123 protein-coding genes, 1 tRNA gene and 1 other RNA gene (1 of these 125 running past the window's edge) are annotated in these 196,539 nt (G+C 45.6%); 81 read left to right on the forward strand and 44 right to left on the reverse strand.

The annotated features are described in order from the left end of the window. Positions 1–924, reverse strand: the 5' portion of a protein-coding gene (locus tag A3EU_RS0123650; protein WP_020538677.1) for a PorP/SprF family type IX secretion system membrane protein. Its footprint begins 108 nt before the window's first position; only the first 924 of its 1,032 coding nucleotides appear in the window; it begins with the start codon at positions 922–924; its stop codon lies beyond the left edge, outside the window. 345 nt (positions 925–1,269) lie between these two features. Here A3EU_RS0123650 and porU point away from each other — a divergent pair, with 345 nt between their 5' ends. Both porU and porV read left to right on the forward strand, forming a co-directional pair. Continuing rightward, the gene (gene porU / locus A3EU_RS31625; protein WP_020538678.1) at positions 1,270–5,139 is read left to right on the forward strand and encodes a type IX secretion system sortase PorU; all 3,870 of its coding nucleotides are present in this window, start codon (positions 1,270–1,272) and stop codon (positions 5,137–5,139) included. A 323-nt stretch (positions 5,140–5,462) separates the two neighbouring features. Then, entirely contained in the window at positions 5,463–6,668 is a 1,206-nt protein-coding gene (gene porV / locus A3EU_RS0123660; protein ID WP_020538679.1) for a type IX secretion system outer membrane channel protein PorV, read from the forward strand. Between the two features lie 94 nt (positions 6,669–6,762). On the opposite strand, the gene rnpB is transcribed toward porV, so the two are convergent. The 8 genes from rnpB to A3EU_RS33510 form a co-directional block, all read right to left on the reverse strand. Then, positions 6,763–7,176, reverse strand: an RNA gene (gene rnpB, locus A3EU_RS33505) — RNase P RNA component class A. Between the two features lie 46 nt (positions 7,177–7,222). Then, positions 7,223–8,332 (reverse strand): App1 family protein phosphatidate phosphatase, encoded by a 1,110-nt coding sequence (locus tag A3EU_RS31630; RefSeq protein WP_044086504.1) that lies wholly within the window; start codon positions 8,330–8,332, stop codon positions 7,223–7,225. A gap of 24 nt (positions 8,333–8,356) precedes the next feature. Beyond that, positions 8,357–9,313, reverse strand: a complete 957-nt coding sequence (gene ftsY, locus A3EU_RS0123670) for a signal recognition particle-docking protein FtsY (RefSeq protein WP_020538681.1) — start codon at positions 9,311–9,313, stop codon at positions 8,357–8,359. 188 nt (positions 9,314–9,501) lie between these two features. Further along, positions 9,502–9,675, reverse strand: coding sequence for a DUF4295 family protein (locus tag A3EU_RS33715; protein WP_020538682.1), 174 nt, complete (start codon positions 9,673–9,675; stop codon positions 9,502–9,504). A 147-nt stretch (positions 9,676–9,822) separates the two neighbouring features. Next, entirely contained in the window at positions 9,823–10,011 is a 189-nt protein-coding gene (gene rpmG, locus A3EU_RS0123680) for a 50S ribosomal protein L33 (RefSeq protein WP_020538683.1), read from the reverse strand. 27 nt (positions 10,012–10,038) lie between these two features. After that, positions 10,039–10,287, reverse strand: coding sequence for a 50S ribosomal protein L28 (gene rpmB, locus A3EU_RS0123685; RefSeq protein WP_020538684.1), 249 nt, complete (start codon positions 10,285–10,287; stop codon positions 10,039–10,041). A gap of 92 nt (positions 10,288–10,379) precedes the next feature. Next, positions 10,380–10,453: transfer RNA gene (locus A3EU_RS0123690), tRNA-Arg, on the reverse strand. After that, positions 10,444–10,683, reverse strand: a complete 240-nt coding sequence (locus tag A3EU_RS33510; RefSeq protein ID WP_026211552.1) for a hypothetical protein — start codon at positions 10,681–10,683, stop codon at positions 10,444–10,446. Before A3EU_RS33510 ends, A3EU_RS0123690 begins: the two co-directional genes overlap by 10 nt. Before the next feature lie 296 nt (positions 10,684–10,979). Between A3EU_RS33510 and A3EU_RS0123700 the strand changes: the two genes are divergently transcribed. Next, positions 10,980–11,594 carry an HAD family hydrolase gene (locus A3EU_RS0123700; protein ID WP_026211553.1) on the forward strand — a complete coding sequence of 205 codons (615 nt, stop codon included), beginning with the start codon at positions 10,980–10,982 and terminating at the stop codon, positions 11,592–11,594. 15 nt (positions 11,595–11,609) lie between these two features. Next, positions 11,610–12,797 carry an esterase gene (locus A3EU_RS0123705; protein WP_020538686.1) on the forward strand — a complete coding sequence of 396 codons (1,188 nt, stop codon included), beginning with the start codon at positions 11,610–11,612 and terminating at the stop codon, positions 12,795–12,797. Between the two features lie 399 nt (positions 12,798–13,196). Here A3EU_RS0123705 and glgP read toward each other — a convergent pair whose 3' ends face one another. The 4 genes from glgP to A3EU_RS0123730 form a co-directional block, all read right to left on the reverse strand. Beyond that, positions 13,197–15,755, reverse strand: coding sequence for an alpha-glucan family phosphorylase (gene glgP, locus A3EU_RS0123710; RefSeq protein WP_020538687.1), 2,559 nt, complete (start codon positions 15,753–15,755; stop codon positions 13,197–13,199). 355 nt (positions 15,756–16,110) lie between these two features. Beyond that, complete coding sequence (locus tag A3EU_RS31635) at positions 16,111–16,950, reverse strand: alpha/beta hydrolase family protein (protein ID WP_020538689.1); 840 nt, start codon at positions 16,948–16,950, stop codon at positions 16,111–16,113. A gap of 83 nt (positions 16,951–17,033) precedes the next feature. Beyond that, entirely contained in the window at positions 17,034–17,618 is a 585-nt protein-coding gene (bamJ, locus tag A3EU_RS0123725) for a BamJ family beta-barrel-assembly machinery protein (protein WP_026211554.1), read from the reverse strand. 471 nt (positions 17,619–18,089) lie between these two features. Beyond that, on the reverse strand, positions 18,090–20,306 hold the full coding sequence (locus tag A3EU_RS0123730; protein WP_020538691.1) for a patatin-like phospholipase family protein: 2,217 nt from the start codon (positions 20,304–20,306) through the stop codon (positions 18,090–18,092). Positions 20,307–21,028: 722 nt separating this feature from the next. Between A3EU_RS0123730 and mraZ the strand changes: the two genes are divergently transcribed. From mraZ to ftsZ, 13 genes are all read left to right on the forward strand, one after another. Beyond that, positions 21,029–21,502: a division/cell wall cluster transcriptional repressor MraZ gene (gene mraZ, locus A3EU_RS0123740; protein WP_020538693.1), complete on the forward strand. Its 474-nt coding sequence runs from the start codon at positions 21,029–21,031 to the stop codon at positions 21,500–21,502. Next, positions 21,499–22,419, forward strand: a complete 921-nt coding sequence (rsmH, locus tag A3EU_RS0123745) for a 16S rRNA (cytosine(1402)-N(4))-methyltransferase RsmH (RefSeq protein ID WP_020538694.1) — start codon at positions 21,499–21,501, stop codon at positions 22,417–22,419. The genes mraZ and rsmH overlap by 4 nt, the downstream gene beginning before the upstream one ends. Before the next feature lie 132 nt (positions 22,420–22,551). Next, positions 22,552–22,872 (forward strand): FtsL-like putative cell division protein, encoded by a 321-nt coding sequence (locus A3EU_RS0123750; protein WP_020538695.1) that lies wholly within the window; start codon positions 22,552–22,554, stop codon positions 22,870–22,872. Between the two features lie 11 nt (positions 22,873–22,883). Continuing rightward, on the forward strand, positions 22,884–25,052 hold the full coding sequence (locus A3EU_RS0123755) for a penicillin-binding protein (RefSeq protein ID WP_020538696.1): 2,169 nt from the start codon (positions 22,884–22,886) through the stop codon (positions 25,050–25,052). Positions 25,053–25,075: 23 nt separating this feature from the next. Further along, on the forward strand, positions 25,076–26,551 hold the full coding sequence (locus A3EU_RS0123760) for a UDP-N-acetylmuramoyl-L-alanyl-D-glutamate--2,6-diaminopimelate ligase (RefSeq protein WP_020538697.1): 1,476 nt from the start codon (positions 25,076–25,078) through the stop codon (positions 26,549–26,551). An 18-nt stretch (positions 26,552–26,569) separates the two neighbouring features. Next, the gene (gene mraY, locus A3EU_RS0123765) at positions 26,570–27,826 is read left to right on the forward strand and encodes a phospho-N-acetylmuramoyl-pentapeptide-transferase (RefSeq protein ID WP_020538698.1); all 1,257 of its coding nucleotides are present in this window, start codon (positions 26,570–26,572) and stop codon (positions 27,824–27,826) included. Next, entirely contained in the window at positions 27,826–29,160 is a 1,335-nt protein-coding gene (murD, locus tag A3EU_RS0123770) for a UDP-N-acetylmuramoyl-L-alanine--D-glutamate ligase (RefSeq protein WP_020538699.1), read from the forward strand. Before mraY ends, murD begins: the two co-directional genes overlap by 1 nt. A gap of 35 nt (positions 29,161–29,195) precedes the next feature. Further along, positions 29,196–30,341 (forward strand): FtsW/RodA/SpoVE family cell cycle protein, encoded by a 1,146-nt coding sequence (locus A3EU_RS0123775; protein WP_020538700.1) that lies wholly within the window; start codon positions 29,196–29,198, stop codon positions 30,339–30,341. Beyond that, complete coding sequence (gene murG, locus A3EU_RS0123780) at positions 30,338–31,462, forward strand: undecaprenyldiphospho-muramoylpentapeptide beta-N-acetylglucosaminyltransferase (protein WP_020538701.1); 1,125 nt, start codon at positions 30,338–30,340, stop codon at positions 31,460–31,462. Before A3EU_RS0123775 ends, murG begins: the two co-directional genes overlap by 4 nt. A gap of 39 nt (positions 31,463–31,501) precedes the next feature. Then, complete coding sequence (gene murC / locus A3EU_RS0123785) at positions 31,502–32,866, forward strand: UDP-N-acetylmuramate--L-alanine ligase (RefSeq protein ID WP_020538702.1); 1,365 nt, start codon at positions 31,502–31,504, stop codon at positions 32,864–32,866. 11 nt (positions 32,867–32,877) lie between these two features. Then, positions 32,878–33,663 carry a cell division protein FtsQ/DivIB gene (locus A3EU_RS31640; protein WP_020538703.1) on the forward strand — a complete coding sequence of 262 codons (786 nt, stop codon included), beginning with the start codon at positions 32,878–32,880 and terminating at the stop codon, positions 33,661–33,663. Between the two features lie 103 nt (positions 33,664–33,766). Next, positions 33,767–35,107 carry a cell division protein FtsA gene (gene ftsA / locus A3EU_RS0123795; RefSeq protein WP_020538704.1) on the forward strand — a complete coding sequence of 447 codons (1,341 nt, stop codon included), beginning with the start codon at positions 33,767–33,769 and terminating at the stop codon, positions 35,105–35,107. Positions 35,108–35,209: 102 nt separating this feature from the next. Then, complete coding sequence (gene ftsZ, locus A3EU_RS0123800; protein WP_020538705.1) at positions 35,210–36,682, forward strand: cell division protein FtsZ; 1,473 nt, start codon at positions 35,210–35,212, stop codon at positions 36,680–36,682. Positions 36,683–36,694: 12 nt separating this feature from the next. Here the strand turns inward: ftsZ and A3EU_RS0123805 are convergent, their stop codons facing one another. Both A3EU_RS0123805 and A3EU_RS0123810 read right to left on the reverse strand, forming a co-directional pair. Then, a complete protein-coding gene (locus A3EU_RS0123805) occupies positions 36,695–36,937 on the reverse strand; it encodes a hypothetical protein (protein WP_020538706.1) in 243 nt (80 codons plus the stop codon). 124 nt (positions 36,938–37,061) lie between these two features. Next, a complete protein-coding gene (locus A3EU_RS0123810; RefSeq protein ID WP_020538707.1) occupies positions 37,062–37,250 on the reverse strand; it encodes a hypothetical protein in 189 nt (62 codons plus the stop codon). Positions 37,251–37,408: 158 nt separating this feature from the next. On the opposite strand from A3EU_RS0123810, the gene A3EU_RS0123815 reads away from it, so the two are divergent. The 3 genes from A3EU_RS0123815 to A3EU_RS0123825 all read left to right on the forward strand — a co-directional run bounded on the left by A3EU_RS0123815 (position 37,409) and on the right by A3EU_RS0123825 (position 39,122). After that, positions 37,409–37,927 (forward strand): RNA polymerase sigma factor, encoded by a 519-nt coding sequence (locus A3EU_RS0123815; protein WP_044086509.1) that lies wholly within the window; start codon positions 37,409–37,411, stop codon positions 37,925–37,927. Continuing rightward, positions 37,917–38,486 carry a hypothetical protein gene (locus A3EU_RS0123820; RefSeq protein ID WP_020538709.1) on the forward strand — a complete coding sequence of 190 codons (570 nt, stop codon included), beginning with the start codon at positions 37,917–37,919 and terminating at the stop codon, positions 38,484–38,486. Before A3EU_RS0123815 ends, A3EU_RS0123820 begins: the two co-directional genes overlap by 11 nt. Before the next feature lie 174 nt (positions 38,487–38,660). Then, complete coding sequence (locus A3EU_RS0123825; protein ID WP_020538710.1) at positions 38,661–39,122, forward strand: hypothetical protein; 462 nt, start codon at positions 38,661–38,663, stop codon at positions 39,120–39,122. Between the two features lie 518 nt (positions 39,123–39,640). On the opposite strand, the gene A3EU_RS0123830 is transcribed toward A3EU_RS0123825, so the two are convergent. Beyond that, a complete protein-coding gene (locus A3EU_RS0123830) occupies positions 39,641–41,098 on the reverse strand; it encodes a glycosyltransferase family 39 protein (protein WP_020538711.1) in 1,458 nt (485 codons plus the stop codon). A 517-nt stretch (positions 41,099–41,615) separates the two neighbouring features. On the opposite strand from A3EU_RS0123830, the gene A3EU_RS0123835 reads away from it, so the two are divergent. Both A3EU_RS0123835 and A3EU_RS0123840 read left to right on the forward strand, forming a co-directional pair. Beyond that, the gene (locus A3EU_RS0123835; protein ID WP_156825884.1) at positions 41,616–42,458 is read left to right on the forward strand and encodes a hypothetical protein; all 843 of its coding nucleotides are present in this window, start codon (positions 41,616–41,618) and stop codon (positions 42,456–42,458) included. A gap of 4 nt (positions 42,459–42,462) precedes the next feature. Next, positions 42,463–45,435 carry a two-component regulator propeller domain-containing protein gene (locus A3EU_RS0123840; protein ID WP_020538713.1) on the forward strand — a complete coding sequence of 991 codons (2,973 nt, stop codon included), beginning with the start codon at positions 42,463–42,465 and terminating at the stop codon, positions 45,433–45,435. Between the two features lie 296 nt (positions 45,436–45,731). Here the strand turns inward: A3EU_RS0123840 and A3EU_RS0123845 are convergent, their stop codons facing one another. Together A3EU_RS0123845 and A3EU_RS0123850 are read right to left on the reverse strand one after the other, a co-directional pair. Beyond that, positions 45,732–47,078, reverse strand: coding sequence for a M24 family metallopeptidase (locus A3EU_RS0123845; RefSeq protein ID WP_020538714.1), 1,347 nt, complete (start codon positions 47,076–47,078; stop codon positions 45,732–45,734). 974 nt (positions 47,079–48,052) lie between these two features. Continuing rightward, complete coding sequence (locus A3EU_RS0123850) at positions 48,053–48,835, reverse strand: carboxylesterase family protein (protein WP_026211555.1); 783 nt, start codon at positions 48,833–48,835, stop codon at positions 48,053–48,055. A 171-nt stretch (positions 48,836–49,006) separates the two neighbouring features. On the opposite strand from A3EU_RS0123850, the gene A3EU_RS31645 reads away from it, so the two are divergent. Then, positions 49,007–52,303 (forward strand): ATP-dependent helicase, encoded by a 3,297-nt coding sequence (locus A3EU_RS31645; RefSeq protein ID WP_211213966.1) that lies wholly within the window; start codon positions 49,007–49,009, stop codon positions 52,301–52,303. Between the two features lie 93 nt (positions 52,304–52,396). On the opposite strand, the gene A3EU_RS0123860 is transcribed toward A3EU_RS31645, so the two are convergent. Both A3EU_RS0123860 and A3EU_RS0123865 read right to left on the reverse strand, forming a co-directional pair. After that, positions 52,397–52,825, reverse strand: a complete 429-nt coding sequence (locus tag A3EU_RS0123860) for a VOC family protein (RefSeq protein WP_020538717.1) — start codon at positions 52,823–52,825, stop codon at positions 52,397–52,399. Between the two features lie 44 nt (positions 52,826–52,869). After that, on the reverse strand, positions 52,870–53,700 hold the full coding sequence (locus A3EU_RS0123865) for a mechanosensitive ion channel family protein (protein ID WP_020538718.1): 831 nt from the start codon (positions 53,698–53,700) through the stop codon (positions 52,870–52,872). Positions 53,701–54,253: 553 nt separating this feature from the next. Between A3EU_RS0123865 and A3EU_RS34635 the strand changes: the two genes are divergently transcribed. Genes A3EU_RS34635 through A3EU_RS0123885 form a run of 3 tightly spaced genes read left to right on the forward strand, consistent with a single transcriptional unit; the run spans position 54,254 to position 56,960 of the window. Beyond that, positions 54,254–54,403 carry a hypothetical protein gene (locus tag A3EU_RS34635; protein WP_020538720.1) on the forward strand — a complete coding sequence of 50 codons (150 nt, stop codon included), beginning with the start codon at positions 54,254–54,256 and terminating at the stop codon, positions 54,401–54,403. 10 nt (positions 54,404–54,413) lie between these two features. After that, positions 54,414–56,123 (forward strand): sodium:solute symporter family protein, encoded by a 1,710-nt coding sequence (locus tag A3EU_RS0123880; RefSeq protein WP_020538721.1) that lies wholly within the window; start codon positions 54,414–54,416, stop codon positions 56,121–56,123. 9 nt (positions 56,124–56,132) lie between these two features. Beyond that, positions 56,133–56,960: an alpha/beta hydrolase gene (locus A3EU_RS0123885; protein WP_020538722.1), complete on the forward strand. Its 828-nt coding sequence runs from the start codon at positions 56,133–56,135 to the stop codon at positions 56,958–56,960. A gap of 97 nt (positions 56,961–57,057) precedes the next feature. Here the strand turns inward: A3EU_RS0123885 and A3EU_RS0123890 are convergent, their stop codons facing one another. From A3EU_RS0123890 to nagB, 4 genes are all read right to left on the reverse strand, one after another. Then, entirely contained in the window at positions 57,058–57,837 is a 780-nt protein-coding gene (locus A3EU_RS0123890; protein ID WP_020538723.1) for a hypothetical protein, read from the reverse strand. Then, on the reverse strand, positions 57,821–59,431 hold the full coding sequence (locus A3EU_RS0123895; RefSeq protein ID WP_020538724.1) for a glutamate synthase-related protein: 1,611 nt from the start codon (positions 59,429–59,431) through the stop codon (positions 57,821–57,823). Before A3EU_RS0123895 ends, A3EU_RS0123890 begins: the two co-directional genes overlap by 17 nt. Positions 59,432–59,711: 280 nt before the next feature. Then, positions 59,712–60,785, reverse strand: coding sequence for a LacI family DNA-binding transcriptional regulator (locus tag A3EU_RS0123900; protein WP_020538725.1), 1,074 nt, complete (start codon positions 60,783–60,785; stop codon positions 59,712–59,714). A 99-nt stretch (positions 60,786–60,884) separates the two neighbouring features. Further along, positions 60,885–62,840, reverse strand: coding sequence for a glucosamine-6-phosphate deaminase (gene nagB, locus A3EU_RS0123905; RefSeq protein ID WP_020538726.1), 1,956 nt, complete (start codon positions 62,838–62,840; stop codon positions 60,885–60,887). A 220-nt stretch (positions 62,841–63,060) separates the two neighbouring features. Here nagB and der point away from each other — a divergent pair, with 220 nt between their 5' ends. From der to A3EU_RS0123925, 3 genes are all read left to right on the forward strand, one after another. Next, complete coding sequence (gene der, locus A3EU_RS0123910) at positions 63,061–64,362, forward strand: ribosome biogenesis GTPase Der (protein WP_020538727.1); 1,302 nt, start codon at positions 63,061–63,063, stop codon at positions 64,360–64,362. A 293-nt stretch (positions 64,363–64,655) separates the two neighbouring features. Continuing rightward, positions 64,656–65,240, forward strand: coding sequence for an RNA polymerase sigma factor (locus tag A3EU_RS0123920; protein ID WP_020538729.1), 585 nt, complete (start codon positions 64,656–64,658; stop codon positions 65,238–65,240). Then, the gene (locus tag A3EU_RS0123925; protein WP_020538730.1) at positions 65,233–66,621 is read left to right on the forward strand and encodes a carboxypeptidase-like regulatory domain-containing protein; all 1,389 of its coding nucleotides are present in this window, start codon (positions 65,233–65,235) and stop codon (positions 66,619–66,621) included. Before A3EU_RS0123920 ends, A3EU_RS0123925 begins: the two co-directional genes overlap by 8 nt. Before the next feature lie 221 nt (positions 66,622–66,842). Here A3EU_RS0123925 and feoB read toward each other — a convergent pair whose 3' ends face one another. Further along, entirely contained in the window at positions 66,843–68,987 is a 2,145-nt protein-coding gene (feoB, locus tag A3EU_RS0123930) for a ferrous iron transport protein B (protein ID WP_020538731.1), read from the reverse strand. Further along, entirely contained in the window at positions 68,984–69,235 is a 252-nt protein-coding gene (locus tag A3EU_RS0123935; RefSeq protein WP_020538732.1) for a FeoA family protein, read from the reverse strand. The genes feoB and A3EU_RS0123935 overlap by 4 nt, the downstream gene beginning before the upstream one ends. 221 nt (positions 69,236–69,456) lie before the next feature. Between A3EU_RS0123935 and A3EU_RS0123940 the strand changes: the two genes are divergently transcribed. Beyond that, a complete protein-coding gene (locus tag A3EU_RS0123940; RefSeq protein WP_020538733.1) occupies positions 69,457–70,893 on the forward strand; it encodes a T9SS type A sorting domain-containing protein in 1,437 nt (478 codons plus the stop codon). A 90-nt stretch (positions 70,894–70,983) separates the two neighbouring features. Here A3EU_RS0123940 and A3EU_RS0123945 read toward each other — a convergent pair whose 3' ends face one another. Next, a complete protein-coding gene (locus A3EU_RS0123945) occupies positions 70,984–71,343 on the reverse strand; it encodes a hypothetical protein (protein ID WP_020538734.1) in 360 nt (119 codons plus the stop codon). A gap of 414 nt (positions 71,344–71,757) precedes the next feature. Between A3EU_RS0123945 and A3EU_RS0123950 the strand changes: the two genes are divergently transcribed. Continuing rightward, a complete protein-coding gene (locus tag A3EU_RS0123950) occupies positions 71,758–74,199 on the forward strand; it encodes a PEP/pyruvate-binding domain-containing protein (RefSeq protein WP_020538735.1) in 2,442 nt (813 codons plus the stop codon). 69 nt (positions 74,200–74,268) lie between these two features. Beyond that, positions 74,269–77,922: a T9SS type A sorting domain-containing protein gene (locus tag A3EU_RS0123955; RefSeq protein WP_020538736.1), complete on the forward strand. Its 3,654-nt coding sequence runs from the start codon at positions 74,269–74,271 to the stop codon at positions 77,920–77,922. Positions 77,923–77,958: 36 nt separating this feature from the next. Here the strand turns inward: A3EU_RS0123955 and A3EU_RS0123960 are convergent, their stop codons facing one another. After that, complete coding sequence (locus A3EU_RS0123960) at positions 77,959–79,152, reverse strand: amidohydrolase family protein (protein WP_020538737.1); 1,194 nt, start codon at positions 79,150–79,152, stop codon at positions 77,959–77,961. A 410-nt stretch (positions 79,153–79,562) separates the two neighbouring features. Between A3EU_RS0123960 and A3EU_RS0123970 the strand changes: the two genes are divergently transcribed. The 6 genes from A3EU_RS0123970 (at position 79,563) to A3EU_RS0123995 (ending at position 89,052) form a co-directional block, all read left to right on the forward strand. After that, on the forward strand, positions 79,563–81,209 hold the full coding sequence (locus A3EU_RS0123970; protein ID WP_020538739.1) for a hypothetical protein: 1,647 nt from the start codon (positions 79,563–79,565) through the stop codon (positions 81,207–81,209). Between the two features lie 467 nt (positions 81,210–81,676). Further along, positions 81,677–83,008 carry a DNA recombination protein RmuC gene (locus A3EU_RS0123975; RefSeq protein WP_020538740.1) on the forward strand — a complete coding sequence of 444 codons (1,332 nt, stop codon included), beginning with the start codon at positions 81,677–81,679 and terminating at the stop codon, positions 83,006–83,008. 218 nt (positions 83,009–83,226) lie between these two features. Beyond that, positions 83,227–84,468, forward strand: a complete 1,242-nt coding sequence (locus A3EU_RS33240; protein WP_052331334.1) for a M43 family zinc metalloprotease — start codon at positions 83,227–83,229, stop codon at positions 84,466–84,468. A 162-nt stretch (positions 84,469–84,630) separates the two neighbouring features. Continuing rightward, positions 84,631–85,257: a DUF6438 domain-containing protein gene (locus A3EU_RS35110; RefSeq protein WP_425412736.1), complete on the forward strand. Its 627-nt coding sequence runs from the start codon at positions 84,631–84,633 to the stop codon at positions 85,255–85,257. A 5-nt stretch (positions 85,258–85,262) separates the two neighbouring features. Continuing rightward, a complete protein-coding gene (locus tag A3EU_RS31655; protein WP_020538742.1) occupies positions 85,263–85,694 on the forward strand; it encodes a YciI family protein in 432 nt (143 codons plus the stop codon). A 460-nt stretch (positions 85,695–86,154) separates the two neighbouring features. Next, positions 86,155–89,052 (forward strand): M12 family metallo-peptidase, encoded by a 2,898-nt coding sequence (locus A3EU_RS0123995; protein ID WP_020538743.1) that lies wholly within the window; start codon positions 86,155–86,157, stop codon positions 89,050–89,052. Between the two features lie 186 nt (positions 89,053–89,238). On the opposite strand, the gene A3EU_RS0124000 is transcribed toward A3EU_RS0123995, so the two are convergent. Next, a complete protein-coding gene (locus A3EU_RS0124000) occupies positions 89,239–90,462 on the reverse strand; it encodes an MFS transporter (RefSeq protein WP_020538744.1) in 1,224 nt (407 codons plus the stop codon). A 293-nt stretch (positions 90,463–90,755) separates the two neighbouring features. On the opposite strand from A3EU_RS0124000, the gene A3EU_RS0124005 reads away from it, so the two are divergent. After that, positions 90,756–91,199, forward strand: coding sequence for a nuclear transport factor 2 family protein (locus A3EU_RS0124005; RefSeq protein ID WP_083937553.1), 444 nt, complete (start codon positions 90,756–90,758; stop codon positions 91,197–91,199). A 368-nt stretch (positions 91,200–91,567) separates the two neighbouring features. Here the strand turns inward: A3EU_RS0124005 and A3EU_RS0124010 are convergent, their stop codons facing one another. Next, complete coding sequence (locus tag A3EU_RS0124010; RefSeq protein WP_020538746.1) at positions 91,568–92,848, reverse strand: NAD(P)/FAD-dependent oxidoreductase; 1,281 nt, start codon at positions 92,846–92,848, stop codon at positions 91,568–91,570. A 9-nt stretch (positions 92,849–92,857) separates the two neighbouring features. After that, positions 92,858–93,532 (reverse strand): deoxynucleoside kinase, encoded by a 675-nt coding sequence (locus A3EU_RS0124015; RefSeq protein ID WP_020538747.1) that lies wholly within the window; start codon positions 93,530–93,532, stop codon positions 92,858–92,860. A 319-nt stretch (positions 93,533–93,851) separates the two neighbouring features. On the opposite strand from A3EU_RS0124015, the gene A3EU_RS0124020 reads away from it, so the two are divergent. The 4 genes from A3EU_RS0124020 (at position 93,852) to A3EU_RS33515 (ending at position 98,874) form a co-directional block, all read left to right on the forward strand. Next, complete coding sequence (locus A3EU_RS0124020; RefSeq protein WP_044086515.1) at positions 93,852–94,388, forward strand: hypothetical protein; 537 nt, start codon at positions 93,852–93,854, stop codon at positions 94,386–94,388. 485 nt (positions 94,389–94,873) lie between these two features. Next, complete coding sequence (locus A3EU_RS0124030) at positions 94,874–95,350, forward strand: pyridoxamine 5'-phosphate oxidase family protein (protein WP_020538750.1); 477 nt, start codon at positions 94,874–94,876, stop codon at positions 95,348–95,350. Between the two features lie 109 nt (positions 95,351–95,459). Further along, positions 95,460–96,905 (forward strand): M20 family metallopeptidase, encoded by a 1,446-nt coding sequence (locus tag A3EU_RS0124035; RefSeq protein WP_156825885.1) that lies wholly within the window; start codon positions 95,460–95,462, stop codon positions 96,903–96,905. Between the two features lie 160 nt (positions 96,906–97,065). Continuing rightward, positions 97,066–98,874 (forward strand): PQQ-dependent sugar dehydrogenase, encoded by a 1,809-nt coding sequence (locus A3EU_RS33515; protein ID WP_020538752.1) that lies wholly within the window; start codon positions 97,066–97,068, stop codon positions 98,872–98,874. A 236-nt stretch (positions 98,875–99,110) separates the two neighbouring features. Here A3EU_RS33515 and bshC read toward each other — a convergent pair whose 3' ends face one another. Beyond that, the gene (gene bshC / locus A3EU_RS0124045; protein ID WP_020538753.1) at positions 99,111–100,703 is read right to left on the reverse strand and encodes a bacillithiol biosynthesis cysteine-adding enzyme BshC; all 1,593 of its coding nucleotides are present in this window, start codon (positions 100,701–100,703) and stop codon (positions 99,111–99,113) included. 92 nt (positions 100,704–100,795) lie between these two features. Between bshC and glpK the strand changes: the two genes are divergently transcribed. Beyond that, positions 100,796–102,295, forward strand: coding sequence for a glycerol kinase GlpK (glpK, locus tag A3EU_RS0124050; RefSeq protein ID WP_020538754.1), 1,500 nt, complete (start codon positions 100,796–100,798; stop codon positions 102,293–102,295). Positions 102,296–102,413: 118 nt separating this feature from the next. After that, positions 102,414–103,247: an ion transporter gene (locus A3EU_RS0124055; RefSeq protein WP_020538755.1), complete on the forward strand. Its 834-nt coding sequence runs from the start codon at positions 102,414–102,416 to the stop codon at positions 103,245–103,247. Here the strand turns inward: A3EU_RS0124055 and A3EU_RS0124060 are convergent. Continuing rightward, positions 103,244–104,008: a LytR/AlgR family response regulator transcription factor gene (locus A3EU_RS0124060; protein ID WP_020538756.1), complete on the reverse strand. Its 765-nt coding sequence runs from the start codon at positions 104,006–104,008 to the stop codon at positions 103,244–103,246. The two genes, A3EU_RS0124055 and A3EU_RS0124060, sit on opposite strands and share 4 nt — an antisense overlap. A gap of 76 nt (positions 104,009–104,084) precedes the next feature. Here A3EU_RS0124060 and A3EU_RS0124065 point away from each other — a divergent pair, with 76 nt between their 5' ends. The 4 genes from A3EU_RS0124065 (at position 104,085) to A3EU_RS0124080 (ending at position 108,422) form a co-directional block, all read left to right on the forward strand. Continuing rightward, a complete protein-coding gene (locus A3EU_RS0124065; RefSeq protein WP_020538757.1) occupies positions 104,085–105,755 on the forward strand; it encodes a serine hydrolase domain-containing protein in 1,671 nt (556 codons plus the stop codon). A gap of 72 nt (positions 105,756–105,827) precedes the next feature. Then, entirely contained in the window at positions 105,828–107,294 is a 1,467-nt protein-coding gene (locus A3EU_RS0124070; RefSeq protein WP_026211560.1) for a potassium/proton antiporter, read from the forward strand. A gap of 84 nt (positions 107,295–107,378) precedes the next feature. Beyond that, positions 107,379–107,747, forward strand: a complete 369-nt coding sequence (locus A3EU_RS0124075; protein ID WP_020538759.1) for a hypothetical protein — start codon at positions 107,379–107,381, stop codon at positions 107,745–107,747. 186 nt (positions 107,748–107,933) lie between these two features. Continuing rightward, positions 107,934–108,422 (forward strand): hypothetical protein, encoded by a 489-nt coding sequence (locus A3EU_RS0124080; RefSeq protein ID WP_020538760.1) that lies wholly within the window; start codon positions 107,934–107,936, stop codon positions 108,420–108,422. 48 nt (positions 108,423–108,470) lie between these two features. On the opposite strand, the gene A3EU_RS0124085 is transcribed toward A3EU_RS0124080, so the two are convergent. From A3EU_RS0124085 to A3EU_RS0124095, 3 genes are read right to left on the reverse strand one after another with little or no spacing between them, the layout of a single operon-like run. Continuing rightward, on the reverse strand, positions 108,471–109,448 hold the full coding sequence (locus A3EU_RS0124085; RefSeq protein ID WP_020538761.1) for a Gfo/Idh/MocA family protein: 978 nt from the start codon (positions 109,446–109,448) through the stop codon (positions 108,471–108,473). Between the two features lie 5 nt (positions 109,449–109,453). Beyond that, positions 109,454–110,416: an NAD(P)-dependent oxidoreductase gene (locus A3EU_RS0124090; protein ID WP_020538762.1), complete on the reverse strand. Its 963-nt coding sequence runs from the start codon at positions 110,414–110,416 to the stop codon at positions 109,454–109,456. A gap of 11 nt (positions 110,417–110,427) precedes the next feature. Beyond that, positions 110,428–110,895, reverse strand: a complete 468-nt coding sequence (locus tag A3EU_RS0124095) for a pyrophosphohydrolase domain-containing protein (RefSeq protein WP_020538763.1) — start codon at positions 110,893–110,895, stop codon at positions 110,428–110,430. 156 nt (positions 110,896–111,051) lie between these two features. On the opposite strand from A3EU_RS0124095, the gene A3EU_RS0124100 reads away from it, so the two are divergent. Continuing rightward, positions 111,052–112,452, forward strand: a complete 1,401-nt coding sequence (locus A3EU_RS0124100) for a type III PLP-dependent enzyme domain-containing protein (protein ID WP_020538764.1) — start codon at positions 111,052–111,054, stop codon at positions 112,450–112,452. 186 nt (positions 112,453–112,638) lie between these two features. Then, positions 112,639–115,167 (forward strand): T9SS type B sorting domain-containing protein, encoded by a 2,529-nt coding sequence (locus A3EU_RS0124105; RefSeq protein ID WP_020538765.1) that lies wholly within the window; start codon positions 112,639–112,641, stop codon positions 115,165–115,167. A gap of 181 nt (positions 115,168–115,348) precedes the next feature. Here the strand turns inward: A3EU_RS0124105 and A3EU_RS31665 are convergent, their stop codons facing one another. Continuing rightward, a complete protein-coding gene (locus A3EU_RS31665; RefSeq protein WP_052331335.1) occupies positions 115,349–115,798 on the reverse strand; it encodes an META domain-containing protein in 450 nt (149 codons plus the stop codon). A gap of 219 nt (positions 115,799–116,017) precedes the next feature. Between A3EU_RS31665 and A3EU_RS0124115 the strand changes: the two genes are divergently transcribed. Beyond that, complete coding sequence (locus tag A3EU_RS0124115) at positions 116,018–116,542, forward strand: hypothetical protein (protein ID WP_020538767.1); 525 nt, start codon at positions 116,018–116,020, stop codon at positions 116,540–116,542. 95 nt (positions 116,543–116,637) lie between these two features. Here the strand turns inward: A3EU_RS0124115 and A3EU_RS0124120 are convergent, their stop codons facing one another. Further along, complete coding sequence (locus A3EU_RS0124120) at positions 116,638–120,972, reverse strand: T9SS type A sorting domain-containing protein (protein ID WP_020538768.1); 4,335 nt, start codon at positions 120,970–120,972, stop codon at positions 116,638–116,640. Between the two features lie 132 nt (positions 120,973–121,104). Here A3EU_RS0124120 and A3EU_RS0124125 point away from each other — a divergent pair, with 132 nt between their 5' ends. After that, positions 121,105–122,502, forward strand: a complete 1,398-nt coding sequence (locus A3EU_RS0124125) for a hypothetical protein (protein ID WP_020538769.1) — start codon at positions 121,105–121,107, stop codon at positions 122,500–122,502. Between the two features lie 36 nt (positions 122,503–122,538). Here A3EU_RS0124125 and A3EU_RS0124130 read toward each other — a convergent pair whose 3' ends face one another. Next, positions 122,539–124,536 (reverse strand): caspase family protein, encoded by a 1,998-nt coding sequence (locus tag A3EU_RS0124130; protein WP_020538770.1) that lies wholly within the window; start codon positions 124,534–124,536, stop codon positions 122,539–122,541. Positions 124,537–124,683: 147 nt separating this feature from the next. On the opposite strand from A3EU_RS0124130, the gene A3EU_RS0124135 reads away from it, so the two are divergent. The 11 genes from A3EU_RS0124135 (at position 124,684) to A3EU_RS0124185 (ending at position 145,151) form a co-directional block, all read left to right on the forward strand. After that, entirely contained in the window at positions 124,684–124,980 is a 297-nt protein-coding gene (locus A3EU_RS0124135; protein WP_020538771.1) for a hypothetical protein, read from the forward strand. A 70-nt stretch (positions 124,981–125,050) separates the two neighbouring features. Then, on the forward strand, positions 125,051–126,997 hold the full coding sequence (locus A3EU_RS33245) for a sensor histidine kinase (RefSeq protein WP_169433394.1): 1,947 nt from the start codon (positions 125,051–125,053) through the stop codon (positions 126,995–126,997). Then, complete coding sequence (locus A3EU_RS0124145) at positions 126,997–127,710, forward strand: LytR/AlgR family response regulator transcription factor (protein WP_020538773.1); 714 nt, start codon at positions 126,997–126,999, stop codon at positions 127,708–127,710. Before A3EU_RS33245 ends, A3EU_RS0124145 begins: the two co-directional genes overlap by 1 nt. 30 nt (positions 127,711–127,740) lie before the next feature. Beyond that, complete coding sequence (locus tag A3EU_RS0124150; RefSeq protein ID WP_020538774.1) at positions 127,741–131,871, forward strand: nSTAND1 domain-containing NTPase; 4,131 nt, start codon at positions 127,741–127,743, stop codon at positions 131,869–131,871. Positions 131,872–131,881: 10 nt separating this feature from the next. Beyond that, the gene (locus tag A3EU_RS34385; protein WP_156825887.1) at positions 131,882–132,727 is read left to right on the forward strand and encodes a hypothetical protein; all 846 of its coding nucleotides are present in this window, start codon (positions 131,882–131,884) and stop codon (positions 132,725–132,727) included. Positions 132,728–132,885: 158 nt separating this feature from the next. After that, positions 132,886–136,872, forward strand: a complete 3,987-nt coding sequence (locus tag A3EU_RS0124160; RefSeq protein WP_169433395.1) for a caspase family protein — start codon at positions 132,886–132,888, stop codon at positions 136,870–136,872. A gap of 112 nt (positions 136,873–136,984) precedes the next feature. Next, positions 136,985–137,812, forward strand: coding sequence for a CsgG/HfaB family protein (locus tag A3EU_RS0124165; RefSeq protein WP_083937555.1), 828 nt, complete (start codon positions 136,985–136,987; stop codon positions 137,810–137,812). Continuing rightward, positions 137,809–138,267: a hypothetical protein gene (locus tag A3EU_RS0124170; protein ID WP_156825888.1), complete on the forward strand. Its 459-nt coding sequence runs from the start codon at positions 137,809–137,811 to the stop codon at positions 138,265–138,267. Before A3EU_RS0124165 ends, A3EU_RS0124170 begins: the two co-directional genes overlap by 4 nt. A gap of 49 nt (positions 138,268–138,316) precedes the next feature. Further along, positions 138,317–139,243: a DUF6175 family protein gene (locus tag A3EU_RS0124175; RefSeq protein ID WP_020538779.1), complete on the forward strand. Its 927-nt coding sequence runs from the start codon at positions 138,317–138,319 to the stop codon at positions 139,241–139,243. Between the two features lie 11 nt (positions 139,244–139,254). Next, positions 139,255–140,244 carry a hypothetical protein gene (locus A3EU_RS34390; protein WP_020538780.1) on the forward strand — a complete coding sequence of 330 codons (990 nt, stop codon included), beginning with the start codon at positions 139,255–139,257 and terminating at the stop codon, positions 140,242–140,244. 44 nt (positions 140,245–140,288) lie between these two features. Beyond that, entirely contained in the window at positions 140,289–145,151 is a 4,863-nt protein-coding gene (locus tag A3EU_RS0124185; RefSeq protein WP_020538781.1) for a PKD domain-containing protein, read from the forward strand. Between the two features lie 48 nt (positions 145,152–145,199). Here the strand turns inward: A3EU_RS0124185 and A3EU_RS34640 are convergent, their stop codons facing one another. Continuing rightward, positions 145,200–145,355, reverse strand: a complete 156-nt coding sequence (locus tag A3EU_RS34640; RefSeq protein ID WP_169433393.1) for a hypothetical protein — start codon at positions 145,353–145,355, stop codon at positions 145,200–145,202. Between A3EU_RS34640 and A3EU_RS35610 the strand changes: the two genes are divergently transcribed. From A3EU_RS35610 to A3EU_RS34400, 4 genes are all read left to right on the forward strand, one after another. Further along, complete coding sequence (locus A3EU_RS35610; protein ID WP_071596871.1) at positions 145,290–145,472, forward strand: triple tyrosine motif-containing protein; 183 nt, start codon at positions 145,290–145,292, stop codon at positions 145,470–145,472. The genes A3EU_RS34640 and A3EU_RS35610 overlap by 66 nt on opposite strands. A 414-nt stretch (positions 145,473–145,886) precedes the next feature. Continuing rightward, positions 145,887–147,653 carry a TonB-dependent receptor gene (locus A3EU_RS0124195; protein WP_020538783.1) on the forward strand — a complete coding sequence of 589 codons (1,767 nt, stop codon included), beginning with the start codon at positions 145,887–145,889 and terminating at the stop codon, positions 147,651–147,653. A 66-nt stretch (positions 147,654–147,719) separates the two neighbouring features. Continuing rightward, positions 147,720–154,289: a fibronectin type III domain-containing protein gene (locus A3EU_RS0124200; RefSeq protein ID WP_020538784.1), complete on the forward strand. Its 6,570-nt coding sequence runs from the start codon at positions 147,720–147,722 to the stop codon at positions 154,287–154,289. A 2,438-nt stretch (positions 154,290–156,727) separates the two neighbouring features. Beyond that, the gene (locus A3EU_RS34400) at positions 156,728–169,225 is read left to right on the forward strand and encodes a SprB repeat-containing protein (protein ID WP_020538786.1); all 12,498 of its coding nucleotides are present in this window, start codon (positions 156,728–156,730) and stop codon (positions 169,223–169,225) included. Between the two features lie 116 nt (positions 169,226–169,341). Here the strand turns inward: A3EU_RS34400 and A3EU_RS0124215 are convergent, their stop codons facing one another. Further along, positions 169,342–170,436, reverse strand: a complete 1,095-nt coding sequence (locus A3EU_RS0124215) for a DUF6544 family protein (RefSeq protein WP_020538787.1) — start codon at positions 170,434–170,436, stop codon at positions 169,342–169,344. A gap of 384 nt (positions 170,437–170,820) precedes the next feature. Between A3EU_RS0124215 and A3EU_RS31675 the strand changes: the two genes are divergently transcribed. Together A3EU_RS31675 and A3EU_RS0124225 are read left to right on the forward strand one after the other, a co-directional pair. Continuing rightward, the gene (locus A3EU_RS31675) at positions 170,821–174,363 is read left to right on the forward strand and encodes a reprolysin-like metallopeptidase (RefSeq protein ID WP_020538788.1); all 3,543 of its coding nucleotides are present in this window, start codon (positions 170,821–170,823) and stop codon (positions 174,361–174,363) included. A 67-nt stretch (positions 174,364–174,430) separates the two neighbouring features. Beyond that, on the forward strand, positions 174,431–176,848 hold the full coding sequence (locus tag A3EU_RS0124225) for an ABC transporter permease (RefSeq protein ID WP_020538789.1): 2,418 nt from the start codon (positions 174,431–174,433) through the stop codon (positions 176,846–176,848). Positions 176,849–176,912: 64 nt separating this feature from the next. Here the strand turns inward: A3EU_RS0124225 and A3EU_RS0124230 are convergent, their stop codons facing one another. Further along, positions 176,913–177,560: a response regulator gene (locus A3EU_RS0124230; protein WP_026211561.1), complete on the reverse strand. Its 648-nt coding sequence runs from the start codon at positions 177,558–177,560 to the stop codon at positions 176,913–176,915. Positions 177,561–177,903: 343 nt separating this feature from the next. On the opposite strand from A3EU_RS0124230, the gene A3EU_RS0124235 reads away from it, so the two are divergent. From A3EU_RS0124235 to A3EU_RS0124260, 6 genes are all read left to right on the forward strand, one after another. Next, positions 177,904–180,882 carry a ligand-binding sensor domain-containing protein gene (locus tag A3EU_RS0124235; protein ID WP_425412737.1) on the forward strand — a complete coding sequence of 993 codons (2,979 nt, stop codon included), beginning with the start codon at positions 177,904–177,906 and terminating at the stop codon, positions 180,880–180,882. A 212-nt stretch (positions 180,883–181,094) separates the two neighbouring features. Then, positions 181,095–181,721 carry a VOC family protein gene (locus A3EU_RS0124240; RefSeq protein WP_020538792.1) on the forward strand — a complete coding sequence of 209 codons (627 nt, stop codon included), beginning with the start codon at positions 181,095–181,097 and terminating at the stop codon, positions 181,719–181,721. A gap of 104 nt (positions 181,722–181,825) precedes the next feature. Further along, positions 181,826–183,025 (forward strand): AAA family ATPase, encoded by a 1,200-nt coding sequence (locus A3EU_RS0124245; RefSeq protein ID WP_020538793.1) that lies wholly within the window; start codon positions 181,826–181,828, stop codon positions 183,023–183,025. A 16-nt stretch (positions 183,026–183,041) separates the two neighbouring features. Further along, positions 183,042–184,313 (forward strand): vWA domain-containing protein, encoded by a 1,272-nt coding sequence (locus A3EU_RS31680; protein ID WP_020538794.1) that lies wholly within the window; start codon positions 183,042–183,044, stop codon positions 184,311–184,313. Positions 184,314–184,344: 31 nt separating this feature from the next. Continuing rightward, a complete protein-coding gene (locus tag A3EU_RS0124255; protein WP_020538795.1) occupies positions 184,345–184,737 on the forward strand; it encodes a hypothetical protein in 393 nt (130 codons plus the stop codon). Beyond that, on the forward strand, positions 184,703–185,893 hold the full coding sequence (locus A3EU_RS0124260; protein ID WP_044086523.1) for a hypothetical protein: 1,191 nt from the start codon (positions 184,703–184,705) through the stop codon (positions 185,891–185,893). The genes A3EU_RS0124255 and A3EU_RS0124260 overlap by 35 nt, the downstream gene beginning before the upstream one ends. Positions 185,894–185,907: 14 nt before the next feature. Here A3EU_RS0124260 and A3EU_RS0124265 read toward each other — a convergent pair whose 3' ends face one another. Next, complete coding sequence (locus tag A3EU_RS0124265) at positions 185,908–186,426, reverse strand: hypothetical protein (protein ID WP_020538797.1); 519 nt, start codon at positions 186,424–186,426, stop codon at positions 185,908–185,910. Positions 186,427–186,471: 45 nt separating this feature from the next. On the opposite strand from A3EU_RS0124265, the gene A3EU_RS31685 reads away from it, so the two are divergent. Next, on the forward strand, positions 186,472–186,912 hold the full coding sequence (locus A3EU_RS31685; protein ID WP_020538798.1) for a hypothetical protein: 441 nt from the start codon (positions 186,472–186,474) through the stop codon (positions 186,910–186,912). On the opposite strand, the gene A3EU_RS0124275 is transcribed toward A3EU_RS31685, so the two are convergent. Beyond that, the gene (locus A3EU_RS0124275) at positions 186,892–188,409 is read right to left on the reverse strand and encodes a GH3 family acyl-acid amido synthetase (protein ID WP_020538799.1); all 1,518 of its coding nucleotides are present in this window, start codon (positions 188,407–188,409) and stop codon (positions 186,892–186,894) included. The two genes, A3EU_RS31685 and A3EU_RS0124275, sit on opposite strands and share 21 nt — an antisense overlap. Before the next feature lie 201 nt (positions 188,410–188,610). Between A3EU_RS0124275 and A3EU_RS0124280 the strand changes: the two genes are divergently transcribed. From A3EU_RS0124280 to A3EU_RS0124295, 4 genes are all read left to right on the forward strand, one after another. Further along, entirely contained in the window at positions 188,611–189,291 is a 681-nt protein-coding gene (locus tag A3EU_RS0124280; protein WP_020538800.1) for a hypothetical protein, read from the forward strand. A gap of 51 nt (positions 189,292–189,342) precedes the next feature. Further along, positions 189,343–192,423, forward strand: coding sequence for a hypothetical protein (locus A3EU_RS0124285; RefSeq protein WP_044086525.1), 3,081 nt, complete (start codon positions 189,343–189,345; stop codon positions 192,421–192,423). A gap of 156 nt (positions 192,424–192,579) precedes the next feature. After that, on the forward strand, positions 192,580–193,113 hold the full coding sequence (locus A3EU_RS0124290) for an STM3941 family protein (protein WP_020538802.1): 534 nt from the start codon (positions 192,580–192,582) through the stop codon (positions 193,111–193,113). Positions 193,114–193,656: 543 nt separating this feature from the next. Beyond that, the gene (locus tag A3EU_RS0124295) at positions 193,657–196,167 is read left to right on the forward strand and encodes a DUF5686 and carboxypeptidase regulatory-like domain-containing protein (protein WP_020538803.1); all 2,511 of its coding nucleotides are present in this window, start codon (positions 193,657–193,659) and stop codon (positions 196,165–196,167) included. The last annotated feature ends 372 nt before the right edge of the window (positions 196,168–196,539 follow it).

Here is a 196,539-nt window from a genome sequence, read left to right on the forward strand (position 1 = left end):
CGTTCCGTTAGGAACATCTGCTAAAGTGGAAACAGTCATGTCGTAGCTATATGCAATCCGAAATACCCCCTGTCGAACACCAAACGAAAAAACTGCAGCATCAGCGAGCGTAAAATTGTGACGATACCATGCGCCGCCAAAAATACTGCCACTTCCCAAGTAGGTGCCGAGCATGATTTGCCCGACATCACCCTGCTTTACGAACATAGCATTCGGTGAAATAAACGTAGTTCCTCCGCGCTTATTGCGCCGGCCGAGGTCAAATTCTGCCCCCCCGTGAATTGTAAGCCGTAAAGGCCTTCCTGCGAACAGGTTTTCATTGATCGCAAGGAAGCTTTCGTTAGGTCGATTGAGGTGTTTCATCGTAACACCTCCGTATACATTACGATTATAGAACAGGATACCAGCAGATGCATCAAATAATGTAGTAGTGAGCGAAGCAGGTTGGTTTTCTTCACTGAGAAGCGGTACGCCATTTATTTCTTCGCCGTAAATATTATCGAGCTGATCACCAAAACGAAGCTGATCCCAGTCTACCCTGGTTTGGTAGAAGCCGGCCTCCAGGCCTATTCTTACATTGGTTTCCCTTCCCAGCTGAATTTTATAAGAGTAAATACCCGATACTTGATGGGTCTTATAAATGCCATCCCCCGCAGCATCGGTCATTACCTGAAGACCAAAACCACTGTTAAGCGATTCAATTTCCTGTTCAAAGGAGGCAGCGTAGGTAATGTAAGCGTTGGGCCAGTTGGGGTATTGATTTCGATGATTGAAAGTGAAGCGAGGAGCAATCGTTGTTCCTGCAAAAGCAGGGTTAAGCTGTAATGGCGCAGCAAAGAACTGGCTGAAAATAGGGTCTTGGGCCTGTAGTGTGATCGTCATAACGAACAACAAACCTACCAGTAGGTGTAACTTTCTCCTCATAGCTGCGCGATTTCGTCGTTTTCTTATAGTTTTCCAAAGACCAAACTAACAAACCCCCTTCGCATCCCAAAATTTTTAACACAATTGGTCTTCCAGCGGTGATAAAAAACTTATTCATTGCAGCTAAACGACATTTTGAGGTCAAATTGCCGTTAACGAAAAATAGGTATTGACTGTTTACGTTTCAAATACATTAATTATTGCGCAAAAAAACAAATGAAACATTCCCTAAGGTTTTTCCAATAGTTGACATGCTTGAAGTGAATCGCTTAGTCATCTATTGGAAAAACGAATGTTCCATCTATTTTTGTGCTGTTTTAAATTTGTGCAGCACCAACTGAAGTTATGAAAAAACTACTCCTCTTTATCTCAAGCTGTGTACTTTTCACAGTGCAACTTTTTTCTCAAACGGTGATTCGTCAGGATTTTCTTTGGGAAGATACACCGACGACTTACCTTATTGGGGAGCAAACCGTTGAGCAATGGGCTTTTCCTGACGCAAAATTTGGTGATGCCGCCCCTTCTCACCCCTATTGGATTTATCGCTTTCCTGTCAGTGGCCCGGGAGTCATTAATGTAGCCGTGTCCAGTTTGAGCTTTGAACCTTTGAGCAAACGCTATGCTCCCGAGGATGAGCAGTTGGGAACTGAATTGAAGTTTACTACTAATATCGTCAGAGAGCCAGAAGGGTATTTTGCCAAAATTTCCGTCGTTCCTTTTATTAAAGATGGGAATACTTATCAGAAGGCAAGTGCTTTTGTCCTTAACGTCAATTTCGAACCCCGTAGCACGTTGCGCGGCGGCCCTCCTTTTAACTCTGTGCTAAGTGACGGTGATGTGTACAAAATTGCGATCCCTACAACAGGGGTGTACAAACTGAGCTACGGATTTCTCAAAGATGAACTGGGTATCAGTAACCTAGATAATATTGATCCACGAAGTATCAAGGTTTATGGCAATGGTGGCGGACTAGTGCCTTATGATGTGAACGAAGACCGTCCTGAGGACTTGGTAGAGAACGCAGTTCGTATTGTTGGTGAAGGTGATGGCAGCTTTGATGGGGGAGATTATCTTTTGTTGTATGCTGAAGGCCCTAATAAATGGAACTATGATGTTGCACAGGATCGATTTGATCAGCAAACAAACATCTACGATTCACGTAACTATTACTTCATTAAGATAGGTGGCAATGGCAATGGTCAACGAATACAAGAGCAGGCTAGCCTCGAGGCCACTGATGGAACTTCAACCACCTATGATGGACTTTTTCGTTTAGAGGAAGATCGTGTCAATCCGCTACACGAAATTGAAGCAACGGGCACAGGTACAGGCCAACATTGGTACGGCGATTTCTTCAAATTTGCCAGAGAAAAGACTTATGATGATTTATTTGAATTGAAGGGATTACAAACCAATGAACCCGTTACAATTAGGGCCTCCATGGCATTGAGGGCGCGCCCGAGCTCTCGTTTTTTTCTTGATATTGCCGGTCAAACATTGTCGAGCCAAACTGTTCCCGGTGTGCCGATTGGTGAACAAAATGAAATTTATAATGACTTGGCACCCAATAGCTCTCTCAATGGTACCGTAAATCTTACTGAAGAGAACCTTGATGTGCTATTGCGTTACCCTCACCCTGGTGGTTCTGACCAAAGTTCTGGCTGGTTGGATTTTATTCAGGCTCGTGCTCGATTAGCCCTTCGAGTGGAAGAAGATCAGACCTTTTTTCGTGATACACGTAGTATGGAGCAAATCACAACGACCTTTGTCGTTGATAATGCCAGCAATGATGTTAGTATTTGGGATATTTCGAATCCTTTACAACCACAAGAACAGGCAACGACTATTAGCGGTAATAGCTTGCGCTTTGGACTCACAACTGCTGAACAGTTACGAGAATTTGTCGCTTTTCGAAATAGTAGTGATTTCCCCGGTCCAGAAGCAGTAGGTAAGATTGAACCACAGAACTTGCATGGACTAGCGAGCCAGGAGATGTTGATTGTCTACCATCCTGATTTTGCAGAAAAAGCACTTGAACTGACGGAGCATAGACGTAGTTTTAGCGGCTTGGAAGTAACGGCTGTCTCTGTCGATCAGATTTATAACGAATTCTCTAGCGGGCGAGTGAGTCCTACGGCGATTCGTGATTTTGCAAAACTCATCTTTGAACGCGATGGTAGCTTGAGGTACTTACTCCTAATAGGTGATGGTTCCTTTGATTGTCGTGATTTGTATGGTTTTGGTGGCAATTTTGTTCCCGTTTATGAACGGGATGAAAATCACGAACTTAAAGGGTTTCCTTCCGATGACTTTTTTGTCATTTTTGATAACGAACCTGGTGCTGACCCCTTGGCTAACGATATGAGTATTGCCGTAGGGCGCTTACCCGTAAAGACGCCAGCAGAAGCGGCTACCGTAGTCAATAAGATCATTCAGTACGATACCAACCCGGATTACTATCAGGATTGGCGGACTAGATTGACTTTTGTGGGCGATGACGAAGATAATGCAGCCCATTCAGATGATTCAAATGAAGCGGCTGAACTGGTGAGAACGCTAAAGCCGCAGTTTAACATAAATAAACTCTTGTTCGATCTCTTTCCGCAAGAATCTACCCCCGCCGGAGACCGGTATTCAATCGTAGAAGAGCAACTTAACCGAGCAATTAGCCGTGGGACTTTCATTACAACCTATTTAGGGCATGGTGGTCCCAGGGGCTGGGCACAAGAGCGAGTGCTGGATATACCTATGACTCAAAACTGGGAAAACCTCGACCGCCTTTGTATCTTTCTTACGGCTACCTGTACTTTTGGCGATTATGACAATGGGGCCTTTGTATCTGCCGGAGAGGAATTGATCCTGAGCCCAAGGGGAGGAGCGATCGCTCTTCTAACAACGACACGGCCTGTATTTGCTAACCGTAATGCAGCTTTGACAAACCGTTCGTTGACCGAAATGCTAAAACAGGATGAACAAGGAGACTGGACCAGTCTTGGCGATGTGATTCGGATAGCTAAAAATGCACTAAGTGCACCAGGAAGCTTCGAAAATGAACGCAAATTCATGCTAATGGGTGATCCTGCGATGCGTCCGGCACTGCCGCGTTTCCGCGTAGCAACGACTTTGATTAATGGCATTGAGGTAGATACTGCCAGCCTGGATACGCTCAGCGCATTGGAAACGGTTACTATCACGGGACAAGTTGAAGATTTGAATGGTAGCTTACTAAGTAACTTTAATGGAACGGTATTTCCTACCATCTACGATAAGCGGATCGGTGCCCAAACCTTGCGTAACGATCCCGAAGGCAGTCCTGAGAGGACGTACATGGTGCGTAAAAATGTACTCTTCCGCGGACGTGCTACCGTGACCAATGGTCAATTCACTTTCTCATTTGTAGTACCTAAAGACATCAATTATCAATATGGCGCAGGCAAGATCAGCTACTACGCTGCCGATCCTGATCAGCGGGTGGATGCAGGAGGAAGTGAAGAACGATTCATTATTGGAGGTTCAAACCCTGACGGAGTCGTAGATGATACGCCGCCGATAGTAGAAGTATTTATGAACTCCGAGGATTTTGTTGCGGGCAGCCAAGTCACGGCAAACCCCACCTTAGTAGTGAAACTATCGGATGATTTTGGGATAAACGTAACGGGAAACAGCATTGGCCACGACTTGGAAGGTTTCCTCAATGAAAATACCCAAAGTAGTTATTTACTTAACGATTTCTATGAAGCGGAGAATGACGATTATACTAAAGGAGAAGTACGCTTTCCGCTTAAAGATCTGGCTCCGGGTACTTATACGATGCGGGTGCGTGCCTGGGATGTAGCGAATAATTTAGGAGAAGGTACGACGGAATTCATCGTTGCTGATGATGGAAAGATCGCATTGCAAAACGTGCTTAATTACCCAAACCCTTTCACTGACCGGACCTGTTTTCAATTTGATACTAACGTAGCTGGTGAAGATATGGAAGTGTTGATTCAGGTGTTTACCGTATCTGGGCGTTTGGTAAAAACTATTGAAGAACTTATTCCCTCAAATGATGGTGCACTTCGCCTAGACGACTGCATTGAATGGGACGGGAAGGATGATTACGGTGACCAATTGGCCCGTGGTGTATACTTGTACCAAGTGCGAGTGCGTACGCAGGGAGGGCAAGAACTCAGTGGGCAAAGCGAGTTTGAGAAACTTGTGATCTTGAAGTAAGTGTATTAAGCCAAACCTTAGACAGCTCTGTTGTAAAGAATTAATAATTGGGGTTATTCTGGTCACATGCTACCAGGGTAACCCTAGTTTTTTAAGTATTTTGATAGGATTAAAGTCTAATTCTTGACCAATGCACGGAGAAGGGCATTAAATTTTTATTAACAGTAAAATAAAGGACCTCCTTTTAAGGTTTTCTTGATGTGAAAATTACACACTAAGCATTTTTGGCAAGGCTTTTGTAAACTAGTTTATAAGCTGATCCTCAAATTTGTCACAGAAGGAGCTATATTTGCTCCGATTTATTAGAAAATGAATTCAAACTCATGAAGAACGTACTACGTTTAGCAGCTCTCGTACTGGTATTGACAACGTTTAATAACGACCTTAGTGCTCAGGGCAACTGCTTCCTTGACTCTGATGGTAAATATTATAACTTAGACGGAACACCTTGTACCAACACGGTAGCCACAGCGGTGCCATTCCTGCGAATAGTTGGTGATGCTCGTTCGGGCGCAATGGGAGATGTTGGAATTGGCCTTTCTGCTGATCCAAATGCAATGCATTTCAATGCCTCTAAGTTGGTCTTGGCCGAGGAAGATTTAGCTGTTTCGGCTACTTATACGCCTTGGTTGCGGTCATTAGGGCTCAACGATGTTTATTTAGCCTATTTGACAGGCTATAAAAAATTAGATGACCTCCAGGCACTTGGCTTTGGATTGCGTTATTTCTCTTTAGGTAGCATTCAATTTACGGATGTGAATGGTGAACCACTAGTCACTGGCCGCCCTAATGAGTTTGAGGTAGCCCTGGCTTATTCTCGTAAGTTATCGGATAATTTCACAGCAGGTTTGACGGGTAAGTTCATTTACTCAAATTTAGCTGCTGGCCAGCAACTGGATGGTGGAGACGTTATTGAGGCAGGTATCGCAGGTGCGGCAGACGTATCTTTCACTTACCAAACAGAATTAAAATCCAGTTCACTGGAAGATAGCGAACTGACGATTGGCCTTGCTTTGACCAATATTGGTTCTAAGATTACCTATACACGTAATATCGATCGCGATTTCCTTCCTGCTAACTTTGGATTAGGAGCAGCTTGGGTAATGGCTTTTGATGAATTCAATACCTTGACGATTGCGGCAGACGTGAATAAACTGATGGTTCCTACACCTTGTCAGGGCCCTGATTGTGCCACGGATACCCGCTTGGAGCAATCTCCTGTGAGCGCTATGTTCAGCAGCTTTGGCGATGCACCAGAAGGTTTCAGTGAAGAACTGAGAGAATTTGTCTATAGCATTGGTTTGGAATACTGGTATGATCAGCAATTTGCTGTCCGGGCAGGCTATTTCAATGAGCATATCCAGAAAGGAGGACGTAAGTATCTGACCCTCGGTATGGGCTTGAAATACAATATTTTCGGTTTGAACTTCAGTTACCTGGTACCTACCACCAATCAGCGCAACCCATTGGATAACACCTTGCGCTTTAGCTTGTTGTTTGACTTTGGTGCTTTTGAGCCTGGAAGTTAAAGTGAGATTTGCCTTCTAGTGTTCTTAAAAGGAAGCTTCGTATTAAACAAAAAGGATTCTTGCCTAGCGGCAAGAATCCTTTTTGTAATTTAAAAACCGGTGTACGATCATAAGCCGGATTCTGTGCAGTGCACGTGGCACTGCCCCGTCATTTATCTACCCGAATCATCACTGATCCGATCTATCTGCCTACCCCCCAGCCAGCAAGCGAGTAGCTTGTAGCCTTCTCCGAAGATCAGACAGGCTGGTGTACATGGCATTTCAATCCGCAAGGTTTGTCACCATCCGATATTACTACCAAACGGCGTGCGCTCTTACTTTAAGGGCCTAGGCCCCGCACGTTTTCACCCTTACCGGCTCCTGAGAGCAGGCGGTATATTTTCTGTGACACTTTCTGTAGACCAGAGATTCCTCTCTGACCTCCCACCTCTTAAGTGGTGCGGTACTCTGTATTGTCCGGACTTTCCTCTTTTCGCGCGAAGCGAACAGCGACGGGGTCACGTACAACCGGAGCGCAAAGGTAAGGGGAATTACTTATTTCTGCGCAGAAATTTTTATAGTGCTATAACAGGATTGAATTGCTCAAATGTAGCTAAAGAAAGCAATTGGTGCTGTGAGGCGTGACGGGCGGCATCTTCATAGGAGTTGACCAAGAGGGTAGGGGTGCCTGGGATCGAAGAAAGTATCTCTTGTACGCGTTCAGCCCTTTGTTGACTGCGAACATCCCTTATATAGATCGCTTTGATTCTGCCTGGGTAAGCAAGAGCAACAGCGTGGTAGATATCCGTATCTTTTTCGCCGCTGTCACCTATCAATACGAAAGGAAGTTGTGGGTAGAGTTCAAGGATACGAATGATTTGTTCGTGTTTGTGCCCACGATAATTGGCAGGTTTTTTTTCGTAAGGCAAACCGAAATCGCGCAGCATGATTGGGCCGCGAGGAAGTTGGTTAAGGTCAAGAAATTCTTCTAATAAATCGTAGAGGTTCCAAGGGCTATTGGAGACATAGAAAAATGGATTGTACTCTTCTCCTTTGGCACCCCGCCGTAATGCTTGGTAGAAGGCCGCAACCCGGGAAAAGGCTTGACGGGAGAAGGCGTTTTTTAAGATAGTCAGGTAAATCATCCGCCACTTTAGCCAACTGGTGACGTAAGTTTTTAGGACGGTATCGTCGATATCACTAATGATACCAAAAGATGCGGCAGAGCCAGGAATCAGTATTTCTGCTTTTTGTTCCTGATGAATTTGCTTTCCAGGAATACTAAGTAGCTCAACAGTGGCCTTTTGCCAAAAGGGAGGATTTACAGGTGGGGGAGGTAGCGTGTCTTTTAAATGGGTGTCGAGGGTATAGTAGCCCTCTGCATCAGTATGTAAGATAAACGATTGCCCACCAAAACGAACGCAAACTTTTGCGCCACCTATTTCACGGGAGTTGAACCTTTTGACGGTATTACTGAAGTTTCTCCAAGTGGTGTCCGTTTTATTTTTTCGGATAAATTTATCTCGTAAAACACGCCCACTTACGAAAAGATAGTTGCGATTGCCGAACCCACGGTAGGAATGAACAGTAATTGGCTGACGGCTTCCCAATCCCAGCCATGATCTTAACCTTCCGAAATTGCGGCTTAGGAATTTGGACCAGCGATGTAATCGGGAAGAAGCCATATGGAACAAAGGTGTCGGGCCATGCTATGCTTCGAAAATAGAGTCAACAAAAGCCCTTTTATTGAAAATTTGCAGATGGTGAATTCCTTCACCTACACCGATATATTTAATAGGTACCTTGAATTGGTCAGAAATGCCAATAGCGACGCCTCCTTTTGCTGTTCCGTCGAGTTTCGTAAGTGCTAATGCAGAAACCTCTGTTGCTTTGGTGAAATGGGTGGCCTGCTCAATGGCGTTTTGTCCCGTGGTAGCATCCAGTACTAACAATACTTCGTGAGGGGCACCATCTAGCTTTTTGGTAATACTATTACGAATTTTACTAAGCTCTTTCATCAGATTGAACTTGGTATGTAATCGTCCGGCCGTATCAATGATAGCGACATCACATTTGTTCTCGATGGCGTAGTTGACGGTCTCAAAGGCTACGGCAGCGGGGTCTGTATTCATGCCTTTGCTGTAAAAATCACATCCAACACGTTCTGACCATATTTTGAGTTGGTCAACAGCTGCCGCGCGGAAAGTATCACCAGCGCCCATTACGACTTTAAGACCTTGGGATTGATATTGGTGAGCAAGCTTGCCGATAGTAGTGGTTTTACCTACACCATTGACCCCTACAACCATAATAATGGTGGGGCGATGCTCACTAGGAAGGGTGTAACCATCCAGGTCAGTGGTATTGTTTTCAGCTAAGAGTTGAACGATTTCATCACGGAGTATTTCATTCAGCTCACTGGTGTTGAGGTATTTGTCACGAGCAACGCGTGCTTCAATACGTTCAATGATTTTAACCGTTGTATCAAGGCCAACGTCGGAGGAAATGAGAATACTCTCCAGTTCATCAAGCACCTCTTCATCTACTGTCGTTTTCCCGGCAATGGCTTTACCCAATTTNCCCAGAAAGTTAGATTTGGTTTTCTCTAAACCTTTATCGAGATCCTCTTTTTTCTCTTTATTAAAGAACTTGGAAAAAAAACTCATAGTCAAAATTTATTTTTGCCTGATTACATTGGCCAAGATAGTAAACAGTAGCAACCTCGTGTAGGTTGTGTGCTCCAAGATCGGGAAAGAATTCCTGATGGTGAATACATATCCACAAAAGACAAAAAGGCTTTCCCTGGGCAAACGCCGAGAAAAGCCTTTTAGGATGGAACCACTAAAGAAAGCGACTATTTCTTTGCAAGAAATTCGTCTACTTTGTCTTTGTGTACCATTACTTGCTTGTAAGTGTACTTACCCGTTTCAGGGTTTTTAATACTCTGTACAATCTTAACGAAGTCACGACCAGAACCGGCGTTAGCGGCACGCTGGGCAACCCGTGCGTTTTTCGATACTTTAGCCATTGTTGCTTATTTTTCGAAATGAATAATTTGATACAGCACAAAAATGAAAGGAGTCTTCGATTGAATAACCTCAAAGAAGGCTCGGTTTGCTTTTTGCGCAATACTTAATCGTAATAATACGGAAAATCATACACAAGATCAAAGACCTTATTTGATTTCGCGGTGTATTGTCATACGCTTAAGTACTGGGTTGTACTTCTTCAACTCTAGGCGATCAGGGGTATTCTTACGGTTCTTCTGCGTTACGTAACGAGAAGTACCTGGCATACCACTGGTCTTATGTTCGGTGCATTCCAGAATAATCTGAATGCGATTACCTTTACTTTTCTTTGCCATGATGGGATAGCTTAATAAATGAGCAAATTACAATCTAATGCCTGTATCAACACCTTTGCGCTCCAACTTCTTCAAGTAAGCGAGCAAACCTAATTTGTTGATATTGCGCATCGCAGAAGTAGATACCGTTAAGGTAACCCAGCGGTCGAGTTCCTGAATATAGAAGCGCTTCTTCTGAATATTAGGAACAAAGCGACGCTTCGTTTTGCGGTTCGAGTGGGATACGTTGTTTCCCGAAATTGGGCGCTTTCCAGTCAGTTGACAAACCTTAGACATACGTCATCCGTATTTTTTCCAATTAGGGAATGAATCCCATCGGAATGTAAAAAAAATATTCCCGAGCAAAAAGCCCGGGAATAATTTGGAAGTGACTCCGGAAGGATTCGAACCTTCGACCGCTTGATTCGTAGTCAAGTACTCTATCCAGCTGAGCTACGGAGCCATTGTTTTTCGCTTCATCTCCCGAAGCGGCTGCAAAGATAAGTAGATTTGTAAATAGAAAAAATATTTGGCGGAAAAAGTTCCAACAAAAATGATTTTTCTTGTTTTTCTACTGCTATTCAGGCCATTGCCTCTTTGCAAATCATCATTTCGGCGCGAAAATAAGTATTGATTATAATATTCAATAAAAATACCACCACTAATGGTGAAAATAACACCGTCTTTTTTCACAACCAGGTTTTACCTTTATATTATCCTTCTCTGACAATTTTTGTGGTCAAGCTAAAGCAAAAAACGTAAGTGACTGATAAGGAACGTGATTTTTGTTTTTGATTGACTCTAAACACAAAAAATGTCAGAGAATCTATATTATAAGGTGTCTGCGCGCCCCAAAAGTATTCTTGATAAAGAACAACTAGTGGAATGGGGAGGTTTGAAGCATCTTACCCCAAAATCCTGATGCTAGCCATTAGGAGCCCTTTAAGCGCTACAAAATATCAACTATCAACCATTAAAACCATCGAACTATCAAACGAATAACCACCATTATCTTCGACCTTGGCGGAGTGCTCATCGACTGGAATCCGCGCTACCTTTATCGTAAACTCCTTGACAGCGAAGCAGAAATTGAGCACTTTTTAACGCATATCGCAACTTCTGATTGGAATGAAGCCCAAGACGCTGGTCGGTCTCTCGAAGAGGGCACTACGGTATTAGTAGATGCTCACCCGGAACATGAACAATTGATTCGCGCCTTTTATGGTCGCTGGCCGGAGATGCTGGGTGGATCTATTGTCGGAACGGTAGATATCTTGACTCAGTTGAAAGAAGAAGGGAAATATGATCTCTTTGCGCTCACCAATTGGTCAAGTGAAACCTGGCCGATAGCACTCAAGGAATATGATTTCCTATCCTGGTTTCAGGGGGTGCTGGTGTCTGGGGAGGAAAAGATGCGCAAGCCTGCCTCCGCATTTTATCAATTGTTGGAAGAGCGCTTTCCCTTGAAGCTATCTACCTCCTTATTTATTGATGATAATTTGCGCAATGTGGAAGCAGCCAGGGCACTGGGATTGCGGAGTATTCACTTTCAATCGCCGGAGCAGCTGCGTGGGGAATTGATTAAGCTTGAGATTGAGGTATAGAATCAAAATAATATCATGAAGAAATTTTTCTTGTTAAGCACTTTGTTTATTACTCTTTTGGGGGCAAATGCCTATGGACAGCAGTGGGGGCCTGGCGTCACTTCTCCCGAAATTCATGAAGATAACTCAGTGACTTTTTGGCTGCTAGCTCCCGATGCTGATTCTGTTTTTGTAACAGGTGATTTTTTGCCTACCGTCAAGGTCTCAAGTCCAATGGGTGAGGTGGATGGACCAGGAAAAGTACCCCTTCAGCAAGATGAATATGGGAGGTGGTCTTACCGGACAGGTCCCTTATCAGCTGAATTGTATAGTTACGCTTTTATTGTGAATGGACTGACCATCATAGATCCGGCGAATTCATTTGTCAATAGAGACATAGCTACTCTTTCCAGCATCTTTGTAATAAGTGGGGGAGAAGCTGATTTGTACGCAATTAATGATGTGCCACACGGTACGGTAAGTCGCCAGTGGTATGAGTCACCTGGTTTAAATATTGATCGCCGGATGACGGTCTATACACCGCCAGGTTATGAATCTTCGGGCGAGCAATATCCGGTGCTCTACCTTTTACATGGTGCTGGAGGAGACGAGGAAGCATGGATGGCCCTGGGGCGTGCCGCTCAAATCATGGACAATCTCTTGGCCCAAGGGAAAATCAAGCCCATGATAGTCGTGATGCCCAATGGGAACGTTATTCAGGACGCTGCACCGGGGGAGGGCAATAAGGGCTTTTATAAACCCCAATTTATGGTTCCGAAAACAATGGATGGAACCTACGAAATGAATTTCATGGATATCGTTCGTTTTGTGGAAAACAACTATCGTGTATTTACGGATAAAGCCAATCGTGCGGTTGCTGGCTTGTCGATGGGTGGGTTTCATGCCTTGCACCTATCGAGATACTACCCCAATACCTTTGATTACGTCGGGTTGTTCTCCGCAGCTATCTTGAATGGTAATGACCCTGCCGGTAAAGTATATGCTGATATAGATGAGACGCTGACAGCCCAAATGGAGAATGGCTATAAGCTGTATTGGATGGGGATTGGTAAAACAGACTTTCTTTACAAGGTCAATCAGGATTTTCGGGAAAAATTGGATGAAATAGGCATGGAGTATGTTTATGTAGAAACAGAGGGTGGCCATATTTGGCGAAATTGGCGCGTTTATCTTTCTCAGTTTGCACCGCTACTGTTTCAGTAATACTTCGGAGGAATATTTTTTTGAAAAAAACAGTATTGGTTAGTAACGTACTCTCCAGAGCTGGTATAAACAAGCGAATTACACCTAAAACTTAGTTGTCCCTTACACTACTTTTAATCCCAATTACTCAATAATAGCACTATCTACACTTCTTATAATCAAGTGTTTGTTTGACAAAAATAGTAGCGGCCATCCCATGTATTTGGAATGGCCGCTTTTTTTTCAAGTCGGGATTAAACGGTGTAAAGGTGTAAGCGTTGGAAAAGTGTAAGTGTTTAGGTGATGAGCATAGAAAATTGACCTCAAACCGCAACTTCTCACCGAAAGTCAGAAGTATTTGATGCCGCTAGCGACCTCCCCCAACTTTTACACCATCTAACCATCAACCATCTAACCCTTTTAAACCCAGTGCACCAAATTCAAACCCTGGCGATTGGCCAAGAGCGGGTGGTGAGGATAGATACGGAAACCAAATTCGTAAACACCAGCGAGCTTAGGATCAATAGCAACGGAGTAGGTCGCCTGACCATGTCCTTTGTCTTTCAATTCCAGCTGGGCTACGCGCACCAGGTCCAGGTCATTTTCGTTTATACGCTTGAAGAAAACAAGCTCTACGCCTACATATTCAGCGGCCAAACTTCCCAAGCCTACCGTGATCGTAGCTTCCATCTTTTGCCCAATAGGTAGCGGATGGTTAGAAGCATCAAAGGTGTCTACACTTACCGTATGTACCTTTGCCCAATGCTGGCGAACGTGCTCTTTCCAGGCTGCCAATTCTTTGGCTGGACGGAAATCATCTTCCCGAACAGTATCAATGGCTTTGAAGAGTTTGTTATAAAAACGCTCGTAGTAGTGGTGCAACATTCGCTGCATCGTAAAGAACGGCGCTACTTCAGAGATGATATTCTTTACATAACTCACCCACCGAGGAGAGATACCCTCTTCGTTGAAGTCGAAATAAGTAGGAATGATTTCCGTTTCCAGGATGTTGTAGATGTTTTCAGCATCCAGTTCATTCTGTAGGCTCTGGTCTTCGTAGGTGCGCTCTAGCGAGAGTGCCCAGCCCGAATCAGGGCGGTAGCCTTCTGCCCACCAACCATCAAGTACACTGAAGTTGACAACACCGTTCATTGCAGCTTTCATACCGCTGGTGCCCGAAGCCTCCAAGGGGCGGGTAGGGGTATTCAGCCAGATGTCAACGCCTTGAACAAGCAGCTTGGCCATCTCCATGTTGTAGTCTTCCAGGAAGATAACTTTACCTACAAACTCATCACGCTTACTGATATCGATAATGTGGCGGATCAAATCCTGCCCACCGCCATCAGCAGGGTGAGCCTTACCGGCAAAAAGGAAAATAACTGGTCGGTCTTGGCTGTTCACTAGCTCACGCAAACGCTCTACATTCGAGAACATAAGATGCGCTCGCTTGTAGGTCGCAAAACGACGAGCAAAACCTAGTACCAATGCATCCTCCCGGATATTGTTGATCACCTGGAAGATAGCCCGAGGAGATTGTCCACGGCGGGTCAAGTCCGACTTGATTTTATCTTTTACGTAGTCCAAAAGACGTGACTTCAATCCACGGCGAATCGCCATGATATCGGTGTCAGGCACTTTGTGGATCTTACGCCAGTGATCGTGATTGTACTGATCGCGCAGGAATTTGTCACCGAAAGTCTTCGTGTATACCTGGTTCCATTCATTGGCGATCCAGGTAGGGTAGTGGACAGAGTTGGTGACGTAACCAATGTGAAGTTCATCAGAGGTGTAACCAGGGAAGAGTTTGGTAAACATCTTCTGGGAAACCGTACCGTGTAATTTACTCACCCCGTTTACTTCCTGAGAAAGACGGATGGCCAGATGGCTCATGTTGAAATCTTCCGCAGCATCTGGATTAACACGGCCCAACGCCATAAAGTCGCGCCATGAAATACCAAGATCGTTGGTAAAATGGTGCAGGTACTGTTGGATCATGTGCTCCGGGAAGTGATCGTGCCCGGCAGGTACAGGAGTGTGCGTCGTAAACAAGGAAGAAGCTCGTACAACCTCTGCCGCCTGAGGATAACTTAGGTTATTGTTATTGATCAAGTGCTTCAAGCGCTCCAAGCTGAGGAAAGAAGCGTGGCCTTCATTCAGGTGGTAGATGTCTGGCTGTAGGCCCAGCGCTTGGACCGCGCGGATACCGCCAATACCCAAAAGAATCTCCTGTTTGAGACGGTGTTCATTATCACCACCATACAATTGGTGTGTCAAAGAACGGTCTTCCCAGCTGTTTTCTTCCAGATCAGTGTCAAGAAGATAAAGGTCAATACGCCCTACTTTAAGAAGCCACAATTTGGCTTGTACAGCACGACCTTTCAAGTCAACAGTAATACGAATCCAATCTCCATTGTCATTGCGCACGGGCGAAACAGGGAGTTTGGTGAATTCCTGCGGAGGGAAATTGTGAATCTGGTCACCATTTAACGACAAAGCTTGCTTGAAGTAGCCATAACGGTACAGCAAGCCCACCGCAAATAAGTTAGCGTTGTCGTCACTGGCTTCTTTAAGGTAATCACCAGCCAGTACGCCCAATCCACCAGAATATAGGCGCAAACTGATGTGCAAACCATACTCCATGCTAAAGTAAGCTACCTGCGACTGCCCCTTTTGCTTAGGTGTATTCAGGTAAGCTTTGAATTTCTTCTCTACCTTTTTTAGGCGAGCAAGAAATGCTTTGTCTTCAGCCAGTGCTTGCGATTGTTCCAGACTCAGCTGGTCCAATAATGCAACGGGGTTATAGTTCAAGGCTTTTAGAGCCTCGCTGTCAATACTATGAAAAAGCTCGATGGCATCCTCGTTCCAGGACCACCAGAGGTTATTTGAAAGTTCACGCAATGGTTCTAATACTGCGGGAAGTTGGGACTCAATAAAAATGCGTTTAAGCTTAAATTGAGCATCATTTAGTTGACCGATCATAAATGCTGTTTTTGAACATTCGGGCAAAGGTAAGCATCCCTGAGCATTCCCCGATAGTTAAATGTTGTATTTTTTACACTAAGTGGCATCCCCCCGGCCTAGCGGCGGGGCCGGGCTATCCGTTTTTACCTGCGGTATCACTACTATCCCTGGCTGTGCTCGCTCCACTGCGCCGGGCTTCGCTCCTTCGTCGCTACGCATAAAACGGTACGAAGTGCAGAGCGTGTAAGGTACGGTTTTAGTACGAGGTGGTATTTGTGCGGAGTGCGAGGTGCGGTGGTGCGATACGAGAAGTAAACAACGTTTACACCCTTACACTTTGCTAACCCTTACACCTTGCTTCAGTGCAACGTCTTCACGGTATCCACGATACAATCTGCTGCACCACCTTCTTGGGTTGTTTCGCCCAATTGAAATGATTGTATGGATTTGCATTTTGAGGGTTGTCACTCAATTCCAGATGACGACGTTCAGCCGTTGGCGCAAATTTCCCGACCAGGTTGTCCATCGCTTTTCGAGGGGCCATCTCATCACTCCGGATGGAAATCGCAAGGCTAGGGGTTTCCATTTTCGCCAATGCAGCTTCATAATCAAAAGGGCTACCCGCCAAGCGGTATTTGCCGTAAAGGCCATTGTAGCACCAGTCGTGCATCACTTTGCGGGCCTCGCGGCCACCGAACCCAATCACTTTGCCAGGGAAATGACCAACGACCTTGCTCAACGGATGAAACAGCTTGGCCGCCAGCCAGACCCGCCACGCGCCTTTCTCTTCCCAGCCTTCATAATATACCGAGCAAGAAGCAATAAGGATCAACCCTTGTATCAATCCTGGGTAACGGGCTGTACATAAGCTAGCAATTTGCCCTCCTAGGCTATGGCCTACGATGTAGACGGGCATCACAGAAAACCAGTTTTCTGTATAATCTAGTAATTCACTTAGGTCTTCAACCAACTCTTCGTATCCAAAGTCGATGGTTCTTCCAGCCCTTAAATTAGATTGTCCGTGCCCTCTCCAATCAATGGTAACCACATGAAACGCTTGTTCGGATAGTGCCTGTGCAAAGTCACGGTAATACGAGGCACGCACACCCATGGCTGGCAAGCAGATGATTATTGCCTTTGCAGCGCTAGGGGCTGTAAAAACACTTGCTTCATTACTGCTGCCATCCCGGTAATAAATGGACCTGGTTTCCATAAGGAAGAACAATTTAGTGTGAAAACACAAAGAGGATAGAATCAACAGATTCTATCCTCTTCAAAATCAAAATTAATAAAATACTAGTTAATCTTGATCAACTCTACTTCAAAAACCAAAGTAGAGAAAGGCTTGATTTTCTGCCCGGCAGCCTGCTCTCCATAACCCAGGTTGTAAGGGATATAGAACTTGTATTTAGCACCAGTAGACATCAGTTGAAGTCCTTCGGTCCATCCTTTGATCACTTGGTTTAAACCAAAAGAAGCAGGAGTTCCACGTTCTACAGAACTGTCAAATACAGTGCCGTCAATCAAAGTACCGTGGTAGTGTACCGTTACGTTGCTGGTAGCGCTAGGCTTGGCGCCAGATCCTGGGTTGAGTACTTCGTACTGTAGCCCGCTTTCTGTAGTAGCTACGTCGCCACGTAAGCCATTTTCTTTGAGGAAAGCTTCACCAGCTTCTTTGTTTTCAGCAAACTGAGCGGCTTGTTTTGCTTGCATATAAGACTGTACATTGGCATTGGCCTGCTGTACATCAATTTTCAAGTCTTGATCGGTGAGAACATCCTGGATAGCGGCAGCCATGCTGCTCGCATCAAGATTTTCAAATCCCTGGCTCTTGAGGTTTTGGGCAACCAGTACGCCCAGGCTGTAGCTAAGAGAATCCATATTGGTTTTTTCTTCTTGTGCTTGAAGGGTAAACTGCCCGGCAAGGGACAGTACCACTGTTAATAATAGAATACGCATGAGGTAAATCATCTTGTTTGGTGCTGCTTTAAGACGTTAAAAAACGTTAATTATTACACCTGTTGTTCTGAAAAAAGCTCATTCGGGCGGCAAAGGTAGGTATTAAGGCGGTATTTTCCAGCCTACCTTTCATCTATCGTGCTAACTATCTAAGCCAAGTGGGCGAAAAGGGGTAAAGGTTGGGTAAGTGTAAGCGTGTAAATGTTCACACCCAAAGAAGAGAACAGGAACAGGGGGTGAAACCTTCACCTGGCGGCCACTGTACCCCTCGCATCCTAATCGTACCAGTGCGATTATACATTCAGGTCGTACCTCGCACTCCGCACCTCGTACTCCACGCACCTCGCACTTAAAGTCGGGAGTCGGAATTTATGTCCCACCCTGCACTAAAATCTAAAACCGATACCCCGCAAAAAGAGAAAAATTGAAACGTTCAAAGTCCAGGTTGTATTCCGCAGTAAAGCGCAAGGGGCCCAGTGTAGTAACACTACCAAGTTCGAGGCCCACACCTGAGATGTCGTTTTCTTCGAGGGTCTTTCCATCAACAATTAAGGAAGAGAAGCCCTGGTTGTAACCCAAGGCTATGAAGTTGTTGTTGCCAATCTCGGCTCGCAATTGGATTCGCCCGAAACCAAAAGTGCTAACTCTTTGCTCGCTTAAGCGAAAGCCATATACCTCATAGAAGCGGTTGTGGTTGGGGATTTCTCGCCCCAGGTAAAAACGAAGCAAGGAGTGGTCTTCCTTCATTTGGCTGTGTCCTGCTCCAGCACTGGCGTCTAGCCATAGGTGCTGGCCCAGTTGGAAAGCTTTGTGTACTTTTCCGCCAATGGTCCAGTTGCGATCTGTAGAGAAGTTGGCGCCGTCGATCTTGGCCTCCTCTAGTTTGCCTGCCAAGTTGTATTCAAACCACAATTGAGATAAAGAACCGTCTTCGGGGAAGTAGGTTCGGTCGTAAGTGTCTCTGATGAGCTGCCCGTAGCCTAGCCAGCGTTGTGCCCGTGCATCAAGTTCCGTAAGAGAAAAGAAACGTGGGTTCTCCGAAAAATGCTCTCCACCAGCACCAAGTCGAAAATGCCATTGTCTACTGAGGTTGGTTTGCAGGTCCAATCCTATATTGTAATGGTGGAAGGTGAACTCACTGACCGGTTCATTCTGTAAAAATAATTCTCCGGGGATGATTTGACCACTGCTATACAACCGCAGTCCAAAACTAGGACTGGTACGGGTGTTGATGGTATAGTCTAGCCAAAAACCTGGATATTCAGACACCCGTAAGTCTGCGCTTAATATGCTGCCATAGCCCAACTGATTGCGTGCTGTAAAGTTGATGAGCAGCCCTGCATTGAAATCAACATCGTAGTTGATACTGCCGCGTACATATATATTAGGTGTGCTTTCTGCTGCAAATCTTAGAATATATCCGCCGCCACTGGCGTGTACCAATTCATAGTCAATCATGCTGTAAAACCCTGTAGCGTACAGGATGCTGATCCATTTTTCTATTTCTTTAATGGTAATAACAGTGGGCGTTTTGATGTCCACCATTTGTGCCAGGGTCTTTTGCGTAGTACTGTCAGTAGCGAGGTGTTCAATGTGTTTTACAGGAAAGCTGTCTCTTCGGCAATTGGGGCGCTCAGGAATGGGGCGGGTCTTCCAGTTTACACTGTCCAGGTAAGATTGTAGTTGAGGAAGTGCTGCCAATGCAGCCTTCTCTCCTTGCTTAATAAGCGCAGGTGCAGCATCGTAACTTAGTGTGGTAAAGTCTCCGAGGTCGGGGTCAATGATGAAATTGGCTAGTGCGCGCTGTTCTTCGGTAGAAGCTGCCATAACATAGCTACTGGTTTGTTCCAGAACGCGCAAAACACTCGTAAGCTCCTCGCGAGGATAGAGGGCGTCGCCTACATCTACTCCTATAACAATGTCTGCACCCATATCCAGGGCGTCGCTCACAGGAAGATTACGAGCCAAAAGGCCATCTACCAGTATTTTATCATCATAAACCAGTGGATCAAATGCTGAGGGGATCGACATACTGGCTCGTATACCTTTACGTAAGGGCCCTTCCTTAAAGACAAAAGCCTCTCCGGTTTCCAGGTCTGTTGCAACACAAGAAAAAGGGCAGTAGTATTTATCAAAACTTCCTACGTCGTGTACACAAGCAGTGAGACCCGTAAATAGCGTCAGTATTTTCTTGCCGCCAATGAGGCCGCGGGGGATTTTCAAGTTGCCATCCTCCAGCGCAAAGGTAAATTGGTAACGATCGGCCTTATTTCGTTCGTCGATAGGAAGATAATTTCGCGGGTAGCTGTCATTGAAATAGTCGCTCCATTGTAGAGTGGTCGCTAAATGCTCTAATTGAGCAGGTGTGTATCCAATAGCGTAAAGGCCGCCTACGATACTCCCCATGCTCGTACCGGCAAGGTAGTCGGGGAATATGCCGTTTTCTTCTAGCACTTTTAGTACACCTATGTGTGCCAGGCCTTTGGCGCCACCACCGGATAAGGCGATGCCGAGCTTGGGTGGTGGAGAGGTCTGGGCCATTGCGCCTGGGGCAAGGCTCCATTGCAGGGTGCAGAATATAGTAACTATTATAACAAGGTGTAGTCTCATATTACGGGGTTGTTACTGGCAAAGTTACGGGATTCCTTGGTATTCAAGACGTTGTTTTGGGCACCTCCCCGCTCAGCGCGGGGCCGGGGCGTTCGCAGCTCGCTGTTCGCTCGGCCCTCCTGCGTCGGTCTGCCTCCCTGATGGTCGGCCCTGCTACCGTCCCTGGTGCGGGGAGCGTTGATTGTCGCTAGCTACCCCCAAATGTGTCCCTCTGGAGGGACCGATCCACAGGATCGAGGGAGGGCAGCCCTTGCAGGTAGAGCTGCCCCCTCCGTCCTTTGGACACCTCCCCCGAGGGAGGACAGGGGTTTTCTTTTGGCTTGGTGTCGAGGGAGGGCCAAGCGCCCAACGGAAGGCGGAGCCCCCAAGTGAGCATAGGTAAATGCCTCTTTTTACCACAATTGACGCTTTTTTGTCACTTTCTTCCCACAATTTCCCACGCTGTTATCGCGGCTGAAGTCTTCCGTTACCACAAATTTCCACTTTTCAGACTAAATACGTTTTTAGTGGAGCAATGGTTTTTAGAGATTTGAAATCAAATAAGTGATATTTGTGTAATCAAAAAGGCTCAATATTCATTTTTGTTTAACGAAGTGGAACTTTCTGTGAAAAAAGTTGCTTAAAAAGGTGGTAGAAAGTGGTAATATGTGTCAAAAGTCGTTACTTTTGATACGTCAAAGTAAAGTTGGAGGGAAATTCCAACCTTATTCGTAAAAAGAGTTATGTCTTTTAAACAACTACTAGGTGAGTACGAAGTACGTCTGGACGGCAAAGGCCGCTTCCGGATGCCTAGTGGTTTGTTGACCCAACTTGGTGATTGGCAGCGTGGCAACTTTGTGATCAACCGGGGCTTTGAAAAATGCCTCGTGTTGTACCCCGAGCCGATGTGGAACGAGGTTACTACGGAGATCAATGAATTGAATCTCTATAGTAAGAAGAATCGTGACTTTGCACGCTACTTTTTTCGCGGTGCCTCCGAGGTGACCCTCGATAGTGCTGACCGCATCCTGCTGCCTAAAAGGTTGGCGGAATACGCCGGTATCGACAAAGATATGATTTTAACGGCATATTCCGGAAGAATTGAAATGTGGTCTTCCGCAGAATACGATAAGTGGATGGAAGAAGAACCCATTGACTTCTCGGAGCTTGCTGACGATGTACTGGGGAATGTTGGTGCAAAAGAGAAAGAAGCATGAGTTACCACCTACCGGTAATGGCTCGGGAATGCTTGGATCATTTGCAAATTGACCCTGCTGGTACTTATGTCGATGTCACCTTTGGTGGTGGCGGGCACAGTAAGTTGATCTTGGAGCAATTGGGGCCTGAGGGTCGCCTGCTCGCTTTTGATCAGGATGCTGATGCGGAAAAGAACCTGCCTGGAGATGATCGCTTGCTTTTTGCAGCGGCTAATTTCCGCCACCTCAAGCGCTATTTGCGTTTGTATGGTATCAAGCAGGTAGACGGCATTTTGGCTGATTTGGGGGTTTCTTCGCACCAGTTGGATGTGCCAGAACGAGGGTTTTCCTATCGTTTTGCTGCTGACCTGGATATGCGAATGAACCAGCAAGATGGCCCCACAGCGGCAGAGATTCTGGCGCACACACCGGTTGATGAGTTGCAGTACGTTTTTGGTACTTACGGAGAAGTTCGTAATGCTCGTACCCTGGCTCATCGCATTGCTGAGGCCCGCGAACAGCAGGCTATCACCACGGTAGATGAATTTGTACAAATCGTAGAGCCAATGGCCCGGGGTAAAGTAAATCGCTACCTCGCCCAGGTTTTTCAAGCTTTACGCATCGCGGTTAACGACGAGATGCGTGCGCTGGAAGAAATGCTCGAACAAGCCACCACTGTTTTGCGGCCCGGTGGGCGATTGGTAGCCATGAGCTATCATTCTTTAGAAGACCGCATGGTGAAGAATGTATTGAAAACCGGACAAGTGTCTGGTGAACAAGTGAAAGATTTTTACGGCCATATTTATCGGCCGTACCGTTTGTTAACAAAGAAGCCTTTGGAGGCCACCGCTGCTGAAGTAGCGGAAAATCCTAGGGCGCGTAGTGCTAAGTTGCGAGTTGGTGAAAGACTGGAAAGTCAGCCACCAACCGAAAATTGAAACCTTCTCCATTATTCTGATAATTAATTATCGGGAGGAGAAAAAACAAGGCTGGTGATGGTTCCCACAATGCTTGACTAAGCAGGTGGCTGCCTTAGGANATACCCTTTCCTCAGTCTTAAAACGGAAGTAATGGCTAAGAAAAATGACATTTTCAGTCAAATTCAGTCCTTTCGACTATCTGGATTCATACTCTCGAATCTGGGTTACTTCCTATTTCTCGGTTTTCTCGCAATTCTGTACATCGGCAATGCTCACCTGGCAGAGCGCAACGTGCGCAATATCCAGGAAATGCAACGTGACATTCGGGAGATGCGGTGGTCATTTATGTCCCTGCAATCTGAAAATATGTACAATAGTTTACGCTCGGAGGTAGTAGACCGCGTCAAAGACGATGGCCTACGGCTACACCGGGGTAAACCCATTAAAATTGTTGTTCGCGACGAGAAATAATTGTTCCAGCAATGGATATTAAAAACGAAGTACTTTATCGGGTTTATTTCCTGCTCTTCGGGCTACTGCTGCCCGCGGCGGGATTCCTGCTATACAGTACCGTGAATATCGCTATTCTGGAGGGTGAGCACTGGCGCGAACAAGGGCGTCAGAACTACGTGAAGCCGCGTGCCGTGCCTGCTGAGCGCGGAAATATCTACGCATTGGACGGCAGTCTATTGGCAACATCGGTACCTTATTTCGACTTGTATTTTGACCCTTTCGCCTCTAGCGAAGCCGATTATTATGCCAATGTTGATACGCTGTCTTATTTATTGGCAACGTATGTAGACAATACTTATACACCGGGCGGGTTCAGGGATTATTTGATTCAGTTGCGCGATACTTCCAATAATCGCCGGATGAATCGGAATGTGCCTTTGAAAAAGTCGGTTTCTTTTTCTGAAAAGTCGAGGATTCAATCGTTTCCGCTTTTCAATAAGGGACAGTTTAGAGGCGGTTTGATTGCCAAAAAGCTCAGTGGGCGCAAGCGTCCTTTTGGCTTGCTTGCTCGCCGGACGATTGGCTACGTGAGGGAAGACAAGCAACCAGTAGGACTAGAAGGTCGCTTTGATTCTATTTTGGGTGGCCAAGAAGGTACTCAAATGATGATCAAAGTAGATCCTCAAAGCGATTTGTGGTTGCCGCTAAATGACTTGTCTGAAGTAGAACCACGGAGTGGTGATGATATCGTGACAACGATTGATGTGAACCTGCAGGATATTGCGGAAGAAGCACTCCTGGCAGGTATGCGCAGGCATCAGCCTGATTGGGGGACGGCCATTGTAATGGATGTAGAAACCGGTGCTATTCGGGCCATTGCCAATTTAGGGCGTGATGATGCAGGTGAAGGGTATTACGAAATGTACAACTATGCCATTGCAATGGCAACAGAGCCAGGCTCGACATTTAAATTAGCGACCATGATGGCGCTACTGGAAGATGGCCATGTGAAGCTTACGGACTCGGTAGATATAGAGAAGGGGAAAACGATTTTCTACGAGATAGAAATGGAAGATGCCTCTTCTTACAGCTTTAAGCTGGATAGTATAACGGTACAACGCGCTTTTGAGATTTCTTCTAATGTAGGGATGGCAAAGCTGGTAGATCGGTTCTATAATTTGCCGGATAACGGAAATAAGAACAAAGGGGCCTATCAGTATCTTCAGCGGATACGTGATTTTAACCTTGATCTCCCTACAAATATTGAATTGGAAGGAGAGGCTAACCCTTACTTGAAGAATGCTTACAGTGAAGAAGATCAGTGGAGTTTAGTGACGCTCCCTTGGATGGCTACAGGCTACGAAGTACGGCTGACACCTTTACAGACGCTGACCTTTTATAACGCGGTAGCAAATAACGGCCGAATGATGAAGCCTTATTTGGTTTCGCGGGTAGAGCGTAATGGAGAAACGGTCGATATTATGAAGCCTACAGTGGTGAAAAAAGCCATTGCAAGTAAATCGACGATAGAGAAAGCACGCTTGCTATTGGAAGGTGTAGTGGAACGAGGAACGGCGTCTAAATTACGCACCAATCAATACCGCTTTGCCGGAAAAACAGGAACGGCTCAGGTCAACTATTCGCGTAGCAGTAGAGGAACCAGAGTCGGTGGTTATCAGGCGAGCTTTGCAGGATATTTTCCGGCTGATAAGCCCAAGTATTCCTGTATAGTAGTGGTGTACAAGCCCAGAGAAGGCGGCATTTACGGTGGTGATGTAGCTGGTCCTATTTTTCGGGAAATTGCTGATAAGTGTTTTAATAGTATGATCGATTTACACGATCCACTAAATGATGGACCAAGACCTGTACTGTATGAACGAAACTTGCCTGGTTTTGAATTAGGCGAGGAAAAGGATATGCGCATGGTATTGGATTACCTAGATATTCCTTACTACGGCAACCCGGAGACACCAATGGTGGTGATGTCCGCAAGTAGCGATAGCCTCTTTATTCAAAACCGTACCATGAGCGAAAGCAAAGTGCCGAGCGTGGTGGGGATGGGGTTACGAGATGCCGTTTTTGTACTGGAAAATCGCGGCTTAAAAGTAATAACGGAAGGCGCTGGTCGTGTAGTTCGACAATCTATTCGGCCAGGGACCAGCACCAGAGGACAAACGATAAAACTTACCCTCGGGTAAAAAACGAAACAACAGGATAAAACATGACCATTAATCAACTTACCGAAAACGTAGAGGTACTCCAGAGCTGGGGCGATCTCAACGTGGAAGTCCATCAGCTGGATTTCGACTCGCGTAAGGTGGTGCCCGGTAGTCTTTTTGTAGCCGTAAAGGGTACTCAAACGGATGGTCATGATTATCTGACGCAGGTAATTGCTGGAGGTGCAGTCGCTATTGTAGCGCAAAGAGCACCGCTATCGACGGAAGAAAAGAAAGTAGCGTGTTGGCTAAACGTAGCGAATAGTGCTGCCTGTTTGGGCCAGATGGCCGCAGCGTTTTTCCATTACCCCAGTCGAGAGCTGCAATTGGTGGGCATTACGGGCACCAATGGTAAGACGACTTGTGCCACCTTGCTGTATCAGTTGTACCAGGAGTTGGGCGAAAAAACCGGCCTACTTTCAACGGTAGAAAACCGGATAGGAGAGGAGGTTATTTCCGCTTCTCATACTACGCCAGATGCAGTGGAATTGAACCGTTTATTGGCACAGATGGTAGAAGCCAACTGTACTTACGTTTTCATGGAGGTAAGTTCTCATGCGGTGGATCAGGAACGTATTGCCGGATTGGATTTTGCCGGCGGCGTTTTTACCAATATGTCGCACGATCACCTGGACTACCACGGTAGTTTCAAGGCCTATATCGAAGCGAAAAAGAAGTTCTTTGACAATTTGCCCAAAGGGACTTTTGCCCTGGTGAATGTAGATGATAAGCGCGGCAGCGTGATGGTTCAGAATACTGCGGCTACCAAGCGTAGCTACAGCCTACGAGCCATGGCTGACTACCGGGCCCGGATACTGGGTAACAGCGCCGAAGGCTTGCATATGGAACTGGCAGGACACGAGCTTTTTGCTCGCTTGATTGGCCATTTTAATGCCTATAACCTTTTGGCCGTTTACGGAACTGCGGTGTTGCTGGATGCACCCGCGCAGGAAGTACTTCGCATCCTGAGTGGTTTGCCTGGCCCTGCTGGTCGAGCCAGTTATGTACGTAATAACCAAAGTGGGATTACGGGTGTAGTGGACTATGCACATACGCCGGATTCTGTAGAGAAAATCTGCCAGACGCTCCGGGAGATGTTGCCTCGCAATCAGCGCCTAACCACAGTGCTTGGATGTGGTGGTGACCGCGACAGAACGAAGCGGCCATTGATGGCTAAAGCAGCCTGCGATTATAGCAATCTGGTGATTTTGACCAGTGATAACCCTCGGTCGGAAGACCCGGAAGCCATTTTGAATGAAATGGAAGAAGGTGTGCCTGTTGATAAAAAGGATCAGGTACTGAGAATAACGGATCGACGCTCGGCAATTGTTACCGCTTGTCGCTTGGCCAAGCCAGGAGATATCGTATTGATCGCCGGCAAAGGGCACGAAACTTACCAGGAAATAAAAGGTGTAAAGCATCCTTTTTCAGATGATGAAGTGTTGCGGAATGCCCTGGATTTGATAAAGCAAACGAACTAGAACCTAAAAGAAAAAACAATGCTCATTTATTTGGTAGAATGGTTAGATGCGACGTTTGGACTAGGGTCCTGGACGCGGCTATTCCAGTACATCACTTTTCGTGCGGGAATAGCAATCATTCTATCCTTGATCATTTCTTTGCTTTTTGGAGGGAAGATCATTCGTTTGTTGAGATCCCTGCAAGTAGGAGAGGAGGTAAGAGACCTTGGCCTCGAAGGGCAGAAATCAAAGCAAGGGACGCCTACCATGGGAGGTATCATTATTGTAATGGCGATTCTGGTTCCTTGTTGGTTGATGGCCCGATTAGATAATATTTATATCGTGATGATGTTGGTAGCGACCAGCTGGATGACGGTGATTGGGTTTATCGACGATTATATCAAGGTGTTTCGTAAGAATAAAAAAGGACTACACGGCCGCTTTAAAATCATGGGGCAGGTTGGTTTGGGCCTTTTCATCGCCTTGACGATGATGAACAACGAGCAGATTGTCGTTCGCCTGGATGTTGCGGAAGCGCAAAGCATTGGACTGACCAACGAGCAAATGGTTGGCAGCCCGATTGAAGTAAAGACTGCAAATGATGTGGTAACCCTCAAAGCGGATTACAAGACCAACCTGACGAATGTACCTTTCTTAAAAGGAAATCGCCTTGATTATGGTCGCTTGCTGCCGCTGGCTCCACATTTGGCGTGGATCATTTTTGTACCCTTAGTCATCTTCGTAGTCACCGCAGTATCTAATGCTGCGAACCTGACGGATGGCCTGGATGGATTAGCCACCGGTGTTTCGGGTATTATTGGGATAACCCTGGCGGTTTTTGCTTATGTATCGGGTAACAGTATTGCGGCCAACTACCTCAATATCTTGCACCTGCCCGGTAGTGGAGAGTTGGTGATTTATGCCGCCTGCTTTTTAGGGGCTTGTTTAGGCTTCTTGTGGTACAACTCCTTCCCTGCACAGGTTTTTATGGGAGATACCGGAAGTCTGACGTTGGGAGGCATTATTGCTGCAATGGCCATTTTGCTAAGAAAAGAATTATTGATACCAATTCTATGTGGAATTTTCGTAGCTGAAAATCTCTCTGTGATGGTACAAGTGGGGTATTTCAAGTACACCAAGAAAAGATACGGTGAAGGGAAACGGATATTATTGATGTCTCCTCTTCATCATCATTATCAGAAAAAAGGAATGCCGGAAACCAAGATCGTTACGCGTTTTTGGATCGTCGGAATCCTGTTGGCGGTAGCTACCATATTAACGCTAAAACTTCGCTAATGCTTACGGAGAGACCGATAAATATTGTGGTTTTAGGTGGCGGCGAAAGTGGCGTAGGTGCGGCTTTGTTGGCACAAAAGAAAGGGGCAAAAGTGTTTCTTTCTGACCGGGGCAATATTGGTCAGAACCAGCAGGTAGAACTAGAGCTTGCAGGTATAGAGTTCGAAAGCGGACAGCATACCTGGGAACGTATTTTCGCTGCTGATGAGGTCATCAAGAGCCCTGGAATTCCGGATACGGTACCGCTTATTACGCAGTTACACGATCAGGAGATTCCTGTTATCGGAGAAATTGAATTTGCTTCCCGTTATACCGATGCCCCTTTGGTGGCAATTACAGGAAGCAATGGTAAGACAACAACGGCCTACCTGGTAGATCACTTGCTGAACGCAGCAGGAAAAACGGCAGCTTTGGTAGGTAATGTAGGTGTAAGTTTCGCCCGCCATTTGGCAGAGGAACCTGCCCCGGATGTTTTTGTGATTGAAGTAAGCAGTTTTCAACTGGATAGTATTCAATATTTCCGACCCCAAGTGGCGGCGATCCTGAATATTACCCCGGATCACCTGGATCGCTACAATTATGAGATGGACGGCTACATTGATTCGAAAATGCGCATTGCCAAAAACCAGGAAACTGTAGACACTTTTTGGTACCTGGCCGAAGACGAGAATATCGCCAATGGCATGGAGCGTAATCCGGTTGCCGCTCAGCTTCGCCCAGTAAGCAAGGCGCAGTTGACAGAAAAAGGCATCCAAATTGGAGCCGAAGAGATTGACTTGACGAATACGCAGCTAAAAGGAAAGCACAATGCACTGAATGCCCTCTTTGCGGCAGGTATGGTGCAAACTTTTGGCATAAGTACCGAGGATATACGGAAAGGACTGGAAAGTTTTGAACCTGTTCCTCACCGCTTGGAACCCGTAGGGGTAATTGAAGGTGTGGAATACATCAACGATAGCAAAGCCACCAATGTAGATGCAGTCACCTACGCACTTGATGCCATGGAGAAAGACATCATCTGGATCGCCGGAGGTACCGACAAAGGAAATGACTACACGCCGCTTATAGAACCGGCCCGTACGAAAGTAAAAGCCCTGGTTTGCCTGGGCGCTGATAACACGAAGCTGAAAGTAGCTTTTGCAGGAATTATTGACACCATAGAAGAGACGAACACCGCGCAGGATGCCGTATTGGCAGCCAGGAAGTTGGCAAAAGAAGGGCAAGTCGTATTGCTGTCGCCAGCTTGTGCAAGTTTTGATCTTTTTAAAAATTATATCGACCGGGGCGATCAATTTCGCGCCGCCGTACAAACGTTGCCTAGCAACATAAAGTAAAAACGCTGCACCGCAGTGTTTCAACAAAAGAAACTATGAGTTTTTCAACCAGAATAGCAGCAGAATTACGCGGAGACCGAGTGGTCTGGGCGATTCTCGTCCTGTTGGGGCTGTTTTCCATTCTGGCGGTCTACAGCTCTACAGGAACCTTGGCTTACCGGGAACGGGGAGGCAATACCGAAGCTTACCTTTTCAAGCACGGGATTATCCTGGCAGCGGGATTCGTAGTGACCTATTTTGCACACTTGCTGCATTATCGGCGGTATATGAACTGGTCTCCGGTGTTATTGCCGATGGCTATTATTCTTCTACTCTATACGATGATGTTGGGACCTGTGATCAACGAAGCTCGTCGGTGGATCGTGTTGCCAGTTATTGGTTTGAGTTTTCAGACCTCAGATTTTGCTAAGCTGGCTTTGATTATTTACGTGGCCCGAGCCATCAGTAGTAAACAAGATTACATTGAAGACTTTAGGAGTGCATTTTTGCCAATCATTGTACCCGTAGTGGTGGTTTGTGGCTTGATTGCTCCGGCGGATTTGTCGACGTCAATTATTCTGTTTTTGGCTTGTTTGCTGATGATGTTTGTGGGCCGGGTAGCTTTAAAATACATCGGTTTATTAATGGTGACTGGTGGGGTTGTTTTTGTATTATTAATTATGCTGGGGCGAACCTTTCCCGAGCATATTAGGGTAGCAACCTGGGAAAGTCGATTGCAACAATTTTATTCCCCCGAACCGGGTGGTGAAGATACTTACCAGATCGATCAGGCAAAAATCGCTTTGGGAAATGGAGGACTAACGGGCGTTGGTCCAGGAAACAGTACGCAAAGAAATTATTTACCCTACGCTCATGCCGATTTTATTTACGCAGTTATCTGCGAAGAATACGGTGTGCTGGGAGGAGCAACGATCATAGGCTTGTATTTGCTGCTATTTTTTCGGGTAACCCGATTAATTACCAAAAGTCCGAAAGCTTTCGGGGCCATGGTAGCAATGGGCTTGAGTTTGGTCATCGTGGTGCAAGCGTTTTTTCATATCGGTATCAATGTCAATTTGTTGCCGGTAACAGGCCTGACGCTGCCCTTGATTAGTATGGGAGGTACCTCCTTATTGTTCACCTGTATAGCTTTCGGGATTATCCTGAGTGTAAGCAAATACATAGAATCCGTTGCCGAATGAGCCAGCAGAAAGAACAATTGAGAATCATCTTTAGCGGAGGTGGTACCGGTGGGCACATTTTTCCTGCCGTTGCTATAGCTGACCGTGTGAAAGAATTGGAACCTACTGCTCAGATCAGCTTTGTAGGTGCACAAGATAAAATGGAGATGGAGCGTGTCCCTAAAGCGGGATACCCCATTGAAGGACTTTGGATAAGCGGTTTGCAGCGAAAGCTGAGTTTTCAAAACCTGCTTTTTCCTGTGAAATTACTGGCAAGCCTGTGGAAGGCTGGTCGGATTGTTCGCCGGATCAAGCCACAGGTAGTCGTAGGTACTGGTGGATTTGCGAGTGGCCCTTTGTTGCGGCAAGCAGCGTCTCAAGGTGTCCCTACACTGATTCAGGAGCAAAACGCCTATGCAGGGCTTACCAATAAGTGGTTGGCAAAAGCAGCCAGTCGAATTTGTGTGGCTTATCCAGGAATGGAGCAATTTTTTCCTGCGAATAAACTGATGGAAGTAGGAAACCCTGTACGGGAGGATATGCTTGCCACGCAGAATGACCGTGCAGGGGCTTGTGCTCATTATGGATTTAGTGAGCAGCAACCAGTGATACTAGTGACCGGCGGAAGCTTGGGCGCAAGAACACTCAACCAAGCATTAGCAGCAGCCAGTGAACAATTGGCCGCAAACCCAGAAGTTCAGGTGTTGTGGCAATGTGGAAAATACTACGCAGAAGAATACAGCAAATGTGCAACGGCACAATTGCCCAACGTGAAACTGCTGCCTTTCCTTGATCGGATGGACTTGGCCTATGCCGCCGCAGACATTGTGATCAGTAGAGCAGGAGCTTTGACGATAGCAGAGATTTGCCTCTTGGGTAAAGCATCAATTTTGGTGCCTTCGCCAAATGTGGCCGAAGATCACCAGACGAAAAATGCTTTGTCTCTTACAGAAAGAAAAGCAGCCCTTTTAGTCAAGGATCAAGATGCGAAAGCAAGCTTGGTCGCTACAGCCATCAATTTGCTGCAAGACGAAAAAGGCCGCAAAGCATTGGCGGAAAACGCTCGGCTATTGGCTTACCCCAATGCTGCAGATAAAATCGCCAGAGAGGTTTTGCGCTTAGCCAAATGGGAACTAAACTAACCATCAAACAATCTAACTATCAAACCATCTAACTAATTCATGAAACTAAACAACATCCATAGCATCTATTTCGTCGGCATCGGCGGTATCGGCATGAGTGCCTTGGCGCGTTACTTCCACGGTCGTGGAGTGAAGGTGGCAGGTTATGACCGTACCGAAACGACGCTTACGAAGACCTTGGTGTCAGAAGGCATCACGGTACGCTATACGGCGGAGGTTGCCACCTTGCCACAGGATGTTGACTTGGTGGTTTACACCCCGGCAATCCCGGCAAGCCATGCCGAATTGGTATGGTTTCGGGAACAAAACTACGAGGTGCTTAAGCGTAGCGCTGTTTTGGGAATTATCAGCAAAGGAATGCGGACGGTAGCAGTAGCTGGTACTCATGGAAAAACGACAACCTCTACGCTTACGACCCACCTGCTGCGCAGCGGCGGTGTCGATTGTAACGCTTTTCTGGGAGGAGTGGCGCGTAATTTCTCTTCTAATTTTGTGGAAGGTGCCAGCGAGTGGGTAGTTGTGGAAGCAGACGAGTTTGATCGTTCATTCTTGACCCTGCATCCCGATTTGGCAACGATTATGTCGCTTGATGCTGACCACCTGGATATTTACGGCGATGAAGCCAGCATGATGGAAACCGGCTTTTTAGCTTTCGCTAAACAAATGAAGCCAGGAGGAGAGCTGCTGGTAAAAGTAGGCTTAGAAAGCAGCTTTGCCGATTTGGGTATCAAAGTGAGCACTTTCGGGATTGAAGCCGGAGATGCACAGGCTCAAAACTTGCGGGTAGAAGAAGGCTACTTCGTCTTTGACTATCAAAGCGAAGCAGTAACGATAAAAAATCTACGCCACCCTCATCCCGGTCGGCATAATGTAGAGAATGCGTTGGCAGCTATAACCGTGGCTTTGCGCCTGGGAGTAAGGCCAGCAGCAATTGCTGAAGGACTGTTGAGCTTTCGGGGAATAGCTCGCCGATTTGAGTTTCATATTCGGGAGGAGGACTTGGTCTATATTGATGATTATGCCCATCATCCTACCGAGTTGTCGGCAGCTATAGGTGCTGCACGCGAGTTGTATCCGGGTAGAAAAGTGACGGGGATTTTTCAGCCCCATTTGTTTTCACGGACGCAAGACTTTGTAGATGGATTTGCTGCAGCCTTGGACGAGTTGGACGAAGTATTGTTGCTGGATATTTATCCGGCCAGAGAAGAACCCATTCCGGGAGTAGACTCCCGGTTGATATATGATCACATGAAAAATAAAAATTGTCAATTGTTATCCAAGGCGGAAGTATTGGATACGCTGGCAAAGATGGACACCGAAGTGGTAATGACCCTGGGTGCCGGAGACATTGACACCTTAGTTGACCCTATTAAAAAACAATTGCTGGCCACTAAGGAGCAGTAAGCGTAACAAAAATGAGTAAAGCGAAACGCGATATCGTCAAGATTTTAAGGATGCTGCTTTGGGCAGTCGTCCTACTGACTGGTGCCTCTATGGTACTAGGGGCGATGCAGCGCAAGGAAAATGCTCCTATTCACGACATTGTTATCAATATTGAGCCCTTGGAGAGCGGTGATTTCTTGATCAATGAAGAGGATATTCCTCTTATTTTGGAAAAGCGGTTTGCTCACCCAATTACCGCGTTTCCTGTGGGTAAACTGGACGTTCAACGCTTGGAAAGGGTACTTGAAGAAGATCCTTTTGTGAAAAGCGCAGAGGCCTATATTGATGCAGAAGATAGGATCAATATTGAGTTGGTACAAAGAGAGCCTGTCCTGCGGGTAATGGACAACAATGGTTTGAACTATTACCTGGATAAAGAGGGCAACCAAATGCCACCAAGCGAGCATTATGCCGCCCGAGTGAGAGTGACGACAGGAAATTTGCCACCGTATGAGCCTGGTTTTTTAGAAGAAGAAGACCATTTGTTGCGGCAGGTTTTTGCCCTAAACGAATTACTACGCGAGGATCCTTTTTTGGAAGCTTTAGTAGAGCAGATTTATATAAATAAACGCGGAGAATTTATTCTCAGCCCAAAGGTTGGCAGACAGACGATTTTGTTTGGACGCTACCAAAAGGCAGAGGAAAAATTGAGCCGACTAAAGACTTTTTACCGCGAAGGTTTGCCTTACAAAGGTTGGCAGGCTTATAGCTCATTTGACTTTCGTTACGAAGGTCAGGTGGTGTGTAAGAAGAGATAAAGAAAATAAAGTGGGGCGGGCTTTACCACCACACTTTACGCATGAAACACTTAATGGGCACTAGAGCCCTGATTGACATTTTTTTATTTTAAAACGGAATGCAATGGAATCAAATTTAGTAAACCCACCTAATGACGCTATTGTGGCGGTCGACATCGGTACCACTAAAGTGTGTGCAGTCGTCGGACGGCGTAATGAGCATGGCCAGCTCGAAGTACTGGGCGTTGGCAAAGTAGAAAGTGAAGGCGTCCTGAGGGGCGTAGTCTCTAACATTGAAAAAACAGTGAATGCTATTACTGAAGCTATCCGCATTGCGGAGCGTCAGAGCGGCCTCACCTGTAAAGAAGTACATGTTGGTATTGCTGGCCAGCACATCAAGAGCCTGCAACACCGCGGAATGCTGACCCGTGATAACGATCATACCGAAATCAGCCGCCGTGATATCGAGCGCTTGGTAAGCGATATGTACAAGCTGGTATTGCCTCCGGGTGATAAGATCTTGCACGTTATTCCACAAGAGTACACCATTGATAGTGAGCAAGGCATTACCGATCCTATCGGGATGTCGGGTATTCGCCTGGAAGCGAATTTCCACATTATCACGGGCCAAATTACGGCTTCCAACAACATTCATCGTTGTGTAGAGCGGGCCGGGATGCGGGTAAATAACCTGACCCTCGAACCTATTGCCAGCGCAGCGGCAGTCCTCAGCGATGAGGAAAAAGAAGCTGGTATTGCACTGGTAGATATTGGCGGAGGTACAACGGATATTACCATCTTCAAAGATGGAATTATTCGCCACACCGCAGTCATTCCTTTTGGCGGCAACGTAGTGACCGGAGATATCAAAGACGGTTGCAACGTAATGGCTCACCATGCGGAAAAACTCAAAGTAAAGTACGGATCAGCGCTGGCGCAGGAGGTGTACGATAATCGTATCATCGCTATTCCTGGCTTACGTGGTCGTGATCCTAAGGAAATATCAGAAAAGAACCTGGCACGGATTATCCAGGCCCGCGTCGAAGAAATCTTCGATTATGTGGTATGGGAAATCCGCCGGTCTGGCTACGATCGCAAACTCATTGGCGGTATTGTTGTAACCGGAGGAGGTAGTCTTCTTCGTCACATCGATAAGCTGGTAGAATTGCACACAGGCCAGAGCTGCCGAGTAGGAACGCCGGTAGAACACCTGGCACACGGTTATCACAAAAACCTGAGTAGCCCGATTTACGCTACGTCCATTGGTTTGTTGCTGAAAGGCTTCGAGGACATGGATCAGGGCAAAATCATGGCGGCTACCGCTGCACCGGAACCCAAAGCGGAACCAGCAGAAGCAGAAGCCATGGAAACCGTTGCCGAAGGCGAAACCGGAGGGAAATGGCTGGAAACCATCTTCAAGAAAACCAAAGATTGGTTTGAAGCGGAGCCAGATTCTGAGTTCTAAAAATCGGACTTTAATTTTCGATATTTTCTATTAACAACTGATACCGAAGACAACAACTGAACTGATACCAAGTAATCTTCGGCAGCATAAAACTTTAAGATCATGATTTTCGATCTTCCCAAGGGCGATAGCCCAATCATAAAAGTAATAGGTGTTGGCGGCGGCGGAAGCAACGCAGTCAATCACATGTACAAGCAAGGTATTGTAGGCGTAGATTTCGCCATCTGTAATACCGATAATCAAGCGATGGACCAAAGTCCGATTCCTACAAAAATTCAGCTGGGGCCCAACCTCACCGAAGGACGAGGAGCAGGGTCGAAGCCCAATGTGGGTAAGCTCGCTTGTGAAGAATCCATCGAGGATGTCAAAAAATACCTCGGCTCAGACTGTAAGATGCTGTTCGTAACGGCAGGAATGGGTGGTGGTACCGGTACTGGTGCGGCCCCAATCATTGCACGTACTGCCAGAGAAATGGACATCTTGACGGTAGGTATCGTAACGCTGCCTTTCACCTTTGAAGGACGTCGTCGTACGGCACAGGGTACCGAAGGTTTGGAAGAACTTAAGAGCCAGGTGGATACCCTGATTATTATCTCTAACGATAAGCTACGTCAGATTCACGGTAACCTCAGCATCTCTGACGCATTCGGACAGGCGGATAATATCCTGACCACCGCAGCCAAAGGTATTGCCGAAATTATCACCGTTCCTGGTTATGTGAACGTTGACTTTGAGGATGTCAATACTGTAATGCGGGAGAGTGGCGTAGCCATCATGGGTACAGCTACAGCGGAGGGTGATGATCGTGCTCGTGTAGCTGTTGATCAAGCTTTGCACTCACCATTGTTGGAAGACAACGATATCCGTGGTGCCAAGCATATCTTGCTGAATATCACCAGTGGTACCAGCGAGGTAACGATGGATGAGATCTTCGAGATCACCGAATTCGTACAGGAAGAAGCTGGCTATGGAACAGACCTTATTTGGGGTAACTGTTTCGATGAATCTCTGGGCGATAGCATCAGCGTAACGGTGATCGCTACTGGTTTTGAAAACAAGCGCAAGCGCATCGAGAAAGAGGAGCCTAACCGTGTAGTGGTTAGTTTGGATGATGAGCAGGAAGCTGCTGCCCGCAAGGAGCAAAAGCGAGAAATGCCCAACCAGCCTAATCAGCCAAATAACCTTTCTCGTATTGGTTACGAAGGCGAGGAAGCACCTCAGTCTCCAACCTACGAGTTTGATGACGTAAAGGAAACGGTTTCCCGTTACCAGCGCCGGAACTATGCGTACGAAGACCCTCAGGCCAAGAGCCCTACTGAAGTAGCGGCAGAGCAAGAGCGTGCCCGTGAAATGGAAGAGCGCCGGAGAGAGCGCCTACGCAGTCAACATGTAAAATTGAATAATCCACAAACGGTCAACGAAATGGAGAGTGAGCCTGCTTACCTCCGCCGTGGCGTTCAGTTGGATAACATCCCCCGATCAGAAGGGCATGACCTCTCACAGTGGACTATTGGTGACGAAGAAGAGCCCGATTTGCGTCGCGGCAACGCTTACCTCCACGATCAGGTGGACTAGATATTTGGTGGGTTAAATTCCCATCATGACTTTTATTTTATTGCTTCCGTTAATAAGCAACTTAGCATTTTGGTAAAGCGCCCGCTTGTCGGGCGCTTTCTTTATTTTTGGGGCCATACCTTCTCCCGTGCCGACTAGAAAAGTCGGCACGGGATCGGCACCGGGCTGTTCACTGGCGTTACCATCCCATTGTCCTTGGTCGCTCCGCGCCCCGAGCTTCGGCCTGTTGGCCTGCGCACGGGTAGGAGTTGTCAATTACCCTTGAGGAGAGTAACTCATTCTAATTTTCTCAGGGAAAGAAGTCATTTTTTTGAATTAGACCTTGTGGTGATTTCCCTGTGAGGATACTTGCCAGGAGAGGGGGGCTAAGAATGATCGCTTAAGTGTTTTTATCAAACTTGTTCCCATTGATTAAGGGGATATCTGCGGGCTTCCAAAGGCCAAAAGACCCTTCTGCTTCTGCTGTTCGCCACATCCATTTACCATTGATCTCATTAGGCCCGTGCCACATCAAATCGTAATACTGCATGGGGAAACCAGCAGGGTTACGGGTTACAACCTCTATCATTTGTTCGTCTTTGGAAAGCCTAACGGTAGTGGTACTGGCAAACTTTAAATTCTTAATTTGAGGAGGCCCCTTTTTGTTTTTTTGAAAAAAAAACTACCCCTTTTGTAAGAAAAAGACAACCCCAAAAGACTAGTAGGGTGAATAAGGTTGAAAACAAAATGAGTGAGCAGGAACACAAGGATATTTTCGAACACTGGTTGCAGCAGCACCAAGCTTTGCTTTTTAAAGTAGTGCGGGCTTATGCGGTGCAAAAAGCGGATCAGGATGACCTTTTTCAGGAAGTATGTTTGCAGGTGTGGCGTTCTGTTCCTCGGTTTAAAGGTGCCTCGGCGGTTACAACCTGGCTGTATCGGATAGCCTTGCATACAGCCATCACTTGGAAAAAAAAGGTACGACGGCGCGAAGAACAAAACATTCTTTATGTGCGTGAAACACCTCAACATGAAATACCGCCACAAAAGAACGCTCAGCTGGAATGGTTGTTTTCAGAAATCACCCGATTGGATAAAATTGACCGTTCAATAGCCTTGCTTTTACTTGATGGTTTTAGTTACAAGGAAATGGCAGAGATATTGGGGATCAGTGAATCCAATGTGGGGGTGAAAATCCATCGTATCAAACAACGACTCACCAAGCGGGCGGCGGAAAATCAAAAAAATCATACTTATGGACTTTAAAGACTTGCAAAAAGTGTGGAACCAACAAACTAACGAACCTATGTATATCATTGACCAACAGGCACTGTACCGAAAGGTTCGTCGCCGAGCATCACAGGCCGATCGTATTGCACGAACCAACGAATGGGGCATGATGATTATCGCAGTCCTCACCAGCGCAATGCTGTTATGGATTGGATCAGATACAGCTTATCAAATTGTAGCATCGGTGGCAATGCTGGGAACTGGTGCCTATGTTTTTTGGCAACGCCGACTGCGCCTGGCATCATTAAGCCAGCAGCCTGGCTCCATCCTGGCGGAGTTGGATCAAGCTATTGCAAATGCTAATTACCTCGTTCGTTTTGCGCAGACTTTTGTTTACTGGTTCTTACTGCCTACGGCGTTGGTGACAATCTTTAGAATGACCCAAAGAGAGGTAGACCCCTGGCGCTGGCTATTTGTTTTAGGAAGCTTTTTGCTTGCTTTTTTACTCGTTCGTTGGGAGTTGAAGTGTAAGCACCTACCCCGTAAACAAGCGCTAGAGGAATTGAGGGAAACCTTGACCAAGGAGGTAGCGTAGCTAAAATTAGTTCGCAAAATTTCCCAGCAAGCTCTAAAATTTTTTAATGTCAGTATATCGGTGTTCAATCTGGTAGAATTCTTTATAGAAAATTTCTATTTTTGCGGCATCATTGAAAGACAGGCTGTAAAGCCATTGTGCTTTCTATCTAAGCGTGTAAAAAAATAGCGCCAAATGCCAAGAGAATTTAGCAAACTCACCGAAGCGGAAAAACAACACATGGTTGATGCTATTCCGTTAATTACGATCCTTGTCGCCGGAGCCGACGGTAAAATGGACGATAACGAACTGGAATGGGCGGAGAAGGTTACGAAGATTCGGAGTTATGATCATGCCAGTAAGTTGAACGACTATTATAAGCTGGTTAGCGATCACTTCGCAAGCCGGATTAATGAGCTGGTTATCCGCTTGCCAAAAGAAACCGCTGAGCGTACCCAGGTTATATCTGAGGAACTGGCGAAGTTGAATCCTATCCTTCACAAGCTGGATGCTTTTGATGCAGCGATTTACTACAAAAACTTCCGCACCTTTGCTGAGCACGTTGCAGAGGCCTCTGGCGGCCTTCTTGGATTTGCAAGTATAGGACCAGAAGAAAGAGCCGTTATTGAACTTCCTATGTTGGAGGTTTTTGAATAAATATTTTCCTTTCCGGAAAATTGTTAAGTATTAGAAGCAGTCATTCTTTTTTGCAAGTGCAAAGAAGGATGACTGTTTGTTTTGGGGATGTCATTAGCCCCATCCCCGGCCCTTCCCATTGTCAAGAATGGTAGCGTTTCGGGGTCTGTTTTGCAGGGGAAGGGAGGCTGGATACACGTGGATGTTTAGGTGTGTCTTGCCACAGTTGAAGTCGTGAATTCACACCTATAGAAACACCCTAAATATAGAGGTGTCTGCTGCGGTTAGCGGAATCAAAAAACCATCTAACAATCAACCAACAACCATCTAACCGATCATTAGCCCCATCCCCGGCCCTTCCCATTGTCAAGAATGGTAGCGTTTCGGGGTCTGTTTTGCAGGAGAAGGGAGGCTGGATACACGGGTTCGTTTTAGGTGTTTTAAGCTACAGTTGAATTTAGTGGATTCAGGCTACAAGGTATATCCTAAATACCTAGTGGTATTTGATGCTACTTTCGAAACCATCTAACCAACAACCATCATTCCGGTCGTATTTCATACACCAGCCACCATTGTGAACGGCTCATCCAGTCGTTAAAATTGAGGGGCATTATCCAGTCAGGAAAGGCACTGTAGATTAGTTTTTTGTGGCCAGGTAAGCTATCGATGGGGTAGCCTTCTCTACGGTCAACGCCAAGGAGATAGGTGTTTTTTTCATACAAAGGAAGTTCATCAAGATTGTCAACCTCTGCGGTGTAGAGGTTTTTGCGTTTGTAATAATTAATGTACAGTTCAAAAGGTCGATAGGGATGATCCTGCACACCATAAATCGTAATGGGCTCCTGGTACTGGTCGTAGATGGTACGGTAGATGTTCATCTCCATGATGATGGGCCAGAACATGATAAAGAGGGTAAGTACGGCATTGTGGAACCAGAATATTCGCCAACCAATCCGATAACCTCGACCAGACCAGAGCGGCTGTTGGCGATGCTTCTCCCACCATTGCAAGGCAGTGCTTAAGGCAATGGGGAGGAATGGTAAAAGGACGTATAAAAAACGAAGCTCTTTATGTGCAATGAGCAAGTGGATGCCTAGGAAAGGAATGGCGAGCCAAGTGATAAGGTCTTTTGGCTTTTGCCAGATGAACAGAAATATAGCCAATAGGTAAAGAAGTCCAAACGGAGGGACGCCCTTGATGATCATTTCCTGGAAATACTTCCACCAGGGATCGACGCCAAAGGTTGAGGCCTTGTCCAATAGGATATTTTGTTCGAAATAATGCCAGGTGCTTAGTACCCATTCCCCATAAAACCAGCGATCAACGAGAATACCAACGCCTGCCATAAGCAGTCCGCCGAGAATGAAGGCTAACAATCTGCCAGCATTTTCTTTTTGGATGAAGATCAGCCAGAGTCCAAAACCGGCAATCATGAAGGCAGCTTGATAGCGGAAAACAAAAGACAAGCCTACTAATAAGCCCAAGGTCAGGTATTGTCGCCAGTTGGGGTGTTTCCAGTAGGTTAAGAGCCCCACGGCAAGGGCAAAGGTATTGGCCGACCAGGTTTCGGAATTGAAACGCACGCCATTGTAAATGCCAAACCATAGGAAAAAGCTGAAAAGAAAAAAAGCCCACTGCTGGTGCCCTTCAGAGAATCGGGAGGCATAAACACGATAGAGTAACCAGCTGACCGCAAGTGTGAAAAGCGTACTTAATACCCGCAGCAACCATGCAATGGTAAAAGGATTGTCGATGCCCAAAGGGCCCAAGAGCCTATGAGTTGCTACAACCATAGCGGGTTGTAGGGTAGGTCGCATCTGAGCGCCATATTCCCAGGCTAGGTCATGCGCTTGGTTGACTCCCAGTTTGAGACCTGCGAATTCTGAAATTTGAAAATGTTCGTCAGATTGGTTGTATCCCGTTGAAAACCAAGAGGTAACCAGGAAGATTCCGATGGCTAAATATAACCACCGACGGAGGGGAGAAGAAATAGACAAAGTGATAGCATCTTTTGAAGGTGCGAAGGTAATGATTTAGGAGCAAGATCTTGCGTTGGCAGTAGTGCGAGCTCATCCGAGGTCGATTTACCTTCTATTTATTCTTTTCTATCAATGCTCCACCTCTCCGAGGTGTTTTCTTCTTGATTTCATGCTTGGTTTTAGTTGAGATGTCTCTGAACACGTTCTAACAGGCAAAATAATATACGCACGTTCGCAGATGATGGTATGAAATTTAGTGCGCAAGGCAGGGCCTGGAGCTCGGGGCGTTCCGATCTCCCATCGGAAGGCAAGGACAATGGGATGGTAACATTAGTGAACAGCCCGGTGCCGAGGCACGACGGCATGGCCCCAAATTAGAATAAGTATACCTAAGTATAAACCAATCCTGAGCGTACTCTAAAATAAAAAGTCTTACCTTGATCAGTCTAATTTATAGTGACTAATTATGGGGTTTGTAATTTCAGATAACAGTATTATCGTTTATGCGATTATAGCGGCAATGCTCATTATTGTTTTGGCGCTTATTTTTCATAGTGATTTCAGAAAAGACATGCAATCTGCCGAGGGCGAGGTCAATTTTGCAGGCTTGGCGCTTAAGGGTATTGCTCCGGTATTAATCTTTGGTTTGTGCCTAGTTGGTTTATTCAAATTCAAAAATGAAGCACCCGAAATAGACGTTTCATCGGCGATCAATCATCTGAAGCTTGATAAGCAAGATGAATATATTACTACTGCTGGCAGCGGTGGGGAGAAGGTAGAACTGCTGGTTAGAACGAAGGAGGATAAGGGAACGATTATTGGGGAGGTAGAGCTTCCAAAAAATGAAGTACGAACGGAAACGATTACGCAAGTTACAGCATTGGGGCTGGCGGAAATGTTCGATCTGGCAAGTTTTTATAGCAAGAACAAAAAAGCAAAATGTGGGGATTACATTTTCCAAATTTTTAGTAAACCTAAAGCCGAAATCGATGACCTGAGCAAAGAAGAGCAGCAGCAGTTGGCATTGGTTATTGCGGGTTTAGGTGAAACGTACTATAGAGAAGAGGGGGAAGTGGATGCTTTGTTAGCGTCTATTGATAAGTTGGATAACCTTAGCCCAAAGTTTAAAGCACTCCGACAAGCTGAGTTTTTATACAATGTAGGCGCTTATGGCAATGATAACGAGTGGCGGTTAAAAGCTTTGACGAAATATTTTGAGCAACACGGGTATTCCAACTTGCCAGAACAGAGCAAAAAGGAAGTAATAGAATTGTACCGGTTCTTATCCAAAAAATCTAAATATCGTCGCCAGTTAGCTGATGCTATTGGGGGCGATAATGTAGACTTGTTGAAAGAGGCGCTAGCAGAGGAAAGTTAAAATCATGCCCCGATTATTTATCGCTGTTTATTTGAGTTGTTGTTATTTGGCAGTCTGTGCTCAGCCACGGAGTGTACAGACCTACACCGTGAGTGATGGCTTGGCGCAGTCGCAGGTTTATGCCCTTTTGGCGGATAGTCGGGGCTTTTTGTGGGCAGGCACACAGGGCGGCGGTTTGTCGCGTTTTGATGGGCAGAAATTCCAGACCTTTTCTGATGCGGATGGCCTTTTGGGGAATAATGTATCAGCCCTTTGGGAGGATGCTGAGGGGCAGATTTGGGTAGGTACGGATGGCGGCCTTTCGCGCTATGATGGTACTGGTTTTAAATCCATTTTGCCTGAAAAAGAAGTGCTGGATATCACTGGAGACGAAGCCTCTACCTGGGTGCTGACTACCGAAAAAATCTATTTCACCAATAATGAAGGAGAGGATTGGAAGGAGATCACTTTTCCCAAGCCTTATTTGCAAGTTTACTGCGTGCTGCATGAGCAGAACCGTATGTTGCTGGGTACTGACCGAGGAGCTTGGTCTTGGCAAAATGAGGAGTGGACAGAGCTAAAGGGGAAGTACAATGCTAGTCATCAGATATGGTCGATGTATCGTTATTTGCGTGGACAAAGTTGGGCACTTGCACCCGGAGGGCAATTCTTTTCGATACAAGGTGATTCTCTTGTTTCTCGCAAGGTACCTGCAAGGAATCCAACTGTTTTTTACGTTTCTGAACAAGGAGACAGCTGGTTGGGAACCCAAGGCCAGGGCTTACTGGTACTGCCTAAAGGAGGCCGGGAATGGCTGCCTATTCAGCGCAAAGATGGCCTGGGAAGTAATCATGTAAGGGCAATTACCGGCGATCGGTGGGGAAACATTTGGGTAGGTACTTCGGGCGGAGGGTTGAGTTGTATACGATATGCTCCCTTTGCTGCTTTTGACCAAAACAGGGGGCTGCCAGACCGGGAGGTTTACGCACTCAGTGAGGTAGATTCTCAGGGCGTCTTTTTTACCTTAGCCAATCATGGTATTTATTGGCAAACGGAAAGTGGCCCTGTCGCTCATTTATCTGACCCCGAGCTGAGCGGAGAAAAAATAAAGTCGATGGCCCGCGATGAGCGCGGCTGGTGGTGGATGGGCACACCTGGCAATGGCATTAAAGTACATACCGACAGCAGTTGGGTAACGGTAGATGCTTGTGGGAAATACATTTTAGACCTACTCCCCGCAGGAAAAGACAGTTGGTGGGTAGCAACAGCCTATGAAGGTTTGAGTTTGCTGCGGATGCAGGAAGATTCAACAGGTCTGACTTTTCGCTGCCAAACCTTTGGGCGCGAACACGAGTTGCCTATTGGCCGAATTGAAAGTTTGCAAAAAGACCAGCAAGGTCGTTTATTGATCGCTTACCGAGAACTGGGCTTGGCTTGTTGGGAGCCCAATATACTGCATTGGCAAATTACCAGAAAAGAAGGCCTGCCTTCTAATACTGTTCGGGCGGTGCGCCAGGATAGTATCGGTTACTACTGGTTAGCGACTGCCCGTGGCCTCGTGCGAGCAGGAGAAACACCCGAAGGAATGCGGTTGGCGGCTTTTCAAAACAAGGATGGCTTACAATCCAACAACCTGTATTGCCTTGCTTTTACAAGTGCTCAAGAGCTATGGGTAGGCAGTGAACGTGGTATGGATAGGATTACACTGGATGCTGCACGAAATATTAGAGAAGTTAATTTTTATGGTGCAGAAGAAGGGTTTACCGGAATAGAAACCTGCACAGATGCAGCACTTGCAGACCGAAAAGGGAACCTCTGGGTAGGTACGATGAATGGCTTGATGCTTTATGAAAACAAACCTGTAAGGGTGACCCGGTTAGCGCCTCCATTGTTGTCATTGGCGGGGATTCAGTTGTCGTATCGTCCAGCAGCCGAAGTACTTCAGCAGCCTGTTCTTGATGGTTGGGGCAGTTTGGTTGTACCTCGCCTAGAATTGGCTTATCACCAAAATCAAATCCGTGTGGAGCTGACCGCCCAAGACTTGGCGCAGCCCCAGGATGTACGCTACGAATGGCGCTTGGCTGGCTGGGAAGAAGCCTGGACGCCTCCCAGCGAGCAGCGCATTGTTTCTTATGTGAAGCTACCGCCAGGAGCCTACACTTTTATGGCGAGAGCAGTAGGAGAGGGGAATCGTAAAAGTGATGTTATACAGTTACCTATTGATATTATTCCGGCCTTCTGGCAGACCTCCTGGTTTCGAGGTGCTGTGATAGGAGGCATTGTTTTATTGTTGAGTTTGCTGCTGTGGCGCATTTTTCATCGTCGTCTCAAAAGGCAGCGCCGGGTAGCCGAAGGCTTGCGCCTTGAAAATCGCCTGTTGGAGTTGGAGCAAAAAGCATTGCAACTACAGATGAATCCTCATTTTTTGGCGAATGCTTTGCAAGGAATACAGTATGAATTGAATGAAGGGGCCTACAAGCGCGCAAGCGAGTACTTGACTAAATTTGGCGCTTTGATGCGCTCGACGCTTTACCATTCTCGGGCCAGTAAGATTACCCTAAGTGATGAGATTGAAAACTTGCAACACTATCTTGAACTAGAGCAGTTTCGTACAGGCGCACGTTTTTCTTACCATTTTGAGATTCCAGCAAATTTGGAAGTCGATTTGATAGAGATTCCTCCAATGTTGTTACAGCCGTTTTTGGAAAATGCGGTTCACCACGGTATGCGCAATAAGCAAGGAGATGGCCGAATCACTGTTACCTTTGCCGAAGAAGGGCCCACGATACTTTTGGTTAGCATTGAAGACAATGGCCCTGGTTTGGCCGCTAGCCGTGCCAAGCGTAGTAGTGATCATCAATCTACGGCCCTGAAAGTGATCAAGGAGCGCTTGGAATTATTAGAGCACACGACGGTGGCTACGCCTTATCAGATCAAGGAAATAGTAGCTGAAGACCAAGTCAAGGGGGTGATCGTGAAAGTAAGGATACCGGTTTGATTTTGGTTAGATCGTTTGATGGTTGGAAAATTTGTTGAAGGTTGAAAGTTGGTTGTTTCCAACTAGCCATTTCTTCAATTCGGAAGTGGCTAGTTGTCGTAAGGCTCTAGTTATCAGTAGTCTAATCGACCTCTAGCCTCATCCCTGACCCTTCCCATTGTCAAAAATAGTTTTGTTTCGGAACCTTTTTTGCAGGGGAAGGTAGGTTTGCTACACGTGAATATTTAGGTATTTTGATCCTACAGTGCAACCAACCAACGATCTAACCAACAACTAACAACCACCTTCATAATACCTTACTCCCCATGATTAGGCAAAATCCTGGGAATCAGGTACAATTCTGTCTGCCGACCATCAATGTATTTACAGCTTTGACCATCAAAGAAAGCATCTTCTTCGAGCATGATGCGGATCTTCTTGTTCCACTCGGGTAGGAAGATGGCGTTGTTGAGCTCGATTGCGTAGCAGGTGTTGGGGTAGAGGGGATAGTCGCCATTGTGAGGGACACCATCCTGTTGGTCCCACATCCCGATGGTGGGGCCTGCAGCGTGTCCGTGATAGCCGATAGGATGGGTGTAGATCGTAGGTTCCAGGCCTTCGTCTTTGGCTTGTTGTAGTGAGGCTGCTAATATCTCGTTTCCTGAGCGTCCTGTACGATAATTATTGGTGAGGATATCCATTAAGCGCAAGCCTTTCTGGTGAGCAGCTACCAAATAATCTGGAGGTGCGGTCTCTCCAAATTTGAGAACATAAGCATTTTGTTGGGTGTCGGTATTGAGGCCAAGATAGGTGATGCCAAAATCGACATGCAGGAGGTCGCCGGGTTGGATGATAGCTTCTTCAGGCCTGCCAGCAAAACTTCGCTCGCTTTCTGTGTTTCCAGGATCAGCACGCTGTACATCTACCGTAGGATGAAACCAAGCGGTAAAGCCGAGTTCGCGAATACGTTCGCGGTACCACCAGACCACTTCGTCGGTAGTAGTCACCCCGGGCGTAATCACCTGCTCAGAAAAGCCTTCTGCAATGATTTGGTGGGCAATACGCATAATCTGCCGATAAACGGTCATTTCTTCAGGTAACCGAGTTTCTAGCCAACCAATGGCCAGGCGTTCGCTGCTGACGAGGCGGTTGCTGTATTTTTCTGGCAGGTAGCTTTGCAATTGATCATAGTGATAAGAAGTCAGACCATCTGCTAATCCGAAATGTTCGGAACGATTGATGGCTATTTTCTGAGGATCACGTTCCTCAATAAGTCGGGCGAGGGCTGACCACTGGTCTGGCTCAGCTTCCTTGTCCCATGCTTTTTCAAAGATGCTACCTACGGCATAGCGGGCGCAGGCCAGGCTTTCTATCTTTTCGCCAGTGTCATACATCAGTAGTATAGTCGTACGTCGTGCTGATAGCCATTTGCTAGGCAAGAAGGTCTTCAGTACCGGATCTTCATTATATTCTCTGCTGATGAGCAACCACATATCAATACCTTCGCGACGCATAAGGTCTGGCAAAATACGTTCCACCCTTTGCTCTAGCCACTGATCGCGCAGATGGGATTCTTCTTCCATAGTGAGGATAGCTGGCATCTGTGCGGAAAGAGAGCAACTTGTAGCGAGGAGGAAGGCTAAAGAAAGAAGCGATTTGTGCATGACGGTTTGGTATGATGAGTAGGCAGTATAGGGACTAAGATAGGCGTTTTTTTTCGAGTAGGTGCACGGCCCGCAGGGCGGGACCCACCCTTTTGTCCGGGTCACCTCGCACCTCCTGCAAACTGTTCGCAGGGGCACACGTTCTTAACCTCCTCCCGAAACGGGAAGAGCCAGCAATGTGTTAACAAAAATCCGTTGAATGCCTCACCTGACAAGATGAGGGTAGTGTCCTTTGATGGTAAGAAGTGGTTGTCAGCCGCTTCTTGATGGTAAATATACGTTAATTACCGCTATTTTGTATATGTATTGTTGTTTTTGTTCAAAAAAAACACTTTTTGTGAGGTGGGGCTGTGCGAAGTATCTTGGGTGATTAAGTTTTAAACATAGGGCGTCCTTGTCTTTGTTTTACCTAAATTATAGGCAAAACATTCCTTTGTGCGCTTCCCGCGCAAGCTGCCTGGAAGGTGCGAACACAGTGAGCAGACCGTAAGGACGGAGCAAAGCGAACCCTGGAAGGGAGCGACCCCACAGGGGATGCGCCATAATAAAAGGTGTAAGGGTTTTTTATGAGTGTAAAAGTGTAAGGGTTATAACAAAACACAAATCTGTGGTCATTAAATTATGCTGACTTAGCTGATGTCATTTCTCCTATGCTTATTTTGAATCGGAAAATCGGAAGTTATTAAAGGCCAATATTAATGTCATCGTCAAGGACGATCCAAAAAAGCGTAAGGTGATATAGTCTTCCAATGCAGAGTTTGTGAAAATATGACGCCGGTATTTCTTAGCCGCGCAAGGCGAAAAAAGTAGGCAACGCAGCGCGTCGGCGAGGCTTTTCAACGCAGTGAGGCTAAAAAAGAGCAAGTCAGAATTCACAAATCCTGGGTTGAAGGACTATAAAGCTAGATTGGATCCTTTGCTTGCGGAGCAAGAAACTGACTTTTACACCTTTCCACTCTTACACTTTTCCACTACTATTTCCTCTGCCCAAACAGCCACTCCAATAACACTGGCTCAGCAAAAGCATTGTCCCAACTGTTGTGGTTGACGCCGGGGTACTCTGTATAGCGAGGTACGACGCCAAGCGCTGCCAGCTGCTGGACAATGCGGCGTGAGTTTTCGACTTGCACGACACTATCTTCCTCGCCATGAAAGATCCACAAGGGGACCTGCTCGGCGTAGAGGGCTACTAATGCCGGATTGGTACCCCCACAAATAGGGATGGCGGCAGCGAAGGTCTGTGGCTCACGGGCCAGCAACTCAAAAGTGCCCATGCCACCCATACTAAGACCTATAAGGTAGACGCGGTCGGGGTCGACATTTTCGGTAGCTATATAGGTGTGCAGTAGCTTTTGAACAGCTGCCAGGCTTGGGTTGGGGTGTTCGTTGAAATTGTAGCGCCGCTGGTCTTTGTCTTTGACCATTTGCGCCCAGTAATCGTCGGTCGCACATTGCGGCATCAAGACGATGGCGGGAAAATGCTCTTGATTATCCAGAAAGAGTGGCGTGCCATGGGTAAGTTGGAGCTGATTGTCATCGCCTCGTTCGCCGGCACCGTGGAGGAATAAAATCAGCGGATATTTTTCCTCTTTATCTTGGTCGTAACCTTGTGGGCAAAGCACTCGGTAGGGGAGTAGATGTCCTGATTGCTCATCGGTGAAGGTGTGTGCTTCAAATGCGGCCAATGCCGCTGTGGGTTGTGCTTTGAGGGAGGCCATAGTGATGATCAGTGAAAGGAAGAGGATTATTTTTTGCATCTGAAGGAGCATCATTTGAAACACAAAATACTAAAAACAGACTTCTTACATAAAAATGTTTTATACTAAAATTACTTCTGTACTTTTGTGTCAATGGGCCAAGATCAACCAAAGCAGGGATTAGCTGTACTTTTTTACCGTGAGCTGTACAAAATACAGACGCAATCATCGTTGTCTAACGAAGATCAGACGGCGGCGTGCCTGCATTTGTTGCAGTTGATCTTTGAGGAGGTTACCCGAAGGGAAAAGCTGCCTTTTACGACCTATTTTGCGCGTATGGCTTATGCGGGGCACAAGTATTCGCTACCAAAGTCTTTACAATACTATGTTCATCTGTTCCGTCGCTTAGCGCGAAAAAAAGAGGCACAGGGAGCGCCGGAAACCGTAGCGTTAGGATCGAAAGCGATAGCCGATCTTATTCTAGCTATCTGGCGACAGCCACCCAGTACAGAAGTAGCCGCAACATTGCCGTTAGATTGGCCTATGCCCATGCAGGAGGTTGCGATTGCGGCTTTCCGGCCAGAAGCGAGGGTGCTGGTCTTGGGAGATGACCCGGCGCAACAGCAGCTGATTGCTCGTGATGAAGATTACCCCGACCAAGAGGTGCGTATCCAGTATCATCTGGCGGATCGTAATGAGTTGTTTGATCCAACTATTAAGCTGATTCGTAAAGTGACGGGTTTTCCCGTGAACCTCAATATACTGGATGTGGAAGTTGGTGTTGACGGTATCTACCGTCCACGAGCTTTTGTGTTGGAACCCGACTTTTTGATCGATGTGTCTGGAGTGGCAGAATGTTTTCATGGCAAGAATACTCACCCTTGGGGCTACTTACTCAAGAAATTCCTGCCTTTTGAGCAAACGGTACCCCTCATGCTAGGAAATGTCGCCAACTTTTTCCTGGATGAGCTGATGAACGATCCAGAGGTGACCTTTAAATCCTTGGCTGCTAAGATTTTTAACCTCAATCCATTGGCGTTTTGCCTGTTTTCAGATCGCCAGATTCGGGAAATGATGGGCAAGGCACAAGGGCATTTTGTACGCCTCAAACAGATGGTCGTTCAGGGCTTTGCTCAGGAGGGAATGAATAACGAATATTGTTACCTCGAACCTACCTTTTACAGCGAGCGCTATGGCCTGCAAGGGCGCTTGGATTTGCTTTACCGGAGCCCGCAATTTGAGGGCCGTACCGTTATTGTGGAATTAAAAAGCGGCAAGCCCTACCAGCCGAATATACACGGCATTAGCCCCAATCACTATATCCAGACGGTGCTTTACGATTTTCTGGTGCGCTCGGCTTATGGTGGGGCAACCAATGTAGGCTGTTACATTTTGTACAGTAGCCAAGAAGAACGCCCCTTGCGTTTTGCCCCCGCGATTAAGGCGCAGCAATATGAGGCTTTGCAGTTGAGGAATCAGTTGCTGGCTATCGAATACCTGTTGGCACAATTGGGAATTACGGAAGAAGATTTGTTGCTACAGACCCGACGTTTATTTAGCAAACTCAATGCCGATAAATACCCGCACCTTAAAGGTTTCGCCGCGCGTGACCTGCAAGCTTTCTCTCAGGTGTTTTATCGCCTTACGGGTGTTGAGCAGGCTTACCTTGGTGCTTTCGCTGGTTTTGTCGCTCGCGAACATCGATTGGCCAAGACGGGTGTACAGGGCATGGAACGGATGAATGGCCTCGCCAGTTTGTGGCTAGACCACCCGGAGGAAAAGGAACAAAATTACCAGCGGCTTGCTCAACTAAAATTGGCGGTTAACAACACTAAAGAGGAAGAACCCATTCTCATTCTCCTACGTGGTGAGCAGACCAACACGCTTGCTAATTTTAGAGTAGGAGACATCGCCGTGCTTTTTCCGTACTCTGAAGATGGCAAGGGCGTACTGGATCATCAGGTTTTCAAGTGTACCATTCTGTCGTTGGATCAAGAGCAGGTGACGGTCCGCTTACGCAGCAAGCAATTCAATGATCGTCTTTTTTACGAAGAGGAATATTGGACTTTGGAGCATGACCTCCTAGATAGCAGTATTAATGCCTACTACCGCGGCTTGTTTGAGTGGGCACAGTCGCCACCAGATCGCCGCCATTTGCTACTAGGTGCGCGTGCGCCTCAAAAGGAAGAACCTATAGCGAGAGAATGGCCCGCCCTCCTTACCGATGAGCAGGCCGAGTTGCTGGATCGCATGCTGGCCGCTCCTGAGTATTTCCTGTTATGGGGCCCTCCAGGAACAGGGAAGACCAGCGTGATGCTCCATTATTTGGTCAAGCATCTTTTGGAAAATACCGACGAGAATATCCTTCTCTTGGCCTATACCAACCGGGCAGTTGATGAAATTTGTGAATCTATCGAAGCCATTGGAGACCACTTGAAGAGCCAATACCTTCGGATAGGTTCCAGCTATGGTACCCATCCCCGTTTTCAAGATCAGCTGTTGCAAAGCGCTATCAAAGGGATTCACAACCGTAAGGAATTGCGGCAGCTGATTGATCAACGCCGCATCTTTGTCGGTACAGTAGCTTCTTTGGCTAATAAAACCGACTTGTTCCAGCTGAAAAAGTTCCAACGCGTCATTATTGATGAAGCTTCACAGATTTTAGAGCCGCTTTTGGTAGGGCTACTTGGTCGTTTCCCCCAGTGGATACTTATTGGTGACCATAGGCAACTTCCCGCTGTAGTGACACAAACCAAGGAGCTTACGCGTGTACGCGACCAGCACCTCCAGGAGGCTGGAATTACCGATCTTAGCCAGTCGCTCTTTGAACGTCTTTATCTCAAGTGTCAGGCAGAAAACTGGACCTGGGCTTACGGCCAACTGACGCACCAGGGGCGGATGCACGAGGACATTATGCAGTTTCCTGCAAACGCCTTTTACCAAGGACATCTTCAGTGTTTGCCTGAGCATACCGCACGTTTTGAAGTTCAGCAAAAGCCCATTGATTGGAAGTTGCCACCAGATGCCAATGCCTTGGAGCAGGCCCTCTGCCGGAAAAGGTTGGTTTATCTGCCAACGCCAATTGACACGGGTAGCTCGACACTAAAAACCAACGAGCACGAGGCGCGCTTGTTGGTTGATCTGGTAAAAGCTTTCGAGCGCCTGGCCCAAGAAAATGGCGCACCGCTAAGCGAAGGGGCTATTGGAATCATAACCCCCTATCGGGCACAGATTGCCCAAATCAGGAGTATGCTCGAAGCCGAAAAACTCTCCCCGGAAGCTTACACAATTGATACCGTAGAACGCTACCAAGGTGGCGCGCGCGATATCATCTTGATCAGCTTGTGTACCAATGCCGAAAGGCAGATGCATTCCCTGAGTGCCCTCTCGACCGAAGGCGTCGATCGAAAGCTGAATGTGGCCATGACGCGTGCGCGATCTCACCTAGTCCTGTTAGGCAACGACAAAATTTTGGAAAGCAGCTCTGTTTATAAACAACTGCTGGACTTTTGCCGGGAAGGCAGTTAGATGGTTGTTGGTTGGTTGATTGTTAGATGGTTTGCTAGTTTTCTAGTTGGTCTGATACTACTTGCAGAACCATCAAACCAACCAACCATCTAACTAACTTTTCCCCGTCGCAAAAATCATACTCTTATCCTTAAACCCTTTGAATTCCAGTGCATTGCCGCTGGGGTCGAGGAGGAACATGGTCGCTTGTTCGCCTACTTCGCCTTTAAAGCGGATATAGGGCTCGATGATAAATTCCTGTCCATCGGCTCGTAAGCGTTCGGCCAGCGCATTCCAGGTATCCATGTCCAGGATCGCTCCAAAGTGCTGCACAGGAACATTTTTACCGTCTACCTGATTGGTAGGGCCTTCAGGAAGGCCATTGTCTACGAGGTGAGCCGATAATTGGTGGCCGAAAAAATCGAAATCTATCCAGCGTTCTGCGGAACGGCCCATTTCGCAACCAATTAGATCTGCATAAAAGCTGCGGGTAGCAGCAAGGTCCGTTACCGGAAACGCGAGGTGGAAAGGTGGGTTTTGCATCGTCGTTATTTTACTATTTAACGTGAGTTTCGGATAGGAACACCTTATTTACCAATAGGTCCCAATTCGATGCCCTCAGAGTAGGAAACCTGAACATTGTGGCTGTTAAATGCTGCCTTGATATTGCGATTTACATCAAAAGTAACGGGCCAGTAATCATCAGGGTTAACGTAAGGGCGAACCGTAAGAATGATATTATGGCTATCAAATGTTTCAATACCGACGGTGGGTGCTGGCTCGTCTAATACGCCTGGTGTGTTCTGCAGCACATCCATTATGATTTTTTCAACACGAGGGAAGTCTTCGCCGTAAGGCATACTAACTGCCAACTCAATCCGAACATGGCCCTTTTCGGAAAAATTGGTAACGATATTGTCGACGATCTGTCCGTTGGGGATGATCAGCGTCTTATTGCCGGGGGTAACAATGAGGGTGTTGAAGATTTGGATTTCTTCAACGCGCCCAAATTTGTCACAAACCTCAATCCATTGGTCAACTTTATAAGGGCGGAAGATGAGGATTATAATCCCAGCAGCAAAATTACTGAGGCTTCCTTGTAAAGCGAGCCCGACTGCAAAACTAGCAGCTGCCAAAATTGCGACAAACGAGGCAATATTGATACCGATGATACTTGCTATCGCAAGGAAAAGGACAATCTTTAAACCTACAGAAACAACAGAACTTAAAAACGGGACCAAGCTTTCGCTAATACCCGCTACCTGCATGGCTTTAGAGACAAGCTTATGTATTTTAGCAATAACCTTTAAGCCAACGACAAGTATGATTAGCCCAAGTAATAGGGGAGGCCCGTAAATGAACGCAAGGTCTATTAAGGTGTTTGCCCAACCTTCAATTTGTGAAGTATCAAATTCCATGTTCCATGTATTTGTTGCAAATGTAGTAATCAGTTTAGGAAACGGCGAAAATACTTCGATGGGATTACATCCTCAATGGGAAACGATAGAAGTAAATATTCACAATTAGTTGTGGCGAGTTAAAAAAAAAGATAATATATGAATGATATTTTATTTTACTCATTTGTAAATTTCTTCTTTTTTGTTTTTTGAAACCTATATTCCTTTTTATAAAAAAAGTGGAAAATAGTTGGACGCCAGGCATGAGGAGGATTCCGCAACTTGAAAACACTAAGGGGTCGACGAATAATAAGTTCCCCATTTCAGGCTAGCCATTATGGGTGCTGAACGAGGCGCGAAGACTGCGCATAGCCAAAGTTACGCAAAGGGTGAGCAACGAAGTTCAGCGACCAAAGATCAGTATTAAAGGGAGGAAGTTATTATTCGCCGACCCCTTAGGGAGCACGACCAGGCTCACAGCAGGATATTGCTTTTTCAAAGCTTTAGCAAAACCTTCCAAGAGGTGGCTTGTTAAAAATTTCTATCTTCACCCACCCAAACTAATCGCGATTATATGACTGATCATCCAGCTAATTTGGAACAGGATACAGAAGATGATATGCCACCTATCTTAGGTAGTTGGCGTAACCTCTACTTGTTGGTAATTGTGCTTCACTTTATCCTGATTGGTTTGCTCTATTGGTTTACCCAAATTCACGCTTAAATTTCCTAGAATGCATTGGCTCGACTGGCTGGTTATGCTCGGCACCTTAGGTGCTATTGTTTTGTATGGTGTTTACCATACCCGCAACATTAAAAGCGTTGAAAGTTACCTGATGGGTGACCGTGATCTGCGTTGGTGGACCATCGGTCTGTCTGTGATGGCTACCCAAGCCAGCGCGATTACTTTTTTATCAACACCTGGCCAGGCCTTTGAGGATGGCATGCGCTTTGCGCAGTTCTACTTTGGTTTACCCCTGGCAATGGTCTTTCTCTGTATTTTTGTATTACCGCTGTACTACAAACTCAAGATATACACGGCCTACGAATACCTCGAAGGCCGATTTGACCTCCGTACTCGTACACTTACAGCTATCTTATTTCTCGTTCAGCGGGGCTTGGCGGCAGGTATCACGATCTATGCTCCGGCCATTATCCTCAGTACTTTGCTGGAGTGGCAATTGAATTGGACCATTCTTGGTATCGGGATCGTTGTGATTTTCTATACCGTTATGGGGGGCACCAAAGCGGTGAGTGTTACCCAAAAGCAACAGATGATTATCATCCTTTCGGGGATGTTTATAGCCGCTATTCTTCTGGTTAATCAACTGCCGGAAGGGGTTGGGTTTATTGACGCGGTTGATGTTGCTGGCAAGCTTGGAAAGCTTAATGTGGTTGACTTTTCCTTCGATATGAGCAATCGCTATACCTTTTGGTCGGGGATGTTGGGAGGGTTTTTCTTATTCCTCTCTTATTTTGGGACAGACCAATCACAGGTGCAACGCTATCTCAGTGGGCGATCATTGTCAGAAAGTCGCCTGGGCTTGTTATTCAATGGTATTATTAAAGTACCAATGCAGTTTCTGGTATTATTTGTGGGGATATTGGTATTCATATTTTTCCTGTTTGTCAAGCCGCCTATTCACTTCAATACCGCGAACTTAGCTATCGTTAAAGAAAACCCGGTGACAGCTCCACAATTGGAGAGCTTGGAGGCCACCTATGATGATCTGTTTACCCAGCGAGAGGCCGCAGTGAACAATATGATCACCGCCTTGGACACCGAAGATGAGGTTGCCATTAATGCGACTACAGAACGCCTTGAGACATTACAAACCGCTGACGCCGATATTCGGGAAGAAGTAAGAACCTTGATTGATGTAGCCAGTGATGGCGCCGCTAAAACCAAGGATACGGATTATGTTTTTATCACTTTCGTAATCAACTATTTGCCGATAGGTATGGTAGGGCTCCTTTTGGCGGTGATTTTCTCAGCTGCTATGTCGTCGACCTCCTCCGAACTCAATGCTTTGGCTACGACTACGGTAATAGATATTTACAAACGCTCGCTGGTAAAAGACAAGGAGGATCGTCATTACCTAAAAGCGTCTAAAGGTTTTACTATTCTCTGGGGCGTAATGGCCCTCATTTTTGCGCTATATGCAGATCTTTTCGAAAACCTCATTCAGGCGGTTAATATGATTGGCTCACTCGTTTATGGTTCTATTTTGGGGATTTTTATGGTCGCATTTTTCCAAAAGCGCATTGGCGGAAAAGCAGTGTTTTTGGCGGCGATTTTAGCAGAAATAGCAGTAATCGTAATCTTCTACCTCGATCAAAAAGAGATTATTGAGGTCGCTTACTTATGGTTGAATCCCATTGGATGTGGCCTGGTAATGGTTATGGCAGAATTAATTCAAGGACGAAATAAGGCAGTAGCCTAAATTTAAGTAATGAAGAAAGTACTTTGGTTGGCTTGTTTAAGCTTCTGTATTCTTAGGCTAAATGCCCAGGAGAAGGCGTTGCCAGAAATTACTCAGAGAGATGCCTTTTCTATTGGTGAAACGTTTACATTTTTATCTAAAAATCTTTCAGAGGAAAGAAGAGTAAATATTTATTTGCCAAATGGTTATGATGATAATTCTACAAAAGAATACCCTGTCATCTATCTCCTTGATGGTGCGGCAGATGAGGATTTTATTCACATTGCCGGCTTAGTGCAATTTGGTACATTTCCCTGGATCAATATGTTGCCGGAATCAATCGTTATTGGCATCGCCAATGTTGACCGCAAACGTGATTTTACCTATCCTACGAACAATACGCAAGACAAAGCGGACTTTCCTACTACAGGGGGCTCAGCAGCGTTTATAGATTTCCTAGAGCAAGAATTGCAGCCACTTATTCAGGATACTTACCGTACCGTCGATACCACTACTATTATTGGTCAATCCTTGGGTGGATTACTCGCCACCGAGATTTTGTTTAAAAAGCCCACCCTTTTTGACAATTATCTCATCATCAGCCCGAGCCTATGGTGGGATGATGAATCTTTACTCGATTATTCTCCAAACCTTTCTTCAGTGACGGGAAAAATCTACGTTGCTGTAGGTAAAGAAGGCCCCACGATGAAGCGTGTAGCCCGCAGTTTAGCAAAGAAGCTAAGCGCTGCGAAATTGGATGTACACTTCGATTACTTTGGTAAGCAAGATCATGGTAATATACTGCACCAGGCAGTATACAGAGCCTTTTCTGTATTGTACCCTAAAGAAGAGAAGTAAGTTGGGCTTTTAGTAAAAAATCCTCATACCTTGCACCAAGTACTTAATGTAGTGAAGCTTGTCTTTTATGAATATTCCCTTAGGTGCAAGGTAAATTTTACCGTAAATACCACTCCGTAGCTTCTTGCACAAATTGTAGGATCATCTTCATGCTACCCTTTCCGGGTAATGCTGTCAATGGCAGTACCGCTCCTTTGAAATGCTCACCTATTTGCCAGTGGCCGTTTGTCAACGAAGGCTTTTCCTCGTAATTTACTTCACCCTTCTGGGGATACCCCGCTAGGTAAAAATAAGGTTCGCCCACCATTTTATCTTGCATTGCCAGACCGTAGCCCAAGCCCATGTAATCGTCAACGATACAATAGGTGCCTGTATCAAAATGGTGTGGCCAAATACGGGGTTGCCCCTCTTTTTGTAGGAAACCTAATAAAGCATTGCCTGCCTGATTGGCCATCCGACGGTAGTAGCACCATTCGGCTACAGCTTCTCCTGCTAGAGGCAGAAAGGTTTTGGGGTGGTCATATTCCGGAATCTCAAAATGTAGTGGTTCCAGAAAAGCTTTTTCATCCAATCCCGTTTCCAGCAGCTGTCCGGCGATAATTTGCTCTAGTTGATCCAGGGTCTGCCCAGCCAGCTTAATGATCGGACTGGCCTTTTGGCGGGTATCTACCCACTCAAAGCTGTTGTTATTCAGATTAAAGGCCAGCGTTCTTTTGGCATCGCCAAAAGGGTGGGTATGGATACGCTGTGCCAAGGCATCAAAATAAAGGTTTGAATGACTGTCGTCGTCTTGTTTGGGAACAAAGCTACGCCCGGCCTTGGCCAGCACTTGACCTATTTGGTGAAGCGTTTGGTCTGTTTTATTGTAAGCCTGCATAGTTGATTCCGGTTAAGCGGTGCATGGTGTAATCCATGGTGCTGAGGTCATTAAAATTAAATTTCTTTACATCATCGTGCCCACAGGCGCGTGCAACTACCTTCATTAAGTCTGTCGTCGCTTCGAAGTAATTGTGGAGTTGTTGGGCCGAGGCTTCGACTATCAACCGACTCCTCAGGTCTTCTTTCTGGGTAGCAATACCTACTGGGCAATGATTTGAACCACAGGCACGCATACCCAAGCAGCCGATAGCTTGCAAGGCGGCATTGGATACAGCAATGGCATCGGCACCCAACATCATTGCTTTAGCAAAATCTTCAGCCACACGTAACCCTCCGGTAATTACCAGCGTCACATCTTTACTGTTGCGTTTGTCCAAGTGTTTTCGAGCTCTTGCCAATGCAGGAATAGTGGGCACATTTATATTGTCCCGCAAAATGGTAGGTGCAGATCCTGTTCCGCCACCGCGACCATCAAGGATAAGATAATCGACGCCTACCGCAAGGGCAAAATCGATATCGGCTTCGATATGGCTGGCCGCAATCTTAAAACCTACGGGGATGCCTCCCGTTTTTTCTCTGACCTGATCCGCTACTTCTTTAAAATCATCTACGGTCCGTAGGTCAGGAAAGGCAGCAGGAGAAATGGCCGTTTCACCCTCATTAATACCACGAACTTCAGCAATTTCAGCAGTTACTTTATCGCCAGGTAGATGGCCGCCTGTACCTGTTTTTGCGCCTTGGCCGCCCTTGAAGTGAAAAGCTTGCGCTTTTTGTACTTTCTCCCAGCTGAATCCAAATTTTCCTGACGCCAATTCATAGAAATAACGCGAGTTGTTTTCCTGCTCTGCGGGTAGCATCCCACCCTCGCCACTACAAATACCAGTGCCTGATAGTTCAGCACCCATCGCCAGTGCGGTCTTCGCTTCCTTCGATAGTGCACCAAAACTCATATCGGAAACAAAAACAGGAATGTTTAATACCAGGGGTTTATTAGCCCTTGGTCCAATGACCACTTGGGTATTTACTTCATCTTCATCCATCAATGGGCGACTAGCCAATTGAGCAGGTAAAAACTGAATGTTTTCCCATTTTGGCAAAGTATTCCGATCTACCCCCATAGAGGCAGAAGGACCATGGTGGCCGTATTTTTTAAGACCATTTTTGGCTAATTCTTTGATGTAGCCGGTGTAAGGCTCGGTACTTTCGGGGTGGGTATCGGCGTAAGCTCCCAGGTAGACATCTCGGTCGAAGGGCTGGGGGTGCTCTTCCAAATAATCATCAACTTCGGCTTCATCGATCCACACGGTATCGCCCTCGATCTTCGTCGTAAACTTGTGTAGCGCCTCGTCGTTGTTGTATTCACTCACTCCGGTATCATAGCGATAATCCCAGCCATGGAGGCCACAAATAAGGTTTTCTCCTTCAATAAACCCATCTGAGAGTAATGCTCCTCTATGCAAACAGCGGCCGTAGAGCGCTGATACTTCATCGCCATAACGGATCAGTACTAAATCAAGACTTTTAACGAGTAAATGAGTAGGTTGCTTTTCTTCCAGTGCGGATAGAGAAAAGGCTTTGATGGGGGTTTGCATAAGTGTTATAAAATGGTTTGAACTCAAGAAGGAGTATTTTTTTGAAATAGCATGTCCGTTGAAAAACACTTGGATGGTTTTGTCTGTACATCTGCTTTTGCAATCTACTTTTTTAAACTTTTGTTCGCTTACGCTAATATTGCTGCATTGTTTTCCGCACCCCGCACCCCGCACCAAAGTCAAAAGAGGGGAATCTGCCCCGTTGGGATGCCTTCGGCAAGTTCGGAAGTATTCATCGCACCCCGCACCCAAAAACGCACCTCGCACGTTTCCGCACCACTCAAATCACTCCAACCAGAATATCTAAATTGCCTAAATAAGCCATGTTTTCCCGTACAACAATGTCTAGCGGGAGCAGTTTGTCTGGTGGAATATCCACTTGGCGCAATAGGTAATCAGACAATGTAGAAGCCCCGATATATCCTTGCGCTTTGGGGTGCTGGTTGATGAGGAACTGGATGTTCCCCTGTTGGAGGGCAGCAAGATTGGTAGGGATAGGGTCAAACCCAACTATTGGCGGGATGGGGAGTCCTTGGTCTGCTAAAGCATTCGCTAGCAGGTGCGCGCGAGAATTGGTGACAAAGACGGCACCAATATTATCATGCTTTTTATTTATCGTAGCCCACTTGTTTATTAAAGTTTGTGGGTTATCAAATGTGGTTATTTCTGCTGTTAGCGTAGGGATCGCAATTTCAGACTGATTGAAGTAAGCACGGAACCCATGGGCTTTGGCTAGTAAGTGAGGGGCATTGTCTACCTGTTGTTCCAAGTGCAAAATGAGGGGTTGCTGACCTTTAGGTAAATTTAAGTGCAGCAAACGCGCACCCAAGAATCCTGCCTGGTATGCATCCTGCCCCACGTAGCAAAGGGCATTAGCCTCCGCCAAGCGGGTGTTGATCATGATGTAAGGAATCTCCAAGGCCTGTAATTGGCGCGCCAAATCCATCCCTTCCAGTTGAAAAAGTGGCGCAAAAAGAAAGGCTGCCGGAGGCTGAGAAAGAAGTCGGTTAGCGCATTCCGCAAAATGTCGGGGACTGGCCAGTTCAAAGTTCACCGTTTCAAGGTCCAGGCCAAAATGCTGTAGAGAATGCTTGGCCCGTTGGATACCTTCGTGGATGGCCAGCCAGTATTCATCTGTTTCAGGGTAGGGGAGCAGTACTGCAAGCGTCAGGGTTCTATTGTAGGCGAGCGTACTGGCAATGAGGTTTCGTTCATAGCCCAGCTCTTCCATGGCTGCTTTTACCTTCTCCCGGGCTTTCGCCGAAACATCACCTCGTTGATGAAGAACACGGTCGACCGTGCCAGTGGACACACCTGCTTGGGCTGCAATATCCTTGATCCGTATTCTTTTCATCGCCTTTTGTTTTGTTCTATAATCCTCAATAGGCGCTTACCGTAAGACACAAAGTACTACTATTTTATTTTGAATTTTAGTGCTTTTATTCCTTTGTGTTTAGGGCAAATTAGGCAATTGCCATCGCTGGAAAGCTTCCATCGCCTCGTATTCTGCAAAACCCAACGCTCGGTAGGTTTGGGCGGTTTCTCGGTTGCGAGCCTCGGCCCGTTCCCAGAATTCTCGTTCGTCATTACCGGGGAAAGGTGGCTGATCTTTTTGCGACTGGTGCATGTAAATGGCTTTCCGCTTTTTTACAACCTCTTCCGGGCTCAAAGGCACCGCCATTTCAATTTCGTGGATAGGCCATTCCTGCCAAGCACCGCGGTAAAGCCACAACCAGCAATCGTCCATCCATTTTTCTTCAGACAACTGCTCGAAAGCAGCGGTAATAATATCCAGGCAAACACGGTGGGTGCCGTTAGGGTCTGCCAAGTCCCCTGCAGCAAATACTTGATGGGGGCGGATCGTGTTTAGAAATTCCATTGTTTGCCCAATGTCAGCAGGCCCCATCGGGTTTTTACGAACGGAACCGGTCTCATAAAATGGTAAGTCCAAAAAGTGAATTTGGCTGTCGGGTAGGCCACAAGAACGTGCTCCTGCACGCGCCTCACCCCGCCGAATCATTCCTTTTATGCTTCGTACTTCAGGGCTGTCGGGAACGCCAGCTTTCTTACGTTTAAGGTCTTTTCGTGCTTTTTTGAACAGCTTGCTGGCAGCTTCGTTAGTCAGTTCGTAAGTGCCACCAAATTCTTCCATAAATTCAATGAAACGTAGCGCATCGTAGTCGTGTACAGCAATATTGCCACTGGTCTGGTAGGCTACATGTACTTCGTGTCCCTGTTCTACCAACCGTAGGAAGGTTCCCCCCATACTGATAACATCATCATCAGGATGCGGACTAAAAAGGACCACTCGCTTCTGAGCAGGGCGACTGCGCTCTGGCCGATGGGCGTCATCTACATTGGGTTTGCCACCCGGCCACCCGGTAATCGTGTGCTGTAGTTGATTAAATATCTTGATGTTGAGACTATAGGCCGATTCGTAAGCCAAAATAAGCTCGCCCAAGCTGTTTTCAGTATAATCTTCGTTGGTAAGTTTTAGGATGGGTTTTTCTAACTTTTGAGACAACCAAATGACGGCTTTGGCTGCTAGTTTGTCATCCCAGTTGCACATGCCTATCAGCCAGGGTGTCGCGATTTTAGTAAGTTCTTCGGCGGCAGCCTCGTCTACAAAAAAGCGGACATTAGGATGCTTTTGCAAAAACGAAGAGGGTAGGTTGGGGGTGACAGGACCTTCAACAGCGTCGCGCACAACGGCAGCTTTGTGCTGTCCCCAGGCAAGGAGATAAACGGTGCGTGCCTGCATAATGGATTGGATACCCATAGTGATCGCCCGGTAGGGGACATCCTCAAGCGTACCGAAGTCCTTAGCGGCATCCTTCCGAGTCAGGTTGTCAAGGCGTACCAATCGAGTTACAGAGCTTTCCCATGAACCAGGCTCATTAAAGCCGATGTGCCCGGTACGGCCAATGCCCAGTAATTGAACATCAATGCCACCAACCAGCTTGATTTTCTTTTCGTAAGCTTCGCAATAAGCACCTACTTCTTCCAGTGGCACGGTACCGTCGGGGATGTTGATGTTCTCGGCAGGAATATCAACATGGTCAAAGAGGTATTCATGCATGAAATGCACGTAACTCTGCTGTGCAGTGGGCTCCAGTGGATAGTATTCATCAAGATTGAAAGAAATGACATTCTGAAAACTCAGCCCTTCTTCTTTGTGGAGCCGAATCAACTCCTGATATACCCGAATAGGAGAGGAGCCAGTGGCTAGCCCTAAGACAATATTTTCACCTTCTTGCTGTCGTTGCCGAATAGCTAGGGCTATTGATTGTGCTACGTGGCGGGAAGCCTCTTCTGGCGAAGCCCATATCTTGACAGGAATACGCTCAACAGATTTGAAAGCATATTGTAAATAGCTGTTGGTGTGACCATTGGTTTTGAGCAGGGACATAAGGATTATGGTTAGATTCTGAGGCAAAGGTAAGAGAATTTCAAATAAACCGTGTGCGCACACGGTTTATTTGAATGTTAATTTTTTAACCAACCATCATCAACCAACAACCCAATAAAACTAACTAACCCTTCATCCAACCTTTTTCCGTACCTTCGCCCGCTGTTTTGGGATTTGCCAAGAAGTGCTTATTTTCCCAAAACGTAGAATACTAGAAGAAATGGGAAATATAGTTGCAATTGTCGGTCGCCCCAACGTGGGTAAATCTACGCTCTACAATCGAATGGTAGGAGAGCGCCAGGCCATTATTAATGATGAAAGTGGTGTTACCCGCGACCGCCAGTACGGCACCAGTAATTGGAACGGGAAAAACTTCACCATCGTTGATACGGGTGGGTTCGTTCGTAACTCCGATGATGTTTTTGAGGCAGCTATCCGCTCGCAAGTTCAAATCGCGATTGAAGAGGCAGCAGTACTCATTTTTATGGTGGATGTAACCACTGGCCTTACGGATCTCGACGAGCAGATCGCCGCTATGATACGGCGCACCAAGCAGCCAGTTTTGCTGGCGGTCAATAAGGTAGATAATAGCCAACGGCAGCTCGAAGCCAATGAGTTTTGGAGCCTGGGCTTTGAGCACACTTACTTTTTATCTTCTGTCACAGGCAGCGGTACGGGTGAAATATTGGATGCCCTCGCCGAACTTATTGAAGAAGAGGAAGAAGAGGAGACTGACCTGCCACGTCTGGCAATCGTAGGACAACCAAACGTAGGTAAATCCAGCCTTACTAATGCACTTTTGGGCGAAGACCGCAACATCGTTACCGATATTGCTGGTACTACCCGAGATTCGATTAATACCCATTACAAAAAATTCGACAAAGAATTTCTCCTTGTCGATACTGCCGGTATCCGCAAGAAGAGTAAAGTACATGAGGATCTAGAGTTCTATTCCGTCATGCGAGCTATCAAAGCCATTGACGAATCAGACGTTATTATCCTGATGATTGATGCCACCTTGGGCGTAGAATCTCAGGATATGTCGATCTTTAGCCTTATTCAGAAACGAAATAAGGGAGTCGTCATACTGATCAATAAGTGGGACCTCATGGAGAAGGAAACCAACACGGCCCGTGACTACGAAAAGGAAGTTCGTCGCCGTTTTGAGCCTTTTACCGATGTGCCTATCATTTTCGTTTCTGCCCTCGAGAAACAGCGGATATTTAAAGCCGTTGAAGTTGCGCTGGAGGTCTACGAAAACCGTTCTCGCCGAATTTCTACCTCTGTCCTCAACGACAAAATGCTTACGGCTATCGAACGTCACGGCCCTCCTGTTCACCGTGGGCGTGTTGCCAAAATAAAGTACGTCACCCAATTACCGATTGCCTATCCTGCATTCGCGTTTTTCTGTAACAATCCTAAGCATATCAAGGATAGCTACAAGAATTACCTCGAAAACCAAATCCGTTTCCATTTCAATTTTACTGGGGTGCCGATTAGCGTGTTTTTTAGAAAAAAATAAGGGTTGGGGCCCGGTGCCTTCGGTACCACTGCTGTTCATTGTCCTTGTGGCGTTCCGCCACCGCGCTCACCTGTTCGTCGCACTTCGTAGAGACGTTGTACTGCAATGTTTGTGTCAGGCCTTATAAGTCTATCATTACCCGTGAGGGACGAAAGATAGATCCTGATTTTGCGTGGCAACCCCGTTTCTATGATCATATTATTCGCGATCATGCCTCCTTTCAGCGAATCACTTACTATATTGCCAAAAATCCGGCCACATGGAGCAATCATCGGTCGGGAAAATGAGCTCGCATGTTGCGTTTTTTACGTACTCAAAAGGAGGATGCTTCGGATACTGAATTGCTGACCCGTTTCCAGCAACAGGAAGATCGTCAGGCTCTGGCCGTCCTTTTCGATCGCTATATCGAACTCATCTATGGCCTTAGTTTACAGTATCTAAAAACGCCCAGTCGTGCAGAGGATGCTACACTGGCGATCTACGCCGAATTACAGCAAAAGCTACCTCACCATGAGGTGAAGAATTTCAAAAATTGGCTCTATACCTTTATTCGTAACCATTGCTTGATGCAGTTGCGGAAGGAGAAAAAAATGATTACTGTAAATTATGATCCTGCTTTTATGCAATCCGATGCCGATTGGCATCTAAGTGACGGCCCATCTGAAAAAGAGGAGCGGGAATCGGCCTTGGATTTCTGTTTAGAGCAGCTTAATGATCAACAAAAAGCCTGCGTTCAGTTGTTTTATTATAAAGGCCACTCTTACAAAGAAATTGCGACCATGCGTAACGAAGAAGTAGGCCGGATCAGGTCTAATATTCAAAATGGTCGCCGTAATCTGAAAAACTGTATCGAAGGACAGGAACAGCGGAATGAATAAAAAGGAACAACATATCAGGGATTTACTCCAACGTTGGACCACGGGCGAAATTACCGCCAGGGAAGAAGCTGAGCTGCTTACTGCTGCACAGCAAGACCTCTTTCTACAAGAAGCATTGGCCGCTTACCAAGGACAAGCTGACCATGATCATGCTGCCCGTTTAGATCGCATTCGTAGTAAAACGTCCCAACGTCAGCCGATTGTACGGATGATTGGCCGTTGGACAGCTATTGCAGCCAGTGTTTTGCTACTCGTTACGGTAAGTTGGTGGACGCTGCGTGAAGAAGGGTTTTCGGATATGGCCTCGCCTGTTGCGATGGAAGAATCAGCAACCGCACCTTCTTCCCCTAAAATCTCTGAAGACCAGGCAGCCGAGTCTCCGGCTTTTACTGAAGCAGAAGAATTAAGTACAGCGGAACCCATCGCGCAATCGTCTCCTTTAAAAGAAGCGACTACCCCCAAGGATTCTCAAGAGGATAAGCTACTTTCTCGTAAAGACGAATCACAAATAGCAGCCGATGCGACAAGGCCGCCAGCGACCTATAATTCAGAAACAAATTTAGGTGCAGGAGCTACTTCTGATGAGGTGCTTGCAGGTAGGGCCGAAGAAGATACTTTTAGTAGCCGTACGCTTCCTGTTGATTCCGAGGCGATTGTTTTGGAAACCAGAGAGGCTGTTGAAGCCGATGAATTATCGCCTCCTCCAGCGCCGCGGATGGCTGCCCCTGCTACCAGTCCAACTTATCCTGCCCAAAACCAAGCTTACGCCCGCCAAGATGAACCTACTCGGATATCCAATAGTGGTATTCCTGTACCGGCTACCGGCTATCGAATTATCGAAGGGTATGTAACGGATGCAGAAGGTTTTCCTTTGATTGGCGCTAGCATTGTGACGCCAGGGGCCGCCAATGGAACGGTTACTGACTTGGATGGTTTTTATCGGATTACAGTTGCTAATGAGATAAAGACATTATCTATCAGTTACACGGGCTTTGCATCTACACAGGTCAATGTAGATGATGAGAATCAACTGGATGTTACATTGGCCGAAGCAGTAGCTTTAGACGAGGTTGTTGTAACAGGTTATGCCGCCAAAAAGCGGGGACAAGCTGAAGCTTCCACAGGCACAGCTCAACCTATTAAAGGGTTTCGGGCACTGCGGGACTATGTCGTTGCCAACACGCCGGATAATACGCCCAGAGCTAGAATTAAGCTCCGTTTTCTAGTACAAGCAGATGGCAGTCTGACGGATTTTGAGGTGCTAAAAAGTACCAATGTTGGGCAAAATAGCCTGGCCATCCAATTACTTGAACAAGGCCCTAAATGGGAGGTTACTGAAGGTAGTACGCCAGTGGAAACGGTTTATGTCGTCAGGTTTTAGGAACTATATGACGAATTTAGTAGGACCGTTTTTCTTGAACCACCAAAGGCACCTAAGGTGATTTTTTTTGAACTAAGGACGAGGGATCGGCAGCTTCTCCGTAGGGTCGGGTTTCAAACCCGACCCTACGGAGAAGCAGACAGCCCGGTGCCGATCCCGTCCCGACTAGAAAAGTCGGGACGGGATCGGCATGGCCCCAAATTAATAAGAAAAGGCTTACCTTATGCCAACCATTGATATACCGCAAAGCTCGCGAGATAGGCAATTCCTGTCATTAAGAAAAACTGAAAAATTGGCCACTTCCAGCTTTTAGTTTCCCGCTTGACGACGGCTAGCGTGCTCATGCACATCATGGCAAAAACATAGAAAATAAGCAGCGAGGCTGAGGTGGCTGTGGTGTAAACCTGTTCTCCGGTGACGGGATTTCGCTCGTTGGTCAAACGTTCGATAATACCGGATTCATCGTCGGCAGCACTACCCACACTGTAGAGGGTGGCCATGGTGCCGACAAAAACTTCCCGCGCAGCAAAACTACAGATAATAGCGACGCCCATTTTCCAATCGAAGCCCAGGGGCCTGATGACTGGCTCGATATATTTTCCCATTTGTCCGGCGTAGCTGGCTTCTAGTTTTAGAGATGCCTCCAAGTCTTCTTTGGCGTTAGCATCCAGGTTTTGTGCGGTAGCTATAGTGGCGGTTTGTGCTTCTACAGCGGCCATTTTGTCAGCGGGCCCATAGCTGGCAAGTGCCCAGAGAACGATGGATATAACTAGGATAACCTTACCTGCTTCAATCACAAAACTGCGTACTTTATCCCATACATTTAATGTCACATTCCGGAGAAGTGGCCGTCGGTATTCAGGGAGTTCGAGCATGAGGGTGCTCCGTTCTTCTGTTTTTAAAATGTATTTAAAGAAAAGCGCGGTGCCCAAGGCTGCTATGATCCCCAAGAGATAAAGCCCCATAAAGGCAAGGCCTTGTGGATTGAAGAAGCCATCGCCATCTCCGGCTGGAACGACAAAGCCAATGAGGACAACATAGACGGGTAATCGTGCAGAGCACGAAATAAAGGGGGCGACGAGTATGGTGATAAGCCTTTCTTTCCAATTGGCGATTGTTCTCGTACTCATGATCGCAGGAATAGCACAGGCGCCACTGGAAATGAGTGCTACTAGGCTGCGGCCATTAAGCCCAAAGAAATGCATCAGAGAGTCGAACATGTAGGCAGCTCTGGCCATATATCCGACCTCTTCCAGAAGGTTGATCAAGAAAAACAGAATGGCAATTTGCGGTATAAAAATGACGACGCCACCTAAGCCTGCGAGGATACCGTCCGTCAATAAATCCGTCAGCCAGCCGGCGGGTAGGACTGCTTTTACAACGTCGTTGAGCTGCCCAAAAATCCATTCGATACCATCCATGGGGTATCCTGCCCAGGCATAGATGGCCTGGAATACGAAAAGCATGAGTAGCAGGAAGATGAGTGGGCCGAATACTTTATGGGTAAGAATACGGTCTACTTTTTCGGTAAATCCCGGGCTATCGGTGGCTGTTTCTTTGATGGTTGCTTTGGCTACGGGCTCAAACTGATCGAAACGTGCCATCGTCTCCTGAACCTGATGGCGTAGTGTTTTGAAATCATGTTCCTCCGTTACCCGTTCGATCAACTGTCGTTTGTCGTCGGAAAGAAAGGGCAGCCATTGATAATGATGAGCAAGCAAAATGTTTTGGTAAACAGTATTGTTAGGAAAAGCCTGTTCTAAATCTAGCGCAACCCGTTTTTCGATTGTATTGGGGCGATAGAAAGAAGTCGTTTTATGGGAGGTTTCTACTTGGGTGAGTTGGTTGATATATCCTTCGAGTTCCTGGAAACCTTCACCACTGTGGCTACTAAGCACGACTACTGGAGCATCAATTTTTTTGCTTAGCAACGCGGTATCCACTTCTCGGCCACGTTCTTCGGCCATGTCCGCCATGTTTAGGCCCAAGATAGCAGGTAAGCCAAGGTCTTTGATCTGGGTAAAGAGCAGTAAATGCTTCTCCAAGCGAGTGAAATCCGCTACGTAAAGAATAGCATCGGGGTAGTTTTCATCCAATGGGTTGGCCAAAGTCTGAACGACAATCCTCTCATCTTGAGCAGAAGGGTAGAAACTATAAGCACCCGGAAAATCAATAAGGCTGATTTTCTCGCCATTGGAAAGTTCGTAACTGCCTAGTTTTTTATCAACGGTGACACCGGGAAAGTTGCCTACTTTTTGTTGTAGGCCGGTGAGTCTGTTGAAAACACTGGATTTACCACTATTGGGGTTTCCTATTAAAGCTAAACGAAACGGACGGGAATGTGTTTGGGAAGAGCTGTTGTTCATTTGCGGATTACTATCGCCTCAAATTCTGTTTGTCTTAAAGCCAGGAAATGATGATCAATGGCCAGGTAAAAAGCACCTCCAAAAGGAGCACGACGTACATAACGTATTTTACTGCCGGGCAAGACGCCCATTGCCATTAAGCTAGCTGCCAACTCTTGGCGGGTAAAGCCAACGATAACGCCTTCTTCGCCAGGCTGTAGCAAATAAGCGTTGGGCTGAACAATAGGAGAGGATAAGATCGCCGTCATGTTTTTTACGTTTTTACTTTCTTTACAAAAAGTAGTACTATAGCTTGATTATCATCAGGAGTTATCCCGGGATTTTAGCAAAGGTACAGAAAGTTTCTTATTTAGATTAAGTCTAAGTAGGGTCTACAAAATTATTACTTTAGCTTGACTATCTTTGGTGACAAGAATCATCATAGAGAGGGAATAAAACAGCTTTCTTTTTTCTAAAAAATAATTATATCATGGTTTTTTCTAGAATTAGCCTCATTGTATTGCTAGCTGCCTTTGTGTCTACGACATTGGTTGGTCAGACCCTGGTAAGTATATCCTACAAAGGGCAACGTTCCCAAGAGACGCTTTCCCAGCAGTATGGCTTTTTGATCCAGAATGGGGTAGAGCTGTGGAAGGTTACCTATACGACGCCAGATGTTTTTAACCAATTGGACACTGCCTCCGGTTTATTGGTTTTGCCGGTAAGGGAAGAGACGACCATTTATCCGACGCTTATCTACCAGCATGGTACGGTGGATGGCCCACAGGATGTGCCTTCCAATCTTCAGGGAGGGTATCAGTTAGCGCTTGTTTTTGGCGGTTTAGGTTATGCTACTTTGGCCCCTGATTTTCTGGGCGCAGGCACGTCGCGGGGTTTTCATCCCTATGTGCATGCTGACTCAGAGGCATCTGCGGCAGTAGATATGCTGCGGGCAGTTCGCGGCTACGCCTCGCAGATTGATTTACTGCTTAATGATCAACTGTTTGTAACAGGCTATTCTCAGGGAGGACATGCGAGTATGGCACTGCACCGCGCATTAGAACTGGATCTGGCCAGTGAGTTTAGTTTGACGGCTGCTAGTCACATGTCTGGGCCTTACAGTATAAGTGGCGTAATGAGAGAGCTAATGGTGAGTGAAGAACCTTATAATTTTCTGGCTTATTTGCCAAATACTTACCTTTCTTACAATTATGTCTATGACTTTTATGATGATTTGGAGCAATTCTTTAAACCCACTTACACCAATGCTATTCGGAATTTTTACGAAGGGAATATAGGTTTGTCCAACTTGAATAATTTCCTAATCTCTAATCTGACGAATGAATATGGTGCTCCTATTGCGCGCTATATGTTACAGGATAGTATTGTAACTATTTTAGAAGACGCTGATCCTAGTCATCCCGTGATAGCAGCTTTGGCGGCAAATGATACTTACGAATGGGCACCCCAGCAGCCTACCCGCATTTTCTATTGCACGGCTGATGATCAGGTAAAGTATCGTAATAGTATTGTTGCAGATTCTGTTATGCAGGCTTTGGGGGCAGTAGACTTAATCACTTTCGATGTCAACCCAGATGCGGATCATGGAGGTTGTGTGGAACCAGCCGTTATTCAAACTGCCTTGTTCTTCAATAGTTTTGCAGATTGGACCGTCGGGACAAGAGATCAGTGGGATGATTTGGAGGTGAAGGTATTCCCGAACCCTACGAGTCAGAAACTACAAATACATGAATTGTCGGAGGTTGCAGCAGTGAGGGTTCTCAATCAGCAAGGCCAGCTTATGCTTACAAAAGAATTGCCAATGGGCGATAATGAACTTATGATCAACAGCCTTTCTCCTGGAATTTACTGGGTTCACCTTCAGACTAAAACAGGACAGGCGATTAGAAAAGTGGTGGTGGAATAGCAAAAAGAGGGGCAAAAAAAATGGCCGTTGGCTACTGATCCAAAACAGTAGCCAACGGCCAGAATGAGTATCAAAAAGAATGTTGAATCCCTAACTCAAATATATCAGTTCTGCATTAGGCAGCTGGTAACGATCTAGTAGGCTCTGAACGAAGGCTTTGTGGCCACGGGGAGCTAGTAAATACAATTTTCCACCTTTCATCGAAGCCATGGTACTTAGTAGTTTCCACTTGGAGACCATAGAGGTTGTGTCTTCATCCTTCATGGCTATTTCGACATAGAATTTCTTAGTTAACCTTCGCCCTGTGATATCAGGCGTATAGGAGATGTCTTCGTCGGCGCGCTGAAAGGTTCTCGGAGCTTCATAACCTTCAAAGTTGGCTTTGAGGTCAGAAAGACGGAGTGTTTTTGCCCAATCAATAGCATCGGGGAAGTAATCTATCTTTTCCATTTGGATATATTTATAATGATGAAATAATTGAAGACCAGGAGCTTGCTACTTTCGGTTTTGAGTAATTCGAAGATGAATTGTATCAGTCAAAACGCTATAAGGAATTCTCGTGAACAACGTAAACAAGAAAAAAGGTAGCATTTTTTATGCTCTTTTTAATGCTTGAGCAAACTTAAAGCGGAATAAAAATAGGAGACTGTTTAAGCAGGGAGGGTAAAACAAAAAACGAACGATGTTTATTAGCTAGCATACCCTTTTAAACAAACTTAGGGCTTAAATTGTTTATTTCCAATGATTTAAATTAAGTTTTTGAGGAATAGGGCTTGGGTTGGTTCCTAATACCCAACCATTTAGCGATAGAGGAGGGTCTTGCCTAAAGCAGTTGCTTGATAATCGACCAGAGACCTATTTCCTATGCCGAAGTCCTTCCCCGCGTTGTTGTTTTTATTTTCTTTGCCGTTTCTTTTGAGTGCCCAAGCGATCTATAGTGGACGTATACAGGATGTTGCTAATGGCCATCCAGTCGCTGGTGTAAACATAGCCTTACTTAACAGCTCAGTAGAAGAAGCCTCGAACCTCTTTGGCGATTTTGTGCTTAAAAATACAGCACAGGACAGCTTGGTCCACCCAAGCAACAGCTACCGTTTTTATAACAATACAATGGTTTGGGAGGGCGAATTCCCGATAGGACTGGAGATTTATGCCATTGACGGCCGCTTGGTTCGTCATGAATCGAATTTAGGGAATGCTGGGAGTTATTTGTTTCCCAAGCTGCCTTTTGGTATCTACTTGCTAAGGGTAAGTACAGAAGCGGACATTCAAACGTTTAAGGCATTTTCCAATGGTGATCGTACGTCCATCGCCGACAAAGGGGCTACTTGGCATCGCTCTTCGGTAGTACCTCAACCGGATACACTTTTGCTGAGCAAAGAAGGATACTATTCACGGCTTATTCCCTTGATTGGGAAGGATACTTTGTTGAGAATTAATCTGCTCAAAAAGGAAAATGATGATCTTCATTACTTCAATGAACTCATTGACCCTATAGCCTTTGATTTAATCAGTAGTCGCCCTTCCCGTACCAATGATGGTGAAGTATCCTCAGTGAAAATTATTTACAATCAAGAGGATGGCTTGATGTATTATATGAATACCAAGCGGTATACGCTACATTACCTCTTTGCGAAAGCACAGCTCGGATTTGATCAAGGAAATAATGTATTCAACCAAACCCAGTATCGTCGAAATGATGATCGATACTTGTTTCCTGCAAATCTCAATTACTATAAAAATCAAGACATATATGTGTTACATTTTGTAGCGGCTAATGAAATTAGTTGCGAAGAAATTCAGTTGATGTTTGATAAAATTCTGGCGACCTCCTACCTGGAAGGGAAGCTGTTTTTATTTGCTAATCGCCCGGAATTTAATGCCTGTGATGTTCCCTTAATCACGCCGGAAGAACTCTATGAAGGCCAGAATTACCAGGCGCTAAACCTGGCCGAAAACTATGGTTACCTAAACAAAGTGCCGCTGGAAGATTTGGAAGATACCTACCTTGGGCGTCATGATATTGTCTTACTCAACGGTGTACCCAATGACGTATCTGTCGTAGCAGGCATCATTACTACTGAATTTCAGACGCCACTTAGCCACATCAATGTACTTAGCCATAACCGCAATACCCCCAATATGGCTCTGCGTGATGGCTGGGAGAATGAACAGCTGGAGACATTGCTCGGTCGATTGGTATACCTAAAAGTGTCAGTTGATTCTTTTGAAATACGCCCTGCTACGCTCCCGGAAGCTACTGCATTCTGGGCGCAGAATGAACCGCAGGATAGTATCATTTTGGACAAGAATACGACTTTACAAGGCCTGGTAGATTTGCAAACTGCCGATTACTCCTTTGTAGACGTGGTTGGTGGTAAAGCAAGCAATTTCGCCGAAATACTTAACACAACGGTCAGTGGAGTGCCCATTCCTACGCCAGAATCTTCTTTTGCGATTCCTTTTTATTATTACGATAAACATCTTAAAGATGCAGGCTTGGATCTCTTCTTGGAAGAGATGTTGGTAAATGAACAATTTGTCAATAACCCAGCCTATCGTCGTGCTCGATTAAAGGATTTTCAGGAAAGGATCAAAGACGAACCCCTAGATGCGGAGTTAATCGGCTTGGTGGAAGATCGTATCCGCAATTTTGCTGACTTTCCTTCTTTTCGTTTTCGCTCTTCTACAAACGCAGAAGATCTGGAAGATTTCTCGGGCGCTGGCCTGTACAGTTCTTATTCCGCCAAGGCGAATGATCCGGATAAAACCATCGAAAAAGCCATTAAAAAAGTTTGGGCCAGCCTTTGGAATTGGCGCGCTTTCGAAGAACGTAGTTACTACAAAATCTCCCATGCCTCTTGTGCGATGGGTATACTGGTGCATCGTTCCTTTCCTGATGAAGATGCCAATGGGGTGGTGATTACCAAAAATCTGTACAATACCAATCCTGGTTTTATCATCAATGTGCAGTACAAAGAATACAGTATTGTATTTCCTGAGCCAGGTATCCTAAACGACCAGATCATGCTATTTACCTGGTCTATCGTCCCAGGGCAGCAGTTTACGCCGGAATACCTGACGTTTTCCAATATCCCTGAATTGAATGGAGAAACGGTACTGACAGATGATGAATTGATGGAGTTGGGTACCTATTGCCTGGCCCTCAAAAAGTATTTCTACCAAAATGTCCCTCACGATTGCAATTGCACCGAGCAAGATTTTGGCCTTGATATTGAATTCAAAGTAGACTCCCAAGTGAGTGAGCGGAAGATTTATATCAAGCAGGCGAGGTTGTATAAATAGGGCTTACTTTGCTTTGAGGTACTCTTCGTAACTTAGCAAAATACAATTCTCTAAGCTTACCTTTTATCAATGAGATACCTGAATACCTCTAGCCCGTCTTTATGGGGCATTCTTTTCCTGCTTGCAATTACGTTGCCGCTTGGCGCCCAAGACATTGGAGCTATCCTCGCTGTCCAGGAAATTGATACGATGCTTTATTCAGGTGCTAAAGACAACCGGATCAACTGGGTGATCCAAAATCGTGGAGATTCTTTCACCAACAAGGATGATTTTACGACACTTTTTGAAAATGACCTACTAAAGGCTTTTGAGCAGGGACATGAATTAGCACAAGTACCTTATGCACAATACCGTGATTTTTTCAATCTCTATTCCTTCTGGTGGCCGGATGCTCCGGATGATAATAACGGCTGGACCTTTGGTACTATCCAGGGATTGCGCGATGCGGTATTTCTGCCTTGGGCAAATGACCGTACCGGTTGGGCAACTTTCTTCTCCTCAACGAAGTACGGTGGCGGCGGCGGTGCGGGCCTTAACCGAGAAGCGAGAGTAGGTGACGGAAAAATGTACGGCATGGGTTGGGAAACCTTCCTGCACGAGTTTGGTCATACTATGCCCGGCTTATTAGACGAATATTCAGCTAGCGGCGAATGGTCAAATAGCCAGTGTTGGGAAACGCCCAATACTACCGGACAACTCAATATTGCGGACATCCCCTGGCGTTTATGGATTGAACCCGGAACGCCAATCCCTACACCTTACACAGCAGAATACCTAGACAAATTTGGTGCTTTTGAAGGCGCAATGACCAACTATTTTGGCTGCCATCGCCCCACAGCCCGTGGCTGCTTCATGGGAGCAGGAGGTTTTGGGGAGGATTATGGCTTGGTACTTTGTTCTCCTTGTATTCAACGCGTGATTTGCTATTTGTATGAATACGTTGATGTAATAGAAAACCCGCAGCCCGCAGCCGGTGACCTTACCGTAAATGGTACGGAAACACTTGCCTTTTCAGTAGATGTGGTGAAGCCGGAGCCCAATACCCAAGCATACGAATGGCGATTAAACGGAAAAATAATCGCAACAGATACTGAAACGATCGAGGTTACCTTCGACGCCTGTGATAGCTATGAGTTGATATTTGCCGTGTGGGATAACAATCCGCTCGTACGTTTCGATCCCAAATTCGCGGATACCTACCCCGAACCCTATCAAGAACTTAAATGGACGATTAATCAAACCGAGGTAAACAGCTATACTTTAGCCAGCAGCGAAATGATACAGGATGCAGATTGTTCAGGAGATGCAAATGGAAGTGTTGATTTTTCAATCACCGGAGGGCAGGCTCCTTATCAGGTATTCTTAAAAGGAGAATTACAGAACAATCCCGTAGCGAACTTTGCGGCCGGAGATTATGAGTTCTTTATTGTTGATGCAAATGGTTGTGGAATTAATCAGGACATAAGCATTGCTAGTGAGCTTTTGTTTGATCCGGAAATTTGTTCTGCTTATGCCAATGATACTTGGTCTTTATCCCTGGAAGATGAAAATTATGCTGTTGCAGATTTAAATTATTCATGGTCTACTGGGGCAACAACGGCAACAGTATCCAACTTGCCGGATGGCGATTATTCCGTTACGGTCTCCACCGCTTCGGGTTGTGTGAAAGAACAAGTTATTAGCTTGTTGTCAACGGCTGATTCAATAGTTGTTGCTGAAACCGTTTTTCCTTCCGGTTTAGAAACAGCATCGGGCAGTATTTACCTTGATATTACGGGCGGGCAATCACCTTATACCATTGATTGGTATGACCAACCTAATCGTGACCTTACCACCCCAACACCAGCCAATATCCTTTCCAGCGGAACCACCTGGGGGCACGAACCTGAATTTGCTTTTGATGATGATCTAGGAACCAAGTGGTTGCATGCAATGGCTACAAATACTCACATCGGCTATCAGTTAGCAGAGGCTTCTCCAGTGACCTATTATGTCATTACTTCCGCAGATGATGTGCCAGAGCGTGATCCTAAAACCTGGCAGTTCCAAGGCTCGAATGACGGAGAAAACTGGACGGCCCTTGATCAGCAGGTCAACCAAGATTTTACCAGCCGTTTTCAACGGAGGGGCTTTTTATTTAGCAATACGGTTTCTTACCAATACTACCGCTTGTTTATTGAGGAAAACCATGGAGATATAGCTACGCAGTTGCAGGAATTGGAAATTATTGGTTCAGATGCGGCTGCTAACTTTGTACGGAATGATCGGGCGCAGAATCAAGCAACCCGTAAGAATCTGGTAGCAGGAGCTTATCGTTACGTTGTTAAAGACGGAAATCAGACTGCGCATACCAATACTCTTTTAGTGGGGTATGCTGCCCCATTTACAGCGCTTGACTTGGTGGTGGTGCAAGATGGGGATTGTCAAGTCCGTATCGAAACGCCATCCCCCGATCACACTTATTATTGGTTTGACGATGCCGAAGCTACCCAGTTCTTAAGTACGGGCATTACTTTTCAGCCTCCCTTTTCAGGGAACTACTACGTTGCTGCCGTTGATAACAACATAGGGGCGCTGAGTGAAAATATCCAGGGCTTTGCGGTCATCGTACAAACAAGGCCAGAGGTAGAAGCCCTGAGCGATACGGAATTAGGAATTGTTGATCCCAATCCGGAGCTGGTTTACCATTGGTACGAGGAGGAAAGTTGTGGTGCTCCTTTGCATACGGGAACTGTCTTCTCCCCTCAGGCAGCTGGACTTTATTATGTTGCAGCACAGCGGCCAATGAATGCAGTTGTACCTCAAGATCCAGGAACGATACCTGGTTTGATCATTCGCATGGATGCTGCGGACTTAAATGGAGATGAAGCCGTCGATAATCCCCAATTGCCAACGAGTTCATTGTATGGCTGGTCGTTCAGCAATGGTAATAGTTGGGCCGATGGTAACTGGTATGCGTATCGTTCAAATTACCAAAATGGTTTGGGTGTGGCTGATTTTGCAACCATCTGGTTACAGCGGATCACCCAAGCAGAGACCGGCTATCAGACCATACTTATGGCTTACGAAGAAAACCCGATCACTTTTCCAAATCGAGCTCCTTTTGAGGGGCTTTCGGTTAATATCCCTCGCCATTCTGATGCTACTCAGCTTTACAGTGATAGTGCTCCCGCGCGTACCCTCAATGGCACCACTTACTTAAACGGCGAGCAGGTGGACCCACTGACAACCGCCAACCCGCTGGAGTTTTGCATTCTGGGGACCGTAATGACAGAAAGGTCTTTTGACCAGATTTACTACACCGATACACAATGGGAAGGGAAAGTCGGGGAATTACTCTTTTACGATCGTGCCCTCACTGAGGTAGAAATGCAAGCCGCTTCTGCCTACCTGCGTACCAAATGGATCAGTACCGCAGATCTGGAAAGCCCCCGTAAAACCCTCAATTGGGATGGGATGGCCCTTGACAATGAAATCTTGACGGCTGCAGACCCCTTAATGATTCACCCCAATCCTACCAATGGCAGGTTTACTATAGCGGGGTTACAAGCTCAGGCTGATATCCAAATCGTATCCCAAGCAGGTAGCATCATTCAAAATATTCAGTGTTTGCCCGGACAGGCAAACCTGGATATTCAACACTTACCAGCCGGTCTTTATTTCGTCAAAATAAGAGAAGAAGGAGCGAATAAAGTTACCGTTGTGAGAATGGTGAAGCTGTAACCTCTTTAGGGCCCTTGGTAGTTTAAAACCAGTGGATTATACCAACCGAATTACCCCCGTCTGCGCTACAAAGTGAAAATCATCCGGTCCAGTTCCCGCTAGTCCTGTCAGTAGATTGATGCCTGGTGTTTTACCCACTTCGATACTGCCTAGATCTTCCTCAAATTGAAGGGCTTCTGCGCCGTTGAGGGTGGCCCATTGGATCAGTGTTGAGAAGGGGACATAACTTTGAAAGCGGTGGATCGTCTTGAGTTCTTCCAATATGGATAATTGCCAATTGGAGGTCAGGCTATCTGTGCCGATGGTCATTTTTGCATTGGCATCCAGGAAATGCTGGTAGTTGGGGAGCCGGTTTTCAATGTAGAGGTTGGCATTGGCGCAAGTGGCCCAGTAGGCACCGTTTTGGGCCCAAGCTTGTGCCGCTGCAATATCTTCAGGCGTTGAGAGGGTATTGTGTACAAATAGCGCTCGACAGCGCGGATCCATCTGGTCCATAGCATAGTGGATAGCCGTTTTTCCTGTAGCCGAAAATTGTTCCAGTGAGATGTTGAAGCCTTCATAAAACTGCAAAAAATCTCCTGTTTTATGTTCAAATAGCTCGTTCTCCGGCGGGGTCTCTTGATTGTGGATGCTGACAGTACCTTGTCCTTGGTTCAGCTCGTTCAAGCGACGAAATAATTCTTTAGAAACAGAATAGGGTGCATGTGGAACGGCCGAACGTCGATTGCCGCCACTTTGTGCCTGGCCTTCATAAACAGGGAGATTATTGGTCACGCATTGTTCTGCCGCCGCATCTTGCAGGAAGTCGAACATTTCCACGAAAGTGTAATACCGCATAGCACTGTCCTGTTTGCGAGCTAGTGTATCCAGTTTGTTGGAGATATCCCCCACGGCAACAATCCCACCATCATACATCTCTTGGTCGGCTTGGTCAATAGCCGCCAGAATCTCCTCCTGTGGCATATCCCGAAACTGCACCACGTTGGTAATAAAAGGAATTAATTTTGTTCCGGTAGCGACTTTTCCCTTCATGTGCGACAACTCCAGGTGGCAGTGGGTGTTGATAAAGCCAGGGATCAGTACCCCCCGGTGTGACTCAACACTTGCTGGATCATGTTGGTCCAGAGGGTCAATACTAACGATTTTTCCTGCTTGATCTACAACAATCACTTGTTTCTGCATCGGGGCACCAGCAGCTGTAAGAATATAGTCGGCGGTAAGTTTACGCATGTTTGTCTGTATTGGGTTGCGCTTGAATAATCATCTATTCAAAGCGCCGAAGATACATAACCGCCGTTTTCTAACAAAAGATAACGCAAGGGGGGCAGAATTTAACATCCTTTTAAGTGGCTTTATGGCCATTCGTGCGTTCTTTAGTATATTGCTGCACCAGCATCATGATGCAGCGACCCGGTTTCGCGAATTTTGACAACAAGAACTAAGCCCCAAGAGCTTATTTGGTAGGGTCTGATTAGTCGAAATCGAGTAAATTTTATTCTGATTGAGGCTCAAGGAAGGAGCTTAGCCATAGCTAAGTGACTGATCGCCGAACGAAGAACAGGATGAAATTTGCCGATTGCAGGCAATTGAGTCCTTAGCAAAAAAGCGCTACTACTAAAGTCTACTTAATCCAACGTATCATGGACCCAAATGCCACCCTGGCCGATATCCGGCAGCTTATATCTGAAGCAAAGAACGAAGCGGCAGCCGAGCGCTTGCTCGACTATCTTAATCAAGTACCCGAACCAGCACGTAGCTGGCGGGATACTGTCAGTAATTTACTAGCTCAGTACAAGCGCATAAAGCTGCAACAACAGCGTAATACCATCAGCTTTGATGAAGCACGCCGCGCCATTAATCAAATCACCGATGGATTACTGGCGAGCCTTGCGGGTATTGAACAAGGTATCCCCGCTCCAGCACCCAAAAGCAAGGAAGTTGGCGGGAATACTAGTAGTCCCCCTTGGTTAGTCATTGGTGTAGTGGCGGCATTGGTATTGGCTACAGCTTCGTTTTTTATGCTGCGTGGGGTTTTCCAAAACAATAATAGCCCTGCTGATCCATCCCTTGGAGTCGTAGACCAGGGGGAATCAGAAGAAGGGGAGTGCCCGCCTTATGGAGCCGATTCGGAGTTCAATATCATGTTGTTGCCTTTTCAACCCCTCGACGGCAAATCCAAGAAGGTTGAACTCGTCGTAGGGAGTCGTTTGGCTACTGAAATGGTGAAATATGGCCTTAATGGTTCTGTATATACTAAAAAAATCGACGTTTTTTCTAATGAATACCCCCTCACCAGTCAACAGGCTTCCAGTATCGGGCTCCCCTGTAAAGCGCAGTTGATTATTTGGGGAACCACCGAGGAAGACAGAGATGGAAATGATATTGTAACCACCAAATTTCGCTTTATTGAAAGCAGCCATTTCTCCCTCACCGACTTGGAAATCAGCAATGAAGCGACTGTTGATACAGTAAGTAGCTTGTCAAGCATTGCCTCTAGTGCAGAATTGACGGAAGAAATTGAAATGACCATTCAGCTGATTCTCGGTTTGGTTGCTCATGAAACGGATAACCATCAGGTTGCAGCAGCTACGCTTGATAAAGTAATTGAAGACCGGGGTGGGGTAGCGGCCAACCCTAAATGGGGGCTTATTCAGGCCGATAGTTATATCAAAACGGGCCAGGATGAACGCGCCATTGAGGTGTACCGCGAAATGCTGAAAACCGATAGTACCAATGTACAGGCACGCCTCCAAAAAGGACTGCTTGAATATCGCGGTGGAAAAACAGAAGCCGCAAGCCAGGACCTAACCATGGTATTGGAACAAGAGCCTGAAAACACCAAAGCACTCACGGCTCGTGCAGCGGTGAGTGTAAAACGTAATGATCTAAATCTTGCTCGCCAAGACCTGGATCAATTAGAAAAGTCAAAAGACAGAAGTGTTGCTGCTCAGGAAATTAGGAAGAACTATAACGACCGCCATCTGGCAGAGCAAAAAAAAGTAGAGACTGCTGACCAGCAAATCCAAGTAAACCCTAACGATACCTCTGCTTGGCGCGTCAAGGCAGAAGCTGCTCAAAATATTGGCGACTTTTCTACGGCTAAAAAGGCTGCATCGAACCTTTTACAACTTGATCCGAATAATCTCGCAGCGATCAAAACTCTCCAATCTGTGATGGCCAAAGTCCCTGATAGCATCGACGTTCGTCGCCAACTGGAAATCGCTATCCCAAAACTTAGCCCGGACCAACTGAAGCGGGTGCGTCCGCTTATTCCTCCTCGTAATTAGGGTTGTTTTTTTTTAACCACCAAAGGCACCTAAGATTTTTTACTTTAGGTGCCTTTGGTGGTTCAGGTATCTTCGTCGGGTATCTTGGTCAGGTAAATTCGTGAATTTACCTTGTTAGGCCAGTCTCTTATAATCCCTTATATTTTCTTATATGGTTCAACATAATCTTGGTGCCTTTGGTGGTTCAATAACCCGGGCAATCTGGCAGCATGCGCGTTGTCGGGTTGGGAAAAGTTTAAATATTGATTTATTTAAAACATTTTGTAAATTGCCATGCGGTTAAATCTGAATAGACTTGTTCTGCCGGGGCAGTTTGGTTGGGGGAATTGATGCATTATCGACCACGCGAAGCCTTTTTTGAGGAGCCTAGCTATAACTAAGCGACTCAAAAAAGGCACAGCGTGGGAAGATAAGGCGCGATTCCTACCCGAAATGATCTCGGCAGAACAAGTCTAATAATCAACAACATGGCGGATCCTCTATTACTGGCTTTTTTGTTTTTGGTCATCGGGCTATTGCTGGGTTTTGTATTGGGCTACTGGTGGCAACGCTTGAAGGTCAGCAACGATTTTGTTTCCAGCGAACAAATTGCGGTTACTTACGTTCCCAAGGCTGTCCACGAAGCGCTGCTGGAACATGCCGATGTTTTGCAGGCCAACCTTCACGAAAAAACAGAAACGGAACGCGACCTCTCTTCGGAGCTAGCAACGGAAAAGGCGCGCCTCGAATATCTTCAGGAAAAGCTGGATATACAGATGAAGGAGATGCAGGAATTGCAGCAGACCAACCGTCTTACCTTCGAGTCGCTGGCGAGCCGTCTCCTCGAAGAGAAAAGCAAGAAGTTTACAGAGCAAAACCATAGCCAACTTCAGCATCTACTTGATCCTCTGAAGGAAAAAATCAAAACCTTTGAAGACAATATAGAACGCCGTTACCTGGAGGAAACCCGCGATCGCGTAAGCCTCAAAAAAGAGATCGAGCAACTCCGCGACCTCAACCAACAACTGAGCCAGGATGCTGGCAATCTCACCGCTGCCCTCAAAGGAGATAATAAAACCCAGGGGGATTGGGGCGAAGTACAGCTGGAACTCCTTCTCGAAAAGGCGGGCTTGCAAAAAGAGGTCCACTACCGCACACAGTCTTCCTTCCGCGATCAGGAAGGTAAGCTCAAGCGACCCGATTTTATTATCAATTTACCAGAAAACAAGCATTTGGTGATTGACTGCAAGGTGTCGCTTACGGCCTATGATCGTTATTGTAGCGCCGAAGACGATACCCAGAGGGCTAAAGCACTTAAACAACATTTAGAGAGTATCCGTGCCCATATCAAAGGCCTGAGTAAGAAGAAATACCAGGATTTATACCAGATCAATTCGCCGGATTACTTGCTGCTGTTTATTCCCATTGAGCCCGCTTTTGCACTAGCAGTTCAGCAAGATCAGCGCTTGTTTCTAGATGCCTTGGACGACAATATTGTTATCGTTACTAATTCCACCATGTTAGCTACGATGCGGACGGTCTCCTACATCTGGAAACAAGAGAAACAGCAACGCAGTGTACAGGAAATTGCGCGCCAAAGCGGCCAATTGTACGACAAGTTCGTTAACTTCGTAGAAGACCTCCAACTGGTGGGGCAACGCCTCGATAGTACACACAATGCCTATTCGGCAGCCATGTACAAGCTCTCTGAAGGTAAACGTTATAACCAAACCCTGGTTGGGCGTGCCGAAAAGTTACGGAAACTGGGTGCTCGCACCTCCAAGCAATTGCCCGAGGCCATGCGCCAGGAGGAAGAGTAATAAGTCCGTAGAGGGATACGGTCCGCTTCGCGTCCCTAGTGTAGGGGGTATAGGGATAGAGAAGAATTAGGTGGTTTTTTCTAACTTCAAGGAGGAAATTCTATGTTGGGTAGTTAAAGAATAGGTTCGGTTAGCGTATTTATATCCCTATGCCATTTACCAGAAATCCCTCTACGACCTTTGGTCAATGCCGAATGTCAAGCAAAAACCTCAATATTATGATTAACGCGCAACTCACGACCAAACTCCTCCTCTTGCTTCTCCTGTTTTCCTTTACGATAAACGCTCAAGGTTGGTGCTTCAGTCTGACAACAAATCCGTCTCCAGAGGTAGAGGTGACTGCAGTTCCGGTGACGGCCATTACTATCCCTGTAGTCGTGCATAATGTCTATTATAATGACGCTCAGCGGCTGACCGAAACCCAGATTCAATCCCAGATAGCGGTGCTCAACGAAGATTTTCGTTCAGCGAATGCTGATTTGGATCAAGTTATCAATTGGTACCAGAACAAGGTAGCGGATATGGAAATCAACTTTGTTCTCGCGGATCAAGACCCTTTGGGGAATCCTCATTCTGGCATAATTTTCTCGCCCACGTCGATTGATGGGATTGGCAATGATTTTACGAATGGTCGCCGCAACCTTTGTTATGATGACCTGGGAGGAAGCTCTGCTTGGTGTACCGATTGCTACCTCAATATATGGGTAGCTGACCTTGATTTCAGCGGTGTTGCCGGGGTTGGTATTTTTCCTACAGAGATTGCTAGCGGCGAAGTACCCCGCGCAGAAGACGGCGTATACATTCAGTATGATCGTTTTGGTAGGGGAGGGACTGCTACTGCGCCTTATGATTTGGGGCGAACGTGCACCCACGAGATTGGCCACTACCTCAATTTGCTACACCCGTGGGGCAACGTGAGCCCTCCACCGAATTGTAACCCTAGTATCTGTTGCCCTGACCCCGTTTACGACGATCTCGTAGACGATACAGAAAAGCAAACCTGGACCTACGCAGGGTTATGCCCCAGTGGATTTCAAGATAGCTGCCCTGGTAATGGAGGGCCAGATAACTACCAGAATTTCATGGGTTTTGTAGAAGATGCCTGTGCCATCATGTTTACCCAAGGGCAAAAAGACCGCGTCTGGGACGCCCTGCAAACCTACCGTCCCGGATTATTGAACCCCGATTGTATTGAACAGTGTGTCGTAGGAACGAAAACCCCGCAGCAGGTCGATAATCTGTTTAAGCTAATATATTCCCTCCACGGCGAGCTGACGCTGGAAGCTTTAGCTCCAGACCTTGATTGGACGCTTTACAATGCACTGGGGCAGGAGGTTTCCTCTTGGAGGTCAGAACTTGCGGGTGGTTTTACCCAGCAGATTTCTGGAGTCGTTTCAGGAGTTCATTTTTTAGTTGTACAGAAGGGGATACTTCTGCAAGTGAGGAAAGTGGTGTTGTGATAGAATTCCAAAAATGTTTATCATTGCACACAAACAAAAGTTTTTCTGATTATGCCTAAGCTACACTTCCTTATCCTGGCCGCCAGTGCTTTTATTTTTCTTGCGGCTACTTGCCGGCCTTTGACGACCAAAGACCTGGATGAGCTTGATCCACGGATAGAAATGTTTAAAGGCCCTTGTTTTGGGAGTTGCCCGGTGTATAAACTCACTATTTACGAAGGTGGCGTAGCATCTTATGAAGGCCAGCAGTTTACTAACCGGATTGGTTTACACACGAAACTATTGGATCAGACGACTTACCGCAACTTGATCAAAGATTTTGAGGAATCCAATTTTTGGAATTTTCAGAATGCCTATAAAGCACAGATTCCAGATCTGGCTACTGTTACCATTAGTTACCATGATGGGGAACAATCAAAATCAGTGAAAGGTAAAGATGGGCGTCCTACAAAAATTATGGAGCTGGAAGAAAAGCTTACTGCTATTGCAGAAAGCGGAGGCTGGGAACAGCAGGCTCCGGGTAGTAACTATGGTATGCCCGACAATGTCATAGCCGATGAATTGTTGGTGAATTTGTCTACTCAGGTAGATCCCAATGTTTGGATTATTCAGTTTTCTAAGCAGGATATGCAGATCGTAAAACGGCTTTCGCCTAATAGCCCTTACTGGTTGTTTCGCTTTAATCCTGAGCGAATTAATCCGGAAGAAATGCTTGGATTGGTACGCCGTAACGAATACGTGTTGAGTGCCGAATTCAATAAAACGATGAATCNTTCACCTCGTAACTAACTTTTATGAGATTGCTTCTATTGCTCTTCTTTACCCTATTAGCTGTAGGGGGGAATGCTGTGTACGGCCAGTCAATGCCTGTTGATACAGCAGGTTTCCAGACGTTTACTCATCAATCTGGAGATACGACCTACTTGATGAAGCAATATTTTATGTGCTTTTTAAAGGTAGGCCCTCGTCGTGATCAGGACGAAGCGACTGCTGCAAAAATCCAAGAGGGACACCTCGCCCATTTGGCAGCGTTAGGGGAACAACGAAAAATCTGTTTAGCTGGGCCTTTTGCGGATGATAGCGGTATTCAGGGGGTGGTCATTTATTCCACACCCACCTATGAAGAGGCCGCTAGCTTGGCCAATCAGGACCCGGCTGTGCTTGCCGGGCGACTCGTCGTAGAGATACATCCCTTTTGGGCCGCAGTAGGTGCGCAGTTGTTTTGATCTCTCGTCGATTTTCTACGTATGGATAAATATTTTTATAATAATATTTTACATATAACAACATTTACCTTATATTGCCTTCAGACATTAAGTAATACCACATCATCTTTCACCCATCTGCACTACCGTGCGTCTGACTTTCCCAAGGAATGAGCTTTGCTCATTGTATTTCGCGTAAGAACAACAAACACACTCCCACACCACTGGTGTAGTTGAGACAATTGTCTCTGCTCGCCAGGTTTGTTATCAACACTATTTACAACACATCTTTGTTTGAAGTACCTGAAATCGTACTGTCCTTCGGAGCAGTTCTGTTTCTAATGTATTTCCTACATCTGTCTACCTAAAATGATGATTTATGATTGACTTGTTATCCGTAGCGATAACAGGGTGACTTTGTATTGAACACTATCAACAGCACAAGGCGACTTTTCGATTTTGCACATGAAAAGAAATTACTATGAGAAGCCTGACTTGTGCCTACAAGCTTTTATTTCTATTGTTTTTGGGCCTTCCTTTTGTTGTAACAGGACAAGCCTCGGAGCGCTTTGTTGGAGAGGATGTAACTTTTGAGGTTGCGGAGTTGAACCAATATTTCAGTGAGTATCAACTCATACGTCTTCCTGTCAAGGAGATCAATGATTATGTCCATACCATTGGGGGAAGCCTCCAAATGGATTGGTGCTTTCCTGATGGGATGAATTGGCCATTGCATTTGGAGCCTGCTCCTGTGCGTGCTCCGACCTTCTCTTTGGCATTGATAACACCTCGGGGGAAGCGCGAGGAAAAGCTGCGTGATGACCGTGTTAATACCTTCAAAGGAGTACTTGATGGCAAGGATATTCGACTTACCATTAACGACGACTTCATCTACGGTTATGTACGCACCGGCGATGAGGAGTGGTACATTGAGCCTCTCAAGCGTTTTGTGGATAATGCAGCATCCAATACTTATCTTCTATATCGGACCAGGGACGTTTTGCCCCAATCAAACCTTCGTTGCGGCCAGACGGAAACAGCTCGTGTAACTAGCGAATCAGCAGGTGGCGCGCGGGGCGGTTGCCTGGAGGTCGATTTAGCTGTTGCGGCAGATTATTCCATGTTTGAACATTATGGTTCTGCAGGTGGTGTATTGGCCCATTTGGAAGGGGTCTTGAATAATGTCAATGGTAACTTTGATGATGATTTTTCACAAGGACTTTTCTTTCGTATGTCGGAACTGGTGATGCCAATCGTGGAGAGTAGTGACCCTTGGTACAGCGGAGAAGATGCACTACAATTGTTAGAAAGCTTTAAGGAATGGGGCCACGGAGGTGGCTTTCAGAGCGATTTTGATTTAGGCCAATTCTGGTCGCGCCGTAATTATCAGAGTCAAGGTAGTGGCAGCGTAATCGGCCTTTCCTACGTGGGGACATTCTGTAGTGAAAATGGATATCATATTTTAGAAGATTTCACCGGTAGTGCGGGTTACATACGGGTAATGACAGCTCATGAAATTGGACACAATTTTGGCTGTAGCCACAATTACAACGGGACTCAACTTGAGTGCTATAGTAATAATCGGCCTCCCTATATCATGGACCCCATCGTGAACCTGGCGACAGAATGGTCGCGTGGTATTTGGGGCTTTTGCGAGACAAATTCGGTGAATGTTATCGATAACTATCTGGCTGCAGATGATTGCCTGACTGCTTGTTCGCCGATTTGTGAAACGGTGAATGACTTGATCGCTACGCTTGATGCTTCGGAGCCGGCACTTGGTCTTGATTGGTCTGGAGAAGAAGCCGGCGCGTGGAAAGTATTGTTAACGAATACAGCATCTGGAAAAACGGACACCTTCCTTTGTGCTGAACCTTCCATCTTGTTAACCGAAGAAATAGATTTATGTACCGTCTATCGTGCACGGGTGATGACGGTTTGTAGTGAAAACACAGTTAGCTCAAGTGTCTTGATTGATTTCAATACAGAAAACACTTCCAAGCTGAACCTGGAGGCTGTTCGTACCTCTAATTGTGAACTTGCCAGTAGCACTTACACCCTTGATTTGACGGTCAGTTTTGAGACTGCTCACGAAGAAGGTTTTACGGTTCAGGTGGGCGAACAAAGCTATCCGCAAATTTATGGAACGAGCCCTCAGCAGGTGAGTATTCAGCATTTGCCGGTCACAGAAGCACCAAGTGTAATGGTAAAAGTTATCCCTAATAGCAATGGCTACTTGTCTTGTGGGCAGGTGGCCAAGTACCGAGCGCCTGCCCCAGCGTGCAGGATAGTGGTGGAAGAAAATTTTGATGATTGTAGTCTGCCAGTAGGGTGGCAGTATGAGTCGGCATATTTATCGGGTGCTCAATGGTTGATTGGCGACTCTACCCGGGAGGTATCCAACTTTGGTGGAGTGCAGAATACGATTAACGGCAGTTGTATGCTGTATTTTGATGATGACCTATTAGGTCCTTTTGCGGAAAATACGGGAGCCACGTATTTATACTCTGCGGTTTATGATTTCGCGGATTACGAATCAGTTGAGCTTTCGCTGGTTTATAACTTTAATGCATTTTACTCTCACCCTTATTCTGCATTTACGATTGATGTTTATAATGGCGAAAGCTGGGTAAATGTCCTTACGGATGAAACGACCAGCGGATGTTGGCCTAGTGATGCTTGGGGAGTAGCTTGTTTGACGTCTTACCTCAGCGATTTGAGTCCGTTTGCCAATGCTGATTTCCAAATTCGCTTTGGTTATCGGGATGGCGGCCAATGGGCGGAATTTGTAGCAATGGATGACTTTCGTTTAGATGCGATCAAGCGTTCGTCGATCCTGCCCGTAGAGTGGGGGACGTTTACGGCAAAACCTCTAGCTAAAGAAGCTCGTCTGGATTGGACGACAGTACAAGAATTTAATAATGAAGGATTTTACATCGAGCGCTCCGGTGATGGTCGAGATTTTTATGACCTGGCTTTTGTAGCCAGTATTGGCGACCATTACGAGTTACAATCATATTTCCATTTTGATACCCGTCCTCTGCCTGGTACCAGCTATTACCGCCTGCGACAGGAGGATCTTGATGGCAGCTTTACTTACAGCGATGTAAGAGAGGTTACCCTTCTTGACCTTACAACTGACTGGGAGGTTTACCCTAATCCGGTAGGCCATGATGGTCAACTGCAGGTGAGTTGGTTGCAGGTGGAGGACTATTTTACTGATTTTGAGTTGCTCTCGGCTACTGGGCAGGTGGTTCGACGATTTGAGGTAAACGCGAGCCCAGGGTGGGTTTCTGACCGTATTGATCTCTCTGGGGTGCCATTAGGTGTTTATTTTTTACGCCATCAAGATGGGAGCGTAAAACGAATCGTTATTTAACTCTCTGAGCTGTTTTTTCTCAGCGCGTAAGGCGGAGCCTGGAGCGCGCCGGACGGAGGAGGAGGACGAGCTGGTGAAGTGGTAGTGTGACGCGCAGCAAAACACTAAGAACGGAACAAGCGGTAGCGCCCCGCCGATAGCGGGGCCGCTACGGCCCATAATTATACCCGTTGCTAAGTGATATTTTTAGGCAGCTTTTTCTTTATCCGTTAGGTTTTTCAAAACGAAGAGCATAACGAAGAGGATGGCCATCGGGATGAGGGTGTAGCTAAAGGCCGTTTCTGCCCCGACTTCCTTAAACAGAATGCCGATTAGGCGAGAACCCAATGTGCCACCAATGGCAGAGAAGATGATGATGAGGCCCGACATAGGGCTGTGTAGTTTTTTGGGCAAGGCGCTGAGTACCACCGAATTCAGTAAGGGGTAAATGGGGGCAATGAATAAACCGACTAAGGGAAATGCGTAGCCAATAGCTGGAATATCTGCGAGGGTTTCGACGATACCAATATCAGCGCTTACGGCCCTGGGTAATACAAAATATACCATGGCCATAGCGCCAATTAAGCACCCGCTAAGGACAATAATCCAGGATACGCGCTGGGTCAATACACCTGCCATGATGCGACCAATACCCAAGGAAATAGCAAGGATACTGGCCATGATAATGGCGAGGTTTTCGGGCAGCTCGAGGACACGGTTGTTGAAGGTAGGTAGCCAAGTCATAATGCCTTGCTCAATCATGACGAAGAGGAAGGCACTGATGACGAAAACGATGACCAGTAAGCGACTGATCAACCGAAACATGGCCATGAAGTCTTCCTTTATATCAGCGCCGGGTATTTCGTAATTATCGTCAAACTTAGCGAAGTACAAAAAGAGAAAAGAGAGGATGGAAAGTCCGGCCAATAGCCAATAGACATTGAGCCATGCGTTGGGCTGGCCCTCGGTATTGAAGGCCGGGAAGAGGAAATACGCTAGTGCGATACCAAACATGAACACCCCTTCGATATTGCTCATGAGGCTGTTGTGTGCTTTCTCTCCGTCGGTGACTAGGCCAATAACGGAATAGACGGATACTTTGATAAGTGCAAAGGATACCCCCACGGAGGCGAAGAGCATCTTGGCCGACCAGAAAGAGTTACCGAAATACATGCTGATACAAGCTACTGTAACGATGGCCAAGGCCGCTAGCATAGCTTTTTTGTAGCCGATTCGGGGCAGGAACGATGCTACCAGGAAGGAGACGATAGCGATGGGTAGGTCTTTGAACAGTTCTAAAGTGCTGGCGGCTACCTCATCAACGCCATAGACATTTTGGGATTTAAGAATTACGATGCCTACACTATTGAGGAGGATGGCGAAAACAAAATAATTGATGAAAAGCGACAGTTTGATGGCCTTGTCTTGCATGTGGTGGATTGTTTGTAGTGGTCGTCGTTTTGTAAACAGTGGCTTAAGATAGGATTTTCTGTTTATTCGGTATATTTCGGGCTGTTCTTACTTTTTTTGAACCACCAAAGGCACTTCAGTTTTTTAGATTAAACCACTTAAGGACACCAAAGTGTTTTTTTGAACCATGTAAGGAAATAGAAGGGATTATAAGAGGTTGGCTTAACGGGGTGAATTCAAGGATTTACCCAACGTGAGGGGAGGTGAACCACCAACGGCACTGAATAGAGCGTTTTTTTTACAAACAATATAAGATGATGAAACAGGTTGATTTTTTATATCGGTTTATGGCCATTTTAATGGTGCTTTTCGCACCTTTCGGAGCTGTGCTGGCGCAGGAGCGGGCTGTTTTTGAGGCTGAATCTGCTCGTTTTCGGGCCCAGGTAGAAAAGGATGGTCTCGCTTTGCAGACGATGCTGGACGATGACCTGTATTACCTGCATTCGAACGGTTTAGTTGAAAGTAAGCAGGATTTTATCACCAGCGTAACGGGCGGTAAAATTGTCTACAGTGAAATGATGGCTACGGAGCATCGTCTTCGGAGGTATGGTAAAACAGCCATTTTGTATGGCTTGTTGATCGTACGAGGAATGTATGAGGGAGAACCTTTTGATATACGCTTGTACTATACCTCGGTATATCGGAAGAAGAGAGGGAAGTGGTTGTTGATGAACTGGCAGTCGACGAAAAAGCCTTAGAAGAGTGTAAAAGTTGGTAGGTGTAAAGGTGTAAAAGTTAATTTGACCTTCCTTTATGGTCTGTTTTTTTGTATTTCGTTTCGCCTCCTTCGGTCGCTGTAGGCTTGCCGCAGGCGATGCACCCCAAACCTCCCTTTCCAGGAATGGGGCTTTTTTATTGGATTTAAGGCGGGTTTTTACTTGCTGAGGCGGCCATATTAAGAGGAAGGAAGGCTTGATGCACGTGGTTGTTTTGGTGGTTTAATCTACCGTTAAATTCGTGAATTTAACTTATAGAGGTGGCCTTGGGAAGCTACCAAGTTTCAGGGATCGGAGGCTACTAGCGGAACCAACCAACCATGACCATCTAACAATCAACCATCTAACCATTATTTATCTTTTGCTTTCGCTCGGATGATCAACCTGAGGCCTTGGTCGTAGGTGAGGTAGTTCCATACCCAGTTGAGGAAGACGAATAGCTTGTTTTTGGTGCCTAGGATAGCAAATAAATGAACCAGCAGCCAGACGGTCCATGCTGGGAAGCCTTGGAAGCTGAGCTTGGGTAGGTCTACCACGGCGCGGTTGCGGCCGACGGTAGCCATGGAGCCTTTGTCGTTGTAAACAAAAGGTTTCCATTTTTGGCCTTTGAGCTGTCGTTTGAGGTTTTGAGCGAGGTTGATACCCTGTTGGATAGCGACTTGAGCGACTTGAGGGTGCCCTTGTGGAAAGGCTTCTTCCTCCATGTAGGCGATGTCGCCAATGGCGTAAATGTTGGTGGTGTCTTTGACTTTGGAGAAACGATCAACCTCTAGTCGGCGACCATACGTGAGCGCGCTTTCGGGGAGTCCAGGGATGCTGTTGCCTTGGATACCTGCTGCCCAAATTACCTTATTACTTCGGATTTTCTCGCCATCGCTGAGGTAGGCATATTCGCCGTCGTAATTATTAACGCGGGTATTGAGGCGAACTTCTACGCCCAAGTCTTTGAGGTAGGCCAGCGATTTTTCGGAAGATTCTTCCGACATGCCTTTCAATAATTGCGGGGCACTTTGGATGAGGTAAATGTCTATCTCGTCGCAATTGAGCTCGGGATAGTCTTTGGGCATGATGTACTTTTTCATCTCAGCCAGTGCTCCAGCCAGCTCTACGCCCGTAGGCCCTCCGCCTACGATGACAATATCAATATAGCCTTGACGCTCGTCGTAGTCGATGGTTGTAAGTGCCTTTTCGTAATCAGACAAAATAGAATTGCGTAAGTAAAGTGCTTCACTTACGGACTTCATGGAGAGGGTGTTGCGTTCTACTTCTTCGTTGCCGTAATAGTTGGTGTCTGCGCCAATACCAATGAGAAGGTGGTCGAAGTTGCAGTGGCCGAGAGAGGTGATGACTTGGTTTTTTTCGGGATCAATAGAAAGCACTTCGGTAACTCGAATGAACACATTGTTGCGTCGGCGAAAAAGCTTCCGGAAAGGGAATGCAATAGAACTAGGTTCTAGCCCGGCCATGGCTACCTGATAAAACAAGGGCTGAAACTGGTGGAAATTATTTTTGTCTAAAAGAACGACCTGGTAGTTGGCTTTGGCAAGTTGACGTGCAGCGGCTAGACCGGCAAACCCGCCACCAATGATGACAACGCGTTCCTGAGTACTTTCGGGGATATTGATTTTCATAGGTTAAGCCTAGTTCAGTTTTTTGGATAACAAATCCTCCGCTTTAAGCTGGTGCATACCTGTGGGGAAGGATTGCTGTAATAGTTGCACAATCGACTGATAATGCTCAGGGTGTTGTACAAAGTCTATAGATTGAACATCTAGAATGACGATAGGGATGTCTTTAACCGTCCGAAAATAATCGAAATATGCCTGTTGGATTTTTAGCAAGTAGTTGGGGTCCATTTGTTGCTCGTAGTCGCGCCCTCGTTTTTTGATGTTTTCCATTAATTTCTCTACCGGTTGGTGCAAGTAAAGCAACAGATCAGGTTTGGGGAAATTGGTGCTCAGGATATTAAAGAGGCGCTGGAAGAGGCGAAATTCTTCGCTTTTGAGGGTATTTCGTGCGAAAAGGATGGTTTTTAGGAAGATATAGTCCGAGATGATACCTTTCTCGAACAATTGGGTTTGGCTCAATTCTTCCTGTAGTTGCTTGTGCCGTTCGGTCATAAAAAACAATTCGACGGGAAAAGCGTAGCGCTCGGGGTTTTCGTAAAAGAACGGCAAAAAGGGATTGTCCGCAAATTCTTCGAGGATAAGCCGCCGATTGAAGTCCTGCGCCAGCATGGTGGAAAGCGTAGTTTTGCCTGCGCCGATATTACCTTCAACAACAATAAAAGGGTGGGGGATAGCCGCTTCCTGCATAGTGATCAAGACTTTCTAATGGTTGAGGGGCTAAGATCGTAAGTTTGGCAGGGAATGAGAAGTTTGTGGGCAGAAAATGATAACTTCGTTTTAATGAGCGTGCTCAAAATTGGGTGTGTCGCGCAGGGGCATCCCGAAGAATCGAGTCTCTGCAATCTTTACGTGCAAATGGCCTGGTATAATTAGAAGGCTAATTACATGAATCATGAAGTTCTGCTCAATTTGGGAACATCAATCAATAAAACAATAAAAATGCAGGATAAATTTGTTAGATATATTTTGTGACGCTTTAAGGTGATTTAATTATATAAGAAATAACATGAAAATCACTCTTTCTTTGATCTGTATGATGATTACTCTGAACATTTTTAATTCTGGTTGTAATCAACAAAATACTTATGATATTCACATAAATGATGGATTAATTATAACTGTTCCAGGAACATTTGTCGAACTGGATTCGGTTGAAATAGATGTAAAGTATAACTCACGCTCTTACAAGCCTAACAGAGAATTTATTGATACAACGACTTCTCTAAATTTCGTGGTTACATATGGACAAAATCCACTTAATGACAACGGAATAAGCGAAAGATTACAGAGCTATGAGGTTACGTTTAAGAATAGGTATCCTAATGCAAATTGGATGAGAGCCGATGTCGAAACGATCAACTCACTTAAAGCGGGAGTTATTGAAACAACTGATTCTCTAAATTATCAGTTGATTTTCTTCACATCGGTTGAAGGTAAACAAGTACATTTTGGATTACAGGGGAAGAAAGACTTGATGAATAAAATTCAGCCTGTATCTATAACGATTCTTAATTCTCTTAGAGGCAAGGTAAACCAACCTTAATAAAAAAATAGCACCTCACAATGATAAAAAAAGTAACCCTCTCTCTGTTGACTGTTTGTTTAACGTGAGATGCTAATATAGCATCTCACGTTAATAATAGCTTGTGACATAATTGTTTGTCCTTCTATTTCGACTGCGAGATAAATGGGGAGACTAGAATGACCGTTCTTTCAATACCTCCTTAGCTGTAATTAAGAAAAATGAATTTTGTGCAAAAAAAGACCAAGCCACGGCTGCCCAAAGAATTAATAAGGGAATAATTAAGAGGTGACTTTGGTTCTTGATTTTTTCTTCTATTGGTTCATCAAGAATTTTACTTTCCATTGCGTAAGGGGACTAGGGGGATTTATCCATTCTGATTCTCGAAAGTAGCTATTTCTCTGAGAAAATTATAAGCTATTTAGAATACTTAAATTTGAGAGCACAAGACTCTTACCTTGCATGAATCCATGAAAGAGTCATGTAGAGAGAGCGTATCTTAGTCAATGAATAAAAGTAACTTCCAGAAAATGATCTTAACACCAGAAATCAAAATCTCCATTACCAACAGTATTCTTTGTTGGCTGGCAACGACAGATAGAGACGGCCAGCCCAATGTGTCGCCCAAAGAGATGTTTATGGCCTTTGGTGATGATCGGATTATCATTGCGAATATAGCTTCTCCGCAGACTGTTAAGAATATTCGGCAGCAGCCTTTGGTGGCGGTGAGCTTTATTGATATACTGGTGCAAAAAGGGTATCAATTGAAGGGGAAGGCGCAGGTTATTGGTAGAAAAGATGCTGCTTTTGCGGAACTGGCCGCGCTACTGGAAGTAATGACTGGCGGGAAGTTTCCCTTTGCGACGCTAACTTTGATAGTCATTGAGCAGGTTAAACCTATTGTTGCCCCCAGGTACTTGTTGTATCCTGAAACAACAGAGGAAGCACAGATTGCTGCTGCTCGAAAGCAGTATGGGATTTGATAGAAATCAGTTTGCTAAACTGACTTTTGATAGTTGATTTATCCGGGATATATCTTAAAATTTTAATGGGCCCACTACGATGAGCTCTATGAGAAACTAATCCCCGGAAATGATGAATACTTTTCGAAAAGCTATTCTGCTGAGTTTTGCCTTTTGGGGTTTCACTACTGTTGGTTTTGGCCAGCTGGTGGGGCCTCCGCAAACGATTTTAGTCGATGGTGAAGCGACTAAAATAAGTACCGTTCTACAAAATTATATTGGCATTCCTTCCATCAGTGGACAAGAGCTGGAAGCAGGTTTGTTTCTGCAAAAGATAAGTGAAGAAAACGGTCTCTACATTACCCCGATGGGGCAGACGAATGGGAATTTCAACTTTGCAGCATCTATATACCCTTTGGAAGATAGTCTGCCGAATATCGTCTTTCTCAATCATATAGACGTAGTACCTACCGGAGATACCCTTGCGTGGGAATACCCTGCATTTTCTGGTGCTTTGGTTGATCAAGAAATTTGGGGAAGAGGTGCTTTTGATAACAAAGGAGTGGCAATTACACAGCTCTTTGCGGTGCTTGGGTTTGCGCAGCGCTATGCCTCCGAGCCCCTTCCTTTTAACGTAAGTTTTTTGGCTGTTTCTTGTGAAGAGACTCAGTGTGCTGGTGGTGCCAAGCACGTTGTAACGAATTATTTAGAGGTTCTTAATCCAGAGGTTGTTATAGGAGAAGGCCCCCCCGGTTTAAAGGGGGTTATTAGCCGTGATCCTGAGCTTCCCGTCTTTGGTATATCTTTAGCGCATAAGCGTTCCCTGTGGTTGCGACTAGATTTGTCGGTAGCAGGGATACGGCATGGTGCTGTTACTCCTTCGCGTTATGCAGGGCAGGAGATGGCGGAAGCACTTGCGCGTTTATTACGTCAGCAGCGGCCTGTTATTTACACGGATTTGAATACGGATGTACTCCGGCAATTAGGGGCGTTGGAAAAAGGGGTAAGGGCTACAGCCTTAAAGCACCCGCGTTTATTCCGTCCCTTACTTGTGCCGCAGTTGCGAAAAACGCCCGAGTTACTGGCGATATTTACCAATACGCTTACTCTTACTCGGTTGGAAAGTGAGGATGTTCCTGTAAATGCTATTCCTTCGCGTGTAACCGCATGGTTAGACTGTCGACTATTGCCTCATACGGATCAAGAGGCCTTTATAAGGGGGCTTTCTCGTCGTTTGAATCACAAAGAGATTCAAATAAGCATTGAGACCGCTATGCCTGAACAACAAGTTTCTGATCATCAAAGTCCCTACTTTCAGTACCTTTCCAGTGCTATAAAAAAGAATTATAAAGATGCAGAAGTAGCCTATTTATTGGTGCCTTTTGCTAATGACTCCGGAGTCTTTCGCAATGAGGGGGTTCCCGCTTATTCCAGTATACCAGCCTTGATTGGTAGGGGATACTTGGAAACCATTCACGGGCCCAATGAAAGAATACCTGTAGCGATGTTGGAAAAAACCAAAGCTACGTATGTTACTTTTTTGGAAAACTGTGTGAATGGCTTCGGTGAAAATTAGTGGTTTCTCCTTGTTGTTTTAGCTTGATCCTTATATCCCCAACTGAGTTCATAGAAGAAAATAAGTCTGTCAGATTCGTGTCTTATGCCAATGTTCAAGTAGCTGTCTTTTCTCGAAATCATTATCTTTCCCGCTACTTCCTTCAAAACCAACTATCAAGATGAAAAAACTGTTGACGTTTACCTTTTCCCTCTTTTTTATTCTCCTTCTTCAAAGCCAAAGCTTGGAATTGGTGCCTTATGCTACCGGGTTCACTTCGGCGATAGATGTTACCCATGCGGGAGATGATCGGCTGTTTGTTGTAGAACAAGGAGGGCGCATAAAAATTATAGATGGTACTGGTACGGTATTGGCAACGCCTTTTTTGGATATCAGTAGCCTGACCAATAGTGGCGGTGAACGTGGCTTACTGGGACTGGCTTTTCACCCTGATTATGCGAATAATGGCTACTTTTTTGTCAATTATACCGACTTGTCTGGAGAAACCAGAGTGGTACGCTATAGCCGGAGTACAGACGACCCGAATATCGCCGACCCAGACAGCGATATGGAGGTGATCATGATTGATCAAACGCAAGGCAACCACAATGGCGGCTGTATCAAGTTTGGCCCCGATGGGTACCTGTACATTGGTATGGGCGACGGCGGTGGTGGCGGTGATCAGCCTAATAATTCGCAAAATACGGGCCTCCTGTTGGGCAAAATGCTGCGCCTGGATGTAGATGGCGAGACACCCTATGAAATTCCTGCTGACAACCCTTTTGTCGATGATGTAGACGTATTGGACGAAATATGGGCCATCGGTTTGCGCAACCCTTGGCGCTTCAGTTTTGATCGGGAAACCGGTGATATGTGGATCGGAGATGTTGGGCAAAATGCCTACGAAGAAATCGATTTTCAGCCTGCGGATAGCCCAGGTGGCGAGAATTACGGCTGGCGTTGTTACGAAGCCGATTCTCCTTACAACTTGAGCGGTTGTGATGGCGATTATGTGTTTCCTGCTTATACGATTCCACAATCGACGGGGGTATGCTCGATCACTGGCGGTTTTGTTTACCGGGGAACCGAATTCCCGGAGTTGATTGGGAAATACATTTTTGCTGACTTCTGTTCTCGCGACTTTTTCATGGTTGAACCCGATGGTGACGGTGGCTGGATAGGCGAATTGATAGGGGAGTACCCGTATTCCATTACGTCTTTTGGCGAGGGTGCAGATGGCGAGCTTTATTGTACTCATTACGGAGGACAAGTACTGCAGGTGACCTATGATGCTTGTTCCAGTTTCTCAAGTAGTGTCGAGGTGACTAATAATGCTTGTGCTGGTGAAGCCAACGGGAGTGCAATAATTGTTCCCAATGGTGGTACGCCTCCCTATACGATTACTCCTTTGTTGGACTATGATAACCTCGCTGCTGGTGAGTATACGCTAACCATTACGGATGATAGTGGCTGTAGTATCCAGGAATCCTTTTTTATCAGCACCTTGCCGCTTCCAGAAGAGCCAACGGTGCTTGTGGATGGGAATACCTTATCTGTTTCGGGAGATTTTGCTACCTATCAATGGCTGTTTGGTGGCGTTGTGATAGAAGGAGCTACTAGCAATACTTATCTCGCTGCTGAAAGCGGGGACTATTCCTTGATGGTAACAGGAGGGAACGGCTGTAGCAATACTTCGCCCGTTGTCAACGTCATGGTTGTTGGCTTGGATGCACCTGTTCACCTCCAGGAATTAAGGCTTACGCCTAATCCTTTTACGACGGAGCTTAAGCTTTCTCTAGCGGTAACGGAGGCTACCAACCTCCAATTAGGTGTTTTTGCTTTGGACGGAAAGCTGGTTTACGAACGATTAATCAGTGCTTCTGGTCAGGTGACGGAAACGCTTCCGCTTGAGCACCTTCCAGCCGGTGTCTACTATTTGAAATTGTCTAACCAGGAAGGAGCAGTGATGCGGAAAGTGGTGAAGCAGTAAATAGGTATTAGGTACTAAGTACTTGGTAGTATGGGTCATCCCGAATTTTGATTGTCATCAAAATCCGGGATGACTAACCGCAAAAAAAACTATAGCTAAAAAGAAAAAACCGTGATTTCACCTAGGTGAAATCACGGTTTTTTTAGGAGCTCTCAAACCTCTTTGAGGCTGATAAGCGCTAATCTGATACTATACCAAGTACCTTGTACCGCGTACCTAATACCGCTAATACCTCCTTATTCCTCTTCCACGACAACAAAGCCATCGGCTAGAGGGTCAAGGACTTCTATTAGTGTGTCAAAAAACGAACGGCCGTAGCGTACGTAGAAGGCGAGGAAATTATCGTAGCGTTCTTGTAAACCATTGTCTGGAAAGAGCTTCTCTTTCAGTTTACGGATCTGGTTGAGGGCGTTTTCGTGTTTTTGCTTTTCGGCGCGCATCAGGCGGCCTTCGAGGTTGTCAACGCTTTTGGCTTGGCGGGTATATTCGGCTTCGATGGCTTTCGCCAAAGTGGGGTCGATATCGCGGGCTTTTTGGGCAATGCTGCTGAAGAGAGCCTCCAATTGTTGCTTTTCTTCCTGTATCGTCAGCTCGTTGTCGGTTTGGCTATTGACGAATTTCTTGAGTAAGGCTTCCGTTTCTATGAAGAGATCAGCGACGCTGAGGTCCAGTTTGCTCATTCGCTTGACGGTGCCCGAATCTAGCCATAGCAGTGAATTACGCCGGATCAACATGGGAAAATTAAGCCCAAAGTGTGCAAACTGCTCTTTGCGTTCCAGCCAGTAAGCCAGCTCGCCGCCGCCGCCGATGTAGGCGAGGTTGGGCATTACCAATTCCTGGTACAAGGGGCGCATGATCACATTGGGGCTAAAAAACTCCGGATGGGCTTCCAGTTCGGCCAACAGCTCCGCTTGTGTGAAGCCGTAATCGGTATTAAGCACCTGATAAATGCCATTTTCCAAGATAATGCGTTCGCGAATTCCATCACGCAGATAAAACAAGTTAATGTCTCGGGCGTGGGCTTGTCCCGAAAAGCCAGCGGCTTCCAGGTCTGCCTGTGCTTTTTCAATGAAAGCCTGAGAAGGTTGTTCGAGCAATTCCTGTTTCATGATGGGAATAAACAGCCGCTTCAAAACAGGCTTGTTCATGTCCATCACAACCAGTCCTTCCTCGGCAAAGAGGGAGTGTACGTAATCGACGGTCGCCATGCCGTATTTATCGTGGCGGGTGTAGGCGTTTTCCAATTCGGTGAAAACCGTCTGTGCTTTTTCACTATCGCCGAGCATTTCTTTGAGTTCGGCTAAAGGTGCTGCTAAGGAGGCGGTTGACATTTGCCCTACGGCACCACTTTCTTCATTTTGCCATTCCAGGGTTTTCCCAAAGAGGTGCAGGTGGTTGATTTCTTCAAAGTCGTGGTCTTCGCCACCAGTGATGAATACGGGCACAAAATGCTGCTCGGGATAGCGCTCGTTCAATTGCCGCGCCAGGTTGATGGTCGAGCAAATTTTGATGATAAAATACAGTGGCCCAGTAAATAAACTTGGCTGGTGAGCCGTAATGATAGTAAAAGTGTTACTTTCCCCCAGGCGTTCTATTTGGGCATTGGCTTGGGGACTTTCGGCCAATTGGCTATATTGATCACGAAGGGCGGTCACCAAAGCTTGGCGGTCAACTGGCGTTTTGCTTTTATCAGCAATTGCTTGCGCAAAAGCATCGATGGTGGTGTCGTATTGATAAAAAGGGCGTAACCGTTCGTCGCGGGAAGCATAAGCGACATCACGGGAAGAAAGCTCGTGAACGTTAGTAAAAGGAATGCGATGGATTTTCATACCGAAGGGCGAGATTTTTTTGCCAGCTGGTGAGGGAATTCTATTTTTGAGCTAGTATACTAAAGTTTTAAACTCCTAAATAGTTGTCAATCGTGGAAAAATATATTCTAGCCCTGGACCAAGGGACGACCAGCTCGCGGGCCATTGTTTTTAACCATGATGGCAAAATCGTCGATTCTGCTCAGCAAGAATTTACGCAGCTATTTCCGAAACCAAGTTGGGTAGAGCATAATGCCAATGAAATTTGGGAAACGCAGCTGGGCGTTGCCCGGCAGGTACTCGCCAAGACAGGGATCAACGCCTCTCAGCTTGCTGCCATCGGCATTACCAATCAGCGAGAAACCACGCTCGTTTGGGATCGCCAAACCGGAGAGCCTATCCATAACGCAATCGTTTGGCAAGACCGGCGAACAGCTGCTTTTTGTGATGAACTTAAAGCCAATGGGCACACCGATTACATTCGTGAAAATACGGGCCTGGTGGTAGACGCCTACTTTAGTGGTACCAAAGTTCGCTGGATACTTAATGAGGTGGAAGGTGCTAAAGAACGCGCTGAAAAGGGAGAATTGTGCTTTGGAACCATCGACAGTTGGTTGGTTTACAAGCTGACAGGAGGCAAGGTGCATGCTACTGATTATTCCAATGCTTCCCGTACGATGCTTTACAATATTAAAAACCTGGAATGGGATACAAAGCTACTGGAGCTTATGGACGTTTCTGCTGCAATTTTGCCAGAAGTAAAGCCTTCCAGCGGTTTGTTTGGCGAAACGGTTGCTGATTTGCTAGGCGCTGCTGTTCCTATTGCAGGGATTGCCGGCGACCAGCAGGCAGCGCTCTTTGGACAGGTGTGCCATGAGCCAGGGATGGCCAAAAATACTTACGGTACTGGTTGCTTTATGCTCATGAATACAGGCACGAAACTGGTTCACTCCGAGGCCGGATTGTTGAGTACCATTGCCTGGGGATTAAACGGTGAAGTGACCTACGCGCTGGAAGGCAGTGTTTTTATAGCTGGTGCTGCCATTCAGTGGTTGCGTGATGGTCTGAAACTGATCGATGATGCGCCCGACTCGGAATATTATGCGATGAAGCGTAGCAGTTCGGAGGGCGTGTATGTGGTGCCTGCCTTCGCGGGGCTGGGGGCTCCCTATTGGGATATGTATGCCCGCGGGGCTATTTTTGGCCTGACCCGGGGAACCAGTAAAAGCCACTTGATTCGCGCCACGCTAGAATCGTTGGCATTCCAAACCAAGGATGTGCTGGATGCGATGGAAAAAGATGCTGGCCGCCCACTCACGACGCTCAAAGTGGATGGCGGTGCCAGTGCTAATAATTTGCTCATGCAGTTTCAGGCAGACATGCTAGATGTGCCGGTAGAACGGCCTTCGATTATTGAAACTACGGCACTGGGAGCTGCTTATCTGGCTGGAATTGCGGTGGGCTATTGGTCGCAGGAAGAACTTGCCGCCAAATGGCAACTGGATGCCAGCTTCTCGCCTGATATGATCTCCGAAGATAGAGCCAAGCTGTATAAAGGTTGGCAAAAAGCGGTAAAACGTACTATGGATTGGGAAGACAAAGAAGAAGTATAAAGTATTAGGTACAGGGTATAGGGACTTTGATGAACCTAAAATATATACTATCCCTAGTTCCATCTATTTTTCACCAAACAGTCCCGAAGGGAAGCTTAAATAGTTCAAATCAGCTTTTATGAGAAAAGCCTTCAAAAAACGTATTTTCCTTTTAATCGACGAAAAAGGGCGTAAGGAGTCTCCTTGGAACCGCTTCTTCCATCTATCGATTATGGCATTGATTCTGCTCAGTGTGACCGGCATTGTTTTGGAGTCTTTTGGGCCATTGCGCGAACGTTACGGAAACGTTTTTCAATGGTTTGAATGGATTACAATTGTGGTTTTTTCTATAGAATACCTGCTCCGTATCTGGACGGCGGACCTCAAGTTTACCGAGGATGCGCCTTGGCGCGCGAGGCTACGGTTTATGCTTTCGCCGATGGGGTTGATTGATTTGGTAGCGATCCTGCCGTTTTATCTGCCGTTTTTCTTCCAGTTCGATTTGCGGTTTGTTCGAATCCTGCGCATCACCCGTTTGTTGCGGATCTTTAAACTCAACCGCTACACGCGGGCTTTAGGACTTTTTACCAGTGTTTTCTTTGAAAAACGTAATGAATTGGGGATTACCATGTTTGTTATGTTCCTGTTGTTGCTGATGTCGTCAACGATCATGTACTACCTCGAAAGTGATGTTCAGCCCGATCAGTTTCCTGATATCATCTCTACTTTTTGGTGGTCGGTAGCGACTCTTACGACGGTAGGTTACGGAGATGTGTACCCCGTTACAGGCTGGGGCAAGCTGGTAAGTGGTGTTATTGCGATTCTCGGTATTGGGTTGGTGGCTTTACCTACGGGCATTTTGAGTGCCGGGTTCATCGAAAAAATAGAGGATAAACATAAAAAGGAGGCTGATGAGGCGGCTGATGAGGCCAAGCCTTTTAAATATTGCCCTCATTGTGGAGAGAAACTCTAAATATCATTCTTGTATTTTCTGCCAATTGGAACGACATTTCCAGCCACCTCGATCTCCTGTGCGCTTCGCTTTTGAATATGCTGTTGATTGACTATAAATGACCGGTGGCAACGGGTAAATTGATTAGGTAGCTCTTCTTCGAGACGGGTAAGGCTGGTGCGTTGAAGCAAACGACCACGCGCAGTATGGAAGATCGCGTAATTGCTGTCGCTTTCCACAAAAAACACTTCTTCGGGTGCTAAAAAGATCTTCTGCTGGCCATCTTTTATTTCAATTCGTGGGATTGAAAATGCTGGAGTAGATTTCCACCGCAAGATGACGCCCAACACTAATGCAGGTAAATAAAAGAAGATCGTATTCATTATTACAGCTCCTAACAGGATGTCTAGGTAAATAGGGATGTTTAATTCTCCATAGAAGAATAGGAAAAAACCTGCATCTATCTGACTTTCGATGAAGCATATTAGTACCAGTAATGGCATTGAATTACGGAAAAACTGATGAAAATCTGGCTTGCTTTGACTGGTTACAAAATGAACAGTGCCATAGAACAAAAAGGCATTAAGGAGTACGCCGTAGAAACTAGGAATCAATAAGGAATAATCATCGCTGTGAAAATTACCAAAGGTTAATTTCAATGCAGGAAGATTGATAATGATCAAGCCGGTAAACCAAACTAGTCGGTGTATCCGCAGAGTTTGTGGCGAGAGCTGATTCAAGACTTTTGTAATTCCAATAAATATTTCCTTGGTAGTTGGCATACAATTCTCTGTTGTTTATCCCTCTCGCTTTTTTGAGTCGATTTTTTGGTACTAATTCGCAAAAAATCACTCAAAGATGAACAAGATGAAAAATTACTATTGGTTACTCTTCCTGCTCGTGTACTCCCTTGGCAATGCTCAAGTAGAAACAATGTTTACCCGTGCTGCGCAGTATGGTCACTTCAATGGAGTGGTCATCGTTCAGGATTCAGCACAAAGACAGTATGAAATCTGTAAAGGTGACGCCCGCCCCGGAATTCCTATCACTACAGATACGCCTTTTGATATTGGATCATTGACCAAACAGTTTACGGCGGCGGCTATTCTTCAATTGGTGGCCGATGGTAAAGTTGATCTACACACGCCTGTCAATCAATACCTTGGTGGGCTAGCAAGTAAGCGCTGGCGCAAAGTTACACTCCATCATTTACTCACGCACACCAGCGGTATCCCCAGTTTGTACCAAACAGAACAGGGGCTTGATGTATTTTTTCCCGAGGCGGGGCCGATCACCAACGCAGCGCTTGTCAACCGTTTTCGATTTGCCAAGCTGCAATTTTCTCCCGGCGAGGAGTTTGCCTACAGTAATTCTGGCTACATCCTACTAGCAGTGGTGATAGAGGAAATGTCTGGTTTATCTTTTGGTGATTTTTTGAACCAGAAGATTTTTCAACCCTACGGGCTAAGGTCCGCAAGCTGGGGTGCTGTCTCAGGGGCTGCGCTTCCGTACTATGGTTATCGTGTTGATTTGCAGCGTGCTGCTCCAGTGCATCACCCTTCCTGGATGTTGGGTGCTGGTGGTGTTTATGCTTCGGCGGAAGACTTGGCTCGATGGATAGAGGTTATTCAATCTGACACGTTTTTAAATGGGGAGCTGAGAGATGAATATCTACGTTCTCACACACGAGCAGGATATGCCTATGGGTGGCAACGATCTACAGAAGGTCATGTGGAACACGATGGTATCAATACCGGATTTGCAGCTTTTGTAAGCTTTGACCCCACAACACGGCAGCAAGTTATTATATTGACCAATCGGGGTTTTGAATCCATCCACCTTTACGGAAATAGTGCGGAAAAAGTTCGCGAGTGGGCCGCTTCTATTTGGGCTGACCTGAACGGTGAATCAGCTGAAATGCTACCTGCTAAAGTAGACCGAGCGCTTGCTCATGGGGCGTTTATGTTGCCAGATGGCGATACGTTGCACCTGACTCCCGTTGATACCGTAATTCGTTTGACCATCAAGAACCGTTATCCTAGCAGGATTGTCACTAATACCCCTCTTTCTGAAACTACTGAAATGGGGGCGAAAATGTCGAAACTCTGCAAACTTTTGCAGCGTGGAAAATACTGGAAAGTCGGCAAATATTGTGATGGTGAGATGAAACTCGTTACTTATACAGGGCTTCTCTCCGTTGGATTTAATATGATGAAGAAAAGGGTAGGAGACCTTCAGGAAATAATCCCTTATTTCGTCAGCGAGGAGTATGGCTTGGCGCGAATGAACGGTACAGAGGGGGTACAGGACATCATTTTTTATTTTGATGAGGAAGGGCGAGTTCAAGGAATGTTTGAATACGAGTTCTACCTTCCGGAAAATCAGGTAGAGATGTATGCCTACCCCGTGGAGAATGGTTTCTACCTGGATGGTTTTCCTGATGGCGAAGACGCATTGGAATTTTCTTGGCAAAATGATTCCCTTTATTTTCAGCAACATGGTAGGACGGTTGTTTTACCAAAACTTTAAATTTAGCGACATACAACTTGTGTGCTAAATAAAGTGTACTATTGAGAATTACCAATACAGGGAATTTCCAAGATGCAACTAACCATTGAGAATATACTATTAATAGGATCCTCGCTATTACTGATCAGCGTAATTGCGGGAAAGACGTCCTACAAATTTGGTGTCCCGACCTTAATATTATTCTTGGCGATAGGAATGTTGGCAGGTTCTGATGGGATAGGAGGAATAAAGTTTGACGACTCCAAGATGGCCCAGTTTGTAGGGATCGTATCTCTGAATTTTATTTTGTTTTCGGGTGGACTTGATACGAGCTGGAATACGGTAAAGCCGGTTCTCAAGGAGGGATTGGTTCTTTCTACTTTGGGCGTATTTTTGACTGCTGTTTCACTAGGAACCTTCGTTTGGTATGTTTCAGATTTCACTATCTATGAAAGTTTGTTGTTGGGAGCTATTGTGTCTTCTACGGATGCAGCGGCTGTATTTTCCATTTTGAGGTCAAAGAATATTGCGCTAAAGACCAATTTGCGACCTACACTGGAGTTGGAAAGTGGGAGTAATGATCCGATGGCTTATGTGCTGACGATTGCTTTTCTGTCATTGGTGGTTAACCCTGAGCAAGGGGTCTTGATGATCATTCCCTTTTTTCTACAGCAAATGATTTTAGGAGGCATTGCCGGTTTGGCTTTTGGATATGCCAGTAAATACGTAATCAATAAAATTCGCCTTGATTTTGAAGGGCTTTATCCCGTTTTAGTGATAGCGCTGATGTTCATTACGTTTTCTGGTACGGATGCGATCGGAGGCAATGGCTTTCTTGCTATTTATATTTGCGCCGTTTATTTGGGCAACCAGGATTTGATCCATAAAAAAACCATCCTCAAGATGTTTGATGGCTTGGCTTGGCTGATGCAAATTGTGTTGTTCTTGACCTTAGGCCTTTTGGTATTTCCTACGGAAATTGTCCCCCTGATTGGTTTTGGTTTACTCATTTCCCTGTTTCTTATTTTTATCGCCCGTCCGCTGGCGGTGTTTCTCAGCCTTTCGCTTTTCAAAATGAAGAATAAGAGACGGTTTTATATTTCCTGGGTGGGGTTGCGAGGAGCCGTGCCGATCGTTTTTGCAACTTACCCCTTGTTGGCCGGTATTGAGAAAGCAGACATGATTTTCAATGTGGTTTTCTTTATTTCAGTTACCTCGATTTTATTGCAGGGCACCACTCTTTCTGTGGTTGCGAAATGGCTGAAGGTATCTATTCCGGAGACTTCAAAAAAGCTCAATCCTACAGATATGCTGTTGGCGGATTACCCCAAGGCAGGTATGGAAGAAATAAAAATAGCTGCGGGCGATTTTGCTGTTGGTAAAGAGATTGTAGACTTGCATTTTCCTGGCAATCTGCTTATTGCGATGATCAAACGCCAGGGGAAATATATCATCCCTAAAGGCTCTACGGTAATAGAAGCAGCGGATGAATTACTGGTGCTTGCTGATGATGAAGTGTTAATTCAGGTTGTAAAAGAGGAATTGGTGAAAAAGGGGTAGAAGATGGAATCCGTTAACGGATTTTTATAAAAAAACAGGTTAACTAATTGGAGAAACATATTGATAATTACTTAGCTTCGCTCCGTGAAAAATATCCTTAAATTCTGTGGTGTTGTTGCCTTAACGGCCATCTATGGTATTGCACTCAGTGTAAGCAATATCGAGTATACGGAGTTTAGACTTGCTGACAAACCAGCAACGGAAAAAGGATTCTTTTCACCCGTCGTAAATGGCTTGTTCAGCCATACAAATCCTGCCGAAAGCATAGGCGGTCATTCAACGTATTTTTCGTCATCGGCACAAGAGAGCTCGTACCATGGGTATTGGCACTTGACGAAGCAAGCCTATCGGCTTTTTAACGCTTTCTTCCTTCAGTATAAAAATGGCATCAATACTTTTCGGGAGAAATCCCGGAAGGCTGATGGTATTTTTCCCTTCCACTATTTTTGGTGATTGTTTATTGACTCTGTGCCGAACAAGCGCTACGCTTTTTTGGCAAAAAAATCTAAGTTAAGCCTGTTAAAAAAAGGGTAAGCGCTCTGGTAGCTGTTTACTCCCTCTTATCAGCCCTCATGTTGGGAGCTGCGTAGCTGTCTATCTAGCAGGCCAGTCAATCATCGTTTTTGAAAATATATGTTTATGGAAATCGGAACAGCCATTATCGGTCTTGTTTTAATAGCCATTGTCGTGGTGCCATTTTTAATGATTAGTAAGGGTAAAAAGAGTAAAGAAAAGCGAATGCTTCATTTGCTTACCACAGAAGCTAATCGGGTTGAATGTACAATTACTGAATATGAGTCTTGTGGGAATATAATAATAGGTATTGACCAGGAAGCCGGGATGGTTTTCTTTGTTAAGGTCAAAGGAGATGCTTCTTTTTCAGAAGCAGTAAATCTTGCTGGTTTTCAGTCTTGTGAAATTGTGGCTAGAAATCGAAGCAGGGGAGGAGCGAGTAATGATAGTGTAATTGATAAACTGGAGTTACTTTTTAGGTCAACCACTTCGGGTAAAGCTGATCTTGCATTGGAATTTTATAATGGTGCAGAGAATTTTCAGCTTAATGATGAACTTACAGTCATGAAGAAATGGGCGAAAAGTATTAATAACGAACTGCTTATAAAGGCATAAATGATCATATTACTTCCGGGTAGGTTTACGAACCTGCCCGGAAATGATTCAGTATATAATACCTGCCTCTATCCGAATATTATCTAGCAACTGCGTCATGCGGTAGCTGAAATCGAGTGGCAATTCCGGACATTCAATCAAGCCGGCAGCAAGGCATTCTTGTACGCGTATAGCCTCGTAGCTGTACCCGTGCGTGGTGTGCTCAAAAAAGTAGTTGTCTGGCCCTTGATCAGGCATCAATACACTGAAATGGCTGGGTTCATGCCAGCGCCCGTGCCAATGAATACTGCCCTTGCTACCGTGGATGAAAGCCTCTGTTTTAGTATTAGCGCCAAAGGTGCAGTGCAAGTTGGCGATCTGATCACCGGGGTAGCTCAAGATGATGCTTGTTTCGGTATCAACACCCGTAGGAGCCAACCGAGCAGCTGCTTGAACCTTCGTAGGTGTACCCAAAAGGAGTTGAGAAAGGAAAACGGGATACAAGCCAATGTCGAGCAGCGATCCACCACCAAGCGCTGGATTAAATAACCTGCTTTCCATGTCCATCGTTTGGGCACGAAAGCCAAAGTCTGCTTTTACACTTTGGACGGTACCAATGACGTCGGCTTCAATCAATTCGAGGATTTTCTTAGTCGTAGGCAGGAAGCGCGTCCAGATGGCTTCCATGAGGAATACCTTTTTGGTTTGCGCCAAGTCGCGCATTTGAGCTGCTTCTGCTTGATTCATTGCCCAGGGCTTTTCGCAAAGCACAGCTTTCCCTGCTTCCAGGCATTGGAGGGTATAGGTGCAGTGAGAAGTGTGCGGCGTTGCTATGTAGACAACGTCTAATTCAGGCAATGTCAGCATATCAGCTACGTCCGTAAAAGTGTGTGGCGCATTATACACATCGGCGAAGCGTTGGGCGCGTTCCTGGTTTCTGCCTGCAATGGCAAAAAGCTGTGCGTTGGGCACCTGCTCCAGGTCTTGGGCAAATTGGTGGGCTATTTTTCCGGGGCCGATAACGCCCCAACGGAAAGTCTTCTGCATGATGGTTACTGTTGTCCGTAGGTTTTCTCAATTTTATCAGTCAAGGTTTGCGCGTGGCCTTCTTCGGCCTCGTACGACCAGCCTGCTATGTGTGGGTTTAGCACCACGTTGGGCAGCTCCAGCAAACGGTGGAAGGCTGCCGGCTGTAGCTTTGGATCGAGGTGTACAAAAGATTGATCTTCGTACTCGATCACATCTAGTGCGGCACCGCTTACCCGGCCGTCATCAAGGGCTTGTACGAGATCGTCGGTCTTTACAACCAGCCCGCGAGCGGTATTTACCAACCAAATAGGATGTTGGAAGCCCGCAAGGTATGCTGCATCTACCAGGTGGTGGTTTTCGGGCAGGTAAGGAATGTGCAAACTAAGGATGTGCGCCTGTTCTTTTAATTCTTCTAAGCTTACGGCACTGGCGTATTCATCGCCATAATCGGTTTTGAACTTATCGTAGGCAATGACTTTACAACTGAAACCTTGTAAGCGGCGGGCAAAAGCCTGCCCCATGTTGCCATAGCCAATGATCCCTACTGTTTTACCCTTTATTTCATGGCCACGGTTACCTCCCCTGATCCATTCGCCCCGTCGTACTTGGCGGTCGGCCCGAGCCAGGTGGTTCATAAGCATAAGCAACAAACCAATGGTGTGCTCACCTACGGCATCACGGCTACCTTCCGGAGAGGTGAAAACAGTGATGTTACGCTGGGCCGCATAATCCAAATCAATATGCTCGACGCCTACCCCAGAACGAGCAACAAAGACGAGCTGCGTTGCGGCATCCAGGAACTTCCTGTCAATATTAAAACGGCTACGGATGACGATACCGAAAGCTTGTGGCAAAGCAGCAAAAACCTGATCTTCGGGTGCCTCCTGCATATCTCGACAATCATACCCCAAGGCAGTCAGGCGCTCCCATAGCACGGGTTCTGTAGGAGCGAGGAAAAGAACAACGGGTGCAGGCTTTTTGGACATTGTGTTTGTTGTTACTGGGATAGTAATCCAGCAATATCGGCTGGTGAGTAGTTGATAGATTTCAGCGTTTTGTTATCGCCTTCGCGGTATACCAACCAATGATCACCCGATTGTTGGATGTAGCATTGGGTGCCTTTTTTGCGGTAGTGTTCGGCGGTTGCTTCGGCTTCGGCTTCAGTAGCACAGGTTTTACTCATGTTAGAGCGTTGAACTTCGTCGAAAAGCTCACGGAATTTATCACCTAAACCGAATTCAAGGACAGCACCAGAAAGCACATACTGAATATCGCAGAGGGCATCAGCTACTTCTACCAAATCATTTGCAGCGATGGCGTCTTCGAGTTCCTGTAGCTCTTCTTGCAAAAGAGAAACCCGTAACTGACAACGTGCGGGAGCCGGTATTAGAGGGGTCTTTTCAATAGGGTGTTTGAAGGTGCGATGAAAGTCTGCCACCTGGTTTAGCGCATCCAATTGTTCCATTATGGTATATTTTGGGGGCAAACATAATTATTATCTTCAAGGAAGCAGAATGAATAACATTTGTAATGACAGAATTAATCAACTAATCGTACTTTTGCGGCGTTTCTGACTTGCTGGATTCCAGCATATTTCATCACAAAGCTAGATTGCCTGCCCGTGGCTAACAAATATTCCGACCTAATTGACCAAACCTTCTACTTCCCTCAGGAAGGTTTTGAGTTTGAGGATAACTATCTTGAATTTCACGGTATTCCTCTCATTCATTTGATTGAAAAATATGGTACTCCTTTTAAGGTAACTTATTTGCCTAAAATTGGCACCCAGATCAAACGCGCGCGTAATCTCTTCAACCGCGCTATGCGATCGCTGGGGTATGCCGGTAAATATCAATACTGCTATTGTACAAAAAGTAATCATTTTAGTTACGTCCTTGATGAGGTATTGGAGCAAGGTGTAAATCTAGAAACCTCTTCCGCCTTTGATGTTGACCTTATTCGTAAGCTTTATGAAAAGGGCAAGATTGACAAAAAAGCTACTATTGTTTGTAATGGCTTTAAGCCTCAACGCTACCTGGAAAGGATTGTAGGCCTTATCAACGATGGTTTTGAAAACGTAATTCCTGTTTGTGACAACAAAGAGGAAGTTGATTATTATTCTGCACACGTTGAAGGCAAATGCAATTTGGGCATTCGAGTAGCTACAGAGGAAGAACCTAATTTTGAATTCTATACCTCACGATTGGGTATCCGGGCGGCAGAAGTAGTGCCTTTTTACGAAGAAAAAGTCAAGAATAACCCCAAGTTTAAACTGAAGCTGCTCCACTTTTTCGTTGATACGGGGATCAAAGACAGCTTGTACTACTGGGGAGAATTACGTAAAGCCCTCAAGATCTACTGCGAACTTTGGCAACACAACGAAGAACTTCACGCCATCAACATTGGCGGAGGAATGCCTATTCGTAATAGCCTTGGTTTTGAATTCGATTATAAATACATGGTGCGGGAGATTGTGAATAATATCCTGGTAGCATGTGAAGAAGCGGACGTTCCTGAGCCTGATATTTTTACCGAATTTGGAAAATACACGGTTGGTGAAAGTACCGCTACTGTCTTCAGTGTATTGGCACAGAAACAGCAGAACGATTCGGAAATGTGGTACATGATCGACGGTTCGTTGATGACTTGTCTGCCCGACGCCTGGGGAATAGGAGAACGCTTTGTTCTATTGCCTATCAATAAATGGAATAACGAATACCGCCGGGTGAACATCGGCGGATTGACCTGTGATAACTCCGATTATTATAATTCTGAAATTCACGAAAGCCAGGTATATTTACCCATCATTGATCCTACAAAGGAGAAGGAGCCCCTTTACCTAGGCTTTTTCCACACGGGCGCTTACCAGGATAATATCTCTGGTTACGGAGGTATTAAACACTGCCTGATTCCTTCGCCCAAACATATTCTTATAGATCGGGATAAAGAAGGAAACCTTGTCTCTACCCTTTACCGGGAAGAACAATCGCCGGAGAGTATGTTAGAAATATTGGGATACTAGGCGATTATTCCTTTGTATTCAAAGGGTTTATCTTTGATTGCAGGTAATATGGTTGGTTCAAGAACGCTTTCATCAGCCCTTACTTCTTTAAAGAGGTAAGGGCTGATTGCTTTAAGGTCTTATTATTCGCTTATATTAGCTTTCTTAGTGCATGTTTATACTTGTCGTTGAGTTAAAATAACCCCAATGAAGCATTGGTTCTTAGTAGTAAACTTCGTTTGTTTTTTTGCGGCCAGCCTGCTTGCACAGGAACCATTGGATTGTGATGGAACCGTTTATTGTATCATCGAGCCCACTAATGAGTTTGGTCGCGTTTTTATTAATCCGGCCAATAACAGTGTTTCCTTAATTCCAATAAATAGCTTGGGTACCTTGGATATTCATGCCATTGGTTACCGAAGTACAGATCAGTTGATCTACGGTGTGGGGCGAACGGATCATCGACTTTACCGGATTGATGCCTTGGGGGATGTGGAGGATTTAGGAGCACTTGCTTTGGGTAATAACTTGGTGTATGAAGCTGCAGGGGTTACGCCCGATGGCGAGTTTTTGTACACAACAGGTTCTCTCAATGGCGTTGATCAACACCTGGCCAGGGTCAACCTGAACGACTTCAGCGTGACGATTCTGCCAGTTGCCGGAAACATCAATTTACTTGATATTGCTTTCCATCCTTACACGGGAGATATGTGGGCCTATGATTTTAATAACCAATCCTTTTTATCGCTGAACTTAGGAACGTTAATGTTTACCGGGTATAATGTCACCTTGTTTGAGAACGAAATCCAGGGGGTCTACATTGATGCTTCGGGGAAGATTTATGGTTATGGAACTTCTGCCTTTGGCGTAGCTGGGGCTATTTTTGACCTTCCTCCGGAAACGGGGCAGGAAAACCGCCGGATTACCGGGCCAGTAGGCATTATTACCGATTTGGCGGGGTGCCCCTATGGCTTGGAAGTATTGGCCGATGCTGCACCCAAAACACTCTTTCCTTGTGAGGAATTAGCGTTTACTTATTTGGTAGGAAATGGTACAGGAGGCGACCTGCCGGGTGTTGATTTTGAACACAATTTCCCCGCTGGGTTCAATGTTCAATCAATTGTCAGAAACCCCTATGGAGGTACCGTCACCGGCATAGGAGGTGATTTTTTGCAGATTGATAATATGAGTATTTCTCCTGAGATTGACAGTATTGTAGTTTTGGTAGAGTTGGATGATATAGCAGGTGGACAATACAAAAGCCAGGCAAAACTAACAGGCCTGCCTGCTGCTTTGGGAAGCACTCGACTTTCTGATGACTTCAAGACCTTCGCTCCGGGGGATTCTACGTTTGTCAATGTTAACAGGATTGAGGAGGACAGTATCTTTCGTTCTTTTTTCTCCTGCATTGGTAATGAACTCGACCTTGACGCCAGTGAGTTTGGTGCAAATATTGAATGGAATACGGGGAGTTCTGATCAGGTAATAACGGTTAATACAGAGGGGCTCTATTACCTTAATGTGGGTGGCGGCTGCCAGGAAGTGTATGTGGAATTCGATGTAACCTACGCCTCTTGTCCGTACACTATCGAGGTGCGCCACGAAACGGAACCACGCCAAGCGTTGCCATGTAGTGAAGCCATTTATCACTTTTATATTGAGAATTCTTCAGGTTTTTCGCGTAATGATATTACGTTTATCGACACCTTGCCGCTTGGATTTACGCCCGTAGAAATTCTTCAAAACCCTTATGGTGGATCATTGGTGAATACCGGTAACCCTCAGTTGATAAAAATAACGGGGATGAACATTCCTGTAGGAACCGATACGCTTGATATCCTGGTAGAAGTGGGCGATCTGCCTCCGGGAGAATACCCCAATCAGGCTCGCATCGAAGGATTTCCGGCGGAGCTAGGCCCATTTCGACTTTCTGATGACCCCAATACCCAAGTGGTAGACAGCACCATTATTTTTGTGCTAGGGGTGCCAACCGATAGTTTTTACGTGGATACTATCATTTGTGCTCGCGCGGAATTGGATCTAAATGCAGCGCCTTTTGGCTTCAATTTTCTCTGGGATAACGGCTCTACGGATTCTATAAGAACCATTACTCAACCAGGCGATTACAATGTGACTATTTTGGATGGTTGTGATCCGTCCTACGTATTTTTTACCGTTACGGAAGGTACGCCGATTGACCTTTTTGTAGAAGATGAGGTGATGGTGTTTTTGGGAGAGTCTTATCAATTTTCGCCTTCTGTGATCAATTTAGGAGATTCTTTGCTTGTAGAGTGGGTGGCAGAAGTAGACAGTACCTTAAGTTGTTTGGACTGCCTGTCTCCTTTGGCTCGGTCGCTAATTACGACCATTTATACCCTCAAGGTGAGCAATGGCACCTGTACGGATAGTAGCCTGATAGATTTTGTGGTAGACAACACCCGGCGGGTTTTTGCGCCTAATATCTTTTCAGCTAATCGCGATGGTATTAACGATTGGTTTTACCTGCAAAGCCCGGATTATGGTGTGATAAGAAATCTGCGGATCTATAGCCGCTGGGGCAGTATTGTGTATAGTTCTACAAATAGTGAACTCAATTTTGAGCAGACAGGATGGAACGGAAAAGCGGATAACAACGGGAAGTTTCTTGAACCCGGTGTATACCTCTGGCAAGCCGAAATCGAATTCCTGGATGGCCTGACGGAGACCTTGTCGGGCGATGTGATGTTGATTCGGTGATTTTTTTGAACGATGATGGAGTAGGGCTTTTATCACATAGGCACATAGTGAGTGCATTTTATTACATAGGCACATAGAAGAGGGCGGCTTTAATGTGTGTTTTGTCAAGCTCTTATTGCCTTTCCCACAAACAAAACGTATGTGTCTATGTGATAAGAAATAATTAAAATCTACACGTCCGTTAATCGACTTTTTGGAAGATCAGGATTTCTTTTTTGCCTTCAGATAAATAGAGTTTCAAGTCTTTGATGCGGTAGGTTTGAGCCTGCTGGAGTAGGGTGAGGAAATTGTTTTCCAATTCCATTAAATCTCTGCAAAACATTTTTGTGGTACCTACATTGCGGAAGGTGATCTCCTTTCCCATTCCATCCATTTGACCAAAAAGTTCGTTGCAGCCTCCGCTGCCTGTAATGCGACCTTCGCTAGGGTAGAGCTCTAATCGCGGGCGTGGTTTGGTACGATCTAGTTCTTTCCCATTAATCGTAGTAAGCACCCATATGTCGTGTAGGCGGACATCCAGTGGCGCGAATTTAGAATCTTCAGGGTTTACCTCTGTCGCGGCCTTTTGGGCTTTACAAGCTACTAGTATCAGTACACCCGCCAAGAGAAGAAGAAAGAGGAAGTTTTTCATAAGATTGTTTTGTGTCAACAAACATAGGGAAAAGCCTGAGGTGGGTAAACAGATGAGCATCAAATATTTTTCAAAAAAAATTACACCAATGTGCTTACTTCGCCACACATTTTTGACATAAACCTACGAAACGGCACTATTGGTGGATCAAGCGGTGCCTATTTATACTCCACTTTTAACTTGAAAAAGGACGGAAAAGTCCTCAAAAAACACACATTGATGAAAAATCTATTTTTTGCTTTAATCGCAATGATTGCTTTTACCGTATTTTCTGGTTGTAACAAAGATGATGACGATATGGGAACCACGGTGAAAAACGAATTCACCTATGATGGCACCACTTATAGTCTGGCTAAGGGGTACTTAAATGATGTAGGTGCTAACTTTAATAGTACGCATGATTTTGATGTTTTCCTTGCTAGTACTGGGGTTTCAAAATCAGGCTCTTCCCTTACTGGAACAGGAGATCTGATTTACCTCGACTTGAATACGAATTCAGCCACCGGGTTGGAAGTAGGTACCTACAATTGGTCAGATACGCGTACCGCATTTTCAATTGTTCCTGGTAGTCAAATTTATACTGATTATAACTTTGGTAGTTTTACTGGGACGACGATTTCCGCTACAGCTGGCACCGTAGATGTTGCCATTGATGGTATGGAAACAACTGTCACGTTCAACCTTACTACGTCAGACGGAAAGACGGTAACTGGTGAATGGAAAGGCGTATTAGAAGATATTTAAGGGAATAGAACTTTCTATAAAAATAACATCCCGAATATTGGCAACTGCTAGTATTCGGGATGTTTGTTTTGGGGTGATAATGCGCTATCCGCTTATCAACGTACCACCTGCAAACGCCGCCGAATTTGTCCATCCTCAAACAACAAGCGCAATTGATAGCTGCCGTTGACTAATTGTCGAACAGGGAGGTCAAAGGATTCAGTTGCTCCTTTGGGAGTAAGTACCTGCACTACCTGTCCCGCACTATTAATGATTTGCACCTGCTGCAAAATCTGGCCGCTACGCCAATGTATTTGCGCCGAATTTGCCGCCGGATTAGGGTGCAACTGTAAGTGTAAATTTGCCTCCAATTCATTCACCGCTGTGAGAATGTCGATTTCATAATTGACAAGGCTATCACAACCATTTTCGGCAATAAATACTTGCTGAATGAGCGTGTCTTGTTGGATGAAAATCCCTTCCCATAAGTCTGGTTCAGCCAATTCTACAGGGATCGTAGTGATTGGGTTAGACAAAACAGTAAGGTGATAAAAAGTCGTACTATCGTACTCAGAAAAGACCAGTGTTTCGCGGAGAATGGTGTCGTTTGTGATGACCTGGTTGAGATATTCCTCGCCACTACAAAGTTCCAGGAATATACTGGCCGACCGCTGTGGCTTGCGGATACGGTGTTGCGTGGTACCTGTACGGATCGGCGCATTAAAATCAAAGAAAATATCAGCAAAGTTGAGGATGTTTGTTTCAAAAGGGGTGTCTGATTTTGATTTTATGCGAAAGCTGAAAAAGCCATGACTACCGACTTCATTACTTGTGCTATCGGGTAAATTAATATCAGTGAAAATCACTTTTAGTATGCGATCATCGGAGATGCGCCAATCGTAATCATGTGAAGCGCTGAGCGGGGCGAAGGTGCTCAGGTCCAGGTAGGGCGAAAGCGTATCTTCAAGAATCACGTTGCGGGCGCGATCACTCCCTACGTTCTGAAACTGGATGGTGTAGTCCAGTGGCCATTCACGCTGGATGTAATGCGCCTCCGTCAAACCGATCGGCAAAGCGGTTTTGTCATTTGGATCGTAAGGGCCAACCACCTCGCGGCAAAGAACCACCCGAAACGGATCGCCAGTACCCGTAGGCAACAACTCGGGGATATGTGGTGAGCCATCAGAATTACAGTTGTTGGTGAACAAGCCAATGGGAGCGGGGTAGGGGTGGCCTACCGTTTGCTGGAGTTGCAAATACCAGGTATCGTCTCCGGGAGGAAGAGGAATGGTGTCGGATTCGCCCGGCCCCAGGATGACGGTACCATCCAGGTAGAGGATAATATCATCATTGACGATGCTTAGTTGATAACTGACGGGCATGGAGGTGGCTCCTTCGCCGGTATTACTGATGCGGTAGGCTGTGGAGTCATCTGTGCAGAGCACATTTGCTTCCAGGTTGGCGCCGTCCCAATTGAGGAGCATTTCATCGCAAAGTTCGTTAGGGGTGATGCTGGCCTCGAAGCAGACTTCCTCGCCAAGCATTAATTCTTCACAAACAGGTTCAAACTGGATGCTGAGAAAACCACGTTCGCCAACAGCTACGTCAGCAATGGGAAAAGTGAGTGTGCTATCTGTCGCCATACTCCAGGGCAAGTTGCTACTGACCGGGAGCAAGAGAGGATCGTGCTGCAAGGTGATCTCCACGCCGGTAGCCAGGGCTGTACCCACATTGTGATAGCCAATACTGATGGTTGACCCAAAACACTGACTGATGGTGGTGCTGTTGAGGTCAATGACGACAAGCGGACAATCAACAAGCGCTTCGGCTGCAAAGTCTACCTCGTAAGTACTTTGCTGGTCGGCCACTTGCAAAAGGGTATCAGCAGGACAAGCCGCCCAGTAACCGCTGGGAGGAAGTACTTGAAGTAGGTAACTACCCGTATCAGGCAAGACGGAGCCATATTGGCCAATGGCATTAGTGGTCGTCAATAGTTCCTGTTGATCGCTGGTGAGGCTAAGGTTCCAGTTTTCGAGCGGAGGTAGAATGCTATCGGTTTGGCACTGTGCGGTAGTGTCCCAGCGTACGAATCCGCTAAGGGTACTGGTGCTAAGAAAATCGAGGGGGTAGGCCAGGATTTCACGATGGCCAGTGAGTAATTTGGGTTCTGCGCCTGGGGAAAGTGTTGCCAGTATTGCATTGTTAGTGAATGCACCCGGCAATGAGGGATAACTTGTGACAGAAGCAATTGGCTCGGGAAGATAGGGCGCAGAGAGCAGCGAACCATTTAACTGGTTAATACGAAAACCCAAGCCACTCAGGTAATCGGGGTAACCATCTTGATTGAGATCAAGTATAGTACCCTGGGAGGAAACATTACCATTGTCGGCAAGGAGGATTGGCGCTCCGAAATGTTGTTCGATAGGATCAAATAACGAGACGCCAATTTTTATTGCCGGTGTGGTCACACGTATTTTTAGTAGGAGATCAGTATAACCATCATTGTTCCAATCGGTAGGGAATATTTCGAAAAGACCTTCATTTGGAGGGAGCGGTACGGTGTCCCATGGGGCAAAAGTCAAAGGTTCAGCCGTACCTGCAGCCCATTGGATACTGGTTTCTGTTTGAGCAATAAGGTCGAGATAGCCATCCGTATTGATATCACTAGCCCAGTGATCCTGATCGAAATGTGGGGGTGGACTTAGTACCAGGTTAGGGAGTAAGCTGGCGGTAAACTGACTAGTAGTTGCCAAATCATTGCGCAATAGATAGTATTCGTCATCATGATTTTTAGTGAGCACATCTTGGTCGCCATCGTAATCCCAATCACCGATGATAAATTGACCAGGAATTTCAGGAAGGTCTAGCCCCGTTTGTACGCCGGGTCCCCAACTACCATCTGCTTGTTGAAGGGTGTAAATGAGTTTTCGGTTACTGCCAGGGCCATAAATGTGTTCAAAACCGATAGCATCTAGTTTGTCATCGTTATTGAAATCTACAAACTCTTTGGGGTAACCGTCTTCTGCTAGCCTATACATTAACTGAGGTGCTTCGAAAGTGCCATCTGCTGCCTGTGTTTGTCGATAGATTCCATCAAAATGGGCACCCGAAAGGGAGACGTCCCCGAAGAAATAGAGGTCTAAATCACCATCGTTGTCCCAGTCTTCGGTAGCTAGTTTAGCAATATTAGTGGCTGCGGTATTTATAAGCTCAGGTGCAGAAAAACTCAGGTCGGGATTGCCGCGCCGCTGAATGACTGCTCCGGTATAGGCGCCTCTGAGGGTAATAAGATCGAGTTGGTTGTCTTGGTTAAGGTCTTGGGTGATAAGGTATTCGCCACTGAAAAGGTCATCAATATGATTCTCTTGAAAGTTAAAGCTTCCAAGATTTTCTTCCCAGAAATAGCGTGCATGGCCACTTGAAGTACTCGTGCTGTCAAGATCGATTGCTAAAAACAAATCCTGATCACCATCCTGATCATAGTCGCCTGTAGTTACGCCAAGGACATCATTTTGATGAAGCGCAAGAGTGAAATCACCAGTACCATTGTCGTTTTTTAGCAACCGCAAATAGTCGCGGTCAAGGTTTGGTTCATCAGATTTTTCGTAGTTGATAATTAGGTCGGGGTAACCATCGTCATCGAGGTCGGTAGCTTTTACTTTTCCATTCAGGATATACTTTATGGCGTCATCTACAATCGTTCGCGACTTTTGCGTAAAGCATAAACTACAGGTCTGTTCATAAAGGGTAAAGTAGATGTTTTCGTTGATGAAGTCTTCAATGTAGGGATCGTAGGAAATGAAACCGAGGTCCAAATCACCATCCATGTCGTAATCAAAAACCAGGAAGTCGGAAGGATATTCAGGGGCGAAATCATCGAAAGCATCATAGAGCAGAGTGTAGACAAAATCCTGACCATTGCCCTGGTTTCGATTAAGGTAAAACTTGCGGCTATTTCTGCGAAAGATGAGAATGTCTTCAAAGCCATCGTTGTCAAGGTCAGCAATCCGAAAAAACTGATTGTCCCAGACATCATCGCTGGTGCTTAGTTGCCCACTAGTAGCAAAATTACCGCTACCATCGTTGGGCCAAAATGGTTGTGCGCCCGCAGCAATGTTTCCCGGCACGAGATCTTGGTCGCCGTCATTGTCCATGTCGCCGAGAGCGAAATTGATCTCCAATTCAGGAAGACCCCACCAGGTTGTATCTCCAAAAGGTACGGGTGTACTAAAATTGCCATTACCGTCCTGGTTGAAAAAAGCGAGATAAGAGCCATTGTATCCAAAGCGGTTGCCAATAAAATCCAGATCGCCATCATTATCTAAGTCCGCAAACTGAATATCGGCAAGGTATTGATTGTCAAGAATGACTTGTACCTGATCGCGATAGAGCTGGGCCGATAAAACCAGGAACAAACTGCTGAAAAGAAGGGTAAGGAGTGATTTCATCATGGGGATCGTTTTTCTTATTTTCAAAGATGCAATCAGTGGGGCGTTAAAAAAAGAACATTCTTTCTGAAAAAAACATAATTAATTTTTATTATTTGGTTTATTATCAATAGTTTAGTGTAAAATAACTACAAAATGGCAAAGCCATCTGCCTTTAGAATACTGTCTGTTTTAGATAATCGAGCGCAAAAAAAGCTGTTGACGTATTTGCAAAGTAAGTTTTTCTCCAACAGCAAGGAGTTGGCACCGCTATTCAAAGGCTGGCAGTCGCTCAAGGGCAAACCGCTGGATAAGGAAATGATCTTTGCGAAAGCAAAACCCCAGCGAAAGTTCAATAAGCGTGATTGGTACCTACTTGTAAGTCGTTTGCAGGCTGCTACAGAATCCTTCCTGAGCATACGCCATTTTGAGGAAGACAAGGCCCAGCAGCAGTTGTCGTTATTGCGGTCTTTACGTGAGCTACAGCTGCCTGTTTTTTTTGAACGAGTATTCCGGCAGACAAAGAAAGGTGCAAAAAAAGAGCAACGTGCTGAAGCCAGGCACCTATTGTGGGAATACCAGCTGGAGCTGGAATACTACGATTATATTGCCAGCCCCAAGCGGGGAGAGCGAACCAACTTGCAGGAAGTTACTGATAAGTTGGATCATTTCTTTATGGCTGAGAAATTGAGGCACGCTTGTTTAGCGCATAGCCGTTGGTTGGCCAACCAAGAGGAATATTCGATTCGCTACCTGGATGCGATCCTCGCTGATCTGGAAGATCGCCCAGAGCTGTTTAAGGTACCCGCCATTGTGATGTACGCCAGCTGCTATCAGGCCATTGCCGAAGGTGGTGAGGAAGAGGATTTTCGCCGTCTGCGCCGCGTGTTAGAACATTTTAGAGACAACTTCCCGGCGGCAGAAATCAGAGATGTCTACTTATTGGCCATCAATTTTTGTATCCGTGCCATGAATCAAGGCCGCCCTGAGTTTATCGCAGAGACACAGGCTTTGTACCAGGAAAGCCTCGCTGGTGGGTATTTATTGGAAGATGGCCAGTTGCCAAGCAGTACGTTTACCAATATCGTTGCACTAGGCCTCAAGCTGGAAAACTATGCGGGTATTGCTACATTTATCCAGACCTATGCCAAAGACCTGCCTGGCCCGGAACGGGAATCGGTGGTCTATTTCAATCTGGCCAGACTTTACCATGCCCAGGAGGAATACGAGGCTTCTTTGCGTGCAATTTTGCAGGTAGATACCAAGGAGCCTTTTCTGTATTTGGGCGCTAAAAGTTTGCAGGTTCGTATTTTCGTAGAGCTGGAAGAATGGGATGCGCTGGATAGCTTGCTTGATCAGCTGCGCGTGTACCTCCAACGTAAAAACGATTTGGGTTACCGTGGTGAAAGCTACCGGCAACTGCTCCACTTCTGCCGTCGATTACGCCAACTGACTCCTGGGGATCGGGCTGCCCGACAGCAACTTCGCTCAGAAATTGAAGATGCTCCAAGTTTTGCCGAGAAAGAGTGGTTTTTGGAACGGGTTTTGGGTTGATGGTTTTGAGGAAGGCTTTTCTGAATACAAAACAGTCTACTCGTCAGAACGTATTGTTTTGACGATTACTTTGCGGGAAGTCCAAGCTACTTCATTCCAAATAGTCAAGGGCATATCGTCTCTGGAGTTGTGTTGTCCTTTCTCTAATAGCGCTTCAACTGATATCGTCTTACCTAAATTTCTCCCCAGTCCCTGTTGCTCAAAAGCATAGGGGATACTTAGTTTATTGATAGCCGCTATAACAATGAAAATGTCTTCAATTTCCTTAATCTCAGCGTCAGCTATGCCCAAACCAATACCCTCGTTGATAGATTGATAAAGGTAGAGGTTATCATTTCGGATAAACCTTTTGAGGTAGTTTTCATGCTTTTGCCGGATTCTAAACGTTCGGTCAAGGTGTAATAAGTAAAAGTAAAGTGGTGTAGAATTCTGATGATTGATGCGGATAGCATAAGGAATAGGCCCTTTGGATGCATTGAACACGACTTCAATAGGGCTGTTATCTTCCGCTACCGATTGACGATCAATGCAGATTGTTCCCTTTTCATAATGCTGGTATTCAAAACTTATTTGAATTTGATCCGGATGTACTTGTGGACTAAATGGGTTCTTGAGTCTTTGCAGTTGTTCCCATTTACTGATTTGAGAAAGCAGGTGTAAGATGCTTCTATCGGATGCGGGTGTATAATCATTTATTGCAATTAGATTTTTATTACTTGGGCCCTTCAATTGCAAATGATTAGAGCGAAGACTTAATTGATAGTGCGCTTTATCAGAAGGTTGGAGAAAGGGAGATTGATGAATAAGGCTTTGTAAACTGGATTCTTCAGATGCTGATATAGCCGCGGGGAGGAGTAATTCAACGGGTAACCTCCACCCGTTTAGTCCTACCTGTATTTGAAAATTAGCCGTTTGCCAAGATGTCAATTCAGTGGTATCTACAGAAAATAAATGTTGGTAGGCAGGAGCTATCTCTATTTGGTGTATTACCGTATGTTCTAGTTCAACTCGGATTACTCGGCAGGTTCCAATTTGCTGAAGCTTTTCATTGACATAGAAAATGGGAATTTGTAAATCCTTTACCACTTCACTTAATATACCATGAATTGCGCCAAGGTTGACCTTCCATTTGTCATTGTGTCGCAACAAAACGGGGTAAGAAAGTTGCTGCGCTCTCTGAGCGTTTAGGAATAAATCATAAGGGTTAACATTACCTGCGTATTCAAAATAAGGTGTCTGGCTGGTTGAAGTCCGTTGACGAACATATTCGCGGAGAATGGAAAAAAGCTCTGCGTAACTTGGGGATTGCTGAATGGAATGATAATAGCTTAGAGCATCAACAAGTGCATTGGTGAAAATGCCTCCGTTGGTATCCTCAAGGGCTGATTCACGAGGGCCACAAGCCGTTAGTGCAATGAAATCAACTTCAGGTAAGCGTAACGAGGCCATTTGTTGATATTGCCCTTCGAGGTATTTATGGAGTGGCCTTTTGTTTTTCTGACCAGGGTGCATCCTTACACTGAAACCGGATTCATCTTGCCGCAACATCGAACCCGAGTGACAACAATCGAAAAGGCAAACGAATTGTATACCAGGAATATGTTGCCCATTCTCCTTGCGTTGTGCTTCGGCAATTAAATAACGTAATTCTTTGTCAGCCAAGTCGTATACGTCGGGCATTCTGCTGTTATGGCAAACGAGCACTTCTGTTTTTCCTCCGTAAGGTTCTAGTTTCGCGGCTATAAATTCATCAGAACTGGGCTCCCATGATCCATGACCACTAAAGTGAAAAACGGCAATATCGCCTGACTTTAGCTGCTTGAAGTGATCCCGGAAGGAGGAAATAACGCCTTGGCGATCGGCCTGCTCATTGAAAAGTGTCCGGTAATTTTCTGATGGGACACCTAAGGTTTCTATGAAAAAAGCCTTGAGTTTTTCAACATCATTTACACAACCATTGAGATTGGCGATGCTCTCACTGAGGTAATAATTAATTCCGACGGAGAGAATCTTGAGATTCGTCAGTTTTTTCATAATTTTAAGAATACGCTGATGAGGTATTAAAACATTCCCTAACTCAAACCGCTATTGCCCATCGTCAGACTTGGTTTTCCCTAAATGCTACAAATTTTTACCAGTTAAAGCTTTTACCTTAGGCTTAAATTACAAAATACAAATTTTATGTCTACGACCAATTCTGTACATGATTACGAACAAATCATCCTTGCTGAGATTGCGGTAGTTCAAGATCAAGCTACGCTTCACAATATTTATGACCTTTTGGAACACGCCAAGAAAGAAGAAAAAAAGGCCGAAAATAGAGACCTTAGACCTCGCCCAGATGGGACTGAAAATGCCGCTTACTACCGATCTATTATTGACTTTAATCTGATTCCTTCTACAATACTCCAGGATGCCATTAATAACTTGCTTGACTATTTAACGAGTTTGGAGAATTTACTGGCGGATGCAGATTAAGCGCCAGATAAAAACAGTAAGTTTTTGGTTGTCAAATGTACTTTATAGCCTGGTTCTAATATTAGGTTTGATGACTTGCCAGTCTGAGGTCGATGATACTTTTTCTACTCAGGAGTCTTCGGAAACTTACCAGGCAATACTACCGGAATCGGTATGGGAAAAATTCGAGGAAATCAAAGATCATGAGAAGCAGGCGCAATTCCTGCTTTCTCTAATCAGTGATCGTTATTTGAGCCAGCATGAGCTTGCTCTTACATTAGCAGAACAAGCGGAATTATTAAGCAGAAGAGCTAATGATCAACAGGTCTATGCCAGAGCGTTGTACTGGAAGTCATTTTTGGTAAATCAAAAAGATCCAGAAAATGTAGACTTGCAGCGAGCTTTAACCGATGTTAAGATTAGTATTGATTTACAGGAGAAGAGAAGGCCTTCTATTTGGCTGGTGCGTGCACTCAATCTTAGGGCACGAATTCACTATAATCTATACGAAGAAGCAATTGGTGAAGGGTATAATCAAGAAGCTTTTAAAGTACTCACCTTGTTGGAGTTACCTTTTGATTCGCTTTGTCGTGACTGGGGTGACCTCTATCGCACGGGGGGGAATATCCGCTATTACACTACGGAAAATAGAGATACGGTATTGGCTTATTATGACAAAGCTTACGAAGCTTATCAAACTTGTCAGGAACAGGATAGGCTCGCGCGGTTATTATCGAATTATGCCATTTTTTACGAAGGTCAGCAAAACTATATCACGGCAGACTCTTTAATGGAGGCCGCAATTGCCTTGTATCAAGAAAGTGCCTCGCTTGAACAAAAACGGGGAGCCCAATTGGATTATGCTACGTTTCACGCCCGAAGGTTTTCGAATACAGAAAATGAATTTTGGTATGAGCATAGTATGCGTCTGTTGTTTGATCTTTTAGACAATCGCAAAGACTTAGTTGCGGAAGTCTATTATGAGATCGGGGCAAACCACCAAAACCATGCAGTTACGTTCAGTGAATCGGCACCACTTCATTATGATTCAGCGGTATATTATTATGACCTCGTTATGGACCATAGTATGCAAGAAGGGAACGCCAGGTATATTCAAAAGGCAGAAGAATCAATTGCTAAGATTTGTCCGGATATAGGTACACAAAGATGCTCGGCTTTATTGAGCAAAAGCACCGAAGCGAATCGTGAAATAAGTTACTTGACGCGTTTGTCTTTTCGAGAAGCAGCAGGCAAACGAGAGCAATTTAAATCGAACCAAGCAGAGGAACGGCAACGCCTGGTATTGACGACTGTCGTCATAATCATTATCGCCTTGACAACGATCTTTCTGTTGCTTTATCAAAGATCAAGAGTTTTGTTTTTGCAGCAACAACTCGAGAATCGAATGGAGGCCTTACGCTCGCAAATGAATCCTCATTTCATCTCAAACAGTTTAAATGCGATAGACTCTTTAGTGAATAAAGGGGAGCAGGAAGAAGCTTCAGAATATCTTATTGATTTTAGTCGACTTTGCCGGTTAATTCTCAATAACTCTAAAGTTAAACACATTAGTTTGACCAAGGAGCTGGAAACACTACGTTATTATTTGTCTTTGGAAAAGCTACGTATGCGCAGCACCCTGAATTATCATTTTGCTATCGATGAATCTTTAAATTTAGATACTATCCAGATTGCACCAATGGTGCTACAGCCTTTTATTGAGAATGCTATTATTCATGGTATTCAAAACAAGCAAGCTCCTGGCAATATCTGGATTACCATTCTAAGAATAAATGAAAGTTTGTTGGAAATAAGAGTGAAGGATGATGGAGTAGGAAGAGAGAAAGCGCAAGAACTGAGAGCAAAGTCTATTCTTGATCGCCCCTCTTGGGGCATGGCCATTACAGAAGAAAGGCTGCAATCACTTAAAAACCAAAAAAGCGCCCAAATTCGCTACACGGACCTGTTTAATGAGCAGGGAGAAGCGTGCGGAACAGAGGTCATTATTCATTACTCTATTACATACAGTCAACAGTAATGTTACAACAACGAATAAAAACAATTGTCGTCGAAGATGAGGAAGCCGGGATGGAAAATATCCTCCTCAAAATTGAGCGCCACTGTCCCGAATTAGAAGTAGTAGCCACTTGTGCTACTGGCGAAGCAGCTATACAGCAAATTAATAATCACCGACCTCAGTTGGTTCTTTTAGNTATTGAGTTAGGTACTATGTCTGGATTTGATGTACTGCAAAAAGTCCAGCAAGTTCCTTTTGAAGTCATTTTTACTACTGCTTTTGATGATTATGCTATTAGGGCCATTCGCTCTAATGCTGTTGACTATATTCTTAAACCTATTCGGCCTACAGAGTTGGTTCGGGCAGTAGATGCAGCCTTGCAGCGTATTCAAAAGCACGAAGATCCCGGGCGTATCTTACTCCCACATGGCAACGGTCAGGTGATTTTTCGAACCCCCGAAATCATGTATTGCATTGCAGATAATGTAAATACGTATATTCATCGTGAGGGTAGTAAACCTTTTTTAGTGGTAAAAACAATGAAAGTTATCTATAGCATGTTGCCCAAATCGCAGTTTCATCGAGTTTCGCGCAGCGCGATTGTTAACATTGATTTTGTAGAGTCTTTTCATCGAACAGACGGAGGCTACATCCTGATGAGTGACAAACGTCAGATTGGGACGAGCAAAACTCGTTTGGATGAATTTTTAAAAAAATTGAGCGGTACAGTTTAATTTTCGTTAGCGTCACCTAATCCATTTGTTATGAGCATTCCGGTCATCTTTATAGCTATTGCTAATGAAACTCCTCATAGTAATAATTATTTGCGAAACCTACCCCAAGAAGCTATTGGTCTAAGAAGTATTCTGACCGAGGCAGAAGAAAATAAACTTTGCGAATTTATAATTATCAATGACGCTACCATTGATGCCATTATCCGTGTTTTTCAACAAAAAAAATACCAGGATAGAATCGCTGCTTTTCATTTTGCTGGTCATGCTGGGGATAATAAACTCTTTTTAAAAGACAATACAGGCGCTAGGCAGGCTAGTCATGGTGAAGGTCTAGTTCCTTTCCTTGCTAGTCAGCGTTCTTTGCAGTTGGTTTTCCTCAATGGTTGTCATACAAGTGCTATTGCCGAAGGTTTGAATGAGCTAGGGGTACCCGCGGTCATAGGTACTTCTTTTGCTGTTCAGGATGATATCGCCACTAATTTATCGCTGAATTTTTACCGCGGCCTCACCCGAGGTCTTGGATTGGAAAGGGTGTGGAATGATGCGGTGCACCAAATAAAGGCGATGGCCAAAGCTGGTGATGCTGATGATTTTCATCGTGCAATCTTTAGAGAAGATATGCATTTGGCAGGGCAAGCCATCGTTCGATTGCCTTGGTCTTTAACCTTTAGTAAAGGAAAAGAGGACACTCGGCATTGGAATTTACCCCAAGCTGCCGATAACCCCCTTTTTGGTTTAGCGTCAATTGAGGATCGCTACGATTTGCTAAATGAACCATTTGAATTTTTGAAAAAATACGAGGAAAAAGGTACTCGTAACTTCTTTGGTCGTAGTAAATATATTCAAAGTTTATACCAGCGTCTTTTGGATAGCAATGCTTCTCCTTTAGTGCTTTTTCATGGCCAGTCTGGAGTCGGTAAATCCTCCTTTTTAAATGCTGGGCTCATCCCTCGACTAAAGGTGGAATGTCAGGTATCATTAAAGGAAAGAAGTAGAGAAAAAGGCTTGGCCAATGATTTTATAGAGGCTATAGAAAAGTGTGCAAAGGCTTGCCTTACTGCGCCATTAACAGGAGCAAGTCCGCTTGATTTATGGTTAGAAATTGAAGAACAAACCCAGCAGCCATTTATCCTGATCATTGACCAAGTAGAAGAAGTGTTTACGAGGCCATCGGTTTTGGGACGAAAAGAAATAGATGGTTTTTTAGCGCTGATTTCAACCATTTTTGCCAACCCTTCCCTGCGCCCAAAAGGCAAGATTTTACTCAGTTACCGTAAAGAGTTTCACCCCGAAATTAGTGATGCCGTTAGTCTAGCTGGATTACCGTTTGAGCAGGTGTTCTTGAAGAAACTCGCGGGCGAGAATATAGAAGAAATTGTAAATGGCTTGGCTTCTACTACTGCTCATCGGTTGAAATATAATGTTGAGATCGAAGAAGGTTTACCTGAGATAATTGCTGCGGATTTACTGAAAGATACCAACTCGCCAATTGCGCCCGTATTACAGATTCTTCTGACTAAACTATGGCACCTCAGTAAGACGCAGGAGTCGCCCGTTTTTTCAGTGGTAAACTATAATTACCTGCGCAAGCAGGGTGTCTTTCTTGATGATTTCTTCCAGGAACAGATGCTGGCGTTCAAAACCAGTGAGGAGGAGTTCAGCTTTCCCGTCGTCAGTACGGGCTTAGCACTTGATGTGCTCAACTATCATACGACGGAATTTGGAACTGCTGAAGGTAGAGCTTTGGGTCAGCTCATGGAGCAGTATAGACATCAAGAAGGCATCATCCCTGCATTAGTTCAAAAACTAAAATCTCTTTATTTGCTCAGTGATGATGGAAAAGAGAATACCACACTGGCCCATGATACCTTGGCCCCAATAGTACAGAATGCCATCAAATTATCAGAAAAAACGGGCCAGAGGGCACTCCGATTACTGGAGACAAAAATGCTAGATTATCATTTGTATCCTGAGCAAACACTGTTAGAAGAGGAAGACCTGCTGACTGTAGAACAAGGAGCTAAAGGAATGCGANCATGGTCGAGCGAGGAAGAAGACCTTCTTGGCAAAAGCCGTAAGAAAAGGCAGGAAATACAAACCAAAAGGAGACGCAGACGTTTTGTGCAATTTGCCTTGATGGGAATGCTTGCCTTGGCGGTAGTTTTTATCGTTTTTTCCTGGCAGAGGAGTGAGCGTCAGGCACACGGTAACGAATTGATAAGCCAGGCACTGCGCATGGAAAAAGAAGACCCTACTAAAAGTATGGTACTCATCCGGCAGGCGATGCCCTATCTAACAGATGTTACAACAGCTTACCAAGCAGCTCATGACATCTATAGCAATAATGAATTTTACGATACACTGCTTCATTTTTCAGCGCCGGTAGAGGCCGTTACACTTTTGCCTGAGACACCCTTGTTTGCTTTGATTACGGGGACAGAGTTACAATTACGGAATTTTGAAACCCTGGAATTATTGAAAACAATTACTCTTGATGAAAAAATAACATCACTTGCTACTACTGCGAATGGGAAGCTATTAGCTACTACAGCAGAAGATGATTATTTAAGAATTTATGATGCTAATGGCGAAGAGAAATACAGCTTGTTGTACGAAGGTGGCGTGCAACAAGTGGTATTTGCACCTGATGGACAAAAAGTATTAACCAGCGACTTGCAAGGGCGACTATTACTGTGGGATTTAACAGAGGAAAGTGCTGTTACTATTATTGATGACCCCTTAATAATCGTAGAATCATTTGCCTTTACTATCGATGGAGAAAGTATTGTTGTAGGTACAGAAATGGGTGAACTCCAGTTTGTTGGCCTTGATGGCGAACTTAGGAACATTGTAAATGCCCATAATGACCGTATCCTTTCTCTAAGTATTGATCCAGTATTAAATATACTGACCTCAACCAGTCGCGATGCCACTACCGCAAGCTGGACAATAGATGGCCATTTGCTGACACGATTTGTAGGCCATGACAAGAGAGTGAATGCAGCACAGTGGCTACCGTCCTTAAATTATTTGCTTTCTGCAAGTGATGATTTTAGTGTTCGTTTATGGGGAGGAAGCGGACAAACCCTCACCAATTATAGGGGACACACTTCTTATGTTAATGACCTAGTGGTTGCTCCTGATGAAGAATCGTTTATTTCAGCAGGAGCAGATAGTACACTGATAGTGTGGCGTATAACTACTAAAGTAGCTCGCTCGTTTACGACTATGCCCACCGGAGAAGCGACAAGTATGGCAATGTCTCGTGACGGAGGAATTTTGATTGCTGGTACCAAAGCTGATAATGTAATTTCGGAAGAGCCATTAGATCCTTTTGATTTTTTCGATCAAGAAGACATGGAGTTGGCTAGTCCTCAAGATGTATTAGTTTGGAATATTGCTGACGGCGGTGTAATGCATTTAACGGGCCACGAGGGAAGAATTAATGATGTTGCCATTTCCGCAAAGGGGACTTTTTTCCTTAGTGCTGCTGCTAGTAAAGCCCTGCTTTGGGATTCATCTGGAGAATTAGTCAATGAATTTAATCAAGCTGATGAGATAAACAGCATCGCCTTCTCGCCTGATGAGCAATACGTTGCTACAGGAGGAAGTGATAGCTTAGCTGTTCTCTGGGAATTGAAAACGGGAAAGAAAATACCATTAAATGAGCATGGAGATTTAGTGAGCGCTGTCGTATTTGCTCCTGATGGAAAGCTTTTATACACTGCTTGTTACGATAACTTGATTAGAGTTTTTGATATGACAGGACGCTTAGTGCAAAGTTTCACAGGACATAATAGTCGGGTAAGCTGTCTGGCTATTAGTTTAGATGGTCAACATATATTGTCAGGAGGCTGGGATAATCAGGCTATTCTATGGTCAAGAGAAGGGGAGATTCTTTCTCGTTACCCACTCTTTGCCAAAAACAATACTGGTGGAGAGGCAGTCAATGCAGTTGCTTTTTCGCATAAAGGAGACTATCTCGCTTTTGGCGGAGAGGGAGGGTTGATCAAAGTACTAACATTGGCAGGAGAAGAAAGGCAGACAATTACCCTGTTTTCAGGGCAGACACTTACTGACTTGGCCTTTNCTCCTTTCGGTAATCAATTGACAACTGTAGTGGCAGATAAAATTCAGTTCTGGCAGTTATTGAACCTTTAACTCTATCGCAATGATGAAATCTATATTTACCCTTACCCTTACCCTTACCCTTACCCTTACCCTTACTATTTTGCTTAGTAGCTTGTTTGCAAAAAACGAGCCATTGGTAAGAGAGGTTCTGCTCGCATCTAGCGAGCAGGTGTATACTGTTGTCGCAATAAGAGGCAATGTGAAGAATGTGAATCGCAATCAGTGGTTACACAGAAGGAGTCAGTTTCGGAAAGGAGATAAATTACTATTCTCAAGCGGAGCTAAGCTGCTGGTCATAGACCAAGCCCGTAAATCATTCATGTGTTTAGCATCAATAAATGAACAAGGATATCATTTGCGACCGTGTAAGACAGTGATAGATACCCGCCCTGGGGTGCCTCTCAATATTTTAGCACTTGAAGCCTATTTGTCTGCAAATCCTTACTATATCTTTGGTAATGAGATCAGTATTCAGGTTGGTGAAGTCGCTTTTCCTCTAAATGAAGAGCAGTTTTTCTTCCTTCGCTATGAATGGAGTGGGACTCAGGTAGATAAAAAATTAGCCTACCATGATGATTACTTTGTGATCAGTGCTTTGCAAATATATCAGGTGGAAGGGGTAGATATTGATCCGCAGGAAGCAAGTAAATACCAGGTCTTTTACTATGATGCACAAAAGGAAGTGGCTACTCTAGTAGGCGATTTTACGCCTGTTTTCCTCGACGAGGAAGAGCTTAAAGCAGAAATTAGTATATTATTGGAAAGTTTAAACGAATCTACTCCTGAGGAAAAGAAAAAAGAGATAGAGATTTATCTTTTTAACTTTTACCCTGATCTTAATTGGCAGAATATGCAAGCTTGGGTATTAGCAACCTATGATTTTTGATTTGTTTCCCTAAACTACTTTTGTCATTCCCTTGATGTAGTCCAGTGCTTACTAACTGGGCGTATTCTGATCATTTTCATCCCTTAAATTGCAAACAAATGCGAGCCATTTGCGGCTTTCCTATATTCTTATTTTTCTACCTACTCAAATTTAGTTTTATGAGACCCTTTTTAAATATCGCCCTGTTTTTTCTGATGCTTGGTTTTACCAGTAATCTTACTGCTCAAATCAAAGCAGATCCTGTTGTTCAATTTGGGCACCCAGGTTACGTCATTGAGCAAATTATCCTTTCACCTGATGGAGAAATAATGGCCACAAGTGATGGTGAATTTTTAAAACTATGGGATATCTCTTCAGGATTAGAGTTGAGGTCGTACCGAGGAAATAATACAGGTATTGGTGGAGCAATCTTTTCTGAAGACGGGAATAAATTCAGCTACTTTGCCGACGGAGATTATTATACCAGAAGTGTAATAACGGGGAAGGTGCTTTCTCGTGTTAGTATAGAAGAATACATGGAAAAAAACGATACGGGGATTCCTAATACGGAAGATTTAATGGAAAAACTTTCTATACGATACAGTGATGATGGTCGATTAAAATCAGAGCTAAAGGAGAATGAAATTTTTATTACCGAAAGAGTATCTGGCGACAAGATACAGACGCTTGAATTGCCTGAGCCTGAGCTAGAACAAGCACAGTCCAATGCAAATAGAAATCCTTATTTAAGTTTATTCAAAACAATGAAATTTTCTCCTGGGAATGATTTGTTCCTGATTGATTCTCTTTTGTACACTATCGAAACCGGAGAAATCAAGTATACCTTCCAACCGAGTGATCATAATATTCTAATTAAGAACGCCATATTTAGCCCTGATAGTAAGGTGATTGTTTTTTGCGGAACAATCCTCCCATCAAAAATGGAGGAAGAAGAGTATGAACAAATGGAAGAGGGCTTCTCCATGAATGCTCTAAATACGATGATGCTCAATATATACCAGGTGGGTAAAGCGCCAGGAGAAGCTGTTCTTTTTGTTGATTACAACAGTGGAACATTAAAAGCGGACCCGAACGTTACGAGTGTAACGGCGGCTAAGCTAAGTATAGATGGAAAGTCGCTTATTACAGGGCATGTAGACAAAACAGTGAAGGTTTGGAATTTTGAAGAAGGAGAGGAGCAATTTACTTTCCGTTTACGCCCTTTGGAGAACAACCAGAACTTTGATGCATTTGGTGTCAAGTCTTTAGAACAGACAAAAGACGGTAAATACCTGTTTATTGGCGGCTCAGGAAGTATCCGCGAAGATCAGTTGACCATGTGGGATTTTGCCACGGGAGAAAAAGTAAAATCCTTTGGCGCCGCTATACCCCCTATTAACGTAGAAGCACGTCAATCAAGCACAGATTCCATTATTTTGCAGGAGTATGAGGAGTTTTTATTCCCTGTCGCACAGCTTAATTACCGTGATTATGGTTCTTATCGAATTTTAAATTTAACGGATGGTAAAGCACCATCGTTGTTCCCTAAGTTTGATTCTATTGCATTTAGCCCAAAGTTGGATCACTATTTGGTGAAACCTAGCAAAGCAGAAAATATCCATATCTATAATTCACTTTACAATGAATTTGTAACTGAACTAGAGAACAGTCAGGGGACATTTGATTATTTAAGTTTTAGTAATAATGCCACCACGGTTGCAGGTTCTATTCGTGGAACACTCTTTTTGTGGAATGCTCGTACTGGAGCTTTACTTCACCAAATTGACGAAGGAAATATAAAATTGGTACACTTGGTTTTTGAACCCAATGATGAATATTTAGTATGCACCTATGACCCTAAGAGAATTCGCTTTTATTCGGTTGCTTCTGGAGATATCTTTTTTGAGAAAAAACCTAGCTTTATTGATCAGGCTACTCAAACCGTTTCAGAAGGAGCAGTAGTTATCAGAGATTTAACAGCGTCTGACGAAGAAAGTGATGACAGTCCGAGCCTATTAAAAAGGCGAAACCCTGTAGCTGCCCGAAGAGATCGAATTAATAGACAAGCAACTAATGTCAATATTGTTGCCAATGCTGCGGACTTGTTGATCTTCAAAGAATATTACGACATAGACATTAGTGCCGACGGAACTCGAGCTGCTGCCTGGCGCGACGATCTCGCCTCAGTGGAATTTCTGAATTTGGAAACCAAGAAATCTACTGGAGTAATAAAAGATAAAAAGACAGTATTACTGAATACGATAAGCGGAGCCTTTGGCGCTACCACTGAAGGTTCACAGGCCCAGGACATGATGAAGTTTTTCTTTAAAGAAAAGCTTGCCTTCCGAAAGTATACGGCAATAAGTCCGTTGTGGGATCGGGTTGCTATTGCTACCAAGCCAATTAAAGAAGAAGAGAACCAAAATATCCGGGTAGAGTTTGTGGAGAAAATGAAAAAGCGGGAAGCAAAAGAGTTGGGCATTAATCAGGATATATACTATTTGAATGACAGTGAAGATTATGCACAGGGCATTATCTTCAGTCCTGATGGTAAAATGATTGCGGCAAGTAGCAACACACTCAACACTATCCGTGTTTGGGATGCTTACGATGGTTCTATCTTGAAAACATTGGAAGGGCACAGTGGTAAAATTGCTTTTACAAGTAACAGTAAGAATCTGATCAGTACTGGCTGGGACAGGCAAGTTAAAGTATGGGATTTGGACGCAGTAAAAGAACTCTACAGTTTTGTGCCCGTTCAGGGGCAAAACGATTATGTGACTATTTTACCAAACGGCTACTACAGCACATCGCGCAAGGACAGCCGGGCCGTGGCTTTTGCTTATGGTAAAGAAGCTTACCCTTTTGATCAGTTTGATGTTCAGTTTAATCGACCAGATTTAGTCTTGCAACAGTTAGAGTCTTCTATTGTCCGAGGTGAAGGGCAGCATCCTAATAAATTACTTATTGATGCTTACCATCGTAGTTACCTTAAGCGATTAGAAAAACTGAATATAGAAGAAGCATCTTTTAGTAATACGGTTAGTTTACCAAGTATCACTGTTGCGGAACACCCTCTTAGTCAGTCTAGTCGAAACCTTCAACTCCAAATAACTGCTACAGACAATGCAGAACCACTTAGCCGTTTATTTATTACCGTAAATGGTGTGCCAGCTTTAGCGGGAGGGAGTCTTGATATCTTCTCGCCAGGAAAGCGATCTTATTCAGGAACTCAAAGTATTGAATTGTCAGAAGGAGTCAACCGAATTCAAGCTTACATTATGAATAAAAGCGGTGCTATTTCTTTGAAATATAATGCGGAGGTGAAGTATACGGGAGCATCCGTTGCCAAGAAGCTCCATATCGTAACCCTCGGTACTTCAGATTTTGTGGATAGCCAGTTTAACCTAGAGTATGCTACCAAGGATTTGGTGGATTTAAGAAGTTTTTATGGTCAACGTACTGGCGACTTTACGGCAGTAGTGGAGCACAAGCTCGAAGGGAGTAATTTCACCCTTGCTAATTTTCGGAAATTACAAACGACCCTCTCCAAAACATCTCTTGATGATGAGGTTGTCTTTTTTATCTCTACCCACGGCCTTTTGAATGAAGACCTTGACTATTACTTAGCAACTTACGACGTTGATTTCTCTAACCCTACAGAAAAGGGCCTTTCCTATGAGGAGTTGGAGTCCTTCTTGCAGGCCGTGCGAGCGAGGAATAAATTGGTGTTTATGGATGCTTGCCACGCTGGTGAACTAGATGATAAAGCAATGGATCAAGCCATTGCGGCGCGCGAAGAGAATGGGAAAGTAAACTTTAAAGCAGTACGTTCTACTGGGTGGGAACAACTTCCAGGCCAGCAATCATTTGATTTGATGAAAGAGTTATTTGTAGATTTAAGAGTGGGGTCAGGAGCAACGGTCATTGCAAGTGCTAGCGGAGTCGAATTTGCCTACGAAGGCGACGAATGGGAAAATAGTGCCTTCACCTACTGCCTGATCAATGGCTTGAAAAACGAGAATGCCGACCTCAATAATGACAACCAAGTAACCATTTCAGAAATCCAAGAGTACTTGTCTTATGCGGTATCTCGCCTAACCAATGGCGGTCAACAGCCGATTAACCGTACCGAAAATATCTTCAACAATTATGTGATTTGGTAGCTACCAATTTATCCCCTAGCCCAGACCTGATAACAGGTTAGTTAGGGGATAATTTGAGCTAGGAATCTTTTCTTTTCATTTGTCAGTGATACTTCACTGACCTAAACTACTTATGATGTTTAAGCACCTTTTTTTTCTATTAACTGGAGCTTTGTTTGCAAGCTTATTAGTCGCTCAGGAAACGACTCCTCCTAAAGTCATCGGTATCCTGCCCTTTAAGGTGACACAGCAAAATCAGCTGGATATTGCCAAACAAGTAGAAGCCATTGTTTACGAGGAAATAGTATCTAGTAAGCGGGTGGGAGTAGTCGAACGCGAATTTTTCGGAGAATTGGAAAACGAAAAATGGCGACAGTCACAAGTCGATTTTATTGACGGAGATGTTATTTCCAAGACCCGTAGCCGAGGTGCTCGCCATCTATTAATTGGCCAGATTACGCAGTGTGATGTATCGAGGAAGAGTAACTCTAATGGCGGTTATTATTACAGTTGTGGTCTTAAGGTTTCGATTCGTATTACTGACATTGAAACCAGTTTAGTGACGATTTCCGCAACTTGGGAAAACAACAGTATTCTCGATTTTGATACTGGTGATACGGAGGCGGCAGCTATGGCTAAGTCTGCCAATTCGATGCGAAGGAGAGTAAGAAAATTTTTAGACACCTATTTCCCCATTAAGGGAGAAATACTTCAAGCTCAGACAAATGGCACACTAGTTATTGGCCTGGGAGCCGTTCACGGAATACAGGATAATGATCGGTTGACTGTTTACAAAACCAGCGAGATTGCAGGAAGGGTTTTTAATGAAGAAGTAGGTGAAATAAAAGTTTCAGAAGTGAATGGCCCTGAGTTATGTACAGCTACCATCAAGAAAGGAAAAGACATTATTCTTTCAGGGCTGAAGAGTAATGATACTTACTACGTAAAAACAAAGTCATGAGAAGGATGAAAATGTTGATTGTGCTGTCATTACTACTATCGCTTATTGCTTGCCAGCCTAAAAATGTTACTTCATTACAGAATACCTGGACCTATCAGCTTGATGAAAGTACACCAGACTTGATTTGCCTGGCAGGTAGGGGAGTAGCGAATAAGAAAGAAATGGTACTTGCTAATGGCATTAAAGATGCCTTCAAAGCCATCATGTTGAATGGGATACCTGACTCACCCTATCGTTCTCCCTTGGTTACGGTAAACGAGACTAATGAGGTAGTTATTAACCAAATAATTACGGAACGTTACCAACAGTACATTGCAAACTCATGGCTGGTCAGCCCTCCTGAAAGACTTTCCCGTAATACAGATTTTACAGCACCAGTTAAAGTTGTCATTGATTTGAATTTTCTAAAAAGAGATATGAGGTCCAAAGGATTGTTGCCCCGATTTGGGTTGTAATTCAAAGGGGAGCTGTTTTTATTTTTAAGCTGTTTCTAAAATTAAAGAAATGAATAAGCTGTTTTTATTGTTAATTTTCATCTGTCCAATTGCACTTTCAGGGCAGGTAGGGCAAGGTAGCCGAGCAACGATTATGGTTGTTCCTTGGACCACAACAGACGAAGATTTACGGGAGAAATTAGAATCCGATTTTAATTACCGGACGATCCTCAATGAAATTAGATTAGCTTTTGATAAAGAGGGCTATACGACGATAAATTTCGTGCAAAAACTCCGTAACGCCGAAATTAATAAGGTTAGTGGTTTAACTAATTGGCGAACGATTTTCAAAAATGTTATCGATAATTCCGGAGCTGATATCATCATTGAGGCTGAAATATTTATCGCCGAACAAAAATATGGTAATAGTGTGGAGATACTATTAGAGGCCATTGAGACCTCCAGTTCAGAATCTTTGACCAATTCGGGCTTGTTGAAATCGGAGCCTTTTGCGACTACCGATATGGCTCGTTTAGTAGAAAATGCACTTGATGAGAATCAACAGTTAACTGCGTTTTTAAACCTAATGACGGAGAAATTTAACATCGTAAGAGCTACGGGTAGATCAATATTGTTAAGGGTCGAAGTTGATGAAAATAGCCCTTATGATTTGGAGACATTTATTGGACAAAGTGGAGATTATTTGTCTGAAAAAATCCAAGATTGGATACTTGACAAATGCCAGGAATGGTATCGCAATGGCTTGGTCAGTGATGTTTCATTTAATGTGGCTGGTAGAGATCCTTCTTTATTGTCCTACGACTTTGTGCGAATACCTTTTAAAGATGCTAACGGAGACCGTTATGATATCAATAGTTTTGCGCGCGAACTCCGTAAAGCTATTAGCGCTATGGGGGTAAATTCCGATAAAGGTAGTTTCTTTCGAATAGGAGATAAGATTGAAAGGAATAAGCTTTTTCTAACCCTCAGAAATTAAAAAAAATAGACATGAAAATTTCAACCTTATGGTGTGTGGCTTTATTACTGTTAGTAGTCTGTAACAATACCGCCGATGCCCAGAATACTATTACTGAATTTCCTCTGGCCCTTGCTTATGCTGAGGATGAACTGCCACAAGATTTAGCGCATGGAGTGAAAGGGCGTATCGCCACCTGCTTGGCCCGGCTGTGTGATAGTAGCCATTTTTTTGCTAGCGGAGAAGAACAAACCTTCCGTATAGTGCCGAGGATAGATGTTTTGGAAGAAGCACGGATTGAGGGACTTGAGAAAATTAATGTTGTTAAACTTGAATTGAGTGTTAATATTCAACAAACAGAAGGTGGAATCAATTTTGGTACCTATAGTTGGATAATAACAGGAAGTGGAAATTCGCCCGAACGGGCCTACCGATCTGCGTTGAATTCTTTGCCTAGGAGTGATGAAAATTTTACGCGTTTCTGTAGCGATATTCGACCTCGAATAAATAGTTATTATGCGGCGAATTGCGCTCAAATTATTCAACGTGCCCAACAGTTTATTTACCTTAATCAATTTGAGGAAGCAATTTTAGAATTGATAAAGGTACCTACAGAGGCTAGTGCCTGTAGCGCAGAGGTGGAAGAGAAACTACAGCAGGCGTACGATGCTTATCAAAGAGAGTATTGCGGGCCAATGTTACAAGAGGCCAGTGCACTGAAAGCTATAGGTAAACCAGATGAGGCTTTAGATATATTAATCCAAGTTAGCCCATCTTCTAGTTGTAGTGAAGGTGCTAGAGAGATGATTGAGCAAATTGGGAATGACATATCAAGGACACAACAAAATAAACTCGATTTTGCACGTGAAATGTATCGATCTTCTAAAGCCTCAGCTTCTGCTAGGGAGAATCTCCGATTGCAAAGATGGATTACGGTTTCAGAAATTGCCAAAGCAGCGGCAGCGGTGGTAGGGGGCTTTTCTCCATCGTTAAATATTCCAATTTATCTAGGCAAGCAATAAACATATTTACCCGATCTCCCTATCTTCGCCACAAACACCTACGAATGCACTTATATACTCCAAAAATCCACTGGTTTTGGCTTTTGTTTTTTTCTTTAGTAAGCCTCTCGCTCACCGCCCAGGAAACCCTCTCCGTTTCTGTTCTCAATGGTACCGAAATCCGCTGTTACCCGGATAGCTTGGTGCGTATTGAAATAACACCCAATACCGACTTTGCCTTTACTGCTATCTTGGTGGATTGGGGAGACGGTAGTGCGCCGGTATCCATCATGCCCGGTGATGCGCTTATTTTGGAGCACGAGTATCCTATTGCGCAGTTTTTGGACGAGTGCTCTTACAACCAATGTGGCTTGGCCAATGGCTTTTGCTTTACGCTAACCATTGATGCCCAATACGGCGGAGCTACCCAACCTGAAAATATTTCCAAGCGGCTGACTTTTCAATTTCCTCCACGGCCGAATTTTGCTGCCGATGATAACTTTATCTGTGTGGGCCAGGAGTTTTGCCTCGAAAATTTTACCTGTCCAGACAATGATGACAGCATGACTTTCCTCTGGACATTGCCTGATGGTACGACTTCTACCGAGGAAAGCCCTTGCTATACGTTTCCTGCTGCGGGGACTTATCCCATTATGCTAGAAGCTACCAACGACTGTGGAACGGTAACGACCAATCGAAACTTCACCGTCACGGCATTACCGATAGCTGCGGCCGTTTTGGATTCGGGCAGCGTCGCGCTGGACAATGATATCTACTACGTCTGCCTGGAAGATGGTGGAAAAGTGAGACTAAATGGTGATGCTTCGCAAAACGCCAATTCCTTCAATTGGAGCTTTACGCCAACTACGGGTGTGATGTTTGTAACCGATATGAACAACGATACCACTTGTGTCAGATTCACTACTCCAGGAACTTTCACAGCGACACTAAGGGTCGATAATGGTTGTGATACGCCTGACGAAGTCAGCCTCAATATTGAAGTGTCGGGGCAGGACCAAATCAGTCTCGATCCTCAGGAGGATGGTTGCCTTACCTTGGATTATTCCCCTTCTCCGTTGCTGCCTGGAATCATCTATACGCTTAATGGAACGACGTATGCAGACACCGATTTTCCTGTAACATTGACCACCAATACCGATCCCTACATCATAACGGCCAGTTCGCCACCGAGTTTTTGCCCTACGGTCATGGTCAGTGACACCTTCTATATTTTTGGCATTTCCATGCCAATGATTACACTGCCGCAACAGGATACAACGATCTGCCAGGATACGGTACAAGTATTGCTGGCTGCTCAACCTCCTGGAGGCACTTGGTCTGTGGATAGCGGGCTACCATTGGTACAAGAAAACGGAGAATTCTATTTTCAGGCCAATCAGCCTAATGGCAGTTATCAAATCACTTACTCGCTGGGCTTTGGCGCATGTGCCGGAGAAGCAATTCGCACGATTACGATCGAATCGCCAACGGTCACTACTGATGGGCCATGGACATTTTGCGAAGGTGGCCCACCGGAAACCCTCACGGCTACGCCCATCAATGGTACTTGGAGTGGGATGGGGATAACAGACCCAATATTAGGCACTTTTGATCCTGGTACTGTCGCTCCCGGCGTATACGATGTGTTTTATTCCTTCAATGATGCGAGTGCTACTGGCTGTACAGTCACCGTTGCAGACCAAGTGACGGTAGTGGCCTTGCCCAGTGCCGTCGGCATCCCGGACACCTTCGCTATTTGCGCTGTGGACATGGATTTGTCTTTGCCAGATTTGGCGGGAATCAGTTTCTCTCCGGCAGGCGGAATGCCGGATTGGAGTGGTACAGGCGTGGTAAACTCCGTTACAGGAATGTACAACCCTGATAGCGTAGGCGGCCCACTTGATACCATAGTTGTAAACTATACGATTGATCCAGGCTGTGAAATCAGAGATACCTTTATTGTAACAATTGATGAGATCACACCAGTAATAGCACAAGATGATTTGACGGTTTGTGACAACGAAAATAACCCCATCCTGACGGCCACACCTACAGGGCAAGGAATATGGTCAGGAACGGGCATTGACCCTGTTACAGGCGAAGTAGACCTGACCCTCTTGACACCAGGACAAACGTATACTTATCAATATACCATTAACCCCAACTTCATGCCTTGTACCAATAGCGATGAAGTTGAATTGACCTTGGCTAGTGGAGCTGGGGTGAGCATTGCGCAAGATGAACTGTTTGTATGTGATACAGCCAACTTTGTAGTTTTACCAATGGGTAACCCCAGCAACGGAGCCTGGGAAGGATTACCATCGATAAGCAATGACACGCTTTTTCTGGGAATATTACCCACGGGCACTTACCCCCTTGGTTATGTTGCGCCTGACTTACCCGCAGCCTGTAATAGTGCTTTGCTAACCTTAACTTACACCGCCCAGCCCACCGTTGAAATAGTGAGCGACAGCACGGCCTGTGTAACTGTTGATTGCCTTCCTTTTGAAGCAATAACCGGAGGCGCTAGTGTGTTCTCCTGGGATTTTGGCGATGCAACAGGAAGTAGTGATCAACAAACCTGCCATACTTATACCAGCGAAGGACTTTACGACGTAACCCTGACAGGCTTTTTATTGAACCCGGTGACGAACCAAGCTTATTGTGCTTCAGCCCCTGCGACCACGGAGGTCGACATACTGGGGGCATTGAGTGATCTTGAAATACTTTCTTCTCTTCCAGAAGGTTGCCCTGATTACTTGGTAGATGTCTTTCCTTCCGTAGTTGATATCAGAAATACTTACACCTGGACTTTGGCGAGTATCACCGATAGTGTGGCTACCAGCCTAAACAATGTATTGTTACCAGCAACAGTCGAAGACACCACCTATCTGGGTTTATTGACCACCACCAATGGCTGCGATACACAACTGGATACCATCGAATTGACGGCCCTGGCACCGCTGCAGGCCCAGGTCGCTACCGATTTTGATTCCCCTTGTAGCGGAGAAACGGTACAGCTGTACAACAACTCGACGGGAGCCATTGGTAACAATCCTCAATGGACCATTGATGGCGTGGTCTACAATGGTTTTGAGCCGCCCGCTTTTCAGGTCTTCACCGATACCTTGCCCAGCTCCATTTTTGTAACCTTGATCGACAGTAATGATTGCAATGCAGATACCGCTGTTTACGTCATTGATGTTCAACCTACCGATGTACGGGCGAGGATGAATTATAGTAGCCCGGATGTATGTGTTGATGCCCCACTTGAGCTTATCAACATTTCTACGCCGGGAGCTTTCGTACGTTGGATCACCAGCGATGGGAACCAGTACCTTGGGGATACGGTTAGCCACGAATTTAGTACTCCCGGCCCAGCTTGGGTGACCATCTTCGCGGAAGGCTGTGGTTACGATAGCCTCAGGTACGACTTCACGGTGCTGCCCCGGCCCGAGTTGAGTCTCGATATTGTTGATTTTGCCTGTGCCGAGGAGCTGGTCACGTTTACCGTAGGTGGTAATGCCAGCGGGCAGTGGTTGTATTACGGTAATGGTGACAGCACTTTGCAAACCATTAGTCAGTATACCTACTCCCAGCCGGGAACTTATGATATTCGGCTATTGGGCGCATCCACGGCAGGCTGCCTCGACTCTTTAGTCGATCAAATTGTGATCAACCCGCTGCCGGAGGCGCTTTTGCTACAGCCGGATTCTGTTTGTGTAGGGGAGCCTGTTGCGCTGATCAGCTTGAGTGTTGATGCGGAAAGCTGTACCTGGCAATTAGCTGGTGGTGGTACCCGAGACGACTGTATCAGCAGTTATACCTTTGACAGTCCAGGCTTGAAAACCAATCAATTGGTGGTGACCTCCAGCCTGGGATGTCGCGATAGTTTGAGCTTCCCTGTCTTTGTGCGGCCTACGCCGGTTGCAGCCTTTGATTACGTAGGCGATGACAATTGCTCGCCAGCAGTAGTGCAATTTGTTTACACGAATACAACACCCACGCCCACCAGCTGGAATTGGGACTTAGGAGATAACGATACAAGCAATGATATCAACCCTCTGCATACCTACCCGTTTGGGGGTACTTACCCGGTAACTTTGATCGTAGGTATTGACGGGATTTGTTTCGATACCACTTTTCAGAACGTACCCGTCCGCGGTACGCCTAGCTTTGATACGTTAACCTTAGATGAACGTTGCTTGCCTAGCGAGGCGTTTATTCTGGAAGTAAGTACCGATGAAGAAAATGAAATCACCCTTACAGGCGATAATTATTCGCAAGCTGGAATTAATCGTTTTGAAATTATTCCTCCAGGTGATTATACTTTAGAGGTATTGGCCCCTAGTGGCTGTGATACAACCCTGTCGTTTACTGTCCCGCAAATATTCCCACTGAGCGTTGAACTCATGCCTGATACGACGATCCTATTGGGCGCTTCTGTTAGAATCGTGAGCGAGGTGAATGAAGCTAACCTCATGCTGGATTGGTGGCCCATTGAAGGCCTGAGCGATACCAGTTTGCTGGAACCTATCGCCATGCCAGGATCAACAACGACTTATTACCTTACTGTAAGCAATGGCGATTGTAGTGCGGTAGACACCGTGACTATTTTTGTGGACGAAGATGTGCAAGTCTACTTCCCCAATGTTTTCAGCCCCAACGGCGATGGTTTTAATGACCTGTACACGTTTTTCCCAACTCTTGGCGTCCAGGAAGTAGAATCCTTCCGGCTATTTAATCGCTGGGGAGGCTTGGTATACGAAGTTATTGAACCACCACTTTTTCCATCAGGTATCAGCACCTGGAATGGCGACCTCAATGGAAAGCCTGTTAATCCCGACACCTTCGTTTACGTCGCAGAATTGTTATTGACCAATGGCAAGCGGGTACAGTATCGGGGGAGTGTGCATTTGGTAAGGTAGGGGTGTTATACAGGTAAGAACCAATAGCTTATTGACAACGGATGGAAATCAAGACAACTCTCCCTTGAGGACTTTGAGGATGAGTTCTTCTTTGCTATTTATATCCAGTGCCCGGTAGGCGGGCTTAACTGTATTCATTTGTCTACCCGTAAAATAAAGACATACACTCAAGTCATTGGCATCGACAAAGACTGGGTTTATCATGGAAACACTCCGTCTATTCGGTTCAATGGCCTAACACTAGGAATGTATATTTTAAGGGTAAAAGGAGCAGATAGCAGAGATGATAATTCAGCAGGTGAATTACAGGTTCCCTTCTAGGCCGTAATTATATGCACAACCTGCTAGATCGTATGCGAGAGTTTACCGAAGAAGCCTTTTATCTGGCTCAGAAAGATTTTAAATTCAGGAGCCAAGATTTACTATTTAATTAGTGCGTTTTTTACCTCCATCACATGAACATGTGATATAGGGCTATCTCGATATATTTTACATTTGCTATATTGAAGTTCTTTAGATGTGATTGTTTATGGGTAGAAATTGCCCATTTGGCTTCACAACTAAGGTATAGCTCCCCCTAAAAACTGTCCAAGCGGAAACTGTTTTATTCCCCTAAGTATCCTCAATCCCCGCTTTTAGATAAAATCAAGTGATTTAACTGTGCGATATCATTGTAGATAGAGCAGTAGCATTGTGCTGCCTAATACCCATATTCAGGACTAACGAACAAGAGACATGCCCATACTCAAACACCAAACCTGTTTTTTTTACGCCCTCTTCGTATTACTGTTTTTCGGGCTGCCAGTCCAAGGGCAAGATTTAGAGGCCATCGGCCAAAATCTTAGTAACCTTCGAGACCAGAGCCTTGGTATAACGGGCAATATCCAGTTTAGCAATCAAAGTTATTGGTCAGAAGGTATTGATGCCCGCCGGGATACTTGGCAATGGGGCGTGCGTGCCAATTTGAATTTTAGCTTTTTAGGTATGTCAGCCCCTTTTAGCGTTGCCTTTTCTGATGCCAATTCAGCCTATCGGTTACCTTCTTACACTTTCGTGGGAATTAGCCCCAAATACAAATGGGCGACCTTGCATCTTGGCGATCGCAGTTTAGGGTTTTCTCGTTATACAATGTCTGGCATTAGTTTTCGGGGTATTGGTTTTACACTGGAGCCTGGGAGGTGGTATGCTTCTGGTTTCTATGGTAAACTGAACCGTGCCCTCAGTAGTGACTTGGATGCAGTAGGCGATTTAAATGGTTACCTAAAACGTAAAGGATATGGTAGTCGCCTGGGTTATGTAGGCAAAAAAGGCGGGTATTTTATCAATTTTTTCGGTGCTGATGACGATGATGAAGACTTTCTGTTGACACCCATTGGCGAAGCTCTTTCCACGACCAATAATCGGGTGGTAAGTTTGGAGTTACGCCAAGAGTTGTTTGAGGGCTTAACCTTGTCGACGGAGTTGGCGCATAGTGTTTACAATAATGATAGCAACGCTAAACAACTAGGCGAAGCTGATTATAATTTGGGTAATCGCCTGCTTGGGGTTTTCCAACCCACAGAATCTTTGCTCACTGGACAAGCTTATAACCTCGGACTGTTTTATAGTGTGAAAGGGTGGGGGCTACAGGGGCGTTATGAACGCGTAGAACGCGGCTTTCGAACGCTCGGTGCTTTGTTCTTCAATGATGACACAGAAAACTATTCGCTGGGAGTAAGTAGAAACTTCCTTGAAAACAAACTCTCCGTAATCGTAAATGGCGGTATCGAGCGCGTGAACCTTGATGATGCCGAACTTGAACAAACGAACCGTTTTATTGCGTCGGCCAATGTCACCTACCGCCCAGATGATAAATGGATGTATAGCGCAGGTTACTCCAACTTCCGAAACGATACCAAGCTCCGAACTCGTACCAATTTACTCCAACCGGTTGACAGTATATTTTTGGCACAGGTCAATCAATCGATTAACGGAATGATCATACGACGACTTGGAACCAAGGAAAGACCAGCTTCTGTGTCACTGATTATGAATCACCAACGGGCAAATAATGTAATCAATGACATGGTACAAGACAATGGGCAAAGCCAGTTTTCAAATGCAGCCCTATTGTACGGTTTTGGTAACGCTAATGCTGGTTGGCGATGGACGGCAGGTTTGAGTTATAATACAACAACCTTGGCGAATTTTCGAACTCAATCCTTTTCGCCCACCTTTGGTGCCAGTCGAAACTTTTTTGATAATGCCTTGTCCACCAATATGCGCACAGCCTTCAGTTTCTTTCAGCAAAACGGGGATACCAATAATGTGCTGAACTTATCCCTGGGGGGGAGTTATCGCCTAAAGAATAGCCACAATCTTGGCTTAAATATTACGCATATCAACCGCTTTGGTGCTGCTGACCCTGCGCTATCCTTTTCCGAATGGTATGGAAAGGTAGCCTATGGTTATCGCTTCGGCGGTAGCATTGGTGGTAATCCAAAACCTCCGGAAAACAAATAGATACAGCAATTTTTCTCTGTAAAACAACACACCATTTTTACACCCAGATCAAGAAACCCCGGACTTATGCGTAAGCTTATACTTGTCCTCATTATTCTCAGTAGCCTAATTTCCCTTACTCTGATAGGGCAAACAGCCTATCCGGTTACTGCAGCAATTCAATCGATGCCTCCTTTCAGTCCGAGTTTATCGGATTGGGCAGATCCCATGAATAACCGCCTGGGAATGACCATTTTATTGAATGATAGGGAAGAGCCTGGTTATCAGGTGCGCCTGCGCTTCAAAATTACGGGGCCGGGGATTGAAATGCGAACCAATAGTAATTGGATACCCAGTCCTATTGCAATAAGTTATGGCCAGGTCGTGCAACTTACTGCTGCCGATTTGCGCGATTATTTTGAATTGGACCATTTAGATTTTTTGGGTTATTCCAGGGAGGCTTATTTGTTAAATGGGGGCTTACCCGAGGGTACTTATTCCATTTGTGTAGAGGTGATGGATTATGACCGTTTCAACGAAGATCCGGCGTCCTTGGAAGCTTGCACCTTTGTGCAAGCACGCCTCTTGGATCCACCTGTAGTTTTAACTCCAGTAGGTTACCAGACTCCGATCTCACCCCAAAGTATGTTAGTGCAGTGGCAGGCTCGGCATACGGCGACTTTTATCACCAACTATCGTGTAGAGATTTACCAACTAGACCCATCTTCAAACCTCACCCCAGAGCAGGTTTATAGTTTACAGCAACCCTTCATTGAAACCGAAATAGACGGTATCACCACGGCCTTACTGGATAACTCTTTTCCGCAACTGGAAACTGGTTTTGATTACCTGTTACGGGTACAAGCAAGGGATCTCGACGGTGTTTTTCGCTTTAAAAACGGAGGCTACAGTGCTCCGGTGATCTTCACTTACGGGAGCACTTGTGTGCCACCGACGGGTTTGAGTGCTTCGGTGGACGGGCCTCATCAGGCTACTATCAACTGGGACTATATGACGGGGTCGGCTTCTTATGTATTGCGTTTTCGGGAGGCCAACCCGAATGCTAATTGGTACGAAGAGGCAGCTGTATTCAATAGCGCGACCTTGAGTGACCTGCAGGATAGTACCACTTATGAGGTACAGCTACAATCGGTCTGTGACGGTACGCCCGGAGCCTTTGGCGAAATCTATGAGTTTACAACGGAGGCTCTTCAATTCGATCCTGAAGATGTGGAATGTACCGTCAGCCTTGATGAATTACCGCGCCCAACGAATATAGAACCTACCCCAACACTGGGCTACGGCAGCCAGGTGTCGGTGGGCGGCTTTACCATGAAAGTTACTTCGTCTGGACCGGGTACGGATGAGACTGCCTGGAACGGTACTGGGCAAATCAATATTCCCTGGCTGGGAATGCGGGTGAATTGCCGCTTCCGAAACCTCTATGTCAACACGGACCTGGAGGTCTATGATGGTATAGTCATCGCAGTAAGTGATGGCCTCTCTACGCTGGATGGTTTCCAGTCTGTAGAGGAAATACAGGGAGACTTGCTCAGTTCTGATGGCTTGAATTTCTGTGGAGATATGGTGGACCCTGTTGATCAGGGTGAAACAGACTTTGCTGGAGATTTCTATGCCTCCGGTAATGCAGTCTACTATGACCAATACATACCATTTGACCCCACTCGCCCGAATATTACGGTCAATGATGATATGTTTTATAATGAGTACAATCCGAAAAATCATCAGTACCCTTATTCACCAACGGATTACAGCTCTTCCCGGAACCCTTACACCGCAGAGAATCCATTTGATGGTACCAACACCTGGAACCCATGGAATTATTTCAACCCCTACGACCCCACCGATTATGATGATCCGGTGAACCCCTGGACACCCGATTTTTCCTGGACGCCGGCACGTATGTTTGCTAAGCAATCAGTAGCTGGTTCAGCGGATAATAGCGCACTATGGGCCGGAGCTGTAAAGTTACCCATTGCCCTTGGTGTGGCTCCCAACATTATGGCACTCACGAGCATGAAGTTTTCAGCTACGGGAGCTTATCTCGATGCCTACTTCGCGGGTAATATCCCTATCGCTAATAAGTATATGGCCTTCAAAGCCATTGGCGTAGGTATTTCTCCACAAGGCTTACAAGGAGAGGCCAAAATGAAAATGTTGAGCGATATCGTCTTTACTTGGGGCGAGAAAGTTCAACTCACCTTCCAGGGCGGTAATCAAACCTATATTAAATTCGACTGCCAGGGTATTAACGAAGTATCGATTAAGATGGAGGCGAAGCTGTGCCATGATATCGCTTTCCCCGTAGACGAATACACCTACGAACGTGACTCATCGGCTTACGTTACCAGTACCACACGCATGGTCTCCGGTGGCTGGGGCGATTTTGCCGGTGTAATTGACTTTAGCCCCTTCGAAGTATCTTATCTCGAAGGCTGGGCCTTTACGGTTCAGGGAGCCGTTTTTGATTTCTCAGAGGCGGTCACTCCCGGTCCGGTTGTTTTTCCAACGGGATATACACACCCTGATGTGGACGGTAGCGAAAGGGAAGGGCGTTTTTACCCGGAGTGGCGCGGCTTTTTTCTGGAAACCGCCAGAGTTCGGGTACCGGACCACCTGACCGGCCAGGACCCGGAGAACAGTGTTACCGTTGGGGCGCATCACCTAATTATCGACCAAACCGGTTTTTCAGGAGATATTTTTGCCACCAATGTCTTGTCTCTCGATACTGGTCGGTTAGATACCTGGGCCCTCGCTATCGATAGTATCGCTATCGGTGCACAGAGTAGCCAGTTTCATCATGTCACTATAAATGGAAAGGTAAAAGTGCCGGTGGTTGATCAACCTTTGGGTTATGGCTGCCATATTCAACCTGCGGGAAGGTATCAGTTTGCTATCAGTTTGACCGATACCGTTGCCGTTACCATGAGTGCCTTTGTGGCTAAAGCTGAATTGCACCCAAATACAACGATAGGCGTTAATTATCGCCGGTCAGATAACAATTTCTCAGCCTACGCCATTCTGCACGGAAATATAACGTTCAAGCCACAGCTGGGAGTTCCCGATGGGAATGACCAAGGAACAGCCCCACCGGATACGACGAATACCCTCAATATACCCACCATCGGTTTCAGTGGCTTTCATGTAACCACTCGAGCACCCTACGTGGAAGCGGTCGGCAGCTGGGATTTGTCTACCAACGGAGATCAAGCTACGGCAGCTAGCTTCCCTATTACACTCAACGAGGTAGGCATGTTCCAGAATGAAGCACAAGACGAAATTGCCTTTGGGCTAGGCTTAACCCTCAACCTTACCAACTCTAATGATCAGGGCTTTGGGGCCGAAGGGCGTGGCTTTATCATTTGTGGCCTGGAAATTGGTGACAATGGCCAGCAAAACTGGTATTTCAAACGAGTTCGCCTGGATAAGCTCTCCATTGATTATGAGGGGCCGGGTTTTGCCTTCAAAGGCTATCTTGAAAACTTCGATACGCACCCACTGTATGGCAGCGGATTCCAAGGGGGAATTCAAGCTACTTTCACGCCGGGAATTATGATTGGTGTAGCGGCACTTTTTGGTAAGGTAGATGGTTATCGCTACTTCTTTGCGGATGCTCTAATTGGCCTGGATGCCGGTATTCCGCTCGGGCCTTCGGGTATTGCCCTTTACGGTTTTGGTGGCGGTATCAGTTATCGAATGGAACGGCAGGGTTTTTCCGGTATCAACCTACCGTATTCAGAAGCACAAGAGGTTAGCGAAGAAGTACCGGAAGAAGTGGAGATGATGGACCCGCCTAATTCGTTAGAGGAAGCATACTTGGGCCAGCAGGATCCTGCGAATCAATCACCACCTATGGTTGCCCTTCCGTCTGAACTCGGGCAGTCCTTATCTGGTGTTCGTTATATTCCGAACGATGAGTACGGGATAGGCATAAAGGCAATGGTTGCCTTTGGTGCCGTGAAACGAGAGGTATTTAACGGGGATATCACCTTCGAGATCATCTTTAATGCCAACGGAGGCTTATCTCATGTGGGTTTCATGGGGAATGCCAACTTTATGACGCCTCCACGAACGCCCCTTAATCCGACTCCAAGGCCGTCGGTAGCGTTCTACGTTGATTTGACTTACAGCGTGGAGATAAGGACTTTTCATGCCTATATGAGATTGCAGGTTGCAGCTCCACCGGGTGTCGGGTTGATCCGAGGCTCTTACGCCAACTATGTAGCTGGTGAAGGTGTGATTCATGCCGACCCTGACGATTGGTATGTCTATTTAGGCGAACCTACCCGTCCCATTTCTTTAAGTGTGGACTTCAGTTCGTTGAAAAATCTCAAGAAAGACGACGGTACTGAACCGTCCTTGCCGAATGACCCACAGGAACCGCTTGACGAAAATTCCATAAATGAGCCATTGGGTAGCCTCGGCGACATTGGCCTCATTCTAACGGCCTACCTGAATGCGGGTACCCAATTGCCCGCATTCCCAGATCCGCCCGCAATCTTGGGGGAAATCCTGGACTTGGGCGATATGAACTTCAACCCCACGAGCCGGGATCACCCTTCTTTTGCCAATGCAGAGGGCGTATTGCTGGGGGCAGGCTTACAGCTGAACATGCCAGAACTGCGGTTTCTCATCTTTTATGCCAGCCTACACGCTGGAGCCGGATTTGATTTGATGCTCAAAAACTACGGTATAGATGCCCGTTGTGCCAGTAATTTGGGAGATCCTAACCCCATTGGTTTTAATGGCTGGTACGGTACCGGGCAACTCTATGCCTATGTGCAAGGAGCAATCGGTATCAAAATCAACCTGGGTTTCTTAAAAGTTAATACGCAGATTCTGGAATTAGGAGCAGCGGCATTGCTACAAGGGCGTTTACCCAATCCGATATGGGCACAGGGGATCGTTGGCGGTTACTTTAGCGTTATGCGCGGACTTATCAAAGGACAGTGCCAGTTTGATTTCGAGATCGGTGAGGAATGTGTCATCGTACCTACCGGAGATGAAGAGCTCAACGTAATCCAAGCGGTTGTACCGACTGAGGAGCACGATCCACCAACGGTATTTACTCGCCCACAGGCCTTTTTTGTGATCCCTGTAGATGTGCCTACACCCTTCCTCGATGAGGAGGATGTGTATGTTGAAGTCTTGCCGCAACTGGATTACTTCCGAGTTGTCAATACAGCTACGGGTATACCGGTAGCAGGTGAACTACAGTGGGGTGAAGAAAATAAAATCCTCGCTTTCCGTCCGGATGATGCGCTGTTAGGAGAACAGGAATACCAGGCAACTGCTCACTTGAAGGTGTATCAGCGCCGCTTTGGAGAAGATGATTTTGAACTGGTCCAAGCTGGTATTGATTCGGAGCCCTACCAACGGAAATCTACCACCTTTACTACCCAACCAGCTCCGCCTTACATTGTAGAAGATAATGTGCTGTATGCCTATCCGATAAACCGCCAAACCAACTTCTTCCGCAATGAATTTGGCCAGGGATATATCCAATTGGATGTAGGACAGGATTATCTATTCGAATCTTCGGGTGATAGCATTTATCACCAAGCGTCTGCAGATTGGTTGCAAAAAATACGTTTTTGGCAGAATGGCACCATCGTCAGTATCGCTGATTACACTTACGATACTGGTAATAACCAGGTGATGTTTGATATTCCGTCTAATGAATTGGCGCCTAATACGATGACTTACCTGGAATTGGTGGATATCCCCGCTAATGGAGATGTAGCTGTGGATGCTAATGTAGAGGACATACTGGTACAACTGCAAGCGGGTGGTATTCCGGATGGTAATGATACCGAAGTTTTGCTGGAGGCACAAGAAGCGGATGGAACACTGGAAGCTTTGCAGCCAAAGCAAATTTACCGACTTGATTTCCGAACGAGCCAGTATGACCGCTTTGCGGACAAAGTGGCTGCCTTGAGCCTTGATTTTCCCTTTATCTCCATTCAGGCATTGACCCCGATGGTAGATGAGAATGACAATCCTATTCCGTACCTGAGTATCGATGACTTTGGCGATGTAGTGAGCCCCACAGAAGGCTTTGATCGCTTTGATCTGGAAGGCTACGACGAAGGCAATAAAGAGATTGATCCGCTCTTACGCTCAGAGGCGAACTTAGCCTTTACTGGCCAAAACTGGTATATCAATCATCCTAAGCCCGTGATCTACGATCAGATGCCGCAGCCCGGCCCTCCCTATGACCTGAGGCTTATTTGGCGCCCAGAGGAGCCCCTGATGCATCCGCCAAAAGGTGCGGTTGTCGTGCGGCAGAATAATTCGACTCCACTTCGGGAACTCGTTGACTACGATATCACGACAAGTACGTATAGCGTCACGAGCGAACCCATACAACTACGGTACCATGTGCCGTATATCATGTACCGTGACTATGCCGACTACAAAAATCAGCTATTCTATTACACTACGCCGGGCAACGATGGTGCTGTGCCAGAACTGCCGCCTGACTTAGTTGATTACTTGGAATCAGAGTTCGTCTATCCGTTCGAAGGAGACTATGAAATCAAACTACAATACTTTCTGCCTGGGGCGGAAGCTGCGAATTCAGAGGTGAGTTACCTCTTGCCTTATGACATTTTCCAGGATAACGATGATGATTAAGGGACGGCGATAAAGTGAAATGGGGAAGTTATTATTCGCCGACCCCTTAGACCGAAAGTTCATTTTTGAACCACCACTAAAGAAGAGAACATGAGAAATATTTGTTTGATACTAAGTCTGTACTTTGGGTTGAGTTTTGCGTTAAGTGGGCAAGATGATCTGCACCAATTGGCGGTCATTGCGCGCTCCTCACTGGATAGCGTGCAGCTGCGTTGGGCACCTAGTAGTCCACTGCTCTGGCGACACCTACGTGAGCACGGTGTGAATGTACTGCGCTACACGGTAATGCGGGATGGGGAACTTTTGTCTGCTGCCGAGCGCGCGCAAGGGCGGCAGCTCAACGATACGATATTAAAGCCCGCACCCGTAGCTGCTTTTGAACAAGCGGGCGCCGCTGATAAATACGTAGCCATCGGTGGTCAGGCGATTCACGGCGAGAGCTTCTGGTTGGAAGAAATCGAGGGAGAAGTCAGTTTCATCAATGCCGCCAAAGATTTGGAAAACCGCTTCGGTTTTGGCTTGTTCGCGGCCGATCACTCCTGGTCTGCGGCTNCCCTTTTAGCTTTGGGCTTTACTGACCGGGATGTTGATGAGCGAGAAACCTACGTCTATCGCCTGGCGCTGGCCACGCCTTTTGCTCGTTTGGACAGCCTGAAGAGTGGCTACGTCAGCATAGAAGTTTCCAATAACCTACCGCCACCAAAAGTGTCAGAATTAGAATATGAATTTGGTGACAAAGAGGCTGCGATTAAATGGCGTTACAATGTGCTACGTAGCTACTATACGAGTTACAATATTGAACGTTCCGCTGATGGTCTGACTTGGGAACAGGTGAACAAAAGCCCCTTTGTACCCTTCACAGAACCGGGCCGTGCAGAGGTGGCTTTGTACCAGGCACCATTCCCGGAGAATAATCGCCCGTACTTCTTCCGGGTATTGGGCACCACTCCTTTCGGAGACCAGGGGCCACCATCTGACCCCATACAGGGCATGGGCTTAGACCCCCTGCCGGAGTCTGCGCCTTCCATAAGTTCCGTTTTTCCGGCCTCCGAAGGCGGTTTTGATATTAATTGGACTTTTGATTCGGATTTTCCCATCAACGGCTTCCGGGTTTTCCGATCCTCTTCGGATGAGAGCGAGCACGAGGATATTAGCGGCTTGCTGCCTGCGAGTACCCGAACGTTCCGAGATCAGAACCCGCTGCGGAGCAATTTTTATGAAGTCCATGTCTACGATCAATATGATCGGGAACTCTCCTCCTATTCGGCTTTCATTGAACCCGATGATACCACACCACCGAAAACACCGGAAGGCTTGCGGGGCCTGATCATGGAAGACGGACAGGTGATCATTAACTGGGATAGAAATGAAGAACCAGATCTATTGGGCTACCGCATCTGGCTGGCCAATGACCCCGAAGCGGAATACAGCCTGGCCACAGGCACACCAATTACTCGCAACTTCTTTGTCGATAAAACGACCTTGGCTACGTTGAGCCGGGAGCTCTACGTGAAGATAACGGCCTTGGATTATCGTCATAATCCTTCTCCATTCTCAGACTACGTAGTGCTTATGCGACCGGATACGATACCTCCTTCTGCTCCGCTACTAATTAATATGGAAGCAACGAATACCGAATTAGAGATTCACTATCGGCCGAGCCAAGCTTCCGACCTGCGGCAGCACGAGCTATATCGTCGGCCTGCGGGAGATAGTACTTGGCAACTACTAGTGACTTATGACCAGCAAGAACTCCCAACAGAATGGACCTACCTGGAAACAGATTTGCCGCCGGGAAAACCCTACGAATACCGCCTTGACGCCGTGGATTGGTCAGATTTGCGGGCTTCTTCGCAAGTATTGAGCGGGCAAGTTGTAGATAACTTCATTCGCTCAGCCGTAGGAAAAATAAACAGTACGACCGACCGCCGGGAAAAGACCATCCTATTGGCGTGGAGCTACGTTCCGAATAATGAACAGTTTAGCCACTTTGAGATATACCGTGGTTCTCCCGGAAAGGGCCCGGCCCGGATTATCAGTCATGTATCTGTGGAAGACGTACTAGAGGAGAGCGGACGAAAAGGGCAAAGGCGTTTTCAGTTTCTGGATCGCGGGCCACTTCGCATGAATACTACTTATCAGTACCAGCTAAGGGCTGTGTATAAAGATGGTGGCCAGTCGCCACTCAGTGAAAAAACGACTATTGACTACTAAGGAACAGTACGAAAATAAAGTACGATTGGGCTACGCCGCTACTTCGTGGTCGCTTCGCGGCTACTGCGTGGTTGTTTTTTATAATAGCGAGCTAAGTATTTCACTTTAAGTGTGTTAGCTGTTTGAAAAACTTAGAAACATCGCACTTTATTTTCTGCGCAATATTAAGGAACGTTTGAACCCAGCTGCAAAATCATTCTCAGCACCTTATTATCAACATTGTTATGAAGACTATCCTACCCATATTTATGTTCGTGGCACTTTGTAGCCTGCAACTTGCGGCTCAGCAGACCATTCGGTATAAGCTTGAATTGCTGGAGGTCTATTCCAATTTCCCCGTAGACAATGACAACGGAGGGCCGGACCCGGTATGGAAAGTTCGGGGGAGTTTGAAATTTAATGACCAACTCATATCCCCACCCATTTCTTGGGATGGAGCGAAGAGGAATGTATCTTCTACCGGATGGTTTAGTGATATGGATTATGGAACGGACTTGCCCTATGTCCTGGCCGATGAGACACTCGCCTACCCGGGCAATGGCATATTGGATCTTTGTGATAATGCTATTGGTTTCCAGATAGGTGATGCCGCTATAGGAGGACTTATAGCTTATGAATTCGATGGCAATTTTGGTAATATTTTTAACAATGGTGAAGAGGAAGATGAGTATGTCAGAATATACACCACGGGAGTTGCCATGCAGGCACAGTATGGAGAGCATGGGATTGAAAGGGAGTTTGAAATACTTTCAGAGAATGTCCCGAGTGCTGATGGTAGTGCTAATAACAACGACAATTGGGGCTGGCGCTTCCGGGTGACGATGTGGATCGAGAGCGGTATTACAGGCTTTGTAGCTGTTGGAGAGGAAGGTGAACCAATAGAACAAGTCTGCGAAGGGGGGCAGTACTCTTTGTATGCGCGTACCGAACCTGGATTTACGGGAGGATATTTCATTTTTGAACGTTCTCTGGACGGCGGCAATACCTGGGATCTTTACAGTGGCCCTTCGACCCGTAATTATATTCGACTCGAGGCCTCATATAATACTGATATCCAATATCGGGTAAGATTGGATGGAGGACCCTGCTTGGGGGGCAATCCTGACAATTTTATCATTTTTGACCCCAGTAACCTCCCCGTACGTCCGTCGATACAGACCAGCGATTTTGAAATATCAACGACGGCTACTTGTGCCGGAGGAGACGACGGTACCCTCACACTCGAAGCCTTGGATGTGTCTAACTTGCCACCTGATACGGATGTTCGGGTACAATTGGAGCCGGTAGGAGCGGATGAGTCCGATTTTGTTGTCCCAACGGACATTATCTTACTTGGAGAATTACCATACACCTTTACAGGCCTAGAAGCGGGAGATTATGTGGTCAATATCACTGCACTAAACGTCAATGACGAGAACGTCACCAGCAACTGTACTGTTGCGACACCCACGATTACGGTGGAGGCAATACAACTCTGGGAGGTGGACTATGTCACAGCGGAAGGAGGTACCTGTACGGATGACCAAGGCGCTGCAGATGTCTGGACCAATTTCCCCGGCTTTTTACCAGATCCTTTAAATGAACTATTAGACTCTAATGGAGATGTTTTATACAGCAGCACAGATTACACTACAGCAATATTTTACCAATCACTAGATCCGGGTGATTATCAAGTACGATTGACAATGGGAGGATGTACTACTTTGTCCGATGTGTTTACGGTGCCGGGACCGCCAGCTGCCGCTCAATTAGGGACGGTAACTAAATTCCCGCAGACCCCCGACTATGATATTGGCTGTGAATTTGGACAAGTCGACATTCAAATCGAGGTACCCTTAGGAGCACCTACTTATTATATAAGGTTAGATAACCTAGATTTTCCCGGTACTGCGAGGGGCTGGTCTAACCAATCGGCGGGAAGCCTGCTGCAAACAACCGCTAGTGTGGGGAACTATGAAATCACTTACACCCGAGAGGACAATGGGTGTAGGCTGTCCGATAACTTTGAAGTAACATTAGACCCGCTACAAATAGACCGGGTAGAAGCACCTGAAAGTGAAATAGTTGCAGTGTCTGGTTGTACGCCCAATTCGGGGCAGGTTTCGCTGGATGTTTATGGAGGCCGGGCTCCTTATACCGCCTTCATCGATGATATTGAAGTGACGCCTACTAGTACCACTGACTTTGGCACTTATACCCGCTTGGTTATTGATGAAGTAGCACCTTATTGGCATGAAGCGCGTGTAGAGGATGTCAATGGCTGCCGGCGGTTTGAAAGTTTTTTCATTCCTGCCAATATGGCCATCGGTTTAGACTTGCAATCGAGCTTCGATGATCTCTTCGTAGAATGCTACGGAGGAGCTGAGGGTCTCATCCGACTGGTAGGCTCGGGAGGAGATGGAAACTATGAATATAAAATAGTGGAGACGGACAATACCTACGGGCCGGATAATGTCTTTACCGATTTGCCCGCTGGTTTCTATACTTGTTTTATGCGTGATGGCCTGGGGTGTGAAACATCTCTTGTAGCCAGGGTCGATGAAGAATTTGAAATCACGATTGACCGTGTAGAAGTAGATCCTATTTATTGTACCGGAAGTACTGCCCGAATCAATGTTTTTATAGATGGGGTTTTTACCTGTAAAAGTAGTAATCCAAACCCCTTGCCACATGTAGCTTACGAAATCTCTACGGATGGCGGAGCTACGTATTTTTCTGTTTCAGAGGAAGAAGCTGAGGTCGTTACTTCACATCCACTAGGAGATTGTAGTAGTATTAGCGTTATTTATCTGGATCGCTTCGCCGGAGATTTTGATATAATGGTAAAAAAGACGGGTACAGACTGTGAGTCGACGAACATGATGAGTATTACGGCTGACCAATTTGTGGAGCCGGATGCGCCCTTAGCCATCAGTGTAGTCGATACCCGAGATATTAATTGTTTCGGAGAAAATAATGGCTTCATCACGGCAGAAGTAAGCGGCGGGTACGGGCAATACCGGGTTGAACTGGTGCAGTTTTCTACCCTTACTCCTGTTCCTGCCGGTGCAACGGTTGTTGACACGAAGGATCTGGCAGAACCGGGAAGCGTTACTTTTACAAGTTTATCGGCCTCGCCTCCGGGAACGGGCTATGGTGTGCAGGTCAAGTCTTCCCTCATTGCTGGCACAGATGATTTTCAAGTGGAGGGTTGCCTCGCCCAGGCTCCCGGCCGCTGGCTGGACAGTGAAGATTTTGTGCCAATTGTATTAACTGGCCCGGATGAACTGGATATTGGTGAACTTACTGTTTTGGAACTTCGCGAATGTGATGGTACTGGCGGGCTCATCGAAGTAAGCGGCACAACGGGTGGTACACCCCCTTATGAGTATAATATTAACGATGGAGTCTATAGTACTTCTCCTCTTTTGGCAGCCAATAGAAGGAATAATATTGTTCGGGTACGTGACGCTAATGGCTGTATTGAAAACGCTCCTACTGTACGGGTTAATGAGCGTGACGATTTTCCACTCAATGTCGAGTTCGAGTTGCTACCACCAGTCGGTTGTGATTACGAGCGTTACGGGAAATTCACTATTACCGAGGGTACCGGGCCGTTTAATCTAGTCTATGGCCAGGTATTTGTAGAGACAATAGACGATGCAAGAACACTATCAGGCGGTGCCTCGGTATACGTGCTAAGTGAGCTACTTGAAACAGGAACTGTCTATGTTGAACTACGCGATGCGGCCACCTGCTTTCGGGAATTTCAGTTTGAAATTCCCAATGATGCCTATGACTACGAACCACTGACGGGTACTACTACGGTGACTCCGGAGACCTGCCTATCTTCTGGTGATGGTCAGGTTACGATCACCGCTAGTGGAGGTGTTCCTCCCTATACCATTGTGTTTGCAGGCAACGAAATACCAGGCATTACCTATACCGCTGAAAACCTTGGTACGGGCATACATTATTTTGGTATTCGTGATGCTGCCGGTTGTGTTATTTCGGTAAGTGCGGCCTTGAACCCTATCAACGGAGGCCTGAGCGCCGACTATACCTCTACGCCCTCAGCGCCTTGTCCCGATAGTAATAATGGCTCGCTGACGATCTCACCCATAGGTGGCCAAGGGCCATACACGCTCACCTGGCTGGACCCCGATGGGTTTACAGTCAATAATATTGCCGAAGGAAGTAGTACCACGCGCAATGGACTCGGGCGAGAGTTCGAATATGATTATGAAATTATGGATAACCTGGGCTGTATAGCCTCCTTTTCCGCTTTGGTCACCGGGGTAGATCCCTTCGAAGCAGTCATTGATGAAGTGGTGCAACCTAGTTGTGCGGGCTTAGCCAATGGTAGCATTAGTCTGGCGATTTTAGTAGATGGAGACCCTGCTCCTGGCACTTTTCTGGTTTCCGTAAACGGAGCACCGCCAGTTGAGCAAACTACTTTTGACAACCTGCCGCCTGATACCTACGAATTTGTGGTTGAAAGCGATGATGGTTGTGCCTTCACGGAAGAACTCATCGTTGAACTCACCAACCAAGTCACCCTTAGCGCCAGTGCTGCTGCTACCGATGTCGCTTGCCAGGGTGGAAGTACCGGAAGCATTACCGTTACGGCTGCTGGTGGAAGTGGAGACTTTCAATACTCCCTTGATAATGGGGGCAGTTTTCAGGCGAGCCCCATTTTTACCGGCTTATCTGCCAATACTTACGATATACTGGTGGAGGAAAGCAGCGGTTGTCAGATTATAGTAGCGGATGTCGTTGTTGCTGATGGTATCACACTTGCCGCTAATTTTGCTGCTACTGCTGTGGACTGTAACGGAGCTGCAACAGGCAGCATCATGGCCACGCCTACAAATGGCAGCCCACCGTATACCATCAGCATTAACGGAGGAACACCTATTGATGGGCTTACCGCCAACGGCCTGTCAGCAGGCACTTACGAAGCAATAGTAAGCGATGCGAATGGCTGTACCGTCACCTCTGCTCCCCTGACAATAGATGAGCCTACTGCACTTACCCTTGTTGCGAGCAGTAATGAAGGGCCACTTTGTAATGGTGATGCGACGGGTATGGTAACCTTGTTTGCCGACGGAGGCACCCCTCTTTACGAATACCGCCTCGCCGGACAACTCTTCAGTGATGAAGCTACTTTCTCCGGGCTGGACGACGGAAACTACTCCTTTGAAGTCCGCGACGCTAACGGTTGTATCACCCTTTTAGAAGATGTAGTCGTACAAGACCCACTAGCTATCGAAATCACGTTGATCGAAAGCACCCCCGATTTTTGTGGACAGAGCAACGGCACAGCCGAGGTTGAGGCCACTGGAGGTACCGGTCAATTGACCTATAGTTGGCCCAACGGTGATGATACACCTATGACCACTAATTTAAATGCTGGAATAGTTCTGGTAACCGTCACGGATGCCAATAATTGTGAAGAAACTTTAGAAGTACTGATCGGTGAGGTAGCTGCTCCGACCATTAATATTATTTCAGTGGTAGATGCTTTCTGTACCGACAATAATGGCTCTATTATCGTAGAAGGAGTTGGCGGTACCCCACCTTACAGCTTTGCTTGGTCAAATTCGGCAAACACTGCTAGCATTGATAATCTGAGTGCTGGTACCTATGATTTGGTACTAATGGATGCAGCGAATTGTACCGCCAATATTAGTGTAGAAGTCGATTTTGTTCCGCCACCAACCGTTTTGGAGGCAGTTACGGATGCTACTTGTGAATTAGAAAATGGTAGTATCACCTTGACCGTTAACGATGGTTCTGGGGATTACGCCTATGCTTGGTCGGGCGGCCTTCCAGGTACAGCCACCGTAAATAATGTGGCTAGTGGAATTTACGCCTATACCGTTACCGATAACGTCACTGGTTGTATACGTACTGGTGATGTCGTCGTAGGAGATTCTCCCGCAGTGCAATTAGCGTTGGATATGGTAACGCCCGCGCCATGTTTTGGCGAAACGGGTAGTATTGCGGTCACCGCCACTGGTGGTACCGGTAACTATACCTATGCTTGGTCACACGATGGTAGCTTAAATGCTCCTGAAGCGTTGGATTTGCCTGCCGGAGAATACACCGTGATGGTTATGGACGAAGTTGGCTGCCAAGCAAGCCTCACTGCTGAAGTGCTAGAACCTGCACTTTTAGAATTGTCCTTACTTCAAGTATTTTCCTCAAATTGTGGTGAACCCACCGGGCAAGCAACCGTAGAAGCAGAGGGAGGCACTCCTCCTTATTCGTATGCATGGAGCCATGATCTCAATCTGGATGATCCGGTAGCAGGAAATTTACTGCCAGGTGATTATGTAGTCACGCTGACGGATGCTAATGACTGTGAAACGGAATTGTTAGTAGAGGTGGCGAATATAAACCCACCGCCAGTTCTGGAAATAGAAGAATTAATACCTAGCTATTGTAGCGATGGCCAAGGTAGTGCAAGTGTTCAGGCTACTGGAGGAAACCCTCCTTATGTTTATACCTGGTCACACAATGACTTTTTCAATACAAGGAGCCTGGATAACCTGGATGCTGGTGACTACACCATCACGGTTACGGATGAGTCCGGTTGTACGGATGAAATTAGTTTCAATATTTCACTGGAAACACCTGGGCCTACGGATATCATTGTGGTGGAAGAAATAATGTCCACCTGTGGCCAACCTGATGGTAGCCTGACGGTAGAAGTGATTGGTGGAAGTCCGCCATACACCTACGAATGGGGACAAGTATTGGGTAATAATAGTCCAACAATAAGTGGTGTGCCTCCGGGTGATTATTACCTCACTGTTTACGACTTGAATGATTGTAGAATCGACGTTATTTTACCCCTTTCGGGAACACCTTCAATAACGCTGAGTTTACAGGAGGTGAATGCTGCGGATTGTTCTACGTCCAACGGTTCTATTATTATAGAAGCCACGAATAACCAGGGGACGATCACCTATACGTGGAGCCATGATGCTGGTCTAAATGCTCCCTCTGCAACGAATTTGAGTGCCGGAAGTTACAGCGTTACTGCAACTGATGCATTAGGTTGTGAAGGAGTACTGGAGTCCATTATTGTGGGTAATAACGAAGGACCTTCGATTATAACCAACGTGATAGATGCCAATTGTTCCAACGGCAATGGCGAGATCAATCTGATGGTTACCGGAGGCCAGGAGCCTTACAATTACACCTGGAGCCATGACATGTTTTTGAATAGTGAAACTGCTGTGGGGCTAGATGACGGGATATATAGCATTACGGTCACAGATGATAATGATTGTGTAGCAATCGTAACGGAAACCGTTGACTTGTTGGCGGCACCTGAGTTGTCAATATTGGGCACCACGGCCAGTATTTGTGGGGCAGCCACTGCAACGGCTAGTGTAGCTGTAGAGGGCGGCCTTGCTCCTTATTCCTTTACTTGGTCACACGATCCTACACAGACAACGGCCAGTGTCAATAATCTCCCCGCAGGACAGCATTTTGTGAGTGTTACGGATGAGAATGGATGTATGGATGTATTAACCATTGATATCCTTGACGTAGCAGGGCCAACAGCTTTGGTAGCGACCCTGAATGAAGCTACCTCCTGCGGTTTTGCTAATGGAAGCTTAGAGGTTACACCAGAGGGCGGGCAAGCCCCATTTACTTATACTTGGTCACACGATGTAGACCTTACCGGTGACGCAGCGAGCGATTTGGCCGGAGGAACATATACGGTAGTAGCTACGGATGCCAATGGGTGTACTATCACGGCTACCTTTGAAGTNGAAACCAGTGAAGTCTTGGAAATAGCCATAGTGACCCAACAGGACGAAAACTGTGGCCAGGAGAATGGGCAAATCGAAATTGCCGTAAATGGATCGACCGGTGGATTGACTTACAGCTGGGATCATGATCCTGACTTGAACGCAGCACTGGCAGAGAACCTTTCGGCAGGAGCATATACGGTTGTTGTAATAGACGGAAATGATTGTACCACCACTACGACCATAAATATAGCAGAAACACTGAATCCAGTTGTCGGTCTTCAGAATAGCCAAGATGCGACTTGTGAAGATGGCACGGGATCATTACAGTTTGAGGTCACAGAAGGAGTAGCCCCGTATCAGTACATTTGGAGCCATGACGCTGATCTGGATAGCGCAACAGCAACAGATTTGTCAAGCGGCAGCTATACGTTGACCGTAACGGACGCCGCAGGTTGTAGCGCTATTGTCACGGAATCAATTGTATTCCAGACTCCGCCTTCATTGGTATTGTTGAGTACGGAAGAAAGTGCTTGTACTTCGGCCACAGGGGCAGCAGTCGTTGAGGTTGATAACGGGCAAGAGCCTTTCACCTTTAGTTGGTCGCATGATGAGAATTTGAATGCTGCTTCTGCTGATGGGTTGGCTGCCGGAGATTATGAAGTGACGGTAACAGACGCAAATAGTTGCCAAAGTACCTTGCAGATAAGTATTACAACCGTAGCGGGCCCTACAGGAATAGTATTGCTAGAAGAGTTGCCCAGTACTTGTGGGCAGGCCAATGGATCGCTACTTCTTACGGAAATGGGCGGTACCGCACCCTACACGTATAGTTGGTCCCATGATGCGACTTTGACGGGCGACTTTGCAGACGATCTGGGAGGAGGTACTTACGATGTAACCCTCACAGATGCGAATGATTGTACATTCAGTAGTTCATTTGTTATTGCGGAAAGTGTTCCACTCGCTATCGAAATTACGGAGCAGCTAGATGCCAATTGTGGCCAAGCCGATGGTAGCTTGAGTGTGATGGTTGCTAATGCAACTGGAGTACTGTCCTATGATTGGAGCCATGATACAGATTTGAATTCGGATACCGCCACTGGCTTGTCAGCAGGAAGCTATACGGTACTGGTCACGGATGAAAACAGTTGTGAAGCCACCCTTGATTTTACTGTTGAAGATATAGGTGGTCCGACCTTGTCGTTAGTGAGCGTTCAAGATGCATTGTGCGAAAACAATACGGGACAAATGAGGGTGAGTGCAACAGGGGGTACAATGCCATACACGTTCTCATGGAGCCATGACCCACTACTTGATAGTGATACGGCAGAAAACTTGTCTGGTGGCACCTATAGCGTGATGATAACCGATGACAACGGATGTACCGCCACGGTGAGTGAGACCATCGAATGGCAGAGTGGTCCTGAGTTAACCGTGGAGTCTCTCGTTTCGAGTACTTGTGGTGCCAATGATGGAAGCGCTTTGGTGACCGCAACTGGCGGGACAGGGCAGCTTACCTATTCCTGGGCGCACGATGGAGACCTTGACACAGGGGAGCTAATGTCAGTACCGGCAGGAACCTATGACCTGACAATCTCAGATACAAATAATTGTACCGTAGAGACGAGTATTGAAGTCACCGATATCCCTGGCCCAACGGCCATTGTTGCCAATGAACTACAAGCAACGACCTGTGGCGAAGAAAATGGTAGCATGACGGTAGAAGTCGTAGGAGGCACAGCGCCTTTTGACCTATTATGGTCACACGACAGTGAAGAAATGGGTACAGCCTTGACAAACCTTTCGGCAGGAAACTACGAGCTTACCACTACAGATGCTAACGGTTGTATCATCACCGAATCATTTGCGGTAGTGGCTAGTCCGCTATTAGAAGTTAGCGTAACGCAAACTCAAAATCCGGATTGTTCTACGGCTAATGGCCAAATCGAGATTGGTGTTAACAATGCCGTTGGGGCAATCAATTATACTTGGAGCCATGACGCAGGGATCAATTCATCTTTGGCTGCCGATCTTCCTGCGGGCACATACACGGTTATGGTCACCGACGAAGCAGGATGTACCCTCACGGAGACGGTCAATCTTTCGGATGAAAATGCACCCGTAATGAGTGATGTGGTAATGACCCCTTCCTTATGTGAAGATGGGCAAGGAGGCTTAAGTTTTACCTTCGAAGAAGGCACCGCACCTTACAATTACGCGTGGTCGCATGACCCACTATTAGATAGCCCTTTTGCTACAGCACTGGATGCGGGCGACTATGTCCTCACAGTAACGGATGCCGATGGCTGTACACTCGTTACCTCTGGGGTGGTTGCTTTGGAAGCTCCTCCTGAGTTATCAATTGATGTTACAACATACCTCTGTGAAGGGGGAGATCTTGGGGCACTAAGCCTCAGTATTAGCAATGGCATGGCTCCATACACTGTTTTGTGGAATACTGGCGCAGACGCTTTGACACTCACAGACTTACCTGCAGCAGCATATACGGTAACCGTGACGGATGATAACGGTTGTGAAAGCTCCGCGATGATCGACTTGGCTACTACTTCGACACCTATCGTTGGTATTCAGGGCAATCGTCCAAGCTGCCACGATTTTAGTGACGGAAATATGCAGGTAAATGTAAATGGAGGAAGTGGTACTTTTAATTATCAGTGGAGTAATGGAGCTTCTGAAGCAGAAATAATGGACCTTCCTTTCGGAGTGTATACCGTCACGGTTACTGACGCGGTCACTGCCTGTACGGAAACGGCTTCTTTGGAATTACTCAATCCTAGTCCTCTTGTTGCTGATTACGAAGCCACTGCCAGCTGTGATGGTAATACGGTAGGAACGATCCAGACCGATGTGGAAGGAGGCGTAATGCCTTATTCTTATGATTGGAACAATGGCGCCAGTACGGACTTTGTAGATGAACTGGCAGTAGGTACCTACGACCTGACGATCACGGATGCTAATGATTGTGACGTGACACTGACTGCCGAAGTACCGCAAAATTCCTTGCCCGTTTTCTCTATTGACGAAGTGCAGCCTACGGATTGTGCATCTGCGACGGGGCAGGTAATTATTACAACCAACATTCCACTAGCGGATGTGGAACTCAATTGGAACCTGACGCCACCTAATGTAGATGTTACGGAAGTGGATGGCCAAACACAAATACTGGCGAGTGGTTTGGGTGCTGATACTTACAATTTCACCCTTGCAGGAACCGATGCTTGCGAAGTAGCTGGTGAATTTCTGATAGCATCAGAGAACCCCTGGGAAGCTGCAATTGTGTCGGTTGTAGACGCAAGCTGTGGAGATACTAATGATGGTATGGCTACCGTGGAGGTTACCGGAGCAGGTATGTTCATGTACGAATGGGATACAGCCGCTGCTAATCAGACGAGTGCTACAGCAACCGGTTTGGTTGGCGGAACTTATAGTGTTACGGTTACGGATGAAAACGACTGCACGCAAGAACTTGAGGCAATAGTTGATGCACCAGAGGTATTGGAGGTTAATGTTCTCGATCTACAGGAGCCCCTTTGTGCCGACGGTGCCGATGGTAGCCTGAGCGTAGAGGTGAGTGGAGGTGAGCCTAATTATACTTACAATTGGTCGGATGGAGGCTTGCCGAATAGCTCAGTATTAGAAAATATTGGTGCGGGTTCTTATGACCTCACGGTAACTGATGACCAGGATTGTAGTACTACAATTACGGTAGAACTAGGTGCGCCAGCAGCCATTGAAATCAACCTGGAGTCGAGTACGCTCCCAAATTGTTTGGGAGACGATAACGGACTACTAGAAGCATTGGCCCAAGGAGGTACCGGTACCTTGACTTATAGCTGGAATGATCCAGAAGGTCAACTCACCGCAATTGCTTCAAACTTAGCCTCCGGTACTTATGGAGTGACCGTCACCGATGAAAACACCTGTGAGCAGGCGGCTGAATTTGATCTGGAAGAAGGGCTTGTCGTTGATGTTGTTAGCACGGAATTAATTGAGGCTACTTGTGAAACTGCTGCTGACGGAAGTATCAGCGTGGAAGCCACAGGAGGAACGGAACCTTTCACTTTTGTATGGAGCAACGGCGCGACGGAGGCTACCGTTGAAGATTTGGTTGGAGGACAAGGGTACAGTGTTACAGCCACGAATTCAGAAGGCTGTGAAGGTGTTTTGCTAGTGGATGTTCCACTTGGCGACGGAATAGAACTAGGACTCCCCGCCGATACTACGCTTTGTTTGGATGATCCTTTGATTTTGGAATTAGAGGAATATACGGCTGTTTCAGTATCTGGCCCTGATGGGTTTAACAGTACCGAAAGCCGGCCATTTTTGGATCAGGCTGGGACGTATAGCTTGTCAGTGGAAGACGCTTTTGGTTGTACCGCAGATCAAGATATTACGCTTAGTTACACGACAGAACTGTTAATAGCCTCAATGGTGTTGCCATCAGATGTTGTTGTAAATGACTCCGTGGTGGTTTTGGAAACCAGTTGGCCTGCACCAGAAACGGTTAACTGGGTTTATGATCCTAGCGTAGTAGAATTGGTGAAACAGCTGCAAAATCAATACTGGNTTGTCTTCAATACTCCTGGGGAATACGAATTGGGATTACTGGCAGGAGCTGGAGGTTGTGAAGACTTTTTAAACAAAACAATCACTGTTCACGCGGATTCAACGACCATTCCCGGAGCATCTTTAGGTACCTTGAAAATAGAGGACCTTTTCGTTCGCCCCAACCCTAATCAAGGTCAATTTGAAGTAGATGTTGTATTAAATAATACAGCAGAGGTATATCTCAATCTATACGACCTCAACGGAATTCCATTAGACCGGAGGCAGGGCGAGAATGCTACCAGTTATACCTTCGATTATCAATTGCCATTGCAAATAGGTAGTTACTTATTAGTAGTACAAACGATAACGGAAAGACGAGCCACCATCATTGTGGTGCAGTAAGATATTTGATAATATTGGCGAGTAATTCTACGAATTACTCGCCAATATTTTTCACAAAGCAGTGCTTTAACCTGGTTGCGCTTTGATTCTTTTCTTCATTGGTTAAATGTCAAAATTTACAATTCCTCAACATTATACCTCACCTCTACCGTATGGAATTCGCCGTAGGGGAATGCGCCATCTGGATAATGCCAGACCGCTTGCCCATCACCCATCAGGCGAAACTGATCGGTAGCTCCGAAAGGTTGGTAGCTGCTCACAGGGGTAGAAAAAGGCAGGTATTGATCCACGTTGATTTCTTTGCGATCACGTGATTTAAAATTGATGAGCTTCCCTTCTTCATCGAAATAAAGGGTGGCGGAGATACTTGTTTTTGGGTTGGTGAAAGTAGCGCGACAACTTACTGAATCAATGGGTTCCCACTGGATGTGAGGATCGACCAGTGCAGCGGGTGCAAAAAGGCACATGTCATTGAAGAAAGTGACCGTTTCGGCACGGAAAAGTTCTTCTGAATTGAGATCTACCACCGGGAAAAGCGATAAGATTTTGATAAGCATACTCGCTTGCTGACCCTGGTAAGCATGATAGCCATTCGTAGGCAGACCTTTTACATTGGCCTTCATAAAAAACAAGCGAGCGGGATCGCTAAAGTCATTGAATTGCCGAGAAGTAAAGTTGAACCAATCCTCATCTTTACCACGCATGCGTCCTCGGAAAGTAACGACCATATTGTGTACTTTGGGCTGATTGACTGCCCCTGTATAATGTAAGTACCGCTTTACGGGAGTAGGCAAATGAACCATGTCTGAAGTCGTTAACAATCCGGCAGAGGAAGTCGCTTGCGATAGTTGCTCCTTGACGTCTTGCCGGAAGGATTGTTCAAATATATGGCTACTAAACGCCACCACTGCCGCTACTAAAATAATCAAGTTGGCGATGGTGCCCCATTTGGCATCCTGCCATGCCAGGAAGATCAAGAATTGAGATATTGCGATGGCGACAAAAGCCCATAAAGCCCAAGAAGAGGAGTCTCTAAATTGCAATATTGCAGTAAGCCCAAATAACAAACTTGCCACCAGCCACAATATGCCGCTGCCCTTACTGATTGGTAGCTGCAATTGTTCTACAGGGGCCAGAGAAAAAGCTTTGGTAAAGCCCAATAAATGGATTAATCCGTGGATCAGAATTAGGAATAAAAGGAAATAACGCATCGGTTGGTGGTTTTAGAACAACCTAAAATTGAGGTTTTATGTCTCGTGTTTTGCTGACCCTCATCAATGCATGTTTATGATATTTATCCCTTTAATGAAGAAGTTTTTATGTGAAAAAACGGACACAGAACGCAGAACCCCCACCCTAGTAACGAACGCATAATATTAAAAGACGGTAAATTATATCGAAGACATTTTGGGGGGAAAGAAGGGGAGAAGGCACTCCAAGTATGTTTGTAATAATACAATTATTGGTTCTATTCCGGGGACAATAAAAGGGTATGATAAGAGTCAGACAAATCCTTCTTTTTTAGGAAAATAGGTAATGCCCATCTTGAGTAAAAGTATTATATTGATTTTTTTATTATAAAAGCTCTACGGTTTATGAAATGCTTAGCGCTCATCACTTGCTTCTGGCTCTGTTTCTTTCCCACCTTGATTTCTCAGACAACAAATTCCCCTCTGACCGAGGTTAATGAATCCGTTTTATTTGATGCTGGAGAAATTGCTGAGCGTATCATCACCCCCAATGAGTATAAAACCCTGCTTCTTGATATCGATAGATTAAGACTAATCCTGGACAGCGCGCCACGAGAAGAAGCCACAGGAACTAACCAATCTGAACCTTTCGAATTACTGATGCCAGGTGGAAAGATAGAGGCATTTTACCTGGTCGAATATTCAATGATGGAACCAGGTTTAGCCGCGCAGTTTCCCTCTTTTAAAACGTATCATGGGTATGGTGTAAATGACCCAAGCCATCGTATTCGTCTTGATTGGACAAGTAACGGTTTAAACGTAATGATGCAACTTCCAGAAGGCTTGGCTTTTCTTAAGCCCTATTCTAATGGGGATATCGAACACTACTTAAGTTACTACGAACGCGATCTACCTGTGAACACGGAGCCGTTTGAATGTGGAACCGTGGATGAAAAATTAATTGAACCTAGAGATTTGGAGAGCGCTTCTCCTGCCGGGGATTGTCAGCTTCGAACTTACCGACTTGCCGTTGCAGTGACTGGAGAATACGCAACATCAACGCTTGGAGCATCTTCGGCGGGTAATGCTGCTGATGACGCGACCGTCACTGCTCACATCGTGACCAGTATTAATCAAATTAATGAATGGTATGAAAGAGATATTACCGCTAGATTCATACTGATAGCTAACCTAACCGATATTTTCTATTACAACGGAGCGAATGATCCGTATACCAATAATGACGCTGGCGCAATGTTGGGGGAGAATATCAGTAATCTTGATGCGACCATTGGTAGCGCGAATTTTGATATTGGACATGTATTAGGCAATAGCGGAGGAAGCGGTGGAGTAGCAGGACTAAATGTGCTTTGCGGATCAAGTAAGGCAAGAGGAGTAACGAGAGCTAGCTCCGGAGGAATTACTCAACCTCGGTTTTTGAAAGTATGGTCTCACGAAATGGGACACCAATTTGGCGCCGGACATACCCAAGGTGAACAATGCCAACGATCATCAACCAGTGCAATGGAACCAGGAGCAGGAAGTACGCTCATGAGTTATGTAACATCCAACTGTGCGAATCAGATCCAAAATGTTCCTGATTATTATTTTCATGCAATTAGTATTCAGCAGATGTCAGCACGAATGTTGAGTACCAGTTGTGCCGCTATTCTTCCGAGTGCAAACTCAGCTCCAACGGTTTTTGCTGGAGCAGACGTAACCGTTCCAAGTTCTACGCCATTACTTTTGCAAGCTACTGCTACAGATACAGACAACGATCCATTAACCTTTACTTGGGAGCAGTTCAATAATGATCTGGCGGAAGAAATCCCGCCGGAGTCCACGAATACGCAAGGGCCCAGTTTCCGTTCCTTACCTCCTTCGGATGAAAGTGGACGATACCTTCCAAATTTAGCTGCTGTGATTAACGGCACGACTCCTACTTGGGAGGTATTGCCATCCGTCGCTAGAACAATGGATTTTCGAGTTACGGTGCGAGACAATAGTACGAACAGTATGTCTTGTACGACCGAAGATGACATCGAAGTCACGACCGTTGCAAACGGTCCGTTTTTGGTTACTTCGCCTACTACAAGTGGTGTGATTTGGATTGAAGGCCAGACCCATACGGTTAGCTGGGATGTGGCTGGAACCAATGTAGCCCCTGTTTCTTGTGCCAATGTGGACATCCTACTGTCTTACGACGGAGGATTAACTTATCCTGTAACCCTTGCAAATAGTGTGACCAATAATGGGACTGCAGATATTGTGGTACCCGTAGGGATTTCGACAACAGCGAGAGTTCAAGTGCGTTGTTCAGACAATATTTTTTACAATATATCCGCTTCGGATTTTGAAATTCAAGTTTCTAGCGCACCTTCTTATCTATTGGACTTGCCGAGTCCATTATCGACGATATGTCCAGGAGATGTTGAATCCAATATACCCGTTTCGACATCGGTTGTTTCTGGTTTTACCGGGAATGTTACATTGAGTGCCACCAACCTGCCAGGAAGTGCTTCCTTGACTTTTGACAGTCCAATAATCGCCGCAGGTTCAGCGACTACATTTGAAATCAGTAATACATCTGGCCTATCGGAGGGGAATTATACAATTACGATTACAGGGACAAGCGGTTCCATTGTTAGGAATTTGAATTATGTGCTTACCGTAGAAGAACCTGCCGGTTTAACCACGCTTGATTTGCCAGCTGACAATGCGGTTGATATAGGATTAATCCCAACCCTCTTTTGGATGCAAAAATCAAATGCGACCTCTTATGACGTTCAAGTTGCTCTCGATCCAAATTTTGCAAGTTTGGAAGTAGAGGAAACGGTCAACACGAATTCCTATTCATTGGATGCTGCCTTAGAAGGACTGACCGATTATTATTGGCGTGTAAAGGCCACGACGAATTGTGGTGATACACCTTGGTCTTTGTCACGTGAATTTAGAACAGCAGATTGCGCAGCTTCCTTTATACAAAACACGACGGAATTCATCTCTAGTATCGACAGGCCAGAGATAAATTCTGTCCTCACTATAAATAACCCCGGCACAGTTGATGGGCTTGTCGTCTCTAATATTCGTGGGACACATACTTGGGTTGCAGACCTTGCGGTTCGGCTTATTGGCCCAGGAGGAGCCCCAGAAGTTTTACTTTGGAGTGGAGAATGTGGGTCCAGTGACGACTTTAATTTGAGTATAAGTGATGCTGCTGCTACTCCCGTAAGTTCTGCACCCTGTACTCCACTGGGTCAGGGTGGCACATTTAGACCAGAGGAACCGCTTTCTGCTTTTGATGGCTTACCCGTTGCAGGAGATTGGACATTGAGAGTTAATGATAACGCCAACCAAGATGGAGGAGAACTCACCTCATGGAGACTAGACTTTTGCTCGCTAGTTGTTTTACCGGTTGACCTCTTGTCCTTTGATGTTTATGGACGAGAAAATGCCATTCAATTGTACTGGAAAACGGCAAGCGAATACAATAACGCAGGCTTTGAAATAGAACGTCGCAGTGAAACCGAAAGGGAGTTTACTGCCATAGGAGAAGTACTTGCTGCCGATGAGGTTCAGCAGGTCAATAATTACGAATATCTTGATAAGGATGTTAGGCCAGGTACACGATATTACTACCGCTTACGTCAAAACGATTTAGATGGCCAATTTGAATACTCTCAAATTCGTACAGCAAAAATGGAGGGCGTTGAATTAGGCCTGCAAGTTTATCCAAGCCCCGCTCGTGGAGAGCTATTTGGGTTCCTCAATGTTCAGTCTGGTGAAGTGGAACTGCGACTGCATGATCTCAACGGCCGAGTAGTAAAGGAACAGTTGGTTTCTGGTAATCATTTTGTTATGAACTTGGAAGGGCTTTCCGCTGGCTTATATGTGCTCAGAGCGCGTCACGCAGGAGGAGAGGAGATCATCAAACTGGTGGTGAAATAAGCCTACGCAGCCTTTCCCTCTTGTCACTGTCTTTGATAGCGTTGGTTCAACATCTAATACGACTATCATGTTCAGTAACTACCTCACCTTAGCTTGGCGAAACCTCAAGAAGCATAAGTTTTATACCTTGGTCAATATGCTTGGCTTAGCGCTTGGCCTTACTGCCTTCATCTATATATTTATGTATGTCGAAGATGAACTCAGTTACGATAAATACCATCCTTTTGCTGAACGGATTTATCGGGTAGACGCCGACGGCCGACTAGGAGATCAGGTGATTTCAACGGCGGAGGCGGGCGCACCGGTAGGGCCAACCATGAAAGCCGATTTTCCGGAAGTGGAGACTTTTTGCCGCTTCCGCTCCAGAGGAAGTTACCTAGTGAAATACGAGGATCGTCACTTCAATGAGCAGAACATCATCTTTGTGGATAGTACGGCCTTTCAATTTTTCGGCATTTCCCTCTTGCAGGGCCAACCCGATGAAGTATTAAAAAGCCCGAATAGCGTTGTGCTGACCGAGGAGATGGCGCAGAAGTATTTTGGTACAAAAGATCCCATTGGCGAATCTTTGTTGTTAGACAATGAATTGAATTTTGTGGTAACGGGTGTTATGGAGGAAATTCCTTCCAATACCCACTTCAGTTACGATTTTTTACTGTCGCTTTCCAGCCTGGAAGATAGCCGTAGTGACCAGTGGGGCAATATGAATTTTCAAACCTATGTGTTGCTAAATGAACAAACCGATGTAGCTGCCTTTGCCGAAAAGATGAACACCCACCTGGTAAGTAATTATTTTGCGCCGGAGGTAGAACCATACATCGGTATGCCCTGGAGTGATTTTCTGGCTTCGGGTAATGCTTTTGACTACTCGTTATTCCCGCTTCGAGACATTCACTTGTATTCGGCCAGGGACAGTGAAATGAGCATCAATGGTGATATCAAATACGTGTGGATATTTTCGCTGATTGGCCTCTTTATTCTGATTATCGCCTGTATCAATTTCATGAATCTATCTACTGCCCGTTCTGCTATTCGGGCCAGAGAAGTAGGTGTTCGTAAAGCAGTAGGAGCTACGCCACAAGATCTGGTTAAACAATTTTTGAGCGAAAGCTTTCTGTTGAGCTTTTTATCTTTAATTCTGGCTACTGGGCTGGTGCTGCTGCTTTTGGGGCAGTTCAATATTCTGGCGGAAAAATCATTTAGCTACCGGGATGTTTTTTCTTGGCAATTTGTAGTACTGGCTATTGGACTTACTTTAGTGACCAGCATTCTGGCTGGGAGTTACCCTGCTTTCTTTCTGGCCAAATTCAAAACCGTTAACACCCTTCGGGGGAGTACTACTGAGGGGCGCTCAACACCCTATCTGCGGAATACATTGGTCGTTTTCCAATTTCTGATTACGGTATTTCTGATATGCAGTACGTTGGTGGTATACAAACAACTCAATTTCATCCAAGACAAAAAACTGGGCTTCGAACGCGAGCAGTTGTTGATGTTGGATGAAGCCTATGCTCTGGGCGATAATATTGAAGCGTTCAAAACACGTATGTTGTCCAATAGCGCGGTGGAGCACGCGACCATTAGTGGTTTTTTGCCAGTATCTTCTAATCGCAATAGCAGTTCATTTTTTGTGGGGCAAAAAGCAGAACTCAGTAATGCCATGCTCGTCAACAATTGGCGGGTCGATTATGATTATGTAGAAACGATGGGGATGGAGGTATTGCAAGGAAGAGATTTCTCTACCGAATTCGCCACGGACTCTATGGGGGTGATTATCAACGAAACCATGGCCACCTATTACGAGGGAGATCCTATTGGACAAAAGCTAAGCCGTTTTGGAGATGGTGATGAGTTGGATGTGTTCAAGGTAATTGGCGTAGTACAGGATTTTAATTACGAAAACCTCCGCCAACAAATCAGACCATTGGCACTTTTTATTGGCCGTTCCCAGACCAATATTACGATGCGCTTGCGTACAACAGATCTACCTGCGTTCATCAACACGCTGGAAACAACCTGGAATGAGTTGGCACCTGGCCAGCCGTTTTCTTATTCCTTTATGGATGAACGTTTTAATCGCATGTATGAGGCGGAGCAGCGAATAGGCAATATCATTGGCGTTTTTGCTTTTCTGGCGATCTTCATTGCCTGTATCGGCCTGGTAGGCTTGTCTACTTTTATTGCCCAACAGCGCAGTAAGGAAATCAGTATTCGGAAAGTATTGGGCGCCTCTACTTCAGGATTGGTGCATCTGTTGTCGAAAGACTTTATTAAACTCGTTTTCTATGCACTCTTGATAGCCTTACCTCTTTCGTGGTGGGCCATGACCAAATGGCTGCAAAGCTTTGCCTATCGGATAGAGCTAGATTTGGGGGTGTTTCTCTGGGCTGCCATCATATCATTAGCTATCGCCCTGCTTACGGTGAGTTTTCAGAGTATTCGGGCGGCCATTGCGAATCCGGTGGACAGCTTGCGAGGGGAGTAGGTTGAGTTGAGTTTTGCGTATCGATGAAAGGCTCATAGCCACGGAGTATGTCGTGGCTATGAGCTTAGCTCACCCAGCCTTTTTTTATTGCTTTTTTAATTAATTCTCCTTTACTATTGATATTTAATGCGCGATAAATGTGCTTAATGTGTGTACGGACGGTATCAAGCGAAATGTCTAAACGATTTGCAACCATTTTGTAACTTAACCCATCCACAATACCATTTACAATATCTTGCTGCCGGGCGGTTAGTATTGCGTTTTCTTCTACCTTTTGCTTTGGCATAAAATGATCTGCAATTTTACGTGCCACACTTGGAGACATGTAACTTCCCCCTCTGTATACGGTTAAGATGGCTTCCTGAATACGTTGAAGAGGTGTACGTTTGGACAAATAAGAACAAGCCCCTGCAGATAAGGCCGCAAAGATTTTTTCTTCATCTTCAAAAGTGGTGAGGATGATTATATCTACTTCCGGGAAAAGCGTTTTGATCGCAGGAATGCCCTCGATTCCATTAATACCGGGCAACTGAATATCCAATAAAATGACATCAGGCCCTTTTTGACCTGAGTTGGCGGCAGCCGCAAGGAAACCCTCCACGCTGGTACTGACTTGGAATAATTCGAATTCCGGGTTTTTACCTAAGTAAGTAGTTAAACTTTTACGGATGATTTGTTCATCCTCAACGATGGCCAATGAGATCTTCTTCATAGCATTAAAGGTAAGGAAAGCTTCAGTTCAACACTATCGCATGAAGATGTGAAGTCGTTTTTTATTGAGTAAGATATCATTTCGAAATTCTACTCTCCAAAATAGTTATTTATGAAGTATGCAGGGACACCTGTGAACATGGTTGTTTTATTAAGTCGGTTAATAAATACTATGTATAAAATCAAAGCCTAATTTGACATACAAATGCCTACCTTTATTGAGCCTTCGATCAAAATACTTTAGAGATTCATTCTTTTTTAAGAAGCCTAGTTAATTGACCCATAGTAAACGAACCATTTCCTTGGAGTATGTTTTTTTTAAATACAAATTCTACAACCCCTTCTTGTGGTGTGCTATCCTATTTACTTTATCCACATCAGCACAGATCGCACCTACCCCCAAAGCTATAACCACTGCTGACGGTTTAGGCTTTCGGGCAGTGACGGCTCTAGCCCAAGATTCCAGAGGTTTTTTGTGGCTCGGTACTCAGCGAGGGGTAGATATGTATGATGGCTACCGCTTTATACATTTCAACAAGGAAAAAAGTGCCGATTATCCTTTTCCCGCAGATGATATATTGGATTTTGGGCTACACATCCTCAATGATTCTACACTTTGGGTTATTGGTGACCATCGGCTCTATACTATTAATTTACACACATTTGAGAGCAGCCTCGTTGAAGAATTCCCGGAGCATATTCTTAAGATATACAAAGGGAAATGGCAAGATCTCTGGATTGTTAGCGAAAAAGAAGATAAAGAAGAACAATACTTATGGCGATACACCCTCTCTAAAGGTTTTCAAAAAATAGCAACGGTTCCTAGAGTTCGTAGAGAGTTTACCTATTTGGGCGTTGATACCATTGGCAATGTATGGTGGTCTACTATAGCCAAAGGTTTGCAATGTTATTCTGTGAAAGGAGAATTGCTGCATGAGAAAAAAGTGGATACTAACAATTGGTTTGGTACAACAATGCATTGGACCCCTTTTCAGATTGATCATCAAAACCGAATCTTTGTCTATCCTCGAAATGTCAATGAACTTTGGGAATATTTCCCAGAACAGGATTCTATTGATGTAATTGCTGATCATTTATCAGATGTTATTTATTGTGGTCTTGAAGATCAACAGGGAAACAACTGGTTTGCGACCAAAGATGAGTTGTTGAAACTTACGCCAGCAGGAGATGTGGAAACCTTGTCGACTGTATTAAAACGAACAATGGACTTTTCAGGCATTATGACCTTCTTCCAAAATGATGCAAATATCCTTTGGGTAGGTACTAATGGCGGCCTGTTGATGCTACCACAACCTCGGCAACTATTTGATCACTATTTTTCTGAAAAAAAGCTCGGCCTAGGGAATTCTTTGAGAGGAATTACAGAGGGTCGAGGTGATGACCTCTATTTCTATAGTGAAGTACGAAATTGGGGCTTATATCATCAAGATACTAAAACCCAAATCCTTAAGAGGCTCACATTTCAATTGGAGCCAACTCGCCTTCAGGAAAAAATGGAACACACCAACGATCTGATTTATGATTCTATCAGACATTGTATTTGGGCATTCACCGAGAATTTAATGTGCTTAGATCTGGCCAATGATAAAATTATCGATACCCCTATGGATCTAGGTGTCAGCTATCCTATTGGGCCAAAAGCATTAGCTCGATTTAGTGATGGTAAATTTCTGGTTGGCAGTCATTTGGGGCTAATTAGTACTTACGATCCAGACTCAAAAAACTGGTACCTTGTACCCAATCTGTTATCATCAGAACAAGCACAGTTTCCGATAAAAACCATCCGGCCACAAGGCACTGATAGTATATGGGTAGGAACACAGAATCAAGGCTTATTCCTGCTCAATCTTCGTGGAGAAGTACTCCAGCATTATCATACAACAAGTAATCCAGCCTTAAGTAGTAATCAAATACTCTGTATCTATCCCTCCGATGACGGTGAATGGTTGTGGGTAGGCACCTTTGGAGGGGGGCTCAATCGTATCCATTTGCCTACAGAGGAAATAAAAATATTTACGAAGGACGAAGGATTAGCCGACGATAATGTGGTAAGCATCACCCCTTTCGAAAACCGCTTGTGGATCGCTACCTATATCGGTTTGTCCAGCTTAAACCTGGACGACTATACTTTCCGAAGTTATTTTTCTGAAGATGGGCTATCCAATAATGAATTCAATTTCAGTAGTGCTCATTTGGGTAAAAATGGCCGTATTTACCTTGGTGGACTCAATGGGGTCAACGCATTTTACCCTGATGCCTTACTCGAAGAAAAAACAAGTCGCCCACTTCAATTTATGGGGTACCAGTATTTTAATCATCAAACAGATAGCCTTTATACTTATTCCTATCCCAGCTTGCCTGATACACCTATTGTTGTTCAAACCAGCACCAGCTATTTTCAATTCGAATGGGCTTTACCTGAATACTTTAAGCCGGAAAAAAACCAATACTACACCCAAGTTGTTGGCCTCGACAAAGACTGGGTTTATCATGGAAACACTCCGTCTGTTCGGTTCAATGGTCTAACTCCAGGAACGTATATTTTACGAGNGAAAGGAGCAGATAGCAGAGGCAATAATTCGGCGGGGGAATTACGGATTCCCTTTCAGGTAATAGCCCCGCTACATAAGCGTTGGTGGTTTATTCTGATTTGCATTATTCTAGTAGCTGGTATAACGGCCACTATCATTAATTATGTTTATCGGCGAAAATTAGCGATGGAGCAAATCCGTACACGGATTGCCAGTGATTTGCACGACGAAGTAGGCTCTATGCTTTCAGGCCTAGCCATGCAGGCCGAAATGCTGGAATTACAAAGTAATGATGCTGATACCAGCAGCCTGCGCTATATGAAAGACATTAGCAGACAGGCTGTCACAAAAATGCGTGACCTTGTTTGGAGTATCGATAGTCGCCGTGATCAAATGTATGATTTGCTGAACCGGATGCGAGAATCCGCAACTTATATGTTTGAGTTAAATGATATTGATTTTCAATTTGAAAGTAGCGACCTACCTCTTAATAAAAAACTCGCCGTTGACGTCCGCCAGCATCTTTATCTGATCTTTCGCGAAGCGGTGACCAATGTCTGTAAGCATTCTAACGCTGATCATGTCTACATTTTTTTTGGTCGCAGAGAAGGGCGTCTTGAACTACGAATACAAGACAATGGAACGGTAGCTCCCAAAGAAAACCACTCAACAGGATTGGGGCTAGACAATATGTATGGAAGAGCCCAAGCGCTAAAAGGAGAACTTACTATTGATACTGAAAATGGTTTTTTAGTGCTGCTACGCATATAAGTGGTTGAATGACTCTCTGGTTGTTTTGAAAATACCACTTTATGATATCAGGCGAGCAATTCTATGAATGGCTCGCCCAATTATTGATAGCTAGTCACCTGGGGAGAAAAAAGAAAATATTGATCTCTTTGTGATGAGAGGCATGTGAATGCTTTGTACGAACAGCTTAATCATATTTACTTATTTTTATCGCTGAATCATTAAACAACCCTATGTCACGCACCATCGATCACATCGTCTACGCCGTCTTTGATCTTGACCGAGCTATTGCCGATTTTACCGAGCAGTTAGGCATTGCACCCGTTTTTGGAGGTAGACATGAAGGTCGTGGCACTAAGAATGCTCTTTTGAATCTTGGTAATAGTTGTTACTTGGAGATTATCGCCATCGACGAATGGAATACCAGCGTAGAATCACCCCGCTGGATGGGCCTGGATGTCCTGCAAAAACCACAAATTACGCGCTGGTGCCTCAAATCTGATAATCTGGCTCAAGATCAGTCTGTCTTAAAAGCTTTTCACGCTGAAATGGGGGAGCAATGGAATGGGCAAAGGACAACAGCCAGTGGCGAACTTCTAGCCTGGCAAATGCTTTTGCCCTTACCAAAACCAGAAGTAGAGATCGTCCCATTTATGGTGGATTGGGGAACTTCAGCTTTCCACCCTACGGAACGACTGGAGCCTAGCTGTATATGGCAGGAAATCGTACTGCTTCATCCAGACCCCAAATCTTTTCAAGAGGTACTTAAGGAGCTGGATGTTAATGTCTCCGTTCAACAAGCAGAAAGTGTAGCCATAAAACTTAGCCTAACATCTCCAAATGGCCGTGTAATTATCTAGTTACTAAGTTCAACTTTATTCTGCTGCCATTTGTGACGGAGAATATTAAAAAAGAGTGGTATTTTGCTGACTAACAAGATAGCTCACGCTCACTTTTTAAGTTTATGGAACAACAACTCCCCACGGGAGCTCGCGCACTCGTTTTAGCTATGCAAACACCCTCTCCAAAAGGGCATATTGGTATCCCTACACTGATATGGGGGCGCCCTGGAGTAGGTAAGTCAAGTTTTGTAGAAGCCTTGGCCAAAGGTGATTTTCCTGTTTTGACACTTATCGCGTCGATCCATGACCCAACAGATTTCTCAGGGCTGCCTGTTTTTACAGATGGGAAGGTGCATTATGCCAGACCAGAATGGTTGGACTATTTTGCTGAGAAACAGCAAGGAATACTGTTTCTCGATGAGCTAACAACTGCTCCTCCAGCAGTACAAGCAGCCTTGCTAAGAGTTGTGCTGGAAAGGAAAGTGGGCTTTTTCCCACTGCCGGATCACGTAAGAGTTATTGCAGCCGCCAATCCACCTGATATGATGACAGGAGGATGGGATCTAAGCCCACCATTGCGCAATCGTTTTGTCCATCTCCAATGGGATTTACCCATGGATGTTTATTTGGCGGGTATGACCAATGGTTTTGCCAAACCTGATTTGCCCAAAATTTCAATTGCTCAACACAGTATCCTTATGGATAATTGGAAATTGAAGATTGCTGCTTTTTTACGGCAAATGCCTGATGCTCTGCACGGAGATATGGAAGAAAATGAATACGCTTTTGCCAGCCCTCGAAGTTGGGAATACTTGGCTGCGTTACTGGCAACTTGTGAAATAGAAGGAGAAGCACCAATGCCGGAGACTACGGCTAGTACAGCTTGTTTAGACCTTGTTCGTGGATGTATCGGAGAAGGTCTAGCAGTCGCTTTTGTTTCTTTTTTACTAGAATTACGCTTGCCTGACCCTGGAGAAGTCCTAACCCAAAAAATACAAATAAATTTACCACAGTTTAATGACAGTGAGGTCTTTGTTTTTTTTGGCGCCTTAGGGCATTACTTGGAGCGCCATTTCAACCACGAGAAGTTGGTGGATTTAGCAACAGTATATTTCTCATTGGTTCAAACCATATTTTCTGATGCACGCAGAGATGTTATCTATCCTAGCTTGAAATATATATGTCAGAAAGGATTGCTGACGAAGACTTTGAGCCACGCACAAAGACGCTCCAGTGAAGATAAAGCTGCAGTGCTTGCAGCTATACAGTCGCTCTTTGTTGATGAAGGATTGAATGACTTTATCGACGTTTTCGAATCGTAAAAGAGCTAGTAGAGGTATGGAGAAGACCAGGAAATATAAGACAGAAGAGGCTATTCTTCGTTTCAGTCGGGCTTATGCGGCAGAGCAACTTCCTTGGTTTGCACCAGCCCTTTATCGGTGTAGAATTGTGATTACGGAGCAAGTACCTATTGCTGCTATCGATCAACAGATGAACGTTTACTTCAATCCTTCCGTCGTTGCGAAAATTAGTGTATCTGAAAGAAAAAAGTCGCTCCGAGAGCTTGGCTTTTTGTGGATTCATGAAATAAGCCACATTTTACGACGCCACGCGGAACGGGCCAAAGAAAATAACTTCTATCCGCAATTATGGAATATCGCTGCTGACTTTGAAATCAACGATAGTCATTGGGAGGGCTTATCTATGCCTGAGGATTTTCCGGGCTTGCTTCCCAAAGATTACCAGCTGCCTAATGGACAGTTAGCAGAGAAATATTACAAGCTTTTGGAAAAGGAAGGAGATAAAAGTGAACGGCTTCAAAGACTACTAGATTTAGCGATGGACGAAGGTAGCGGAGTGCACAGTCATTCTAGAATATGGGAACTGGCATCCACGCCCGAAGCGTCGAGTAAAAATGTGGTCAATGAGATGGTATTGTCATTGATCCGCAAAGAGGTCGCTGAGCAGTTGAAACAAGCTCAGGGGAATATACCCGGAAATTGGCAACGATGGGTAAACGAAATTTTACAACCTAAGGTAGATTGGCGCAAGGTATTGCGGCACAGAGTGAAAATGGCGATACAGCTGAGTGTAGGGGGCAGATTAGATTATTCCTACCAGCGTTTTAGTCGCCGCCAATCGGTTTATCATCCCGTTTTTCTACCTAGCTTATCCGGAGATCTCGAAGCACAAATAGCAGTGGTGGTGGACACCTCCGGCTCCATGTCTGCCCAAATGTTAGGGCAAGCTACAGGGGAGGTTTGTGGTATCATGAAGCGACTACGTGTACCCGTCACTGTTATCCCGTGTGACGCCAGGGCTTACGAGCCCATCCGGGTCAACACCTCTAGTGATCAAATAAAACTATACCAACTGAGCGGCGGTGGTGGAACAGACATGAATGCGGGAATAGAAGCAGCCCTAGCCTTACCAAAAAAACCAAATGTGATTATTGTACTAACAGATGGATTTACGCCTTGGCCGGAGAAACTCCCTGAGGTATCCTTGATCTTTGGAATTTTTCACAAGGGAGGAACATCGTTCCCAACACCTCCTATGCCTCCTTTTAGTACAGCCTCCGTCATCGGTATTGACTTGGCTAGGCACTAAGCTTTAAAGCTTTTAAGACAATTTTAGTAGGATGAATCAAAATAATAAAAATGAAACAGTACAGGCATTAATCACCTTTGAGATAGAAGGACACGCGATTGATTATGAGATAACCTCTAATATACACGGTGAAGTACAGCAGGTGAAAAATCTTTTTGGGGATATTCCTGTAGCTGCCCAAAAACTGATATTAGGCAAAGACTGGGAAGTAATCGCACCTAAAGCAGAAGGTTATCGACGGCTTTTTCGATACTTTGTTGCTGCCCAAATGTTGGAACTCAGGAAAGGAGACGATTTGCAGCCAATAATTGATAAAATTACTCAGGCTCGTCAGAAAAATGGCTTACCACCGCGGCAAATTTCACTATCACAACTTACTGACATATGGTATGTTACATTTGCAGAGGGGGGTCCAAAATATTAGGAGATTCTATAATGATGGCAAGAATGCAAAGCTTGAATCACTTGAGTATTTGTTTCTAGGCAATCCGGAAAAACTACGTGTTGCTATTGAGTATCATGGAGCTTTTCGAACACCTGGTGTTGGAGAAATGATTCTAGATTGGATACCTGTACTTACAGATGAACAACGTTTTCAAGCATATAAATCGTTGAAAATTTACCCCCAAGCGGCAGCCAAAAAGTTGCTTTTAGCAGCCTATGAAGATAAAAACAACAATAAGGGGATAGAAAATATCATCATTGGGCTTTCAGCCTATAAACACGACGATACGCACCGACTTTTTCTCCAACACGCAAAGCGTACTTCTCTTAGTTATAACGAAAAAAAAGCCATCCTAGAAGCCCTTAGATATTCTGACAAAGAAGAGGTATTGGTTTTGGCTTGGAATAACTTATTGGATAAAGACCTTGGAGCAGAAGCCTGTGATTTAATTAAAAAGCGAGGAGTAGAAGATCAGGAAATCGTTGATTACTTGATCACTGTTTTAGCACAAGACAATTGGGTTGAACATTTTCAAAGGGTCCTCTCGCTTTTTGCTAACCATCTAAATACTAGCAAACATCAACCTTCACCAATTTGGTTACTAGATTACCTGATTCGTTTTTTTGAATTAAAAAAATACAAGGTCACGAGCTATTATGATCCTATCGTATCTTCCTTTTCCAAAATTTGTAGATACTATAACAATCAAGAGTTAGCGATGAAAATCAGTAGATGGGCACAAGATAGTTCAGAAAACGTCCACACTTTTGTTTTCCTCTTTTCAGAACTGATGCTAAAAAAAGAAGTCTTGTATCCGCTAGATCACGACTTGAAGCCTATTGTGAAAGCAGCAATTACAAAAGAAGTTAGTCTACAACAGAAATATGCTATTATATTGGCGGGACGTTATGCACTAAGTGATCGCAGTACGGAATTTATTGATGATCTATTGCCTGTGTTAGCATCAAAAAGCATAGATAATTCTTGGCTGGCTGCTACCACAATCAACAAGATCATGCAGGAACTGGGTTTTGTAGACAAGGTTAGATATTCTTACAAAAAGCGGATGAATTCCCAGTCTAACCTTCGTCTTAATGCAATCCTTTCAGAAGGTTTAAAGTTAGCTGACCAGTAATTTTTTAGCACCTATTACTCCTCCACCATCCGCTGCCCACGGAGTTGCCGCATCCCGTATTGCACCAATAGTAAAACCCCTAAACCAATGACGTAAGATGCGATAAAAAGCAGCCATTCGTAATCGTCTTTTTGCAATGCCTCCCGGCGGGAAGCCAGCCCCCAAATATTGACCAAGCCTTTCTTGACAAAGAAACGGGATACAAGGGTAGAGGCACAAAGCCCAGCGAGATAACCTACGGATAAGTTAAGGGCTTCGGAGGCAAAAAAGGAAGAGAATTTCTGCATAGGAAAGTAGTTGAAATTGTAAACGAACAGACCTTCATGGAGAAGGCCAGGCAAGATAGATTTCTTTAGTGAACTTTGGTACTCAATGCCGTTTTCTGTTCGCAAACAAACACCAGCTTGCCACAAGGGGTTTAAAGAATAAAAGCCCTCAACTGATTCATGCAGAACCTCACGTTTGAAAATATTACCAGCCAACATATTCAAAATTGTTTCACCAAGACTTACCAGCAATTTATTGCACTTCATGACCACCCTTTTTATTTGGAGCAGCTTTCGTTGAAAAACTACACCATGCGAGCGCAACCAGTGATTAACCTGGCTTTTTGGCATCGTGCTACCCGCCATTACAGGGTGCAAACCAGTGACCATTTACAGTTGCGTAAGTACATTAAAATGGAAGAACTGCCGGAAAAAGTGCTGATAGGTTGGTTTGCTCATGAGTTAGGGCATATCATGGATTATCGTGAGCGCTCGGCGCTGAACCTCATTTCTTTTGTATTACGTTACCTGGCAGTACCCAATTATCGGATGGGGGCCGAGCGCCGAGCCGACCTCTATGCCATTGACCACGGCTTTGGGGATGCGCTGATGGCAACAAAGCGCTATATCCTTGAGCAATCTAAATTGCCTGACCATTACAAAAAACGGATCAAGCGTTACTATCTTTCGCCCACAGAATTGGAAACGATTCTTAAAGAAAAGGAAGCAGCGTTAACGCAGGTTCTTCAGTAGCTTAAGCATCATTTTCTCTTTCATCACTTTAGGGAATTTTATCTGCCCTCCTTTTTTGTCTTTGCGTGCTTCAAGCCAGGAATAAATATTGGTGGGGCGTACTGCTTTTACACGAACAGCTTTAAGTGCTTTGGTACGGGCTACTTTGTAGTTTTTGTTAAGGTCCTGAAGGATTTGATCAAGTTGCTGAGCGGCTTGTTCTTCGTCAATCGCTACGTTGGTGCCCAGTACCCATTGGTGTAGGTATTCACCATCTTCTTTGATGGCGGCTACAGAAAATTCGTTGATGTCAACACCTATTTTGTCCGATAAGCCTTCTATTCCTTTGTTCAGTTTTTCTTCTGAGAGTTGGCTGCCGACCACGTTGAGATAATATTTAGTGCGTCCGCTTATTACGATTTCGTAACGGTTCAGATTGGTGAATTTGATGGTGTCACCAATCAGGTAGCGCCAAGCCCCCGAAGGTGTGCTGACGAGCAAGGCATAATCTTGTCCTTCTTCTACTTGGCCCAGGTGTAATACCAGTGGGTCATCAAGCAATTGCCCCGTTTCATCAAAACCTCGTTCGTCAAAAGGGATGAATTCATAAAAGATACCGTGTTCAACGGCCAGCTGCATCGACAGGGTATCTGGCTGGGCCGTAAAGGCAAAGAATCCTTCGGAAGCCAAATAGGTATCCATAATGGTCAATGGCTTAGCCAGGAGCTTTTCGAAGCTCTTGCGGTGAGGGGCGAAGGCTACGCCGCCGCTGGCATAAATACTTAAATTTGGCCATAAATCGTGGATCGTTTCAAGTTGATGGACCTCCATGATTTTGATGATCATCATTCGTACCCAGGAAGGGATTCCTGCAATAGCGACTACATCCCAATCGGGGGCAGCCTTAGCAATGGCAGCTACGCGCTCATCCCAATCACTGATTTGGGCAATTTCTTTACCGGGCTTGTAAAAGCTATCAAACCAGTCAGGGATATTGAGGGAATTAATTCCACTAATTTCTCCTTCAAGGTGCTGCTTGTGCTCATTCAAGTCGGCTGAACTGCTGAGCATAAGGACATCCTTCTCGAAAAAATCTGCAGGAAGGTCAAAGTTAGCCAATGCTGCTATCTGAGATTGACCTACAGCACGAAAACTGGCTAGCATATCATCTGTGACGGGAATTCGCTTACTGGTTTTACCGGTTGTACCACTGCTTAACGCAAAGTATTTGGGTTGTCCAGGCCAAGTGATACTAGGGAAATCTTGCTGTTGCTTCCACCAACGCTGATGGAGTTTTTTATAGTCATGTACAGGAACTTGTTTTTGAAAAGAAGCAATAATATCCTCTTCGTTGAGGATTTGCTCGAAGCCGTAATACTTCCCAAAAGAAGTGTTTTTAGCCTGCTGAAGCAACTGTTGTAGTTGCGCAGCTTGTATCTGGCGGGCATCTTCGGGTAAACCATTTAACTGGTTGTTTATTTCGAGCGCAGTCTTGATAATATTTCCAATGATCGGCATAGTAGAGAAGGGAGGTTTATGTTTATAACCTCACTATTTTAGTGGATGTTCGTTGGTGTAAATATTACCAGAAGATGGATGGATGCTGATGGGGCTCACTACAATTATTTAGTATTTTTATTACTTAAAACAGATTAATCGCATATCATTAATTTTCGCTAAATTGAGCAAGTATTTTGAGAACACCAAACACCATGTTTTATGGCAGATACCAATGCCCAGGCAAAGAGCCTTTTGCTGGATACCCAATTGATAGTTACGAATAAGTTTACTGTTTTTGCAAGTGATGATGCGGTCGATAAAACCAAGTTGGAAACGCTGCAAAAGAAAGCTGATAAGCAAATTCAGCAGTTCAAACAACCAGAGGTCTGGCTCAAGCAGGTAGAAATTGACCGCACAAAGGTCTTCTCTTGCCTATTGGCTATCAACGAGGTAAGTGTGCCTCAAATAGATGACCTTACCACCCAGGTAGATGTTTTGATTGTGATTCTACAGGAGGCATTGGTCAATTCCGCAGGCAATGCAGATGCTGGCCGCTCAGAAAAAGCAGAGGCCGGCCCCAACCGCAACCAGGAAGCCCTGGAGGGCTTGCAAAATATCCGCCGCAAGACGCTGGGCAGGTTTCAATTCTTTATGGCACGGGGTATAGATTTGGCAACTAATTCCGATTTCCAGAAACTACGAAAAAGACAAGTTCCCCTGCGGGATAATTATACGAAGAAGCTACGAGATGAATCAGTGCTGGCTGATGAGATTGATGTGATGCTGCTCAATGGATTTGCAGATGCTTTTCAGGCCTCAGAAGAATTACCCCCCTTCTTCAAGCATTATGGAGAACTCAGTGATTTTATTGAGCAACGCTGCCCGCTACCGACAGCGTAATTAATGGCTTTGTGTACACATCGTTTTCTCCATCAATTGATCCTTCTTTTTATGAATAAGTATATCGTTTTATTATTGCTCCTGTGCGGGCAACTTCAGGCGCAGAGTTTATTGCAAGATGCCAAGTTGTTGGCCAAGGCCAGCCGTGTATTGGCGGATTCTACGGCGAGCAGGGACGCTCATGCTCAAGCATTAGGAGAACTCACCGCTGTTTTGTGGTTTTATAATAATGATCGTCGCGGCCCGGTTGCTGTTCCGGAGGTAGCACAAGTCTTGAAAAGCTATCAAAACAACAATACAATCAATTCTTTGATTGGTGGATTGATGGGTTTGAACGGCGATATCACCCCCGCCTTTCATCAAAGTTTTCGGGCAACAACAGATAGCCTTAAGGCTGGCCCGCGTAAGCAGATTCTACAGTTGTTGTATGCTGAACAAGCTATTGATCCAGCAGAATATTTGTCTTTAATGAAGACGATGAGAGAGTACCAGGAACCACCACTGGATGCTATCTCAGCCTTGCAGGCACCAGCACAAGCCAAGCAGGAAAGCGGTGGCGCAGGAATTGGCTTGTTTAACGAAGCGGCCATTATCCGTGGTTTGTTTTCATTCCTGGTAGAACGAGCAGGGGAGGAGCTGGTCGTCACTTTTTTGGATCGCTTGCTGGGCAAGGAAATGCCGACGGTAGCTAAGTTGTTTCCGACGGTGATCACCCTGTACAGTAGTACCGATTATGCTTATTCTGATTCGTTTTTGGCGAGTTTGCGCGATGCATTCCTCCAGGATTTGCAGCTTTTGGATGTACGCTTGCCGGAGTTGTTACTAACTGACGATCTGTTCTCGGAATTGCAGGCTGATCCGGTATTTTACTCCATGCTCACCGTTTACAGTGTTGTTGCAATCACCAAGGAGGGCAATGTGCCTATTGAAGAAACTATTCCACTGGTATCTCGCAATTTATACAAACGCTACCAGGATACCGAAAAACAGCGCAACCTACTGCTGGCTGATACCGCCGAAAAATCGCCTGAGTACCAGGCCGTAATCGCTGCTGTGCAAGCGGTTGTAGACCAATGCAAGGACATCTATGCAGATATTGAAGTAGCAGAAACAGATATGAATGAGCGGGCACTTAATTTTGCCTTTAATCCGGATATTCCGGGTAGTTTGAGGATGAGTTTATCGAAGTCATCCCAACTGTCAGAAGCCAATGGAAAACGGTTTTCAAGTGTCTTTAAAGCACCAACTGAAGGCGGATATGATCTGGCTTTTGTGCCTAGCCTACTGGGAGGAACTTTGCCTCCTTCTTTGGTCGCGTCGATGGGGACGCTCCAATCTTACGACAAATACTTTAGTGAGCCCGTGAGCCCAATAAATCGTCGTGCTGCCGGCTTGGCTTTATCTCGCCGTTTGGCAGGAGAAGAATTTGGTACGGCTACCCTTGATCAGTATTTTATGGAATGGCGGGATAATCTGATCGCTTATGACAACAGCTTGCAGGAAGCAGAGCTTGCCGCTAAAACCTCGGGGAACCTGCTGGGTGCAAGGCGACAAAGCCTGCAATTGGCACAACTGACACTGGAAAACACCCTGCAAACCGCCAGTACTCAATGGCAGGGCAAACTAGAAGCTGATGAAGCAGGAGCCTTGCAGGTTTTAGATAATATTGTGAAAAACCTGACGATAACCATGCCGGGAGCGAATGACTCCGATATGAGACGAATCATCAGGCAGGAGGAAGTTTTGGCGGAGGTAAAAGACCGATTGGTAGCGTTGCATACTCGGATTGAGGCCAGAGTAGGTGCTGCGGCACTGGCGCCTGACCCGATAGCCAACTATATGAATGCCAGCATCAGCACCAAGCAGTTGCAAAGTATTGAAGACAAGAGTATACAGCTAGGTCAAGACCTAGAGACCTTGCGTAAAGCACTGAAAGCATTGGATAACAGCTACGCAAGCAACCTGAGTAGAAGCCATGAGAATACACAGCCCTTATTGCAGATGGGCGAGGTGCTGAGCCACTTGTTTTACCTGTTGCGCTCGGACGCGCCCGATAGCACAGCCCAGCACTTTATAGACATGCGGCAACTACAAAGCTTGATGCTGGATGGCCCTCAGCGGTCGGCTTTCTTGGGGTTGATGGAGCAAGAATTAGGGCATGTTGACCGTATTGGGACCTTCTCGCGTGATGGGTTGTCGTTTTTGGTGCAAGCCACCGTGCAGGACCTTAATTTGCTGCCCACCCGTGTAAATGCGGTACCTGATTCGTTGAAGTTCTACCAGGAGTCATCCTTTGTGATCAACACGCTGAACCGGCTGTTGGAGACGCCGCTACTAGTAGATCCGCTCCAGCCGGATTCGGTGTATGCCCTCACCCAAAAATGGGCAGGCTTGGTACAGGTGCCGGAGATCAGTCAGAATGTATTGGATTTGGTGTTTTACATCAGTACCAAAAACTACCGCCAAGCCATCAACAAAACCCTGGAAACCACTATCCGTCTGACGGAAGAATTCCAGAGCACCCTTCCTGATAGCCCCAATGGCCAACAGCGGGGCCTTGTACATTTTTTGCAGCAATACGGCGGCTTTATTGGCGGCATGGTGGATGCCGATTCCGCGAGCCAGGTACAAGCCTTGCTGAATGCTTTTGCCGACCCTCCGGGCAGCTCACGCGTGAAGCGGCAGCTCCCCTTTACGGCTGGTGTCAATGCTTATGTGGGCGGCCTTTTTGGTCAGGAAACACTAAGTGGCAATGCGCAGGCATCGGAAACAACCTTCAATACGCTGGCACCGACGATGCCGGTAGGGGTAACCTTCAGTTTCTTGTTGGGCAAGAAGTATGCGGCTAATCGCCCGTCTTTCAGCCTGTTTTTTTCGGTGATTGACCTGGGCAGTCTGGCGACCTTCAACCTCAGTGAAGACTTGGCGGGGGATAATCAGCTGACTTTTCGAAACGTTTTGAAGCCCGGCTTTCAGTTGCAGTGGAACATTCCGAAATCGCCCTTCTATCTGGGTACGGGCTACCAGTTTGGCCCTCACTACCGCCAGTTTGATGGTGAATTATTGGAGCAGCGTTCCTGGCGGTACTTTGTGAGTTTTGGGATCGATATTGTGATTAAGCGGCTTTATTAGGGGGGTAAAAGTTGGAAGTGTGTAAAAGTGTAAGGGTTGGAACAGTGTTTGGAAAAGGCAATGAGAATTGGAAGAATTACTAGCAATTATTGAAGAAATCGTAAACTGGGGCACGTATATCATTAGTTGTAGGTCATTAAGAAAAAATAAAGAGCAGTGGAAAGCAAAATCGAAATACCACTTAGCAAATTGAAAATTGGATTGTTTTTCATTGGAGTAATCATTTTTGTGATACTGGGAATTCAATTTGCGATGAATCCAGAGGGATGGTTGTCCGCAAGGTCAAATTCACCTGGATTCGTAAGAATAATGGGCGTGATTTCAGTAATCTTCTTTGGTATTTGCGGGGTATTTATCGTACGAAAACTATTTGATACAAAAATTGGATTGACGATAGATGAAAAAGGAATCACTGACAATACAAATGCAACAAGTGTGGGATTAATTGAATGGGATGACATTACAGGAATAGATAAAGTTGAAATTGCGTATTCAAAAATATTATTGATTAAAACGGATAAGCCAAACAAGTATATTGAAAGAGCAAAACATGGGATCTCAAAGCGTGCGATGAAAGCAAATAACAGAATATATGGTTCACCGATTTCGATAATTTCAAGCTCGCTAAACATGAAGTTTAGCGAATTAGAAAACCTGATGAAATCAGAATTGAAGAGAAGAGGAAAATAAGAACTACCTACACGAGACTGGAGAGGTCGGTCGTATACCCCCTGTTTTTCTGTAGCTGCCAATGTGCACCTAACGTATTGCATGGATTATTACACCTGTTGGCATAGCTGTAGACTTGGTTTACACTTAGCACCTTTGGGGGCAACCTTTACACCCTTACACCCACCCAACCCTTACACTGATTTCCCCGGACTAGCGCTGCGCAGCCCCTTGGACCCGCAACGCAGTGGAGGGGCTGCCTGCGAAGGCAGGTAGGGTGGAGCATAGCGACCCCGCAGCAGGCGGGGTAGGCCCCAAAGATTAGCGTGTGCTACAAATTAGTGGCATTCCGATAAGTGAGTTCTGCATAAAAGGTTTTTTGTCCTTCAGAGCAAAATAGACATATCCGCCATAAATGACGGGGAACCAATATATAAACCCACTAAGTTGTAGCACCCCCCAAAGATTTAATGAAACATTAACAGCGTTTCTGATAATTTTAATATCCTTTAAACAACCCTATGCGTTCTGTATTCGTCACAAGAGTGATAAATAACGAAGACCATGCTAACTTTTTTTTCTCGCCGACCCATTAGAATTTCCCTGCTGCTAAGTTTGTTTGTTGTTATTGGCTTGCAAGCTTTGCAGGCACAGGTGATAACGGGTAGGATTATCAACGAATTTAGGGAGCCACTGCCTTATGCCAACGTGTATGTGCAGCAATTGAAGACTGGAACCGTGAGTGACGGAGAAGGTAACTATGAGATGCGCCTGGATGTGGAGGGGGAATACAATCTGGTGTTTTCGAGCTTGGGCTATGAGAGCAAGTCGGAACGGGTAATGCTGGTAGGGGATACCGCTTGGGTGAATATACAGCTGTCGACCTCTAGTTTTGATCTGGAAGAGATTGTGGTGTCGGCCAAGGATAAGGACCCGGCGTATGCGGTGATCCGGAAAGCGATTGAAAATAAAGACCGGCAACTGCGCTCGGCAGATAGCTATAGGACGAAGGTGTACCTGAAGGCGGTAGAAGAAAGTGAGGTGACGCCGCGTGAGGAAGCACCAAAAGTAGAGGTGGACTTGTCGGCACCAGATGCTGACCCTTTTGCGGCGGAGACGGCTGAAAACCAGGCCTTGCTAGCAGGGCTCAACCTGGTGGAAATGGAGGTAATGCTGAACTATCAGTACCCTCGCCAGTATAAAGAAGAACGGACGGCGTACCAAGCTTATGGCAGTACGAATGGGCTGTTTTTACCGATTTTTGCAGAAACGGATTTCAATTTTTATCGCAACCTGGTGTACCTGCCGGGCATTGCGGATGCTCCTGTGATTTCGCCTTTGAGCAACAATGCTATCCTTTCCTACAAATATGAACTGCAAGGGACGACTTACCTGAATGGGCGATTGGTGAATGAGATCAAGGTGATCCCACGCAAGGAGGGTAACTCGACGGTGAAAGGGACGATCTGGATTGTGGAAGACGAGTGGACGATTCAGCAATTGGCGTTGGAACTGCCTGTAGGTACCTTGCTATTTGGGGATAACTTCCGCATAGAGCAATCGTACACCGTGTTGGGCGATAGCCTTTGGACGGTAGATCGGCTGGCGTTTTATTACCAAAGCAAGCAAGGCAAGCGCAAGACTTTTGAAGGATCGACGGTTTTGCGGTATTCTGATTACGAGCATAACTATGTTTTCCCTGACAAGTTTTTTGGTAATGAAGTAGCAGTGACGACCAGCGAAGCTTACGAGCGTGATGGCGATTACTGGGCGGGTACTCGTACGGAGGAACTGGCCGAACGCGAAGCAAAGCTGATTCACTTGCGCGATAGTATTCAGGAGGTGAGAAATAGCCCGGTTTACCGGGATAGTGTAGAGCAGTTGTATAATAAAATCAACCTGTTGGAGCTGGCCTGGGATGGTGTGGGGATTCAGAACTGGCGGGAAGAATCGCACCTCTATGTGAGTTCGCTGGCATCGATGATCGATTTTAGTCCGGTAGGTGGTTGGCGGGTAGGGCCTTATGTTTCACGCTTTAAACGCTACCAGAGCGGCCGGATATGGAGTAATTCTGGAAACCTTGATTTTGGCCTCCGTAATAGTGATGTACAGGGCAATTTTAGCTCTTGGGTACGCTACGATCCTTTCCGGTTGGGGAGTGTGTCGATCAGTGGTGGGCGCTCTTTTGAGGCCATCAATCAGTATGACGCTTACTTGAATTTGCTGCGCCCCAGTAATTATACGTTGTTGGATGCTTTGCGGGTGGGGCATGAAATAGAAATCTTGAACGGTTTGCGTTTTACATCGAGCTTTTCGTGGAATGACCGTCGCCCGATTACCGGCTATGAGGTAGGTTCTTTCCTGGAAGACGTAGTGACAGATGGTGATGAGGTTATTGATTTTGAACGGTACCAAGCCTTTGTTTCGACCAACACCTTGAGCTATACCCCTGGGCAGCGTTACATGCGCGAACCCAACCGCAAGGTGATACTGGGCAGCAAGTGGCCAACCCTGAGCCTGCTGCACCGCCGAGGCTGGGATAAAACCCTGGGTAGTGACATTCGTTTTGACTACATAGAGGCTGCACTAGAGCAGGAAGTACTGCTGGGCGCATTGGGCAACACGCACTACCGGGCGCAGATGGGGCAGTTTGTAAATACCGATGACCTGCGCTTTATTGACTGGAAGCAGTTTCGGCAAAGCGACCCTTTCTTGTATTCCAATCCGTTGAACTCTTTCCAATCGCTGGACACTTCGTTGACGACCACCAATTTGCACTTTGAGCTGCACTTTATCCATCATTTCAACGGTGCGATCATCAACAACATTCCGTTGCTGAAGAAGACGCGGATAAAGACCGTTGTAGGTGGCGGGATGCTATGGCTACAAGATGGCGACTATCGCCACCAGGAGCTTTTTGCCGGGGTGGAGCGGGTGTTTAAGGTAGGTACGCGCCGCCGCTTGCGGGTAGGTGTGTTTGGCGTAGTAGCCGATGCAAACAACCGCAAGCCGGATACCTCGTTTAAGATCAGTTTTGATTTGATAGATGTATGGAAGCGGGATTGGAGTTATTAGGGGCCATGCCTTCGTGCCTCGGCACCAGGCTATCCACTGCTCCGCTCCATAGGGTCGGGTTTTAAACCCGACCCTATGGAGCGGAGCAGTTACTATCCTCGTATGTTTGTGACATGATCATTCCTTTTTTAGGTTTAGCGGCCTAAAACAGTGATCTTACTTCTAGCTTGATGTAGTTCGTACCATCCTAAAGCGGTATTCGAGAGGATATCAGCTACTGACGAAGGTTGAACACTCAGGCTAGAAGGCTTTTCGAGTCACGATAGCACTTAACTCGGTAGCTTCTATGCTATCAGAGACGATAAGCTTACGAGGAAAGACGACGGAAGTTCTTCGCTACTTTCACTAATTAATTTGATGGGTTATGAGCAT

Source organism: Lewinella cohaerens DSM 23179 (genome assembly GCF_000379805.1).
In the GTDB taxonomy this organism is placed as follows: domain Bacteria; phylum Bacteroidota; class Bacteroidia; order Chitinophagales; family Saprospiraceae; genus Lewinella; species Lewinella cohaerens.

What these genes read in the sequence shown, in the direction of transcription:
- porU (WP_020538678.1), top strand. Translation starts at nt 1,270, where the DNA reads ATGAAAAAACTACTCCTCTTTATCTCAAGCTGTGTACTTTTCACAGTG.
- porV (WP_020538679.1), top strand. Translation starts at nt 5,463, where the DNA reads ATGAAGAACGTACTACGTTTAGCAGCTCTCGTACTGGTATTGACAACG.
- A3EU_RS31630 (WP_044086504.1), bottom strand. Translation starts at nt 8,332, where the DNA reads ATGGCTTCTTCCCGATTACATCGCTGGTCCAAATTCCTAAGCCGCAAT.
- A3EU_RS33715 (WP_020538682.1), bottom strand. Translation starts at nt 9,675, where the DNA reads ATGGCTAAAGTATCGAAAAACGCACGGGTTGCCCAGCGTGCCGCTAAC.
- rpmG (WP_020538683.1), bottom strand. Translation starts at nt 10,011, where the DNA reads ATGGCAAAGAAAAGTAAAGGTAATCGCATTCAGATTATTCTGGAATGC.
- rpmB (WP_020538684.1), bottom strand. Translation starts at nt 10,287, where the DNA reads ATGTCTAAGGTTTGTCAACTGACTGGAAAGCGCCCAATTTCGGGAAAC.
- A3EU_RS0123705 (WP_020538686.1), top strand. Translation starts at nt 11,610, where the DNA reads ATGAAGAAATTTTTCTTGTTAAGCACTTTGTTTATTACTCTTTTGGGG.
- glgP (WP_020538687.1), bottom strand. Translation starts at nt 15,755, where the DNA reads ATGATCGGTCAACTAAATGATGCTCAATTTAAGCTTAAACGCATTTTT.
- A3EU_RS31635 (WP_020538689.1), bottom strand. Translation starts at nt 16,950, where the DNA reads ATGGAAACCAGGTCCATTTATTACCGGGATGGCAGCAGTAATGAAGCA.
- bamJ (WP_026211554.1), bottom strand. Translation starts at nt 17,618, where the DNA reads ATGGATTCTCTTAGCTACAGCCTGGGCGTACTGGTTGCCCAAAACCTC.
- A3EU_RS0123730 (WP_020538691.1), bottom strand. Translation starts at nt 20,306, where the DNA reads ATGAGACTACACCTTGTTATAATAGTTACTATATTCTGCACCCTGCAA.
- mraZ (WP_020538693.1), top strand. Translation starts at nt 21,029, where the DNA reads ATGTCTTTTAAACAACTACTAGGTGAGTACGAAGTACGTCTGGACGGC.
- rsmH (WP_020538694.1), top strand. Translation starts at nt 21,499, where the DNA reads ATGAGTTACCACCTACCGGTAATGGCTCGGGAATGCTTGGATCATTTG.
- A3EU_RS0123750 (WP_020538695.1), top strand. Translation starts at nt 22,552, where the DNA reads ATGGCTAAGAAAAATGACATTTTCAGTCAAATTCAGTCCTTTCGACTA.
- A3EU_RS0123755 (WP_020538696.1), top strand. Translation starts at nt 22,884, where the DNA reads ATGGATATTAAAAACGAAGTACTTTATCGGGTTTATTTCCTGCTCTTC.
- A3EU_RS0123760 (WP_020538697.1), top strand. Translation starts at nt 25,076, where the DNA reads ATGACCATTAATCAACTTACCGAAAACGTAGAGGTACTCCAGAGCTGG.
- mraY (WP_020538698.1), top strand. Translation starts at nt 26,570, where the DNA reads ATGCTCATTTATTTGGTAGAATGGTTAGATGCGACGTTTGGACTAGGG.
- murD (WP_020538699.1), top strand. Translation starts at nt 27,826, where the DNA reads ATGCTTACGGAGAGACCGATAAATATTGTGGTTTTAGGTGGCGGCGAA.
- A3EU_RS0123775 (WP_020538700.1), top strand. Translation starts at nt 29,196, where the DNA reads ATGAGTTTTTCAACCAGAATAGCAGCAGAATTACGCGGAGACCGAGTG.
- murG (WP_020538701.1), top strand. Translation starts at nt 30,338, where the DNA reads ATGAGCCAGCAGAAAGAACAATTGAGAATCATCTTTAGCGGAGGTGGT.
- murC (WP_020538702.1), top strand. Translation starts at nt 31,502, where the DNA reads ATGAAACTAAACAACATCCATAGCATCTATTTCGTCGGCATCGGCGGT.
- A3EU_RS31640 (WP_020538703.1), top strand. Translation starts at nt 32,878, where the DNA reads ATGAGTAAAGCGAAACGCGATATCGTCAAGATTTTAAGGATGCTGCTT.
- ftsA (WP_020538704.1), top strand. Translation starts at nt 33,767, where the DNA reads ATGGAATCAAATTTAGTAAACCCACCTAATGACGCTATTGTGGCGGTC.
- ftsZ (WP_020538705.1), top strand. Translation starts at nt 35,210, where the DNA reads ATGATTTTCGATCTTCCCAAGGGCGATAGCCCAATCATAAAAGTAATA.
- A3EU_RS0123810 (WP_020538707.1), bottom strand. Translation starts at nt 37,250, where the DNA reads ATGATAGAGGTTGTAACCCGTAACCCTGCTGGTTTCCCCATGCAGTAT.
- A3EU_RS0123815 (WP_044086509.1), top strand. Translation starts at nt 37,409, where the DNA reads ATGAGTGAGCAGGAACACAAGGATATTTTCGAACACTGGTTGCAGCAG.
- A3EU_RS0123820 (WP_020538709.1), top strand. Translation starts at nt 37,917, where the DNA reads ATGGACTTTAAAGACTTGCAAAAAGTGTGGAACCAACAAACTAACGAA.
- A3EU_RS0123825 (WP_020538710.1), top strand. Translation starts at nt 38,661, where the DNA reads ATGCCAAGAGAATTTAGCAAACTCACCGAAGCGGAAAAACAACACATG.
- A3EU_RS0123840 (WP_020538713.1), top strand. Translation starts at nt 42,463, where the DNA reads ATGCCCCGATTATTTATCGCTGTTTATTTGAGTTGTTGTTATTTGGCA.
- A3EU_RS0123845 (WP_020538714.1), bottom strand. Translation starts at nt 47,078, where the DNA reads ATGCACAAATCGCTTCTTTCTTTAGCCTTCCTCCTCGCTACAAGTTGC.
- A3EU_RS0123850 (WP_026211555.1), bottom strand. Translation starts at nt 48,835, where the DNA reads ATGCAAAAAATAATCCTCTTCCTTTCACTGATCATCACTATGGCCTCC.
- A3EU_RS0123860 (WP_020538717.1), bottom strand. Translation starts at nt 52,825, where the DNA reads ATGCAAAACCCACCTTTCCACCTCGCGTTTCCGGTAACGGACCTTGCT.
- A3EU_RS0123865 (WP_020538718.1), bottom strand. Translation starts at nt 53,700, where the DNA reads ATGGAATTTGATACTTCACAAATTGAAGGTTGGGCAAACACCTTAATA.
- A3EU_RS34635 (WP_020538720.1), top strand. Translation starts at nt 54,254, where the DNA reads ATGACTGATCATCCAGCTAATTTGGAACAGGATACAGAAGATGATATG.
- A3EU_RS0123880 (WP_020538721.1), top strand. Translation starts at nt 54,414, where the DNA reads ATGCATTGGCTCGACTGGCTGGTTATGCTCGGCACCTTAGGTGCTATT.
- A3EU_RS0123885 (WP_020538722.1), top strand. Translation starts at nt 56,133, where the DNA reads ATGAAGAAAGTACTTTGGTTGGCTTGTTTAAGCTTCTGTATTCTTAGG.
- A3EU_RS0123890 (WP_020538723.1), bottom strand. Translation starts at nt 57,837, where the DNA reads ATGCAGGCTTACAATAAAACAGACCAAACGCTTCACCAAATAGGTCAA.
- A3EU_RS0123895 (WP_020538724.1), bottom strand. Translation starts at nt 59,431, where the DNA reads ATGCAAACCCCCATCAAAGCCTTTTCTCTATCCGCACTGGAAGAAAAG.
- A3EU_RS0123900 (WP_020538725.1), bottom strand. Translation starts at nt 60,785, where the DNA reads ATGAAAAGAATACGGATCAAGGATATTGCAGCCCAAGCAGGTGTGTCC.
- nagB (WP_020538726.1), bottom strand. Translation starts at nt 62,840, where the DNA reads ATGTCCCTGCTCAAAACCAATGGTCACACCAACAGCTATTTACAATAT.
- der (WP_020538727.1), top strand. Translation starts at nt 63,061, where the DNA reads ATGGGAAATATAGTTGCAATTGTCGGTCGCCCCAACGTGGGTAAATCT.
- A3EU_RS0123920 (WP_020538729.1), top strand. Translation starts at nt 64,656, where the DNA reads ATGTTGCGTTTTTTACGTACTCAAAAGGAGGATGCTTCGGATACTGAA.
- A3EU_RS0123925 (WP_020538730.1), top strand. Translation starts at nt 65,233, where the DNA reads ATGAATAAAAAGGAACAACATATCAGGGATTTACTCCAACGTTGGACC.
- feoB (WP_020538731.1), bottom strand. Translation starts at nt 68,987, where the DNA reads ATGAACAACAGCTCTTCCCAAACACATTCCCGTCCGTTTCGTTTAGCT.
- A3EU_RS0123935 (WP_020538732.1), bottom strand. Translation starts at nt 69,235, where the DNA reads ATGACGGCGATCTTATCCTCTCCTATTGTTCAGCCCAACGCTTATTTG.
- A3EU_RS0123940 (WP_020538733.1), top strand. Translation starts at nt 69,457, where the DNA reads ATGGTTTTTTCTAGAATTAGCCTCATTGTATTGCTAGCTGCCTTTGTG.
- A3EU_RS0123945 (WP_020538734.1), bottom strand. Translation starts at nt 71,343, where the DNA reads ATGGAAAAGATAGATTACTTCCCCGATGCTATTGATTGGGCAAAAACA.
- A3EU_RS0123950 (WP_020538735.1), top strand. Translation starts at nt 71,758, where the DNA reads ATGCCGAAGTCCTTCCCCGCGTTGTTGTTTTTATTTTCTTTGCCGTTT.
- A3EU_RS0123955 (WP_020538736.1), top strand. Translation starts at nt 74,269, where the DNA reads ATGAGATACCTGAATACCTCTAGCCCGTCTTTATGGGGCATTCTTTTC.
- A3EU_RS0123960 (WP_020538737.1), bottom strand. Translation starts at nt 79,152, where the DNA reads ATGCGTAAACTTACCGCCGACTATATTCTTACAGCTGCTGGTGCCCCG.
- A3EU_RS0123970 (WP_020538739.1), top strand. Translation starts at nt 79,563, where the DNA reads ATGGACCCAAATGCCACCCTGGCCGATATCCGGCAGCTTATATCTGAA.
- A3EU_RS0123975 (WP_020538740.1), top strand. Translation starts at nt 81,677, where the DNA reads ATGGCGGATCCTCTATTACTGGCTTTTTTGTTTTTGGTCATCGGGCTA.
- A3EU_RS33240 (WP_052331334.1), top strand. Translation starts at nt 83,227, where the DNA reads ATGATTAACGCGCAACTCACGACCAAACTCCTCCTCTTGCTTCTCCTG.
- A3EU_RS31655 (WP_020538742.1), top strand. Translation starts at nt 85,263, where the DNA reads ATGAGATTGCTTCTATTGCTCTTCTTTACCCTATTAGCTGTAGGGGGG.
- A3EU_RS0123995 (WP_020538743.1), top strand. Translation starts at nt 86,155, where the DNA reads ATGAGAAGCCTGACTTGTGCCTACAAGCTTTTATTTCTATTGTTTTTG.
- A3EU_RS0124000 (WP_020538744.1), bottom strand. Translation starts at nt 90,462, where the DNA reads ATGCAAGACAAGGCCATCAAACTGTCGCTTTTCATCAATTATTTTGTT.
- A3EU_RS0124005 (WP_083937553.1), top strand. Translation starts at nt 90,756, where the DNA reads ATGATGAAACAGGTTGATTTTTTATATCGGTTTATGGCCATTTTAATG.
- A3EU_RS0124010 (WP_020538746.1), bottom strand. Translation starts at nt 92,848, where the DNA reads ATGAAAATCAATATCCCCGAAAGTACTCAGGAACGCGTTGTCATCATT.
- A3EU_RS0124015 (WP_020538747.1), bottom strand. Translation starts at nt 93,532, where the DNA reads ATGCAGGAAGCGGCTATCCCCCACCCTTTTATTGTTGTTGAAGGTAAT.
- A3EU_RS0124020 (WP_044086515.1), top strand. Translation starts at nt 93,852, where the DNA reads ATGAAAATCACTCTTTCTTTGATCTGTATGATGATTACTCTGAACATT.
- A3EU_RS0124030 (WP_020538750.1), top strand. Translation starts at nt 94,874, where the DNA reads ATGAATAAAAGTAACTTCCAGAAAATGATCTTAACACCAGAAATCAAA.
- A3EU_RS0124035 (WP_156825885.1), top strand. Translation starts at nt 95,460, where the DNA reads ATGATGAATACTTTTCGAAAAGCTATTCTGCTGAGTTTTGCCTTTTGG.
- A3EU_RS33515 (WP_020538752.1), top strand. Translation starts at nt 97,066, where the DNA reads ATGAAAAAACTGTTGACGTTTACCTTTTCCCTCTTTTTTATTCTCCTT.
- bshC (WP_020538753.1), bottom strand. Translation starts at nt 100,703, where the DNA reads ATGAAAATCCATCGCATTCCTTTTACTAACGTTCACGAGCTTTCTTCC.
- A3EU_RS0124055 (WP_020538755.1), top strand. Translation starts at nt 102,414, where the DNA reads ATGAGAAAAGCCTTCAAAAAACGTATTTTCCTTTTAATCGACGAAAAA.
- A3EU_RS0124060 (WP_020538756.1), bottom strand. Translation starts at nt 104,008, where the DNA reads ATGCCAACTACCAAGGAAATATTTATTGGAATTACAAAAGTCTTGAAT.
- A3EU_RS0124065 (WP_020538757.1), top strand. Translation starts at nt 104,085, where the DNA reads ATGAACAAGATGAAAAATTACTATTGGTTACTCTTCCTGCTCGTGTAC.
- A3EU_RS0124070 (WP_026211560.1), top strand. Translation starts at nt 105,828, where the DNA reads ATGCAACTAACCATTGAGAATATACTATTAATAGGATCCTCGCTATTA.
- A3EU_RS0124080 (WP_020538760.1), top strand. Translation starts at nt 107,934, where the DNA reads ATGGAAATCGGAACAGCCATTATCGGTCTTGTTTTAATAGCCATTGTC.
- A3EU_RS0124085 (WP_020538761.1), bottom strand. Translation starts at nt 109,448, where the DNA reads ATGCAGAAGACTTTCCGTTGGGGCGTTATCGGCCCCGGAAAAATAGCC.
- A3EU_RS0124090 (WP_020538762.1), bottom strand. Translation starts at nt 110,416, where the DNA reads ATGTCCAAAAAGCCTGCACCCGTTGTTCTTTTCCTCGCTCCTACAGAA.
- A3EU_RS0124095 (WP_020538763.1), bottom strand. Translation starts at nt 110,895, where the DNA reads ATGGAACAATTGGATGCGCTAAACCAGGTGGCAGACTTTCATCGCACC.
- A3EU_RS0124105 (WP_020538765.1), top strand. Translation starts at nt 112,639, where the DNA reads ATGAAGCATTGGTTCTTAGTAGTAAACTTCGTTTGTTTTTTTGCGGCC.
- A3EU_RS31665 (WP_052331335.1), bottom strand. Translation starts at nt 115,798, where the DNA reads ATGAAAAACTTCCTCTTTCTTCTTCTCTTGGCGGGTGTACTGATACTA.
- A3EU_RS0124115 (WP_020538767.1), top strand. Translation starts at nt 116,018, where the DNA reads ATGAAAAATCTATTTTTTGCTTTAATCGCAATGATTGCTTTTACCGTA.
- A3EU_RS0124120 (WP_020538768.1), bottom strand. Translation starts at nt 120,972, where the DNA reads ATGATGAAATCACTCCTTACCCTTCTTTTCAGCAGTTTGTTCCTGGTT.
- A3EU_RS0124125 (WP_020538769.1), top strand. Translation starts at nt 121,105, where the DNA reads ATGGCAAAGCCATCTGCCTTTAGAATACTGTCTGTTTTAGATAATCGA.
- A3EU_RS0124130 (WP_020538770.1), bottom strand. Translation starts at nt 124,536, where the DNA reads ATGAAAAAACTGACGAATCTCAAGATTCTCTCCGTCGGAATTAATTAT.
- A3EU_RS0124135 (WP_020538771.1), top strand. Translation starts at nt 124,684, where the DNA reads ATGTCTACGACCAATTCTGTACATGATTACGAACAAATCATCCTTGCT.
- A3EU_RS33245 (WP_169433394.1), top strand. Translation starts at nt 125,051, where the DNA reads ATGACTTGCCAGTCTGAGGTCGATGATACTTTTTCTACTCAGGAGTCT.
- A3EU_RS34385 (WP_156825887.1), top strand. Translation starts at nt 131,882, where the DNA reads ATGATGAAATCTATATTTACCCTTACCCTTACCCTTACCCTTACCCTT.
- A3EU_RS0124160 (WP_169433395.1), top strand. Translation starts at nt 132,886, where the DNA reads ATGAGACCCTTTTTAAATATCGCCCTGTTTTTTCTGATGCTTGGTTTT.
- A3EU_RS0124165 (WP_083937555.1), top strand. Translation starts at nt 136,985, where the DNA reads ATGATGTTTAAGCACCTTTTTTTTCTATTAACTGGAGCTTTGTTTGCA.
- A3EU_RS0124170 (WP_156825888.1), top strand. Translation starts at nt 137,809, where the DNA reads ATGAGAAGGATGAAAATGTTGATTGTGCTGTCATTACTACTATCGCTT.
- A3EU_RS0124175 (WP_020538779.1), top strand. Translation starts at nt 138,317, where the DNA reads ATGAATAAGCTGTTTTTATTGTTAATTTTCATCTGTCCAATTGCACTT.
- A3EU_RS34390 (WP_020538780.1), top strand. Translation starts at nt 139,255, where the DNA reads ATGAAAATTTCAACCTTATGGTGTGTGGCTTTATTACTGTTAGTAGTC.
- A3EU_RS0124185 (WP_020538781.1), top strand. Translation starts at nt 140,289, where the DNA reads ATGCACTTATATACTCCAAAAATCCACTGGTTTTGGCTTTTGTTTTTT.
- A3EU_RS34640 (WP_169433393.1), bottom strand. Translation starts at nt 145,355, where the DNA reads ATGATAAACCCAGTCTTTGTCGATGCCAATGACTTGAGTGTATGTCTT.
- A3EU_RS0124195 (WP_020538783.1), top strand. Translation starts at nt 145,887, where the DNA reads ATGCCCATACTCAAACACCAAACCTGTTTTTTTTACGCCCTCTTCGTA.
- A3EU_RS0124200 (WP_020538784.1), top strand. Translation starts at nt 147,720, where the DNA reads ATGCGTAAGCTTATACTTGTCCTCATTATTCTCAGTAGCCTAATTTCC.
- A3EU_RS0124215 (WP_020538787.1), bottom strand. Translation starts at nt 170,436, where the DNA reads ATGCGTTATTTCCTTTTATTCCTAATTCTGATCCACGGATTAATCCAT.
- A3EU_RS31675 (WP_020538788.1), top strand. Translation starts at nt 170,821, where the DNA reads ATGAAATGCTTAGCGCTCATCACTTGCTTCTGGCTCTGTTTCTTTCCC.
- A3EU_RS0124225 (WP_020538789.1), top strand. Translation starts at nt 174,431, where the DNA reads ATGTTCAGTAACTACCTCACCTTAGCTTGGCGAAACCTCAAGAAGCAT.
- A3EU_RS0124230 (WP_026211561.1), bottom strand. Translation starts at nt 177,560, where the DNA reads ATGAAGAAGATCTCATTGGCCATCGTTGAGGATGAACAAATCATCCGT.
- A3EU_RS0124240 (WP_020538792.1), top strand. Translation starts at nt 181,095, where the DNA reads ATGTCACGCACCATCGATCACATCGTCTACGCCGTCTTTGATCTTGAC.
- A3EU_RS0124245 (WP_020538793.1), top strand. Translation starts at nt 181,826, where the DNA reads ATGGAACAACAACTCCCCACGGGAGCTCGCGCACTCGTTTTAGCTATG.
- A3EU_RS31680 (WP_020538794.1), top strand. Translation starts at nt 183,042, where the DNA reads ATGGAGAAGACCAGGAAATATAAGACAGAAGAGGCTATTCTTCGTTTC.
- A3EU_RS0124255 (WP_020538795.1), top strand. Translation starts at nt 184,345, where the DNA reads ATGAATCAAAATAATAAAAATGAAACAGTACAGGCATTAATCACCTTT.
- A3EU_RS0124260 (WP_044086523.1), top strand. Translation starts at nt 184,703, where the DNA reads ATGTTACATTTGCAGAGGGGGGTCCAAAATATTAGGAGATTCTATAAT.
- A3EU_RS0124265 (WP_020538797.1), bottom strand. Translation starts at nt 186,426, where the DNA reads ATGAAGTGCAATAAATTGCTGGTAAGTCTTGGTGAAACAATTTTGAAT.
- A3EU_RS31685 (WP_020538798.1), top strand. Translation starts at nt 186,472, where the DNA reads ATGCGAGCGCAACCAGTGATTAACCTGGCTTTTTGGCATCGTGCTACC.
- A3EU_RS0124275 (WP_020538799.1), bottom strand. Translation starts at nt 188,409, where the DNA reads ATGCCGATCATTGGAAATATTATCAAGACTGCGCTCGAAATAAACAAC.
- A3EU_RS0124280 (WP_020538800.1), top strand. Translation starts at nt 188,611, where the DNA reads ATGGCAGATACCAATGCCCAGGCAAAGAGCCTTTTGCTGGATACCCAA.
- A3EU_RS0124285 (WP_044086525.1), top strand. Translation starts at nt 189,343, where the DNA reads ATGAATAAGTATATCGTTTTATTATTGCTCCTGTGCGGGCAACTTCAG.
- A3EU_RS0124295 (WP_020538803.1), top strand. Translation starts at nt 193,657, where the DNA reads ATGCTAACTTTTTTTTCTCGCCGACCCATTAGAATTTCCCTGCTGCTA.